The sequence below is a fragment of the Streptomyces sp. NBC_00461 genome (genome assembly GCF_036013935.1).
In the GTDB taxonomy this organism is placed as follows: domain Bacteria; phylum Actinomycetota; class Actinomycetes; order Streptomycetales; family Streptomycetaceae; genus Streptomyces.
Genome location: NZ_CP107902.1, coordinates 9196104 through 9421845 on the forward strand (window position 1 = coordinate 9196104; position 225742 = coordinate 9421845).

Sequence of the window (225742 nt, forward strand, 5' to 3'; positions counted from 1 at the left end):
TCGAGGGCTACCTGGAGTAGCCGGGCGGACCCGCCGGGCGGACCCGGGACCGGTCCGCCGCTCGGTCCACCGGTCCGCCGCTCAGTCCACCAGGTCCAGCACGGCACGCAGCCCGTCCGGCCGCTCGGACGTCGGCAGATGGTCCACCAGGTGCACCCGGCAGCCGAGGGCCGCCGCGCCGCCGTCCGCCGCCCGGTCGTCACCGACCATCAGGACCTCCGCCGGATCGACTTCGAGTGCCTCGCAGGCCGCCGCGAACAGCCGTGGGTCGGGCTTCTGGATGCCGTGCTCATACGACAGGACGTACGCGTCGACATACCGGTCGAGGCCGTGCTCGCGGAAGACCGGACGCAGGTCCCAGCCGATGTTGCTGACCACGCCGATGCCGATCCCGCGCTCGCACAGCGCCTGGAGCACCTCGGCGGCGTCGGGATAGGGCGCCCACGCGGCCGGCGTCCTGTGCCGGTCGTACAGCGTGTCGTGCAACGCGGGGTCGGGGAGCGGCACTTGGTGGGAGAGACCGGTGTAGGCGGCCCGGTGCAGCTCGGCGCTCTCGTCCCGGATCCGCCACACCTCGGCGAGGTGCGCGGGCAGTTGCGCCGGGGTCGCTCCGCCGGGCTGCGCCCCGGCCACCCGCAGCGCCTTCGCCGCCTGGGTCAACTCCGGCTCGGAGACCGTGATCCCGGCCTCGTCCAGCACCGCCCGCAACCAGGACTCGGTGGACTCGATACGGAAGAGGGTGCCGGAGAAGTCGAACAGGACAGCCATCATGGGTGGATCTTACGTGGCCTGCTCACGGTCGCCATCGCTGGTGGACCAGCACGGCCAGCGCCACGAGCATCGCCCCCAGGAGCCAGCCGCCCACCACGTCGGAGGGCCAGTGCACGCCCAGCCACACACGCGTGAGGCCCACCCCGGCCACGGAGACCACGGCCACGGCCAGCGCCGTGCGCCACAGGGCGCGGCCGGGGCCGTAGCGGTGCAGGAGCCAGAGCAGGAGGCCGCAGACGACCGTGGCCGTCATGGCGTGTCCCGAGGGGAAGGCCGCGTAGTGGGCCGTGTCGACGGGGTCGGGCCAGACGGGGCGCGGGCGGTCGACCGCCGATTTGAGGGCCTGTTGCAGCAGGGTGCCCAGCGCGCAGGTGGCCACCAGCCACAGCGCCGTCCACCACGCCGTACGTCTCCACACCAGCCACAGCACGACCGCCGCGCACACCAGGCGCATCGTCCAGGGGTCCCAGACCCAGTCCGTCAGGATGCGGAACGCGTGGGTGAGGCCGGGTTCGTCGACGGCCCAGCGGTGGGTGGTGCGGGCGATGTCGCCGTCGGTGCTGGTCAGGGGCCGCCACTTGACGGCGACGAGCGTGAGCAGCAGCGCGGAGCACAGTGCGAGGACGGTTGCGGCGCGGGCGGTGACGTTCTGGTCCGGCGGGCGGGGCGGGGAGTCGACGGGCGGGTTGTGCATGCATTGATCCTCGCCGACCGGAGGGGTCCGAGGCCAATGTCCGGGTGTCCTGTGCATCCCGAGGGCGAACCTCGGGCGTTTCTGGTTCGCCCCGGGTGGGCACTGCCGGCGGGCACTACCCCAGGGCCCGCAACCCCGGTACGAACGCCACCAGTACCGGCACCACGGGCACCAGCGCGGCTGTCGCCGTCAGCCCCAGCCGGCGGGTGGCCGTGAGCCGGTCGGGTGCGCTGAGCAGCCTGCGCACGCGCTGCGGAACGTGTGCCTGGGGGCTGGGAGAGGGGCCGAACACGCCCCGGTCCTCGTTGAGTTCGACGAGTGCGAGCGCGGTCGTCAGACGGCCGTGGCGGCGCGAGGCCATGTCGTCGGCGGCGAGCTCGACCAGCCGGTGCATCTCGTCCCGGAACCCCGCGAACACCGGCACCTGCGGGAACCCGACCGCCAGCGCGGCCGAGCAGTGCAGCAGCCAGTCGTGCCGGGCCTGGGCATGCCCCTGCTCGTGGGCGAGGACGGCGTCCAGCTGCCGGCCTTTGAGGCGGCGCAATGCGGCGGTGGTGACGACGAGCCCGGGCGCCGCACCGGCCAGCCACCAGGCGTCGGCCCGCTCGCCCTCCAGCACGACCAGCCGGTCCTCCCGGGGGTCCTCGCCGGGCAACAGCGGGGCCCGGACGAGGAGTTCGGCCCGGCGCCGGCGTCGTCGCGCCCGCGCCTGCACGACCTCCCGGACCAGCATGGCCACGCTCCACACCCCGGCGCACGCGAGGGCCACCGCGGTCGTCGCCGCCCACGGGCCGGTCGCACCGAGCGCGTAGGCGTCCACGACCGTGTGCGGCGCCGAGGCGAACACATGGCCGCGCACCGCCTGCCACGCGTCCGCCGCGCTCAACGTCATCGACAGGGCACAGCACATGAGTACGGCCGCCACCACGCACTGCCACACCCACAGCGCGACCACCGGTTCACGGTCCGCCCAGTCGGCCCGGGCGAGCAGCCGTGGGGCGACGACGGCGGTCAGCGCGCCGAGCAGCAACAGTGCCGCGGGGACCATCATGGCGATCACCCTATGAGTCCACGCGCGCCCGGGGCAGGGGCTGCCGGGCAAAGTGACGCAAACAACGGCTGCGTGCGGGACACGGCGGCTCAGAGAAGGAGCGGGACACGGCGGTTCATAGCGCGAGCGGGGCACGGCGGTTCATAGCGTGATCAGCATCGCCACCATCGCGATCCCCATCGACAGCCGGCAGGCCCGCGCCAACTCCGGCCGGTCGCCCCAGCCCCTCGTGCCGCCGCCGCCCGCGGTGACAGGTATCAGCCGGACTCCCGACAACAGCACGTACCCCATGAAGTAGAGCAGTAGCATCCCCGTCACCAGGGGGACTCCGGACGAACCTCCGTGCCCGGCATGGTGTCCAGGAGCGGCCGCCATCGCGAGCGCCATGTAGACCATGGCCGAGGCGCCCACCAGGTGGTGCAGATGGTGCGCGCTCGTCCGCGCCGTCCACAGGGCGCGCAGCGCGGCGGCGCCGAAGACGGCCGCGTAGCCGGGCCAGGTCCACGGTGGCGGGCTGAAGGCCGCCGCCGGAACGGCCATGGCGGCCATGCCGAAGCCCATCAGCGCCTCGCCGCCCGCGGCCCGGCGCTGCTCCTCGACCGTGCTGCGCATCCGCAGCAGACAGTAGGCCCCGGTCGCCGCGCACAGCGCGACCAGCAGCCAGCCGGGCGAAGCCGGTCCGTGCACGCGCACCTCCCCGCTCGACGGTGTCGACAGTCGGTGGTTGCCCGCACGACGCGGCGCGCACGCAAGCGCAAGGGGGTGCACGGGGAGCGTTCGAGGGAGCACGGCAGGTGAGGGCAGGTGAGGGGAGATGGGGACTGGTGCGCGAGATTTCCTTTACTAGTAAAACACCTGCTAAGGTTATGTCACATGACCCCTGCGACCACTACTCCCACTCCCACCACCCCGCGCGGCCGCCGCCTCCCCCTGTCCGGCGTGCTGCGTCTCGGCCGGCCCGCTGACATCTGGTTCAAGCCCGCCCTGAGCGTGGTCGCCTCGGTCGCTCCGCCCAATCTGACGCTGCTGGCCCTCGGCCGGCTCGACCTGGCGCTGTACACCATGGCGGGGTCGCTGTGCGCGCTGTACGCCCACAACCGCCCCTACGCCGCCCGGGCCCAGGTCCTCGCCTGGGTGGTCCTCGGCATGGTGGGCGGCCTCGCCGTCTCCCTGGTCACCGCCTCGCTCACCGGCAGTGCCGTCGTGCTCGTCACCGTCGGCGCCCTGCTGGCCGCGCTGCAGAAGGCGCTGTGCGACGCGACCCGTATCGGTCCGCCCGGCAATGTGGTCCTGACCTTCATCACGTCCGCCTCCCTCTTCGCCCCGCAGACCCTCGGCCAGGTCCCCGGCCACCTCGCGCTGGCTCTGGCGGCGGGCGGCTGGGCCTGGCTCGTCGGCATGGCCCCCGGCCTGCTGCGCCCGCACGGCCCGGAGCGCCGGGCCACCGCGGGCGCCCTGAACGCCGCGGCCGCGTGCGCCGACACGCGGGGCACGGGCGAAGGCCACTCGGGCAGCCGCGCCATGGCGGCCGCCGCCGTCCAGGCCGCCTGGCAGTCGCTCCTGGCCGCGCGCGGCTCCCGCACCCGGCGCGCCCTCGAACGCCTCGTCGTCCGCGCCGAAGTCGCCCTCGCCGCACCCGCCGACACCGACCCGGAGCAACTGCGCACCTGGGCACGCGAGTTGACCGGCACCAGGCCCGTCCCGGTCGTCCACGACCCGGTGGCCACCGACGAGCTCCTCGGCGTGGACGCCGAACTCGCCGTCCCGCCCCGCCCGTTGTGGCAGCGCCTCGGCCCGCTCACCCCGATCGCCGTCCGCACCGCGCTGGGCTGCGCCCTCGCCGGCTACGCCTCCCTGGCCCTCGGCGTCGGCCGCCCCTACTGGGCCCTGGTCACCGCGGCCTCCCTCTACCAGGCCAATCTCGTCCTCACCTGGAGCCGGGGCGTCCAGCGAGTCGTCGGCAACCTCCTCGGCGTCCTGCTCTTCGCCGCCGTGGCCCCGCTCGCGCACCTCGGCCAGACGGCCCTCGTGCTGTGCTGCCTCGCCTTCAACTTCGGTGCCGAGGCGCTGATCGGCCGCAACTACTGGCTCGGCACCGTCTGTGTGACCCCGATGGCCCTGCTCATCACCGAGTTCACCGGGTTCCAGGAGCCGGGGCGGCTGATCACCGAGCGCGCCGTGGACACCGTCGTCGGCGCACTGGTCGGCCTCGTCGCGGCCGTCGCCGTCACCAACCGCCGCGCCGGCGACCGAGTCGAGCACGCCCTGGCCGCCGTCGAGCGCTCCCGCGAGCACACCGCCCGCCTGCTGGCCGAGTCCGCCCCCGCCCCCGTGGCCCTGCAAGCCGCCCGCCGCTCGCTCGCCGCCGCCCTGGCCGACCTGCGCGCCACCGTCGACGCCGCGTCCGGCGAGTGGTGGCAGCGTGCCCTGCCCCAGGAGCGGGTCGTGCGCGCCGAGCAGGCCGGACACCGTACGCTCGCGGCGACGGTGCGGCACGACGGGCCGCGCCGGAGCGCGAGGACGGAGGACGTACGGCCATGATGGCACCGAACGGACGGCAGGCGGGCGCGACCAGGGGCGACGACACCGTCTCCGCGGTCGTGCGGCAGTGGCGGGCCGTCCACCCCGACCTCGACACCGGCCCCATGGAGATCATCGGCCGCATCAACCGCTGCGCCGCCCTCCTCCAGCAGGCCGAGGGCGGCCCGCTGCGCCGGACGGGCCTGAGCCGCCCCGAGTTCGACCTGCTCGGCGCCCTGCGCCGTACTGGCCACGAGCTGACCCCCAGCGAGCTGGCCCGCGAGACGTACTCCTCCGGCGCCGCCGTCACCAAGCGCCTCAAGCAGCTCACGGAGCGCGGCCTGGTCGAGCGCCGCGGTGACGCCCGCGACCGCCGCGTCGCCCACGTCCGCCTCACCGACGCCGGCAGCGCCCTGGTCGACGGGCTCCTGCCCGAGCAGCTCGCCTACGAGACCTCCGTACTGTCTGTGCTCGACCCGCAGGGACAGGACGAACTCGCCGGCCTGCTCGGGGAGTTGCTCGGCCGGCTGGAGGGCCGGCGCGGCAGCCTGCGCGCCTGAGCGGCGGATACCGGAACGTTCGAACCGCGGTCGCCCGTTGACGTGATCGACGTCGACTCCTACGTTCGACCGGGTCGGTTCGGAACACCGGCTGACGTACGAGATGTCGAACCAGCGATCAGCGAGGGATGCCGTGGCAGCCGAAACGCTCACCGTCGACCTGGGCACGGAGACGGGCCCCTTCCACGGCGGAGCCGCCGGCACGCTCTACGGCCTGTACGGCGACGGTGTACCGAGCCGCGCCGTCGTCGAGGGCATGTACGTCCGCACGGTCTCCACCAAGGCCCAGGACGGCATCCAGCATCCCGGCGCCGACGCGCTGGAGATCCTCCCGGCGTTCGTCACCTCGGGCGGCAGGGACGTGTACGTCTACCACAGCGACATCCACCGTGGTTTCCCCTACGAGTGGCCGGGCGCCACGGGCGAGGAGCGGCTCGCGGCCTACCTGGAGAGCATCCGCCGCCAGGTCGAGCAGGTGCAGACCCTGGGCGCCCTCAAGTCCCATGTCGTGTACGTGCCGTTCAACGAGCCCGAGGGCAACATGTTCGGCACGGGGGAGTGGAGCTACGACGGCGTCTCCTGGCACACCGAGCCGGGCCCCTACTTCGCGGCCTGGCAGCAGGCGTACCACCTCATCAAGGGCCTCGACCCCGAGGCGCGCATAGCCGGCCCCAACACCTGCGTCCTGTACCCCGAGGTGCGCGGCTTCCTCGAGTTCGCCCGCGATCACGGCGTCCTCCCCGACGTGATCACCTGGCACGAGCTGTCCTCGCCGGACGAGGTCCGCACCAACGTCGCCAAGTACCGTGACCTGGAACGGGAGTTGGGCATCGGCCCGCTGCCCGTCAACCTCAACGAGTACGCGCACAACTACCACCTGTCCGTTCCCGGGCAGATGATCCAGTGGATCGCCGCGATCGAGGAGTCCAAGGTCGACGCCGACATGGCGTACTGGAACATCGCCGGCAACCTCAACGACTCGGCGGTGGAGGCGGGCAAGGGCAACGGCCAGTGGTGGCTGTTCAACGCGTACGGGCAGCTGTCCGGGAACACCGTCCGGGTGACGGCGCCACACGCCAACGTGCAGTACACACTGCAGGGCGTCGCCTCACTCGACCGGGCCAAGCGGCAGGCGCGTGTGCTGTTCGGCGGTGCGAGCGGCGGTGCGAACCTGGTCCTCACGGGCGTCGACGCGGAGGTCTTCGGCGCGAGGGTCCACCTGCGGCTGCAGGAGATCCCCTGGACCGGGCAGGTCGGCGCGAGCGCCCAGCCGCTGCGGCTTCGGGACCTCGAACTGCCCGTGGTGGACGGCCGCGTGACGCTGCCCCTGACCGGCCTCGACGAGATGTCGGCCTACCAGCTGATCCTGGCGCCGGGCGGCAACGGGGCCACGCCGCAGCCGCCGTCGGTGACCTGGCGGCGGACATACGAGGCCGAGAACGCGACCTACACGGGAGGCGGCTACTCCAGGAACGGTCCCGAAGGATCCCCCTCCGCCGTCGACAGGTTCGCCACCTCCGGCGGCCATCACGTGGGCGGACTGCGCACCGGCTCCGACGGGACGCTCACCTTCGACGTCGAGGTCCCGCAGGACGGGACGTACGACATCCGGGTCTTCGCCAACTCCCACAACCTCGCCGACCTGGTGCGCGAGAACGGCCCCACCAACGTCTTCCTGCGCGTCGACGGAGAAGACCCACGCGAACTGCGGCTGCCGCTCGGCTACAAGTGGGCGGTGTGGGGCCACACCGACATCGAGGCCGAACTGACCGCAGGAGCGCACCGGATCACCCTCGCCGCACAGGACCCCGACCTCGGCACGACCAAGGGCGACGCGGTCGTCGACAAGCTGGACCTCGTTCTGCGGGACGAGCAGGAGGCCGTGTACGACGCCGAGTACGCGGCGCTCGGCGAGGGCGCCCGGATCAGCTACGCCCACGTCGGCGCCTCCGGCCCCGGTGTCGCGGTGGCCCCCCGCGGCGGCACCGTCACCTTCTGGGCGCACGCCGCCGACGACGGCGAGGCGACGGTCACCGTGGACCTGCTGGGCCCCGGCGAGGGCCTGCTCACGGTCAACGGCGAGGACCTCGGCCGCGTCCGGCGAGGCCCCGTCCCGCTCTTCCTGGCCGGCGGAATCAACAAGGTCACGGTCACCGGGACGTCGGATCTGCTGGTGGTGGACCGGCTGCGTGTCGGCGCGTCCCGCGGACTGCTGCCCGTGCACGTGAGCGCCGCCGAGGAAGGCGTCCTGACCGGCACCGCACACGTGACGGGACTCCCGTACGCCACCGGCGGCAAGGCGGTCGACGGCATCGGCGCCGGGCCCGGCAACGCGCTCACCCTGACACTCACGGCCGAGCGCGCCGGACGGCACGCGCTCACGATCCGCTACTCCAACGGCGAGCAGGCACCCGCCACCCACTACAACCCCGACCCGGTCTGCCGCCACGCGGACATCTCCGTCAACCGGGCCGCCCCGCACCGGGTCCTGTTCCCCACCACCTTCCACTTCAACAACTTCTGGAACCTCTCCGTCCCCGTCACCCTGGACCGGGGCCCCAACACGATCACCTTCACCGCCGACGAACTTCCCGACTTCGACGGCCGCACCCACAACCAGTACGGCCAACGCTCGGCGTACGCCCCGGTCATCGACCGGGTGAGCGTGACCCCGCTTGTCTGAGGGGAGTCCTATCGTGTCGGGCATGGCGAACGACTTCCGGGACCTCGCGGACGGCGAGTTCCAGCGAGCGGACATGTCGGGCACGCGCTTCAGCGGCGTGAGCCTCAACCGGGCGCGGATTCTGCACTCCGCGCTCCATCAGGTGGTGATGCGAGGTGTGGAGATCGTCGACACCACCATCGACGGCGAGATCCACCACCTCGTCATCAACGGCGTGGACGTCGCGCCCCTGGTGGAGGCCGAGCTCGACCGGCGGCACCCCGACCGGCCGAAGTTCCGGCCGGCCACCGCCGAGGGGTTCCGCGAGGCCTGGGACCTCAACGAACGCCTGTGGGCAGCCACCGTCGACCGAGCCCGCAAGCTCGCGCCGGAGCTGCTGCACGCATCGGTGGACGGCGAGTGGTCGTTCATCCAGACACTGCGCCACCTCGCGTTCGCCGGGGAGTCCTGGGTCGGCCGGTGCATCCTCGGCGACCCGACCCCCTGGCACCCGCTCTCGCTGCCCTGGGACCAGATGGACCGGCGCGAGGGCGTGCCCTGGGACCGCGATGCCCGGCCCTCGCTCAAGGAGGCGCTCACCCTGCGCCATGACGCGATGGCCCTCGTACGGCGGGCCGTCGACCCCCTCACCGACGAGCAGCTCGGGGGGCGGACCGCGCCCCTCGTCGGTCCCGGCTGGCCCGGTGAGGGCGAGACGTTCCCCGTCCGGGAGTGCCTGCTCGTCGTCCTCAACGAGGAGTGGCAGCACCGCCTGTACGCCGAGCGCGACCTCGCCGTACTCGAAGCACGGGCCTGAGCGCGGAGTTCACGTCCGGAAGCAGGCCCCGGCACTGATCACTGTTCGTCGCGCGGCAGGTATACGCCGAACACCGCCTGCTGCGGGTCCCGCAGCACCGCGATCCGCGGCCCGTCCGGTACGGCGGTGGGCTCCATGAGGACGGTGCCGCCCGCCCCGGTCGCCGTGGCCGCGGTGGCGTCCACGTCCGCCACCGCGAAGTACGGCAGCCAGTGCGGCGGCACCTCGGGCGGGAACTTGTCGTCCATGCGCGCCATCCCGCCGAAGTCCGCGCCGTCGATGCCCCACTGCGTGTAGTGCTGCGAGGCGTCGACGCTCCAGCCGAACACCGTGGTGTAGAAGCTCAGGCACCGCTCGGGCGCCCGGGTCAGCAGCTCCACCCAGCCCAGGGAGCCGGGCGCGTTGAACAGCCCGGCGCCCGGGAAGGCCCGCGCCTGCCACATCTGGAAGGCCGCACCCGCCGGATCGAGCGCCACGGTGAAACGGCCCACGTCGAGGACGTCCATCGGACCGAGCAGGACCGTCCCGCCGGCCGCCGTCACCCGCTCGGCGGCGGAGTCCGCGTCGGCCACCGCGAACGACACGTTCCACGCGACAGGCTGCGACTCCTGGAAGAGCGGGGTCAGCGCGGCGACCGCCGCGTCCCCGAGGTGCGCGACCGTGTACCCGCCCGCCTCCTGACGCGGGTCCGTCTCGTGGCGCCAGCCGAACAGCTCCGCGTAGAACCGCTTGGCCGCCGCCACGTCACTGGTGCCCAGCTCGGTCCAGCAGGGCCCGCCGGTCACCGGCTTGTCGAGCTTCATGACGTTCCTCCGGAGGGAATGCGGGACAGCCCCCTCCAGCACGCTAGTCCCGGGCGCGGACCGCGGCCATCCGGCGAAAACCCCCTCGCACACGGCGCCGTCAGGGACGTACCCTCGCCCCGTACCGCACCGGTTGGCGGCCTCCAGCTCACGTGTCCGCACGGATCCCCGTATCCGCGCATCCGCTCCGGAGGTTTCGCATGTCCGCACTCACGGTGCGCCCCTTCCGCCGCGACGACCGCGACCAGCTCACCGATCTGGTCAACGCGCACGTCGCCGCCGTCGTCCCCGGCGTCTCCGTCTCGGTGAACACCGTCCTCAGCGATCTGGAGCGCCGGCCCGGCGAGTTCGTCACCGACCCATGGGTGGCCGAGCGCGTGACGCTCGTCGCCGAACAGCGCCGGCACGTCGTGGCCGCCGCCCATCTGCTGCGCTACCGCCCCGGCGACGAGGTCGGGGAGAACTACCGGGACGCCGGCGAGATCGGCTGGTTCGTCTGCCGTCCGCCGGCGTCCCTCCGGCCCGACTCCGAGGCCGCCGCCGACCAGCTGATGGCCGCGTGCCTGGCCCAGCTCGCCCGCTGGAACGTACGCGTCCGGTACGCCGACGGCGCCATACCGGCCCCGGTCGTATACGGCCTGCCGCGCAACTGGCCGCACATCCGCGCCCTCTACGGACGCTTCGGCTTCCGGCACGTCGGCGACACGGAGGTCATCCTGCTGGCGCGGGTGGCCGACCTGCCGGCGTCCGAACCCCGGCCGGGCACGACGACCGAGCGCACGCTGGGAGAGTGCGGCACCCGCTTCACGGCCTACGCCGACACCCGCGCCCTCGGCTTCATCGAGATCGAGACCTCCTTGGCCCGCCCCGAGCGCCACGCACGCGCGGCCGGCCTCGCCGACATCGGCAACCTGCACGTCGACCCGGCCCGGCACGGCGAGGGCCTGACGCAACGGCTGCTCGCCGAGGCCGCCGGGTGGCTGCGCCTGTGTGGAGTGGACCGCCTCCTCGCCTACGAGCAGTCCGGTGACAAGGCGGCGATCGACCTGCTGCTGAGCGCCGGTTTCCGCGAACTGACCCGCACGGACCGCCGCTGGGAGCACCGCCCGGACTGACCTCAGATCCCCGGCCGGTACCGCATCGGATGGTCCGCTGGCACCTCCACCAGCACGATCCGGGTCCCGTCCGGGTCCGCGATCCACATCTCGATCAGGCCCCACGGCTCCTTCACCGGCGCCCGCACGATCTCGACCCCGGCGGCGCGCAGTTCCTCGTGCGCCGCCGCCACGTCCTCGACCTGCAGCCACAACTGCACGGCCGGGGAGGGCGGGGTCTCGGACCTGCCGGAGACCTCCAGGAAACCGCCGCCCAGGAAGTAGACGGTGCCGCGCTCAGGTCCCGTGCCGAACTCGCGGTGGACGGCGAGGCCGAGCTGTTCACCGTAGAAGCGGCGTGAGCGCGCGGGATCGGTGGGATGGAGAAGCGTCCGGCTGCTGAGAACGTGCACCATGCACCGGAGCCTAGTGCCCCGACAGGGTTACCCTCGTCCGAGCCCGAGCCGCGCCCAGATTTCGGAGTGACGCCCATGGAAACCGCCGCCACCGACCTGACCTTCCGCGACGCCACCGATGCCGACGTGGACGCCCTGGTCGCGCTGATCGAGTCGGCCTACCGAGGGGACTCCAGCCGGGCCGGGTGGACCACCGAGGCGGACATCCTCCAGGGGCAGCGCACCGACCCGGAGGGTGTCCGCGACGTCATCAAGTCGCACGACAGCCGACTGCTGACGGTCGAACGAAACGGCGCCGTGGTCGCCTGCTGCCAGCTCGAACACCGCGGTGACCACGCCTACTTCGGAATGTTCGCCGTCAGCCCGCAGCTGCAGGGCGCCGGCCTCGGCAAGGTGATCATCACGGAGGCGGAGCGCGCGGCGCGCGAGACCTGGGGCGTGCGCGAGATGCACATGACCGTGATCTCCGTACGCAACGACCTCATCGCCTGGTACGAGCGCCGCGGCTACCGCCGTACGGGCCGGATGACCCCGTTCCCGTACGGCGACGAGCGCTTCGGCGTTCCGCAGCGCGACGACCTGCAGTTCGAGCTGCTGGTCAAGGAGCTGGCGTGACGTTCACGCGGTGAAGCGGGCGGTGCGTTTGATCTCCGGGTAGTCGGTGGTCGCGCCGTCCAGCTGCAGGGCCCGTACGAGCCGCAGATGGTCCTGCGTGTTCACCACCCAGCCGATGATCCTCAGGTCCGCCTTGCGGGCCCGCTCCACGACCTCCAGGGTGAGGCGGCGGATGTTGAGGCAGACGGTCGCGGCACCGGCCTCCACTGCGCGGTCCACGATGTCGGTGCCGTAGCGGCTGCCGATCAGCGCGGTCCGCACGCCCGGCACCAGCCGGTTGATCTCGGCGATCGCCTCGTCGTGGAACGAGGACACCTCGACCCGGGAGACCAGGTCCCGTTTCAGCATGACCTCGGCCAGCGCCCGGGCCGCCGCGATGTCCTTGATCTCGGCCTGGAGAGGCGACCGTACGGCTTCGAGGACCTCCTCGAAGACGGGCACGTGCTCCCCGCGGCCCGCGTCCAGGGCGCGCAGCTCGGAGAGGGTCTTCTCGGCGATCGGGCCGGTGCCGTCGGTCGTGCGGTCCACGTCGGTGTCGTGCATGACGACGAGGGCGCCGTCCTTGCTCAGATGCAGATCGAGTTCGATCACGTCGAGCCCGGCCTGCTGGGCGGCGACGAAGGAACGGAGGGTGTTCTCGGGTTCGGTACCCATGACTCCGCGATGACCGATGGTAAGGAAGTTCAAGGTTCAACTCGCTTCCGTCGACGGCGGCTCGGCTCCGCGCGCGACCTGAGCGGACGGTCACGCGGACAGAGCCGCAGCCTAACGGCCCGGCCCGGCGATGAACCCGCGCGTACACGGGGGATTGGGGTGTCGCGAGGGGCGGACCTGGCCCGTACCCGTGAGGGCGGTCACCCTCGCGTGGGCGAGTCCTCCCGGGATTGACCCCTGGCTTGTTTCGGCGGTCCGGTCCCAGGGTAGCCGCGCGGTATCCAAATGCCCGCCGGATCTGTTTCCGGCAGGAAAAAGTTCGGTGACCACCGGGGGTGCGCAGGATAATCTCCCGAGACTCCTCTTGCTGGGAGGAAGCTCGTATGTATACGGTCTCCTTACGCGAGGTTCTCCTGTGGAGGATGGGATATGACGGAAATTCTTGTGCAGACGGCTTCGGGGGGCTGGACTCCTCCCGTGACCAGGGTGGTGGAGCACCCGGCATGGGCCGTGCTCAAGGATGCCGTGGAGCGGATCCGGCCATGGCAGTCCAAGGACGGGTCGATCGACCTCACGGCAGAGGGCGCCCCCGAGCGCGCGGACGCCGAGGCGGCCGTCGGGCGTGTCGTGGAGGCGGTCGAGGAGCTCTCCCCGCTGCTCCCGCACGACCGCGCCTACCACGAGGCCCTGGTCAAGGACCTGCGCCGGTGGGCCGAGGGCGGCTTCGAGGTGCCCGACTTCCTCGACTCGCTGCTGGCCTTCCAGCCCGCCGCCAACCGCGCGGACGGCCTCCAGCACCTGGTCGTCTTCCCGATGTACACGCAGAACGGCAACCCCGACCGCAACCTCGAAGCGGTAGTGCTGCGCATGGTCTGGCCCCAGTGGCTGGCCGAGCTGGAGCGCAGCCGCTACGACAACCCGCTGTTCTGCGGCATCAAGTTCGAGGACTTCACGGCCGGCTACGACACCAACTCCGCCGTGCTCTTCCCGGAGACCATCGCCGTGCGCGAGGCGCCGGAACGCTTCTCCTGGGGTGGCATCTTCTGCGACCGAGAGGCCGCCCGCTTCCGCCGGGTCACCGAGGCCGCCGTCGGCATCCTGGGCGTCGAGCTGCCCGAGGACGTCGCCGCCATGGTCCACGACCAGACGCGCTGCGAGGAGGCCTTCGTCCTGTGGGACATGGTCCACGACCGCACGCACAGCCACGGCGACCTGCCCTTCGACCCGTTCATGATCAAGCAGCGCCAGCCGTTCTGGATGTACGGCCTGGAGGAGCTGCGCTGCGACCTCACGGCCTTCAGGGAGGCCGTGAAACTGGAGGCCGACGGCGTCCCGCAGGCCCGTGACGTGCAGTACGCGGTCCTCTTCGACCGCATGTTCCGCTTCCCGGTCACCGGTGAGCGCGTGCGCAACTACGACGGCCTCGGTGGTCAGCTGCTCTTCGCCTACCTGCACAAGCACGACGTGATCCGCTGGACGGACAACAAGCTGTTCATCGACTGGCAGCGCGCCCCGCAGGTCACCAACCAGCTGTGCGCCGAGATCGAGAAGCTCTACCGCGACGGCATCGACCGCCCCAAGCTCGTCCACTGGTTCGCCGGATACGAGCTGGTCTCCAGCTATGTCGCCCCGCATCCCGGCTCCCGCTGGGCCAAGGGTCCGGACGCCCTCGACCTGAGCCAGCCGCCGCGGAAGCTCGTCGATGACGTGCTTCCGGACGAGTTTCCGCTGAGCATGTTCTATGAGGCCCTTTCCAAGAAGCTGAAGAACGTGATCGCCTCCACCAAGGGGATCACCGCGGAGAGCGCCGAGCGGGTGGCCGCGTGAGCGACCGCACCACCAGGAACACTGCTCAGGAGGCGAAGACCATGGCGGGGAACGGAGCTCTCAGCGGTGCGGTGATCGCGGTGGCCGGCGCGGGCGGACCCGCCGGCCGGGCGGCGCTGCTACGGCTGGCCGAAGCAGGGGCGACCGTCGTCGCCGCCGACAACGACCCCGAGCGGCTCGCGGAGGCGGTGGACGCGGCCCGCTACGCGTCGGGCGGCGCCACCGTCACCGGCGAGCCCGTGGACCTGCTGGACCTGGAGTCCACCCAGGAGTGGGCCACGCACATCGAGAAGGAGTTCGGCCGCGTCGACGGCCTCGTCCACCTCGTGGGCGGCTGGCGCGGCAGTGAGACCTTCATCAAGACGAGCCTGGACGACTGGGACTTCCTGGAGCTGCTGCTCATCCGCACCGTGCAGCACACCTCCCTCGCCTTCTCCGAGGCGCTGCAGCGCAGCGAGCGCGGACGGTACGTCCTGATCAGCGCCGCGGGTGCGACCAACCCCACCGCGGGCAACGCCGCGTACGCCGCCGCCAAGGCCGCGTCCGAGGCGTGGACTCTGGCCATGGCCGACTACTTCCGCAAGGCCGGGGGCGCCGAGGGGCCGACGTCGGCGGCTGCGATCCTGGTGGTGAAGGCGTTGGTGCACGACGCGATGCGCGCCGATCGCCCCAACGCGAAGTTCGCGGGCTTCACGGACGTCACGGACCTCGCCGAGGCCATCGTCGACGTCTGGAGCAAGTCCGCCGCCGAAGTGAACGGAAAGCGTCTGTGGCTGACCGAGAAGCCGTGAACCCCCCGAAGACCGACGCGCGTCGTCATCACGACCCGGAGGTCCGCGGCTTCGCCAGCGACAACTACGCCGGGGCCCACCCGGAGGTGCTCGCCGCCCTGGCCCTGGCCAACGGCGGGCACCAGGTCGCGTACGGCGAGGACGACTACACCGAGAACCTCCAGAGCATCGTCCGCAGCCACTTCGGCCCGACGGCGGAGGCCTTCCCGGTCTTCAACGGCACCGGCGCGAACGTCGTCGCGCTCCAGGCGGTCACCGACCGCTGGGGCGCGGTGATCTGCGCCGAGAGCGCGCACATCAACGTCGACGAGGGCGGCGCACCCGAGCGCATGGGCGGCCTGAAGCTGCTCACGGTGCCCACGCCCGACGGCAAGCTCACCCCCGAGCTGATCGACAGGCAGGCGTACGGCTGGGACGACGAGCACCGTGCGATGCCGCAGGTCGTTTCGATCACCCAGAGCACCGAGCTCGGCACGCTCTACACGCCGGACGAGATCCGCGCGATCTGCGAGCACGCCCACGCGCACGGCATGAAGGTCCACCTGGACGGCTCCCGCATAGCCAACGCGGCCGCCTCGCTGAACGTCCCGATGCGGACGTTCACCAACGCGGTCGGCGTCGACATCCTCTCCCTCGGCGGGACGAAGAACGGCGCGCTGTTCGGCGAGGCGGTCGTCGTCATCAACCAGGACGCCGTCAGCCATATGAAACACCTGCGCAAGCTGTCCATGCAGCTCGCCTCCAAGATGCGTTTCGTGTCGGTGCAGTTGGAGGCCCTGCTCGCCAAGGACCTGTGGCTGCGCAACGCCCGCCACTCCAACGAGATGGCCCAGCGGCTGGCCGAGGGCGTGCGCGCCGTGCACGGGGTGGAGATCCTCTATCCGGTGCAGGCCAACGGGGTGTTCGCCAAGCTCCCGCACGACGTGAGCGAGCGCCTGCAGAAGCGGTTCAGGTTCTACTTCTGGGACGAGGCCGAGGGAGTCGTGCGCTGGATGTGCGCCTTCGACACGACCGAGGAGGACGTGGACTCGTTCGTCGCGGCGCTGAAGGAAGAGATGGCGCGGTAGCCACGATCCCCGACGCTGCATAGGTATGCGGTCACTCGAAAAGTCATTGACTGTCGGGTGATCGCATTCCTATGCTCTGTGGGCATGGAGCTGATCCAGAACAACCCTGATCTGTCCGCGTACTTGGCCGCTGACGAGGTCATCGACCATGACCACCCACGGGTCCGGGAGACGGCTGCGCGTCTCGCAAGGAAGGCCGTGGACTCGTATGCCTATGCGCGGCTGGCGTTCGAGTTCGTGCGCGACACGATCCCGCACTCACAGGATTCCGGTGACCCGCGCGTCACCTGGCGTGCCTCCGACGTCCTGGAGCAGGGCACGGGCATCTGTTACGCCAAGGCGCACGCGCTGGCGGCCCTGCTGCGGGCCGAGGACATCCCGACCGCGCTGTGCTACCAGCGGTTCGACGTGGTGCACGGCCTGGTCGCCGTGCGGTTCAACGGCGCCTGGCATCGACAGGACCCGCGCGGAAACAAACCGGGCGTGGACGCCCAGTTCTCCCTCGAAGGCGAGCTGCTGGCCTTCACTCCCGACCCTGAGTCCAATGAGATGGACTATCCAGTCCTGTATGCTGAACCGCACCCGACCGTGTTGAGCGTTCTCCGAGCCGCCCGCGACCGGCCGCACCTCTGGAAGACGCTCCCCACAACACTCTGAGGCAAGGCGATGACTCTCTCCCTGACCGTTTCCGACGAGGTGCGCGCCCTGGCACCCGGCTTCACCCACCTGGCGATCGAGGCGCACGGCCTGGTCAACGGCCCCAGCACGGAAGCCGGTTCGGCCCTGCTCGACGACGCGGCCCGCCGTCTGGCCGTACGCCTCGACGGGCGTGCCCCGCACGAGGACCCGTACATGGCGGCCTGGCGCGAGGTGTACACGGCGTTCGGCTCCAAGCCCTCGCGCACCCGCAACTCGGCCGAGGCGCTGGCGAAGAGGGCGCTGACGGACAGCGGCCTGCCCCGCATCAACCTGCTCGTCGACCTCTACAACGCCGTCAGCGTCGCCCACCTGATCCCTGTCGGAGGCGAGGACATCGACCGCATCGAGGGTGGCATGCGGCTCGTACGGGCCGTCGGCGACGAGGACTTCGTGACCGTGGCCGGTGGCGAGGAGGTCGTCGAACACCCCGACGCCGGCGAGGTGATCTGGCGTGACGACGCGGGCGTGACCTGCCGACGCTGGAACTGGCGCCAGGGCCCCCGCACCCGCCTCACCGAGGAGACCGTCTCGGGCATCTTCCTGCTGGAGGGCCTGGCACCGATGCCCGTCACCGAGGTGCAGCAGGCGGGGGCCGAACTCGCTGAGCTGCTGGAGAAGTTCAGCCCCGGGGCACGGATCACCGTCCACGCCCCGGAGTGACGATTCAGCGAGCCTCGGACGCCTTCACCTCTTCGGGGGTCGGCGCGGTGCCACCGAGATGGGCGGGCATCCACCAGGTGTCGTTCGGGCCCTTGGGTCGTACGGGGTAGGCGCGCTGCGCGGCCTCCAGGAGCTCCTGGACGCGCTCGCGCAGCCGCCGTGTGATGGCACCCGCGTACTGGTCCTGGGGCGCCTCGACCGGCTCGCCGACCCGGATGGTGATCGGGGTGTGGCTGCGCTTGAAGTTCTTCGGGTGGCCCTTGGTCCACAGGCGCTGAGTACCCCACAGAGCCATCGGGATGAGCGGGACGCCGGCCTCCTGGGCCATGCGCGCGGCACCCGACTTGAAGCTCTTCAGGGTGAAGGACTGCGAGATGGTCGCCTCGGGGAAGACGCCGACGATCTCGCCGGAGCGCAGCGACTGCAGCGCGTGCTGGTACGCCGTCTCACCCTGCTTGCGGTCCACCGGGATGTGCTTCATCCCGCGCATCAACGGACCGGAGATCTTGTGCCGGAACACCGACTCCTTCGCCATGAAGCGCACCAGGCGCTTCTGCGGCAGGGCGGCCAGACCGTCGAAGATGAAGTCCAGGTAGCTGATGTGATTGCTCACCAGCACGGCGCCGCCCGAGCGCGGAATGTTCTCCGATCCCTTGCAGTCGATCTTGAGGTCCCAGGCCTTGAACAGCGTTTGGGCGAGACCCACGACGGGACGGTAGACAAGCTCAGCCATGGACGGGGTGGACCCTTCTCTCTGCCTGGATGGGTTCTCCCGGCGGGAAGTTACGCAGCCGTAGGTTTACGGCATTGCGCAGATCGTGCCCCAAGAACGAACGGGTGGCCAGCCCTGGTGCCGCAGAACCGCGAGATCCTCGTCACGTCCATCACCAGTTCGACCTCGGACCTTTTCTCCGCCTTTACTCCGTACGGACCGTCACGCGGCGCACGACCAGGTACATCTCGCATCCGAGGCAGTACCCGAACGCGGCATTGAGGAACGCGGCGGCGAGCGCGGCCCCGGTCGCGGCGAGTCCCAGCCAGCTCGGCCCCAGCGCGTAACCGACCAGCCCCACGCCCGCGAAGAGCAGGCCCACCGTCTGTGCGAACCGCGGCGGCTCCGGCGACTCGAACTCGGTCGGCGGCCCGATCCGGGGCCGCACGGCCTTGCGGAACAGCCAGCCGTACGGCGAACGGCCCACCCCGCCCGCCGCGCCGAGCGCGAACGCCAGCGTCTGCCAGGCCAGCAGCCAGCCGCTCCCGGTGATCAGCACGACCGCGAGGACGGCGGTCGTCACGGCAGCCCCGAAGCGGGGCCCTCTCACATCGATGTCCATGAACCAAGCATTCCGCAACGGAAATGATCTGGGGAGTCGGGAATCTTTGCAGTCTCGTGAATGCTTGCGCAGGTGATGAACGGACTTGTGGTGTGCGCGGTGGTGCTCCTGGTGGCGAGCGCCTATGGAGTGCTGCATCGGCAGCGAAGCGGGAGGGTGCGCGTGCGTGGGCGCGACGGCGGAAAGCGGCTCGGGGCGGCCGAGTTGGGCCAGGAACTGGGTGAGCGTGCCACGCTCCTGCAGTTCTCCAGCGCCTTCTGTGCGCCGTGCCGGGCCACCCGGCGCCTCCTCGGCGAGGTGGCCGGAATGGTCCCCGGCGTGAGCCACGTCGAGATCGACGCGGAGGACCACCTGGACCTCGTGCGCGAACTCGACATCCTCAAGACCCCGACGGTGCTGGTCCTCGACGCCGACGGCAGGGTCGTGCGACGCGCCACCGGTCAGCCCCGCAAGGCCGATGTCATCGCGGCGCTGGGCGAGGCGGTTTGACGGCTGTGATCGCAGGGGTGAGGCATCTCCCATATGCCGGAACGTACTTGACTGCGCGCACCACCTATCGTCAACCTGACCGTATGCCACCGGAACTCCTTCTCTTCGGGCGGGTCCACGTCGACCTCGCCCGCACCGCGAGTGCGCGCTGTCCGAGCTGTTGAGCAGCCACGACTCCGCTCGCCCCTCCTCGCAGAAGGACAATTCCATGACGGCCACGTCCGGCCTCGGCGCTCGTACCTCTCAGCTCGCCTCTCCCGACCTGCTGCGCTCCGTCTTCCGCCGGCACGCCGCGGGAGTCGCCGTGATCACCGCACAAGGCGACGCCGGCCCGGTGGGCTTCACCGCCACCTCCCTCACCTCGGTCTCCGCCGAACCCCCGCTGCTCTCCTTCGGCATCAGCACCGGAGCCTCCAGCTGGCCGGCGATATCGGCGACCGACCACATCGGCGTCCACATACTCGGCGAACACCAGCAGGACCTGGCGGCCACCTTCGCCAGGAGCGGCGCCGACCGGTTCGGTGCGCCCACCGCCTGGCGCGAGGGACCCGAAGGCGTGCCCGTCCTCGACCACGTGCTGGCCTGGCTCGTCTGCCGGGTCGTCGGCCGCGTCCCCGCAGCCGACCAGCGCATCGTGCTCGCCGAGGTCGTGCTCGGGGATCCCACGGGTCACGGCCGCCCGCTTCTGTACCACCAGGGGCGGTTCAACGGCCTGCGTGACTGATCGTCGGCCGGCTCCTTCTGCGAAGCGGTCGAGTTCCGATTACGCTGCGTTGCAAAGGTCACAGTTCAAAGCGCTTGCTTAGCGGGAAAGAACTGGGTGTACTGGCGAGTAATATTTCGCTCGGAGCGTGGGTCGCCCCGATCGGGATCGGCCGCTTGAGGCGCCTATGCTGCCTGAAAGTAGGCAGCACCGAAATGACGATTGCAGTAGGAGAGCCGGCGTGAGCTTGAGGATCGTTGTCACTGTGAAGTACGTGCCCGACGCCACTGGCGACCGGCACTTCGCCGATGACCTGACCGTCGACCGGGACGATGTGGACGGTCTGCTCTCCGAGCTGGACGAGTACGCGGTCGAGCAGGCGCTGCAGATCTCCGAGAACTCCGATGACGACGTGGAGGTCACTGTCCTGACGGTGGGTCCGGAGGACGCCAAGGACGCGCTGCGCAAGGCGCTGTCGATGGGTGCGGACAAGGCGATCCACGTCGAGGACGAGGACCTGCACGGCAGCGACGCGATCGCCACCTCGCTGGTGCTGGCGAAGGCGATCGAGAAGGCCGGCTTCGACCTGGTGGTCTCCGGCATGGCGTCCACCGACGGCACGGCGGGCATCGTGCCCGCGCTGGTCGCCGAGCGGCTGGGGGTGCCGCAGGTGACCCTGCTGTCCGAGGTCGCGGTGGCGGACGGCACGGTGACGGGCCGCCGGGACGGGGACGCGGCGTCCGAGAAGCTGGAGGCCTCGCTGCCGGCGGTGGTGTCGGTGACCGACCAGTCGGGTGAGGCCCGCTACCCGTCCTTCAAGGGGATCATGGCGGCGAAGAAGAAGCCGGTTCAGGCCTGGGACCTGTCCGACCTGGACATCGACGCCGACGAGGTCGGTCTGGCGGGCGCCTGGACGAAGGTCGAGACCGCCACCGAGCGTCCGGCCCGTACCGCGGGCACCATCGTCAAGGACGAGGGCGAGGGCGGCAAGCAGCTCGCCGAGTTCCTCGCGAGCCAGAAGTTCATCTAAGGGCCCTGGCAGCCCCCTCCAAGGGTCCGGCAGCCCCCTTGCTTAGGGGCTCGCCTCCCTTACCGTCCCTCGCCCCTCAGCTTCGCAATTTCGCAGGAGAGCAATCCCATGGCTGAAGTTCTCGTCTACGTCGATCACGTGGACGGTGCCGTCCGCAAGCCCACTCTGGAGCTGCTGACCCTGGCCCGTCGCATCGGCGAGCCCGTCGCCCTCGCGCTGGGCAACGGCGCCGCCGGTACCGCCGCCGCGCTCGCCGAGCACGGCGCGGTCAAGGTCCTCACCCACGAGGCGCCGGAGTACGCCGACTACCTGGTCGTGCCGAAGGTCGACGCGCTGCAGGCCGCCGTCGGCGCGGTGTCGCCGACCGCGGTGCTGGTGCCGTCCTCCGCCGAGGGCAAGGAGATCGCCGCCCGTCTGGCGCTGCGGATCGGCTCCGGCATCATCACCGACGCCACCGACCTGGAGGCCGGCGACGAGGGCCCGGTCGCCACCCAGTCGGTGTTCGCCGCCTCCTTCACCACCAAGTCCCGTATTGCCAAGGGCATCCCGGTCATCACCGTCAAGCCCAACTCCGCCGCGGTCGAGGCCGCCCCGGCCGCCGGCACCGTCGAGGCGCTGGACGTCACGTTCTCGGAGCAGGCGACCGGTACGAAGGTCACCGGGCGTACGCCGCGTGAGTCGACCGGGCGTCCGGAGCTGACCGAGGCCGCGATCGTGGTCTCCGGCGGCCGCGGTGTCAACGGCGCCGAGAACTTCGCGATCATCGAGGCCCTCGCCGACTCCCTGGGTGCGGCCGTGGGCGCCTCGCGGGCCGCGGTGGACGCCGGCTGGTACCCGCACACCAACCAGGTCGGCCAGACCGGCAAGTCCGTCTCCCCGCAGCTGTACATCGCCAACGGCATCTCCGGCGCCATCCAGCACCGGGCCGGCATGCAGACCTCGAAGACGATCGTGGCGGTCAACAAGGACGCCGAGGCCCCGATCTTCGACCTCGTCGACTACGGCATCGTCGGCGACCTCTTCGACGTCGTCCCCGCCCTCACCGAGGAGATCAAGACCCGCAAGGGCTGATCACCAGACGCCTGTCCGAGGCCCCCGCGACCGCACGATCGGTCGCGGGGGCCTCGGCTCATTCCAGACCGATCGACGCCTGCACCGGCAGGTGGTCGCTCGGGAACTGGCCGTCCGCGGAGAAGGTGTTGATCGACGCCCGGTGCGTCGTCACCCCTGGCGTGGTCAGGATCCAGTCGATGCGGTCGCCGTCCGGCGTGAGTCCCTTGTAGCCGTGGAAGGTCCCGTACTGGGCACTGCGCCGCGCCGCCGCGTCCCAGGTGTCGACGAGGCCCGACCCCACGAGCGTGTCGTAGACCGGGTTCCTGTGCGCGGCGACGTTGAAGTCGCCGGTGACCACGACCGGCAGCGAGCGGTCGAGCTGCGCGATCCGCTGCGTCATCAGGGAGGCGCTGCGCTCGCGCGCGTACTGGCTCGCGTGGTCGAAGTGGGTGTTGAGGACGTAGAACTCCCGTCCGCCGTCGGCGAGATCGCGGAAGCGGACCCAGGTGACGATGCGGGGGAAGGCGGCGCCCCAGGTGTTCGAGCGGATGACTTCCGGGGTGTCGGAGAGCCAGAAGGTGTAGTGCTCGGCGGGGGCCAGGCGCCCGGTGTCGTAGAAGATCGCCGTGGACTCGTCGCGGCTGCCGCCCTCGCGCCCCGTGCCGATCCAGTCGTAGTCCGGTCCGAGGTCGGAGTCGATGTCGCGCAGTTGCTGGTAGAGGCCCTCCTGGGTGCCGATGACCTGAGGGTGCGCGCGATGCAGCAGTTCACGCATCACCGGTCTGCGGTCGCTCCAGCTGTTGGGTTCGGTGGCGCTCGCGAAACGCAGGTTGAAGGTCATGACGTCGAGACGGGGCGCCCGGCGCGCCTGCCTCGGGAAGGACGGGGCGGGCGAGACCGACCGCGACGAAGCGGACGAGGTCGAGATCGCGGCGCTGGAGAGTGGCAGGGTGACCGCCGCGGCCAACAGAGCTTTCATACCCAGACGGCGGGTGACTCGGCGGTGGTACGGCACGGGGGCTCCTTCGGTGGCGACGGCCGGACGAGTCGTGCGTGGGGCGGGTCGTGCGTGAGGCGGGCCATGTGCAGGGAAGTGTCATACCCCGCTGTGAGATGAGCGTGAACACGCCCAGATCACGGCCTTGCTCCCCATGGACATGGTGTTGACCATCCGGAAGGTCCACCGATAACTTCATTCTACGGATTGTTGATTCCGTACTGCGGAAAACAGGAGGATGGGATGGGTCAGGGTCAGCAGGAGAAGGTGGCGACGAGTCTCGCGGGTGCGATCAGCGAGGACATCAGCGCCTCCCTCGCCCCCGTCGACGCCGAGTTGGAGCGCCGCTACCCCGGGGACCCCGGCACCCGCCAGCCCGTCCACACCGTCTACGTCCCCGGTGACGCCTTCGCCTCCGACACCATCCGCTCCTGGGGCGACCAGGCACTCGCGGCCCTCGACGCACACGCCCCGGACGCAGCCTCCTTCGCCACCGTCCTCGGTCTGTCCGACGAACTCGCAGAACCCGTCTACGCGCGCGTGCGCGCCAAGCTGGAGCGCGAGCCCATCGAGGACCTGCGCGTCGACTTCGAGGACGGCTACGGCCCTCGCCCGGACGCCGAGGAGGACCGGACGGCGGCGCGCGCGGCCCGGCTCGTCGCCGAGGCGTACGAGAAGGGGACGGCGGCCCCGTACATGGGCATCCGTATGAAGTGCATGGAGGCACCGGTGCGCGACCGGGGCATCCGTACCCTCGACATCTTCCTCAGCGGCCTGATGGAGGCCGGCGGCCTGCCCGACGGGCTGGTGCTGACGCTGCCCAAGGTGACCTACCCCGAGCAGGTCACCGCCATGGTGCGGCTGCTGGAGGAGTTCGAGAAGGCGCGCGGGCTTGAGGCCGGCCGGATCGGCTTCGAGATCCAGATCGAGACCAGCCAGTCCATCCTCGCAACCGACGGCACCGCCACCGTCGCCCGGATGATCCAGGCCGCCGAGGGGCGCGCCACCGGACTGCACTACGGCACCTTCGACTACAGCGCCTGCCTCGGCGTCTCGGCCGCCTACCAGGCCAGCGACCACCCGGCCGCCGACCACGCCAAGGCGATCATGCAGGTCGCGGCGGCGGGGACCGGGGTCCGGGTGTCGGACGGCTCGACCAACGTGCTGCCGATCGGCCCGACCGAGAAGGTGCACGACGCGTGGCGCCTGCACTACGGCCTGACCCGCCGCGCCCTGGCCCGCGCCTACTACCAGGGCTGGGACATGCACCCCGGTCACATCCCCACCCGTTACGCGGCCGTCTTCGCCTTCTACCGCGAGGGTTTCGAGCAGGCCGCCGCACGGCTCGCCCGGTACGCGGGCCGGGTCGGCGGTGACGTCATGGACGAGCCCGCCACCGCCAAGGCCCTCGGCGGCTACCTGCTGCGCGGACTGGACTGCGGCGCGCTGGACATCGCCGAGGTCGCCCGGGTGACCGGTCTGACCCGGGCCGATCTGGAGGGCTTCGCGGCACCCCGGCGCGGCGACCTCACCGTCTCCGGCACGTAGCGGGCCTGTCACAGCCGTCACCGGCGGCTGGTGTTGTCACCGCCGCCCCGTAGTGTGTACGGCACGCATTGACATGTCACAGGAACGGGGCAGCAGGCAGTGTCTTCGGGGGAGACTTCGGCAGGAAAGGGCCAGGGCGACGGGACCGGTCGGCTGCTGGCCGGGCGCTATCGCGTCGTGGCCCAGCTCGGGCGCGGCGGCATGGGCATCGTCTGGAGAGCGGTCGACGAGGTCCTCGGACGCGAGGTCGCCGTCAAGGAACTGCGCACCTACAACGACGCCGACGGGCCCGAACTCGCCGATCTGCGGCTGCGGATGCAGCGCGAGGCCCGCGCGGCGGCCCGGGTGCGCCATCCCGGAGTCGTCGCCGTGCACGACGTCACCGAGGTCGACGGCCGCCCCCTGATCGTGATGGAGCTGGTCGACGGACCGTCCCTGGACGACGTGCTGCGCGAGCGCGGCACCCTCGACGCGCGCGAGGCGGCCGAGATCGGTGCGAAGGTCATGGACGCGCTGGCCGCCGCCCACCGGGCCGGAGTGCTGCACCGCGACGTGAAGCCCGGCAACATCCTGCTGGAGCGTTCGGGCCGCGTCGTCCTCACCGACTTCGGCATCGCCACCATGGAGGACCCGGGCGACGGCTCCGCCACCCACCTCACCCGCAGCGGCGAACTCGTCGGCTCCCTCGACTACCTGGCCCCCGAGCGGGCGCAGGGCGCCGACCCCGGACCGGCCTCGGACATCTGGGCCCTCGGCGCCACCTTGTACGCGGCGGTGGAGGGCTCCTCGCCCTTCCGGCGTACGTCGACGTACTCGACCCTCGCCGCGATCGTGACCGAACCGCTGGCCGAGCCCCGTCGCGCGGGTGCCCTCGGCCCGGTTCTCCGGCAGCTGCTGGACAAGCGGCCCGAGACCCGGCCGGAGGCCGAGCGGGCGCGCGGACTGCTGCAGGCGGTCGCGGACCTGGCGGGCTCGGACACACCGACGGCCACGCTGCGCGGCGGCACGGACCCCAGGCCCGACACGGAACGCAGTCTGCCGGCGGTGCCGCCGGGGTTCGGCCCATGGGAACCCGTGGGGACGGATCCGGCCGGGAGCGGCACGGCGCCGCTCGGAGCCGACACACCACGCCCAGGTTCGGCGGAGCAGCCGGGGCCGGTCTTCCCGGCCTTCGGAGTGCCCGAGCAGGCCGGCGGCTCCGCCGGGAGCGCGGCGCACGGCACGAGTGGCGCCGAACCCACCGCTCAGTCCTCGCACGGCTTCGGGCCGCCCGCGTCGATGGGCCCGTACCCTCCGTCGGCGCCCACCAGTGCCGTGTCCACCTCGCCGCCCCGCCGCAGAGGGCGCGCCCTCCTCGCCGCCGCGGCGGTGGCCGCCGTCCTCGCGGCTGCCGGGACCACGGTCGCCCGGGTGAACGGCTCGGGCGGGACGAAGGACGACGCCAAGCCGGCCGGGTCCGCCCCGAGCGCAGGAGCCTCCGGTTCGGTGAGCGGCCGCACCGACGCCGACCGTCCCGGTGCGTCCAAGCCCACGAAGCACAAGGGCGACAAGACCCCGGACGGGACCGAGGCACCCGGCAAGAAGGGCGGGACCGAACCCGGTGACGGGGCCTCCTCGTCCTCCCCGGCGAAGCCCACCGGAGGCGGCACGACGGGCGGCGGTTCGGGCGGCACGTCCGGGAGTACGTCGGGCGGCGGCACCAACGGCGGTTCCGGCAACGGCGGTACGACGACGGGCGGAGGCGGTGCGACCACCGAGCCGCCGGCCTGCCAGTCCATCGGCGGCGGCAAGTACAACTGCCAGGTCTGGCGCACCGCCAAGTCCTACACCGCCTCCGGCACCGAGGTCGGCGTGATCAACGCGGGCACCAACTACTTCTTCTGCCAGCAGAACCTGGGCCGCCGCGAGACATACGGCAAGTGGACCAACGTCTGGTGGGCGAAGACGGACGACGACAGCGGCAACACGAACGTCTACGTCAGCGCCGTCTACATCAAGGGCGGCGACAACGACGAGCCGATCCCGGGGCTGCCGGTCTGCTGACGCTCAGGCGTCCGACACGTACCGCTCCAGCCCCGACACCGTCACCAGCTTCTCCTCGGCGAACACCCGGGTGCCCTGCTCGCACAGCCCCACGTCGGCCCGCGCCCGTGCGCAGAACTCCTCGGGTGTGACACCGAACAGCTCCCTCAACCGGGCCGATCCGACGAGGAGTTCGGTGATCAGCGCCCGCTGGCCGGGGTGCCCGCGCGGTGCCCCCGAGCCGTTGTGCAGGACCCCGCGGCGGTTGACGTAGACGTACGCCCCGGGCAGTCGCGTACCGTCCTCCAGCTCGATCCGCACGTCCGGTGCCGGCAGCCAGGCGCGCCGGAAGTTGCCGTGGGGCAACGGCACGCCCTCGCTCGCGTCGATCACCGTGAGCTGCTCGGCGTCGAGCCAGGTGAGGAACAGCTCCCGTACGGTGCCGGGTGCGTCGACCGGTGACGCGGAGACGTATCCCAGGCGGCTGACGTGCGCGGAGACGCCCACGCCGATGCCGGTGACGTGGGTGCGCACGATCGGAATCGGCGAGGTGATCCCGGACTCGGCCATCTTGTCGCGCAGTTGGCCCGGGCAGGCATTGGAGCCGACGGCAAGGACGGGGACGCGGTCTTCGTGGACGAGGCGGTCAAGCGGCAGCAGTCGGTCGCCGTCCAGGAGCCCGGAGCGCGACGGCCAGGCGCCCGGGTAGAGCAGCGGATGCCTGCGCGGAGCCTCGGCCAGGCCCAGCGCTTCGAGCGTGCGGTCCGCATGGCTGCCCATGGGCCGCTCAGTCCGTCGGGGGCAGCTCGCCCGAGCCACGGGTGATCAGCCGGGTCGGCAGTTCGATGCGTTCCGGGGTGAGCAGGGTGCCGTCCAGCTGGCGGAAGAGGCGGTCGGCGGCGGTGCGGCCGAGAGCCGCGGCGTCCTGGGCGACGACGGTGACGCCCGGCTGCAGCAGGTCGGCGAGCTCGATGTCGTCGAAGCCGACCAGGGCGACCGGGCGGGCCTGCTCGGCGAGAACGCGGACCACGGTGACCGTCACCCGGTTGTTGCCCGCGAAGATCGCGGTGACGGGATCGGGCCCGGAGAGCATCTCCTCGGTGGCCCGGCGCACCCGCTGCGGGTCGGTGACGCCCAGGGACATCCACGAGTCCGCGACCGTTATGCCCGCGTCCTCCATGGCGGCCCGGTAGCCGCGCAGTCGTTCGGCGGCCGTGTGGATGCGGGGCATGTCGCCGACGAAGCCGATCCGGCGGTGGCCGTGGGCGATGAGGTGGGCGACGCCGTCGCGGGCGCCGCCGTAGTTGTCGGACAGGACGACATCGGCGTCGATCCTCCCGGCCGGCCGGTCGACGAACACCGTGGCGACGCCCGCCCTGATCTCGGGCTCCAGATACCGGTGGTCGCCACCGGCCGGGATGATCACCAGGCCGTCCACCCGTCGCGCGCACAGAGCCAGGGCCAGTTCCTGCTCACGGTCGGGGTCCTCCGCGCTGGAGCCGTTGATCAGCAGGGCACCGTGCGCGCGGGCCACCTCCTCGACCGCGCGGCTGAGAGGGCCGTAGAACGGGTCGGCGAGGTCCTCCAGGACCAGGCCGATGCTGGCGGTGCGCCCCTTGCGCAGGACCCGCGCGCTGTCGTTGCGGCGGAAGCCCAGTGCGTCGATGGCTTCCTGCACACGGCGCTCGGTCTCGGGGGTGACGCCGGGCTCGCCATTGACCACGCGGGAGACGGTCTTGAGGCCCACACCGGCGCGCGCCGCCACGTCCTTCATGGTCGGACGGTTGCCGTAACGCGTTCCGGAAACGGGGGCTGTTCGGCGAGCGGTCTCGGGCACGATGCGCTGTCCTGTCCTGTCTCGTCCACGGGGGGATGCGTCGACCATGAGTTTGTATGAGGATGTGGCGTCGAGCATAGGGCCTGGACAACGTTGTCATGCGCAAGAGAGACTGTCCACCGCAATCTCCGGCCTCCGCCCCCACCGCGAGACCGGCCCATACTTCTGCACGGTCGACGGGGAAATCTCCCCGGCCGACCGGAGATCCGATGGTTGACGGGGAGATCCGACACTGATGCACACCGACCTCGTGGGCGCGCTCGACATCGGCGGTACCAAGATCGCCGGGGCGCTGGTGGACGGTCACGGCCGGATCCTGGTGCGTGCGCAGCGCGCGACGCCCGCACAGCAGGACGGCGAGACCGTGATGGGCGCGGTCGAGGAGGTCCTCGGCGAGCTGACGGCCTCGTCGCAGTGGGGACGCGTCACGGCCCTCGGCATCGGCAGTGCCGGTCCGGTGGACGCCTCCGCGGGCACGGTGAGCCCGGTGAACGTGCCGGGCTGGCGCGACTACCCGCTCGTGGCGCGGGTCCAGGAAGCGGCCGGCGGTCTGCCCGTCGAGCTGATCGGCGACGGCGTGGCGATCACGGCGGCCGAGCACTGGCAGGGCGCCGCCCGCGGCCATGACAACGCGCTGTGCATGGTGGTCTCCACGGGCGTCGGCGGCGGTCTGGTCCTCAACGGCCAGCTTCACCCGGGCCCCACCGGCAACGCGGGCCACATCGGTCACATCTGCGTCGACCTCGACGGCGACCCGTGCCCCTGTGGCTCGCGCGGCTGCGTGGAGCGCATCGCGAGCGGCCCGAACATCGCCCGCCGCGCCCTGGACAACGGCTGGCGGCCCGGTACCGACGGAGACACCTCCGCCGCCGCGGTGGCCGCCGCCGCGCGTGCCGGTGATCCGGTCGCCGTGGCCTCCTTCGAGCGCGCCGCCCAGGCGCTGGCCGCCGGCATCGCTGCCACCGCCACGCTCGTCGAGATCGACATCGCCGTGATCGGCGGGGGAGTGGGCAAGGCCGGCGACGTCCTGTTCACGCCGCTGCGCAAGGCCCTGGGCGACTACGCGACCCTGTCCTTCGTGCAGCGCCTGGAGATCACGCCGGCCCAGATGGGCACGGACGCGGGACTGGTCGGAGCGGCCGCGGCCGCGCTCGCCAAGCGGGCGGACGCGGCCACGGTCTGACAGGTCCAGCAGGAACGTTCAGCCCTGTTGCTGGGCCCGTGGTGCGCTCAGCAGGTCAACCGGGCGTTCGCCCAGTCCGCGTGGTCCGAGTCGATGCCGTCGCCGCCGTCGGTCACGACCAGGCGGACCACCTGGGCACCGGTCACGTCAGCGGTCAGCGGCTGGGCCGGCATCGCGTTGGTGAGAACGCCCGTTGAGGCGACCTTGGTGCCGTCGGCCCAGATCTCGAAGGCGACGGTGCCCTTCGCACCCTTCTCGTCGTCGACGCCGACATCCGCGGTGACCGTCTCGCACGCCGTGCCGGTGTAGTACTCGACGGCGCTCTCCGCGTGGGCGCCGAGCCCCTTGCCGTACACCACACCGCCGATTGTCAGGGGGTGGCCGTCGCCCGCGGCGCTCTCCCCGTTGCTGGTGTTGCGCTCGACGGGCCCGTAGCCGTTGGTGGCCGACAGCCATGGCAGGTCGCCGAGTCCGGAGGTGCCCGAGGGCGGCGGTACGACCACCGAAGCCGTCAGCGGGACCGTGTTGTCGACCCGATCACCGGTCGGGGAGCGGTAACTCACCCCGAGCGTCAGGTCGTACGAACCGGTCGGCGTCCCCGCCGGAGGGGTGAGCGACCAGGTGGTGCGCAGGGCGTTGCCGGTCGGTACGACGGCGGAGGTGGTCCGCGATGTCGCCCTGACCGTCCATCCCCCGGGCGCGGTCAGCCTTGCCCTGACGTGCAGGGCGGGTGTACGGCCCAGGTCGGTGACGACGGAGGTCAGCGTGGTCGCCTTGCCCGCCTCGATCAACGGGCTGCCGTCCAGGCCGAGTTCGACGGCGGGCGGCTGCTGGGCCCATCCGCGGTCGGCGAAAGCCCGTACGAGAACCGTTCCGTGCGCCGGGACGGTCGCCGAGATGGTGCCGGCGGTGTTGTAGCTCTTGTGCTGCCACAGGTCGCGCAGGGTGTACGCGGCGGCGTGGGGCAGGCCCACGGCCGCGGCGCCGGTGGCGATGTGCTGGGCGGTCCCGGACTCGTTGAAGAGCGCCACCGCGCGGCTGCCGTCCTTCATCTCCTTGGCCACGACCCAGCGCCCGCCCTCGGAGGAGACGACCGTGCCCTGCTTGCCCAGCGGGTCCTGGTCGACGGCGACGACCTCCTTGTTGTCGAGGATGTCGAAGGTCGATCGGGACGCCTTGCGCAGGTCGGAGCCGATGAGGAGCGGGGCGGCCATGACCGACCACATCGAGAAGTGGGAGCGGTACTCGGTGTCGGTCATGCCGCCGTTGCCGACCTCCAGCATGTCGGGGTCGTTCCAGTGCCCGGGGCCCGCGTACGGCGCGAGCGGCAGGTTCTGCTTCAGGATGGACAGCATCGAGCCCCAGCTGTCGCTGATGTCACCGGTCGTGCGCCACGAATGGCCCACGTCGGCCGCCCATTCCCAGGGTTTGTTCTGACCCCATTCGCAGATGCTGTACACGATGGGCCGGCCGGTCGCCTTGAGGGCGTCGCGCATGGTCGTGTAGCGCAGCTTGGCGTCCACGCCCTGGTTATTGCAGTTGTCGTACTTGAGATAGTCCACGCCCCAGTCCGCGAACTGCCGGGCGTCGCTGTACTCGTGACCGAGCGCCCCCGGGAATCCGGCGCTGTCGCACGTCTTCGTGCCCGCGCTGGTGTAGATGCCGAGCTTGAGTCCCTTGGAGTGCACATAGTCGGCGACCGCCTTGATCCCGTTCGGAAAGCGGACCGGATCTGGTACGAGTCTGCCGTCCGCGTCCCGGTTCGGCAGGGCCCAGCAGTCGTCCAGGTTGACGTACCGGTATCCGGCGTCCTTGAGGCCTTTCTCGACGAAGAGGTCCGCGATTCCCTTGACCATGAACTCGTTGAACTCGGCACGGCAGTGCGTGGAGTTCCAGTTGTTGAAGCCCATGGGTGGGGTGAGGGCGAGGCCGTCGGCCAGGGTGGGCGCGGTGGCCTCGCCGACGGGTGCCGCCAGGGCCGGCGCGGCGAGTCCCGCCGCGCACAGGAGTCCTGCTGTGAGCGCTCCGACCATTCTTCGACGGGTTGTGCGGGCGTGAAGGTGACGCATCGTTACGTTCCTCCGAACACGCGAAAGGTGGGATGACGTCATGTATATGTCACGGTTCCGCGTTTACGGTAGGTTGCCATCGCGTACGGCACCCGCAGTCCGCAGCCCGAGGTGACGACGCCCGGCGGGTCGCCTACGAGGCCGAACATGGAGGCCGGCATGCCCGGCATGCCCGTGACCCCTGGCCGTGGTCGACAGTTGATCCGGTCATGAAGAAGCGCAGCATGCTCGCCATCGCCTCCCTCGCCACCGGTTTCGTCGTCGCGGCCGTATCGCCGTCCCATGCCGTCGGCAACGGCCCGGCCGTCACGCCGTCGTCCGCCCCCGCGGACGACGCGGCGCCCACGCCGTCCCACTCCCTCGGGCACCCGGCAGTGCTCGGATCCGAAGTCGAGGGGGCCCTCGGCGCCCTCGACCCGACCATCGCCAAGGAGTACCGCCTGGCCATGGCCAACGCCCCCCACGGGAAGAACGGCCACGTCGGCTGACGAGCCGGGCCCTTCGGGCGCGACGCCGGTGTCCCCGCTGACGGGGCCACCGGCGTCCGCGGTTTCGGCGCCCTCAACGGGGGCTGGTTTTGGTGGCAGGGTGGAGCGGGCAAGCCTCAGGGGGCCAACAGAAGAGGGGGACCTGTGACCGTCGTCTGGATCAACGGCGCGTTCGGTGCGGGGAAGACCACCACCGCACGGGAACTGATCGAGCTGATCCCGAACAGCACGCTCTTCGACCCCGAGGTCATCGGCGGAGCGCTGACACACCTGCTGCCGCCCAAGCACCTCGCGGAGGTCGGCGACTTCCAGGACCTGCCGGTCTGGCGACGGCTCGTGATCGACACGGCGGCCGCCCTGCTCGCCGAGCTGGGCGGGACCCTCGTCGTCCCGATGACCCTGCTTCGCCAGGAGTACCGCGACGAGATCTTCGGCGGCCTCGCGGCCCGCCGCATCGCGGTCCGGCATGTCCTTCTCGCTCCGGCGGAAACGATCCTGCGAGAGCGAATAGCCCGCCGGGAGGTGCCGCCGGACCTGCCGGACGGCGAGATACGGATACGGCAGTGGTCGTACGACCACATCGAGTCGTACCGTGCCGCCCTCGCCTCCTGGCTCACCGCCGACGCCCATCTCGTCGACACCGGTGCGCTGACCGCGTACCAGGCGGCGGTCCGCATCGCGGAGGCGGTCGGTGCCGGGGACGTCGCGGTGTGTGACATCGTGCAGACGCCCGAGCCCACCTCCGAGACCCTCGCGGCCGGCGTCCTCCTCTTCGACGAACAGGACCGGTTCCTTCTCGTCGACCCCACCTACAAGGCCGGCTGGGAGTTCCCCGGCGGTGTCGTCGAGCCCGGCGAGGCCCCCGCCCGCGCCGGTATGCGCGAGGTCGCCGAGGAGACCGGCATCCACCTCGACGACGTCCCCCGCCTCCTGGTCGTCGACTGGGAGGCACCCGCGCCTCCCGGCTACGGCGGCCTGCGCCTCCTCTTCGACGGCGGCCGCCTCGACTCCACGGAGGCGGCACAACTCCTGCTGCCCGGACCCGAACTGCGCGCCTGGCGGTTCGCCACCGAGGAGGAGGCCGCGGACCTGCTGCCACCGGTGCGCTACGAACGGCTGCGGTGGGCGTTGCGTGCGCGCGAACGCGGGGCGGCGCTGTACCTGGAGGCGGGCGTTCCGGTGGGCTGACTTGTGCCGCGTCCCCGCGGTGTAAACGCCCTGGACTCCGCCCCCGCCGACACCGGCGCCGCCCTCGTCCTCATCACACCGGGGCGGGTGGGAGCCCGGTCGTCCGCCACTACGCGGAGGGCGTTGAGCTGTTGTAGGCGAGGCGCAGTTCCTCGTACGGGTAGGGGGTGAGGCTGTTGTCCTTGCGCAGCCGGTCGAAGAAGCCGTTGAGAACGGCGGTGAGGGGCGCGTCACGGGCGATGATCGCGGCGGCGGTCCCGGGGATGCCGTCCGTGTGTGCCCCGATCGCGCAGGCCCGTACGAAGGCCTCACGCTCCTGCCGGTCGTACCGGTACAGAGCGGTCACGAGCCAGTTCACCAGGTGGGCCCGGGAATAGACGAGGTCGTAGTCGCGGTGCCGGTCGAAGAAGGCGCGCTCCTGCCGGGTGAGCCGGAACCGGGAGCTGAGTGCGAGGCCGTGGTCGGTGAGGTAGAAGTCCTCGCCGTCGGTGAGGACGTTCTGGAAGTGGGCGTCGAAATGGGCAAGTTCGTGATCGTGGAGGAAGGCGCTCAGGGTCCCCAGCCACTCGTCCACCCGCGTGCAGACCCGGTCGGATTCGGCCGTGCGCACCTGGGTGTCGAGCCAGTCGTGGAGGGTGTGCGGAAAGTACTCAAGGAACAGGGTGAGGCTCGCGGAGGCCTTCCGCAGGGCCTCAAGGCGTTCACGAACCTGACGGGAACCGCTCCAGTGGCCCACCACTCGCTCCACGTCGGCCAGTTCCTCGGGGAGTGGCTGTACGGAGTCCGGCAGGACGCGCCAGTGATGCATCAACGGGAAGCCCGGGAAACGGTCGGCCAGCACCCAGTTCGTCGTCATCGTGTGCACGGCCAGCTCGCGCCAGGCGCCGAAGCTCGGACTGCGCCCGGTGCCGTAGTGGCAGCTCGGCGGCAGCCCGAAGAAGTTCCCCGTGGACTGCGCGTTCTCGTGCGCCAGCTCGACGTCCGTGAGCGGCACCCGTTTCACGAACACCCGGCGTCCCTCCACTTCGACCACCGCCGAACGCCCACCGATCCCGACACCGAGGGGCACCGCCGACTCCACCAGGTCCGCCAGCTCGCGGTCGCTCAAGAGCGCCAGGGAGGTGGCGAGGTCTGCGTGGGCGGTGCGGCGCGTGGCGGAGGACATGACCTCCATGGTCAGGGTGCGAGCGGGTGTGTGTCTGCCGATCGGCGAAGTGCCGTCGTGGCGTGCCCGATCACCGGATCGCCGTGACCGAAGCACGCCACGTCGGAGTCGAGCTCCGCGAGCGGGTGGAACGAGGCGGACAGCTGTGCGCGGTCGAGGTTGAACACGCCCGGCAGCACCCGGCCGTCGGGGGGCCTCCGCGTGGATCGGGCGCTCCCAATCCTCGAACTCCGGTGGCGGGCCCGGGACTTCATCGCTGACCACGGGTGCGTCGAGGTGGTAAGCCAGCACCTCGGCGCCGGCCAGCGCGGCGAGTTCGCCGGCCCAGTTCGATGACGTTGAAGAGGCGACCGTAGAAGGACCCCCGTCCGAAGACGAGGGCCCTCTGCCGGAAGCAGACCGGAGCAGACCGAGAGCAGATCGATCGCAGACGGGAAGGCGTCGCCGATTAGCTCATGATCAATTGGCGCAGCTGGGCGGTCAGTTCGCCGCGTAGTTGCGCAGGAACAGCGCCTCGGCCACCGACAGCCGCTCCAGTTCGTCGGGTGAGACGCTCTCGTTCACCGCGTGGATCTGGGCCTCCGGCTCGCTCAGGCCGATGAGGAGGATCTCCGCCTGCGGGTAGAGGGAGGCGAGGGTGTTGCACAGCGGGATGGAGCCGCCCTGGCCCGCGTACTGCATCTCCTGGCCGGGGTAGGCGACCGCCATCGCCTCGGCCATGGCCGCGTACGCCGGGCTGGTGGTGTCGGCGCTGAACGCCTGGCCCTGCCCGACCTGCTCGACGCTCACCCGGGCGCCCCACGGCGTGCGGGTCTCCAGGTGGGCCTGCAGCAGCTTGGTCGCCTCGACCGCGTCCACGCCCGGCGGCACCCGCAGGCTGACCAGCGCGCGTGCGCCTGCCTGCACGGACGGGGTGGCGCCCACGACGGGCGGGCAGTCGATGCCGAGGACGGTGACGGCCGGACGCGCCCAGATCCGGTCGGCTACCGAGCCCGAGCCGATCAGCTGGACGCCGTCCAGCACCTTGGCGTCCCGGCGGAACTGCTCCTCGTCGTACTGCAGGCCATCCCACCGGCTTTCGGGGGCGAGGCCGTCGACCGTCGTCGAGCCGTCCTCCGCGCGCAGCGAGTCGAGGACCCGGATCAGCGCCGCCAGCGCGTCCGGGGCGGCGCCGCCGAACTGGCCGGAGTGCAGGTTGCCTTCGAGGGTGTCGATCTGCACGCGGACGAGGGTCATGCCGCGCAGGGTGGAGGTGACCGTCGGCAGTCCGACGCGGAAGTTGCCCGCGTCGCCGATGACGATCGTGTCGGCCGTCAGGAGATCGGGGTGCTCCTCGGCGTACCGCTCCAGGCCGCCCGTGCCCATCTCCTCCGAGCCCTCGGCGATGACCTTGATGTGCACGGGCACGCCGCCGTTGGCCTTGAGGGCGCGCAGCGCGAGCAGGTGCATGATCACGCCGCCCTTGCAGTCGGCGGCACCGCGCCCGTACCAGCGGCCGTCACGCTCGGTCAGCTCGAACGGCGGGCTGGTCCAGGCGGCCTCGTCCAGCGGCGGCTGCACGTCGTAGTGGGCGTAGAGCAGGACGGTCCTGGCGCCCTCGGGGCCGGGCAGGTAGCCGTAGACGGACTGGGTGCCGTCGGGGGTGTCGAGGAGGGCCACGTCCTGGAAGCCCTCGGTGCGCAGGGCGTCGGCGACCCAGTTCGCGGCGCCCTCGCTCTCGCTCTTCGGGAACTGGTCGAAGTCCGCCACCGACTTGAAGGCCACCAGTTCGGCGAGCTCCGCCTTCGCCCTCGGTATCAGCGAGGCGACGGTCTCGGCGACCGGATTCGACGACATGGGCACGCTCCTTGTGGGTGCGACGTTGTACACGTGGATATCGGGATCCTCCCACAGCGGCCTGCGGTGATGTCCGACCGTAGGATGCGGGGGACAGGTGCGGCAGGCAGCTTGATCGGAGCAGCGGACCATCGTGAGCGGCGAGAACTCTTCGGCGGACGACGTGCAGCGGGTGTGGGACGTCGTCGTGGTGGGCGCGGGACCCGCGGGGGCCTCGGCTGCCTACGCGGCGGCGGTCGCGGGGCGCAGCGTGCTGCTGCTGGAGAAGGCGGAGCTGCCGCGCTACAAGACGTGCGGCGGCGGGATCATCGGCCCCTCGCGCGACTCCCTGCCGCCCGGCTTCGAGCTGCCGCTGCGGGACCGGGTGCACGCGGTGACGTTCTCGAACAACGGCCGCTTCACGCGGACCCGGCGCTCCCGGCAGATGCTGTTCGGACTGATCAACCGGCCCGAGTTCGACCAGCAGCTCGTCGAGCACGCGCAGAAGGCGGGCGCCGAGCTGCGGACGGGCGTCACCGTGCAGCGCGTCGAGCAGCACGGGTCGGCGGTGCCGGACCGGCGTACCGTCGCCGTGTTCCTGCAGGGCGGCGAGACGCTGCTCGCGCGGGCCGTGGTGGGCGCCGACGGCAGCGCCAGCCGCATAGGAGCGCACGTCGGGGTGAAGCTCGACCAGGTGGATCTCGGCCTGGAGGCGGAGATCCCGGTACCGGAGACGGTCGCCGAGGACTGGCGGGGGCGGGTGCTCATCGACTGGGGGCCGATGCCCGGCAGCTACGGCTGGGTCTTCCCCAAGGGCGACACTCTCACGGTCGGTGTGATCTCGGCGCGCGGTGAAGGCGCGGCGACGAAGCGGTACTTCGAGGAGTTCATCGGGCGGCTCGGTCTCGCCGGCTTCGAACCGAGCATCTCCTCCGGCCACTTGACCCGGTGCCGGGCCGACGACTCGCCCCTGTCGCGCGGCCGGGTGCTGGTGTGCGGGGACGCGGCGGGTCTGCTGGAGCCGTGGACCCGTGAGGGCATCTCGTTCGCGCTGCGCTCGGGGCGGCTCGCGGGGGAGTGGGCGGTGCGGATCGCCGAGGCGCACGACGCGGTGGACACCCGGCGCCAGGCACTGAACTACGCGTTCGCGATCAAGGCGGGGCTCGGCGTCGAGATGAGCGTCGGCAAGGCTATGCTCACGGCGTTCGAGCGCCGTCCCGGCCTGTTCCACGCGGCACTCACCGGGTTCCGGCCCGCCTGGAACGCGTTCAGGGACATCACACGGGGGGCGACGTCCCTCGCCGAACTCGTGCGCACCCACCCCATGGCCCAGCGCGCACTGACCGCGCTCGACCGGCGTCGGCCGGTGGGCGGCGAGTCCCCGCTGGGCGGAGAGTCTCCGGTGTCCAGCGAGTCCCCGGTGGGCGACGAGTCCGCAGTGGGTGGCGAGTCCGCGGTGGGCGACGAGCCTTCGGCGGGCGGCGAGGTCAGCTCCTGACGTTGACGCGGAAGACGGGGTGGTCGGGTGCGATGCGCCGCAGCTCGGTGTCCGGCGAGTCGGGGCCGACCCCGTTGAAGAAGACCCCGACCTCGGCCTTCCAGCGCTTGAGGTAGGCCCGCAGCAGCGGGACCTTGTCGTCGTCGCCGACCTCGGTCGCGGTGAACACGTCCACGTTCTTACCGAGCCGCAGCTCACCGCCGCCCGCCGCCCGCATGTTGTGCGTCCACTGGACGTGGCCGCGCGGCGCGACCAGGTACTGCTGTCCGTCCACGGTCAGCAGGTTCACGGGGGTGGTCCGCCACTCGCCGCTCTTGCGGCCGCGGACCGCCAGAACCCTGGAGCCCCAGACGCTGAGGCCGCGGCGGGTCATCCATGCCACGGCGCGGTTGAACACGTTGACGGTGAACCAGCCGGGCTTCTGGACGTGAGTGGACATGAGGACCCCCATCGGTCAGGTGAAGAGCGCCGCTCTCTTTTGTGAGCGCTGCTCTCGCTTGCTGCAGATTCTGCACCGGATCCGTGATCCATAGCAAGAGCAGTGCTCACTTTTTTGTTCGCTGCTCTCCTTTGTGTGCACTGCTCTCGCTTCATGGGAGACTGCTCCCATGAGCACCGCACACAGCGCCCGCGCCCGAGCCAGGATCGAGGTCACCGCCGCCATCAAGGACGAGGCACGCAGACAGCTCGCCGCCGAGGGTGCCGCCAAACTCTCGCTGCGCGCCGTCGCCCGCGAGCTCGGCATGGTCTCCTCCGCGCTCTACCGCTACTTCCCGAGCCGCGACGACCTCCTGACGGCACTCATCATCGACGCCTACGACTCCGTCGGCGAGGCCGCGGAGACGGCGCGCGACGCCGCCTCCGACGCCGCCCCCACCCCACGCTGGACCGCCGTCTGCGAAGCCGTGCGTGCCTGGGCCCTCGCGCACCCCCACGAATACGCCCTGATCTACGGCTCTCCGGTCCCCGGCTACGTCGCCCCCGACACCACCATCCCGGCCGCGTCCCGTGTCGGCCTCGTGCTGATCGGCATCCTGCGCGACGCCGTCAGGGGCCCGGGCGTGACCTTCCCCCCGCTCCCCGCCGAACTGCGCCCCGAGGCCGAGCGCCTCAGCGCCGACATCGCCCCCGACCTCCCGCCGGAGGTGTCGACGGCCCTGGTCGCGGCCTGGGCCCAGTTGTTCGGGCTGGTCGGCTTCGAGCTGTTCGGACAGTTCAACCGCGTCGTCGAGGACCGGGAGAAGTTCTTCCGGTACGCGGTCGTGCAGCTCGCCCGGGGAGTGGGGCTGAGGTGAGCGCCGAGTGGGGCTGAGGTGAGAACGGGCGTCCCGCGTACTTCCCTCGGAGTACTCCTGGTCACCCCGCCCGGCTGACGTCCACCAGGCCCGATGACGTCTAGCGTGGCGGGCATGGACGAGCAGCGAGCAAGCGGGATCGGCCCGCCTCACTGGTGGCGGCACGGGCCGCCGGGGCTGAACCGCTGGGTCGACGAACAGCAGTCGACCCGGTGGCCATGGCGTTCCACCGTGCTGCTCACGTTCTTCGTGCTCGTCGGATCCAACTACGCGGCACACCAGCAGGCGGGGGAGAGGGCCGCCCTGGACCCCTTCGCGCGCGCACTGCTGCTGGTGGGCTCGGTGCTGCTGCTGTGGCGACTGCGGTATCCGGTGGCCGTCGTGTTCGGTACGGCGGCGGCCGCGATGGTCTACCTGGGCGCGGGTTACCCGTACGGGCCGGTCTTCCTGACCGTCGCACTGGCCTGCTTCTGCGCCGTGGTCGCGGGACATCGGCGGGCGGCCTGGGCCGCGGTGGGGATGCTCTGGGTCGGGCATGTGCTGGTGGGCCACTGGCTGTACCGCTGGCTGCCGCCGTCCGGGGACTCGGCGGCCTCCTGGGCGCCGGAAGGCGTGATCGCCGCCTGGGTGGTGGCGATCGTGGCCCTGGCGGAACTGTCCCGGGCCCGGCGCGAGCAGTGGGGCCGGGAACGGGCCGAGCGGGCGCAGGCCGCGCGCCGGCGGGCCGACGAGGAGCGGCTGCGGATCGCCCGTGAACTGCACGACGTCCTCGCGCACAGCATCTCGGTGATCAACGTCCAGGCGGGCGTCGGCCTCGCGCTCCTCGACACCGACCCCGAGCAGGCACGCACCGCGCTCACCACCATCAAGGCCGCCAGCAAGGAGGCGCTGGGCGAGGTCCGCCAGGTCCTCGACACGCTCCGCGCGCCCGGAGAGGCGCCGCGAGCTCCGGCGCCGGGCCTCGACCGGCTGCCCGATCTGGTGGAGCAGGCGGCGAGCGCGGGGCTGACGGTGGACGTCGAAGGCGAGCCGCCCCGGCTCGCGCCCGGCACCGACCTGGCCGCCTTCCGCATCGTCCAGGAGGCCCTCACCAACGTGGTGCGGCACTCGGTCTCGCGCCACGCGCGCGTGCACGTCGACCACGACCGACGGACGCTGCGGCTGTGCGTCGACGACGACGGGCCCGCGACCGGCGCCGACGCGGGCGGCAGCGGCAACGGTCTGGCCGGAATGCGGGAGCGGGCCGCCGCGCTGGGTGGCACGATCGAGGCGGGCCCGCGCACGGACGGCGGCTTCCGGGTGCTCGCCGTACTGCCGTTGAAGGTGAAGGCCGAGGAGGACGACCGGTGATCCGTGTACTGCTCGCCGATGACCAGTCACTGGTGCGGGCCGGCTTCAAGGCACTGCTCGACGCACAGCCCGACATCGAGGTGGCCGGGGAGGCCTCCGACGGTGAGGAGGCGCTGGGCAAGGTGCGTGAACTGCGCCCCGACATCGTCCTGATGGACATCCGCATGCCGGTGCTGGACGGGCTGGGGGCGACCCGCCGGATCATCGACGACGAGGCGCTGCGAGGCGTCAAGGTGGTCATGCTCACCACCTTCGAGCTCGACGAGTACGTCTTCGAGGCGATCCGCTCCGGCGCCTCCGGCTTCCTGGTCAAGGACACCGAACCGGACGAACTCCTGCGCGCCGTAAGGGCGGTGGTGGACGGCGACGCGCTGCTCTCGCCCGGTGTGACCCGTCGCCTGATCGCGGAGTTCGCGGCCCGCTCCAAGGAGCCGGCGGCAAAAGGAGCTCTCGGCGAACTCACCGAGCGGGAACGGGAGGTGATGGCCCTGGTCGGCATCGGTCTGTCCAACGACGAGATCGCCCGCCGTCTGGTCGTGAGCCCCCTCACGGCGAAGACCCACGTCAGCCGCACGATGGTCAAGCTCGGCGCCCGGGACAGGGCCCAACTGGTCGTTCTCGCCTACGAGTCGGGGCTGGTGCGGCCGGGCTGGCTGGGCTGAGTCGGCCGCCGGAAACGGACCAGCACACTGACCACCCGGGCGAGGAACAGCACGGGGGCGAGCACGAGACCGGTACGCAGCAGCACCGTCTCGACGCCTTGCGGCAGGTCGAAGAGCAGCGCCGGACCGGCGACCGCCCCGAAGACGACCGCCACCGCGAACACCGCGCTGCACAGCGCGTATCCGATCTCGACGGTGATCGCGTCCCGCTCGGCCTGACTGCGCCGTCCCCCGTGTTCGGTCATACCCGGAGTTTCACAGCCGTGCGCCCGGCGGAGCAAGCGGGCCCCGCCGGGCGCACGACGCAGAGGCGCCCCCTAGTCGCGTACGGATACGCGCTCCGCCTCCACCACGGTGGACTTGGCGACCGTGACGGACTGCTGAGGGCGACGGGTACGCACGCCCGTGAGTGTGATCAGCAAACCGGCGACCGCGATGCCCGTGACCACCACCAGACCGGGCCGGTAGCTGTCCAACACGGCCTGCGGGGTGGCGTGTTCGGGCGCTCCCGCGGTGACCACGGCCGTCACGACGGCCAGGAAGATCGCGCCGCCCACCTGCACCGAGGTGTTGAGCAGGCCGGAGACCATGCCCTGCTCGTGGTCCTCGACCCCGTTCGTGGCCTGGATGTTGAGCGAGGGGAAGACCAGCGCGCAGGCCGCGCCGATCAGGAGCATCGACGGCAGGATGACGGCGGCGTAGGTCGGGTCGAGGCTCACGCGCAGGAACAGCGCGTATCCGACGACCATCAGCGCGAAGCCCGCCGCGATCAGCCGCTGGGTGCCGAACCGGTCGACGATCGAGCCGACCTTCGTGGAGGACACCGCCACCAGTGCGCCCGCCGGCAGGAAGGCGAGCGCCGTGTGCAGCGCCGACCAGCCCAGCAGCGACTGCATGTACAGCGTGACCAGGAACTGGAAGCCGACGTAGGACCCGAAGAAGGCCATCGCGCCGAGCTGGGCGCGGATCTGGCTGCCGGAGCGCAGTACGCCCAGCCGGATCAGCGGACCGGGCGAGCGCCGCTCGACCAGGACGAACACGGTGAGCAGGACGGCGACGGCCAGGAAGGACAGCAGCGTGCGGGCCGACGCCCAGCCGGCCTGGGGCGCCTGTACGACGGTGAAGACGAGCAGCAGCATCGACGCGGTGCCGAGGACGGCGCCGGGGATGTCGTAGCCGTTGTGGTCCTTCTCGCGCTCGCTGCGCGGCAGCAGTCTCAGGCCCGCCACCAGGGCGATCAGGGCGATGGGCGCGGGCAGCAGCATGGTCAGGCGCCAACTGGCCTCGGTGAGCAGGCCGGAGAGCACCAGGCCCATCGAGAAGCCGGTGGCCGCGCAGGTGGTGTAGATGGACAGGGCGCGGTTGCGCAGCGGGCCCTCGGCGAAGGTCGTGGTGATGATGGACAGGCCGGCGGGCGCGGTGAAGGCCGCGCTCAGGCCCTTGATGAAGCGGCTGGCGATCAGCAGCGGACCCGAGTCGACGAGCCCGCCGAGCAGTGAGGCGAGCGCGAACACGCCCAGGGCGATCAGGAAGACCTGGCGCCTGCCGAGCAGGTCGGCGGTGCGTCCGCCGAGCAGCAACAGGCCGCCGTATCCCAGGATGTAGCCGCTGACGATCCACTGCAGGGTCGAGGTGGACAGGTCGAGGTCGGTGCCGATGGACGGCAGCGCGACGCCGACCATCGACACGTCGAGCGCGTCCAGGAACATCGCGGCGCAGAGCACCAGCAGGGTGCCCCACAGCCGGGGGGTCCAGCGTCCCTCGGTCGTGGGAGTGGTGAGCGGAGAGGTCATGCCGTCGACACTACATGTGCATGCATCGAATGCACATACATTTAATTCTGATGCAATGAATTCGCTTCTCTGCTACGGTGCGGCCATGGCGGCGAAGAGGGCCGAGCAGGAGCTCGTGGACCAGTGGCGGGACATCCTGGCGCTGCATGCGCGCACCCAGTGCGAACTGGACCGTGAACTGCATCAACACGGCCTGTGCGCCAGCGACTTCGAGGTGCTGGACGTCCTGTCCGGCGAAGCCTGCGGCTATCGCGTGCAGGAGATCTCCGAGCGGGTCCATCTGAGCCAGAGTGCGCTGTCGCGGCTGGTCGCCCGGCTGGAGAAGGACGACCTCGTCGAGCGTGCCATGTGCCCGGAGGACCGGCGGGGCGTCCGCGTGGCCCTCACCGCGAGGGGGCGCACGCTGCACGGCGAGGTGCTGCCGGTGCAGCGCGCGGTGCTGACGAAAATGCTGGCGGGTGACCTCAGCTCCAGGTGACGGCCGACTTCTCGCGCCACAGCGCGGCGACGGCGGCGTCCCCGGTGACCTCCGGGAACGGCAGCCGGTTCCACAGCGCGAGATACAACTGCCCGGCGGGCCCGGCCACTTCGCAGTCGGCGTCCCCCGCCGCGTCCCGTGCGGTCACGGGCGGCTCCTGGGACAGTCGTACGGTCCACACCGCGTCGTCCGCATCCGTCGCCCGCACCCGCAGCACTCGGGCCTCGTCGCTGCGGACCTTGCTCCGGCTGCGGGCGTGGAAGCCGCACAGCAGCTCGTCGATGCCGTCCGCCGCGAAGGCGGGGGCGATCTCGGCCTGGGCGCCGCCCCTCGCACTCTCCGCGTCGATCCGGTGCACCGTGGTCTCGTGCGCCTGCCGGCGTGCCCAGAACGCGAGCGGGGAGGGCGCGGGCAGGAAGTGCCAGCACCGTAGGTCGGGCGGGGCGCTGGAGAGGGTGTCGACGAGGTGTCGGTGCCCTGCGCGGAACCAGGCGAGCAGCTCGTCGCCGTCCAGGTCGGGCAGCCCGCCGTCGGGGTGGTACGAGGTGTGTCCCTCGGCCACGAACGCGGCCGCCCAGCGGTGCACCATCCCGGTGTGCCGCACCAGATCACGCACCTGCCACGGAGGGCACGTCGGCACCTCGGCGTCGGTCCCCGCCGCCTCGGCCGCGAGGCAGAAAAGCTGCCCCTCACGGTCCAGGATCTCCAAGAACTGGGCTGTCTCCATGGGATGAGTGTGCCGGATGCGCGACATCGGCATCCGGCAGCGACCGATCAGACTCCGGGGTGCTGGTGCGGCTGCTGCGGCTGCCCGTACGACTGACCGCCGGCAAGGCCCGCGGCCTGCGCCTGCAACTGCTCGGCCTGCTCCTTCGCGACCTTCTGCTCCGCGCCGCAGAAGGTGCACTGCGTCGCGTACTTCGTGGAGATGGGGAACAGCGGCACGAAGAACAGGGTGAACTTCGTGACGCGCTTCCTGAGCGTGTGCGCGGCGGGAGTGCCGCAACTGCCGCACACCAGCGTCAGTATCGCGAGCTGGTACAGGTATCCCTTGGTGCCAAAGACGATCACGAGGTCGGCCCTTTCCTGGGTCAGTGCCCGGCGCCGGATGGAGGACGCCGACCGCAATCCTCTCCCAGGAACGGCATGGGCTGCCGGGCGGAGTCAGCGTTCTGCCGCACGTCTGGTGACGAGGCCGATGGCGGCTGCCGTGGCCGCGAGCGCCGCAACGCTGGTGAGGGCGGCGGGGAGCGAGAACCAGTCCGCCATGAAACCGATGGCGGGTGGCCCCAGGAGCATGCCGCCGTAGCCGAGGGTGGACGCGATCGCGACACCGTCGGGCCCGGCCAGCGTGCCGGCGCGTTCGACGGCGACGGGGAAGAGGTTGGCGAGGCCGAGCCCGGTGACGACGAAGCCGAGGAGCGCTGCCCACAGGGAGGGAGCGAGCGCGCCGAGGAGCATGCCGACCGCGGCCGTGGTGCCGCCGTGGACCAGGGTGCGGGTCCGGCCCAGGCGTTCGAGCAGCCGGGTGCCGGTGAGCCGGCCGACGGTCATGGCGAGCGCGAAGCTGGAGTAGCCGACCGCCGCCGCGCCGGGTGTGGCGTGGAGGTCCTGTTCCAGGTGCAGGGCGCTCCAGTCGGCCAGGGCTCCCTCGCCGTAGGCCGTGCACAGGGCGATCAGGCCGAAGGTGACGACGAGACCGCGGGTACGGGTGTCCAGGCGGCGGGGTGCGGATTCGTCCGCCGGTGAGCTCTCGGGTGGCTCTGGGGGCTGGATGCGCAGCAGGACCCGGCCCGTCAGGGCCGTGACGAGCAGCCCGATCACGGTGAGGCCGAGCAGGTGGCGTGTGGGGGACAGGGACCCGGCGATCAGGCCGCCGAGGCCGGCGCCGATCATGCCGCCGAGGCTGAAGGCGGCGTGGAAACTGGGCATGATGGGCCGTTGCAGGGCTCTGACCAGGTCGACCGCCGCGCTGTTGAACGCGACGTTTATTCCTCCGTAGGCGGCGCCGAAGACCAGCAGGCCGGCGCCGAGGGCCGGCGCCGAGTGGGCGAGCGGGGGCAGGGCGACGCTGAGGGAGAGCAGGATGCCGCAGATCACGGTGACCGGGTGGCTGCCGTAGCGGCGGCACAGACGGCCGATGAACATCATCGTGACGACGGCGCCGGCGGAGACGCCGAGCAGGGCGAGACCGAGGGTGCTGGCGGAGGCCCCGGTCTGCTGCTTGATCGCGGGGATGCGGACGACCCAGCCGGCGAAGATGAAGCCGTCGAGGGCGAAGAACACGGTCAGGGCTGTGCGGAGCCGGGTGAGGTCGGTAGTGCGGTTGCCCGGCACGACATTGTGCGATCGGGATTTGTTTATTTGCGGCACAAAATCAGGCTAGGAGGCGGGTGCGGCCGAGGCAAGGGGGCCGGGGTTCGTCCCGGCGGGCCGGGTTCCGTATCGGTCAGTGGACGTCGGCCACCGAGAAGATCCCCGGACCGCTTATCCCGTACAGCACCGTGCCCACCAGCAGCGGCGGCTCCGAGCTCGGTGTGAGCTCCTCGAAGGAGCGGCCCTCGGTGTCGAAGGACGGGGTGGTGCGTCCGATCTCCCTGCCCGTGCGCGGGTCGAGAGCGAGGATGCTCGTGTCCGGCAGGTTGACGTACAACCGGCCGTCGTGGAGGGAGGGTTCGCTGAAGACGCGCAGCTCGCGCGAACTGGTCCACAGCGGTTTGCCGCGTTTGAGATCGAGGGCGAGCAGGGTCTCGTTGCCGTAGTCGAAGATGTACATCGTGTCGCCGTGCACGAGCGGTGGCGCCTCCGGCTCGACGCTCCAGGGAAAGTCGATACGACGGGTCTTCCCGCTGCTGAGATCCTGGATGAAGAAGGCGGCGGACTCCCCGGTGTCCTTCTCCCAGCGTGCGTAGTACGCCGTGCCGTCGTGGACCGTGGCCAGCCACAGAACGCCCGTGGGTGCCTTGACCGTGCTCAGGGTTCGGCCCGTGCGCGCGTCGAGGCGGGCGATCCGGCCGGAGTCGCTGCGCAGGTCGGCGTAGAGCGTCCGCTCCGGCCCCTCGTAGAACGGGCTGGGTGAGCGGGAGGTCAGCTCGCGCTGCCACAACTCCTGGCCCGTGCGCGCCTCGTAGGCCGCATAGCGTGGGCTGCCGGAGGGCCCGAGCTTGTCCAGCCGGACGAGCAGCACGCCGCTCAGATACGAGAACTCGCCGACCGGACCGTCCAGACGCCACAGCCGCCTGCCGGTACGGGCGTCGAAGGTGTCCACTCCCTCCGACCGATCGGCACTGCGGACGTGCACCACGCCGTCGTGGACGGCGGGCCGGCTCACGGAGAAGCTGCTGACCCGCTTCTTGCTCATGGGCTTCGTCCACGCCGTCCGGCCCGTCGTGGCACTCAGCCGGATCAGCGCGGTCCGTGCGGAGGAGCAGAAGACGCCGAGAGCGTCCGGTGCGCAGGCCTGCGACATGGCCATCGGATCGCCCTTGTCCATCTCCAGCGCGTTGCGCCACGGCTTCCAGCCCGGCGGCACCGAACCACGGGACGCCGTCCGGGTGTCCGCCCGGCCGACCCCGCCGGCGGTGCTTGCCGGGGCGCCGCCGATCACTGCCGCCGCGCTCGCGCCGGCCACGCCGAGGAGGGCGGCGACGGCGACGGCGGCCCACAGCTTCGTCCTCCTGCGCCGCTCGGGTTCGACCCGTTCGACCCACTCAGTCCTTTCGGTCCTCTCGGACGGCCGGGGCACGGTCCCCCGGACCGGGGCCGAGGTGACCCGGGCCGGCTCCGCGTCGGCCTCCTGACCGGGCACTTCTTCCGGGAGCGCCGCCAGGGCGTCCAGCACCTCGCCCGATGTGGGCCGGTCCGCAGGCTCCTTCGCCAGGCAGGCGGACACCAACGGGCGCAGTGGCTTCGGCAGTTCGCCCAGGTCGGGCTCGCTGTGCACGGTGTTGTACGCGGCGAGATAGGCGTTCTCCGCCTCGAACGGGCTGCGCCCGGTGGCCGCGTAGACGAGCACGGCGCCCAGGGAGAAGACGTCTACGGCGGGTCCGACCTCGCGCGGGCGGCTGAACTGCTCCGGTGCCATGAAAGGCGGTGAGCCCATCACCAGGCCGGTCTGGGTCCGGACATCGCTGCTGGCCGCGCGGGAGATGCCGAAGTCGATGACGCGCACCGCCCCGTTGTCGCCCTCGCCCTCGCCCTCCAGCAGCAGCACATTGCTGGGCTTGAGATCCCGGTGCACGACCTGCGCGCGATGGATCTCCCGCAGCGCCTCGGCGAGTTCGGTGCCGAGCCGGCGCAGGGCGGGCCAGTCCAGCGCACCCGTCTGGGCGACCCGTTCGGCGAGGGTGTGACCGGGAACGTACGCGGTCGCCATCCACGGCCGATCCGCGTCCGGGTCGGCGTCCACGACCGGTGCGGTGAACGCACCGCTGACCTGGCGCGCGGCCGCGATCTCCTGCCGGAACCTGGCCCGGAACTCGGCGTTGTCCGCGTACCTCGTGTGGACGACCTTGACGGCCACGGTCCGTCCGGATGCCGATCTGCCGAGGTAGACGACGCCCATGCCGCCGATGCCGATCCGCGATTCGATCCGGTAGCCGCCGACGGACCGCGGATCCTCCTCGCCCAAAGTCACCGCAACTCCTTCACCGGCGCCGGTCCCGGATTCTTCTGGCATGAACCGCTCACTCTAGCGTCGGTCCGGGCCCACACCCAGGTGAAGGGGCGCGGTGGACTGCTGGTTGTCAGGCGCCCGCCGAGCGACGCCCCAGGACCGGCTCGGCCAGCATTCTCGCCGTCCGGCAGAGCGTCTGGCCGTGCTGTGCGAAGAGTTCGTCACGTGAGTCGAAGTGGCCCAGGTCCGCCAGGACATGGGCCGAGAGGTCGCATGCGGCGCCGGTGGCCGGGCAGAGCGTCGCACCGTCCCAGTCGATCGCCGTCCGGGACAGCGCGTCGAAGAGCGTCTCCGCGCCGGCATTGGTGAAGCCACCTCCCTCACGGTCGCTCAACTCGTCGAGCCTGCCGAAGAGTTCCGAGACCGGCAGCCAGGGCGCGGTGGGATGCGCGCCGGGCGACAGCCCGTCGAGGCGGAATTCCGGCCAGGCCAGCAGCACCTGGTCCGGGACGATCCGGTGCAGCCGGGGGAAGCGCGGATACCAGAACGCCCCGTCCACCAGCAGGCCGCGCACCCGCGTGGCCACCCCGGACGCCCGCGCCACGGACTCCAGTACGGCCAGCCGCTGACTGCACGAGCCGCGGCCGTGGCGAAGCACCGCGGACACGGGGCGCTCGTCCTGTACCGAGTACACCGGCCGGACGGTCGAGGCGATCCGTCGGTGGGCCCGGCGCAGGGCCGCGATCCTGCGGGCGGGCTCCGTGGCGGCCACCGGGCCGGCCGCCGAGTCGTCCGCCATGTCGGTCTGCCGCAGCAGCGAGGTGACAAGCGGATGCTGCCAGTCGAGGATCCGCGTCGGGGCCGTGCTCCCCGCCGCCGGTCCCGCCTCTGGTCCCGCCCCTCGTCCCGCGCCGGTCGTGCTGACGTGGCGACGGCCTCGTGGCATGAGCAGTGAGCTCGTCATGACCGTGGTCCTCTCGTCCAGTGCTCCGCGACGGATCGCACAGGGCATCCGGGGGGCATCTTGGCGGAAAAACTGAACGTGTTCAACTCTGCTGGGTGGTGCGGGGGCCGCGGGTGCCGAACATCCGGTGAACCTGCACACCGTTCACGGGCAGGTCGCAGGGAACCTGAAAAGCCGTCACGAATTTGCCGACGTCCGGCGAATTTGCCGGAAAAACGTGCGCCCGGAAATCGGTGGCAATGGTTGCGCGTGCAGCGGGGCGGCAGGCTGTGTGAAGGGTGTCGGTATGTGCGGTCACCGCACTCACACGCAGGTGAAGGCCCCTTTCGCCAGGTGTACCGGCCAAGCGCCGGACAGTTGGCCGACCGATTGCGGGCGTGCTTTGATCCTGCGCGTGGTGCAGGTCGCGGGAGAGGTTCTCCTTTTTGAGGATCGGGCGAACTCTGCCATTCCGAAGTGGTTACTCGAAAGGAATCGCGCGTGATGAACCTTGCCTCCCAGGTCGAGACGACCGAGATGTCCGACGCCGAGATGGAGAACGTCTCCGGCGGTCTCGGGCTCGGCGACCTCCCGGTCGGCGGCCTCGCGGCCGGCGGCTCCGGTGGTCTCTCCCTCCAGACGCCGCTCGGTGACATCGCCGGAGGCCTCGTGGCCGGCGGGTCCCTGCAGGGCCTGACCGCGGGTGCGAGCCTGCAGACGCCTCTGTCTGCCTGACGACATCTGCTCGTCCGTGGGCCCCGGATCGACCGATCCGGGGCCCACGGACGTTTCGCGTCAGGCCCGGCCGTGGGTCTCCTGCGAGCGTCGCGCCAGCGCGTCGATGACCACGGCGGCGAAGAGCACCCCGCCCGTGATGACGAACTGGATGGCCGTGGGGGTGTCCGTGATCGACATGCCGGAGGAGATCGACTGGATGACCAGCATGCCGAGCACCGCCGACCAGGTCGTGCCCCGTCCTCCGAACAGGCTGGTGCCACCGATGACGGCCGCCGCGATGGCGTTCAGCAGCAGGACACCCGATCCCGAACTCTGGCTCACCGATGTGATGCGTGAGGCCAGGAACAGGCCGCCGATCGCGGCCATCGTCCCCGACACCGCGAGCACCGCGGTCTGGATGGCCGTCACGTTGAGGCTGGCGCGGCGTGCGGCCTCGACGCCGCCGCCAAGTGCGTAGACCTGTCGGCCGTAGTGCGTGTGGCGCAGGATGATGTCGAGGCCCGCCACCACCACGAGGAAGATCAGCAGGGCGAGCGGCAGACCCTGGAACCGGTTGAGCAGATAGGCCGAGGTGAACGCGATCACCGCGAGTCCGCCCGTGCGCACCCCGATGTCCCGCAGCGAACGGTGCGGCATGCCGACGGCCAGACGGCGCCGTCTGTTCTGGTACATGATCAGGAAGACGATGCCCGCGCAGACCGCCGCCAGGCCGTATGCGACAGCGTGGTTGGTGAAGTAGTAGCTGGTCAGCTTGGCGACCAGCCCGTCCTCGTCCAGGTTGATGGTGCCGCTGGTGCCGAGGACGTAGAGCATGAGGCCGTTCCAGGTGAGCAGCCCCGCGAGCGTGACGACGAACACCGGCACCCGGGCCTTGGCGCACGAGAAGCCCTGGACGGCACCCGTAGCGGTGCCCACGAGCACCGCGACGATGACAGCGAGCCATTCGGGCACACCGTGGTTCACGTTCAGAACGGCGAAGACGGCCGCGGCGAAGCCGCTGATCGAGCCGACCGACAGGTCGAGATCACCGAGCAGCAGCACGAAGACGATGCCGACCGCGATCAGACCCGTACCCACGATGTCCACACTCAGATTGGACAGGTTGCGCGGCGAGAGGAAGTTCGGGTTGAGGGACTGGAAGATGATCCAGACCGTGGCGAGCACGAGGACGACGGGGAGTGAGCCCAGCTCACCGGCGCGGTACCTGCGCCGGAGGGAGACACCCCAGCTCCTCAGGACGAGGGCGGCGGCCTGCCCACGCTGTTTCGGGCGGGCCTCGTCGACCGGTGCGGCGCCGTCCGCCCGCGTGTTGTCCGCAGTGCGGCGCATCCCTGTCACCACCCCACCTCCTGGGACGCCGGCCGGCGCGGCACGTTCTCAGTGGCGCCGGTGATGGAGGAGATGATCTGTTCCTGGGACGCGGTGTTCACGTTGAAGAAGCCGTTGTTGCGACCGAGCCGCAGCACGGCGGCCCGGTCCGCGAGCGCCTTGACGTCCCCCATGTTGTGGCTGATCAGCAGTACCCCCATACCGCGGTCACGCAGCGTGTCGACGAGGTCCAGAACCTCGGTGGTCTGCTCGAAGCCCAGCGCCGCGGTCGGTTCGTCCAGGAGGAGGACCCGGGGGTCGCCGAGGAGCGAACGTGCGATGGCCACCGTCTGCCGCTGACCGCTGGACAGGGTGACAAGGGGGGCCCGCAGGTCCGGGACGCTCTTGGTGAGCCGCTTCAGCAGAACCATGGTGCGGCTCTCCATCTCCATCTCGTCGAGGAACCCGAACCTGCGGATCTCCCGGCCGAGGAAGAGATTGCCGACGACGTCGAGGTTCCCGCACAGCGCGAGATCCTGGTGGACGGTGGCGATACCGAGGTCCCGGGCGTCGTGCGGACGCCTGATGTGCACCGACCGGCCCTCCCACTCGATGACGCCCCGGTCCGCGGGCGCGACGCCGGAGATCACCTTGACGAGGGTGGACTTGCCGGCCCCGTTGTCGCCGAGCAGCGCGACGACCTGGCCGGCGTGGATTTCCAGCTCGACGTCCTTGAGGACCTCGACGGCGCCGAAGCGTCTGCACACGCCGCGCAGCGCCAGCAAGGGGGGATCCGGCACGGAAACCATCTCCTTCCCAGGCCGGGACTCGGGCGGAACGGGATCGTCAGGTCAGACCCAGCCTGGTGCAGTCCGCCTCGAGTGGGGCGACGCAGATCTGCTGGACGGTGTAGAAGCCGTCCTTCACCAAGGTGTCCTTGATGGTGGAGGCGGTCACGGGCACGGGCGTGAGCAGGACCGCCGGCACCGACTTCCCGCCGCTGGTCCTCACCTTGTCCTTGCCGACCTCGTCGAGACCCGTGCGGCGGGCCGCGGCCACGGCCATGGCGCCGCCCGAAGAGGCCTCGGGGCCGAAGGGCTTGTAGACGGTCATGTACTGGTCGCCGGCGACGATGCGCCGTACGGCCGCGAGCTCGGCGTCCTGCCCGGTGACCGGGGGCAGCGGTTCGACCTTGTTCGACTTGAGGGCGGAGATGCTGCCCCCGGCGAGGCCGTCGTTGGCGGCGTAGACCCCCTGGATGGAGCCGGCGCCGAGGGCGGCGATGGCCCCGGACATGTTCACGTTCGCGTTCTCCGGCCTCCACTGAAGCGTGTCGTACGCCTTGCCGATCCTCACGCGCCCCGAGAGCACGGACAGCGCGCCCTTCCTGAACGACACCGCGTTGGGATCGCTGGGATCCCCGTTCATCATGACGATCTGGGGGCTCGGCCCGCTGCCGTGCATGGCCTTCAGCAGCGCCCTGCCCTGCAGCCGACCGACCTCCTCGCCGTCGAAGGAGACGTAACCCGAGATCGGGCCTTGGGAGAGCCGGTCGTAGGCGATCACCGGGATGTCCGCCTCGGCCGCCTTCGTGACCGACGGGCCGAGGGATCTGGCGTCCACCGCCACGAGCACGATGGCGTCCACGCCCTTGGTGATCATCGAGTCCATCTGTTCCTTCTGGATCGCCACATCGCCCTTCGCGTTGGCGTTCTCGATCGTGCAGTCCCTGCACAGCTGCATGATCTTCTTCTCCATCCGGGGCCTGTCCTCCGACTCCCACCGAGCCGTGGTGGCGTCCGGGAGCAGCAGGGCGATCTTCGGTGTGCCCGTCCCGTCGGGGTCGTTCCCGGGGCTCGACCCGCAGGCCGACAGAGCAACGGCCGTCGAGACCGCGGTCAAGGCGAGGGTCGCGCCCCGTATACAGGCCTTCAATGTCGGAGACCTCCCTCCGGAATGGAGATCCACCTGGGACGTGCCGCATGGTGATGGCAGGACGACCCGCCGTCAGTCTGGCACCGGCCACGGCGATCTGCGAGCGCGGCGGCGGTCGCTGATACGACTGTGTCCGCCGGACACCCGGTGTGGTTCGCCCGCATATGCGATTCTGGTGTGGGTTGCCCGATCTCTCAGCCGCGTCAGCGGCACGGACGGGAGGTAGCTGCCGACATGCCTCACGACGGCCGTGCCTGGGCCGGAGTCTCTCAGCTGCGGGTATCCGCGGCTGATGCCGCAGACACCGATGCACCGCGTCCGGTGCCGGGAGCGGCAGCGGGCGAACGGGCTCTGGCCTTCGCCGGAGCGGCCATGGCGGCCGTCTATGTGCCCGAGGCCGGCCGGCAGGAGCTTCGACTTGCGGAGACGGCCTGTTGGGCCCCTTCCGACCAACGGCTGCCCGAGCGGCTGCCGCTGTCCGGGGAGTCACCCGCCGCCTGCTCCGTCCGCACCGACCGGCCCCTGTGGCTCGATCCCGGCGAGCACGCCTCCTCCGAGGGCGGGCCGCTACCGGGCACGCAGGCGCCGCTCGGCGTCCTGCCCCTCGGGCCGGAGGGGAGACGGCAGGGCTGCCTGGTCGTCGTGGGGACGTCCGCCGACGGCTTCGAGCCCGAGCAACGGCGCTTCCTGGAGCGGTACGCCGACGCGGTCACCCGCATGCTCGTGGCCGACGCCGACGCCCCCGGGCCGTCGGCGGTACTGGAGCCCGCCCTGCGGAGTCTGCGCGTCGGCTCCTTCGTCCTGGTGCCGGACACCGGCCTGATCGAGGCGGACGAAACCCTGCTCGGCCTCGTCGGCATCTCACCGGCCGACTTCGACGGCAAGGCGGACACCCTGCTCGCGCACGCCCTTCCCGAGGACATGCACGCACTGGTGTCGGTCCTGGAACCGGCACCCCAGGCGTTCGGCCGACGGCAGCTGGAGTTCCGGGTCCGCGGTCCCACGGGTGAGATGCGCTGGCTGAGTCTGAGCTGCCGCGTCGTGGCGAGCACCGACGACCGCCCCGAGCAGGTGCTGGGCGTGGTGACGCCGACGTCCGTCCTGCGCCGGAGCGCCGACGACGTCTCCCGCATCCAGTGGCTGACCGCCGCCCTCGACGACGCCACGACGGTCCGTGACGTCAGCCGTGTGGTGGTCACCGCGCTGCGTGAGCCGTTGGGCGCCGACCGGGTGGCGCTCGCCGAGCTGCAGGGCGACCGGCTCATGGTCACCGTGCTCGACCCGCCGCAGCCCGACGCCTGGCCGGAGAGCTGGCGTGCCCAGTGGCGTACGGAATGGCCCGAAGCACCGATCAGCGCCCTGCCCACCCTTCAACTGGCCCTGCGTGACGGGCGTTTGGATCTGTGGCCCGCCGGCACGGCCTTTGAACCCGGACTCGCGGGCATCGGCGGCGGAGGCCTGGCCGTCCTGCCGCTGCCCGCCAGGGGACGCGTCGCCGGCCTGTGCCTGATCGGCTGGGACCGGCCGCACGAGTTCGTCCCCGAGGAGCGGTCCCTGCTGACCGCCACCGCGGCGCTCGTCGGACAGGCCCTCAAGGGCGCGCACGAGCATGACGCCGAGCAGGAACTCGCGACGATGCTGCAGCGCAGCCTGCTGCCCCGGCGCCTGCCCGAACTGCCCGGCGGGACGGCCGTGGCCCGCTATCTGCCCGCCCGGCGAGGCCTTCAGGTGGGCGGCGACTGGTACGACGTCATCGCCCTGTCCGAGGACCGGGTGGCGCTGGTCATCGGCGATGTGCAGGGGCACAGCGCGGGAGCGGCGACCATCATGGGCCAGATGCGTACGGCGGTCAGGGCGTACGCGGTGGAGGGGCACCCGCCCGACGTGGTCGTCGCGCACGCCAACCGCCTCCTCGTCGGCATGGAGACCGATCTCTTCGCCACCTGCTGCTATGCCGAACTGGACCTGGAGCAGGGCAACACCCTGTTCGTGAGGGCCGGGCACCTCGCACCCCTGGTGCGCCACCCCGACGGCAGTACGGAGGAGATAGAGGTCGAGGGCGGGCTCCCCCTGGGCATTATGGAGGAGGCCGAGTTCCCCATGACCGCGGTCGAGCTGACCCCCGGCACGGTGCTCGCCCTGCTCACCGACGGTCTGGTGGAGGCCGCCGACCTGTCCATCGACGAGGGCATGCAGCAGACCCGCACGGCGCTCGCCGCCGCCGATCCGGCCGATCTGGGGCGCATGGCCGACCGGCTGCTCGGTGACGTCGGCCGCCGCGAGGACGACGTGGCGCTGTTGCTGCTGCGCTACGACGGCATGCGGACTCGGCCGATCCGGGCCGGCTGGGTGGTGTGGCGGCTGCCCGACGCCGTCATGCACGCCCGCCGCTTCACCGCGCGCACGCTGCGTCACTGGAAGGCCGAGGACGTCGCCGACGCGGTGATGCTGGTCGTGTCCGAACTGGTCACCAACGCCCTGGTGCACACGCAGGGCGCCGTCCGCCTCGATCTCATGCTGCGCGGGGACCGGGTGCGCGTCTGCGTCAGCGACTCCTCACCGCGCGCGCCCGCCAAGCCGGTGATCGTGGACTGGGAGTCGACCGGCGGCCGGGGGCTGCTGCTGGTCGAGGCGATGTCGGAGAGCTTCGGCTCTATGCCGGTGGCCGGTGGCAAGCAGGTGTGGAGCGAGATCGCCGTACCGCCGCGAGAGCCGGCACCCGCCGAACCCGAGTCCCCTCCGGCCCGGGGGAGCCTGCCGTGAGGGCCCGTGGGTGGCAAGCCGTCGCGGCACTCGTCGCGGCACTCATGATGATGTCCCAGGTCTCCTGCGGCAAAGACGGCAACGCGGGCACGGACAGCTTCGCCGTCGGCCTGCTCCTGCCGAGCCGAACGGTCCCGCGCTGGGAGCACTCCGACAAGCCGCTGATCGAGAAACGGCTCAAGGAGCTGTGCCCGCGCTGCACGATGGAGTACGCCAACGCGGAGGACGACGCCGACAGACAGCGGCAACAGGTGACCTCCATGATCACCAAGGGGGTCAAGGTCCTGATCCTCGATGCCACCGACACCAAGGCCCTGCGCTCCTCGACCCAGGAGGCCCACCGGGCGGGCGTACCGGTCGTCGCGTACGACCGGCTCGCGCAGGGCCCGGTCTCCGGCTACGTCAGTTTCGACGGCGGGCAGGTCGGAAGGCTCCAGGGGCGCGCACTCCTGAAGGCCATGGGGGAGAAGGCGGCCGGTGAGCAGATCGTCATGCTGAACGGCGATCCGACCAGCCCCAACGCGGCCTGGTACAGAAGGGGCGCGATGTCCGTCATCGCGGGCAAGGTGAAGATCGGCAGGTCGTACGACACGCAGGGCTGGAGCGCGGACAACGCCCACGCCGACATGTCCGCCGCCATCGCGGCCCTGGGCCCCGACCGGATCGGCGGGGTCCTGGCGGCCAACGACGAGATAGCCGGGGGAGCCATCTCGGCTCTCAAGCGCGCGGGCGTCAGGCAGCTTCCCCCGGTCACCGGTCAGGACGCCGACCTCGACGCCGTACAGCGCATCGTCGCGGGAGAGCAGTACATGACGGTGTACAAGCGGTTCGGGACGGAGGCCGCGGCGGCCGCGGCCATGGCCGTCACGCTGGGCCGCGGCGACGATCTCGGGAAGGTCGCCGAGACGACGACCGACAGCCCCACCACCCGGGACATCCCGTCGATCCTGCTCACCCCGAGCGCCGTGACGGTCCGGGACGTCAGGCGGATCCTCGTCGACGGCGGCGTGTACACGGTCGACGAGATCTGCACCCGGGAGTACCGGCACGCCTGTGAGAAGGCCGGGCTCGCGCCGTAGCGACAGCGCCGCTGCTGGATCTTGTCCATGAGGGTGCGGCGGCTCGCGTGCGCGCCGGGGCCCGCTTCGGACTGCCGCTCCTGACCCGTCGGCTCACGGCTCACATCTCATGGCTCACCGGTGTCGGGGTCGGACCTCGTCGCAGATTCCCTGCGGCAGTCATGGAGCCGTCCGCGCTCGACCGATTCGCGGGGCCACATGGATCTTGGGGCCCGGCCCGGCGCCGGGCGGGCGTTCGCCGGCGAGTACGGGGCCGACCTCGTCGAGGCTCACGGTGGCGGCGACAAGCGGTCGCGGATCGACGAGGCCCTCCGCATAGGCCCGGATGGTGGCATCGAGCCCGGGGGAGGCGGACAGGACGCCCACCGCGGTCACGTCCTTGAGGGCGAGCGTGCGGGTGTCGATCCGGCTGGGATCGCCGGCCAGCCCGATGTACACGAGCCGACCGCCCGGTTCGACCAACTCCAGGGCGAGGTCCGGCAGATGGGCGGCGTTCGAGGCGTCGACGACCGCGTCGAAGGGCAGATCGGGAACCGAGCCCTCCGGCCACACGTGGCTGAAGCCGAGACCGCGGACGAACGTCGGGGAGTCGCCGGTGCGGCCCATCAGGTGGACCTCCGCACCGGCGGCCCGCAGGAACATCGCGACCAGCAGCCCGATCGTCCCCGGCCCGAGTACCAGCACCCGGTCGCCGGAGCCTGCCGCCGTGGCGCGTGCGGCCCGCAGGGCGTTGCCGCCCGGCTCCACCAGGGCACCGAGTGAGGCGTCCACCGCATCGGGCAGGTTGTGCAACGAGGAGACCGGGACGGCCAGTTGCTCGGCCAGAGCGCCGGGCCGGTCTCCCCGTACGCCGACCTCCTGCCGTTTGTCGCACACATGCTGACGGCCGCGCCGGCAGCGGCGGCAGTCGCCGCAGCCGAGCATCGTGTCGCCCATGACACGGCGGCCGATCCACGCGGGGTCGACACCGGCACCGACCGCCGCCACGCGTCCGGCCCACTCGTGGCCCAGGCGCATCGGGTAGGCGGCGTGACCGTGGTGGAGATACGCCATCGCGCCGGTGAAGAACTCGACGTCGGTTCCGCAGACGCCGACCCGCTCGACGTCCACGACGGCTTCGCCGGGGCCGGCCGTCGGCGCCGGCACGTCCTGGACCGCGTACGCACGGGGGCCGGTCAGCACGAAGGCACGCATCGTGCGAGGACTCACCGGGGTCCGAGCACGTGCTGGCGCTGTGAGCCGAGGTGCCTGATGCCCAGTTCCATCACGTCGCCCGGCTGGAGATACACGGGCGGGGTGAGGCCCATGCCGACGCCGGGCGGAGTGCCCGTGTTGATCAGGTCGCCGGGCTCCAGGACGAGGAACTGGCTGAGGTGGTGCACGATGACGTACGGGTCGAAGACCATCGTCTTGGTGCTGCCGGTCTGCCGGCGGACCCCGTTGACGTCCAGCCACATGTCCAGTGCGAGGACGTCGTCGATCTCGTCGGCGGTGGCGAGCCAGGGACCGGCGGGGTTGAAGGTCTCGGCCGACTTGCCCTTTGCCCACTGGCCGCCGCGCTCCAGCTGGAAGGCGCGCTCGCTGACGTCGTTGACGACGACGTACCCGGCGATGGCGTCGCGGGCCTCCTCCACCGAATCGAGGTAGCCGGTACGCCTGCCGATCACGATGCCGAGCTCCACCTCCCAGTCGGTCTTCGTGGAGCCGCGAGGAATGCGCACGTCGTCGTACGGGCCGACCAGGGTGTTGGGTGACTTGGTGAACAGGATCGGCTCGTCGGGCACGGCCATGCCGCTCTCGGCCGCGTGGTCACGGTAGTTGAGCCCGATGCACAGGATCTGGTGGGGGCGGGCGATCGGGGCGCCGACGCGCTCTCCGGCGAAGCGGGACACCTGTCCCGCCGCCACCCGCTCGGCCACGACGGGGCGGACGCGGTCGATGCCGCCCGACCCGAAGAACGCCTCGTCGAAGTCCGTGACGACATCGGAGAGGTCGACGTAGGTCTCGTCGTCGATACGGGCAACGGGCTTCTCGGCGCCGGGCGCGCCCATACGCATGAGGTACACGAGGTCTGTCTCCAGGGTCGGATCGATGGGGGGCGGACGGGTCTTCAGCGGTGCGGCTCGCCGAGCGGGCCGAGGAGGCCGCGGATCTCGGCGAGCGCGTCGACCAGGGTCGCCAAGGGTGTCCGGTAGGCCAGCGCGCTGACACTCACGGCCCCGGAGGGCGTCGTCGGCGAGGTCAAGTACACAGGCAGGGCAAGGCAGTTGACCCCGGTCTCGTTCTCCTGGGCGTCGACGCCGTAGCCCCGCTCGCGGGTGGCCCCCAGCTCACGGTGCAGGTCGGCGGCCGTGCACAGGGTGCCTGGCGTGCGACGCTCCGGAGGGCGGTCGCCGATCCACGCCGCGACCTCGTCCGGCGAGCCCAACTGCCGTGCGAGCAGCAGCTTTCCGACCGCGGTGGCGTGGGCGGGGTTGCGCCCGCCGATCGCCGAGGTCAGACGGACGGCACCGGTGGGCGGATCGACCTTGGCGCGGTAGACGACCTCACGGCCGTCGAGAACCGCGTAGTGCGCGGTCTCGCCGAACCGGTGCGCCAGAGCCTCAAGCACCGGGCGGACGCGGACGTGATCGGGCCGGACCTCGTGATGGGCGAAGGCCATACGCAGGAACTCGTCCCCCAGGACATAGCGGCCGCGGGTGTCCTGGGCGGCCAGGCCGGCCCGGCGCAGGGCGCCCAGCGCCCGGTGCACGGTCGGCTTCGGACTGCCGATCACGCGGGTCAGCTCCTCCAGCCCCACCCCGTCCGCATATCGCGCGAGCTCTTTGAGGACCGCGAGCACCCGGTCCGAGCCCACGAGCCGGCCGCTGTCGGCGCCCGGGCCGCCGGCCTCGCCGGGGGCTGTCGATCCGTCGTACGTCTGCGTATGCTCCATGGTGTTCCAAACTGTAGACCGCTGTACCGATTGCTGGAAGGAACTCCATGGTTCGGCTCCGCAGCGCGCAGTGGTACGAGGGCCAGGACCGCAACGCCTACATCCACCGGGCGTGGATGCGGCGGGGCGTGCCGGACGACGCCTTCACCGGCCGGCCGCAGATCGCCATCGCCAACACCGCGTCGGATCTGACCCCGTGCAACGCGCACCTGAACGAGGTCGCGGCCTCGGTGCGTGACGGTGTGCACGAGGCGGGCGGGGTCCCGCTGGACCTGCCCGTGGTGTCGCTGGGCGAGACGCAGGTGCGGCCCACGGCCATGCTCTGGCGCAACATGGCCGCGATGGCCACGGAGGAGATGCTGCGGGCCAACCCCATCGACGGCGTAGTCCTGTTGGGCGGCTGCGACAAGACCATCCCCTCGCTGCTCATGGCTGCTGCCTCTGTGGATCTGCCCGCGGTTGTCGTGCCCGGCGGACCGATGCTCACCGGGACCTTCCGCGGTACGCCGCTGGGCTGCGGCACCGACGTGTGGCGGCTGTCGGAGGAGGTCCGGGCCGGCACGCTCTCCCAGGAGCAGTTCACCCGGTCCGAGTCGGCGATGATCCGCAGCCGCGGGCACTGCAACACCATGGGCACCGCCTCGACGATGGCGCTGGTCGCGGAGGCCCTGGGCACGGTCCTGCCCGGCACGGCCGGAACTCCCGCCCCCGACAGCAGACTTCTCCAGGCCGCGCACCTCACCGGCCGGCTGGCCGTGGAGATGGTGGGCGCCGACCGGCGGCCGGGCGCGTTCCTGACCGAGGCGTCCTTCCACAACGCGATCGTGGCGCTGGCCGCCGTCGGCGGTTCGACCAACGCGGTCGTCCACCTCCTGGCCATCGCGGGCCGACTGGGCATCGACCTGACCCTCGACGACTTCGACCGCATCGGCTCCCGCGTTCCCGTCCTGGTGGACCTCCAGCCGGCCGGCCGCTTCCTCATGGAGGACCTCCACCGCGCCGGCGGTCTCCTCGCCGTCCTGCGCGAGGTGCGCGACCTGCTCGATCCCGGCGCGCTGACCGTCACCGGCGAGCCCCTCGTCAGCTACCTCGACGACGCGCCGATCTGGGACGGCGAGGTCATCCGCACCCGTGCCGAACCGCTGGTCGCCGAAGGCGGCATCGCCGTACTCCGCGGCAACCTCGCACCGGACGGGGCACTGATCAAGCCGGCCGCTGCCTCCCCGCACCTGCTGCGCCACCGCGGCCGCGCCCTCGTCTTCGACAGCATCGAGGACTTCCACGCCCGTATCGACGACCCCGGACTCGACGTCGACGCGGACTCCGTCCTCGTCCTGCGCGGCTGCGGACCCAAGGGCTACCCGGGCATGCCCGAGGTGTCGAACATGCCTCTGCCGAAGAAGCTGCTCGAACAGGGTGTCCGTGACATGGTGCGCGTCTGCGACGGCCGGATGAGCGGCACGGCGTACGGCACGGTCGTCCTGCACGTGGCACCGGAGGCCGCGGCGGGCGGCCCACTCGGCCTGGTGCGGACCGGGGACCTGATCACACTGGATGTCGAAGCCCGCCGTATCGACCTCGACGTACCCGCCGACGAACTCGCCCGCAGAACCCCGGACAAGGCCACCGTCACCGGCTTCGCGAACCCCCGCCGCGGCTGGGAACGCCTCTACGTCGACCACGTCCTCCAGGCCGATTCGGGCGCCGACCTGGACTTCCTGGTCGGCTCCAGCGGCTTTGAAGTGAGCCGGGAGTCGCACTGAGAGCGACGGACTCCACCGTCCGAAACCCGGGTGGCGTCGGCGCGCCGCGCGGGTACAGTCGGGCAATGCCCGATCTCCAGCTGCTGCACGCCGGTCACGCTCCGGCGGTCCTGGCCTTCGAGCTGGCGAACCGCTCCTACTTCGCCGCCGCGGTCTCCGACCGGGGCGAGGAGTTCTTCGAGCAATTCACCGACCGCCACAGCGCGTTGCTGGCTCGGCAGGAGGCCGGCACCTGCGCCTTCTACGTGCTCGTGACCGAGGACGGCTCGGTTCTGGGGCGGTTCAACCTGTACGAGTTCGACGACGGCACCGCCGAACTCGGCTACCGGGTCGCCGAGCACGTCACCGGCCGCGGCGTGGCGACCGCAGCCGTCAGCGAGCTGTGCCGGTTGGCCGCGACACGGCACGGGCTGCGCACCTTGCGGGCGGCCGCCTCCCACGACAACGCCGCATCCCAAAGGGTGCTGGTCAAGGCCGGGTTCGTCCCGGTCGGCCCGGCCGGTCCGACCGACCTCGGCGGCAAGTCGGGCACTTGGTACGAGCGCGACCTGGTGCACGGGTCGTAAAGCGTCTCCCGGGACAGCGGGGGCGAAGGCTCTCACTCCGTGCTGCACACCGTCCGCGGTGCCGACGGCCTGGAGGGCTGGGCCTTCTGGACGAGCTGCACACCTTTGAGGAGCCCGTCGATGCCGGGGTCCTCGTGCGCGGCGACCCTGGAGATGGTCAGCAGGGCGGCCTCGTAGAAGGCGTCCCGCACGGCGGGCGGCATGACGTCCGAGGCGTCCAGACAGCGGGGGCCGTCACCGTTGAGCCGCTCGACGATCTCGCGTTCGACCGCGTCGTTCCCTGGCCGCACCTGGCGATTCGCCGAGAAGACGGCCGCGGTGTGGGCCCATTTCTGCTGGCCCTCCTTGGAGGCGAGCCGTTCGATCAGTTTCCTGGCCTGAGCGCTGTCGGTGAACAGCGCGGCGAAGTCGCCGGTCACCTCATGGGCGCGGGCCCGGTCCGGGCCGCCGGGCAGCAGCGGCGCCGAGTCCACCAGGTCCGCGCGCTTCGCGTACGTCTTCCCGTAGAAGGAGGTGGCGAAGGAGCCCTGGTGTTCCAGAGTGCATCCGTGCCGGCCGTCGAAGAGCAGGCCGTGGTGGTCGGGGTCACCGCGATGGTCGGTGAGCAGGGCCTGCTTGGCCAGGCCTGTGTCCTGCTGGAGCAGACGGGCCCACGCCTGCCAGGCGTCGCGCACCGGTGCACTGTTCCACCACGCCCCCGGCTTGCCGAGCGCCCACTTCTGGTAGACACCCGGCCCCGACCGTTGCAGCACCAGATCCTCGATCCAGTCGGTGCCGGGCCAGCCGGAGGCGCCGTCGTCACGCATACCGATGCACCAACTCCGCAGCGGCGCGGATGAGGTGGTGGGCCTGTGTCCCTTGCGATACCAGACGATGCTCTTCAGGTCCGCCTTGACCGGCACCCAGAACACGTGCTTGGAGCCCTCTCCGGTCTGCTTCCAGGGGGAGCCGTACTCCTGCGGGTGGTAGAGCCGGTCCAGCGGCTTGAGGTGCTTCTGGTCGGCGTACTCGGCGAGTTCGCCGAGGCCCGGCATGATCACGATGTCCGGCGGCTCTCCCGACTGCACCTTGGAGAGCAGCACCTCACGCTGCGCCGCGGTGCCCTGATAGTGGAAGGGGATGCCGAAGCCGCGCAGCACCTCCTTGAAGTCCTTTTCCTGGCCGGCGGTCCACGTGCCGAGGATGGTGACCGGCTTGTCGTCGTTCTGCCGCGCCCAGACGACCACCATCCCGGCGGCGGCGATCAGCAGCATCACCACGAGGAAGACCAGCATCTTGAACCGCCGGGTCACCGTCGCCTCCAGTAGTCGCTGTCGAGCCGGAGAACGAGCCCCGACGCGGGCAGGGCGATGAGCAGCAGACCGCCGATCAGGGTGCCCCGGTACACCCTGTCGGTCCAGGCGCCGTCGTCCAGTTCCCGCCGGACCTCCTCGGACGTCTCCGTGACCTGCCGCTGAGTGCCGGGCAACGTGGCGTGGCAGCAGCGCTGCTGGGACATGTCGGTGATCTTCCGCAGGCCCTTGATCGCGCCGTCGAGATCGCTCTCGATGGAGGACGTCGTCATCAGCGGGACCACCGCGAGCAGCACGGTGATGACGAGGGCCGCCAGCAGATACGGGTTCCAGTCACGGCCGCAACGGTCGCGCAGCACGAACAGTGCCGAGAACAGAGTCAACGCCAGGGCCGCGAGGGCGAGTTCGGCGAGCCACCAGCCCGCGCGCTGCCACGCCCCCAGGGAGGCGGTGGCTTCGGCGTGCGTCATCTGGATCCGCTGCAGTGAGCTCAGACGGGGCGCGAGGCCCACATCCTTGCGGGTGAGCAGCGACGTCGCCTCGTCGAACTTCTGCTGCTGCATGAGCTGCTGGTCGCGGCCCATGGACATGCCGAGGTCGAGCGAGTTGCCGTAGGTGGCGAGCAGTCCGTTGACGGTGCCCAGGTCCTGGTCCGTCCGGTCGGCGATGCGGGACAACCCCTGGTCCGCGGCGGACAGTTGGGAGCGGTAGGACTCGCCCGAGCCGGCGACGTCGACGAGGTGGTTCGCCACCAGGACGCGGACCTCCCAGTCGGCACGCAGCGCCGCGAGCCGGGCCGCGGCGAGCCCCTGCACGGCCGGCGCCTCCCGGGACGAGAGAGCCTCCACGCCACGCTGGGTCTGCCGGTAGCAGCCGAGCAGCGCGATCGCCGCCACGATCGCGCACGACGTCAGGACGAGCAGATGCACCTCCAGCAGCCGGCGGGTCCGCCAGGGGGCCAGCCGCCTGCGCCAGAAGGCGGCAGGGGAGCTGCGGCGCAAGAAGGCGACGGGCGCGGTCTTCACAGCAGCTTCTCCCCGCAGGCGATGCAGTAACGGGCCTCGCTCCCGGCCACGGTGCCGCAGCCGCCGCAGCGTGGACCCGGCCGCGCGTTGACGGCCTCGGTCAGCAGCCCGCCGGGACGGGACCCGGCGCGCAGGATCATCGGGCCCAGCGTGCCGGCGTCGACCGCGGTGCGCAGCCGGACCCGCCCGGCTGCCGCGTCCTCGATGTCGGCGACCGCGTGGATCTCGGCCAGCACCCAGTCCGTGCCGAACTCCGCCGCCAGACGTGCCGCCTGCCCCAGACACTCCTCGGCCCTGTCCCGTCGGTGGTCCTGGAGAGCGACGAGCCCCTGGCGCAGAGCACTGCGCATCCGTCCGGTGGCGTTCAGGTCGCGCACACTGTCGGCGCCCGCCGGGGCGTGCGGCGGGGGCTGCGCGGGACGGTGCCAGCGGGCGATGACGGGCGCATGCACCTCGCCGACGGAGACCATGGCGAACTGCAGCTCGGTCTCCAGCGGATCGGCGTCGGCGTCGGCCACGAGCGTGAGCAGGTAGTCGCGTCTGCCCTGCTCCCACTGGTAGGTCGGGAAGCTCCAGCGGTGCGGCCGGCCGGGCTGGGGCAGCCCGCCGAGACGGTGCGGCCGGGGCACCTTCTCACTGAGCGAGACCTGGCGCACCGACGGCCTCACGGTCACCTCGATCGGCAGTTGAGGAGTGTGCACCCGGCGCAGGCGCTTGATGGCCGCGGTGACCTTCCGGGCCAGGCCGTCCTCCACGAACTCGGCGGTGCCGTGCAGCCGTTCGGCGAGGGTCAGCAGGGGGTCCGGGGCCCACTCCGCGCCCACCGCCAGCACATCGCAGGTGAACTGCCCGGCACAGGCGTCCAGTTCCTCCTCCAGCCGGGTCTCGCCCGGAGCGCTGCTGCCGTCCGTGATCAGCACCAGATGGCGTACGGACAGCGGTCGGCCGACGAGCAGGGCGCGTGACCTGGCCGCCCAGGCGGCGTACCCGGCGGGACGCGGGCCGTCCCCGTGCAGCGGGAGCGAGCCGACGGCGAAGGCGGCCCGCCGCCTCTCGCGCTGGTCGGCGACGGCCCACTCGTCGTCGCCCCGCGGATAGCACCGCACCGGCTCGGGGCCGCTGCCGAGCACCGTGAAGGAGATGCCGTCGGGCAGGGCACGCAACGCGGCCGGCAGGGCCCGTCGGACGGCCTCCCGGTGGGGCTGGGCGACGTCCACCGCGATGATCACGGCGAGTTCGACCGCGGGCAGGTCGGTGGGGGCTCCGTCGGCGGACACGTCGACCCGCAGATGGGCCTCGATCTTCACGCTGCGGTGCGGGCGCAGATCGCCGTCGAGATCGACGTGCAGCTGGATGCCCGGCTGCTGCGGCCGGGTGTGGCTGCTCATTCGTACCTCACCGCTCCTTCCCCTTCGTCGCCGTCCGGACCGCGTGGGGGCGCCGTTCCGGTCCGTGGTTGCCGTGCGGTCAGAACCTGGTCTGGGGGCGTACCGCGTGCAGGAGGTCCACGAGGTGGTCGTGGACGGTGACCGACTCCCGGTGGCGTGCGGCCAGTTGGCGGTAGTGCCACTCCACCTGTCTGCGCAACTCGCGCTCCGGCGGGCTCAGGCGTCTGAGGCGGCGGGCGTCGAGCCGTCCGGCACCCGCTCCCTGTGAACCGGGCCGGTCGCTGCGGGAATGCAGCGCGTCCAGTTTCCATTCGTGCATTTCGGTGCTCAGGCGCAGCGCCTCGTCCTCGGACAGGCTCGGCTCGCCCGCTCCCGGCCGCTGGCCCACAAGCCGGCGCAGTTCGGTCAGGGCCGCGTCGACCTCGGCGGGTGCCGGCAGCGGATCGCCGTCCCCGGGCAGCCGGGCCGCGCGGATGCGTAAGGAGGCGATCCGGGCGACGGTGTGGTCCAGGGTGCCGGGGCGGACCCGGCCCAGTACGTCGAGGGCCGCCCGGCGGTCGCCCGCACGCAGCGCAAGCCGGGCCAGGCCGAGGGCGGCGCCGCCGTGCGCGGGGTTGCGGGCGAACACCGCCTCGTACAGTTCCTTCGCGGTGGGCCCGGCCGCGTCGTCGCCGAGTCGCTCCCCGCAGTAGGCGAGGGCCAGCTTGGGCGCGTACTCGCCGGGGAGTTCGAGGTGGACCTTCGCGAAGTGGTTCCTGGCCTCGGCGACCTGGCGCGGAACCTCCTCCAGGCCGGCGCTGCGCAGTGCGAGCAGCGCGCGGTGCCATTCGAGCCGCCATCGGCGCACCGCGGACGGCCCCGGGATGGAGTCCGCGGTGTCGAGTTCCTCCTGGGCCAGCGCCAGGTCCTCCAGCGTGTTGCGGCGCAGCAGGACGCGTACGTTGTGCAGGCAGATCTCCACCGACTGCGGCTTCTCGTGCTCCTGGTCGAGGAGTTGGCCCGGGTCATAGCCGCTGCTCACCTCGAACCGCGCGGTCTGCGGATCGCCCGGATAGCGCCTCGGTACGGGCAGACAGCGGGCGATCTCCGTGGGCGTGGGCGCACCGAGGTCGAGGGCGGGGGCCTCGGGCGGCCAGTACCGGTCGCGGCGTGGGCGGTCCAGCCAGTGCTCGATTCCCGGCACCGTGCCGAGCCGGGCGCCGAGCAGCTGCGGGGACGGCCGGAAGTAGTCGGAGGGCTCGGGCGGGTCGCTCTTGCCGCGCAGGGCGCGGATCTCCCGCAGCGCGCCGCGCAGTTGGCCGGCCATCTCCCGGGCGTCGGCGAAGCGCAGTCCCGGATCACCGCGGGTGGCTCGCTCGACGACCCACCAGAAGGAGGCGGTGCCGAGGCCGGGCACCTCGTCGACGGCCCAGCGGGCGAGTTCCCGCAGGGTGACACCGACGGTGTGCAGGTCGTGGGCGACGGTGGGTACGGCCGCGGACCCCGTCTCGGGTGCCATGTACTCGGGAGTGACATGGGCGGGGGGCTGGGGCCGGCTCTCGTCCTGCTCGCGCATGCCGCCGAGGTCGATGACCTTGACGCCGTCCCCGTGGTGCACGACGTTCGACGGCTTCATGTCCCCGTAGACGAAGACGCGTTCGCCACCGGCGTGCAGATGGACGATAGCCTCCAGGATCTGGCAGCCGTACGCGGCGACGTGCTCGATGTCGAGCACCGACTCACCCCGCCGGGTCTCCTCGACGACCCTCTCCAGGGTGCCGTCGCCGACGTCGTCCATGACGATGTAGCCGCCGGTGACCTGACCGGTCCGGTCGCTGCGCGCGACGAAGTCGCGGATCTGGACGATGCGCGGGTGGCGGATGGCGACGAGGTTGCGGCGTTCGACGTCGGCGAGCCGGGCGCCGTCGTGTTCGTAACGGTTGAGCAGTCCCTTGACGGCGACGACGTCACCGAGATGGGTGTCCTCGGCGAGGTACACCCAGCCCTGGCCGCCGTGCGCGATGGGCCCCATGATTCGGTACTGGTCGCGCAGCAGCCCGCCCTCGGTCAGCTCCGGCTTGTACGAGTAGCGCGCGCCGCAGGCGGGGCAGAACCCCTCCGTCGGCACCTGTCCCTCGGTGTAGGGCGGGGCGAACGTGATGCCGCATTCGGCGGCCGAGCAGCCCATGCGGATACGCAGCGGTGCCTCGGGCCGGATGAGGCGTTCGTGCGCGGGGCGTGGCGCGCGCTCGGGCAGGGCGAGGAGGTCGTGTGGGCCGAAGTCCCGTGGGTCGTGGGGCAGTACGGGCAGCCCGGGACCGCTTTCCGCGCGGCCGCACTCGGCGCAGTGGCCGGTGGGCAGCACGGTGCCGCCGCAGGGGGCTCCGGTGAAGCGCCGGTGCGGACAGGCCGTCATCCTCTCGTCGTCCCCCTCTGCTGCCCTGGCCGTGCGGAGCCGGTCATATCCGGCCTGCCGGTCCTACGCGGCCTGCCGGTCCTGGGCGGCCTGCCCGTCATACCCGGCCTCCGGGGTGTCGTAAGTCGGCGCGCAAGGTTCTGATCAGTTCGCGCAGCCGGGTGAGTTGCTGTCGCGGGTCCGTCAGTTCGTCGATCAGGCGGCGCTGGTGCCGGCGCCGGTCGGCTGTTTCGGTCAGGGTGTGGAGGGAGGCGCTGTCGACGACGCCGAGACGGACCGCGCGGCTGAACTCCGCCCGCTGCAGCCGGTCCAGGAGCGCGTCCGCGTGGCTCGACAGTGCGGGCCGCAGGAGTTCGTCGCGTGCCGCGCTCCAGCCGGTGCCGCCCTCGTGCCGGAAGACGAGCAGCAGCCGGAAGCCCAACTCCCGCAGCCGGACAAGGAGTTCGACCAACGCATCCGGCTCGGGTTCCTGGTCGAGGCCGTCGACGAGGACGGTGACCGGGCGGACGGGCGCACGGTCGGCCGCCTGCGCGGGCCGGGGCCTGGTACCGCGCAGCCAGTCCCAGTACGCCAGGTACTCGCCGGTCGGGAAGGTGATCTGGTCCAGGGCGTGGTCGGCGAGGTCCGGTCTGCTGGAGCCGCCGCGATGCACGACGTGGGCACGGTGCTCCAGATGGCGCAGCGAGCGGTCCTTGCCGCTGCCCGGACGGACCACGGTGATCTTCACCGGATCCTCGTCCGGGTCCTCGAACCAGCGGGTCAACCGCTCCTCGAAGGGCCTGTCCCATGCGTACGGACTGCTCAACTCCCTGATCACCGGCGACAGTTCGGCGATTCGGTCGACGGGGACCAGATACGAGAAGGCGAGCCGGTTGTCCTCGGGCAGTACCGCCTCCATGTCGCCGCGCCAGCTGACGACGAGGCCGACCACGCGGGCCGGACGTCCTTCCTGCGGGCGGGTGCACACGGCGGCGCCGCTGAAGCCCTTGCGCACCACCTCCGCCTTGGTGACGGCGTCGAGCTGCACCCGCTCGCCGCTGGCCCCGCCGATGCGCCCCCACAGGCTCATCCCGTCGTCAAAGCCCTGCGCGTAGCCCGTCGCGTACACCTCCATGCCGCCCCACAGTGCGGGTTCCAGCGGGGCGGGGCGTGCCTGCGGGCGCGGGCTGTCCAGGCGCAGCACGGCCACGTCCTCGCTCGCGCGCAGCCAGCCGCCGGGCAGGACCCGCGCCACCACGGGTTCGATGTCGCTGTTCTCGGCGAACTCCAGCCACATCACGGCGTCCGGGGTGCGCACCACGTGGGCGCAGGTCAGCGCGGTGTTCTGGTCGACGAGCACGCCGGCGCCGCAGATGGGGCCGTGCGCGTCCTCGCGCCGTAACCTCAGTCTCCAGTCCGCACGCAGTTCCCCCATGCTGTCTCACACTACGCGCGGAGCATGGTGCCTCCCTAGACTTGTGACCAGTTCGGATCGGCCAATCAACGGAATTCGGCGGTGTGTTGACATGGGGGATTCAGAACCGATCGGTCTCGCGGAGGCCATCGGCACGGTTCGTGCCGAGCTCGCGCGGGCCCAGGCCGAAGGCGCGGAGAGCGACTGGCGGTTCAGCGTGGAGCAGGTCAGCCTGGAGTTCTCGGTGCAGTTCCACCGGGCAGGCGAGGGCGGGGCGGGCCTGAGGCTGGGCGTGGTCGAGGCACGCCTGGGCGGCTCGGTGAGCCATGACTCCACACACCGCATCCAGGTCGACCTCAAGCCGCTTCCCCGCCCCGACGGCCGTCACCACGAGGTGAGCCGCGACGACGACACCGCCCACAGCCGGCCGGAACCGCCCGACGGCGACCTCTCACGCTAGCGGTCCCGGCGGAGGGCACTGCTACCGGTGGTCCCCGACGGTGACGGAGCCCTTGACCTTCGCGCCCGTCCGGTTGTCGTAGATCACGTCACCGGTGGACTTCTTCCAGATCCTGATGCGGAAGGTGTCCGGGGTGTCGGTGGCGGTGACGCGGAAGGCGTAGCCGCCCGTGCCGTTGACCGTGCCGGAGCCCTGGTACACGGCCTGGGAGCCGGTGATCACCAGCCAGTCGGAGCCGGTGGAGCGGAACTGCAGCCTGGCCGGGCCGAGTTCGAGGGATACCCGGCCCGTGGGGGTGGTGGCTCCCTTCGCGTAGAACGCTGTGACGAAGAAGGCTGCCTTGCCGGTCAGGTCCGGTCTGGCGGGGTAGGCGCCCGCCGGAGAGGTGAAGACGCCGGTGGCGAACGCGGGTCCGGCGGAGCGGTCGTAGGCGATCAGTTCGGGGAGCGTCCTGCTGTCCGTGGCGCCGTCGTCGTCGGTGACGGTGATCACCGGTCGCCGTATTCCCGCCTTGGTGTAGGTGTGTTCGGCGCGGCAGCCGGTGACCGTGACCGTGCCGGGCTGCGGCTCGCCGCCGTCCTTCCAGTCGACCGCGCAGGTGTGGGTGTCGATCGCGCCCGGGTCGGTGAACTCGGCGGTGACGACTGCCCGTTTGTCCACCGACACCGGGGACCGCGGCCCCTCGGCGGAGGTGATGGCCGGTGCCACGTTGGACACCGTGACGGTCGCCGTGTCGCTGCTGCGGCCGCCGGTCAGGGTGGCCGTGTAGGTGCCGTCGTCGGTGCACGTGACGGTGGTCTTCGCCGTCCCGGGGTCGGCGACGGTGCAGGGCGCTCCCTTGTCGACCGTCCAACTCGGGCTGCCCGCACCGGAGATGGTGCCGTTCAGCGCGAGGGCGTCGCCTTCCCTCCCGCCGACGTCCGCACCGGCGTGCACGATGGTCACCGGGTCGATGCTCGTCAGGGTGGGCGCGACCTTCTTGATCAGGCCGTCCGCGTCGAACTCCAGCTTGTCGATGGTCGTTTCGCGGTGTGTGCCGTCACCGCCGGGGATGGCGAACCGGTGGTAGGCGATGTACCAGTCGTCGGTGTTCGGGACGTGGACGACCGAGTGGTGGCCGGTGCCCTTGATGCCGAGGGAGAGGTCCTTCTCCAGGATCACGCCGTGCTTGGTCCAGGGGCCGGTGGGGGAGGGCCCGGTGGCGTAGGCGACGCGGTAGTTCTCGTCGCGGGTGTCGTTCTCCGACCACATGAAGTAGTAGGTGCCCTTGCGCTTGACGACGAACGAGCCCTCGTTGTAGCCGCTGGGCGTGATGTCCTTCGTCTTCGAGGTGTCGACGGAGGTCATGTCGTCGTTCAGCGGAGCCACGTAGGCATGTCCGTTGCCCCAGTAGAGGTAGGACTGCCCGTCGTCGTCGGTGAAGACCGCCGGGTCGATCATCTGGCCGCTGAACTGGCCCGCCTTCAGCAGCGGTTGCCCTAGCGCGTCCTTGAAGGGACCGGTGGGCGAGTCGGACACCGCGACCCCGATGTTGGCGTCGGCGCAGAAGTAGAAGTAGTACTTCCCGTCCTTCTCGGCGATCGTCGGCGCCCAGGCCCTGCTGTCCGCCCAGCTGACGTCGGGACCCAGGTCGAGGATGACGCCGTGGTCCTTCCAGTGGACCAGGTCGGTGGAGGAGTACGCCTTGAACTGCGTACCGCTCCAGCCGTCGAAGCCGTCGGTCGTCGGGTAGATGTAGAAGGTGTCGCCGAACCGCACGATGTTCGGGTCCGCGTTGAGGCCCGGCAGAACCGGGCTCCTCATGACGAGCGCCGAGACCGTCCAGGCGCGCTTCTTCCCGTCGGACCCCGTCACCTCGTACGTCACCGGCTTGCTGAAGTCCTGCACGCTGCCGGAGGCGGGGCTGATCGCCGCGCCGTGCGCGAGGGTGAACTCCGGTGCCAGCGCGGTGAGATCGGTGCCTTCCTTCATCGGCAGTGTGACCTTGCTGTCGGCGTTGTCGACGATGGCGTCCACCTTCAGCGCGGGGTGCGCCGCCTTGGCGATGCCCGCGGTGTTGCCGCTGAGCTCCATGACCTCCGCGGCCGACAGGGCCCGGTCGTAGATGCGGAAGTCGTCGACCTCGCCGCCGAAGTACGGGTCGGCCGCGTACAGGGAGCGGCCGATGTAGCCGCTGTAGTCCTTGTTCGCGTCGTACAGGTCGGACGGCTTGATGGTGGTCGTCGTACGGGCCGCCTCGACGCCGTCGACGTAGAGGACCATCGTGCCGGTCGCACCGTCGAGGGTCACGGTGACGTGCCGCCACTGGCCGGGCGTCAGCTGCGAGCCCGCAGTCACCTTCGACTCCGCCGACCAACTCGCCTTCGTGATCGCCGAGTAGAGGCTGTTGCCGCCGTTGGAGGGCGTCGCGAACAGGTACTTGTCGCTGTCAGGACCGAGCCCGAACAGCCACTGGAAACTGCTGCCGCCCTTCCACTTGGCGTACGTCGACACGGTCACGCTGTCGGCGTCCTTCAGCACACCGCCCGGGACCTTCACATACGGCGAGCCGGTGTCGCCGGACATCTTGAACGAGCCGCCCTTCACGCCGGTGCCGAAGGCGGGCGTGCCGACATACGTGCCGTGGTAGCCGTGGCCGCTGGAGTCGACCGCGATGTTCCCGCCCGTCTCGTCGAAGTCGTAGTGCAGGAGCAGGTCGGCCGGGATGTCGGCGCCCTCCTCCGAGACGGTGACCGCGGCCTGCACGGGGATCGCCGCGCCGTCCGGCAGGCTGCCGGTCACGGTGAAGGTGCCGGCCTGCGCGTAGGCCGAGGCCGGGACGTCGTCCCAGGTGACCGCGACGGGCCGCTCGACGCCGTCCGCGTACTTCGCGATCACGGTGGCCGGCAGGACCGGCGCCCGACCGGTCCTGGTCCTCACCTTCACGCTCTCGACGCTCTGCACCAACTGGTCGGGCTGGTAGGCGCGCAGGAGGCGGTCGTACTCGGCCTGGGTGACGGGCAGGACGGTGCCGTGGCGGGGCTTGGCCGGCAGGTCGTAGCCGGTGGACGGGGTCCAGTTGCCGGAGTCGAGGTCCGTCGTCTCGAACGGGAGGTAGCCGCGGCCGCCGAACTCGTCGAGGAAGGCGTACCACTTCTCCTCGGTGTTGGACTTGAACACCAACGGCCCCTCGGCCGCGCTCATCGTGCCCTTGCCGATGCCCTCCGCGACCGCGGTCCAGGAGGGGTTGAGGATCGAGTCGCTCTTCTCCTCGAAGATGAACTTGCTGTTGGGCGTGGAGGAGCTGTTGTTGCGCTCGTCCTTGGACAGGCGGTAGTACGTCCCGTCGTGCTGGATCATCGTGGAGTCGATGACCGAGTAGCCGCGGTCGATCCACACCTTGGGCTTGCTGAAGGTGTAGAAGTCACGGGTGGTCGCGTACATCATGCGGTTGTACGTGTCGCCGGAGTGCGCCTCGTTGTCGTACAGCTTCGAGGCCCAGAAGACCACGTACTCGCCGAGCTTCGCGTCGTAGAACGCCTCCGGCGCCCAGGTGTTGCCCGCGCTGTCGGGGGAGATCTTCACCAGTCGCTGGTTCGTCCAGTGGACCAGGTCGGTGGACTCCCAGATCATGATGGACTTGCTGCCGGTGCGCTGGGCGGCGTCCCAGTCGCCGTTGCCGTAGATCCTGAGGTCGGTGGCGATCTGGTAGAACTTGTCTCCCTCGGGGGAGCGGATGATGAACGGGTCGCGCAGGCCCTTCTCGCCGAGCGTGGAGGTCAGGACCGGCTTGCCGCCGTTCAACTCCCGCCAGTGCAGCGGGTCGTTGCCCTTGCTGAGGGCGGAGTAGAGCTGTTCGCCGTCCGCGGTGCCCTCGCCGGTGAAGTAGCTGAACATATAGCCCTTGAGGGCTTCCTTCGCGGGCAGTTCGGGCACCTTGGCCGTCAGGACGCGGGTGGCGCTCGCCTCGCCCTTGGTGACGGTGGCGGTCAGGTCGACGGTGGTGGCGCCGTCGCCGTGCGCGGGGCGGTGCACCACGCCGTCCGCGGAGACCGCGTCGGGGTCGGCGGAGGACCAGGTGACGTTCGTGCCGTAGGCGCCGTCGGCGGGCAGGGTGAGGTTGCCGCGTGCGTCATCCAGGTTGTGGACGGTCAGCGCGTCGGCGGCCTGCCGGGCGGCGGTGGCGTCGTCGAAGTCGGGCAGGACGGTGACCTCGAAGGTCCGGGTGTCGGTGACCGTACCCTTCCGCAGCGTCGCCGTGAGGGTGGCGTGGCCGTCGGGCGAACCGGCGGCGGGGCGCGTCACCCGGCCCGAGTCCGAGACCACGTCGGTGTTGTCGCTGGACCAACTGATGCCGGAACCACCGGCCGTGCCGGTCTTCGGCAGATCCAGATCCGTCGTCACGGCACTGGTGTCACCGAGGCCGAGGGCCGCCTTGTCGTCGGCGACGCCCTGGGTGTCGACAGGGAGGGCGAGTTGCTCGACCTCGGAGCCGGCCAGTGCGCGGTCGTATACGCGGAAGTCGCGGATGCGGCCCTTGAAGAGCTGGTCGCCGGAGTAGACGGACCTGCCTATGTAGTCGGCGGTGGTGGTGCCGGAGCCGATCGCGCCGGGCGTGATGCTCACCGACGTGTTGCGGCCGACCTCGACGCCGTCCTCGTAGAGCACGCCCGTGGTGCCGGTCTGGGTGTAGGCGATGTGCTTCCAGACCGAGCGCGTCAGATTGTGGGAGTCGGACGGCTTGGTGGTCTGCTCGGTCGACCAGTTGCCGCTCGCGACCGACGTACGGAAGGAGTTGCCGGTGCTGAACAGGTAGCCGTTCCCGTTGCCGCTGCTGGCGTTGCCGAAGCCGTAGAGGAAGTACGGCGTGGTCTGCGCGGAGTCGATGCGTACGTCGAGGGAGACGGTGATCGAGTCCATCCCCTTCATGACGTCGTCCGGCACCTTGATGTAGGTGTCGGTGCCGTTGAAGGCGAGCCCCTGACCGGATGCCGACCAGTCGGCGGTGCCGTTGACCGTACCGGTGCGCCCGTTGCCGGAGGCGTCGCTCACCGTGGTCCCGGAATCGGCGTCCAGCTTGTACCACAGGGCCAGTCCGTCGGTGACGTCCGAGACTTCGGCGGACTGCGCCGCCTGCGCGGGGAGTGCCGGTCCGGCGAGGGCCAGAAGCATCGAGGCGGCGGTCAGCCCGGCGAGATGGCCCGCCAGGCCTCTCGCGCGGCCGCGGAATCGTGCGATGTGCGTCATGTCGAGGTTCCCTGCTGAGACATGGCTGACGGCGGACGGTGAGGCGGGACGGGCGCACGGACGAGGGCCGACGACGGCGTTCTTGTCGTGGACCTGGGGTTACGCGGAGGTGACGTCGTGTTGCGAGAGTGTCAATCGGCGCACTGTGCAGCGTCAAGAGGTATCGAACAATGTGCGACAGGTCGAACGGAAGCGGCAACTTGGCGCGCTGGAACAGCACTTGGCTGAGCCGACCGCCTCTGAGATCGTCGCCGTCGTCGGTGCGCGGCGAACGCGTGAACCGTTCGCCCCGGGTGGCGGGCCGGCCGGGATCGTAGGCAAGGTGGAGATCTGCGGAGAGGCGGGTGGAGATGACCACTGCGACCGTGGTGGGAGCCGGGCCCAACGGTCTGGCCGCCGCCGTGGCCCTGGCCCGCGCCGGTGTACGGGTGACCGTGCTGGAGGCGGCCGACACGATCGGCGGCGGGACCCGTTCCGGTGAGGCGACCGTGCCGGGGCTGTTGCACGATCACTGCTCGGCCATCCATCCCATGGCCGTCGGCTCGTCGTTCCTGAACGAGCTGGGCCTGGACCGTCACGGTCTGCGCTGGGCGTGGCCGGACATCGACTGCGTGCATCCGCTGGACGGCGGCACGGCCGGCGTACTGCACCGCTCGGTCACCCGGACCGCCGCAGGTCTCGGCGCCGACGGCCGAGCTTGGCGGCGGCTGTTCCAGGGCCCTTCGGCGGCGTACGACACCTTCGGCGACGACATCATGGGCCCGCTTCTGCGCCTGCCCCGGCACCCGGTCCGGCTCGCCCGCTTCGGCGTTCCCGCGCTCGCACCGGCGTCGCTGCTGGCGAAGCTGTTCAGGACGGAGGAGGCCCGGGGGCTGTGGGGTGGGGCGGCGGCGCACGCCTTCCATCCGCTGGAGCGGCCGTTCAGCGCGAGCATCGGGCTGGGCGTCGTCACCGCGGGACACCGCTACGGTTGGGCGGTCGCCGTGGGAGGCTCGCGCCGCATCGCCGACGCCCTGGCGGCCCTGCTGCTCGAACTCGGCGGGAAGATCGAGACCGGCGTGCGGGTGCGGACGGTCACGCAGTTGCCGCGCGCGGACGTGACCCTCTGGGACGTGGCGCCCAGGGCCCTGGCCGACATCCTCGGCGATCTGCTGCCGGCCCGGATCGGCCGCGCCTACCGGCGCTACCGGCACGGACCGGGTGCGTTCAAGGTCGACTTCGCGGTCGAGCACGGAGTGCCCTGGCGGGCCGAGGCGGCGCGGCGGGCGGGCACGGTGCACGTCGGCGGCACGTACGCGCAGATCGCCGCCGCTGAGCGGGACATCCACGGCGGCCGAATGCCGGCACGGCCCTTCGTCCTGGTCGGACAGCAGTATCTGGCCGACCCCTCGCGCTCGGTCGGCGACGTTCACCCCGTGTGGTCGTACGCCCATGTCCCGAACGGCTACACCGGTGACGCCACGTCGGCGGTCATCGCGCAGATCGAGCGGTTCGCCCCCGGCTTCAGGGACCGCGTCGTCGCCACCGCGGTACGCACCACGCGCGGGTTCGCCGAGTACAACCCCAACTTCGTCGGCGGCGACATCATGACCGGCGCCACCGACTTCGCCCAGCTCGTCCTCGGACCACGCCCCACCCTGCAGCCGTACGACACGGGGGTGCCCGGCCACTATCTGTGCTCCGCGGCCACCCCGCCCGGCGCGGGCGCACACGGGATGTGCGGAGCCCACGCCGCCGCACGAGCCCTGCGCCACCTGCGCGCGTGACGCGGTGAGGCCGGCGGCCCGTCTCTCGTCCAGGGCTGTCGACGTCGGACGCGGTCAGGGAGAGGTCAGCCGGTAGCGCAGCACACCGCTCCTGGTCGTGAAGTCGTCGGGCAGGAAAGGGGTGCTGACGGGGTGCCCGTCGAGCCTCAGCGACCGCACGCGGATGTTCTCCGCCGACGCGCCCGGGGCCAGGACGGTCAGGGTGACCCCGTTGCCGCGACGCACCGTGGCGGCGGGGAAAAGGGGGCTGGCCAGGGCGAGTTGGGGGCTGCCCGGGATCTGCGGGTACATGCCGAGGCAGGCCCACACGGCCCAGGACGACATCGCCCCCAGGTCGTCGTTGCCGACGAGACCGTCGGGCCGGTCGGCGAACAGGGCGACCAGGGCGCGCCGCACGGTCGCCTGGGCGCGGTCGGGGCGGCCCACGTAGTCGTAGGCCCAAGGGACGTTGAAGGAGGGCTCGTTGCCGAGATAGGCGTACGGCTTCTCGGCCCCCGCGTTGAGCTGCGTGAAGAAGGTGTCCAGACGGGACGTGACCGCGGCGTCACCGCCCATGGCGGCGAACAGGGCGGGCAGGTCGTGCGGGACCATCCATGTGTACTGCGCCGCGTTGCCCTCGACGTAGTCCCCGCGCTGGGTGGGCGTGAACTGCGGCCAGGTACCGTCGGCCGCGCGGGGCTGCAGGTAGCCGCTCGCCGGGTTGAACAGATGGCGCCAGTTGCCGGCGGCGCGCGTGAGGGCGGCCTCGGTGTCCTTGTCGCCGAGGCGTCCGGCGAGACGGGCGAGCGCGGCGTCGGCGACGGCGTACTCCAGCGTGGTGGACGCGCTGCCCCACACACCCTTGGCCCCGGCCGGGACGTATCCCAGGCTGTCGTACTGCTGGTGCCCCGGCCGCTGCCGGTCGTCCTCCCGGCCCGCCACGGCCGTGCGCAGCAGCGCCTCGGCGTCGAAGTCCGTGCCCCCGAAGGCGTGGATCGCGGCGGCCATGGCCGGCAGCGGATCGCCGACCATGACGCGGGTGCCGCCGTTCGCCAGCGTCCACCGGTCGAAGTACCCGGCCTGGCGGCCCTGTTCGAGGATGGACCGGGCGACGTCGGACGCCTCGCGCGGCGCGAGCAGGGCGAGCAACTGGACCTGTGAACGGTAGACGTCCCAGCCGGAGTAGTTCGCGTACTGCACGTGCCCGGGCCGGGTGCGGTGGACACGGCCGTCCATCCCCCGGTAGCGGCCGTCGGTGTCGCTGAAGGCGCTGGGGTGCAGCAGCGCATGGTAGAGCGCGGTGTAGAACACCCGGCGCTGGACCTCGGTGCCGCCGCGGACGGCGATCCTGCCGAGCCAGTCGTTCCACCGGTTGCGCGCGGCATGCCGGACGACGTCGTACGAGCCGCCGCCCTGCTCCACGGCGGCGTTGCGGCGGGCCGCGCCGACGTCGACGAACGACACGCCCACCCGGGCGGTCACCGTGCGGGTTCCGGGCGCGAAGGAGACGTACGCGCCGGACGTCTTTCCGTCCAGAGCCTCGGTGTGGGCGAAGGGGCGGTCGAAGACGACGTGGAAGTAGAGCCGATAACGGTTCGAGGAGCGGCAGAAGCCGCCGCTGTCGGTGTATCCGGACAGGGTGCGCGTGCCGACGGTGATCTTTCCGCTGGCCTTGTTGAACGCCCGGCCCGCATCCACGGTCAGCCCGGCCGGCCGCGCGTCGCCCGAGGGGTAGGTGAAGCGGGCGATGCCGGAGCGCTGGGTGACCGAGAGCTGCGTACGGATGCCGTTGTCGAAATTGACACCGTAACTGCCCGGCGACGCCTGTTCGTTGGCGTGGGAGAAGGTGGCGAAGCGAGCGGCGGGGTCCGGGTCCGGGCGGCCGGTGAGCGGCATGAACGGCACGTTGCCGTAGTCGCTGCAGCCGGCGCCGGAGATGTGGGTGAGGCTGAAGCCCCGGATCCGGTTGTCCTTGTACGCGTACCCGCCGTGCTGGTGCGTGACCGTGTCGGGGCTCCACTGGACCCCGCCCAGCGCCGCCGAGGCACCGGGGAAGGTGTTCCCGGCCCCTCCGCCGTGACCGAAGTCCGTGCCGCCCGGAGCTGTGCCGACGAACGGGTTGACATAGCCCGCCGGATCCGCCGCGGGCCGTGAGGACTCGGCCGGGGACGGGGTGGAGGACGCCGCCTGGGCCGCTGGGGCCAGCAGGGCGGCCGAGGCCAGGGCAGCCGCGACAGAGTGCAGGCGCAAGAAGCTCTCCTCGAGAAGGTGGGACGTCGCGGTGTCGTACGGCGACGGGGCTGCCCACCTTCTCTGCCGGACCGCGTGGTGCCGCGGCGCCTTGCCGTGGCACGGGCCGCGGATCAGGCTCACGGCGCAACGCACGGGCATGAGGAAGGGGAGTTCGGGGACACCGGGCGGGGACGGGGGCGGTGCTGCTCAGTCGGACGCCCGGTCCCGCTCACACCTCCCTGTGGTCGATGCCGAGCAGACTCGCCGCGGCCCGGAAGTCGGCGGTGTGCCTGCCGACCGCGAGGGACCAGTGGTGGCCGGTGCCCGTGGCGCTCCACGCGTCGACCCACTCGCCGGGATCGCGGCCGAAGTCGACGCGGCTGGTGGTGTTGCCGATCTCCAGCAGTGGGCCGGGGACGACGGTGCCCTCGGAGGTGATGAACGACAGGCTGCCGTCGGCGTCCTGGCCGAGTCCGAGGAGCGTGACCGGGCCGTGCCGCACGTCGAACTCCACGCTGACGCCCCAGCCGCGTTTGCCGTGATAGACGCCGAGGCCCCGCAGCAACGGGTCACGGGCGCTCACGGCCAGGTGGGCCGGCCCGTCGTGGCCCATCTCCACCACGCCGTCCTCGAAGTTCAGCGCCTGGATCTCGGTGAAGGAACCCCCGGCGCCGACACTCTGCGAGGCCAACTGGGCGACGCTGGTGCGCAGTTCGTACTCCCCGGCGGCGGGTACGCCCCGGGCGGTGAGCAGCGAGGCGCCCAGGATCATGCCCGCGCCCAGCCGTTCGTGCAGCTCGCCGTCGAGACCGCGGTGGTAGTAGGCGAGCGTGTCGAGGCCGAAGTCCGCCACGAGCCGGTCGAGGGCGACGGACACCGTCGCTCCCCACGCGAAGTCCTCGTCCACCACGCTCTCGTCGAGGGTGAAGACCCGGCGCGCGAGCGCCATGCGGTCGCGGGTCTCCGCCTCGGTCACCTTCTCCACCCGATGCCGCAGGTCGTCGAACTCCAGTACCTCGACGTGCGAGCCGAACGTCGTCGACAGGAGGGTCGGATCGGTCGACACGTCGAGCATGCCGGGATACAGGTGCCCCATCAGTCCGTGCCGGGCGTGCCTGAGTGCGGCCCGGACGTGTGCGGCGCGGATCCACTGCTCGATGCGCCGCCAGGCCGACTCCTGGTGCAGCCAGCCCGACACCGACCGGAAGGGGATGCCGGCGCGGCGGAAGACGTTGCCGATCTCGGGTACGGAGCACTGCCCGCAGTAGGCCAGCCAGGCACCGGTGCCGAACGAGGCGTGGTCCATCCGCTCGGACGGCTGCAGATCGATGACCAGCACGGGCGTGTGCGAACGCCGGGCGATCGGCAGCACCATCGACGAGGTCAGATACGTCGTCACGAAGAGCACGATCAGGTCGCAGTCGGCCCGGCGCAGCTCCTCGGCGGCGACGGCCCCCTCCTCGGCGTCCGAGACGAAGCCGACGTCGGTCACCTCGGCGTCCATCCGCCGCAGGCGTTCGGCCACGTGTGCGGCCGACTCCTTCAGCTGCGGAAGGAGACCGGGGAACTGCGGCCAGTACGTGCCGAGTCCGCCGGCGACCAGGCCGATGCGGGTGCGGCGGCGGGGCACCGGCGGGAGCAACTCCCGAATGCGCGTGGAGTGTTCGGCGGTTGTCATGGCTCTGGGTGCTCCTTCGGAGGTCCGCTTCGGATTCACGCCCGGGCCACTCCCAGATCCGCCGGAGCGGCAGCGGCGTCGGGGGAACGCCGCAGGAGCACACGGACGATGTAGACGCCCGCGAACGCCGACGCCGCCATGCACGCGGTGATCGACCAGAGCAGGACGGACGCGCTGTACTCCATCAGGGCGGGCGTGACGAACGCGACGCCCGCGAAGACTCCGCGCGACACGGCGTAGGTGAGGCCCTGGGTGGTGCCGCGGGTGTCCGGGGGCAGCGTGAGCTGCGACCACACCTTGTAACTGGCCTCCCCGGCAAAGGGGTTGGAGATCTGGTAGAGCACGAAGAAGACGAGCATGCCGACGAGCGCACCGGCCGTGAGGGAGGCGACGCAGAAGGCGACGATCTGCACGACGGTGAACACGTAGAACAGCCGGTCGCGCCAGGGGGTGTCGGCGATCCGGACGAAGACGAAGGTCAGCACCAGGGCGATCGGCAGGAAGACGAGGTTGATTCCGGTGGCCAGGCTCTGCGAGGCGCCGCTGACCGTGACCAGCAGATAGGTGCCGAACTGACCGAAGGTGTTGGCGCCGACGCCCCAGGTGACGTAGTAGGCGAAGGTCGCGGCCATCGGCAGCAGCGCGGCTCGGTTCCACACGTTCTTGAGCTCGGTGCCACGCGGTGCGGGCGCCGCGGCCGGTTCCCGGACCATCTCCGTGTCCGACGGCTCGGCGGCCGACCGCAGCCGGGAGCGGAGCTGCCAGGTGACCAGTGCGGCGACGGCCAGATGGCCGGTGATGAGCCGCGCCCCGACCATGCCCGAGTCCGACAGGAGGTAGCCGAGGAAGATCACTACGACGATGCCCGCCACCCACATGACCTGGGTGAAGGACACGAGCCGTGCTCGGCTTTCGACGGGGGCGGAGTCCGAGACCACGGCCAGGGACGTCGGCAGATCGGCACCGGCCGCGAGGCCGGCCACGAGCACACCGCAGAAGAGCACGATGTCGTTCGGCGCCAGGGTGATGACGATCGCGCCCAGCGCGAAGCAGAAGATGTCCCAGTTGTAGACACGGCGGCGACCGAACATGTCGGCCAGCCGTCCGCCGACGAGGGAGCCGACGGCGATGCAGCCGGTGACGATCGCGCTGATCGCGCCCGCCATCCACACGCCCATGTCGTAACTGTCACGGTAGATGGCCAGGTTGACGGCGATGCTGACGATGAGAGCGGCGTCGAGGTAGGAGGCCATGCCCGAGAGGGCCGCGACCTTCCACAGCCGCCAGGGGATGGGTTGTTCCGAGCGTACGGGGGAAGTCGGGGTTCGGACCATGATGCGACTCCGTCGTCTGGGGGTGGGCCGAGCGGAGGGGAACGTCGCGGCTCTGGGCCGGGCTGCGGTGAATATAGGGTTCAAAAAACGTTACAACAAGACCTCTGGCGCACATCCACTGGAAACGCCGGTCCATGGGGTCGCCGCCGCATGTCTGGCGCGTACGCCGCAGCTTGTCTACGGTGAAGTGCGTGTAAAACGTTTTTCAGATCCGTGAAGGTGTCCGAGCCGAACTCGGAAGGACCGCAGTCGTGATCTCGCCGTCCCTGCAGCAGCTGTTCGAGGATCCGCCCCGGGAATTCGGCCCCACGCCGCTGTGGTGGTGGTCGGGTGCGAGGGTCACCCGCGAGCGTCTCACCTGGCAGATGCGCAGGTTCGCCGATGGCGGCATCCACAATCTCGTGGTGATCAACCTGGCGCCGGCAGGGCCGGGTTTCGGCGCCCCGGCCGACGAACCGGCGTGGTTCGGCGAGGAGTGGTGGGAACGCCTCACCGACGCGTGCAAGGTCGGCCGTGAGCTGGGCACGCGCCTGTGGTTCTACGACCAGATCGGGTTCTCCGGCGCCAACGTCCAGGGCGGCGTCACGCGTCGGCGGCCCGAGGCGGCCGGCCTCGCCCTGCGCACCCGCCGGGCGACGGTCGCCAAGGGCGCCGTCCATCTGCGGAGTTCGGAGACCCTGGTGGGCGCGTACGCCGCGGACGGCCGCCGCATGCCCGACACCGACACCGACACCGACCCCGACGTCGATATCGGCACCGGCACCCGTACTCAGCGGATCGCGGCCGCGGAGGGCAGCGTGATCCAGCTCGTCACCGCCGTCCCCACGGCCTTCGACTACCTGGACCCGTCGGCCGTCGGCCTGCTGATGGACGCCGTCCACCACGAGTTCGACCGCCGGGTCCCCGAGTACCTGGGCAACGTCGTCGCCGGCAGCTTCCAGGACGAACTGCCCGGCACCAACTCCTTCAGCCGTCGCTTCCCCGAGGAGTTCCGCGCACGCCGCGGCTACGACCTGCTCGACCATCTGCCGGCCCTCTTCGAGGAGACGGCAGGCCTCTTCGAAGAGAGGGCGCGGGCGGCGAAGATCCGCGCCGACTATTACGCGGTCCGCGCCGAACTCACCGAAGAGGCCCTGTTCAAACCCCTGGCCGTCTGGCACGACGACCGCGGCATGCTCGTCGGCTGCGACCAGAGCCACCCCGCGCGCTCCGGCCACCCCGCCCAGTCCACGCAGATCTACACGGACTACTTCCGCACACACCGCTGGTACGGCGCCGCCGGCAGTGACCACCACGGGGATTCCAAGGTCCACTCCTCCATGGCGCACCTCTACGGGCACGAGCGCGTCTGGATCGAGGCGTTCCACTCCTCCGGCTGGGGCGGCACCCTGGAGGACACCTACGACTGGCTCCTGCCGTTCCTGCGCAGCGGCGCCAACCTGTACAACCCGCACGCCAGTTACTTCGGCACCGCGGGCGGCTGGTTCGAGTGGGCGCCGCCGTCCACCGACTGGCGCCAGCCCTACTGGCAGCAGTACCCCGCGTTCTCGCGGGCCGTCGCCCGGATCTGCTCCCTCATGTCCTGGGGCACCTACAGCGCCGACGTGGCGGTCCTGCACCCCACCGCCACCATGCAGGCCCTCATCCCGCTGGACGCGCCGATCAAGCACTTCGGCGACGGCCTCCTCGGCGACGGGCACACCGACGTGGACGAGACGCAGGAGCACTACCTGGACCTGTGCGGCACCAACAACTGGCTGCGGCCCCGCATCGGTGCCCTGGACCGGCACCGCGTCTCCTTCGACGTCATCGACGACGCCTCCGTGCAGCGGGCCACGGCCGCCGACGGCGCCCTGCGCGTCGGAGGCCTGGCCTACGCCGCGGTCCTGCTGCCCTCCGCGAGCGTCCTGGAGGAGGACACGGCGCGCCGGCTCGCCGAACTGCTCGACGCCGGCGGCCGGGTGGTGGTCGTGGGCCGTCCGCCCGAGGTCGCGGCGGGCCTCGCCGGTGACGACACCGTCGTAGCGGCGCTGAGGGCTCATCGGAGGCTGGAGCGCGTGAGCGGCGCCGAGGCGGCGGCCGCCGCCTTGGCCGGTACCGCCGGACACGCGACGGGTGACGTCCCGCTCCTCGTCAGGAGGAACGGCGACGCGGCGATCGCCCTGGTGACGGGGGCTTTCCCGGACGCCCGCAGGCATCCGCCCAGGGGCAACCACGACATCGACCCGGCCCGCTACGCCCCTACCAGGTCCGTCACCGTGCGCGCCCCCGTCGCCGAGGCCGAGGTGTGGAACCCGGCGACCGGTGCCCGACGCCCCGCGCCCGTCACCCTCTCCGCCGGCGTCTCGACCATCGAGGTGCAACTGGAGGGCGCCCCAGCCGTACTCGTCGTATGGCGCGAGGGCACCCCCACGGCACCGGAGCCCACGCCGACACCCCGGCCGGCCCGGACCGTCGACGTGTCGGCCGGCTGGGAAGGTCGCCTGGTGCCCACGATGAACAACACCTGGGGAGACCTCGCGCTGCCCGCCGGTTCGTCCGTCGACGTGCCGCAGATCTGGACTGTGCGGTGGACCGAGACCGATTCAACCGACGTGCGCTGGGAGGAGATTCGGGCGACGTACGGCAACCGGGCGCGCGTTCTGCCTCCGATGCCCGCCGCGAAGGCCCCCGACGCGCTGGACCCCGCGTCCGTCGCACGGGTGCTGGCCGGAGAGCTGCCGCTGGTTCCCTGGGACGAGAGCTGGGCCGTGGCGCTGTTCTCGTCGAGCCGCGGAATCCTCGATCCGGACGGCCTGCTGGGCAACAAGGGGCTGGTGACCGAGGAGTTCGTGCGTGTCCCGGTACCGGGCCCCCACACCGTCGCCCGCGTCCGGACGATCGTCGAGACCGACCACCGGGGACCGGCCGATCTGCACGTGGGCGCGGCGGCGGCCAAGCGCGTGTGGTGGAACGGCGAACGGCAGGAAACAGGCGGCGGATATCTGGTGTCCGCCCGCGTGCAGGTGGAACAGCACCGCAACGTCCTGGAGTACGAGCTGTCCGACGCCGAGGACCGTCCGTCGCTGATCTCGGCCAAAGCCCATGCCCCATTGGGCAGTTACTTCTGTCTGTCGCATCCGGACGGGTTCGCGGGGCGTCCCCGGTTCATGTGCCTGCCCGAGGGTGTACGACCGGACGGCGGCGTCACCTACCGCGGGCGCCTGTGTGCCGCGGACGACGGTGCGCGAGCCGTGCTCGTGGTGGGTGCCGCCGTGGGGGTCACCGTGCTGCTCGACGGTGCCGTCGTGGCGAGGCAGGAGAAGGTGGAGTACTACGAGTCCGACTGGGGCGCGGTGCCGATGTTCTTCCGCCACGAACTGCTCCTCGGGGCGGGCGATCACGTGCTCGACGTCGTGGCCGACAGCGCCCGCGCACGCGACGCGGTGCTCGTCGACTTCGTGGCCCGCTCGGGGTCCGACGCGACCGCGCTGGTCAGCGGAGCCGGCTGGGAGGCCGAGACGGGCGAATGGCGCGGACGCACCGTCGAACACGAGGGCAGGTGGGGGGAGTTGCAGCACTGCCATGCCGCGGTACGGCCGCACCCGTTGCCGGACACCGAGTGGCTCACCGGCCCACCCGTGCTCGGCACCCCCGTACTGCCCCTGAGGTCCACCGACGACGTCCGCGAGCGCGCCCAGCACTTCCGCTTCACCGCGCCGTCGGGCACCGTCGCCCTCGATCTCCCGCTGGAGCTGCCCGCGCGGGTCAGAGTCGCGGACGAAGCCGAACGGCCCCTCGACGGGCAGACACTGACGCTGCATCAACCACTCGTGGACGCGACGGAGTTCGAGGTCGTCACCGCACCAACGGCCCTGCTGCGGGGCGGCTCGGCCTGGCGCGGGCCGGTGCGTGTCCATACCGTGCCGGCGCCGATCGAGCTGGGGGAGTGGGGGGCGCTGGGACTGGGCAGCTGGAGCGGCGGCGTCATGTACTCGCGGGACGTGGACGTGCCTGACTGGCCGGACCCGGTGCTCGATCTGGGGCGGGTGCGCGGCAGTGTCGCGGTCCGCGTCGACGGCGAACCCGTAGGCGAGGCGTTCTGCGCTCCGTACCGCTTCGCGCTGCGAGGGGCCGCCGGGCGCACCGTACGGATCGACGTGACCGTCCACAACACGCTGGCCCCGTATCTCGCCGAAGCCACTCCGACCGCCTGGGCGTTCCCGTCCCAGCTCGCCTCGGGCCTGCTGGGACCGGTGACGCTGCTCAGCCGGGGCTCAGCCGGCGGAAAGTGACAGGGTGGAGTCCCGCAGGACCAGGCCGGGCGCGAACACCCTTGTCTCATGGGCGTGTTCGGCGCGGGCCTCCACCTCGTCGAGCAGCATCTCCACGGCCGCCCTGCCGAGGTCCTCGACGGGCTGCCGGACCGTCGTCAGGGTCGTCCCCACGAAACTCGCGATGTCGAGGTCGCCGTACCCGACCACCTGTACGTCCTCGGGGACCTTCACGCCCCGCTCGGCCAGCCCGCGGCACAGTCCGGCGGCCAGGAAGTCGTTGGTGCAGAACACCCCGTCGGGCAGATCGCCGAGCCCGCGGGCGATGTCCGTGCCGTACGCCACCGTCATCTCCCCGGCGACCACCTGCCCCAGCCGCGCCTCACGTCGGCTGCGCACGGCCTGCCGGGCGCCCTGGTACCGGTCCGCGCACTGCCGTATCGCGCGCTCCCCGTTCACCACCAGGATGTCGCGCGCCCCGCAGTCCAGGAGGTGCTGCACGGCGACACGGCCGCCGGCGATGTCGTCGACGGAGACGGAACAGCCGTCCTGGGCCGGCATCGCACGGTCCGCCAGAACCAGCGGGATGCCCCGCTCGCGCAGCCGTGAGAGCCGGGTGGGGTCGGCGCTGAGCGGGACGACCACGGCGCCGACGGACCGCTGTTCGACCAGCATGCTGAAGTAGCCCTGCTCACGCTCCGGTTGGTCCCCGCTGTGGCAGAGCACCAGCGCATAGCCGTGGTCGTACGCCGCGTCGGCGGCCCCGCGGGCGATGCGCGCGTAGAAGGAGTTGGTCACGTCGGGCAGCACCAGGCCGATGGAGGAGGTGTGTCCCGTGCGCAGTCCGGCGGCGCCCGGATGGGGGACGTAGTCGAGAGCCGCCACCGCGTCGCGGACCCGCTCGGCGGTGCGGGCGTTGACACGCTCCGGGCGGTTCAGCACGTTCGACACCGTGGACACCGAGACCCCGGCGGCGGCTGCGACGTCCTGGATGCGGGCGGGGCGAACCGGAATGACGTCCACCCCCCTCGCTGTGACAGCCGTGCGGCCAGGCGCGACGTGGTCCTGACAGGCGACGCAAGTCTACCCCGGCGGCCTCTGGAACGTTTTTTGCAACCGTCATCGGCCCGTGCCGCGCTCGCCGCCGTCAGGGACGCCCTCGCCTGACGAGCATCAGTACGCCCTCCGTGCTCGTCCACGGACCGTGCTCCATTCCCGGATGCCGGTACGCGTACATCCCCGCGGTGAACGTCTCGCCCAGGCGCAGATCGGTCAGGGACCCGTCGACGACGTACACCTCCTCGAAGCAGTCGTGACGGACGGGTCCTTGCCCGCTGGTGTCCGTCCCCGGCTCGTACCGCTGGAGAACGGTCGCGTCCTCGCTCTCCGGGTCCTCTGCCAGCACCTGTTCCCACACGCCGTCGGGCGCCCCGGGCGGCCGGCGCCAGGGCGCCTCGGGACGGTGGAACTCGGACTGCGGTCTGCTCATCGGGCCTGCTCTCTCGTGGTGTCGACCGAGTTCAGCACAGTTGCCGCGCCATCACCCTCTGTCGCGTCCGCGAGCACGTTCCGTGAGCGGGGCGTCGCCGGGTGTGCCGGAAGCGTCCGAGGTGGGAGGCTTGGACGGGAGGCATCCGCCGAGGGGACTCGGGAGGGTCCGATGGGACGAGACGTACCCGCCCTGGTGTTCACGCGGGAGGACCGCCGTCAGTACCGGGAGAAGATGCACACCTGCCTCGACGTGCTCGCGCAGATGCTGCGCGAGTCGGGCTTCGAGAGTGAGCGCCCCCAGGTCGGGCTGGAGATCGAGCTCAACCTGGTGGACGGTGACGGGCTGCCCGCGATGCGGAACACCGATGTGCTGCAGGCGATCGCCGACCCCGCCTGGTCGAGCGAGCTGGGCCGCTTCAACCTGGAGATCAACCTCCCGCCCCGGCTGCTCACGGCGGGCGGCCCCGGCTCCTGGGAGCAGGCGATCCGGGACGCGCTCAACCATGCCGAGGAGCGCGCCGCGGCCGTGGGCGCACACCTGATCATGATCGGGATTCTGCCGACCCTGGGGGAGTCGCACGTGGGCGAGTCCGCCCTGTCCGGCGATCCGCGCTATCGACTGCTCAACGAGCAGATCTTCGCGGCACGGGGCGAGGACCTGCGGATCCGGGTGGACGGCGTGGAGCGGCTGTCGATGTACGCCGACGCCATCACCCCGGAGGCCGCCTGCACCAGCACCCAGTTCCATCTGCAGGTCGCCCCCAAGGAGTTCGCGGACTACTGGAACGCGGCGCAGGCCGTCGCGGGCGTGCAGATCGCCCTGGCGGCCAACTCGCCCTTCCTGTTCGGCAAGGAGCTGTGGCGCGAGACCCGTATCCCCCTGTTCGAGCAGGCCACCGACACCCGGCCCCAGGAGATCAAGGCCCAGGGAGTACGTCCCCGGGTGTGGTTCGGGGAGCGGTGGATCACCAGCGTCTTCGACCTCTTCGAGGAGAACGTCCGCTACTTCCCGGCGCTTCTGCCGCTGTGCGACGAAGAGGACCCGCAGGAGGCGCTGGACGGAGGCGGCGTGCCGCAACTGGGTGAACTGACGCTCCACAACGGCACGATCTACCGGTGGAACCGGCCCGTCTACGCCGTCACCGACAGCGGCCCGCATCTGCGCATCGAGAACCGCGTCCTGCCCGCCGGCCCCACCGTGGCCGACATCATCGCCAACGGCGCCTTCTACTACGGCCTGACCCGCGCCCTCGTCGACGAGGACCGCCCGGTGTGGACACGGATGTCCTTCGCGGTCGCCGAGGAGAACCTGCACGCCGCGGCCCGCGACGGCATCGACGCCCGCCTGTACTGGCCCGGCAGCGGTGAAGTGCCGGTCACGGAGCTGGTGTTGCGACGTCTGCTGCCCCTGGCCCACCGGGGCCTCGAACTGGCGGGCCTGGACGCCACATGGCGCGAACCCATGCTCGGCATCATCGAGCAGCGCTGTGTCGCCGCCCGCAACGGCGCCCTGTGGCAGGCGGAGACGGTCCACCACCTGGAGAAGACCGGCGTCGGAGACCGCTATGAGGCGCTGCGGCGGATGACCACCACGTACAAGGACTACATGCACCTGAACGCGCCCGCGCACACGTGGCCCGTGGACTGACCGCTGACCGACCGGTGACCGAAACAGGCGGCCCCCGAGCCGGGATGTAACCCGGATCACAGGGGCGAGGTGCATCGTGCCGCGGTGTCCACCGTCTTTCCCCAGGTGTAGGGGGGTTGGGCCGGAACGGGGACGGTGCGCGTGGAGCAGAGTCGAGCCGAGGGGTTCGACGGGTTCGTGGCAGCCCGCTGGTCGGCGTTGCTCCACCTCTCCCGTCTGCTCGTGGGAGGCGATCGGCACCGGGCCGAGGACCTGCTCCAGGAGGCCCTGGTCAAGCTCTGGTTCGTCTGGCCCAGGATCGCGGAGGAGGCCCCCGAGGCATACGTGCGCAAGGTGCTGGCGCGAGCGGCAGCACGCTCGGCGCAGCGGCGCTGGTGGGGTGAGCGCCCGGTCGAGCAGCTGCCGGACCTGGCGGAGGCGGGCGATGTGTCCGCCTCCGTGGCCGAGCGCTCGCGGCTGGAGGCCGCGCTGGCCCAGTTGCCGTCGCGGCAGCGGGCCGCGGTGGTGCTGCGCTACTACCAGGACCTGTCCGAGAAGCAGGTGGCGGAGGTGCTGGGGTGCCCGGTGGGCACCGCTCGATCCCATGCCTCGCGTGGCGTGGCGCGACTGCGCCGCCTCCTGTCCGACGTCATCGAGCCGGTGGGGTGAAGGGGAGTTGATGGACCATTTCGAGCGGGAGTTGGCGCGGATGATGCGCGACACCCAGGAGCACACCCCCTTCGAGGCCGAACAGCAGGTGCGCCTGCGGTCCGGGGTGCGCGCCCGCCGTCGTGCCCGCGCGGTGCAGAAGGCGACCGGGTCGGTCCTGGCCGCCGCCGGCCTCGCCGTCGGCTTCTTCATGCTGCCCCACGACCCCGGCGAGAACAGGCCGCAGGCCCCCCTCCCGCGGCCCGTCATGAGCCCGTCCCCGAGCCCGACACTGACGCCGGACATGTCCCCGAGCGCCACCTCGACCGCGAGCCCCACGGGGACCGCGGGAGAGCCCTCCGCTGCGACCACCACGCCCACCACGCCCACCACGACCGGGACTTCGGACGCGGTGTCCTTGGACCCGTCCTCGACCGGCACCCGGGTCCCACCCTCCGACACCGCGACACCGAGCGCACCCCCGACTCCGTCCAGCACGCTCTCGTCGGCGGCGGCCTCGGAGGAGGCGACGTCGTTGGACTCGGGATAGCGGGGGCCGCGCCCTCTCCCCGACTCCCCGCCCGTAAGCCCTGAACGCAGTACTGCCGCGAGTGTCTTCGGCACGCCCTGCGACGGAACCAGAACTGGAACAGATCATGGCAAACCTCATGGATCAACTGCCCCTTCGTACGCCGCTGTCGGCGCATCAACGGGAGCCCGTCCTGGACGTGGTGGTGCCGGTTTTCAACGAGCAGGGAGATCTGGAGCGGAGCGTACGGAGGCTGCACGCGCACCTGCGCGAGACGTTCCCGTACCCGTTCCGGATCACCGTCGCGGACAACGCCAGCACCGACGCGACCCCGCTGATCGCTGCGCGGCTGGCCGCCGAGCTGCCGGAGACGGAGTGGCTGCGGCTGGAGGCGAAGGGGCGGGGCCGGGCACTGCATGCCGCGTGGTCGGGGTCGCCGGCGCCGGTGCTGGCCTACCTGGACGTGGATCTGTCGACCGATCTGGCCGCGCTGCTACCGCTGGTCGCACCGCTGATCTCCGGGCACTCCGACATCGCCATCGGCACCCGACTCGCCCGCGGCTCCCGGGTGGTGCGCGGCCCCCGGCGGGAGGTCATCTCCCGTTGCTACAACGCCCTGTTGCGCTCCACGCTCGCGGTCGGCTTCTCCGACGCGCAGTGCGGGTTCAAGGCCGTGCGGCGCGATGTCGCCGAACGGCTGCTGCCGCTGGTGAAGGACTCCGAGTGGTTCTTCGACACCGAGCTGCTGGTGATCGCGGAGCGGGCCGGACTGCGCATCCACGAGGTGCCGGTCGACTGGGTCGACGACCCCGACAGCCGGGTCGACATCCTGGCCACGGCGCTGGCCGACCTGCGCGGCATCGCCAGGATCGGCCGGGCGCTGGCCCGCGGCACGCTGCCGACGGCCGGACTGCGCCGCAGCGCCGAGGACCAACAGGGCGGCCTGGTCGGCCAGTTGCTGCGCTTCGGCGCAGTGGGAGCCGTCAGCACCGTCGGATACGTACTGCTGTACGCGCTGTTGCGTCCCGAGGCGGGAGGGCAGGCCGCCAACGCGCTCGCGCTGCTGGCCTGCGCCGTCGCCAACACCGCCGCGAACCGGCGGCTGACCTTCGGTCTGCGCGGCCGCGGCGGGGCACTGCGCCACCAGGCCAAAGGGCTGCTGGTCTTCGCGGTCGGCCTGGCCCTCACCAGCGGGTCACTCGCAGCACTGCACCGCCTGGTGCCCGGGGCGGCACGCGCCACGGAGATCGGCGTGCTCGTGGCCGCCAACCTGGCCGCGACCCTTCTCCGCTTCCTTCTCCTGAGGTCCTGGGTGTTCCCGGCCCGACGCGCGGCGGGATCCCCGGCCGCATGAACGACACACTGACCCCGATCGACCGCCACCACACCGGCACCCCCGTACGCGCCGGCTCGGACCGCGGCCGGAACCTGCTGCGGGCGGTCCGGCACTACGGCCCCGTACTGGCCATGTACGGCGTACTGAAGCTCATCGGCTTCTTGTCCTTCATGTATCTGCTGGACTCCGCCGGGGACTTCCGGAAGAAGAACCCGCGCTTCGGCGGCGGCGCCCACGCCTGGGACGTACTGGCCAGCTGGGACGGCTGGTGGTACCAGCAGATCGCCGCCCACGGGTACGACCCCGCGCTCGTCCGGATCCCCGGGGCCACCGGACTGATCACCTTGGAAGGCAACTCGGCGGCGTTCTTCCCGCTCTACCCGGCGACGATGCGGCTGGTCTCCGACTGCACGGGCCTCGGGCTCTACGGCGCCGGCCTGCTGGTCTCCGTCCTCGCCTCGTTCGCCGCCGCACTCGGCATCTACGCCGTCACCGCCCGGTTCGGCGGCAGGCGCGCCGGACTCGCCGCGGCCGGGCTGTGGGCAGTGTGGCCGGGCTCCGGCACCCAGTGGTCGGGATACTCGGAGGCCCTCTACGTCGCCCTCGCGGTCTGGGCCTGCCACGCAGTCATGAGCGACCGCTGGCTCACCGCGGGCGCGCTCACCTTCGCCGCCGGCCTTAACCGCCCCACCGCCGTCGCGCTCATCGCCGCCCTCACCGTCGCCGCGCTGCGGACCCTGCACCGCCGCCAGGACGATGTCGCACGCCCCATGACCGCGATCCTGATCGCGCCGCTCGGGCTCCTCGGCTACCTGCTCTGGGTCGGCAACCAAATGGGTGACCTCGGTGGCTACTTCAAGCTCCAGAAGGGTGCCTGGGCCCACACCTTCGACTTCGGCGAGCAGACGCTCGACGTCTTCACCTCCGTCGCCGTGGGCCGCTCCGACTACCTCTTCCCCTGCACCGTCGAGGACATCATCGGCGTGCTGGTCGTCCTGCTGGGTCTCCTGCTGATCCCGCTCCTGATCCGGCTGCGCCCGCCGGCCGTCCTGACCGTCTACACGATCCTCACCTTCGTCCTGGTCCTGGGCAGCCAGCAGATATTCGGCAACGTCTCCCGCTACCTGCTCCCCGCCTTCCCCCTGTTCATCCCGCTCGCCGTCCGCCTGCGAAGCGTCGGCCTGCCCCTGCTGTGCGCACTGCTGGGCCTCACGGCGCTGGCGTCGGGGTCCTATGCGGGATACGTGCTCTTCGAACTGGGCGTCCCCTGACGTTCGTCCGGTGCCGGCGCGACGCGGGCCCGGTGCCGTGGTGGGTCCTCCGGTTCAGCCTCGGTAGGTCCGCAGTTTCCGGTACAGCGTGGCGCGGGCGATGCCCAGGGTCGCCGCCGCGCGGGCCTTGTTGCCGCCGTGGAGGCGGAGGGCCTCCAGGACGGCGGCGCGCTCGGCCTGCTCCATCGGGCTGAGCTGCCGGGCGGCGGGGCCCTCGCGCACGGGGTCCGGCAGCTCGCTGCGCCGGACGGGACCGGTCGCGCGACGGCCCTTTGCCAACGCCCGTACCAGGTGGGCGAGTTCGGTGACGTTGCCGGGCCAGGGATGCTGCTCCAGAGCGCGCAACGCGTCCAGCGTCCAGCTGAGCGGCGGCCGTCCCGGCGCTGGTCGCGGAGCCAGAACCGTGAGCAACTCCCTGATGTCCTCCGGCCGTTCACGCAGGGCCGGAAGGGTGACGGAGCGGGCGGCCAGGGTGTCCAGGAGTCGTTGCAGACACGGTCCTGGCGGCGCTCCGGGGGTGTAGGTGACCAGCAGAGGAACGCCCGGACGGGTGTCGAGAGCCGAGTTGAGAGCCGCCGTGTCATGCGCGGCGAGCTGCTCGGCATGACGGACGAGGAGCGGGCGGCCCGTCAGCAACTCGCCGACCAGTGAGCCGAGTTCACCCTCCGCGGCATCCACGAACGGCAGGTTCTCGCCCAGCTCCCGTGCCAGCGAGGTCTTCCCCGTGCCGCGCTCGCCGACCAGCAGCAGGGGCTCGGGCGACCCGGCCAGCTCCACCGCACGGCCGACCGCGTGCAGCCACGGCACCGATACCCCGGCCAGCCCCACGTCACCGCGCGCGGCCGGCGCCACCGCCGCACGCTCCACCGGCTCCAGCACGATCACCGCCCCGACGATCGAGCCCTGGTGGGGCACGGGCGTGAGGAGCGCGGCACACGCCGTGCCGTCCGCGAGCCGGATGCGGCGCGGCGAGCGCGACTCCCGCATCAGCGCGACCGCGCCCCGCTCCAGTTCCTCCAGCCCCTGAGGCGACAGCAACTGCTGCGCGGCCTCGCTGACGAACCGGTTACGGCCGTCGAGCGCGACGACCGCGTGACCGCGCTCTCGCGTGGCCCTCAAGTAGGCGTCCAGCAGGACCCGTTCGGCCGCCCGGGACCGGGAGAGGAGCTCCGCCTCGACGGCTGCGGCCGCGGCCTCGGCCAGCGGGGCCCAGGGATGCGGTCCGCACTCGGCGCCCAGTCCGGAGGACACCGTCACCGTGCCCAGCATCCGCCCGGTCTCCGACGCCCGCACCGGCACACTGACCGCGGCTACGTCCTGCCACCGGTCGAGGAAGTGCTCGGGGCCGTGCACCTCGGCGCGCCGCCGGGTGTGCAGGGCGAAGGCCGCGCTGTTGTGGCCGACCACCCGCTCGGAGAGGTCGTGGCAGGGATCGCCCGGCCCGTTTCCTGCGGCCCACAGCACCCGTAGCCGGTCGTCGGTGAGCACGAGTGAGGCCTGCCCGGCGCCGAGGGTGGGGGCGATCCGCTCCAGCACCGGGCGGGCCGCGGCCAGCAAGGGGGACTCGGCGGGCCGCGGCGCGTCCGCAGCCGAGTCGAGTACGTCGTGTCGTACACCGAAGAACCGGGCACGCTTCCACGCGGCGGCGACGTCCGCCGGCACCCCGTCCGGCACTTGCCGCCCGAGCAGGAAGAGTTCCCGGGCCCTGCGCAGCGAAGCGAGGTCGGGGCGGACGGCGGGGCGCTCTGCGGTGGTCATGGCAACGCTCACCCTACGGCCACCGGTTGAACTAGCAACAACCATGGGTCGATGCGACGCACCGTCTCGAATTGAGACACCCGACTTCCCGCATATCCCCACATGATCATGAACAGTCGGCACCGTCCTCATTCCTGGAGCGTTCCCCGTGCACACCGTCGAGCCCGATGTCGTCACCGACGTACTGATCGTCGGCAGTGGCCCCGCGGGCGCCTCCGCCGCGCTCGCCCTGAGCACCTACGGTGTGCCGAACATCGTCGTCACCCGCTACCCGCGCCTCGCCGACACGCCCCGCGCGCACATCACCAACCAGCGCACCATGGAGGTGCTGCGCGACCTCGGCGTCGAGGACGAGGTCGTCGCGAAGGCCACACCGCAGCACCTGATGGGCAACACGACCTTCTGCACCAGCCTCGCCGGCGAGGAACTCGGCCGGGTCCGCTCCTGGGGCAACGACCCCCTCGTCCAGGCCGCGCACGAACTCGCCGGCCCCACCCGCATGTGCGACATGCCGCAGCACCTCATGGAGCCGGTCCTCATGGACGCGGCCGTCGCGCGCGGCACGCAGCTGCGCTTCAGCACGGTCTACAAGTCCTTCGTCCAGGACGCCTTCGGCGTGACGGTCACCGTCGAGGACCGGCTGCGCGGCGACGAGTACACCATCCGCGCCAAGTACCTGATCGGCGCCGACGGCGGCCGCTCGCAGGTCGCCGAGGACGCCGAGCTGCCGATGGGCGGCCAGATGGGCGTGGCCGGCAGCATCAACATCGTCTTCGACGCGGACCTGTCGAAGTACACCGCCCACCGGCCGTCCACCCTCTACTGGGTGCTGGCGCCGGGCGCGACCGTGGGCGGCATCGGCGCGGGACTGGTCCGCTGCGTACGGCCCTGGAACGAGTGGCTGATCGTCTGGGGCTACGACGTCACCGCCGGCGCCCCCGACCTGACCACCGAGTACGCGGAGTCCGTGGTGCGCCAGTTGATCGGCGACGACGACATCCCGGTGACCATCAAGTCGTCCTCCGCCTGGACCGTGAACGAGATGTACGCGGAGACCTACTCCAAGGGTCGCGTCTTCTGCGCCGGCGACGCCACGCACCGCCACCCGCCGTCCAACGGCCTCGGCTCCAACACCTCCATCCAGGACTCCTACAACCTGGCCTGGAAGCTCAAGCTCGTCCTGGACGGCTCCGCGTCCCCGAAGCTCCTGGACACCTACACCGCCGAACGCGCCCCGATCGGCAGGCAGATCGTCACCCGCGCCAACAAGTCCATCGGCGAGACGGCCCCGATCTTCGAGGCGCTCGACGGGCTGTCCCCCCAGACGCCCGAGCAGCTGTGGGCCAACATCGCCGCCCGCAAGGACGACACCGAGGCGGCGCGGAAGCAGCGCGAGAAGCTGCGCGAGGCGATCGCCTTCAAGGCCTACGAGTTCAACGCGCACGGCGTCGACCTCAACCAGCGCTACCCCGAGGACGGCTCGGCCGCGATCGTCCCCGACGGCACCCCCGACCCCGGCTTCGACCGCGACCCCGAGCTGTACCACCAGCCGACCTCCCGCCCCGGCGCCAAGCTCCCGCACGCCTGGATCACCTCGGGCACCCGTACCCTGTCCACCCTCGACGTCGTCGGACACGGCCGCTTCACCCTGATCACCGGAATCGGCGGCACGCCCTGGCTGCGGGCTGCCGAGGCCCAGCACCTGGAGATCGCCACCGCGGTCATCGGCCCGGGTCAGGAGTACGACGACCCGTACGGCGACTGGGCGCGCCTGAGCGAGGTGGAAGACGGGGGAGCGCTCCTCGTACGGCCGGACGGCTACGTCGCCTTCCGGCACGCGGCCCCGGCCGCGTCCGGCGAGGACGCCGAGCGGCTGCTGACCGAGGCGGTACGGCGCCTCCTCGGCCACGCCTGACATCCCACACGCGCCACCCCCCACCGCCACCCCCCCCCACGCCTGAAAGGTGAACCAACATGCCCCTCGGACTGCTCCGGCGGCGACTCAGGAATGCCCCCGGAAGCGCCGCGGGCCGCGCGCTCCCCGTCCCGGCCGGTGCGGGCGTCGTCGTCCGCGAGGTCCTGGATCCGGTGAACGAGCCCCTGGGCGGCGCCGATGTGACGGTGACGGAACTGCGCAGCCACCAGGTCGCGGCGCGCGGCACCACGGACCCGTACGGACTGTTCATGGCCACGCTGCCCCCCGGCAGTTACAGCCTGATGGTGGGGGCCCAAGGGCTGGAACCGCACCGCGAGACCGTCGAGGTCGTCGCCGACGCGGGCCTGTCCCCGCAGCGCGTGTGGCTCCAGCCGGCCCGGCAGGCCGATCTCCCGGTCCCCGGCACCTGGCTCTTCGACCCGCCGCACACGGCGATCCGGTTCATCGCCAAGCATGTCGGCATGGCCCATGTGCACGGCCGCTTCGAACGGTTCGAGGGCGGCATCCAGGTCACCCCGGACGTGTCCGAGTCCCGCGTCCACGTGCGCATCGACGCGTCGAGCATCACCACGGGCAACAACACCCGTGACACACACCTGCGTTCGGCCGACTTCCTCGACGTCGAGCACTTTCCGTACATCGACTTCAGGAGCACCCGCTTCGCCTACCGCGGCGGAAGCAAGTGGTCGCTGCTGGGCACCCTCACGATGCACGGCGTGAGCCGGTCGGTGTCGCTGGACACGACGTACCTGGGCATGGCCAACGGCGGCTACGGCGAGGAGCTGCGCTGCGCCGCGCTGGCGAAGACGGAGCTGCACCGCGAGGACTACACCCTCAACTGGCGGTCCATGCTGGCGCGCGGGATCGCGGTGGTCGGACCCACGGTCCAGCTGGAGCTCGACGTCCAGGCGATGTACCGCACCCACGACACCCCGACGCCCCCGGAGTGACGTTCTCCGACAGCTCATGGGCCGACATGGCGTAACGGCGGGCCAAAGATCCCAAATTACTACTCTCCGCATGTATACGCTTACCCTAAGTAGCTGTCCAGGGCTTCGTGCCCGGTGAGAAAGGGTCAAACCATGCGCACGTTCCAGCGCGCTGCCGTCGTGGCTGCCGCAGTTGCGGGTCTCTCCGTCCTCGGTGTCGGTGTCGGCTTCGCCGATGACTCCGACGGCCCGCGGCAGGGCACCGTGATGACGTTCCCGGTGTACTCCACCCCGCAGGCCGACACCAAGAAGGACACGTCGGAGGAGGGTGCCAAGTACGTCCTGCCGGAGTTCGATCTCAGCGCGTTCCTGCCTTCGTTCGGCGCCGCCAAGTAGCGAAGCCCGGAGCAGTAAAGGCAGCCCGGTCGCGCACCACATCCATCAGGGTGCGCGACCGGGCTGCGTCGTGTCGATGGCAGGACATTGAGGCGGGGCCGGTGAATGCCGGAACGGATGTATTCCGTTCCGGCATTTCTGCTGTCCGATATGAAAGCCGCGGTGCCCCGGCTTGTGGCCGGGGCACCGCGGTGAGGTTCTGCCCTACTTGCCGACGCCGTTGTTGCAGCCCATGTCCGAGCCCAGCCCGGTGTCCTGGGCGCCGCTGTTGCCCTCGCCGTTCAGTCCGTTGCCGAGGACGCCGTCGAGCAGCCCGACCTGGCCGAGGACGTCGAGGTTCAGGTCGTGCGACCGGCATGTGGTGCTCTGCAGGACGCTGTACTGACTGCCGCCTCCGCCCGAACCCGCGCCGCCCTGGCCTCCGTCGGCGTGGGCGGCGCCGCCGGCCAGTCCGACGGTCCCGAGAACCGCGAACAGGACGGCGGCGTTGCGAAGCTTGTGCATGTCATCTCCGGTGGAGTGAAGTGGATGCGACCTGTGACAGATCGACTTCGTTCAGTTGGGGAGATTAATGAGGAATATCCCCAAAACGCCCGGCGGCGCGCCGAATTCCGGTGACCCTCAATGCCCCTGGTCGTAGGCCTGGAAAATGCATACCGGAAGTGAACCGCGACCTCGGCATATCTTGGGATAATTTCAATTGGGCCGTGTTCCGGGCGAGTTGGCATGTGCCCCACGCCGGCGGTGCGCGCGTCGGCGCGGAGTCGCACGCGGGTTCCCGCCCGGGCCACGGAAGCCGATCTCGCGCACCCGCTCCCTCTCGCGTTGACCCCTCCGGGCACCTGGCGCACGCTGGACCTATGGGTGGGCACGAGGGCCCGGGCCCCACGCTGATCACGTCCGTCCAGCGGGCCTTCCGGCTGCTGGAGGCGGTGAGCGCGCACGAGAACGGCGCGCCGGCGAAACAGCTGGCACGGGAGACCGGGCTGCCCCTGGCCACCGCGTATCACCTGCTGCGGACACTCGTCCACGACGGATATCTGCGGAAGCTGGGCGACGGCGGGTTCGTCCTCGGGGACAAGCTGCAGACGTTCCAGACCATGGGCCGCGGGCAGGCGCTGCTCAGCAGGGTCCGCCCCACGCTCGCCGCCCTGCGGGACGAGCTGGCCACCGCCGCCTACCTCACCTTCTACGAGGACGGCGAGATCCGGGTCGCCGAGATCGTGGACAGCCCGCGGGCGCCCCGCGTCGACCTGTGGGTGGGTTTCGAGGACGCGGGGCACGCCACGGCGCTGGGCAAGTCCGTGCTGCGGGAGCTGGACGGCGACGCCCGCAAGGACTACCTCTCCCGGCACCACCTCGCCGACCTCACCCCGCGGACGATCACCAGCCGGCCGGCGCTCCTCCGGCTGCTGGACTCCTCACCCGTGGCTCCGGCCGTGATGGACATGGAGGAGTACACCTTGGGCACGGTCTGTGTCGCCGTACCCGTCTACAGCGGGGACACGCTGGGCTCGCTCGGGGTCTCCCTGCCGGCGGACCGTCTGTCCCGGCTGCCGGAGATCCGGGCCCGGCTGATCCCCACCGCGAGCCGCGTGACCAGGAGCCTCTCGCTCACTATCTGAAAATCCTCTTCTTGTGACATCCGGGCCCAACCCGTTTCCTGGATGAAACGGGCATTTCGGCGATTCGTCCCGTACTCAGAACCCGTACTCAGAACCCGCTCAGAACCCGGACACAGAAGAGGACTGCGGAAGACACATGAGTCAGGCCCGAGACCATGGCGGCGGCCGCCGGCAGACACGGCCGTTCAGGAACCGAGTGGCCGGTCCCGCGGCCTCGGTCAGGCGTGCCGTGGCGCAGCTGGCCGCCGGCGCGCCCGTCCTGCCCGTACTGATCGTCTCGGTGATCGTGCTCACCGACCTCGCGGGCGGAGCGGGGATGATCTGGCTGCCGATGCTCGCCGCCGGACCCGCCCTGGCCGCCACCACCAACGGACCGCGCGGTGTCCTGTGCGTGGGCGTCCTCGCCGCGGTGCTGGGCGCGGCGCTCGGCAGCCGGGACGGTGTTCCGGGCCGGGAACTGGCGGCCGTTCTGTCCGCCCTGGGGGCCGTCACCCTCGCGAGTGCCCTGACCAGCGCACTGCGCGGCCGCCGCGAACGCGTGCTCGCGGCCGTCCGATCGGTCGCGGAGACCGCCCAGCACGCGCTGCTCAAGCCCGTCCCGGCGACCGTCGGCCCCTTCCAGGTCGCCGTCCGCTACAGCGCCGCGGCCGCCGAGGCCCGTATCGGGGGGGATCTCTACGCGCTGATCCCCACGCCGTACGGGGTGCGGCTGATCGTCGGCGATGTGCGCGGCAAGGGGCTGCCCGCCGTGGGCACCGCCGCGCTGGTGCTCGGAGTCTTCCGCGAGGCGGCCTACGACGAGCCCGATCTCCTCGCCGTCGTCGACCGGATCGAGCGGAGCCTCGCGCGCAATCTCGGCGGCGACGACTTCGTCACCGCCGTGGTCGCCGGATATCCGAGGCCGGGGCAGCTGGAGGTGGTGAACTGCGGACACGCGCCACCGCTGCTGGTGCGTGCGTCCGGGAGCGTCGCGGCGGTGGAGCCCACGCAGCCGGCCCCGCCCCTCGGACTGCGTGCTCTCGCGCCTCACACCCCCGGCCTCCAGGTTCTGCCCTTCGCTGACGGGGACCAGTTGCTGCTCTACACCGACGGGGTCACCGAGGCCCGTGACCACGGCCGCGCGTTCTATCCGCTCGACGAAGGGCTGGCTCGCCACGTGTCCGACGACCCGGCGCGCACCCTGGGCGCGCTCCACGACGAACTCCTCGCGCACGTGGGCGGCCGGCTGCACGACGATGCCGCACTGCTCCTGATCCGCAAGCCGGTCCCGTCCGAGCCGGCGCCCGAAGCCGGTGCACCGGGCGACACAGCCACACCGCGGACGACGTCCTGCGCTTCCGTCTGCAAGCCCCTTGAGGGAACGGTGATTTGACCGTGAGTTGGCAGTGGTTTACGGCGAGTGACGACCTTCCGGTGGCCGGCCGCCCGGCCGGGGTAATCGTCATGCGGCCGAGGCCCACTCCTCCGCGGCCGTGAGCGCAACCGCGGTGGGCGGCGGCGTCGACGTCGTCAGTTCGATCCGTCGTCCCTCGGCCGACGAGGCGAGGAGCGCGGTCATCGTCTCCAGCACGTGCAGGGCGAGATCACCGCTCGCGCGAGGCGGCCGCCGCCCGTCGGCGGCGATGAAGTCGAGCAGACCGACGCCGCGTGCCCCCGCGACGTAACCCGCGGACGGCGGGAGCGTGCGCCACTGCGTGTCGCCGAGTCCGTAGAGCCGCACCTCGCCGTCGAAACCGTTCGGATCCGGCACTGAGAGCGTCCCCCTCTCGCCGTGGATCTCGATCGGCGCGGCCGTGGTGGCCACGCCGTCGAAGCTCGTGGTGATCGTCGTCAGGGTCCCGCCCACGTGCTCCAGCACACCGGAGACATGACTGTCCACCTCGACCGGTATCCGCTCGCCCGCGCGCGGGCCGGAGCCGATGACCCGCTCGGTGCGCAGCCTGCTGGAGGCCCCGGTCACGGCATGCACCGGGCCCAGCAGATGGACCAGGGACGCCAGGTAGTACGGCCCCATGTCGAGGAGCGGGCCGCCGCCGGCGGTGTAGTAGAAGTCGGGGTGGGGATGCCAGCGTTCGTGTCCCGCGGTGATCATGACGGCCGAGGCGAACTGGGGGCGTCCGATCGTGCCGGCCTCGACCGCCGCCCGCGCCGTCTGGATTCCGGTGCCCAGGACGGTGTCCGGCGCGCAGCCCACCCCGACTCCCGCCTTCGCGGCGGCCTCCATGACGGCGTGGGCGTCGACGAGGGTGGCGGCCAGGGGCTTCTCCCCGTATACGTTCTTGCCCCGGGCGATGGCGCCGAGGGCGATCTCGGCATGGGCCGCCGGGACGGTGAGGTTCAGCACCGTGTCCACGTCCGGGCTGCTCAGCAGCTCCTCGACGGACAGCGCCTGGACGCCGGGCAGTTCGGCGGCGACCGCGGCCGAACGCGAGGCGTCGAGATCGGCCACCGCGGTGACGCGTACGGCGGGATGGCCGGCCAGCGTGTCCAGGTACGCGCGGGAGATGACGCCGAGACCTACGATGCCGACGCGGTGCGGGTCGCCCACAGCATGCCCCTCTCGATGACGGTGCGGACGTTCGGGTTCTCCAGCACGTCGAGGCTGTGCCCCGGAGTGGTCACCACGATCCGCCCGGCGCCCCACCGCCGGGTCCAGATCGCCGGAGAGGTGACGGGCCGGTCCCAGGGCTGCCAGGGGCGGACCGGATGCGTGGTCGTGGCCAGGACGTCGATCAGGTCGTCGTGGAGCACCCAGTACTGCTCCGTGCACAGCTCGAAGTCCTCGACGCCGGCGGTGACGGGATGCTCGCGGCCCAGCTCGGTGATGGCGACGACGTGCGGCAGGAAGTTGTCCTCGGCCTCTCCCCGGCGCTCGCACGGCTCCTTGCCCGGGTGGGCGGCGAACTGGCCTCCCACCAGGTGGAGATAGTCGGAGGAGGCACGGAACGAGTCGGCGATGCCGCCGTGCCAGCCGGTGAAGCCGGTACCGGCCACGACCGCCGCGCTCAGCCCCGACAACTGCTCGGCGGTGATCTGTGACATCGAGATGCACTGCACCACGAGGTCGGTGGCGGCCAGTTCGGCGGCGTCGGCGTAGACGTCCGTCGACTCCTCGATCCGGACGGTGTAACCGTTGCCTTCGAGGAAGGGCAGGAACAACTCCGTTGCCTCGACCGGCCGGTGTCCCTCCCATCCACCTCGAACGATCAGGGCCTTCTTCCGCGTCATCTTGATCCTCACCCGTAGGACGGAGCCATCACTATGCGCCCGTCGCGCGCGATCGGGAAAGGGCGGCCGGATCGACGAAAGTTTCGCGGCTCGCGCCGCCGTGCCCGGACGGTCAGGGGGCGGACGATGCGGACGACGCCCGGGCACCGACCAGCCAGCAGGCCGCGGTGAAGCGGACCTCCGGGCCCTGCACAAAGGTGTCGAACGCGGCCCGAACTGTTTCGAGGACCTGCTCGCGGGTCCGCTCGTCCACCTCGCGCAGGGCCAGACCGACCGGACCGAGCCGGGTGAGGTAGTGGGCCAGTTCCTTCTCGGGCAGGGCACAGGGCACGTCGATCGGCTGGATGTCGGTCTCGGCCCAGCCGCTGTCCGCCAGGATGCGGCGGATTTTCTCCGGATCCGCGAAGGCGAACTGCCCGGGCCCGTCCGGGCGGCGGGCGGGGAGGTCGGGCAGGAGCGGTGCCGCGGCGCGTTCGGCCGTCGTCATGAACGGATTCTCCGCAGGAGCGCGCCAGGCGACGAACCGGAGCCGGCCCTCGTCCGTCGAGGCATGGCGGAGATTCTCGAACGCCCGCACGGAGTCGTTGAAGAACATGACACCGAAGCGCGAGATGACGAAGTCGAAGGACGCAGGCTCGAACGCGTGATCCTGAGCGTCGGCGCGGACGAAGGACGCCGGAGTGCCCTCCTGCTCGGCGCGCGCCCGGGCGGCGGCGATCACGGGTTCGGAGATGTCGACGCCCAGACAGCGCCCCGCCGGCGCGAGCCGCCGCGCCACGGCCAGCGTGATGCCGCCGGTGCCGCAGCCGACATCGAGCACACGACTGCCGTGTCCGGCGGACACGGCATCGACGAGCAGGTCCTCGAAGGGCCTGAACATCTCGTCGAGCACGGCCTGCATCTCGACCCAGGCGTTGCCGCCGGGCCCGTTCCAACGCGCCGCCTGATCGTCAGCGGACCTGCGGGTGCCGTCCATGAGCGCCTCCTCTGCTTGCCGTCATCGAGCCGAGATGACACCGTGCCACTTCAAGTCGACTTGAGGTGAAGAGGATGACAGACCTCGACATAGCCGAGGTGGCACTCCGCGCCGGGGTTCCCGCCTCGACACTGCGGTTCTACGAGGAGAGAGGGCTGATCGCGTCGAGCGGCAGGCGGGGTCTGCGCCGTCAGTACGACCCCGGCGTACTGGAGCGCCTTGCGCTGATCGCACTCGGGCGCACCGCCGGGTTCTCGCTCGACGAGATCGCGCGCATGTTCGCGCCGGACGGACGGCCCCGCATCGACCGGGAGATGCTCGCGTCCAAGGCCGCGGAGCTGGACAGGACGATCCACGAACTCGGCGTGCTGCGCGACTCCCTGCGCCATGCCGCCGCCTGCTCCGCACCGAGTCACGCGGAATGCCCCACCTTCCGCCGCCTCCTGGAGGCCGCCGCGTCCGGCGCCGTCGTCCCACCGGCGAAGCGGGTTCCACGGCGACCGTGAGGCCAGTTCGCCGGCGTGCCGTCAGGCCGAGCCGGCGTCGTAGTCATCCCGGGCTCGCTCGACCTTGTCGAGGTTGCCGGCGGTCCATTCGGCGAGATGAGCGAAGAGCGGGGCGAGGCTGCGGCCGAGTTCGCTGATCTCGTACTCGACCCGAGGGGGAACCTCCGGGTGGTAGGTGCGTATGACGAGACCGTCGCGTTCCAGTTGCCTCAGCCGCTGGGTCAGCACCTTCGGAGTGATCCGCGCGATGCGGCGTTCCAACTCGACGAAGCGTTGCCGCCCGTGTGCGTGGAGGCTCCACAGGATCGGTGTGGTCCACCGGCTGAACACGATGTCCACGACCGGGCCGATCGGACAGGCGAGTTCCGGATCGGTCCCTACGGATGCCGGTCCCATGCCCTTGAGCGCCATACGCATCCCTCCGGGAAAGCCACTTTCCTCTAGGTACCTACTATACCGGCGGTGTTAGCGTCCGATCGGCGCCCGGGAAGCAGCATCCCGCGGCGTTACGGCCCGCTCGGGCATCGACAACCACGCTGCGTCACAAGGGAGTTGTTCATGATCGTCGTAACGGGGGCGACAGGCAACGTCGGCCGGTCGCTCGTGCGGACCCTCGCCGCGGCCGGTGAGCAGGTGACCGGAACCTCCCGGTCCGTGTCGGCCGCGGACGCGCCGCACGGTGTCCGGCACCGGCAGGCGGACCTGATCCGGCCGGAGAGCCTTCGGCCCGTGTTCGACGGGGCCGAGGCGCTGTTCCTGCAGAACGGCGGCCCCAGCGCGCACCTGCTCAGCCCCCAGGACATCCTCGACGTCGCCAAGGCCGGCGGCATCCGCCGGGTCGTGCTGCTCTCCTCCCAAGGAGTCACGACGCGGCCTCAGTCGGCCTCGCACGGGGCCACGGCGCGCGTCATCGAGGACGCCGTACGGCAGTCGGGTCTGGACTGGACGATCCTGCGGCCCGGCGGCTTCCACTCCAACACCTACGCCTGGGCCGAGTCGGTCCGCACGCGGCGGGTGATCGCCGCGCCCTTCGCCGACGTCGGCCTGCCCACCGTCGACCCCGAGGACATCGCCGAGGTCGCCGCCGCGGCACTGCGCGAGGACGGCCACACCGGACAGGTCTACGAGCTGACCGGGCCCGCCCTCGGCACGCCCCGGCAGCGGGCCCAGGCGATCGCCGGCGCGCTCGGCGAACCGGTCCGCTTCCACGAGCAGACCCGGGACGAGGCCCGCGCCCAGATGCTGCAGTTCATGCCCGAGCCCGTGGTCGACACCACGCTCGACATCCTCGGCGAGCCCACGCCCGCCGAGCAGCACATCAGCCCGGACGTCGAGCAGGTCCTCCACCGCGCGCCCCGGACGTTCGCCGACTGGGCGCACCGGAACATCGCTGCCTTCCGCTGAGACCTCGCCCTCGGCAGGGCATGGCTCCGCGGCGCCCTTCCTCGTCGGCCGGCCGTCGGCCCCGGACAAGTTCCGTCAGGACGGGCTCCGTCGGCGATCCGCCTGACGGAGCCCGCTCCGGCACGGCAGTGGAGGGTCAGGCGGTGTGCAGCGTCAGCCCGTACCGGTTGAGGATCTCGTTGACGGGCTGGTACCAGGTCTCGCCGCCGGAACTGCAGTTGCCCCAGCCGCCGGAGGTGACGCCCTGGGCCTGGTCGCCGCTGATGAAGGAGCCACCGGAATCACCGGGCTCGGCGCAGACGCTCGTCTTCGTCATCTGGTGGACGGCGCCCTGGCTGTAGTTGACCGTCTCGTTCTTGGCCAGGACCGTGCCGCAGTGCCAGTGGGAGGTGGATCCGGAGCGGCAGATGGAAGCACCGACCGGAGCCTCGGCGGAGCCACGGACGAGCTGGTCGGACACCGTGCCCCAGCCGAGCACCACCGGCACGGTCCACCAGCCGCTGCCGACGTTCACCCACGCGTAGTCGTTGTCCGGGAACGACGAGCCCTGGAAGTTGCCGACGTAGGAGTGGTCCCAGCCGTACACCGCGGCGCTCGGCTGACCGCAGTGCCCGGCGGTGACGAAGCCGCCGTACACCGAAAAGCCTATGGAGCAGCGGACGTTGCCGGTGTAGTAAGGGTCGCCGCCCACGGTGCCGGCGGCGAAGGTCCGGGGCGCGGCGGAGGTCTCCTTGACCGTGACGGGGCCGGCCCGGCGGGCGCTTGCCAGGAAGGATCGGACATCGTTGTCACCGCGGTGTGCGGTGACGACGTTCACGACGACCTTGTTGGCCTCGGCGTCGACGTGCCAACTGCTCACGCCCGCAGGCGCGGACAGCGCGTCGATGCGTGCCCTGACCGCGTCGAGTTGCCGCGCGCTGTGCCGCACGAGGCGTACGGTCGCGCCGGTCGCGCGCACGGCCACGGTGTCCGCGCCGCGGGTGACGGCGACGGTCAGTTCGCCGCTTTCGGCGTCGAACCAGGAGCCGCCGTACGACGATCCGGCGGCGCGCCTGGCCTTCCGTTCCACGGCCGTCGCCGTCTTCTCCGCGGCCAGACGTGCCTCGGCCTGGCTCTTCGTCAGGCCCAGATCGTGCTGCATCGCGGACAGGAGCTGGGCAGAGGCGGGTGCTTCGGTCGGGTGCGCGGGGGAGTCCGAGGCGGAGGCGGGCACGGTGCTCGCGGTGGCCCAGGTGCCCAGGAGGAGGAGTGCGGACAGGCCCGTACGCATGGCTGTTGTGCGTCTCAAGGCAGTGGCCCCTTCGTTGTTCCAGCAAGGTGGGGTGGAACAGCAGAACTTTGAGAGCGCTCTCACTGCGTGCGCGGCAGAGCTTAGTCGGGGATCATGAACAGGTCCATGTCAATCCCGAGGTCTCTGTCCGCGCCCGGACGGGTGGCGGATCAAGCGTCAGTGCGTCACTGGTCTTCTCCGCGGTCTGCTCCGCGGTCTGTTCCGCGATCTTCTCCATGGCCTCTACGGCCTTCTCCGTGATCTTCTTCCTGATCTGCTGGACTTCGGTGCATGGGGGTTGTCCTGACATGCACTCGCACCTAGGGTCGCCTTCGAGTGCAAGCGCTTTCTGCGTGTGCTGTTCGTCGCCCGCTCAAGGAGCGCCGTATGCCCCCACACCCCGCCCGCCGCACACCGGGCGACCCGTTCCACCCGGCGATGCACGGAGACCACCCCCACTGGGCCCCGAAGGAGCGCGCATGAGTATCCGCGTCAGTCACGCGTACGGCGACCACATCGCGGTCGCTGTGCCGGACGGCACCGAGATCCTCCGCTACGTCTACCGTCCCGACCCCGATGCCTTCGAGGCGCGCAAGCCCTACGCCCACCCGTTGCGCACCCTCGCCGGCCGCACCGTGACCGGCTACCGCCCCAGCGACCACCGCTGGCACAAGGGCCTGCAGATGACGGCGAGTCATCTGTCCGGGCAGAACTTCTGGGGCGGCAACTGCTATGTGCACGGCGAGGGTTACCTGCGGCTGCCCGACCGCGTCGGTTCGATGCGGCACGACGGCTTCCCCGAGTTCACGGTCGAGGACGACCGGCTGGCCTTCACCGAGGCCCTCACCTGGGTGGAGAACGGCGGCGGCGCATGGGCGCGCGAGGAGCGCGGGCTGGTCGTGCACTCGGTCGACGAGGAGGCCGGCGCCTGGGCCCTGGACTGGTCGATCCGTCTCACCAACACCCGTGACGTGCCACTCGTGTTCGGCTCGCCCACCACGGCCGGCCGGGAGCTGGCCGGCTACACCGGGCTGCAGTGGCGCGGTCCCCGCGACTTCACCGGCGGCACCGCCTTCGGTCCCGACACCGACGGGGGAGCGGGCGTGGACGCGGCCAAGCTGATGGGCACGCAGGGCCCCTGGCTGGCCTTCACCACCGAGCACGACGATGTGGACGCGCACTCCACGCTCGTGTTCGCGCACGCGCCCGAGAACCTCGACGAGCAGTCCGCCGTCCACGAGTCGCACTGGTTCGTGCGCTCCGAACCCATCCCCACGGTCGCGTTCTCCTGGGCGTTCTTCGAGGAGTTCGAGCTGCCACCCGGCGCGTCCTTCGGCTACCGCTACCGGGTGGTCGTCGCCGACGGCGCCTGGGACCGCGACCGCGTCGGCACCCACCTGGAGGGCCTGCCGTGGTGAACGACCCCAAGCCCGCCCTTCCCCACCCGCTGCCCGGCGCGGTCGGCCTCTCCCATCTGAGCGCCTACGACTGGGAGGCCGCCGACGGGGTGTGCGGCGGCAGCCCGCATCTGCACCTGGTGTGCACCGAGGCGTACGTCGTCACCGGCGGCCGCGGGGCGGTGCAGACACTGAGCCCCGACGGTTACCGGGACATCCCGCTGGAGCCGGGCTCGGTCGCCTGGTTCACTCCGGGCACCGTCCATCGCATGGTGCAGGGCGGCGGTCTGCGCATCACCGTGCTGATGCAGAACAGCGGCCTGCCCGAGGCCGGCGACGCCGTCTTCACCTTCCCGCCCGAGGTGCTCGCCGACCCCGGGACGTACGCGGCCGCGGCAACGCTGCCGCCCGGTACGGGAGTTGAGACCGAGGCCGCCGCGCGCCGCCGCAGAGACCTCGCCGTCGAGGGCTACCTCGCCCTGCGCGAAGCGCTCGTCGCCGGGGACGACGGACCGTATCTGGAGTTCCAGCGGGCCGCCGCCCGACTGGTGCGCGACAAGGTGCCACGCTGGCGCGAGTTGTGGCAGGCCGGCGCGCTGGCCACCGCCGAGCGCACCGGGGCCCAGCTCGACGCCCTCGCGGCAGGTGAGCCCGTGCACCTCGCCGACGCGACCGCGTACGAGGCCGCGCCCACCCGGCTCGGCGGCTTCGGCATGTGCGGCCGCCGCGACGAGTACGCGCTCCCGGGGACGACGCTGCCGTACGAGGTCAAGCAGCCGCGTCAGCAGGGTGGGTGAGGGAACGCCAGGGGGGTTCCGACCGAAAACCCGAGGAGAGGAAGAGGTGACCTCGGCATGCCCGGACACAGGACAAAGGGGTTCTGCGCATCGGCCGCCGCACTCGCGCTCTGCGCGGTACTGGCCGGCTGCGGGGGACCCGGGGAGTCGGCGGGCGGCGGCAAGGTCGTGCTGCGCTACACGTGGTGGGGCAACCCCGACCGCGCGGCACGCACCGAGCAGGCCGTCGCCCTGTTCGAGAAACAGCACCCCGATGTGCAGGTACGGACGTCGTTCTCGGGATACGACGCCTACAAGCAGAAGCTCGCCATCCAGGCCACGGGAGGCGACGCACCCGATGTGATGCAGCTCGACTACCGCCAGATCGACCAGTACGCCTCCGGACACGTCCTGCTCGACCTCGGGAAGGTCAAGGACGATCTGCGCACCGGCGAGATCGATGCGGGCCTGCTGGCCACCGGCCGGGTGGACGGCACCCAGTACGCCGTCCCGCAGGGCCGCGGCACCGAGACCGTCGTCTACGACGTGGCGGCCTGGAAGGCGTCCGGGGTGCCCCTGCCGAAACAGGGCTGGACCTGGAGCCAATGGGCCGACGACGTAAGGGCGTTGGCGAGGAGGACCGGCAGGCCCGGTGCCACCGACCCCGGCCAGAGCGAGGACGCCTTCGAGGTGTGGCTGCGCGGCCGGGGCAAAAGCCTCTACACCAAGGACGGCGGACTCGGTTTCACCGCAGGCGATCTGACCCGGTGGTGGACCTTCACCGACCGGCTCCGCCGGGAGGGTGCCGTCTCCCCGGCCGGACAGACCACCCAGCTCGACGGCTCCGTGGAGAACACCCCGCTCGGCCGCGGCAAGGCCACCGCCGACTTCAACTGGGATGCCCCGTCCAGCGGTTACCTCGCGCTCGTCAAGGGCGGCGTCGCGCTGGCACCGATGCCGTCGGGCGAGGACGGCACGCCCGGCCAGTACTTCAAACCGTCCATGTTCCTCGGCATCGGGGCCCACACCGGCCACCGCAAGGAGGCCGCCGAACTCATCGACTTCCTCCTCAACGACGGACACGCGGCGAAGATCCTCGGCGCGACCCGCGGCATCCCCGTCAACGAGACCGTCCGCAACCGGACCGCCTCGCAGCTGAAGGACTTCGACAAGACGGTCGCCGACTTCCAGACGTCCCTGGAAGGAACCCTGAAAAACCCGCCGCAGGCCCCGCCCTCCGGCGACAACGCCCTGCAGACCACCTTCCAGCGCGACTACGACCAGGTGTCGTACGAGCGCATGTCGCCGCGCGAGGCGGCCCAGAACTACGTCACCGAGGCGAAGGCGGAGCTGAGGTCATGACCACCACCGACATCCCCGCACCCACCGCACGACCGCCCCGCCCCGCATCCGCCCCCACGCGCCGCCCCAAGCGTGAACGCGAGGGCGCCGCCTGGGTGTTCCTGTCCCCTTGGGTACTCGGCGCGACCGTCCTGACGCTGCTGCCGATGGCCGTGTCCCTCTATCTCTCCTTCACCGACTACGACCTGTTCAACGCGCCACACTGGGTGGGCCTGCGCAACTACACGCAGATGTTCACCGAGGACCCGCGGTACTGGCGGTCGGTCGTCACCACCCTGACGTACGTCGTGATCGCCGTGCCCCTGCAACTCGCGCTCGCCCTCGTCGTCGCGCTCGCCCTCAAGACCCTCAAGCGCGGCAAGGGCTTCTACCGATCCGCCTTCTACGCGCCCTCGCTGCTCGGCGCGTCCATGTCCGTCGCCCTCGTCTGGCGGGCCGTCTTCAACGACGGCGGCACCGTGGACAACCTGCTCGGCACCGGCGGCTGGGTCAACAGGCCCGGCTGGTCGCTGGTGGCCGTAGCACTGCTGACGGTATGGCAGTTCGGCGCGCCGATGGTCATCTTCCTGGCCGGCCTGCAGCAGATACCCGCCGAACTGTACGAGGCGGCAGCCGTGGACGGGGCCGGCACCTGGCGGCAGTTCCTGTCCGTCACGGTGCCGATGCTGTCCCCGGTGCTGTTCTTCAACCTGGTCCTGCAGACCATCCAGGCCTTCCAGGTGTTCACGCCCGCCTTCGCGGTCAGCGGCGGCAAGGGCGGCCCCGCCGACTCGACCCTCGTCTACACCCTCTACCTCTACGACCGGGGCTTCGTCGCCTCCCACATGGGCTACGCCTCCGCCATGGCCTGGGTGCTGCTGCTCGTCATCGGCGCCGTCACCGCGGTGCTCTTCCGCACCTCGCGCTCCTGGGTCTTCTACGCCTCCGAGGGGGACCGATGACCACCACAGCCTCAACTGCCATGCCCCGCAAGCCCGTTCGCTGGGGCAGGATCGCCGTGCACCTCGGCTGCCTGGCCGCCCTGCTGGTCATGCTCTACCCGCTGGCCTGGCTGCTCGCCACCTCGCTCAAACCCGCCGACGAGGTCATCGCGAGCCTCGACCTGCTGCCCAGCCACCTGGAGTGGTCGAACTACAAGACCGCCCTGGACGGCGTGAACGACGTGTCCATCTGGCGGCTGCTCGGCAACTCGCTGCTGATCGCGGGCGGCGCGGTGATCGGCAACGTCATCAGCTGCTCGCTCGCCGCCTACGCCTTCGCCCGGCTGCGCTTCCGCTTCCGTGGGCCGATGTTCGCCTTCATGATCGCGACGATCATGCTGCCGCACCACGCGGTGCTGATCCCGCAGTACATCCTCTTCAACAAGCTCGGCCTGGTGAACACCTACTGGCCGCTGATCCTGCCGAAGTTCCTCGCCACGGAGGCCTTCTTCGTCTTCCTGATCGTGCAGTTCATGCGCGGGCTGCCGAGGGAGTTGGAGGAGGCGGCGCGCATCGACGGCTGCGGACCCTTCCGCAGCTTCTTCCAGGTCATCCTGCCACTGACCCGCCCCGCCCTGATCACCACGGCGATCTTCACATTCATCTGGACCTGGAACGACTTCTTCACCCAGCTGATCTACCTCTTCGACCCGGACAAGTTCACGCTCACGCTCGCGCTGCGGTCGTTCGTGGACGCCTCCAGCCAGTCGGCGTTCGGCCCGATGTTCGCCATGTCCGTGATCGCGCTGCTGCCGATCGTGCTGTTCTTCCTCGCCTTCCAGCGGTTCCTGGTGGAGGGCATGGCCAGCTCCGGACTGAAGGGGTGAGCGGCATGAGCGACACACGGACGCGCGAACCGGGTGAGGTCTTCGGGCCACGCATGACCCTGTTCGCCGACATGCTCAGCGTCGGCCTCGCCACGGCGGCGGCCTGTCTGCCGCTGGTGACCGCGCCGGCCGCGCTGTCGACGGCATGCGCGGTGCTGCGGGGCGCACGGGAGGACCGGCCCGTCACCGCGGGCCGCTACCTCGCCCTGTTGCGGCGGCGCCTGCGCTCGGGCGACCTGGTGGCGGGGGCCGTCGCCCTGGCGGGTGCGCTGCTGTTCGCCGCGGACCTGGCGCTGGCGGGGGCGGGGCTGCCCGGGGCGCCCCTCTTCGCGGTGGCGGCCGCAGGGATCGGCGGGTGCGCCGCGCTGGTCGCCCTCAGGGCCTGCGCACGTCCCGAGTCCCTCGACGACTGGCCGGCCGCCCTGCGCGCCGCCGCGCGGGATGCGGCACGAGACGTGGGCGGCAGCGGCCTGGTGCTTCTCGCGGTGGCGACGGCCGCCCTGTGTGCATGGATGCTGGTTCCGCTGGCGTTCCTGGTGCCCGGCCCGCTGGCGTTGGCGCTCACGGCAGTCGACGTGCGGTGTGCCGCTTCGATGCTCAAAGAGCCTGTAGGGAAAGCCGGTTCGCCGGGCGGGTGATGCCGGACAGGTCGCGGACCGTCATGCTGTTGCGGTCCGCGACCGAGCGGCCGAGCGCATGATGCGGCCACAGCCCCGCGGCCACGCGGCGGCTGCGCTCGCCCCATTCGCGGGCCGCGGCACCGCGCGCCTTGTAGTGGTTGACGGCGAACCCGCCCGAATGGATCCGCACCAGGCAGAAACCGCCCGGGTACTCCTTGACCGCGCTGACCTCCTGCATTGTGACGTGCGGGGCCTGCGGCAGCACCGTGCGCTTGTTGCGGTGGGTGTGGCCCGCGTGATGGAGGAAGACGCCGGGTGCGCCGGCATAGGCGTCGAGGATGGAACGGGCCTGACGACGGCCGAGGCGCTGCCCGCCCGTCACCGGGAAGACGGAGTCCCGCACGGCCAGCGGATGATGCCCGAACACCACGGTGGGCTGGTCCTTGGCCTCCCTCAACCGGGCCCGGAACCACGACAGTTGCTCACCGCCGAGGCCGCCCGAGTCGGCGCCGTTCCCGTCCTTCTCGTAGGTGTCGAGCCCGACGATCCGCAGGCCGCCGAGGTCGCGTGAGAAGTACGACGGCCCGTCGCCGTCGAGAAACCCGTCGCGGAAGGAGTCGCCGCAACCGTCGGCGCAGGAGCGGCAGTTGCCGTGTCCGGGCCGGTCGTGGTTTCCGCGGACGACGAAGTAGTCCCGGCCGTGGATGCCGAAACCGTCCAGGATCCGCTTGGCCTCGGCGAGGTCCTGTGCCCCGCCGCCGGCCGAGATGTCCCCGGCGGCCAGCAGCACGTCCGCTCCCCGCAGCCGGGCCTCCTCGACCACCGCCCGGCTCATGATCTCGGGATACGGCGCCAGACCCTGCTCCTGCCGCACCCCGCGCAGCAGGGGAACGCCGGTCACCAGACCGGCGGTGGTCTCACCCAGGTGCAGGTCGTTGCAGAGCGCGACAGACAGCAGATGCCGCCCCGGCGGCGGCTGCGGTGTGGTGAACGAGTACGGGCCACCGCCCGAGCCGAGGCCGTGCAGGTTGGTGCCGACGGCGTTGCCGCGGACCAGATGCAGCGGGGTGGGCGTCGCGGCCACACCCCGCGAGCGGGCCTGGTAGTAGTACGTCTGCCCCGGCTCCAGGTCTGTGAGCTCCACGTAGTGGTGCGCCACCGGTCCGTCCTCCGCCGCGACGCGGTTGAGGCGGCCGGGGTGGGTGCCGTAGACGACCTCGCCCTCCGTGACGGCGGGCAGCATGTGGCCCAGGCCGTCGTCGCTGCCGGGCACTCCCGTGTACCAGGTGATGACGGCGCGGTCCTCGGCCAGGGTGACGAGTTCCAGATGGATCGCGGCCAGGCCGTCGCGGTGACGGTGCCTGCCGCGGCCCGCCGGGCCGCGCAGGGCGTCGGCGGCCGCCCGCAGCAGGGCGGGCGTGAGGAGGGCGCCGGACCGCAGGACCTGACAGGGATCGGGCAGGGTCTGCAGGGCGGCGAGGGGAGCGGACAGGCAGCAGCGCATGCCCAAGTGTGCCCGCCCGCGGTGAACGACGGCTGTGACGTCCGCGGCGGGGCAGGGTACGGCGTGCGACAACTCCCTGGTCGGCCCCCATGGCACACCGGGGCGGCGTGGGCAAACTCACGCCGTGCGGTTCAGCGTGGTTCGCCACGATAGGTGCCGAAGTTCCACCTGTTGCCTTCCGGGTCGCGTGCGGCGAAGTCGCGGGAGCCGTAGTCGGTGACGTGCAGGTCTGCGGTTATCTCGGCGCCGGCGGCCTTGGCGCGGGCGTGGACGGCGTCCGGGTCGGCGGTGACGACGTAGGCGCTGAAGGCTCCGGGTGGCGTCGGGCCGGTACCGGGCTCCTGCTCCTCGCGCACGGATCCCAGCATGACGCCGCCGCCCTCGGGCCAGCTGAGCTGGGCGTGCTGGACCAGGTCTCCTTCGCCGTACACCACGGTCTCCTCGAAGCCGAAGGCGTCGACGAGGAAGCGGATCAGGGCCCGGGCGTCGTGGGCACGCAGGGTGGGCCAGACCTGCGGGGCGGGGGGCTGACCGGCGGTGCCGGATGTGTTGGCGGTATCGGAACTGGTCGTGTCGGACGTGCTGGTGGTGTCGGATGTGCTGGTGGTGTCGGATGTGCTGGGCATGGTGGTGTGCCTCCGTCTCGCGGGTGCCTGCCTGGATCGGCCGCCCGACGTGGCCGGCCGACATCACCAGCGTCACGCGGGCGGGCAGTGCCCGGATTGGATGTTTCGGAACTCCTGCGCCAGCCAGTCGCTCGGCGTGCAGGAGGCGAGCGCGGCGAACTCGCGGTCGAGGTGCGACTGGTCCGCGTAGCCGCAGTCGGCGGCGAGTCCCGCGAGGTCGGGCCGGCCCGGCCGGCTGGCCAGACGGCGTCGTGCCAGGTCGAAGCGGATGACGCGGGCGGCCGCCTTGGGGGTGAGACCGATCTCGGCGCGGAAGCGGTTCCGCAGATGCCGCTCGCTGACGCCGGTGTCGGCGGCGAGCTTGTCGACACGCAGCCGACCGCCGGCGGCCAGCAACCGCTGCCAGGCACCGGCCACCGGAGCGGCCGGGGCCGGCCCCGGACGGTCGTGCAGGGACATGCGCCGCATCAGCCAGTCGTCGACGACGGCGAACCGGGCCGCCCAGTCGGCTGCCTCGCGCACCTCGTCGTGGACCTCGCGCACACAGGCGCCGAGCACGTCGTCGGCGTGCAGGTCGGTCCCGGCCAGCTCCCCCGCGGGCAGCCCCAGCAGGACGCGCGCGCCGAGTGGGCTGAGCGCGACCTGGACGCCGGACTGCCGTCCGGGGATCTCGATGAGCGCGGGCGTGAGGTGCAGGCCGCCCAGCAGGGTCGGATAGTCACCTCCGGCGGCGCCCGGATCGGGATGGGCGGCGATGGTCAACGGCTCGTCGAGGGTGATGATCAGTGTCAGCCACGGTGACGGCAGTCCTCGGTGCCGGCCGTGCGGGATGCCGCGCTGACGGTAGCCGGAGTACCACCCGACCAGCCCCCGCAGGGGCGGCGCGGGCACTCCTCGCACCGACTCGTCCACGATCTCGCCGCCCATGGGGCCATTCTCGCGCGCCACGGGCCCGGCTGCTCCCTCCAGGAGGCCAGGCGCCCGGCCGGGAGAGCGCCGGCGTCCATGCGGCCACGGTCGGCCTTCACCCTTGGGCAGGGGCAGGCCGACCGGGACGTGGGGGCGCCTCGCGTCAGGCGCCCACGTACCCCGCGAGGTGCTCGCCGGTGAGGGTGGAGCGGGCGGCGACGAGGTCGGCCGGGGTGCCCTCGAAGACGACGCGGCCACCGTCGTGACCCGCGCCGGGGCCGAGGTCGATGATCCAGTCGGCGTGGGCCATGACCGCCTGGTGGTGCTCGATGACGATCACGGACTTGCCGGAGTCCACCAACCGGTCGAGCAGACCGAGGAGTTGCTCGACGTCGGCGAGGTGAAGGCCGGTGGTCGGCTCGTCGAGCACGTAGACGCCGCCCTTGTCCGCCATGTGCGTGGCCAGCTTCAGGCGCTGCCGCTCACCGCCGGACAGCGTGGTGAGCGGCTGGCCGAGGGTGAGATAGCCGAGCCCGACGTCCGCGAGGCGTTCGAGGACCTTGTGCGCGGCCGGGGTGCGCGCCTCGCCCTCGGCGAAGAACTCCAGCGCCTCCGACACCGGCATCGCGAGCACCTCGGAGATGTCCCGGCCGCCGAGTCGGTATTCGAGCACCGACGCGTCGAACCGCTTGCCCTCGCAGTCCTCGCAGGTGCTGGCGACCCCGGCCATCATCGCCAGGTCGGTGTAGATGACCCCGGCGCCGTTGCAGGTGGGGCAGGCGCCCTCGGAATTGGCGCTGAACAGCGCGGGCTTGACGCCGTTGGCCTTGGCGAACGCCTTGCGGATCGGCTCCAGAAGACCGGTGTACGTCGCCGGGTTGCTGCGCCGCGAACCCCGGATCGGGCTCTGGTCGACCGAGATCACCCCGAGCTCCTCGGGCACCGATCCGTGCACGAGCGAGCTCTTCCCGGAACCCGCGACGCCGGTGATCACGGCGAGCACGCCCAGCGGGACGTCCACGTCGACGTCACGCAGGTTGTTCGCCTTCGCGCCGCGGATCTCCAGGGCGCGGGTGGACTTGCGCACCGCGTCCTTGAGCGAGGCCCGGTCGCCGAGGTGGCGGCCGGTGACGGTGTCGCTGCCGCGCAGTCCGTCGAGGGTGCCCTCGAAGCAGACGGTGCCGCCCGCCGTACCGGCGCCGGGGCCGAGGTCGACGACGTGGTCGGCGATCTGGATGACCTCCGGCTTGTGCTCGACGACCAGGACGGTATTGCCCTTGTCCCGCAGCCTGAGCAGCAGCTCGTTCATCCGCTGGATGTCGTGCGGGTGCAGGCCCGCCGTCGGCTCGTCGAAGACGTACGTGACGTCGGTGAGCGAGGAGCCGAGGTGGCGGATCATCTTGACGCGCTGTGCCTCGCCGCCCGACAGGGTGCCCGCGGGCCGGTCGAGGGAGAGATAGCCGAGGCCGATCTCGACGAACGAGTCGAGGGTCTGCTGCAGCGCCGTGAGCAGCGGCGCCACCGAAGGCTCCGCGAGCCCGCGCACCCAGTCGGCGAGATCCCGGATCTCCATCCGGCAGGCGTCCGCGATCGAGATCTCCTTGATCTTCGAGACACGGGCGTGCTCGGCGAGCCGGGTGCCCTCGCAGTCGGGGCAGGTGGTGAAGGTGACCGCCCGCTCCACGAAGGCCCGGATGTGCGGCTGCATCGCCTCCTTGTCCTTGGACAGCATCGACTTCTGGATGCGCGGGATCAGACCCTCGTAGGTCATGTTGATGCCCGCGATCTTCATCCGCGTCGGCTCGCGGTGCAGGAGGTCGTGCAGTTCCTTCTTGGTGAACCCGCGGATCGGCTTGTCCGGGTCGAAGAAGCCGGACTCCGCGTACAGCCGGGAGTTCCAGCCGCCGCCGGTGTATCCGGGGATGGTGAAGGCTCCGTCGTTGATCGACTTGGTGTCGTCGTAGAGCTGGGTCAGGTCGAGGTCGGAGACCGCACCGCGGCCCTCGCAGCGCGGGCACATGCCGCCCACCTTGTTGAAGGTGACCTTCTGCTTGGCGCCGCCGCCCACGGAGATCGCACCGGCAGCCGAGACCGAGGGCACGTTGAAGGCGAACGCTCCGGGCGGGCCGACGTAGGGCTTGCCGAGCCGGCTGAACATGATCCGCAGCATCGCGTTGGCGTCGGTGGCGGTGCCGACCGTGGAGCGCGGGTCGGAGCCCATCCGCTGCTGGTCGACGCTGATCACAGTGGTCAGACCGTCCAGGACGTCGACCTCGGGCCGCGTCAGGCTCGGCATGAAGCCCTGCACGAAGGCGCTGTAGGTCTCGTTGATCAGCCGCTGTGACTCCGCGGCGATGGTGTCGAACACCAGGGAGCTCTTGCCCGAACCGGAGACACCCGTGAACACCGTCAGGCGGCGCTTCGGGATCTCGATGCTGACGTCCTTGAGGTTGTTCTCGCGCGCGCCGTGCACGCGGATCAGGTCGTGGCTGTCGGCGGCGTGCAGCGCGGGCGACTGCGAGTCCGTCCTCTTGGCCGTGGTCATCGTCTCTCCATCTGTCGGGCCGGGGCGGGTACGGGCGTCGGTGGCCGGCGGCGGGATCGGGGCTCAGCGGTCCCGCGGCAACCCGAGGACGCTGCCGTCGGGGTCGGTGAACGTGGCCACCGGACGGCCACCGCCGACGTCGTGCGCGGGCTTCTTCACGCCGGCACCCACGGCGGTCACCTCGGCGAGTTTCGCCGGGGCACGGCCGGCAGGGCGGCGTACACCTCCCTTGCGGCCGCGATGTCGGTCACCGGGTTGCAGCACGGTCTTGATTCCCTGAGTGGGTGAGCCGGCCATGGTCACTCCTGAGGTCGTGGTACTGCGGTCACGTTATCCGCGGCCCACGGACCGGCGCTTCTCGATTCCTGATCGGTTCCGGAACCCGTTCGGACCGCGCTCCCAGCGCCGGGCCGTAAGCAGAAGGCACGCGGTGGCGCCCAGCGCCACCGTGGCGAGCCCCGATCCGCCGAGTGTCGCCCGCGGGCCCAACGCCGCGATGAGCGGTCCGCCGAGCGCCGTGCCGAGCGGCGAGGCGGTGAGCAGCACGGCGTTGTTGGCCGCGAGCATCGCGGCCAGGTGCTGCGGTGGCGACTTCGTCTGCATGAGCGTCACCGAGAGCGCCACGAACGGCCCGTAGATCACACCGCCGAGCGTGAAGCACGCGACGGTGGCGGCCGTCGGCACGTCCAGAGCGAACGGCAGCAGCGAGAACCCCCAGGCGATCACGATGCCGACCGTCACGGGCCACAGGGGCAGCCGCCGCAGCGCGCCGACGGCCAGCGAGCCGAGCACGGCGCCGAAGCCGAACAGCATCCAGTACACGCCCAGGAGTGTGCCGGGGGCGTGCAGGTTGTCGGTCACATGCAGCGGCAGGGCCACCTCGACCGGGCCGTACAGCAGGTTGAAGAACCAGGTGAGCGTCAGCAGACCGAGCAGCTCGGGACGGGAGCGCAGCAGGGCGAGCCCGCCGCGCGCGGCCGCCTGGTCGACGGGGGAGACGTGCCCCGACTCCGGCAGCCGGGTGCGCACGACGAGCACCACGAGGAACACGTAGGTGAGGGCGTCCAGGCCGAGCACGAGCGCGGAGCTCGCGTACGTCACCAGCACACCGGCGACGGCGGGCCCGGCGATCGTGGCCGCGAAGGTGAGCGAGCTGACGAGGGTGTTCCCGGCGAGCCGGCGGTCCTCCGGCAGCAGCTCGGCGAGCAGCGTGTACTTGCCCGCGCTGCCCCACGCGTGCAGCAGCGACGAGACCGCGAGCAGTACGAGGTACAGCGGCGGCGACAGCAGTCCGGTGAACCAGGCGAGCGGCACGGCACCGAGGAACGCACCGCGCACCACGCTGTCGGCGATCAGCAGCCGCCTGGCCGGCACCCGGCGCAGTCGACGGCCGAGCACCAGCGCGCCGACCACACCGGGCAGGGTGTACGCGGCGACCGCGCCACCGACCCACAGCCCCGCGCTCGCCTGCGGGGCGAGCTCGATGGCGAGCCACGCCACCGCGACGAAGCTCATGCCGTCCCCGAGGCCGGAGACGCCGAAGCCGAGGATCAGCCGCCGGAACACCCGGTCGGCGAGGACCGGCCGGTAGGCGGAGGGAACGAGACGTCGGATCACCGAGGTCACGCTAGGCCCGGCCGGGGGGCCCGCGCTTCTCGTTTCCTGATCGTCCTGCCTCCGGGGGCCGGTGAACAGCCGTCGGTGTTCACTCGTACCCCTGTGGTACGCCTGTCCGTCCGGGCCGGGCGGAACTGCGCCGACAGGGAGACGCACGTGTCACCGCAGCAGCCATCACGAGGACGCACGGTACGCATCCCGCCCACGACCCGGCTGGTGCGCGGCGCGACCATGGCCGGCAGCCTGGCCCTTCTTCCCCTGGCCGCCGCCTGCACGGCAGGAGAGGACGACGACGCCGCACGTTCCAAGCCGACCAGAACGGCGGAGACGGCGGTAACAGCCGCTCCGGAGGCGGGAGTTGTGGCATCGGCGAAGGTCGAGGTGATCGCCGGCCTGACCGGCTGCAAGGCCAGGATCCGGGTCGAGGCGGCGGAACTGCGCCAGGGCGTCTGCCACACGAAGACGTCCGACTACCTCATCACCACCTTCCCCGAGGCCAGGTTCCAGCAGGTCTGGCTCGAGAGCGCCGCCATGTACGGGGGCAAGTACCTCGTCGGCTCCCGCTGGGTCGTCAGCGCGGAGCCGAAGACGCTGGAGACGTTCCGGCTCAGGCTCGGCGGGACCATCGAGCAACTGGGCGGCGGGGGCCCGACGGCGGTCCCGAGCGCGTCGTAGGGGCGGCTCTTTCAGTGCCCCGGCGACCGTTGCCTGCCGGGGCACTGACGGCCCGGGGCCGGGGTCGGCCGCACGGTGGACGGCGCCCCGAAGCGGACCGTCACACCTGGCGAGTAGAGCACGCTGACCGGCGGCTGCGGCATGGGCGGCAGGCCGGCCGCGGTGATCAAGTCGTCGTCCAGATCGAGGAGTTCGGCCCGGTGCAGCGGCCACGGCGCGTGCTCGTTCGGCAGGTGCACGGTGCGGCCGTGCCACGGGACGTGCATGCCCCACCGGGCGGTGAGAAACAGCTCCAAGGCCGTGGGCTGCGCTATCGCCGCGGCGGGCCGTACCACGACCCGGCTCGTGGGCCCTCGCCCAGCGCGTCGTCCGCGACGGCAGGTGTAGGTGAGCACGCCGTTCTCACGGCGCAGGCGCATCGACGACCACACGTACGGCAGGCGTACGCCGAACCGGCCCATCAGCACGGGCAGCAGCCGGGTCGCGTCCAGCGAGCGGAACACGACTCCGCGGCGGCCCTGCCCGTCCACCGAGTACAGCCGCACGTTCGTCTCGCAGAACGTCCCGAGATACGGCAGACCCGGCCCGGGGCCGAGGCCCACGCCGCGCATCAGGAACGGCACGAGGCCGACATAGGTGACCCCGTCCAGGGTGTCCGGGCGGGTCCCTGCGGGCAGCAGAGCGGCCACCCGCTCCGGCTCCACCGGCCAGTGCAGGAAGGTCAGTTCGTGCCAGCCCTGCACCAGCGCCGGCCGGCGCACGGGTCGCGGGGTGGACGGCGTGATCGGCTCGGTCTCCATGGTCCAGCCTTGTAGCACGCCCGCGACGGCCGACCGCTCGGACGGGCCCGGGTCTCGCGGCGTTGTGCGCAACGGCACAGTCATCGAGGCCGGCCGGGCGGCGCGGCGGTGCTGTCTCTGACGACCAGGGTGGTCGGGACGAGTTCGGTGCCCGCCTGCGAGCCGCCGTGGGCGCGGATCTGCTGGAGGGCGCCCTGGACGCAGCGGCGGCCGACCTCGGCGAAGTCCTGGTGGACGGTGGTGAGGGGCGGGACGAAGAAGGCGGCGTCGGGGATGTCGTCGAAGCCGACGACGCTGATGTCCGTCGGCACGGTCAGACCCCGTTCGTGGAAGGCGCGCAACAGCCCCAGCGCCATCTGGTCGTTGGAGGCGAACACGGCCGTGCAGCCGGGTTGCCCGGCGAGCGCCAGACCTGCCCTGTAGCCGGACTCGGCCGACCAGTCGCCGTGCAGGGGCGGCGGCACCGGACGTCCCGCCGCCTCCAGGACGGCCCGCCAGGCCTGGGTGCGACGCTGGCCGGCGAAGGACGTCTCGGGGCCGGTCACGTGCCAGACCGTTCGGTGGCCCAGGTCGAGCAGATGGCTGACGGCCTTGCGCGCTCCGTCGGCCTGGTCCGTGTCGACCACGCTGTAGCGGTCGCCGGCGTCGGAGTCCACGACGACCACGTGCACGCCGGGCGGCAGCTGCACCGTGGCGGTGTCGAGCAGATGGATCTCCATGATGACGATGACGGCGTCGACGGCCAGCTCGCCCATGCGTGTGAAGGCCCCCAGCACGTTGTCCTGGGTCGGGACGTCGATGGGGATCAGCGTGATCGCGTACCCCTCGTCCGCGGCATGCGTGGCGATCGCCTCGACGGTACGGCTGTTGCCCGTCGAGGACAGGCTGAAGAGGATCACGCCGATGGTGTTGAACTGTCCGTAGCGCAGGGCGCGTGCGGCGCTGTTTGGCCGGTAGCCCAGCTCCCGCATCGCCGCGAGCACCTGCTCCCGGGTCGAGGTGATCACTCCGGAATGGCCGTTGGAGACACGCGAGACGGTCTGCGACGACACGCCCGCGAGCTTGGCGACGTCGGCCATGGAGACACGCTGCTTGCGGCGCCCGCCCGGCACGCCGGAGCCACCCCGCTGCGCACCGCCCGCAGGTGCGGAGATCCGCTGCGCCCGGTCGTTCAGGTCCATGCCTGCACCACTCCCGTCTCCCTCGACGCACCGGAATGTTACGCGTGGGACATCTTGACGGCCGCTGGAGCGGATGCCACGATTCCGGCGCCGCCGAGTTCACGTAAACATCCGCTGCATCGGCAGCTCATGTTTACGTAAACATGCGGGACGCCGAGCCGCCACCTCCTGAAAGGCACGTCGATGCGCAAGACCCCTGCCGAACGCCGCCTCACTCCCCGGCTGCGTACCGCCTGCGTGGCGGTCGCGATCGCCGCGATCAGCGGTGCGACCCTCGCCGGCACCCCCGCCTCCGCCGCCGCGCCGAAGAACACGTCCCAGTTCAAGGGCGTCAACTGGGCCGACCCCCGCGACAACTACGCCAACGACCCCGTCGTGCTCTCCGGCCTGTCGCTCTCCGACAGCTACGCCCGGACCTACGCCAAGGCGAGCCGGATCATCTCGGCGTTCCGCGCCAACCTCGGTGCCAACACCGTCCGGCTGCCCATCAACCCGTACACCGTGAACGGCTCGTACTGGAAGTCGTACCGGGGCGTCATCGACGCGGCGACGGACAAGGGCTTCAAGGTCATCGTGTCCTACTGGGAGGGCACCGGGGACCAGAAGGACGGCTTCATCGACGACGAGGCCACCTACTGGCCGATGTGGAACACCGTCGTCAAGACCTACAAGCACGACGAGCACGTCTACTTCGAGCCGATGAACGAGCCCCACGGCTACACCGACGCCCAGTGGGCCGACCTCGCCGCGAAGTGGCTTGCCACCTACCCCTCCGTCCCGCGCGACCGGGTCTTCGTCAGCGGTGCCGGCTACAACGACCACGTCACCTCGGTCTGCGCCGACCCGCGGCTGAAGGGCACCTATCTGTCGCTGCACCACTACGGGTTCTGGAAGGACTACGCCACCTACGACCAGTGGGTGTCCGACCTCAAGGAACGCCTGGGCAACTGCGCGAGCCGCACCGTCGCCGACGAGTTCGGCGCTCCGATGACCACCGGCTTCGACTACGACAAGCCGGACGCCACCAACAACTCGGTCAACTTCATCCAGGCCGACACCGACACCTTCCGCAAGCTCGGGATGGGGTCCGTCTACTGGCCCGGACTGCGCACCGACGACACCTACTCGGTCCAGAAGCTGACCGGCCCGGCCGCCCGCCCCTGGCTGGCCACCACCAACCAGTCCGGCGCCGACCGCCTCGCCTGGGCCTGGGGACGCGGCAAGCCGGTCCAGCCCTGACCCGGCCCCCTCGCGGACGCGGGACGGCCCCGGACCCGCTCGGATCCGGGGCCGTCCCGCCCCCCCACACACACCTGACCGCTACGGCTTGATGCCCACGCCGGTCCACAGGCTGACCTCGGCGTCCGTGGCGTCCGAGTCGCCCTCCGGGCGCCAGCGGTGGCCGACGGAGACACCGGGGTCGAGCAGGTCGAGCCCGCTGAAGAAACGGGCGACGTCGTCCCGCGAGCGGAACTGCACCGGAGTGCCGGCGTTGGTGTAGATGTCGGTGACCTTCTGCCAGGTCGCCGGGTCGAAGTCGGGTGTGCAGTGGCTCAGTGCCAGCGCGCTGCCCGAGGGGAGCACCGCCAGCAGCCGCTCCACGATGCCGTACGGGTCCTTCGCGTCCGTCACGAAGTGCATCAGAGCGTTGAGCGACAGGGCCACCGGCCGGTCGAGATCCAGGACCTCGGCCAGCGCGGGGGAGTTCAGCAGCGCCGCCGGGTCGTTCACGTCCGCCTCGATGTACGTGGTGCGGCCCTGCGCGGTGCTGCGCATCAGGCGCTCGGCGTACTTGAGGACGAGCGGGTCGTTGTCGGCGTAGACCACCCGCGCCTCGGGGACCACGGACTGGGCCACCTGGTGCAGGTTCGGCTCGGTGGGGATGCCGGTGCCGATGTCCAGCCACTGGCGTATGCCGTGCTCCTTGGCGAGGACGCGGGTGGCGCGGTGCATGAACGCCCGGTTCTCGCGGGCGCACACGAAGATCGCCGGGTAGACCGACGCGACGGTCTCGGCGGCCAGCTTGTCGACCTCGAAGTGGTCCTTGCCGCCGAGGTAGTAGTCGTACATCCGGGCCGAGTGGGGCCTGCTGGTGTCGATGTCCCGCGCGGCGTGCGAGTTGGTCATCCTGTCCCTTTCGAAGTGGTGCGGTGGGGGTGTGTGGCGGTCAGGTGATCGGCGAGGCCCCGTTTGACGCCCGCGATGAACGCGGTGATCTCCTCCGGGGTGTAGATCAGCGCCGGGCCGGCGGGATCCGTCGACTGCCTGAGCGCCACGCGGCCGTCGGCGAGTTGCTTCGTCTGCACGCACTGGCCCCCGTTGGGACCGCTCCACGGAGACTCCCAGCCCTGTTCGCCGAGGTCCGCCGCCGGCATGCCGTTGTAGACGTCGCGGACACTGCCGTCGATCGGGGTCATGAGTACTCCTTTCGCATGCGGTTCAAAAGCCCCCTGCTGTCCACGTCCGAGGTCAGCAGGGACATGCGGTTGTGCGCCTCCAGATGCGCCGCCACGTCCGAACGCTGGTCCAGGTACATGGCACCGGAGAGGATCTCGCTGTAGACGATGTCCGGCAGCTCCCGCTCCTCGAACCGGAAGTAGGTGAAGGGGGCGCACGCCCCCACATGGGCGCCGGCGGTGAACGGCACGACGTCGACGCTGACGTGCTCAAGCTCCGAGACCTCAAGCAGCCGGTCGATCTGCTCCCGCATCACCTCGGGGCTGCTCACCACCCGGTGCAGCACGGCCTCCTCCATCACCACCCACAGCGTGGGGGCGTCGGATCTGTCCAGCAGGCCCTGGCGGCGCAGTCGCAGGTCCACCCGCCGCTCCAGGTCCTCCTCGCTGCCGTTCGGGAGGCCGCCGCGCAGCACGGCACGCGCGTAGGCGTGGGTCTGCAGCAGGCCCGTCACATAGTGGGGCTCGTAGGTGCGCAGGGTCGTGGCCCCGCTCTCAAGGCTGACGTAACCGCTGAACCAACTCGGCAGCACATCGCGGTACATGTGCCACCAGCCGGGCTCGTTGGCCCGCTCGGCGAGGGCGACGAACTCCTCGATCTCCTGCTGGTCCGCCCCGTACGTCTCCAGCAGCTTCTCCACGTACAGCGGCTTGAGGGCGACCTCCGCCTTCTCCAGGCGGCGAATGGTCAGGGACGTCACCCGCAGGGCCCTGGCCGCGTCCTCCAGTGACACGCCCGCACCCTGGCGCCGCTCCTGCAGGCGCCGGCCGAGGATCATGCGGAGAACGGTGGGTGCGCTGGAGCCACTGCCCGCGCCCGGCCGACCTTCGTTCACGTCCTACCTCCTGAGGGGCCGTCACTGAACAGGTATCGAAGGTGACTTGGTGAAGTCAGCACACCGATACCGGCGCCATGAAATTATCAGGCAGCTGGTTGCAGGTTGAACTGCCCTGTGAGCATAGTTACTTGTGTGATTCGTTACGACGATCACAGCGCGCCCGCTCTCCTGGAAGGCAACCGCCGTGTCCCCCCACACGACTTCCTCCCCGCAGCTCTTAGACGCCGCGAACCCGGAACGAACGCACTGGCTCGAACTGCCTCCGCACCGCTCCAGCATCAAGGTCGCCCGTCGGTCCATGAGCGCGCGGATGGGCGCGTGGCGCCTGCCGGGCGATCTGTGTGCGGACGCCGTCCTGCTCATGTCCGAGCTGGCCACCAACGCCCTGCGGCACACGCTCAGCGCGCGGATCCTGTGCGGCATCGGCCTCGTCACGGACGGGTGCCTGCGCCTGGAGGTGCACGACCACGACTACACGGGCGTCGGCCTGCCCCGCTGCGAGCCCGGCCCCGACGACGAGGGCGGCCGCGGACTGCTCCTCGTGGAGGCCATCGCGGACACCTGGGGGGTCGACCGGTCCAGGCTCACCGGCGGCAACGCCGTGTGGGCGAACCTGCGGGCCTGGACCTGAACCCGCCGCTCCAGAAGGCGAGTTCAGTCCTTCGCGGGCGTCAGCTCGGCGAGCAGCAGCGTCCGGTCGTCGGCGCCGGCCGCGCCGGAGGGGGAGCGCAGCAGCCGGCGGCACAGGGCCTGCAGCCGGTCCGCGTCGTCGTCGGCCGAGGGTTCGAGGGAGGCCGTGTCCACGGCGCGTGCGAGGCGGCTGATCTCCTGGTCGATGTCGGCGTCGCGGGACTCGACCAGGCCGTCGCTGTAGAGCACGAGCAGGGCCGGTTCGTCCACGGTCAGCACGGTGGCCTCGTAGCTGCCCGTGCCCAGCCCGAGGGGCAGACCTGGACTGGTGAGCGGGACCGGCGCGGTCCTGCCGGAGGGGCCGCGCAGCAGTGGGGGAGGGTGGCCCGCTCCGACCAGCGTGCAGGTGCGCTGCCGGGCGTCCCACTCGGCGTAGATGCAGGTCGCGAAAGAGGCTCCCGGGGTGTCGCAGGCGAGCGCGTCGAGGCGCCGTACGAGATCCGCGGGAGGGATGTCGAGCCCCGCCAGGGTGCGGACCGCGGTGCGCAGCTGGATCATCGCGACGGCGGACTCCGGGCCGTGCCCCATGGCGTCCCCGACGACCAGACTGACCCGGTCCCCGGGTCGTTTCAGCACGTCGAACCAGTCACCGCCGATGATGTTGCCCTGCCCGGCGGGAAGGCAGCCGTGGGCGATGCGGCACCCCTCGGCCTCGTGGGCGGTGCCGGGCAGCAGGCTGCCCCGGATGGCCAGGGCGGTGCGGCGCTCGCGCTCGTAACGGCGGGCGTTGTCCAGGGCTATGGCGGCCCGCGCGGCCAGCGACTCCACGGCCACGATGTCCGCGGGCCGGAAGGGGGCCCGATCCGCGCCGCGCGTGCAGGCGACGAAGCCGACCGCGGTGCCCCGCAGATGAAGCGGGACGACGAGGAAGGACGAGACGCTCAGCAGGTCCTCGATCCGCGTGTCGCCGCCTCCGGAGGCCGTGAGCCGCTCGGAGGTGTGGGTGTCGACCGCGTCGAGCAGCTGCGCGTGTCCGGCGGCGAGGGCGCGCGCGTACGGAGTCTCGCGCGGGAAGACGATGACCTCGCCGGCCGGCAGCACCCCGTCCCAGTCCTCGGCCGCGTCCGTTCCGACGCGCAGCGCCAGGCGGCGTGCCTCTATCTGGGGCGGATCCGCGGCCGGGTACGCGTTCTCCTCGCGCAGCCAGCGCTCCAGCAGGTAGACCGACGCCGCGTCGCAGAATCCGGGCGTCAGCGCGTGCACGACATGACTGCCGGTCAGCCACAGCTCGAGTTCCGAGCCGATGGCGTCCGCCGCGGGGGAGAAGGCCGACCGTCGGGGCGAAGGCGGGTCGGCGGGTGTGTCGTTGGTGCGGCTGCGAGGTTCGTTCCGCAGGGGTCGTGCCTTTCCGGGTGGGGGCTCCGGACGCACGGTGATCGGGATGGCTCGCCGCGCGTCGTCGGCAACTATATGATGACGCGTCAAGACCCCCGGCCGGAAAGGGAGTTGTCGTGCCGGACAGCGCAGGAATCGAACCGGGGACGGATCCGGACAAGGCGAGCGTCGCCCGTATGTATGACGCCATGCTGGGCGGGCAGCACAACTTCGCCATCGACCGGGAGGCCGTCGCGGCCTTCACCGCCATCGATCCCCAGGTGCGCACCCTGGCCCGGGCCAACCGCGCTTTCCTGGGACGAGCCGTGCGCTTCCTGATCGAGGCCGGGGTGCGGCAGTTCATCGACCTCGGCTCGGGTATCCCCACCCAGGGCAACGTCCACGAGGTGGCGCAGGCCGCGAGCCCCGGCGCCCGTGTGGTCTACGTGGACAACGACCCCGTGGCCGTGGCCCACAGCACCTCCCTGCTCGCCGACAACCCGGACGCGGACATCGTCGACGCCGACATCCGGCGGCCGGCCGACGTCCTGGCCTCCCCGCAGGTGCGGAAACTGATCGACTTCGATCAGCCCGTGGCCGTACTGATGAACGCGATCCTGCACTTCGTCACGCCCGAGGAGGACCCGGCCGGCATCGTGGCCGCGTTCCACGACGCCCTGCCCGGCGGCAGCTGGCTGGCGCTGACCCACGCGACCAACCAGGACCGCCCCGACACCGCGGACGCCGTCGGCAAGCTGTACCGCTCCCGCGCCACCTCACCGGTCAGCGCCCGCTCGCACGACGAGATCCGCGGACTCTTCGCCGGCTTCGACCTCGTGGACCCGGGCCTGGTCTACGTGCCGCTGTGGCGCCCGGCCCCCGACGACCTGATCCCGGACAAGCCGTCGGAGTACTGGGTGTACGCGGGAGTCGGCCGCAAGGGTCCCTAGCCGATCCCCGGCCGGGCGGCCCGCTCAGCACTGCGGGATCTGTGACTTCCAGGTGCCCGGGCCGCCGGTGTTCAGGTACCAGTCGTTGACGTAGCCGTCGCCGATGCCGTTGTCGACCCGCATCCAGTAGCGGTAGCCGTGCCCGTCGGCGTCCGGGTCACCGGTGGTCCAGCAGTCGATGCCGAGTTCGTCCCCGTTGTGGTGGTGGCCGAAGACCGGGGACTCGGACGCGCCGTACCTGGGGGCGGTGCGTACGGCCAGATAGGACCCGGCGTCGATGCCGGTGACGTTGGCGCACACGGCCGGGTCGCCGGAGATGCTGCACGAGTGGATCGCGGCGCCGGCCGGCCCCGCGCCGGCAAGGACGGCCGCGGCCGCGGCGGTGAGAGCGACGCCCGTCGCGGTGAGGGCACGCAGACGCTTCATCAGGGTTTCCTCCGTTGGTTCGACCGGTTCGACCGGTTCGACCCGATCGACCCGTTCCATTGGTTCGACGGGATCAGGCGCACTGGGGGATCCGGGACTTCCAGACGTTCGGACCGCCGCTGTCGAGATACCAGTCGTTGACGTAGCCGCTCGCGCTGCCGGTGGAGACCTGCATCCAGTAGCGGTAGCCGTGGCCGTCGGCGTCCGGGTCGCCGGTGGTCCAGCAGTCGAGCTCCAGCCACTGCCCGTTGCCGAACCGGGCCACCGCCCCGGCGCCGTAGCGCGGTGCCGTGCGCATCACCAGGGACGAGCCCGCATCGATGTCGATCACTTGGGCGCAGCGCGCCGGGTCGCCCGGGCCCGCGCCGGGGCACGGGCGCGGATCGGCCTGCGCGGGCCCCGCCGTGAGCAGCCCGGCCCCGGCGAGCAGGGCGACGGCCGCCCCCGCGGCGGCCGCCGATCCCAGCCGGGACCGGATCGGTCGTGGTGTCAGCATCGGGTCCTCCATTCGATTGCCGATGATCAACGACGATGGCATCGAACGAGGCAGGAAACATCCTGTGATGTCTCAGGGTCTCAGGGTCTCAGGGCCTCATGGTCCGGTGGACGTCGGAGATCTCCCGGATTTCCGGTCGGATATGTCGATCCGGGCGGCTGCCGTTCGTGTGGAGGGTGGGAGGCCGGCACGGGGCCGGTCACGAAGAAGGGCTGTGATGACGATGACCCGGGTATCCACGCTGCTCACCGGCCTTGGCCTGGTCGAGTCACCCCGCTGGCACGGTGACCGGCTGTACTTCTCGGACTGGACCGCCGGCGAGGTCGTCGCCGTCGACCTGGCCGGACGCAGCGAGGTCGTCGCCCGGGTGCCGTCGCTGCCCCTGTGCACCGCCTGGCTGCCCGACGACCGAATGCTGATCGTCTCGTCCGGGCAGGGACGGCTGCTGCACCGCGAGCCCGACGGCAGCCTGGCCCTCTACGCGGATCTCGGCGTCCCGGGCTGGAACGACATCGTGGCGGACGGCCGCGGCAACACCTACGTCAATCGCGCCCACTTCGACCCGATGGCGGGGGAGGACGCACGACCCGGTTCCGTCCACCTGGTCGCCCCCGACGGCTCGGTGCGCGAGGTGGCAGACGACATCGCCTTCCCCAACGGCATGGCGGTGACCGCGGACGACTCCACGCTGATCGTCGCCGACTCCTACCGTCACCGTCTGGTCGCCTTCGACATCGAGGCCGACGGACGTCTGTCCGGCCGGCGCGTCTGGGCCGACGTGGGCGAGGGCACGCCGGACGGGATCTGCCTCGACGCGGAGCACGCCGTCTGGTACGCCGACGTCCCCCACCGGCGCTGTGTGCGCGTCGCCGAGGGCGGCAAGGTCCTGCAGACCGTGACGCTGGACCGCGGGGCGTTCGCCTGCGTGCTCGGCGGTCCCGAGGGCAGGACGCTGTTCATCACGGCGGCCCGCTGGCAGGGCATGACGGAGGCCGAGTTGGTGGCACCCGGCACCGGTCAGGTCCTCTCCGTCCCGGTCGAGGTGCCGGGAGCGGGCCGGCCGTAGCACCGGCCGTGCCTTACAGGAACGGCGTGCCCGCGTCGAGCCCCGACAGGACCCTGCCGTACAGCTCCAGGTTGGTCGCGGGGTTGACGAAGGGCGCAGCCCGCCTGGATCAGGGCCGTGAAGGCGGTCGAGCCGCACCCGGCGGCGATCTCGGTCAGCGCGTCGACCTGGGTGCGCAGCCGGGTCTGGTAACCGCCGTACCGCCAGGGGACGTTCATCCGGTAGATCCCGCGTCCGTGAGCGCCGCGACGACCTCGCCCGGCACGTTGCTCTCCTGTTCGGTACGCAGGGCCCGCTCGCGGATGAAGGGATGGATCGCCGCACGACGGGCCCTCACCGTGACGCGGAAGGTGCGAGGTGTCAACGGCGCGTGCGCGGAGCCGAGTGGGAACGGAACAGCTCTCAGCCACTGCCCAACTGGTCCGCGAGGCAGGCGAGATAGAGGGCCATGGTGGTGCGATGGTCGCGCAACGGCCGGCCGGTGATCTGCTCGATCTTGTTCATACGGTAGACGACGGTGTTGCGGTGGATGTGCAGGGCGGCGGAGGCCCGTACGAGGTTGAATCCGCTCTCGCACCAGGCGGTGATCGTGTCGCGGAGCGCCGGCCAGTCCGGCTGGGCGCGCAGATCGCCGGTGGTGAGGTCGACCAGGCGGTTGCGGGCGGACTGGGTCACCGAGGCCAGCACCTGATGCACCCGGAGCTCGGCGATCAGATGGACGGGAGGGCCCGCACCACCCTTCGGGTGCGGGGTTCCCCAACTCGCCTCGCCCGCCGGGCTCCCGCCCAGGCGCAGGGCGTCACACGCGTCCTGGTAGGAGTCGTGCAGGGAGCCGACCGAGGAGGCGGGCTCGCCGATGCCCACGCGGGCGGTCATCCCGTCCTGCGCGGCGATGAGGTCGACGACCCGCCGGCAGTCGGTGACCAGGGCCGCCGTCCGGTGCCGGGCCGTGCAGCGGTGCAGGACGCCGATCCGGCCGGGAGCGGTGCCGGCGACGATGTCCTGCGGGTCGGCGAAGACCTCGCGGACGGTGCGCAGCAGTTCCGTGCGGACCAGTGCCACGTCCTGGGTGGGGGCGCCGTTCCGGCGGCGTGCGGCCCCTTCGGGCACGGTCACCTCGATGGCCACCGCGACCCGCCGCAGCCGCAGGTCGAAACCGAGTTCGGCGGCACGGAACACCAGGAAGTCGCCCTCGACGACCTGCGGATCGTACGAGGCGATGTCGGCGAGCAGCTTTTCGGCCGCCCGCTCGGAGAGCAGACGGGAGCGCAGCATCACGGACTCCCTGAGCAGGATCTCCGTCTGGCGCTTCACCAGCAGTCCGAAGCGGCGTACCTGGGCGGGGGTGCCGGTGATCCCGACGGTGCCCACCGCCTGACCGCCCGCGACCAGCGGCAGGGTGACGCCGGGGCGCACCCCGCGCAGCTGCTGGGCCTGCGAGGCGTTGTGCGTGGCCGGTTCCTGGGTGCGCACGACCTCCACCGACGCCTCGTGGAAGGAGCCGACGCGACTGCTGTCACCGCTGCCGATGACCATGCCCTCCGCGTCGGTGATCAGCACGTTGAAGCCGATGACGGCGGAGGTGTCGCCGGCGATCTCCTGCGCGAGTGACGGACTCAGCACGACTGTTCCTCCCGTCGGACAACGGGCCGAGGACTGGACGCACCGTACAGGCGATCGGACGAGCACGGCCACAAGTTCGTACGAAGTGAACGGTGACGCACACCTGGACCGATCTCTAGCGTATGGGCCCAACCGATATCCCCGCCGGGGGCACAGCGCGGTGAACGGCGGGCTCCTCAGGCCGATACGGAAGGCCCATGCCGATGATCCGTGTGCGCTCGCTCGCCGTCGCTCTGTCAGCGACGCTGATGTTTTCCACGGTCGCCGCCTGTAGTTCGGACGGCGACGACTCCCCGAAGAACGTGTCCGCGAAGACCGCCGCCCTGGGCACGCTCACGCCCGGCGTCATCAAGGTGGCCGTCCAGCCCTACGCGCCCTACACCACCGTCCAGGGCGGCAGAATCGTCGGCCTGGACGGCGACATCCTCGCCTACGTGGCCAAGAAGCTGGGCCTCCAGGTCAAGCCGCAGGTAACGGACTTCGCCGGCATGCTCGCCGGAGTGCAGTCCCGCCGGGTGGACATGACCATCGGCGGTGTCGCCTGGTCCGCCGACCGGCAGAAGCAGGGACTGTTCACCGACCCGCCCTACTACTCGCCCCCGGCGATGGCCGTGCGCAGCGGCAAGACCTACAAAACGGTGAATGACCTCAAGGGCCTCAACCTGGGCACGGTCGAGGGCTACGTCTGGGTCAAGTCCATCCAAGCCGTGCCCGGCGCCAGGCTGCACGCCTACCCGGACGCCACCGGCGTGTTCGACGACCTCGGCGCCGGCCGCGCCGACGTCGGCTTCCTCGACCCGCTGATCATCATCGCCGCGCAGAGACAGCGCCCGGAGCTGAAGATCAGGACGGAGTACCTGACGCCGCCGACCGCAGCCGAGGTCAAGGCCAAGCCCGCCTACGCGTACTTCCAGCCGTACCAGACCGGCTTCTACCTCCCCAAGAAGGCCACGAAGCTGGAGAAGGCGGTCTCCGCGCAGATCGACGCCATGTACACCAACGGCGAGCTGGCCAAGCTCGTCAAGAAGTACGGCGGCGACCCGGAGCAGTTCCTCAAGCCCGCCGCCGACATCGCCACCGCACGCCGCGGCGTGGACCGGCCCGGCAACTGGACGCCGCCGTCCATCGGCCAGTGAGAACCAGTGAGAACCAGTGAGAAGCAGTGCGAACCAGTGACGATCACAGAGGATCAGTGAGGAGCTGACATGTCAGGACTGTTCCAGGTCCCCTGGTCCGACTACCGGGCCGACCTGCTCGACGCGCTCTGGCGCACCGTCTCCTACACGCTGGTCAGCTTCGTCGGCGCGGTCCTCCTCGGCCTGGCCGTCGCGCTGCTCCGGCTGAACCGGGCCTGGCCCGCACGGGCCGTCGCCGCCGTCTACACCGAGGTGTTCAAGAACGTCCCGCTGCTGGCCATCATCTTCCTGACCTACTTCGGTCTCGCCTCGGCCGGGATCCGGCTGGACGTGTTCACCGCCGGCTGCCTCAGCCTGATCGTCTTCTACGCCGCCTACCTGTCCGAGATCTTCCGCGCCGCGATCAGCGGTGTACACACCGGACAGACCGAGGCGGGCGAGGCGCTGGGCCTCGGCAGGGCGGGCATCTTTGCCCAGGTCGTACTGCCACAGGCCGTCCGGCAGGCCATGCCCGGCACCAACACCATGCTGGTCGACCTGCTCAAGTCCACCTCGCTGCTCGTCACCGTCTCCGCCGCCGAGCTGATGTCGGAGGGCCGCCTCATCACCTCGGCCACCTTCCGGGCACTGGAGGTGTACCTCGTCATCTCCGCCCTCTACTTCGCCCTGTGCTACCCGCTCTCCCAACTCCTCCTGCTGCTGGAGCGGAAGGTGCGCGCCGGCATCCCCCTGTCCCCCTGGCGACGGCGCCGGATGCGCGCCGCCCGCGCGCTGCTCGCCGCCGACCTCGGCGCGACAGCCGACCCGAAGGAGGCGGCCGTATGACCGAGCCCGTCACCACGGCGAAGACCGTGCCACCGGCCACCACCGAGGTGGTCGTACGGATCGACGGCCTGAGCAAGTCCTTCGACGGCCGCCTGGTACTCGACAACGTCGGCCTGGAGGTCGACCGCGGCCGCATCGTCAGCGTCATCGGCCAGAGCGGCGGCGGCAAGACGACCCTGATGCGCTGCGTCAACCTCCTCGAACGCCCCGACCGGGGAACCGTGGAGGTGGCCGGCGAGGTGGTGCACAGCGGCGGCCGCACGGTCTGCCGCGACCTGCCCCGGCTGCGCCGTACAGTCGGCATGGTCTTCCAACGCTTCAACCTCTTCCCGCATTTGACGGCCGTGGAGAACGTCGTCCTGGCGCAGCGCAGGGCCGGTGTGCCGCAGGACGAGGCGCTGGAACGGGCCGTCACGCTGCTGCGCCGGGTCGGTGTGGCCCACCGCGGCCTCGCCCAGCCCGAGCAGCTCTCCGGCGGAGAACAGCAACGCGTCGCCATCGCCCGGGCGTTGGCGCTGCGCCCCGAGGTGCTGCTCTTCGACGAGCCCACCTCCTCCCTCGATCCGGAGGCCACCCGGGAGGTGCTCGGCGTGATGCGTGAACTGGCCGCCGACGGCATGACGATGCTGCTGGTCACCCACGAACTGCCCTTCGCCCGTGAGGTGTCCGACCACCTCGTCTTCGTCGACGGAGGGCGCATCGTGGAGGAGGGCGCACCACGGGACGTCCTCGACCGCCCCGCCCAGGCCCGCACCCGGGAGTTCCTCGCCGCGTACGAGTCGGCCTCATGACCGCCCCCGTGGTGGTGCTCGGCGGCGGCGTGGTGGGACTGTGCACCGCGTACTACCTGGCCGAGGCGGGCCTCGCGGTGGAGGTCGTCGAACGGCGCGGTCTGGGCTCCGGGGTGTCGAGGGGCAACGCGGGCTGGATCTGCCTCAGCCACTCGACGCCGGTGCCGGCACCGGGAGTCGTACGGTACGCACTGCGCTCGCTCGGCCGGCCGGACTCGCCCCTGTATCTACGGCCCCTGCCCGACCCGGCCTTCGTCCGCTGGCTGTGGCGGTTCTGGCGCAGCAGCACACCGGCCGCCTTCCGGCGCGGCTACGCGGCGGTCGCCGAGCTGAACCGCACCACCTTCGACCTCTTCGACGGCCTGCGCGAGGCCGGCGTCGACACCACCCTGACCCGCCCCGGCATGGTCCACGCCTTCCTCTCCCCGGCCGAGGCCCGCCACCACCTCGCCGTACAACGGGAGATGGCCGACGGCCGCTACCCGCTCCCCGACGACGTCACCACCGGGGACGAGGCCCGACTTCTGGACGACGCGCTGTCGCCCGGGGTGCGCGCCGCCTATCTCGTCGAGGGAGAGGGCGTGGTCGACCCGGAGGCCTTCGCCCGCGGCCTCGGTCGGGCGCTCGCCGCGGCCGGGGTGAAGGTCCACGAGAACGCGGAGGCGTTGGGGTTCAGGACCACCGGCGGCCAAGTCACCGCGGTGCGCACCGACTTGGGTGAGATCCCGTGCGACGCGGTCGTGATAGCCGCCGGCATGCGCTCGTCCAGGCTGCTGGGGGCGCTGGGACACCCGCTGCCCCTCCAGGCGGGCAAGGGCTACAGCTTCTCCGTGGACCTGGACCCCGCTCCCAGGCACACCCTCTATTTCGGCGAACGCAGGGCGGTCGCCTCACCGATCGCCGGCACGACACGGATCGGGGGCACGATGGAACTGAGCGGCAACAACAACCGCCTGGACTGGCGCCGCGTGGTCGCCGTCGCCCTCGCCAGCCGGCACTACCTGGGCCGCTGGTTCGACGACCCGGACGACCTCGTCGGCCTGATCCGCGACCCCTGGGTCGGCGGCCGGCCGTTCCTCCCTGACGGGCTCCCCGTCATCGACCGTGTCCCCGGCCACGACAACGCCTTCGTGGCCACCGGACACGGCATGCTCGGCGTCACCCTCGGCCCGGTCACCGGCCACACCCTCACCGAGTACGTCCGCACCGGCAACCGCCCCCGGGCCCTGGAACCGTTCCGCTTCGACCGACTGCGCCATTGAGGAACGCGGTGGTTGTACGGCGACACCCGGTGAGGTATCCATGCCGCATGCTGCGAGGCGACAGAGCCGGTCCGCGGGCCCGGCACGAGGACCGCTCCCGCGCGGACCGGGCCGCGCAGGTGTCGCCGCGGGATGCGGGAGGACGGCCATGACACCGGCGGAGGAACGGTTCGACGACCTGGTGACCGAGTTGCTCGGCCTCCCCGCGGTCACTCCGCCCGGCGGCTCCGGCTCCGGCTTCGGCAGGACCGCGCTGCGGGTGCACGGCAGGATTTTCGCGATGCTGGTCCGCGGACGGCTGGTGGTGAAGCTCCCCAAGGAGCGGGTGGACGCGCTGGTCGACGCGGGGGAGGGGGACAACTTCGACGCCAACAAGGGCACGCCCATGAAGGAGTGGTTCAGCCTCTCCCCGGCCTCCCCCCTGACCTGGTCGTCCCTCGCCCGGGAGGCCCTGGCGTTCGTCGGCGGTCAGCAGAAGGGCGGGTGAATCGCGATGCCCGCCGTCCCGATCGCCGCTACTGTCCCGAGGACCGCATGATCCTTCGGAGGGGCGACGTGGACTACTTCTTCTACTGCCGGGACCGGCCGGGAACATGGGCACTGCGGTCGGAACTGACCGAAGATCACTGGGCGTTCATGGACCGGTACGCCGACACGATGATCGCGCGCGGCCCTACGTTCACCGCCGACGGCACCGCGGTCACCGGGAGCATGCACATCGTCGGCCTGCCCGACGAAGCGGCCGCGCACGAGTTCGCGTTCGAAGAACCCAACCACAAGGCCGGTGTCTACGAGGAGGAGGTGCTGGTACGGCGCTGGCGGAACGTCCTGGGCCGCACCATGTGGGAGTTCACGGGGGCAGTGGCCGGACACCGACGTTTCCTGATCATCGCGCACGGCAAGCCGGGCACGACCACGGCCCACGCGCCCCTCGACGCGGCGCACCACCGGTACCTCGACCGCGGATACCGCGAACACCTCATCGCCTACGGCCCGTTGCTGTCCCCGGACGGCGGCGCATGGACGGGCACGGCCCTGCTGGTCGAACTGCGGGACAGGAGCGCCGCCGAGACGATGATGGCGGACGAGCCGTACGCCCGCGAGGGCCTCTACGAGAGCGTCGAGATCCACGACTGGCAGTTCGGCGGGCGGCCTGCGGCCTAGCGAGGTCCGCGGTCATTTGTTGCGGCAGGCGCTCTTGACAACATGCGTACTGTTTCGCGACGTTTGATCCTCGGCGTACAGTTCGGAACCTGAGGGTCAACCGCGGAACGACCGTGTACACGGCGTGGAATCGGCTGATACTCAAGGAAGTGGTAGGACGCGGACCATGAGCCGCGGGGGGACGTCACCGGGGGGAGCGGTCGCCGATGCGATCAGTGAACAGGGGTCCACACGCTCTACCGGCCCGTGCCGCGGTCGGAACGTCACTCGCGGAGCCTGTGGAAGGGCGGATGATCTGACGTGGATGTCACGATCCACAGAGTCGACGAACTGAACGCCTCGCTGCGCGCGGCCTGGCACCGCGCGATGGACGAGTCGCCCGAGTACGCCAACCCTTTCCTGGCGCCGGAGTTCGCGCTCGGGATCGGCCGGTACCGCGCCGGAACCAGGGTCGCGGTCCTGCGTGAGGACGGGCGGCCGTCCGGCTTCCTCCCCTTCGAGCGCAACGCCTTCGGCGTCGGCAAGGCCATAGGTCTCGGCCTCTCCGACTGCCAGGCGCTGGTGCACCGCCCCGGAGTCACCTGGGAGGCCCAGGAACTGCTGAAGGCCTGCGGCCTCTCCATCTTCGAGTTCGATCATCTCGTGGAGGAACAGAAGCCGTTCGGACGGCACGTCACGGGGATGTTCGCCTCTCCGGTCGTCGACCTGAAGCCCGACGAGAGCGGTTACGCCCCGTGGCTGCGCGGCGCGTATCCGGGACTTGCCAAGACGACGCTGAAGAAGGAACGACGCATCGGGCGGGACGTGGGCGAGCTGCGCTTCGAGTTCGACGAGCGCGATCCGCGGATGCTGCACCGGCTCATGCAGTGGAAGTCCGCCCAGTACCGCAGGACGGGCCGGATGGACCGCTTCGCCCGGCCGTGGATCGTCGACCTGGTGAACCATCTCCACCAGGTCCAGGAGGAGCACTTCACCGGTGTGCTGTCGGTGCTGTACGCCGGTGACCGGCCGGTCGCGGCGCACTTCGGGCCCAGATCGCGCACGGTGCTCGCCGCCTGGTTCACCGCGTACGACCCCGATCTCCACTACTACTCGCCCGGGCTGATGATGCATCTGCGGACGGCGGAGGCGGCGGCCCGGCACGGGATCACGCTCATGGACCTGGGGCGCGGCGACAAGGAGTACAAGGACTGGCTCAAGACCCGGGAGCTGCGCGTGGCGGAAGGGTTCGCCAGCCGCCCCCACCCGGTCGCCGCGGCCCACCGGCTGTGGCGCAGACCCGTGCGGGGCCTGCGGAACACGGTCAACGCCCACCCCGAGTTGCGCGCCCCCGCCGACCGCCTGCTGAAGACGGTCGGCACACTGCGCACGTCGAGACGGACGGACTCCGGCACCGCGGGGCCCCGCGCCCGCTGAGCGCACATCGACGGCTGCCGTGTCGGCGGCTGCCCGCAGCCGCCGATGGCCGTCGGCGTCCGCCGGCAGCGAAGTCCGGACCGCCTGCCGGAGCAAGGGTGTAAGCATGTAACACACGCCCTTGGGCAAGCGGAAAGGTCGATCCGTGGCCGACACACTCTCCGAGCCCGACCGCTCCCACGAGGAGCAGGCCGCACTGGACTCCTACTCGCAGATCGTCACCTCGGTCGCCGCCGAGCTCACGCCGAAGGTGGCGGCACTGAACGTCGCGCACCGCCGCCCCAGCGGGCGATTCGTGCGGGGGACCGGCTCCGCGGTGGTCTTCACCGACGACGGCTTCCTGCTCACCAACGCCCATGTCGTCGGGCATTCCGACGCCGGTACGGCGTCCTTCGCCGACGGCACGACCACCCCCTTCCATGTGATCGGAGCCGACCCGCTCTCCGATCTCGCCGTGGTCCGTGCCGACGGACCGACCCCGCCTCCGGCCAGGTTCGGCGAGGCCGACGCCCTGCGGGTGGGGCAGCTGGTCGTGGCCGTCGGCAATCCGCTCGGACTGACCGGCAGCGTCACCGCCGGCGTGGTCAGCGCGCTGGGCCGGTCACTGCCGGCGAGCGCGGGCGGGGCCACCCGCGTCATCGACGACGTCGTCCAGACCGACGCCACCCTCCATCCGGGCAGCTCGGGCGGCGCGCTCGCCACGGCCGACGGCAGGGTCGTCGGCATCAACACCGCCATCGCCGACGTCGGCCTCGGCTTGGCTGTCCCGGTGAACGGCACCAGCCGCCGGATCATCGCGACCCTCCTCTCCGAGGGCCGGGTCCGCCGCGCCTACCTCGGCCTCGCCGGCATCCCCGCCCCGCTGCCGCCGCTGCCGCGGGCCCGCACCGGCCGGCCCACGGGCCTGCGGATCATCGAGGTCGTGCCCGCCTCCCCGGCCGCCCGCGCCGGCCTCAGGGACGGCGACCTGCTGATCACCGCCCACGGCGCACCGGTCACCAGCGCACAGGCACTGCAGCGACTGATGCTCGAGGACGCCATCGGTCGGCCGCTCCCCCTGACCGCGCTGCGTGGCGACGCCCTCGTCGACGTCATCGCCACGCCCACGGAGCTGGTCGCGGACGACTGACGCCGAGCCGCACACACTCGCCCCGGGGAGCCCGGCCGTGTTGCCGAAACAGCAACAGACATCGCCGTCAACGTTCCGTCCGCCGGATGATCGTCGTCCACGCACCTGGTCACGCTCGCCCCGGGAGGAACCCATGCCGCAGACCCCCGACGCCGACCGCACCCACCGCCTGGTGCCGACACCGGGCGGCCGTACGCACCTGGTGGAGCAGGGCAGTGGACCTCTGGTGGTGCTCGTGCACGGTTTCCCGGAGTCCTGGTACTCGTGGCGACACCAGCTGCCGGCCCTGGCCGCCGCCGGCTACCGTGCCGTGGCCCTCGACGTCCGTGGCTACGGGCGCTCCTCCGCACCCGGGGACGTGGCGGCGTACCGGATGCTCGACCTGGTGGCGGACAACGCCGCCGTGGTCGACGCCCTCGGTGAGCGGTCCGCGGTGATCGTCGGGCATGACTGGGGCGCGACCATCGCCGCCACCTCGGCTCTGCTGCGGCCCGACGTGTTCCGTGCGGTCGGCCTGCTGAGCGTGCCCTACACCCCGCCCGGCGGCCCCAGGCCCAGTGAGGTCTTCGCGGCGATGGGCGGTGAGGAGGAGTTCTACGTCTCCTACTTCCAGCAGCCCGGCCGTGTCGAGGCGGAGATCGAGCCCGACGTCCGGGGCTGGCTGGCCGGTTTCTACGCCGCCCTGTCGGCCGGCACCATGCCCGCGCCCGGCGCGCCCGATCCACACTTCGTCGGCCGCGGCGGGACGCTGCGCGACAGGTTCCCGGAGGGCGGACTGCCGGACTGGCTCGGTGAGCACGAACTCGACGTCTACGCCGAGGAGTTCGAGCGGACCGGCCTGACCGGGGCACTGAACCGCTATCGGAACATGGACCGGGACTGGGAGGACCTGGCCGCCCACCACGGCGCCCCCGTCACACAGCCTTCGCTGTTCTTGGGCGGGTCCCTCGACGCGTCCACCGCCTGGCTGGCGGACGCGATCGAGGCGTACCCCAGCACCCTTCCCGGTCTGACCTCGTCCCACATCCTCGAAGGCTGCGGCCACTGGATCCAGCAGGAGCGCCCCGAGGAGATCAACCGGATCCTGATCGACTGGCTCGGCTCCCTCGACGTCCGATGTCCGGCATAGCGCGGTGTGAGGACACATGCGGACGGGCGGGACAGCTGATCGCTGTCCCGCCCGCTCGATGACCGGTTCCCGAGGCTACGCGGCGAGGGCGCTGCGCAGGCGCGAGGAGCTTCGGTAGGTGGAGATTCCGACGGCCAGCAGCCAGTAGCTGAGGATCGTCCCCATCAGGGCGGTCGTGCCCCAGCCGTTCGCCGCATAGAAGTTCGCGGGAGTGTTGCCGAAGAACAGGGACGGCACGAACGCGAGGTTGATCGCGCCGAGGACGTAGGCCGAGCGGCTGATCCAGCGCGGCAGCATGTCAGTGCGTGCGACGGTGTAACCGACCGTGGTCAGGAAGAGGCCGAGCATCAGCCGGGAGATCGATCCGTAGAGGATGTACGTGCCGTTGACCGTGATCGTCGGATCGATCGGATGGTCGGTGGCGATGACCGCGCCGGCCTCCAGACCCATGGAGACCAGGGTGATCGTCGCGTAGACCAGCCCGGTGGAGTATGCCAGCGAACCCGCCCACTCGTAGTCGGGACGCGTGCGCTTGACCAGTTCACGGAATGCCGTCACGAACAGGACCAGGCATGCGAGGCCGATGATCCCGAGGAGAAGCCGGGCCAGGACGTTCGCGTCCGGCGGCGGGCCCGAGTAGATGAAGTACAGGGGCACTTCGACGATGAGCGCGGTCGCGGCGGCGATACCGGCGACGCCCGTCAGACGCCTGGCGAGAACTTCGTTCATTGTTCTTCCCCCGAGCTGGAGAGGTGGATTCCGAGTCGGTCCCTTGCCGACGTCATGAATCCTTCCTGCCGCGGGGCTCGGCGTCCCTGGGCCTGGGCGGCGGATGCGGGGTGGTGCTGCCAACACCTCCCGCGGGGGTCCTCAGCCGAGGGCCCGGTCCAGGTTGAACGCCGCGCTGATGAGCGCCAGATGCGTGAACGCCTGTGGGAAGTTGCCCTGTTGCTCGCCGGTGTGGCTGATCTCCTCGGCGTACAGGCCGAGATGGTTGGCGTAGGTGAGCATCTTCTCGAAGGCGAGGCGCGCCTCGTCGATGCGCCCGGCGTGCACCATCGCCTCGACGTACCAGAACGAGCAGATCGAGAAGGTGCCTTCGTCGCCGCGCAGTCCGTCGGGGCTGGCCAGTGCGTCGTAGCGGTAGACGAGGGAGTCGGACACCAGCTCGTTGGTGAGGGCGTCCAGTGTGGACAGCCACTTCGGGTCGGTGGGCGCGATGAACTTCGTCAGCGGCATCATCAGGACGGCCGCGTCCAGCACGTCGCTGTCCTCGCGCTGGACGAACGCCTGCCGGGTCTGCGACCAGCCCCGCTTCATGATCCGCCGGTAGATCTTGTCGCGGGCCTCGCGCCAGCGGGGCAGGTCCCCGGGCAGGCCGCGCCGGTTGGCCATGCGGATCGCCCGCTCGATCGCCACCCAGCACATCAGCCGCGAGTACAGGAAGTTCTTGCGGCCTCCGCGGGTCTCCCAGATCCCCTCGTCGGGCTGGTCCCAGTTCTCGCACACCCACTCCACCAGCGTGCACACGTCGTCCCACTGGCCGCTGGAGATGGGCTTGGCCCACTTGTCGTAGAGGTAGATCGAGTCGATGAGCGCGCCGTAGATGTCGAGCTGGAGCTGGTCGGCGGCCGCGTTGCCGATCCGTACCGGTGCGGAGCCGAAATGCCCTTCCAGGTAGTCGAGTTCGCGCTCGGTGAGGTCGGTGCGGCCGTCGATGCCGTACATGATCTGCAGGGGAGCGGACTGTCCGTCGGTGCACGGACTGACGTACTGGGTGAGGAATTTCATGAACGCCTCGGCCTCCTCCGTGAAGCCGAGCCGCAGCAGCGCGTACACGCAGAAGGCGGCGTCGCGCACCCACACGTACCGGTAGTCCCAGTTGCGTTCGCCGCCCAGCTGCTCGGGCAGGCTCGTGGTCGGCGCGGCCACGATCGCGCCGGTGGGCGCGTAGGTGAGCAGCTTCAGGGTGAGGGCGGAGCGGTGCACCATCTCCCGCCACCGGCCGCGGTACTTGGAGGCGGACAGCCAGCGCCGCCAATACGCCACCGTCGTGCCGAACTGCTCCTCGGCCTCGGTCTTCGCGCACCGGCGCGGCTCCACGTCGCCGCCCACCTGGTCCAGCGCGAACACCGCCGTCTCGCCCTCGGAGAGCTTGAAGTCGGCCCGCGCGTCGAGCCCGTCCGCCTCCAGCGGCACGGTCGCCGACAGCGCGAGCGACAGCCCGTCGGACTCGAAGACCGTCGCCTCGCCGGCCATGCGCACGATGTGCGGCCGGGCGCCGTAGTCGAACCGCGGGGCGACCCGGGTGCGGAAGGGGACCGATCCGCGCACGCACACGACCCGCCGGATCACCCGGTGCCGCTCGGTCTCCACGCCCCTGCCGTTGACCGGCATGAAGTCCTGCACCTCACCGACGCCCTCCTCGGTGAAGAAGCGGGTGATCAGGACGTTCGTGTCGGGGAAGTAGAACTGCTTGGTCTTCGCCGGGACAGCCGCCGCCAGCTCGAAGGAGCCGCCGCGCTCGGCGTCCAGGATCGACGCGAAGACGCTCGGCGCGTCGAAGGCCGAGCAGCAGTACCAGTCGATCGTGCCGTCGGTGCCCACCAGGGCCACACTGCGCAGGTCGCCGATCAGACCGTGCTCGGCGATCGGCAGATATCGGGGAGCACCCCCGGGGCCGCCCTGGTCGATCGCTTCCGACGCTTCCGAGCTCATCGCAGCCTCCCTGCTCGGCCCCGCGGTCCCGCTCCCAGCCTAGGCGGACTCGGGCACGTGGGCGCGAGGATCGCTCAGGTCACGGCGTACTGCGGAGGGTCAGACCGCGACGACGGTGATCCCCGCCTCCTCGAAGCCGCGCACCGTGTCCGGGCTCGCCGCCGAGTCCGTGACGAGGGTGCCGACCGACTCGGCCGCGCAGATCCGGGCGAACGCCCGCCGGCCCAGCTTGCTGGAGTCGGCGGCGACGATCACCCGCTCGGCGCGCTCGCACAGCAGCCGGTTGATCGCGGCCTCCGCCTCGTCGTGCGCGGCGGCACCGTGTGCGGCATCGAAGGCGACCACGCCGAGCACGGCCACATCGAGGGTGATCTGGCCGAGCACACCGTCCGCCAGCGGCCCGATCAGCTCGTACGACTGCGGGCGCGCGACCCCGCCGGTCACCACGATCTTGAACTGGGGACGCACGGCAAGCTCGTTGGCGATGTTGAGCGCGTTCGTGACGACCGTGAGCGCCGGAGACCCGGAAGCGAGATCACTGCGGACGGCGAGCGCGCGCGCCACCTCGGTGGTGGTGGTGCCGCCGGTCAGCCCCACCGCCTCGCCGGGCGCGACGAGATCGGCCACCGCCTTCGCGATCCGCTGCTTCTCGGAGGCGTGCCGGGCCGTCTTGTAGCGCAGCGGCAGTTCGTACGACACTCCGTGCACGACCGCGCCGCCCCGGGTGCGGACCAGCATCTGCTGCTCGGCGAGCTGGTCGAAGTCGCGCCGGATCGTCGCGGCCGAGACCCCCAGCTCGGCGGCCGCGTCCTCGACGTCCAGCCGTCCGCGCTCCACGAGCAGCTCCAGCAGCGCCTTCCAGCGGGCGTCCCGCGACATGCCCACCCTCCGTTCCTCCCGCTCCTTGATCTCCCGGTGACCTTAGCGCACCCCGTCTGCGCTTGAATGCTTGATTCTGCTCGAAAACTCGCTATATCTTGCAGGAACAATCATATCGATCGAACCATTGAGCCGATCGAAACATTGAAATCAATCAGGCCAGGGATCAAGGCAAGGGAGGATCCGGCATGACGCACGTCGAGGACGAGCTGAGCAGCCAGCCAGAGTGCTGGATACGGGCCGCGTCGGAGGCGGCCCGGCATGGCGGGGCGCTTCCGGCGCCGGGCGAGCGGGTCGCGATCGTCGGGTGCGGCACCTCGTACTTCATGGCGCAGGCGGTCGCCGCACTGCGCGAGAGCGCCGGGCAGGGCGAGACGGACGCCTTCGCCGCCTCCGAGTTCCCCCACGGCCGCTCCTACGACCGTGTCGTGGCCCTCACCCGCTCCGGCACCACCACCGAAGTCCTCGACCTGCTCGGCCGGTTGAAGGGGCGCGCACGAACGACCGCGATCACCGCCGACCCGGACACCCCGGTCATGGCCGCCGCCGACGTCGTCGTCGTGCTGGACTTCGCCGACGAACGGTCCGTCGTACAGACGCGGTTCGCGACCACCGCCCTGACCCTGCTGCGCGCCCATCTCGGCCTCCACACCGACGCCGTCGTCGACGACGCCCGCACCGCCCTGGCGACCCCGTTGCCCGAAGGGCTCGTCGCCTGCACGCAGTTCACCTTCCTGGGCCGGGGCTGGACGGTCGGCCTGGCCAACGAGGCCGGGCTGAAGATGCGCGAGGCCTCCCTCGCCTGGACCGAGGCCTACCCGGCGATGGAGTACCGGCACGGCCCCATCAGCATCACCACCCACGGCACGGCGGCCTGGATGCTCGGCGAGGCCCCTGAGGGCCTGCCCGAACAGGTCCGCGCCACCGGCGGGTTGTGGGTGGCCGACGGACTCGACCCGCTGGCCGGACTGGTCCGCGCCCAGCGACTCGCGGTCGCCGTCGCCGCGGCCCGCGGCCTCGACCCGGACCGGCCCCGCCACCTCACCCGCTCGGTGATCCTCGCCCCCTGACCTATCGGAAGGGATTCGTACTGGAAGGGATTGACCGTGCCCCTCGTCACCACCGGCGAACTCGTCACCCGGGCCGCCGCCGAGCACTCCGCCGTCGCCGCCTTCAACATCATCACCCTGGAACACGTCGAGGCCGTCATCGCCGGCGCCGAGTCGGCGGATGCCCCCGTCGTCCTCCAAGTCAGCGAGAACGCCGTCAAGTTCCGCTACGGCCGCCTGCTCCCGCTCGCCCGCGCGACCGTCGCCGCCGCCGAACGCGCCCTTGTGCCCGTCGCGTTGCACCTGGACCACGTCCAGAGCGACGATCTGCTGCGGCAGGCCGCGGACGCCGGATTCAGCTCCGTGATGTACGACGCGGCCCGCCTGCCCTATGACCGGAACCTCGCCGCGACCTGCGCCGCCGCCGACTGGGCACACGCCCAAGGCCTGTGGATCGAGGCCGAGTTGGGACAGATCGGCGGCAAGGCAGGGCCGGGCGGCCGGGACAACTGTGCCGAGCCCCCGCTGGACGCCCACGCGCCCGGCGCCCGCACAGACCCCGCGGAGGCCCGCGCCTTCGTCGCCGCCTCCGGCGTGAACGCCCTGGCCGTGGCCATCGGCAGCACGCACGCCATGACCACCCGCACCGCCACCCTCGACCACGGGCTCCTCAAACGGCTGGCCGCCGCCCTTGACGTGCCCCTCGTCCTGCACGGCTCCTCCGGAGTGCCGGACGAGGAACTGGCCGCGGCGGTCGCGGGCGGCATCGCCAAGGTGAACGTCGGCACCGCCCTCAACATCGCCATGACCGGCGCGATCCGCGACTTCCTCGCCGCCCATCCCGAGGCGGTCGACTCGCGCGAGTACCTGAGCGTGGGGAGGGAGGCGATGGTGCGGGCGGTGACCGGAATCATCCGGACCGTTGGCCGCCCACCGGCGTGATCACTCCTTGACGGCCTTCAGCACCACGAACTTCGGGTCACTCGCGACCAGTTGACTGTTGCCGAAGGCCTTGCGCAACTTGACGTGGTAGCCGAGGTGCCGGTTGCCGATCACCCACAACTCGCCACCGGGCCGCAGCACACGCCGCGCCCCGGTGAACATCCGCCAGGCCGTCGTGTCCGTCGTCGCCTGGTGCGAGTGGAACGGCGGATTGTTGAGCACGAGGTCGACACTGCCGTCCGGCACCCCGGCCAGCCCGTCCCCGACCCGGAACTCCGCGTGCCCCGGCACCCCGTTCGCCTTGTACGTCGCCTCCGCCGAGGCCACGGCCTGGAACGACTCGTCCACGAACAGCACCTCGGCCGTCGGATCGGCCACCGCCACCGCCGTACCCACCACCCCGTTGCCGCAGCCCAGGTCCACCACCCGCCGGTCGGCGCGCGCGGCCGGCAGATGCTGCAGGAAGAAGCGGGTGCCGATGTCGAGCCGGTCGGCACAGAACACACCCGCGTGGTTGACCACGGTGCGCCCCGAGGCAGGGCCGACACCGCCGGGCAGGGCGTAGCTGTACGGCCACGGGTTGGCGGGCCGCGCAAGCGACGCGTCCGGCGTGCAGAAGACGAGCCTGGCCTTCTTCTCCGCCAGCGAGGTGCGGGTCGGTCCCAGGATCCGCTCGAAGAGCTGCAGCGTCGAGGTGTGGATCTCCTTCACCATGCCGGTGCCGACGACGACCGTCCCCTCGTGCACCGCCGGCGCCAGCCGCAGCAACTGGTCCTCCAGCAGCGCGAGACTCTTGGGCACCCGCACCAGGAGGACGTCGACGCGGTCGGGCGGCGGGTCCTGGGTGGTGAGCAGCCGCACGGCACCGGTCTCGACGCCGGCCCGCGCCAGGTTCGCCCGCGTCGCCTCCTGCGCGAGGAACGAGTCGGTGATCTGCACGGGCCCGTGCGCCGCGAGCGCGGTGGCCAGAGCGCCCCAGCGGTCGCCCAGGACCACGACCGTGCCGGACAGCGGGACCTGCTCGTCTGCCAGGTGCCTGAGCAGGTAGGCGTCGGAGGCGTCCCAGGCGCGCAGCCTCTCGCGCGGGTCCTCGGGGAAACGGGCCAGCGCGAACTCGCCCCACGGCGTCGTCATACGGTCGTTCATCGTGCCTCAAGGCTAGCCGAGCCCCAGCTCAGAACCCGTCGCGCGGCCGGTCGGGCAGGATGGAGCGTATGGATGCCGAGCTGTTTCCCAGGGCTCGTAAGGAAATCGCGCCGGGCGCCGTGCACGTGCCGGACTGGTTGGACGCGGGGCGGCAGCGGCAGTTGCTGGACGCGTGCCGGGCATGGGCCCGGCCACCGGCCGGCCTGCGTACCGTCCGCACACCGGGCGGCGGCACGATGACCGCACGCCAGGTCTGCCTGGGCCGGCACTGGTATCCGTACGGCTATGCCGACACCGTCGTGGACGGTGACGGCGCTCCGGTGAAGCCGTTTCCGGCGTGGCTGGACGAGCTGGGGCGGCAGGCGGTCGCCGACGCGCTGGGGACGCCGCCTCCGGTGGCACGTGACGTACCACCGACAGGGGCAGGGGCAGGGGCACCGACACGGGTTCCGTATGACATAGCGCTGATCAATTTCTACGACGGCGACGCCCGCATGGGCATGCACCGCGACAGCGACGAGGAGTCGGACGCCCCTGTGGTGTCCCTGAGCCTCGGCGACAGCTGCGTCTTCCGTTTCGGTAACACCGAGACCCGCACCAAGCCCTACACGGAGGTCGAACTGCGCAGCGGCGACCTGTTGGTGTTCGGCGGCCCGTCCCGGCTCGCGTACCACGGCGTTCCCCGGGTGCACGCGGGCACCGCACCGCCCGAGTTGGGACTGACCGGACGTCTGAACATCACGCTCCGGGTCAGCGGCCTGTAGGCCGGGGAGTGCGCGGATCATGGGAGACTCGCCCTCATGAGCGGCAAGGCGGACCCCCGGCCGACGGGGGAAGGGACCACCTCGAGGACGCGGCTGGACCGTGGGCGCGGCGCGCTCGGGCCCGCGTTGGAGCTCGTGCACACCGGACGCGCACCCACCCGGGCCGTGCTCACCGCCGAACTCGGCGTCACCCGGGCCACGGCCGGCGCGGTCGCCGCCGAACTGGAAGCGCTCGGACTGATCCGCGTCGACGCCCGGCCCGGAGCGGCGGCGGGCTCGCAGGGCAGGCCCTCGCACCGGCTCGCGGTCGCCGCCGACGGCCCGGTCGTCCTGGCGGCGCAGGTGCACGCCGACGGGTTCCGGGCGGCGCTGGTCGGCCTGGGCGGCAGCATCGTCGCCACGGCGCCCGGCTGCGAGACCGTCGACGCCGACCCGGCGAAGGTCCTCGGCTCGGTCGTGGAAGCGGGCGCCGAGCTGCTGCGTTCGACGGGACGGCACTGCGTCGGTGCCGGACTCGCCGTACCGTCCGCGGTCGCCGAGCCGGACGGCCTGGCCCTCAACCCCCTGCACCTGGCGTGGCCCGTGGGCGCGCCCGTACGCCGGATCTTCGCGGAGTGCGTGCGCGAGGCCGGGATCACGGGTCCCGCCTTCGCGGGCAACGACGTCAACCTCGCCGCCCTCGCCGAGCACCGGCACGGGGCGGGCCGCGGCGCCCGGGACCTGCTGTGCGTGGCCACCGGCCACCGGGGCGTGGGCGGTGCGCTGGTGCTCGACGGCCGCCTGCACACGGGGAGTTCGGGCCTCGCCCTGGAAGTCGGCCACCTCACCGTCAACCCCGAGGGCCGCCCCTGCCACTGCGGCAGCCGCGGCTGCCTCGACGTCGAGGCCGATCCGCTGGCGCTGCTCACGGCGGCCGGCCGCGAGCCCGGCCCCGAGGTCTCACTTCTCCAGCAGGCCATCGACCTGATCCGCAACCACTACGACGACCCGTCGATCCGCACGGCCACCGAGGCCCTCATCGACCGCCTCGGCCTCGGTCTCGCGGGCCTGGTGAACATCCTCAACCCCGACCGCATCATCCTCGGCGGTCTCCACCGCACGCTCCTCGACGCCGACCCCGACCGCCTGCGCGCCGTCGTCGCCGACCGCAGCCTGTGGGGTCAGAGCGGCGGCGTCCCCATCCTGGCCTGCACCCTCGACCACAACAGCCTTGTCGGCGCGGCCGAGTTGGCGTGGCAGCCGGTGCTGGATGATCCGCTGGGGGCATTGACCTGAGGGGCAGCCGTCCTAGGCTGTCCTCCTTGGCAGGCTCCGGGATGGCCGTCTCCAGGATGCGCGACTCAGGGATGCGCGCCTCCGGGACAGGTGTCCGCGGGGAGTCGGACAGCGCGGGTGCCGGTGGGGGCGGGAGCCTCGCGGCGTTAGGCTCCGGAGCATGCGGATCTCCGTCTCCTCGGACATGGACGAACCCGTGGCGCGCTCGCTCGTCGCGGAACTGGGCAGGCGCGGCCACGAGGTGGTGGCCCACGGGGCGCTGAGCCCCGGAGACGACCCCCAGTGGGCCGCGTGCTCGGAGGCCGCGGCCCGTGAGGTCGCCGCGGGGACCGCGGACCAGGCGGTCGTGTGCTGCTGGACCGGCACGGGGGCGTCCATCGCCGCGAACAAGGTGCCCGGCGTACGGGCCGCCCTGTGCATCGACGCGTACACGGCGGACGGAGCCCGCCGATGGAACGACGCCAACGTGCTGGCGCTCAGCCTGCGCCTGACCTCCGAGCCGCTGCTCAAGGAGATCCTCGACGCCTGGTTCGCGGCCGAGGACAGCGAGGACGCCGAGGACCGCCAGAACGTGCGGCGCGTGGGGCAACTCGACCTCGGCAGGAACACCGACTGATCCAGCGCGCCGCCGCCCAAGCGGTCGACAACCATCTCTTGCTTACTCCAATAAAGACGCTTTAGTTTAGTCAGCATGATGTTGACCCAGCGGGAGCGCGAGATCATCGCGTTGCTGCGCCGCGACCCGCTCTCCGGGCCGCAGGCGATCGCCGACGCCCTCGGCACCACCCGGGCCGCGGTGAACGTCCACCTGTCCAACCTGGGCAAGAAGGGCGCCATCCTCGGCCGCGGCTACATCCTCCGCGAGGAGAACGCGGTCGTGGTCGTCGGCGGAGCCAACGTCGACGTGAAGGTACGCAGCCTGGCTCCCGTACGGCAGCGGACCAGCAATCCGGGGCGTGCCGGCACCACCGCGGGTGGCGTGGGCCGCAACATCGCGGAGAACCTGGCGCGGCTGGGCACACCGACGCATCTCATCGCCGCCGTCGGCCGGGACCCGGCGGGCGAGCGCCTGCTCGCGGAGACCGCGGCGGCAGGCGTACGCCTCGACCACGTGCACCGCAGTGCCCACCCGACCGGGACCTACACGGCGGTCCTGGACGCCGACGGGGACCTGGTCGTCGCGGTGGCGGACATGGCGGCCACCGAAGCGCTGGCGCCGGAGGACCTCCACCCGGCGCGTGAACTGATCGCCCACGCCGACATGCTGGTCCTGGAGGGGAATCTGCCGGCCGGAGTGCTGGCCCACGCGATGGACGTCGCACATACCGCCGACGTACCGGTGGTGATGGACCCGGTCAGTGCCCCCAAGGCGGCCCTGCTCGCGCCGCTGCTCACCGCCCGCCGGCCGCTCCTCGCGCTCACACCGAACCTCGACGAACTCCGGGCCCTCCTCGGCCACCCCGTCGGCGACAGCGAGGTCGAGGTGACGGCGGCCGCCGCCACGCTGCACGCGCGCGGGGTGCGGCACGTGTGGGTACGGCTCGGGGCGCGCGGCAGTGTCCTGAGCACCGCGGGCGGAGACGCGATGTTCCTGACCGCGCCGCCCGCCGAAGTCGCGGACGTCACCGGCGCCGGGGACGCGATGCTCGCCGCTTTCGTCCACGCGCTGCTGGCAGGCGGCGAGCCGCTGGACGCCGCCCGCTACGGTCACGCCGCCGCAGCCCTGACGGTCGCGAGCCCGGCGACCGTACGCCCCGACCTGACCCCACGCCTGATCGAGGACACCCTGACCGACCCACTGACGAAACCGACCGGCCCGGCCGCTGAGACCGCCCCGACCGCCCCGAACGCCGCGGCCAGCTCGGGCGACCTCACCGACCCACTGACGAAACCGACCGGCCCGGACGCTGAAGCCGCCCCGACCGCCCCGAACGGCCCGGACGCCGCGGCCAGCTCGGGCGACCTCACCAACGCGTCGGCCCAACCGAGCCGAACGGTCTGACCGACCGACGGACCGATCGACCCGACCGGGGTGTACGGCTGCCTGACCGGCCTGAAACCCCCGGGCCCCGAAGGCCCTGGGCCGCGAATTCCCCGGGCCCTGTCCCCCGCCCCCCCGCCCCCTGAACGACCAGATGCGGAGCCAGAGATGACCACGCCCACCCCCGCCCCGACGCCCGCGACCGACGCCCCGCATCCGCGCCTGGTGCTGACCGACGAGGTCCGCGAGGCGCTGCGCGACGGGCGCCCCGTCGTGGCGCTGGAGTCGACGATCATCAGCCACGGCATGCCGTATCCGCAGAACGTGGAGATGGCCGTTGAGGTCGAGCAGATCATCCGCGACGGTGGCGCAGTCCCCGCGACGATCGCCGTCCTGCACGGCCGGCCCCGTATCGGGCTGACGCCCGCGGACCTGGAGCTCCTCGCGACCGCGCCGGACGTCACCAAGGCCAGCGTCCGTGACCTCGCGTACGTCGTCGCGCGCGGCACCCACGGCGCGACGACCGTCGCGGCGACCATGCGGCTGGCCGCGCTCGCCGGCATCCGTACCTTCGTCACCGGCGGCATCGGCGGCGTGCACCGGGGCGCCCCGACGACGTTCGACATCAGCGCCGACCTGACGGAACTGGCCGCGACGGGCGTCGCGGTGATCAGCGCGGGCGTCAAGAGCATCCTCGACATCGGCCTGACCCTGGAGACCCTGGAAACCCTCGGCGTCCCGGTCCTGACCTACGGCACGGACGAGTTCCCGGCGTTCTACTCCCGCCGCAGCGGCTTCACCTCACCCATGCGCGTGGACTCCCCGGCCGAGATCGCCGCCGTGATGCACGCCCGCTGGGACCTCGGCATCCCCGGCGGCCTCAGCATCGCCAACCCCGTGCCCGAGGACGAGGAGGTGCCGGCCGAGCGCATGGACGGCGTCATCTCCCAGGCCCTGGCCGAGATGGACAAGGCCGGCATCACCGGCAAGGACACCACCCCGTACCTCCTCGGCCGGATCGTCGAACTCACCGGCGGCGAGAGCCTGCGCACCAACATCGCGCTGGTCAAGAACAACGCCCGGCTCGGCGCCCGGATCGCCGTCGAATACGCCAAGCTCGGCTGAGCGTGCCGAAGAGGCTCACCGGTCCGTTACCGCAGCTCAGGGCGCCGCCCAGCGTCAACAGCCCCTCGTGGCCGTCCGGTTGGCAAGCCACGTTCCGCGTTGTTGACCGAGGGACATCGACGAACTCTGCCGCTGAGCCGGGTCAGGCCGACCTGTTCTCGACGTACTGCGCCATCCCGTGGCCGAGCGACCAGTCGGGGGACTCGTTCTCGGTCACGGTGACGAACACGTTGCGCGGCTCGGTCGCCGCGTGGGCGTGGGCGAGTTCGGCGATCCGGCGGTACAGGGCCTGCTTCTGGGCGGGTGTGCGCCCGGTCCTCATCGTGATCGCGACGTACACGATGCCGTCGTCGCGGTGGACGCCGAGGTAATCGCCGTAGCGCAGCGTGCTGTTGACGCCGTCGTGACCGACCAGGACCTGGAAGCGGTCGTTCGGCGGGATGCCGATCGTCTCGACCAGGGCTTCGTGCACGGCACGGCCGAGCGCGTCGAGTCGGTCGCCGTCGGCTCCCAGGGCGTCGATGCGGACAAAGGGCATGGCGGTGGTTCTCCTGGTGCGTGCGAGGTCGGTCAGGGGCATCCGGTCAGTGCCACTCCACCGCGAACGCCAGGGCGGGGTTCGCCCCGAAGATGCGGTCCACCAGGTCTTCGCCCAGCACCAGCGCCAGCCTTGGCCGAACCCGGCGCAGCAGGTACGGCATCCCGGGCCCGCCGTCCACCGACCGTGCCCCGGCGACCACGGTGTCCCCACCGAGCAGCAGCCGATGCCCGAACCCTGCCTCGGCGAGGGTCCGTACGGCGTCCGGCATGCGCCAGTCGGTGGCGTGATGGGCGCGGGACGGGCCGTCGAACGCCAGCCAGCAGCCCGCCTCCGCGGCCTGGCGCTGCACGGTGAAGTCGGGGGAGCGGTTGAGGTGGCCGAGAATCACGCGGTGCGGCGGGACGCCCAACTCGCCGCACAGCAGGTCCAGTACGTCGAGTGCGCCCGTGCCCAGCTCCAGGTGGACGGCGACCGTCGCGCCCGTCGCGTGGTGCGCCTCGGCCGCGGCCGTCATCGTCCACCGTGCGTGCGCGTCGAGCGCGTGGAATCCGCCCGCCACCTTGATGAGACCGGCCCGGACGCCCGACGTGCCGATTCCCTCGGTGAGTTCGGAGACGAACACGTCGGCGAGTCTGCCGCGCAGCTCGCCGAGCGACTCCGGGGTGTAGTGGGCGGCTTGGTGCAGTCCCGTCGCGCAGACCAGGTGCACGCCGGCCGCCCGGGACAGCAGCGGCAGGTCCGCGGCGCGCCGCCCCATCCCGACGGGGGTCCACTGCACGACGCTCGCCCCGCCCGCCGCACGGAACGCCTCCAGCTCGGCCCGCGCGGCCGTGGCGTCGTTCAGTTCCTGGCCCGGCAGTTGCGGGCTGCTGATGAAGAGATGGTCGTGCGCGTCGCAGACGCCCAGGTCCTCGGGCCGCACGTCGCCCAGCACCGTACGGACGCTGCTCACCACTGCTGTCCGCGCGGCAACAGGTCACGCCCCGGCGCCGACATGTGCAGCACCTCGAACACATCACCGTCGGCCTTCGGCGCGTCGTGCTCCCACAGCGAGAAGTGCACCAGCTCCCAGCGGCTGGAGTCCACGGCCGCCGCCGCGAGCACCGCGCCGTCCTCGCCGGCCAGCCGCTCGGTCTCCCGCACCGCGTCCGCCGTGACTCCGGCCAACTCCACGCCCTCCGGCACCGGTTGGCGCCGCCGCACCGCGAATCGTGCCGGGAGGCCGGCGCCGCCGCGCTCCTCGTACGCAAGGCCCGTCCACTGTCGGACGGACGGCCGACCGAAGTCGTTGCTCAGCCCCTGGAAGGCGCCGCCCCAGAGGAAACTGTTCATGCCCTCCATGGTGTTCCACAGGTAGAACGGCGCGTACTGGTTGACCGGCGAGCCGTTCACCCCGCGCTCGCGCAGCAGGTACGTCTTGAGGCCGAGGCCGTCCCAGTCGTCCAACAGATGCCCGACGCGGGCGACACGGCCGCGGATGCTGCCCGTGTCGTAGTCGGCGGGCAGTGTCAGCTCGTACTGCATGGCATGCATCGGGTGCCTCCTCAGGCAGGGGTGTCCTGCGAACCGTCGGCGGGGTACTCCTCCGGTCCGACGTGCGCGTCCCACTCCGTGGTGGTGCCGTCCTCGGCGGCCTCGACGACCGCGAGATGCGTCATGAAGGTGCGCGGACCGGCACCGTGCCAGTGCCATTCCTCCGGCTCGATCCACACGGTGTCGCCCGCACGGATCGCCTCGACGTCCCCGCCCTTTCGCTGCACCAGCCCCTCGCCCTCCAGGACGTGCAGCACCTGGCCGTGCGGATGGCGGTGCCAGGCGGTGTGGGCGCCGGGCGTGAAGTGGACGTTGAACATGCGCAGTCGGGACGGGGCGGCGGGCGCGGCTATCTCGTCGAGCCACACCGAGCCCGTGAAATTCTCCGCGGGGCCCTGCCAAGTGTCGGGACGCTTCCTGGTGATGTGCACTGACCTGAACTCCTAACGTGGGGCGAGAAGGGAGAGCAGCCCCCGGACAGCGGCGTCGAAGGCGGTGGGGGAGCCGGCGGCGCGGGCGAGGACGTAACCGCCCTGGACGGTCGCCAGGACGGTGGCCGCGATCTCCTCGCCGTCCAGCGAGGGCGCGAACTGCCCCTGCTCCTTGCCCTCTTCGACGATTCCCGCGATCAGCTCCCGGATCGCGTCGAGCGTCTCGTCGACCGGCGCGCGCAGCTCGGCGCTGGCGATGACCTCCGGATCCATCGTGAGCCGCCCGACGGGGCAGCCGCGCAGCACGTCACGCTCGCGCAGCAGATACGCCTCGATGCGCTTGTACGGCGTCCCCGGCCCGTCGAGTACTCCCTCGGCAGTAGCCCGCAACTCCTCGGCCGTCCGCCGGATCGCCGCCAGCGCGAGATCAGGCTTGCCCTTGAAGTGGTGGTACATGCTGCCCTGTCCGGCGCCCGACCGCTCCAGGATCGCCTTGGGGCTGGTGCCCACGTATCCGCGCTCCCACAGCAGCTCACGGGTGGACTGGATCAGTCGCTCCGAGGTGCTCTCCGCGGTGGTCTCCGAGGTGGTCTCCGAAGTGCTCATGCCGTCACTGTACATACTAGTAGTTACAGAAGTCGAGCGCTTGGGGAGCAACGGAAACCGCCCCGCGTACTCCCCGGGAGGTACGCGCAGTGCCGCTGGCCGTACGACGACCCGGCCCCCCTCCCGGCGGGAGTCTCGAGACGACAACGCACGACCCACCTGGGAGATGACCCGAGATGCAGACACTCGCGAACTGGAACGGCGGCCCCGGCCCGTGGATCCTCTTCTTCCCGCTGATCTGGGCGGCCGTCGTGATCGGCGCCGTGACCCTGGTGCGCCGCACCGCCTGGCGCGGCCGCCGTGGACCCTGGCGGCCCATGGACGATCCGCGCCCCTCCGGTGACTCGCCGCTCGCCGTGCTCGGCCGCCGCTTCGCCTCCGGTGAGATCGACGAGGACGAGTACTGGCGCCGGATGTCCGTCCTGGACGAGCAGTTCGGCCGCAGCAAGGGCGGTGCGGCGTGACCACCACGACCGCCGTCCGCACGGCCGCCCGGGTCGTCGACGCAGTGAAGGTCTACGGCCGCGGTGACACCGAGGTGAGGGCCCTGGACGGGGTGAGCGTCGACTTCCCGGTCGGCCGCTTCACCGCGATCATGGGGCCCTCGGGTTCCGGCAAGTCCACCCTGATGCACTGCGCCGCCGGCCTCGACACGCTCAGCTCGGGTGCCGCCTACATCGGCGACGTCGACCTGGGCGGCCTCGACGACCGCCACCTCACCCTCCTGCGCCGCGACCGCGTCGGCTTCGTCTTCCAGGCGTTCAACCTGGTGCCGACGCTGAGCGTCGCGGAGAACATCACGCTGCCGCTGGACCTCGCCGGCGGCAGCGGGGACCCGGAGTGGATCGAGGCGCTCATCGACGTCGTCGGCCTGCGCGACCGCCTCCACCACCGTCCCTCCGAACTCTCCGGCGGCCAGCAACAACGCGTCGCCGTGGCCCGGGCGTTCGCCGGCCAGCCGGACGTCGTCTTCGCCGACGAGCCGACCGGCAACCTCGACTCCCGCTCGGGCGGAGAGGTCCTCGGGCTGCTCGGCCGCGCCGTGCGCCGGACCGCCCGCACCGTCGTCATGGTCACCCACGACCCGGTGGCCGCCGCCCACGCCGACGAGGTCGTCTTCCTCGCCGACGGACGCCTGGTCGACCGTATGCAGTCCCCCACCGCCGACCGGGTCCTGGACCGCATGAAAGCCTTCGAGGTGCCCTCATGAACACCGCCGTACGCCTGAGCCTGTCCTCGCTGCGTGCCCACAAACGACGCTTCGCCGGCACCTTCCTCGCCGTGTTCCTCGGCGTCGCCTTCCTGGCCGGCACCCTCGTCATGGGCGACACACTGCGTGCCAGCTTCGACAGCATGTTCGGCAACGCGACGATCGGCACCGACGCCGTCGTCCGCAGCGCGGACACGATCACCACACCCGGTGAGAGCCAGGGCGTACGGCAGCCCGTCGACACGGCCCTGGTGAGCACCCTGGAGACGGTGCCCGGTGTCGCGGCCGCCGCGCCCGACATCGAAGGCGCCGGCCAACTCGTCGGCAGGAACGGCAAGCCCATCGGCGGCCAGGGGCCGCCCACCCTCGCAGGCAACTGGATCACCGACTCCAGGCTCAACCCGTACCAGCTCGCCGAGGGCCGCGCCCCGCGGAAGTCCGGCGAGGTCGTCGTCAACCGCGGCGCCGCGAAGAAGGGCGATCTGAAGATCGGCGACACCACCACACTGCGCACCCCGGACCCGGTCGAGGTGACGGTCGTCGGGCTGGCGACCTTCGGCGGCGAGGACGGCATGGCCCAGGTGACCTTCACCGGCATGACCCGCACCGACGCCGAGAAGTACCTCACCGCCAGGCCCGGCGAGGCGGCGAGCATCAAGGTGCGAGCAGGACCCGGCGTCAGCGAGAAGGACCTCGTCGACCGGCTGACTCCCGTACTGCCCAAGGGCGTTGAGGCCATCACGGGTCAGGAGTCGGCCCAGGAGAACACCGACATGATCTCCAGCCAGTTCCTCACCGTCTTCACCACCTTCCTGCTCGTGTTCTCCGGCATCGCCCTGCTGGTCGCGACCTTCTCCATCCACAACACCTTCGCGATCGTCGTAGCCCAACGCACCCGCGAAAACGCCCTGTTGCGAGCCCTCGGTGCCTCCCGCCGCCAGGTCACCGCGACGACCCTCGTCGAGGCGAGCGCCGTCGCCGTGGCCGCTTCGGTCGCGGGACTTGCCGGCGGTGTCGGCATCGCGGCCGGCCTGCAGGCCCTATTCCCCGCGATCGGATTCCCCTTCCCCGACGGCAACTTGGTGATCAACGCACTGTCCATGGCGCTGCCGCTCGCGGTCGGCATCGTGGTCTGCCTGGGCTCCGCGCTCCTGCCCGCCGCCCGGGCCGGCCGCACCGCTCCGCTGGCCGCCCTGCGCGAGACGGCCGTCGACGCCTCCGGCGCCTCCCGCACGCGTGCCGTCACCGGTATGGGCCTCGCCGCCCTCGCCGTGGCCGTGACGCTCAGCGGCGTCCTGGTCTCACCGTCCGTCTGGCTGGCGGGACTTGGCGCCGTCCTCGCCCTGGTCTCGTTCGTGGTCCTCGGTCCGGTCGCGTCCTCGACGGCCGTACGGATCCTCGGCGGCCCCCTCGACACACTGCGCGGCGTCACCGGCTCCCTCGCCCGCCGCAACGCCCTGCGCAGCCCCAAGCGGACCGCCGCCACCGCGAGCGCCCTGATGATCGGCGTGGCCGTCGTCTCGCTGTTCACCGTCTTCGGCGCCTCGCTGAAGGCGACCATGGACCAGACCGTGTCACGGTCCTTCGCCGGCGACGTCGCCGTCAGCACACCGTCGTTCGGCGCGGGCGGCAGCGGCCTGAGCCCCCGGCTCGCCGGGGCGATCCAGCAGCTGCCCGAGGTCGACACGGCCGTAGGACTCGGCCGCGGAGTCGCCGAAGTCGACGGCAGGGGACGGGCGTTGACCGTCACCGACCCGGTGGCGCTGGAACGCACCTTCGACCTCGGAAAGGTGCAGGGGTCCCTGCGCGACCTCGGCACCGACGGCATCGCCATCACCAGGGCGGAAGCCGACAAGCAGCACCTCACCACCGGGGAGAAGGCCCGACTCGCCTTCACGGACGGCAAGAAGCAGACCTTCACGGTCCGCGCCGTCTACGGCCGGTCCGAACTCGCCGGCGACTACCTCATCACCCGTGCCGCCTGGGCCCCGCACCGTACCCAGGACTCCGACGCGCTCGTCGCCGTCTCCTTCAGGGAGGGTGTGAGCACGGACGCGGGCAAGGCAGCCGTGCGGCATGTCGCCGACCGCTACGGCAACCCCGAGGTGCAGACCCGCGACGAGTACGCGCAGTCCTCGGCCGGCGGCATCGACATGATGCTGACCCTCGTCTACGCCCTGCTCGCCCTCGCGGTCCTCATCGCGCTGCTGGGCATCGCCAACACCCTGACCCTGGCGATCCACGAACGCACCCGCGAACTGGGCCTGCTCAGGGCCGTCGGGCAGACCCGCTCCCAGCTGCGGGCCATGGTCCGGTGGGAGTCGGTGCTCGTCGCCGCCTTCGGCACGGTCGGCGGCCTGGGCCTCGGCGCCTTCCTCGGCTGGGTGCTGGTCAAGGCCTCGGACGGCGTGAGCGACAGCGCCTTCGCCTTCGCGATCCCGCCCGTGCAGCTCGTGATCGTGGCCCTGGTGGGTCTCGCGGCCGGCGCGCTCGCGGGCCTGCGTCCGGCGCGGCGCGCGGCGCGCCTGGACGTGCTGCGCGCCATCGCCACCGAGTGAGACAGCGCGGGCAGGTCACCGCCCGGTCAGCCGGCAACGGCCGACCGGGCGGGAGCGTGTGCGGGCCTGCGGCCGTCGACCGCGTGCTCGACCTCAGCGAACCGGTGCGCCGGCTTCTCGGCCGTACGACGCGGAAGGCGGGCCGGCGCCGCGACCGGAGCCGGGGTGGTGGGCAGCGTGAACCAGACGACCTTGCCCGACTCGCCGTCCGGGCGCACCCCCCAGCTCTCGCTCACCGCGGCCACCATGGCGAGTCCGCGCCCGGTGGTGGCGCCCGGCTCCACTTCCCGCACTTCGGGCAGCCGGGGGTCGTGATCGTGCACGGAGACCGTGAGCCGGTCCAGCAGCAGCTCTATCTCCACGGTGCACAGCTTGTCGGGCTGGGCATGCAGATGGACGTTGGTCAGCAACTCCGTCACACCGAGTGCGGCACGGTCGATGAGGGAGTCCATATGCCAGTAGCGCAACTGCGCAGAGACGATTCTGCGGACCTGGCCGATCCGCGACGGCAGGGCTTGCAGCTCTACCGTGCAGTGCCTGCTTGGGTGACTGATCACGGCTGCGACTCCCCGACTGAAGAGGTCCGGAAGAACACGGAAGACGGATCCAGCAGGGTGGCTGAGGGAGCCGGCCACCTGCTGTCGTGCCCGGCGGGCTGGTTCGCAGCGTTATCGCCGGTAAACCCAGAGTGACGTGAGACCAGCGTGACGCAGGGGGCGCGGTACCGCAACTCGCCGTCGGCTCGCGGTCGCAGGAGGCAGCCCGCCGCAGTCGTAGTACGGGAGTTGTCAGCCGCCGCGCCCCGCGGCCCTTCGTACGGCTTCAATGAACCGGCCTGCCGCGGGCGGCCCCGGCTCGCCCGGCGCGGGGTCGTGGTCGCCCAGCGTCAGCAGGTACCGCTTGCCGTTGAGGTCCGCGAGCGCCCGGCCCTGCGCGGCGAACCACGGCTTGGAGGCGCGCACCGCCTGCACCGGCGCGCTGTCGATCTCGGTGCCGTAACTGGTGAGCAACGCAAGCCTGCCGTCGCTGATCCGGACCTGCCCGGCCCGGGTGAGCGAACGCAACCGTTTGCCGATCCGCACGCCCGTCGCAGTGAACTCCGGCTCCGCCATGCCGCCCGCCCCCTTGTGCGCGTCCGGTGCGCTGGACCGTGACCTGCGTGGGCCGCGATCCAGCTCGTGTCGTGATCCAGTGTGCGCCCCTGTTCGGTGCAGTCTGCCCGCACCCGGCGTCGAGCACCAGTACGCACGGCACCCCGCGCCGGGCGCCCGGAGCACTCGCCCGAATGCGCCCCCAATTCCGCCCACCCCCTGCCCCCAGGCTGTCCTTTGGGGCGCTCAAAGGTGCGTTTATGCAGGTGAGAAGCGTGCGGAAGGTGTTTATGATCGATGTTGTCGGCAGCGCGACGCGTCGCCGGCGCTCAGTGTGAGGAGCACCCGTCGTGAGCACCCCCCAGCAGACCCGGACCGGCCGGACCCTCGACGTCGACCGCAGCGACGCGGCCTACCGTGACTGGCTGAAAGAAGCCGTCCGCAAGGTCCAGGCCGATGCCAACCGCTCGGCCGACACGCACCTGCTCCGCTTCCCCCTGCCCGAGAAGTGGGGCATCGACCTGTACCTCAAGGACGAGTCGACCCACCCCACCGGCAGCCTCAAACACCGGCTCGCCCGCTCCCTTTTCCTCTACGGACTGTGCAACGGCTGGATCCGGCCGGGCCGCCCGGTGATCGAGGCGTCCAGCGGCTCGACAGCCGTCTCCGAGGCGTACTTCGCGAAGCTGATCGGCGTGCCCTTCATCGCCGTCATGCCGCGCACGACGAGCGCCGAGAAGATCCGCCTGATCGAGTTCCATGGCGGGCAGTGCCATTTCGTGGACGACTCGCGCAGGATGTACGAGGAATCGGCACGTCTGGCGGTGGACACCGGCGGCCACTACATGGACCAGTTCACCTACGCGGAACGGGCCACGGACTGGCGCGGCAACAACAACATCGCCGAATCCATCTTCCGCCAGCTGGAGCTGGAACGGTTTCCGGAGCCCGCGTGGATCGTGGCGACGGCCGGCACCGGCGGCACCTCGGCGACCCTCGCGCGCTACGTCCACTACACCCAGCGCGACACCCGCATCTGCGTGGCCGACCCGGAGAACTCCTGTTTCTTCGAGGGCTGGACCACCGGCGATCCCGACGTCACCTGCGACTGCGGCTCCCGTATCGAGGGCATCGGCCGCCCCCGCATGGAACCGAGCTTCGTGCCGGGAGCCGTCGACCGGATGATGAAGGTGCCCGACGCGGCGAGCGTCGCCGCCGTACGGGCGCTGGAGCGGGCCATCGGCCGCAAGGCGGGCGGCTCGACCGGCACCGGCCTGTGGAGCGCGCTGAAGATCATTGCCGAGATGGTGGCCGCGGGGCGGCAGGGGAGCGTGGTGACGCTGCTGTGCGACCCGGGCGACCGGTATCTGGACAAGTACTACTCGGACGCGTGGCTCGCCGAGCAGGGCCTGGACATCGAGCCGTACACGGCGGCGATCCAGTCGCTGCTGGAGACGGGCGTCTGGCCGACTGAGGACGTGCGCCCGAGCCGCCGCTGATACACCGGCAGGCAACGTTTGCCCGTCGATGAGCTGCGTCCGGTGCGTGCTCCGGGGGTCCACGGCCAGAGGCTGGGGGAGTGCCGGGTGCGGGCCCTCGTACTGGACGTATGTGGGTCTGTGCCCGGTGCGCCGCGTGAGGAGGGGACCTCCCACGCCCTTGAGGCAGTGGGGGAGCCTGCTGGGCCGGCGTCGCGACGGGGCGGACGTTGCCTGGCGGGGTACTAGGGAGCGAGGCGCCGGTCCAGTGAGGTCACCGCGTCCCGGAAGGCCCGGCCCAGGCCCGCCCGAGCCGCCTTGAGGACGAGTCGCACCGGTGCCGTCCCGTCGGCGGCGAAGGTCCACTGCACGCGCGTGCCCGCGCCGGCCGGTACGAGCCGCCACTCCTCGACCAGGGCCCGCATCCCGGGAGCGTTGGTCACGTCGACGCGGTAGGCGTACACCTCCGCCTCCTTCGCCGCGAGCACCGTCTCCTCGAAGCGCGTCCCGCCCGTCAGCCGCACCTCGCGCCGGGCGCCGCCGTCGAGCGGCCGGGCCAGTCTCACCGCCGAGAACCACTCCGCCCAGCCCGCCACATCCTCGGCGAGCGCGCGGAACACCGCCTCCGGAGCGGCTGAGACCTCCCGGGCGAAGACAAGACGTACGGGCGCGGTCTCGACGAAGTCGAGCCCGACGGGACGCAGACGACGAGCCATGGACGAGAACCTCCTTGACGGAGCAGGGAAGTTGACCGGGGCAACGTCACGATAACTGGCGGCCCGTCAGATGTCTGCACCGCCCGAAGTCGATCAGCTCTCCGGCTCGCCCGCCACGACCAGCCGGCGCAGTTGCTCGGAGATCTCCTCGCGCGCGTCGCCCGCGAGACCCGAGTCGGTCACCAGCGTGTCGACCTGCTCCAGCGCGGCGAACGAACTCAGGCCCACCACACCCCACTTGGTGTGGTCGGCGACCACCACGACCCGCCGCGCCGACTGCACCAGGCGCCGGTTGGTCTCGGCCTCCGCGAGGTTCGGCGTCGACAGGCCGGCCTCGACCGATATGCCGTGCACACCGAGGAACAGCATGTCGAAGTGGAGCGCCGCGATCGCCTGGTCGGCCACCGGGCCCACCAGCGAGTCCGACGGCGTGCGCACACCACCGGTCAGCACCACCGTGGCCGCGCCCTGCCGGGGGCCGGAGGTGCGCTGCGCCGCATGGAAGACATCGGCCACCCGCACCGAGTTCGTCACCACGGTCAGGTCCGGCACGTCCAGCAGATGGTGCGCCAGCGCATACGTCGTCGTACCCCCGGACAGTGCGATCGCGGTACCGGGCGCGACCAGCTGGGCCGCGGACCGGGCGATGTCCTCCTTGGCCGTCAGCTCCAGGCCCGACTTGGCCTCGAAGCCCGGCTCGTGCGTGCTCGCCTCCACGACCGGGACCGCACCGCCGTGCACCTTCTCCAAAACGCCCTGGCGGGCCAGCGCGTCGAGATCGCGGCGCACGGTCATGTCCGACACGCCGAGCTTGCGGGTCAGCTCGTTGACACGGACCCCGCCCCGGCGCCGGACCTCGTCCAGGATCAGGGAGCGCCGCTGCTCCGCGAGGAGGTTCTGATTCTCACTCACGTACGCTCCGGTCCTTTCGCCTCAAGCCGTCCGACAGGCCCTGCGCACCCCGTCCGACAAGGACATTCTCGCCGACCCCGGTGCGCGGACGTCCCATCCTCGCACGTGTGGGTCCCCAGGACGCCACCCGCCTGACGCTCTCATGTCACCGATGCCACATCTGTTCCTCGCATGTCACTCGGAACGGGGAGATTCCGTGTTCACAGGTGTACGCCCCCGTCCGAACGGCGATCCTTGTGCCCGCACGGACACAAGAAGACGGCGCGTCACGGGGGAAGTGCGAACAGTGGAACGTGCGCAGGAACGTGCCTCGGCGAGCGGCCCCGCTCCGGTGCCCGAGGGATCCGGAAACACCCTGGAACTCCTGGTCCACGGCGTGGGCGGCACCACGCCCCAGGACATGCTCAATGATCCGCGCACGGTACGGATCACCGGCGACGACACGGCGGCCGTCTTCCGGCGCGCCGCGGACGTCGACGCGGACAGCAGACCCGACGGCCGTCGTGGCGGACCGGTGCCGGAGGCGTACGTCTGGTGCAACCTCACCTCCGGCAACAGCGCGCGTGCCCTGTGGCTTTTGCTGCTGCCGTTCATGGTCGTCAACCTCGCCCACTGGATGCGGCCCAGCGCCCGCGGCCGCAAGCGGACGGTGCGCTTCTACGGGTTGCTGGTGCGACTCGCCGGACTGACCCTGACGGTGCTGCTGGTCGCGGCCGCCTGCGAGGTCGCCCTCGACCTGGCGGCCTGGCAGTGCGCGGGCATGCGCGCGTGCGCCGAGCGGCACTCCTGGCTGGGCTTCCTGTCACCGGACGTGTCGCACCACAGCTGGTGGAGCAGGCCGGGCCGCCGCCTCGCCCTCGCGGCACTGGTGCCCACCGCGCTCACCGGCCTCCTCTGGTACCTCTCCCACCGCACCTGGAGCGCGTACGAGTCCCAGCAGCCGCTCGCCCACCGGCCCGAACCCGACGAGGAGACCGGCCGCACCGCCCTGGGCCGCCCCGGCTTCTGGTACGGCCGCCGACTCGTCGCCCGGCTGCGCGCCGCCCACACCGCGGCCGGCCTGCTGACGGTCGCCGCGGCGGTCGCCTCGTCCGCGGCCCGCTTCGACCGCGCTCCGGGCGGCCCCGTCGTCCTGGACGTCCTGGGCCGGCTCCTCGCCGTGGCACTCGTCGCCACCGCCGCCGTCGTGATGTGGGTGGTCTGCCGCCGAGGACGCAGCGAGAACCGCCTCGACCGGGAACTCGACGCGCACCTCGTACGACGGCTTCCGCTCGCCGCCCTCGTCCTGCTCCTGCTGTGCGCGGTGTACGCCGGCTGGGAGCGCCCCGGATGGCGATCGGCCGGCCTGCTGGCCGGCGGCGGCACCACCTTCGGAGGCATCGCCCTTGTCCAGGGCTTACTGGTCCTCGCCCTCGCGGTCGTCGCCCACCTGCTGTACCGCACCCACCCCGATCCGCGCGCCGTGCTGTACGGCCAGGGCGGACCCGCCGTCGCGATCCTCGCCTGTGCCCTGGGCGGCGTCATCTCCGGCGGAGTCTCCCAGCGGGTGTCGGACTGGCTGGACGGCACCGGCACCTCCATCGACGGCCCGCCGGTCCTGCTGACCTGGCAGGCATCCGTCATCCCCCTGCTGCTCCTCGCCCTGATCGCGCTCTGCGGTCTGCTCGGCCGACGGGCCTGGCTGCTGCGCCGCACCGAACTGGCCACCGTCGAGCTCGACCACCCCGGCGAACCCAAGGACGCCGCACGCACCCGCCGTATCGCCACCACGCGCGCGTTGGCCACGCTCACCGACCGCGCCCCCCTCGTCGTCGCCGTCACCGCCACCACGACCCTGATCCTGGGCGCCGGAGCACTGGTCGGCGCGAAATTCACCGAAGAGGCGCCCGGAGAGGCGGCCCAGCACGCCTTCGCCATCGTGCACGGCGCCGCACAGACCGCGCAGGCCCTGGGCTCCTGGCTGATCGGCCTGGGCTTCATACTCTTCGTCACCTGGGGCCGGCGCGCCTACAAGGACGCCTCCGCCCGGCGCACCATCGGCATCCTCTGGGACGTCGGCACCTTCTGGCCACGCGCCGCGCACCCCTTCGCCCCGCCCTGCTACGCCGAGCGCGCGGTCCCCGACCTCACCTGGCGGATGGCGACCTGGACCCGCGCCACCGGCGGCCGCCTCGTCATCTCCGGACACTCCCAGGGCAGTGTGCTCGCGGCGGCCGCGGCCTGGCAGCTCAAGCCGTCCGACCGCAAACGGGTCGCCCTGCTCACCTACGGCTCCCCGATCGAGCGCCTCTACGGCCGCTGGTTCCCAGCCCACTTCGGCCCTGCGGCCCTCGCCTCCCTGCACCATGACGTCGACTGTTGGCGCAACCTCTACCGGCTCACCGACCCCATCGGCGGACCGGTGCGCCTGCCCGGAGACTGCGGCCCCGAGGTGGACCGCCCACCGCTCAAGGACCCCCTCGCCTACGGCCGTACCGCGCAACACCCCCTGCCCGCACCGATCCTCGGCCACTCGGACTACCAGGCCGACCCGGCCTTCGCCGAGGAGCGGGAACGGCTGCTGGGCCGCCTGCGAGCGGACGTGCCGGCTCCACGCCCGGTGGCAGGCACTCAGGAGGGCTCGGGCAGATCCTCGGCGTAGAGCAGCGTCAGGTCGTCCGTGCTCGGCTCGTCGAACTGGGCGACCCGGCTCGCGTGCCGCTCCACCATGGCCTCGAAGGTCTGGCGGGCGGTTCGGCCGTTGCCGAACGCCGGGCCCTTGGGGAGCGCTGTGAAGTACTTCAGCAGGGCCTCCGCGGCGCCCGGCGCGAGCCGGTACTCGTGCTCGTCGGCCTGCTGTTCCACGATCCGCAGGAGCTCCCCGGGGTCGTAGTCGCTGAAGGTGATGGTCCGTGAGAAGCGGGACGCCACACCGGGGTTGACCGAAAGGAACCGCTCCATCTCGGCCGTGTAGCCCGCGACGATCACCACGACCGCGTCACGGTGGTCCTCCATCAGCTTCACCAGCGTGTCGATGGCCTCCTTGCCGAAGTCCCGGCCCGAGTCCTCCGGCGACAGCGCGTAGGCCTCGTCGATGAACAGCACACCGCCACGCGCCCGGTCGAACGCCTCCTGCGTGCGGATCGCCGTCGATCCGATGTGCTCACCGACCAGGTCGACGCGGGACACCTCGACGAGATGCCCCTTCTCCAGCACACCGAGCGAGGCGAGGATCTCGCCGTAGAGCCGCGCCACGGTCGTCTTGCCGGTGCCGGGGGAGCCCGTGAAGACCAGATGCCGCTTGACCGAGGCCGCCTTGAGGCCCGCCAGCATGCGACGCCGGCCCACCTCGATCATGTCGGTCAGCGCCCGCACCTCGCGCTTGACGCTCTCCAGGCCCACCAGCGCGTCGAGTTCACCCAGCACGGCCTTCGACGTCCGCGTCGGCTCCTCGGGCTGCGCGGCGGCGAGCAGGGGCTCCTGTTCGGTGGTGCGCTGCCCGGGGATCGCTCCCAGCAGACCGAGCGACTGACCGGCGGTCTGCACTGCGGGCTCCGGGGCCGCCGGAGACCTGAGGCCCGCGCTCTCGTCGCTGGTGCAGTCCTCGACGACGGGGCCGGTGCCCGGCGCCGCGTCACCGCCCTCCGCGAACTCGTACCCACCGCGCGCGCAGCGCTCCGTGCGGCACTTCTTCAACGTCGTACGACTGCCGTCGATCACGTGGAAGCCGTAGCCGCCGCTGCCCGTCACCCGGCAGTTGAGGAAGCTGCCGCGGCCGCCCGCCGACACGTAGAAACCCGCCTCCGCGGGGGAGTCGACCGTGCAGCGCTCGATGGTGGGGTCGGCGCCCTTGGTGACGATCACGCCCGTCTGTGTGGCGTCGATGGTGCAGTTGTTGAGGGTGCCGCCGCTGCCGTGGTCGCGGAACCAGGCACCCGTCGCGGCGTCCCGGATACGGCAGTCGTCGAGCTGTGCGGTGGCGCCGTCGCTCACCGACACGGCCGTGTTGCGCACCTGCGACAGGTCGCTGTCGACGACGTCCGCGCGCGAGCCGCGGTCGAGGACGAACAGCGCGTCCGGCACGTCGTGCACCCGGCAGGAGTCCAGCACCGCGGTGGCGCCGTCACTGACCCACACCGCCGGGTAGTCGCCCGTGCTGTCGAAGATCTCGCACTGATTGGCGTCCACGCGGGTGCCCGGATCCCACACCGACAGGCCGTTGCGCCCGAACTGACGAACCGTCGTCCGGGTCAGGGTGAGCACCGAGCGGGAGCGCAGATCGACCGCGTTCTCAGGGATGTCGTGGATGCGGCAGTCCGCCAGCGTCAGCACCGCGTCCGTGTCGAGGGTGACGCCGTCCGCCGTGGTGCGGTGCACATCGCAGTCCGTGAGGTGCGCGGTGGCCCGGCCGGTGACCTGGACCCCGCTGCCACGGACCTCGTACACCTCGCAACCCACCGCGTCCAGCGCGGAGTTCTCACCGGTCACCGACAGACCCGCGCCCGAGGCGTGATGGATCCGGCACCGCTCCAGACGGGGCTGCGCACCGCCGCGGACCGCGACCCCCGACTGACCGGCGGCCACGACCTCGCACTCCTCGAACACCCCGCCTCCGCCGTCGAGTACGGCGATACCGATGCCGGCCGGATTGTCGACGGTGCACCGCCGCACGGTCGGACGCGCGCCCCCGCGCACCTCGATCCCGGCCGCGGACCGGGTGATGATGCGGACGTCCAGCAGCTCCGGAGTGCCCTCCTCGACCAGCAGGGCGGGCGCCGCCGCGTCCTGCCCCTCCACATGCAGGTCCTGCACCACCGCCGAGGCACGCACGGTCAACGGCACACCGTCCACGGGTGCGATCCGCACCGAACCGGGAGAACCCTCGGGGCCGCGCAGGGTCACCGACCGCTGCACCACGAGGTTTTCCCGATAGGTACCGGGCGCGACGGTGAGGACGTCACCGTCGGCGGCGGCCTCCAGGGCGGCGGCGAGCGATGCGTACTCACCTGTGCGGCGCCGCCACCGCGATGTGCCGGTGTGCGTCACCTGGACCGTGCCCTGTGCCATGGTGTTGTTCTGCCCCCACCTCGTGTTACGCGGGTCGATGCCGAAGGGATCGGCCGGTCCACCGTAGCGTGCGCGCGGGCGGTGGGTTGACCAGAGCGGGAAGGCCGTCAGCTGCCGGCGCCGGTCCTGCCCCAGTCCGGGCCCGCCCGGTCCCAGGCCTGGTCCCAACGGGCGTACCGGCGACGGACCATGCGCCAGACGATCAGCCGTCGACCGCCCTCGACGGCGCCCGCGGTGAGCATGGCGGCGCCGAACCCGGCGAGCACCGCGTGCGTCGTCGCCGTCGCCGCATCGAGCGGACGGGCCACTATCTGCCCGTGCAGGTCCGTCCATATCCTGAAGTGGTCACCGCGGTGCGGTGACGCGAGGCTCGCCAACGCCGCGCCGTGGTGGCCGGAGCCGTCCGGCGCGGTCCAGTCGGCGAGGACGCGGCTGCGCAGATCCCGCGACGAGGTGGACTCGGGGTCGGTGTCCAGCGGGGAGCGGTCCAGCTTGCGCACGACGGTGGCCGTCACCGGGTGGCGGGCCGCACGCTGGTCCCGGACGGACTGCTGCAGGGCGTCCTGCGCGATGGTGCCGACGACGGAGCCGACCACCGGGGCCGCGACGAGGATCAGCAGCAGCGCCACCAAGGTCAGCCAGGCCTCTACCAGATCGCTCGTGCGGCGCAGCGGATTGTGCCGCCAGCGCCAGAGTCCGCCGATTGTGCGCACCGTCCCGCACCCCCTTCCCGCTCCGTGATAACCCCCGGCCGAGCCGTACACGCGCCGACCCGGTCAAAGAGAGAGCGAGATCACTTGCTCCCGGGCTCTCTCATGAACTTCTCACGAAACCTCAACGCGCAGGCCCCCGACCCTGGTTCCCGCGCCGCGGGCCTTGTCCGGATCTTTCGTCCCTGCCGCCGCACAGCGTCCGGCGGAGCTGCCTATTCGAGGACCGTCACCGGATCGCCGACCCGGATCGTGCCGGGGGAGAGGGGCACCAGGTTCTGACCGAAGACCAGGCTGCTGCCGATGCGGCGGTGGCGGCCCAGGGTGGCCAGGGGTTCCTTGCCCCGCTCGGCGGTGTCCTGGTCGGTGGTGGTCACCACGCACCGCCCGCACATCTTGGCGACCCGGAAGGTGACCTCGCCGACGGCGATGCGGGACCAGTCGTCCTCGGCCCAGGCGTCGGTGCCCGCCACGACCATGTTCGGCCGGAACCGGTTCATCGGCAGCGGCCCGTCGGCCGGTTGAGAGCCCTGGGCGATCAGGGAGTTGAGGGCGTCGAGGGAGGCGCTGGTGGTGAGCAGCAGCGGGAAGCCGTCGGCGAAGCTGACCGTCTCGCCGGGCCGCGCGTACTCCGGGTCGACGGGCCGGCGCGTGGCCGGATCATCCATGTGTACGAGGCGCACGTCGATCCCGAGATAGTCGCTGCACCAGGCGTGCGCGGCCGCGTCCTCGGCGGGGACGCCCTCGACCTTGTCGCCGAAGATCTCCAACGGCACCGTGCCGACCGGCCGGGGAACCCGCACGGTCAGCGGGCCCCTCCCCGGCGCCGACAGACGAACGCCGCCGCCGGGGACCAGCTCGGCGGCGGCCTGCGCAAGGCGCGGTTGCTGACGTTGCGTGACGACCTTTCCCCTTGTGTCGATCAGCGCCCAGCGCCGGTCTCCGGCAAGTCCCCAGGGCTCCACGACGGCTTCCCGGGGCGCGAGGCCCCGGAACGCCTTCACCGGATGGACGTGAATCGACTGCAGCAGCGCGTTCCCCATACGGCCATCGTGCCAGGCGGCGGCGAGAGCCGGGGAGGACGGCTCAGTAGCCGCGGTACTGCTGCTGGTTGTTGTACGGGTCCTGGTACTGGGCCGGGTTGGGCCGGGGAGCCGCAGGGCGCATCGCCTCGTAGCCCGTACCGGTCGCCATGGGCCGCTGCGGCTGCTGCGGTCCGGGATAGCCACGAGGCGCCATGGCCTGCTGAGGGATGTACGCCGCGGGCGCATGCTGCAGCGGAGCCGGCTGCTGCGCCTGCGGATAGCCGTAGGAGGGCTGGGAGGGACCCGCCGGAAGGGCGGGGAGTGCCGACGGCAGGGCCGGCAGATAGCTGCCCGGCGCGTCGTACGCGGCGGGGACCCGGATCGGAGCGATCTGCGGGGTGCCCCGCTCGGCCACGAGCCTGTCGTAGATCGGAGTGTCCGGGAAGGCGGAGTAGTAGCCGCCGCCAAAGGTGGAGCGGGGGGAGGTCATGGCACATAAGTTAAGCCCTCGATGTGCTAGTTGGGGAGACCGATAAGAGGGTTGTTTTCAGTGTCGGCAGTGACGCGGGATCCCCAATGCGAGCGAACTTGGCAAAAAAGGGCGCCCAACGAGGTTCAGGTCGTGTAAATGCCGAGTTCCGGGCGGGTTACCAGCGGTTGGCCACAGGTAACCCTGTGCTCCTCGTGGGAGTTCGTGGTCCCGGGGAATAGGTTGTGCGGATGGAGTACCTGAAGGGCTGCCGGGACACGGACTGGCACGGTGACACGTGATGGGGGCGGACATGTCAATGCCGAAAGGATCGAATACGCCGGTGCCGACGACGGCACTGAGGGTGGAATTGGGCTGGCGTTCAGGACCCGGCGTTCCGGACACGGACGCCTCGGCACTTCTGCTCGTGGGCGGCAAGGTCCGCTCCGACGGCGACTTCGTCTTCTACAACCAGCCGGCGCACGTCTCCGGCGCGGTCCGGTACGAGGGCAAGCACAACGGGGACGGCCGCGTCGTCGACAGTCTCCTTGTCGACCTCGCGCGCGTGGAGCCCGCCATCGAGACCGTCGTCCTCGCCGCGTCGGCGGACGGCGGTACGTTCGGACAGGTTCCCGACCTCTACATCGAGGTTCGCGACGCCGCCCAGGGCGGTGTGGTGGCCCGATTCGACAGCACGGGTGCCGGCGTCGAAACCGCTTTCGTACTCGGCGAGTTCTACCGCCGCCAAGGCGCCTGGAAGTTCCGCGCCGTCGGCCAGGGCTACGGCAGCGGACTCGAAGGTCTGGCCACGGACTTCGGGATCGCGGTCGACGAACCGCAGCACACTCCGCCCGCCGCAGCTCCCGCGCCCCCGCCCCCGGCCCCTCCGTCCGCGACCATGCCCCCGCCCGTCGCCCCGCCTGTGAACATGCCGCCTCCCGCCGCGCCCCCCATGACCATGCCTCCGCCGGTCACGCCCCCGGCCGCCGTGCAGCCCCCTCCGCCGCAGGCGCCTCCCACGCAGCCGGTCCGGCTGACCAAGGTGACGCTCACCAAGGCGGCCCCCTCGGTCTCGCTGGCCAAGCAGGGCGGCACCTCGGGCTCGATGCGCGTGAACCTCAACTGGGAGGTGCGCAAGCAGTTCTCGGGATGGGGCAGCAAACGTGGCCGCGCGGTCGCCATGCACGCGGACCTCGACCTCGATCTGTGCGCCCTGTTCGAACTCGCCGACGGCAGCAAGGGCGTCGTACAAGCCCTCGGCAACTCCTTCGGAGCCCTGAACCGGCCGCCGTACATCCACCTGGACGGCGACGACCGCACGGGCGCCGTCGCGAGCGGTGAGAACCTCACCGTCAACCTCGACCACAAGCAGGACTTCAGGCGGATCCTCGTCTTCGTGACCATCTACGAAGGCGCGCGATCCTTCGCCGACCTGCACGCGACGGTCACCCTGCAGCCGCAGTTCGGTGCCCCGATCGACTTCTCGCTCGACGAGTGCACCGTTCCCTCCACCGTCTGCGCCCTCGCCCTGATCACCAACACGGGCAATGACCTGGTCGTCCAGCGCGAGGCCCGCTACCTGGTGCCCGAGCGCGGGGTGAGCCCCCAGCGGACCGTCGACTACGCCTACGGATGGGGCATGAACTGGACCCCCGGCAGGAAGTGAGCCCCGCGGACGGAAAGCGAGCGCTCTAGAGAGGGCGCTCGTCCGCGACGGTGTCCGGGCGCGTGTAGGTGCGGCCCTTCCAGGCCGCACCGCGTCCCCTGTAGTGCTGCACCGCGGAATCGACCGTCATGAGGAGATAGAGGAAGGCGGTGACCGGCAGCAGGGGAGCGAGCCACAGCGGCTGGCGGTAGTAGCGGAGCATGGGGACGTACGTCCCCGCCATCACCAGCCACGCGAGACCGCCGAGGATCCCGGCCGGCCCGTCCCCGGTGGCCGCCCCCGCCACCAGGGCCGCGGGCGGGGCCAGGTACACCAGGGCCAGCCCGAGGACCGTCCCGAGGAGCAGCGGCGGGTTGTACCGCAACTGTGCGTACGCGCTGCGTGACACCATGCGCCACAGGTCGTGCAGCCGTGGATAGGGCCGCACGCTGTCCACCCGCTCGGCCAGCCCCAGCCAGACGCGACCGCCAGTGCCCTTGACCGCGCGCGCGAGCGCCACGTCGTCGATGACGGCGTGGCGGATGGCGTCAGGGATCCGCGCCCGGTCGGCCGCCTCGGTACGCAGCAGCACGCAGCCGCCCGCCGCGGCGGCCGTCCGCGTCCCTTTCCCGCCGATGCGCCGGAACGGGTACAGCTGGGCGAAGAAATAGACGAAGGCCGGCACCACGAGCCGCTCCCACACGCTCTCCACCCTCAGCCGAGCCATCTGCGAGACGACGTCGAAGCCGCCGCTGCGCGCAGCGGCGACCAACTCCCGCAGGCTGTCCGGCGCATGCGCGATGTCCGCGTCCGTCAGCAGCAGATATTCGGGCTCACGCGCGCGTGCCAGGCCGATGCCATGCCGTACGGCCCACAGCTTGCCCGTCCAGCCGGGGGGCGGTTCGCCGGGTGAGCCGACCGTCATGGGCAGCCCACCGTGCGCCGCCGCCAGTTCGCGGGCCAGGTCTCCGGTGCCGTCCGAGCTGCCGTCGTCGACGAGGAAGATCTCCGCCCGGCCCGGATACTCCTGGGCGAGCAGGGACGGCAGACTCGCGGGCAGTACGGCGGCCTCGTCGCGCGCGGGGACGACGACACCGACGGACGGCCAGTCGGCAGGATCCTCGCGGGGCGGCAGCCTGACGTCCGTGCGCCAGAAGAAGCCCTGACAGAGCAACAGCCACAGCCAGGCGGCGAGTGATAGGGCGGCGGTCCACGCGATGGCGCTCACTTGCGCAGTCTGCCCCACCGGACCGGCCCGCAAGGGCCCATCGTCTATCGTGGCCGGGTGAAGATCGCGCTCATGGACTCCGGAATCGGTCTGCTCGCGGCCACCGCCGCGGTACGGCGTCTGCGGCCCGACGCAGATCTGGTGCTTTCCCTGGACCCCGACGGAATGCCCTGGGGACCCAGGACCCCCCAGGACCTGACCGAGCGTGCCCTGGCCGTGGCCGAGGCCGCCGCCGCACACGGGCCCGACGCCCTGATCGTCGGCTGCAACACGGCGACCGTGCACGCCCTGCCCGCCCTGCGCGCCCGCCTCGAACCCGACCTGCCGGTCATCGGCACGGTCCCGGCGATCAAGCCGGCCGCGGCCGGCGGCGGCCCCTTCGCGATCTGGGCGACGCCCGCCACCACCGGCAGCCCGTACCAGTGCAATCTCATCGCACAGTTCGCCGGCGGGGTGACGGTCGCCGAGGTGCCCTGCCACGGGCTCGCCGAGGCGGTGGAACACGCCGACGAGGCCGCAATCGACGCAGCCGTCGCGGCGGCCGCCGCGCTGACCCCCGACGATGTAACGACCGTCGTCCTGGGCTGCACCCATTACGAACTCGTCGCCGAGCGGATCCGTGCCGCCGTGCAGCAGCCCGGCTTCCCGCCGCTCGTGCTGCACGGGTCCGCAGGCGCCGTAGCCGCCCAGGCCCTGCGCCGCCTCGGCGAGCAGCCCGCACCCGGGGCACCGGCCACCGGAACCCTGACGGTGCTGCTGAGCGGCCGAGAGGGTGCACTCATACCGCCCGCCCTGGCCTACGAGGAAGGCCGACTGCTCCAGGCGGTCAGCCCCGCGCGCTGAGCGGACGCCATGAAACGGGCGCCATGAAACGGACGCCATGAAACGGATGCCATCGGCCGGGCGGCATATGGGCAGGGTTCACTCTCCGCGACCCGGTGCCCGCGCAGCGAAACATGAGTAACCTCGTAGCCATGAGGGACCACCCCCACGGCGAGAACGCCAAGCATCCGGATGTCTGGACCGGACACGCCACCAAGCGGGTCCAGTGGCTGCCCGCGGTCGCCGGCGTGGCCGTCATGGCGCTCGGCATCGAGCTCGCCGTCGACTCCGCCTGGACATCGGGCATCGCCCCGCTCGTCATGGCCGTCGTCGGCTGCATTGCCGCCGGACTGCTGGTCCTCTTCGGCACGCTCGCCTTCCTGCACGTCGATCTGAAGCTCGACAAGGAATGCCTTGAGGTGCGCTGCGGACACATCGGTGTGCCGCGCCGCAAGATCCCTCTCTCCCATGTCGCCGGCGCCGAGTTCGCGGCGCACGTGAACCCGCGCCAGTGGGGCGGCTGGGGCTACCGCTGGCGGCCCGAGAAGGGCACCGCAGTCGTGGTGCGGCGCGGCGAGGGCGTCGTCCTGCGCCTGTGGGACGGTCACACGTTCACGATCACCGTGGACAACGCCGAGACAGCCGTCCGGGTCATCAGCGACCGACTGCGGCCGGGCACCACCGGCGCGCTGCACTGAGCCTCGTCGTCACGGCGTCAGCCGGTCACCGCGCGGGCGTACGTCCACCTTCTGCGGTGGTGACTCCTCGGCGAGCGGGCGGGCCGTGGCCAGGCCCGCGAGCAGGCCCGCACCGACCGACACTGCGGTGAAGCTCAACGCGTTGGAGACCGCGGCGATCGCCGCGAGCGCCGTCAGAGCCGCACCCGCGGTGAGCACGACCGGGGTGGGGCGCGGGGAGCGCCACAGCGCGTGCAGCACCCAGCAGAGGGACGCCCCCAGCAGGACCACGCCGACGACACCCTGCTCGGCCGCCTGCTGCAGTACGGCCGAGTGCGGCTTGCCGTCCGAGAACAGGGTCCGGGTCGCCGTGGTGCTCAGTTCACCGAAGCGCTCCGGGCCCACCCCCAGGGCGGCGTTGCGATGTGCCAGATGCAGGGCGTCCTGCCACAGCTGGATCCGGTGCTGGGTGAGCTGCCCTTCCAGAGACGTGGTGAGTCCCTCGGGCAGGGCGTTTCCGGCGACGGCCCAGGTCAGGCCGGCCACCAGAGCCGCGACCAGGGCGAGGCCCGCGATGCCCAGGCCACGGCTGTGCATCCGTCCGGCGGCGAGCGAGCACAGCAGCACGGCCGTGCAGGTGACGAATCCGCTGGTCGAGCCGAGGGCGGCCGCGGTCACCGTGATCCCGACCGCCAGCGTGCCCATCGCGAACCGTAGGGGCGGCGACTCGGCGGCCCAGGCCGCGCAGCACGTCGCACCGGCACACAGCGTGAGCAGCGCGGCGGTGGCACCTGCGTGTCCGAGCGGCGCGACGATCTGAGGACCCGGGGCGAGGTGCGGAACGGCCACCGCCAGGCCGATTCCGGCCAGCGCTCCGGCACAGGGCGCGGCCACCGGCAGCAGCGCCCCGCAGATCCGCCCGGCCGCGTAGCCGGCGGCCACGGCCAGCACTGCGAGCAGCACGCCCTCCGGCCGGCCCTCGTGCACGGTCGCCGTGATCAGCGACCAGGTGGCAGAAGCGCCGAGCACCACCACGCCCACTGCGTCAGAAACGTTTCGTCTCGCGCCGCCCTCCCCAGGACCGGCATCAGACGTCATGCCTATGGAAACCACCCAGCCCCCCGAACGCGACCGAAGCCCCCCGACCTCGCACGACCCAGGTCGCCGAGGCCGTGACCGGCCGGGCGACTGTGGCTGGGCACACCGTAACGGCTGATGGACGTTTTGTGGATGAGTTGGACCGAGTTGCGCAGGAACGATGCGGCGGCTGCGGCGCGCAGCGGCCTGTGCTGCCATACGGACCGCGCTGTCCGGGGCAAGGTCACCGGCCGTACACTCCCGGGGTGACCGTCACCGCAACCTCCGTGGACGAGTCGGACCAGTTGCAGCCGCAGGCCGCGCCCGCATCGCGTCCGGCGCGCCTCGTACGCCTCGTTCCGGCTCTCGCCGCGGCGCTCTTCGGAGTGCTGCTCTACGTCAGTTTCCCGCCGCGCACCCTGTGGTGGCTGGCCGTCCCGGCCTTCGCCGGCTTCGGCTGGGTCCTTCGTGGCCGCAGCTGGAAGGCGGGCCTCGGTCTCGGCTACCTGTTCGGCCTCGGCTTCCTGTTGCCGCTGCTCGTGTGGACCGGCGTGGAGGTCGGCCCAGGACCCTGGCTGGCGCTGGTGGCGATCGAGGCGATCTTCGTCGCGCTGGTCGGCGCGGGCGTCACCGTGGTGTCGAAGCTGCCGGCGTGGCCGGTGTGGGCGGCCGCGGTGTGGATCGCGGGCGAGGCCGCACGCGCGCGTGTGCCGTTCAACGGCTTCCCCTGGGGCAAGGTCGCGTTCGGTCAGGCCGACGGCGTCTTCCTGCCGCTCGCCGCGGTGGGCGGCACCCCGGTGCTGGGCTTCGCGGTCGTCCTGTGCGGCTTCGGCCTGTACGAGGTCGTACGGCTGGCCCTGGATGCCCGGCGCACCCGGGAGGTCCGGCGGTCGGCAGCGGCCGTCGCCCTGCTGAGCGTGGCCGTGCCGGTGGTGGGCGCGGTCGCCGCCGGCTCGCTGGTCAGCGACAAGGCCGAGGACGGCTCCGCGACCGTCGCGGTCATCCAGGGCAACGTGCCGCGCTCCGGGCTGGAGTTCAACGCCCAGCGACGGGCCGTGCTCGACTACCACGCGCGCGAGACCCGGCGCCTGGCCGCCGAGGTCAAGGCGGGCAAGATCGCCAAGCCCGACTTCGTGCTGTGGCCGGAGAACTCCTCCGACGTCGACCCCTTCGACAACGCCGACGCGTACGCCGTCATCGACGGCGCGGCCAAGGCGATCGGCGTGCCCATCTCGGTCGGCGGTGTCGTCCAGCGGGACGGCAAGCTGTACAACGAGCAGATCCTGTGGGACCCCAGGAAGGGCCCCCTCGACACGTACGACAAGCGGCAGATCCAGCCGTTCGGCGAGTACCTGCCGCTGCGCTCGCTCATCGGCGCGATCAACAGCAACTGGACCTCGATGGTTCGCCAGGACTTCAGCCGGGGCACCAAGCCCGGGGTGTTCACCATGGACCACGCCAAGGTCGGCCTGGTCACCTGCTACGAAGCGGCCTTCGACTGGGCCGTGCGCTCCGAGGTCACCGACGGGGCGCAGATCATCTCCGTACCGAGCAACAACGCGACCTTCGACCGCAGCGAGATGACCTACCAGCAGCTCGCCATGTCCCGCGTCCGCGCCGTCGAACACAGCCGGACCGTCACCGTGCCGGTGACCAGCGGCGTCAGCGCGATCATCATGCCGGACGGGAAGATCACGCAGAAGACCGGCATGTTCGTCGCGGCCCACCTGGTCCAGAAGGTGCCGCTGCGGTCGAGCGAGACGCCTGCCACGCGGCTGGGAATCCTGCCGGAGATGGCCCTGGTGCTGGTCGCCGCGGGCGGGCTCGGGTGGGCGATCGGCGCCGGTGTGCGCGGGCGGCGCGCCCGGAGCGTGTAACCGTACGCCCGGCGCACGCCCCGTGAAATGCGCCGGGTGCCTGGGCACCGGCCCTTTAGGGTCGGTGTCATGGCAACTCCTGACTTCATCCGCGAGATCCGGGCCACCTCGGGCCACCAGCTGCTCTGGCTCCCCGGCGTCAGTGCCGTCGTCTTCGACGACGAGGGCAGGATCCTGCTGGGTCAGCGTTCGGACAACCTCGAATGGGCGTTGATCTCGGGCATCCCCGACCCGGGCGAGCAGCCCGCTGCCGCAGTCGTGCGGGAGGTGTACGAGGAGACCGGCGTCCAGTGCGTCGTCGAACGCGTGGTCGCGGTGCGGTCCGGGGGGCCGGTCACCTATCCCAACGGCGACATCTGCCAGTTCATGGACATCTGCTTCCGTGCGCGGGCGGTGGGCGGCGAGGCCCGGGTGAACGACGACGAGTCCCTGCAGGTCGGCTGGTTCGCGCTCGACGCGCTGCCCCCACTGACCGAGTACCACCACTTCCGGATCAAGCAGGCGCTGTCCGGCGAACCCACATGGTTTGACGCTATGAGTTCTGAATGAAGTATGGGGCGTGACCATATGTGGGCAGACGGGGGTGCTGCTTAGGGTCGGCACATGACCCCGCCCAGCGCCCTCCCGCCTCCCCACGCCTCCTCCCTCGATCTCGGCGGCCGCACCGCGCTCGTCACCGGTGCCGCCGGTGGCATCGGCCGCGCCTGCGCGCTGCGCCTCGCGGCCGCCGGGGCCAAGGTCAGAGCGGTCGACCGGGACGCCACGGGACTGGAGTCGCTCGCCGAGCAGGCCGGGGGCCTCGCGGGTGCCGTCGAACCGCACGTCCTCGATCTCACCGACCTCGACGCGGCCGAGCACGCCGCCGCCGGCACGGACGTCCTCGTCAACAACGCCGGGCTGCAACTGGTGCGCCCCATCGAGGAGTTCCCGCCCGACGTCTTCCACACCGTGCTCACCGTGATGCTGGAGGCACCGTTCCGCCTCGTCCGCGGAGCACTGCCCCACATGTACGGGCAGGGGTGGGGCCGCATCGTCAACGTGTCCTCCGTCCACGGACTGCGCGCCTCGGCCTACAAGTCGGCCTATGTGGCCGCCAAACACGGACTGGAGGGGTTGTCCAAGACCGCCGCCCTCGAAGGCGCACCCCACGGCGTCACCTCGAACTGTGTGAACCCCGCCTATGTGCGCACCCCACTGGTCGAGAAGCAGCTCGCGGACCAGGCACAGGCACACGGCGTACCTGCGGACCGCGTCCTGGCGGAGGTACTGCTGCAGGACAGCGCCGTCAAGCGGCTGATCGAGCCGGAGGAGGTCGCCGAGGCCGTGGCCTATCTGTGCAGCCCGCACGCCTCCTTCGTGACCGGCACCTCGCTCGTGCTCGACGGCGGCTGGACCGCCCACTGACCAGGCAGGCATCCATGCGTCCAGGAGTTGTCCACAGGGCTGACGGGGCGGCCGTGGGATGAGGAATCCTGTGAACATGTCTCGCGATCACGTGCAGTCCGCCGAGCGCACCGACGCCGAAGCGGCCGGTCCGGCGCTCACCGGCGCCGAGACGCCGTTCCTGGAGCTGCTGGCCAGGGGCGCGTCCTCCGACGCCTACGAGCAGCCCGTGCTGCTGGCGCGCGCCGAGGGGCGGTCGGCCGAGGCGATCGCCGCGCTCGAACACGCCAAGCTGCTCGCGCTGCGTGTGCGCGCGGACCTGGAGGGGCGGCGCCGCCGGGAGGCCGAGCTGTCCGCGCTCTTCGAGACGGCCCACGACCTCGCGGGTCTGCGGGACCTGGACTCCGTACTGCAGGCGATCGTGCAGCGCGCCCGGTCACTGCTGGGCACGGACGTCGCCTACCTCAGCCTGAACGACCCGGACCGCGGGGACACCTACATGCGGGTGACCGAGGGCTCGGTCGCCGCCCGCTTCCAGCAGCTGCGGCTCGGCCTGGGGGAGGGGCTCGGCGGACTCGTGGCCCAGACCGCCCGTCCGTACGTCACCGACGACTACTTCAAGGACGACCGCTTCCAGCACACGCACATCATCGACAGCGGTGTGCGGGACGAGGGCCTGGTCGCCATCCTCGGCGTGCCCCTGATGCTGGGCCACCACGTCATCGGCGTCCTGTTCGCGGCCGACCGGCGCGCCCGGGTCTTCGAACGCGAGCAGATCGCCCTGCTCGGTTCGTTCGCGGCGCTCGCCGCGGCCGCCATCGACACCGCGAACCTCCTCACCGAGACGCGCTCGGCCCTCGCCGGCCTTGAGCGGGCCAACGAGATCATCCGCGACCGCAGCGGAGTCATCGAGCGCGCCTCCGACGTCCACGACCGGCTCGCCGAGCTCGTGCTGCGCGGTGGCGGGGTGCACGACGTGGCCGCGGCCGTCTCCCAGGTCCTCGACGGCACCGTCGACTTCACCGAGGCCGTCGACGCGCCGTCGGCACCTCTGGAGGCGTCCCGTGCCGAAGGGCACGCAGTGTGCCACGAGGACGACTGGATCGCCGCCGTGACGGCCGGCGGTGAACTGCTCGGCGCGCTCGTCCTGCGCGGTCACCCCGGCCTCGACCCCGTCGACCAGCTCACCCTGGAGCGGGCCGCGATGGTCACCTCGCTGCTGCTGCTCGCCAGACGCTCGGCCGCCGAAGCCGAACAGCGCGTCCGCGGCGAGCTGTTGGACGACCTCCTCGACGCCCGCGACCGCGACCCGCGCCTGCTGCGCGAGCGTGCCTCGCGGCTGCACGCGGACCTCGACGCCACCCACGTCGTGCTCGCCGCCCGACTCGACGGCACCGCACCCGACGCCGACCAGGAGGCGGCCGCGCGTCGGCGCCTGTGGTCCGCTGCCTCGCACCTCGCCGCGACCCGGCACGGCCTGGCCGCCGCGCGCGACGGCGGCACCGTCCTGCTGCTGCCGCTGACGCCCGGCGACATCGCCGCCGACCTGGCCCGAACGACCGCCCACCAGCTCGGCACGGCGGTCCACGAGGCGGTCACCGTCGGCGCCTCCGCGCCCGTCCAGGACCTCGCCGCCCACCCCGAAACCGTGACCGCGGCCTACGCGGAGGGCCGGCGCTGCCTGGAGGCCCTGCGCCTGCTCGGCCGCTCAGGCGACGGGGCCGCAGCAGAGGACTTCGGCTTCCTCGGCCTGCTGCTCGCCGGGGACCGCGACATCGCCGGATTCGTGGACCGCACGATCGGACAGGTCGTCGCCTACGACGAACGGCGCGGCACCGACCTCGTACGCACCATCGACGCCTACTTCACCTGTGGCATGAGCCCGGCCCGCACCAAGGACGAACTCCACGTCCACGTCAACACCGTGGCCCAGCGCCTGGAGCGTGTCGCCCGTCTCCTGGGCGACGACTGGCAGAGCCCCGCCCGCGCACTGGAGATCCAACTCGCCCTGCGGCTGCACCGGTTGTCGGCGCCCGCACAGAACTGAACCCCCGTACGCGAGGCGTACGGGGGGACGGCTTCCTGAGGGTCACACGGTGCGCGCGTCCGCCGCCGCAGCCGTCGCCGGTTCGGCGTCCGCGGCAGGCTCGACGTCGGCCAGGTCCCGGTGACGGGTCTCCTTGGCCACGCCCACCGCCAGGACCGTCAGGACGGCCGCGGCGATGACGTACAGGGCGATCGGGGTGGAACTGTCGTAGTCGGACAGCAGCGCCGTGGCGATCAGCGGGGCGGGCGCGCCCGCGGCGACCGAGGCGAACTGGGCGCCGATGGAGGCACCGGAGTAGCGCATCCGGGTCGCGAACATCTCGGAGAAGAAGGCGGCCTGGGGCGCGTACATCGCGCCGTGCAGCACCAGGCCCACGGTGACCGCGAGGATCAGGTTGCCGAAGCCGCCGGTGTCGATGAGGGAGAAGAACGGGAACATCCACAGCCCGACGCCGACCGCGCCCAGCAGATACACCGGACGCCTGCCCACCCGGTCCGACAGCGCGCCCCAGGCCGGGATGACCGCGAAGTGGACGGCCGACGCGATCAGCACCGCGTTGAGCGCGGTCTGCTTGGAGACACCGGCCGACGTGGTGGCGTAGACGAGGATGAACGCGGTGATCACGTAGTAGCTGATGTTCTCCGCCATGCGCGCGCCCATCGCGATCAGCACGTCCCGCCAGTGGTGGCGCAGCACCGACACGATCGGCAGCTTCTCGGCCTCAGCGGCCCGGTCGGCCTTGCGGGCCTCGGCCTGGGCCAACGCCTGCTGGAACACGGGTGATTCATCGACAGACAGACGAATCCACAAACCGACGATCACCAGCACGCCGGAGAGCAGGAACGGGATCCGCCAGCCCCAGGACACGAAGGCGTCGTCCGACAGCAGGGCTGTCAGCGCGGACAGCACACCGGTTGCGAGCAGCTGCCCGGCGGGCGCCCCGGTCTGCGGCCACGAGGCCCAGAATCCGCGCCGTCGGGCATCCCCGTGCTCGGACACCAGCAGTACGGCCCCGCCCCACTCGCCGCCCAGCGCGAAGCCCTGGACCAGACGCAGGGTGGTGAGCAGCACCGGAGCGGCGGCTCCCACCGTCGCGTGCGTCGGGAGCAACCCGATCGCGAAGGTCGCCCCACCCATCATCAGCAGGCTCAGCACCAGCAGTTTCTTACGTCCGATCCGGTCGCCGTAGTGCCCGAAGACCAGTGCGCCCAGCGGACGGGCGGCAAATCCGACGGCGTACGTGAGGAACGACAGCAAGGTGCCGACGAGGGGGTCCGAGTCCGGGAAGAACAGCTTGTTGAAGACGAGCGCGGCGGCGGAACCGTAGAGGAAGAAGTCGTACCACTCGATGGTGGTGCCTATGAGGCTGGCGGCGACGATGCGCTTGAGACTGGCGGGGGTGCCGGGCGTCGGTGGAGCGGATGCTGCGGAGGCCATGTGCGCCACTTCCTCGTGTGCGATGGGGACGGGTACGTGTCGGCACACCGTAGGAAGAGGCAGGTCAGGCGGACATGTGGTGGGACTACATAGTTCGGGGGTGGAGTGTGCGTGCGCCCCCTATGCCTCCACTTCGAAGTCCGAGTGAGGAGTTCTGTACCCATCACGTAGCGTCACGACGGTACGGGGCAGACCTGGGTTTTGTGGGCGGCCGGCCTTTGTTCAGGCGTCGTACGCGTAGAAGCCGCGGCCGTTCTTACGGCCGAGGTGGCCTGCGGCGACCATGCGGCGCAATAGTGCCGGCGGGGCGTACAGCGGTTCCTTGAACTCCTCGTACATCGACTCGGCGACGGCTTGGGCGGTGTCCAGGCCGATCAGGTCGAGCAGGCGGAGCGGGCCCATGGGGTGGGCGCAGCCGAGTTCCATGCCTTGGTCGATGTCCTGGGGCCGGGCCCCGCCGGACTCCACCATCCGGACCGCGCTGAGCAGGTAGGGCACGAGGAGGGCGTTGACGACGAAGCCGGAGCGGTCGGGTGCCTGGATGGGCTGCTTGCCGAGTTGCGTGGCCAGGTCGCGGGTGCGCTGCACGGTGTCCGGGCTGGTGGTGAGGGCGGGAACGAGCTCGACCAACCTCTGTACTGGAACGGGGTTGAAGAAGTGCATGCCGATGACCTGGCCGGGCCGCTCGGTGGCGACGGCGAGATCGACGACGGGGATGGAGGAGGTGTTGGTGGCCAGGATCGCCGCGGGGTCTTCGACCGCCTTGTCCAGGGAGCGCAGGACGTCGGTCTTGATCTCGCGGTTCTCGGCGACGGCCTCGACGACAAATTGACGGTCGGACAGGTCACTGAGGTCGTGGGTGAACGAGAGCCGGGCGAGGGCCTGGTCGCGCTGTTCCTCGGTGATCTTGCCGCGCTGCACGCCTCGGTCGAGGGAGGCGGTGACTCGACGGCGGCCTGGCTCGACGGCGTCGGGGGTGGCTTCGGCGACACGGACGTCGAGGCCGCCCAGGGCGGCGACTTCGGCGATGCCGGAGCCCATGAGGCCGCAGCCGACGACGCCGAGACGGGTGACGGAGTCCATGTGATGTCCTGTCCTGTCCGGTCAGTGGTAGTGGTCAGACGTTGCGGCGGTATTGGCCGCCGACCTCGAAGAAGGCGTCGGTGACCTGCTGCAGTGAGCAGACGCGGGCGGCGTCCATGAGGACGGCGAAGACGTTGTCGCCGCCCACCGCCGCGTCCTTGAGGGCGGCCAGGGCGGCGTGGGCCGGCTCCTGGTGTCGGGCCTGGAAGTCCTGTACGCGCGCCAGTTGGGAGTGCTTCTCCTCCTCGGTGGCGCGGGGCGAGTTCGATGGCGCCGGGCTCGGCGGTGTCGGCGTGGGGTTTGCGGAAGGTGTTGACGCCGATGAGGGGCAGGGTGCCGTCGTGCTTGCGCTGTTCGTAGAGCATCGACTCGTCCTGGATACGGCCGCGCTGGTAGCCGGTCTCCATCGCGCCGAGCACGCCGCCGCGCTCGCTGATCCGCTCGAACTCGTCCAGGACGGCCTCCTCGACCAGGTCGGTGAGTTCGTCGATGATGAACGACCCCTGCAGCGGGTTCTCGTTCATCGCCAGGCCCCACTCCCGGTTGATGATCAGCTGGATGGCCAGGGCGCGGCGGACGGAATCCTCGGTGGGGGTGGTGACGGCCTCGTCGTAGGCGTTGGTGTGCAGGCTGTTGCAGTTGTCGTAGATCGCGATGAGTGCCTGAAGGGTGGTGCGGATGTCGTTGAAGTCCATCTCCTGGGCGTGCAGCGAGCGGCCGGAGGTCTGGACGTGGTACTTCAGCTTCTGGCTGCGCTCGCCCGCGCCGTACTTCTCCTTCATCCTCCTCCAGCGCCGCGTCCACGACCTCCCGCACTGACCGGTTGTGGCCCAGGTGGATCACCTCGGCACCCTGGGACTGGAAGATCCGCCGCATGATGTTGATCGACGCGTCGTGCCCGTCGAACAGAGCTGAAGCGGTGACCAGGCGAACAGGGTGCACGGGCCGGTGCAGATCGCTCATGAGGGCCTTCCCGGACGGAACGGGGGTATTGCTGACGCCAGAGATACTAGGACGTCCTAGTAAATTGCTGGAGGTGATCGCTGTCACAGGTCGAGGACCAGGCGAGGCCCGCACGAGCGGGAGACACAGATGAGCATCGTGTCGCCGGCGGCCCGCTCGTCCTCGCTCAGCAGCGAGTCGCGATGGTCGGGTTTGCCGTCCAGTACGTCCGTCTCACAGGTGCCGCACGTGCCTTCCCGGCACGAGAAGTCCACCGCGACGCCTGCCTCCTCGACGGTTTCGAGTACCGAGCGGTCCGACGGCACGGTGAGGGTGAGTCCGGAACGAGCGAGCTCCAGTTCGAAGGCCTCGGCCGGGCCGGACCCGTTTGGCTGCGTCGGGGCGAACCGCTCGACGCCCAGCGTGCCGGGGGGCCAGCCCGCGCACTGCTCCTGCACCGCCAGCAGGAGGGGTTCGGGCCCGCAGGCGTGCACCAGGGTGCCCTCCTCGGGTACGCCGAGGTGGGCGGCGAGGTCCAGCAGGCCGTACTCGTCCTGCGGACGGATGAGCACGCGGTCCCCGTGCGGGGCGAGGCGGTCGAGGAACGCCATGGAGGCGCGGGTGCGGCCGCCGTACAGCAGAAGCCAGTCGTCTCCCGCCGCCTCGGCGGCCTCGACCATGGGAAGTATGGGTGTGATGCCGACGCCGCCGGCGATGAACAGATGGCGTGCGGCGGGTCGCAACGGGAAGGTGTTCCGCGGCCCGCGGACCCGCACTGTGGTGCCTTCGCGCAGATGGTCGTGGACGTATGCGGAGCCGCCACGGCCCCGCGGCTCGCGCAGCACGGCGATCTGCCAGCCCGCACGGTCGGCCGGGCGCCCGCACAGGGAGTACTGGCGGATCAGGCCGCCCTCTTCACCGTCGTCGCCCTCCAGGAGTACGTCGATGTGGGCGCCCGGCGTCCAGGCGGGAAGCACACCGCCGTCGGGGCGGCGCAGGGTGAGGGAGACGACGCCGTCGGCGGCGGGGGTGCGGGTCGTCACGGTGAGGGTCGTCCAGGCGGGCAGTTGGTCGTTCATGGTGGGTCAGCTCCGGGGTTCAGGCCTGCGTCGGCACATGAAGCAGCAGCGCGTCGCCCTGGCCGCCGCCCCCGCACAGGGCCGCTGCTCCGCTGCCGCCTCCGCGCCGTCGCAGTTCGGTCGCGAGGGTCAGCACCAGCCGGGCTCCGGTCATGCCGACCGGGTGCCCGAGCGCGATCGCGCCGCCGTTGACGTTCACCTTGTCCAGGGGGATGTCCAGCTCCCGTACGGAGGCCAGGGCCACCGAGGCGAACGCCTCGTTGATCTCGAACAGGTCCAGATCGGCGCACTTGAGCCGGCCGTCCCGGGACAGGGCGTCGCGGACCGCGCCGGCCGGCTGGACGAGCAGTGAGGGGTCGGGGCCCGCGACCGTGCCGTAGGCGCCGATCTCGGCGAGCGGGGTCAGGCCCTCCCGGCGGGCGCGCTGCGCGCTCATCACGACGACGGCCGCGGCGCCGTCGGACAGCTGCGACGAGTTGCCCGCGGTGATGGTGCCCGCGCCGGAGAAGGCCGGCTTGAGCCGGCCCAGGCTCTTTGCGGTGCTCCCCGGTCGCACGCCCTCGTCGGTGTCGACCACCGTCTCGCCTCGGCGTCCGGCCACGGTGACGGGGATGATCTCCTCGCGCAGCGCACCCGACTCCTGCGCCTGGGCGGCCCGTTGATGGGACAGCGCGCTGTACTCGTCCTGCTCCTCGCGCGTCAGGGCGTACGGCTGCTGATAGCGCTCGGTGGCCGCACCCATGGACTCGTCGTCGAAGGCGCAGACGAGGGCGTCACGGTCGAGGGCGTCCTCCACCGTGGTCGAGCCGTACTTCCAGCCGGTGCGTGATCCGCGCAGCAGGTGCGGGGCGCCCGACATGGACTCCATGCCACCGGCGACGACCACCTCGTGCCGGCCGGAGGCGATCATGAGGTCGGCCAGGGCGATGGCATGCAGACCGGACAGACAGAGCTTGTTGACGGTGCTCGCGGGGACGGAGAACGGAATGCCGGCGCGGATCGCGGCCTGCCGTGCCGGGTTGGGGCCGGCCCCGGCCTGCACGACATGGCCCATGACGACGGCTCCCACGGCTGCCGGGTCCAGGTGCACGGCGGCCAGCGCCGCGCCGATGGCGTGGGCGCCGAGGTCGACGGCGGACACCGTGCTCAGGGCGCCCATGAGTCTGCCGATGGGCGTCCTTGCTCCGGCGACGATGACGGATCCGGGCATGGCCGGGACCTCCTGGGGAGTGGGACGGGGTCAGGCGGCCGCGTCGACGGCACGTCGGGCGATCATGTGGGCCGTTTCGTTCACCGAGTGCAGAACGATCCGGCCGCCGGGCATGCGCCGCACCCGGCTGACGGACGTGTAGCCGGGATGGAACCAGAACATCGTCGGCAGGCCGAGCACTGTCGCCAGGTAGGTGTTTGTGATCCCGCCGTGGCACACGACCGCGACCCGCCCGCCGGGCTGGGCGTCGAAGATGGTGCCCATGGCCCGTACGGCTCGCGCACGGAAGGCGTCCCAGTCCAGATCGGGCACGAAGTCCTCGTAGCGTCCCTCGGCGAGTGCCGCCCCGCGGGGGTCCTCCGCGCCGATCTGCTCCGGTGGCATGTAGGGGTGGGAGACGTCGGTGTCCCACTCGCGCAGGTCGTCGAGGACGGTGGCGGTCATGCCGGTGAGCCGTTCCAGGGGAGCCACCGTCTCGCGGGCACGCAGGAACGGGCTGGTGTACAGGGCGTCGACTTCCTCGTGCACGAGCCAGGCGGCGAGACGCTCTGCCTGGGCGCTGCCCTCCGGCGACAGCCCCGGGTCGAACACGCCCGCCAGGGGGAGGCCGTGCCGGACGAGGAGGAGTTCGGTCATGGGTGATCCTTCGTACGCGTGAGGGACGGGCGGGTCGGCTCAGCCGGCGATGGTCCGTTCCGAGCTCCAATAGGGGCGCCGCATCGCACGCTTGTCGAGCTTGCCCATCGCGTTGCGCAGCAGCTCGGGGACGAACTCGTACGACTTCGGGCACTTGTAGGCGGCGAGACGGTCGCGGCAGAACTGGTCCAGGTCCTCGGTCGGCGGCTCGTCGGCCGCGGCCACGACCAGCGCCCGCAGCGACTCGCCGAAGTCCGCATCGGGCACGCCGATGACCGCGACCTCGGCGATCGCCGGGTGCTGCCGCAGGACCGCCTCGCTCTCGGCCGGGTACAGGTTCACGCCGCCGGAGACCACGACGTCCGCGGCCCGGTCGGTGATGAAGATGTAGCCGTGCGCGTCGACGTAGCCGATGTCGCCGAGCGTGAAGACGCCGGGGGAGAGGTAGGCGGACCTGGTCTTGTCCGGGTCCGCGTGGTAGCGGACGCCCTGGTCCTCCGGGGCCCGGAAGGCCAGCAGTCCTTGTTCGCCGGGCGGCAGTTGCCGCCCGGCGTCGTCGGTGACCAGGACCTCGAACGGGGGCCGGACCCGCCCGACCGAGCCCGGGTGCGCCAGCCACTCGGTGCTGTTGATGCGGGCGACGGTTCCCGCCTCGCTGGCGCCGTACGACTCGGTCAGCACCGGGCCGAACCACTCGATCATGGCTCGCTTCACGTCCGGCGGGCACGCGGAGCCGGTGTGCGAGACCTGCCGCAGGCTGGAGACGTCGTAGCGGCCGCGGACCTCTTCCGGGAGGGCGAGCAGCCGTTGGAAGTGGGTCGGCACCATCACCGTCGAGGAGACCCGCCACCTCTGCACACGGCTGAGGAACGTCTCCGCGTCGTACCGGCCGAGGACGATGACCGGCTGACCGGCCGTCAGATGCCGCAGCGAGGTCAGCGGCGCGTTGTGCTGCAGCGGGCCGCACACCAGGTGCGGTCCCGGCGGGAATCCCGGCCGGGCGGCCATCGCGGCGAGGTAGGCGGAGCTGTCGGCAACCGGGCCGCTCACCCAGCGCACCTCGGTGCCGCGCGCCCGTCCGGTGGTTCCCGAGGTGTAGACGAGCGGAGGCCGGGCGGGCCGGTCCGTCGGGGCCGTGCGCCCGGCGGGCGCGGCCGCGAGCCATGCGTCCCAGGCGAAGGCGTGCCCCACTGCCGGGGTTCCGTGCATCACGACCGGAAGGCCCAGTTCCCGGGCCGCGTCGAGGGCGGCACCCGCGCCGACCGGTCCGGCAATGATTCCGGTCACGCCCGCGTCGATGATCTGGTCGACGAGTTCGCCTGACGTGAGATTCCGGGATGTGGCCACGGTCCCCACTCCGGCACGTAGGCCCGCCAGATGGGCCACCAGCGTCGGGGTCGCGTTGTCGCCGAGGACTGCGACCCGGTCGTCGGGGCCGGGCGCGAGCTCCAGCAGCCGTGCAGTCGCCCGCGCCACCTGGTCGGCGAGGCCCGACCAGGACAGCACGCCCAGGTCGTCCGCCAGGGCGGGCTCGTCGGGTGTCTCCTGGGCGCGACGGTCGAGTGGCAGCAGCGACATGGCTCCTCCGGCGGCTCCTGGGCCTCTCCCGATTCGAAGGGAGAGGAGATGCTGAGACTGTAGCGTTTATCAAGAAAGTGCGGAACACTCTGGTTCCAGGCGGAGTCATTTCCCCAAGTTTCAGAGGTGGGGGCGGTGTACTCCCGATCACCGTTACTCAAACTGCCGTCTGGTAAGTATCCGAGGAGGAGCCATGTCCCAGCCCGATCCGGACGCATGGCGCACACAGGTCCGGCAGTGGCTGGCCGGCGTGCTCGAACCGGCGCGGGCGCCGCAGTCCGCCACAGGGGCGGCCGACCTCGCCGTGTTCCACAACCTCCCGGAGGACGAGGAACGCCTGCTCCTGGAGCGCTGCCGCGTCTACCAGCGCGCCCGCTTCGACGCCGGGTACCAGGCACTGGCCCTCCCCGAGGACAAGGGTGGCGCGGGCCTGACCGCCGCCCATGTGGCAACCTTCGCCGAGGAGGAGTCCGTCTTCGAGGTGCCGCCGTCCACCGAGCTGATCAGCGTCACCGTTCGCCTGGTCGCGATGGCCGTCTCCCTGTTCGGGACGGCCGAGCAGCGTGACACGTACGCGCGCGCGTTCCTGCGCACCGACCTGCTGGCCTGTCAGCTCTTCAGCGAACCCGGTGCCGGGTCCGACCTCGCGGCCCTGCGCACCCGTGCCCGCCAAGAAGGCGACGAGTGGGTGATCGACGGTCAGAAGGTGTGGACCTCGGGCGCTCAGTTCGCCGACTACGGTCTGCTGCTCGCCCGCACCGACCCGGACGTGGTCAAACAGGCCGGCATCACCGCCTTCCTGGTCCCGATGGACGCCACCGGCGTGGAGGTGCGCCCCATCCGTCAGATGAGCGGCGGCGCCTCCTTCAACGAGGTCTTCCTCAGCGGCGTCCGTGTTCCGGACCGGCTGCGGATCGGGCGACCGGGCCAGGGCTGGGAGGTCGCCACCACCACGCTCGCCTTCGAGCGGACCGCCTCCGGCGGCGGCAACCGTCGCAAGGGCGGCACGTTCGCGGACGTCCTCGCACTCGCCCGCTCCCTCGGCCGCACCGAAGACCCGCTGGTCCGCCAGCGCCTCGCCGACCTGTACGTACGCGCCGCCCTGCGTGCGGCCACCGTGGACCGCGTCGCCAGGACGAGCGCCGCCGGCGGCCGGCCGGGCCCGGAGGCGTCGCTGACCAAACTCATGGCCTCCGACCTCCTCACCCGCACAGGACAGGTCGCGGCCGAGCTGATGGGCGCGCGGATCAGCGCCGACACCGGGGACGCGGGCACCTTCGCCTGGGCGCAGCACCTGCTCGGCGCCCCCGGCTACCGGCTGGCCGGAGGCACCGACCAGATCCAGCGCAACCTGATCGGCGAACGGGTGCTGAAGCTGCCGCCGGAGCCGCGGGTGGACCGGGTGCCGTTCTCACAGCTTCCCGGCAACTGAGGCACCGGGTCCTCTTCAGCAGCAGCATTCGGTCGTCACATTCGGCAGTCGCATTCGGCAATCACAAAGGAGTGACATCGATGGATCTGGGACTGACAGGCGCGAAGGCGCTGGTGACCGGCGCGAGCCGGGGCATCGGCCGGGCGATCGCCACCACCCTGGCGGCCGAGGGCTGTGCCCTGGCGCTGTGCGCCCGCGGCGAGGAAGGCCTGGCCAAGGCCGCCGCTGAACTGCGCGGCGAGGGCGCCACGGTGTTCGCGGAACCGGTCGACGTCACCGACCCGGCCGCGCTCGCGGGCTTCGTGCAGCGCGCGGCGGGTGAACTCGGCGGCCTGGACCTGCTGGTGTCCAACGTGTCGGCGGGCAACGTGAAGGGCCCCGAGTCCTGGGAGGCCAGCCTGCGCGGCGACCTGATCCCGTTCGCGGGACTCGTCGAGGCGGCCCTGCCCCACCTGGAGGCCTCCGACCGGGCTGCCGTCGTCGCCATCGGCACCACCAACGCCTCCGACACCGCGCGCCCGGCCGGAGCGAACTCGTACTCCGCGCTCAAGGCAGCCGTGGTCCAGCACGCCTCGGCCCTCGCGCACGCCCTCGCGCCGAACGGCATCCGCGTCAACACCGTCTCGCCCGGCCCGATCGACTTCCCCGGCGGCGCCTGGGAGACCATCCGCACCAGCCGCCCGGAGGTGTACGAGGAGGTGCTCGCCAAGCTCCCGATCGGCCGTTACGGCACCGCGGAGGACGTGGCCGCGGCGGTGGCGTTCCTGCTCGGGCGGACCGGCTCCTTCTGCGTCGGGGTCAACCTCGTGGTGGACGGCGGGCTGCTCACCCGCGTCCAGTACTGAGCCGTGGCGGGCCCGGCCGGCCGCCTGGACGCCGTGTTGGTCTGCGGCGGCCGCTGGCACGACTTCGACTACGCGCGGCTCCGGCTGCTGGAGCTGCTCGGTGAACATCCACGGGTGCGCACGAGCGTGTATCAGGACTACGACTGCGTGGCCGCGCTCGAGAAGGCCGACCTGGTGGTCACTTACACCTGTGACGTCCGGCCCCGCCCGGCACAGCGGGCCGCGCTGGCACGGTTCGTCGAGCGGGGCGGGCGCTGGCTCGCCCTGCACGGCACCAACGCGGTGATCGAGCCCTCGGCGAGTGACGGGCCGCGGGTGTTCACGACCCCGCGCCTCCTGGGGGAGGTGGCGTCGGTGCTCGGCAGCCAGTTCCTGGCCCATCCGCCGATCGAGCCGTACGAGGTGCGAGTGACCCGGCCCGAGCATCCGCTGGTCGCCGGGGTCGGCCCGTTCACGGTCACCGACGAGCTGTACGTGTGCGAGCTGCACGGGGAGTCGGAGGTGCTGCTGCACGCCGAGTACACGGGACCGTGCCGCGGTTTCGCCGAGGGTGACACGGCGGCCCTCGACGCCGCGCCCCGACCGGTGCTGTATCTCAAGCGGCACGGTCTCGGCGAGGTCTGCTACTTCACCCTCGGGCACTGCAGGGGCCGTTACGACATACAGGACCTGGGCGTGGACGACACCGGCCGAGTGGATCGCGGGCCGTGGGAAACGCCGGAGTTCATGACGGTGCTGCGGCGGTGCGTGGAGCGGACGGTGAGTGGGCGGAACCCGGCAGAGGAGCGGGCCGGCACCTGAGCGGGGCTCGGGCGCCGGCCCTGCACAGGTCGCGGCTCAACCGTGCGGCAGTACCACCGCGCGGCCGATGATGTCGCCGGCGTGCAGACGCTCGTAGGCCGTCGGCGCCTCGTCGAGTGTGAAGGTCTCGACGTGGGAGGAGACCAGCCCCTGTCGCGCCAGCTCGACGACCTCCATGAGTTCCGGGCGACTGCCCCAGTAGGGGAACGAGGCGGAGACCTCGAAAGGCAGCCCGCCGCCGAAGCCGACCGCCAGGGTGCCGCCGCCGATGCCGACGATCGTCACGTCGCCCGCCACCGCCACCGACGCCGCGGCCACCGCGAGCGTCGCCTCTGCTCCCACGAAGTCCAGCACCACGTCCGCTCCCGTCCCGCCGGTGAGCTCCCGCACCCGTGCGGCCGCCGCGCCGTCGGAGAGGAGCGTCTCGTGGGCCCCGACGGTGCGTGCCAGCTCGAGCTTCTCCTTGCTCACGTCCAGGGCGACCACCCTGGCCGGTGTCAGAGCGCGGAGCAGCTGTACGGCGAGGTGACCCAGGCCGCCGACCCCGATCACCACCGCCGTGCTGCCCGGGACCAGCTTGGGCAGTGACCTCCTGATCGCGTGATAGGGCGTCAGCCCCGCGTCGGTGAGCGGGGCGGCCTGCACCGGGTCCAGTCCGTTCAGGGGCACGAGGTGGCGGGGTGAGTCCACCAGCAGGTACTCGGCGAGCGCACCGGGGGCGCCGAGTCCGGGCGGCAGGATGCCGAGCCCGGCGGCGCGCGGGCAGCAGTTCTCCTTGCCCTGGGCGCAGTTGTGGCAGTGCCCGCAGCCCCACGGGCCGTACACCGCCACGTCGTCGCCCTCCACCACCGCCGTGACACCGCTGCCCACGGCCGTGACCGTGCCGACACCCTCGTGGCCGAGCGTCATCGGCAGCGGGTAGGGGAACTGCTCCTCGGGCCAGCCCATGACCGCCAGGTCGGAGTGGCACAGCCCCGCCGCCGTCACCCTCAACAGCACCTGGCCCGGGCCCGGTTCGGGCACGGGAACCTCGACGACCTCGGGGACGTGTCCCACCCTCCGGTACTGCACAGCCTTCATGGTCAGATCTCCTTGCCGGTGGCAGGCGGGGTGCCGCTCTCCGTGGGCGTCCCGGCGCCGGCAAGCGAAGGGATTCCCTTCCGGCGGCGCAGCACGGCAGGCAGGGCGATCCGGCCACCCGTGAGGACCAGCGCCACGATGAGGACCGAGCCGGTGAAAAGGCTCGCGGCCCACTGCGCGCTGGTGGCGAGCCCGAGTCCGGTGATGCCCGTGCCGAGCAGGAGGACGGCGAGCACCGTGCCCCATGCGTTGAAGCGGCCTGCGCGCAACTGGGTCGCCCCGACGAAGGCGGCGGCGTACGCCGACAGCAGATACGGGGTGCCCGCGGTCGGCGAGCCGGATCCGACCGAGGACGCGAAGACGATGCCGGCGAAGCCGGAGAGCAGCGCGGAGGCCACCAGGGTCAGAAAGCGCAGCCGGTCGGTGCGCACGCCCTGCAGCCGGGCCGCGTCGGCGTTGAAGCCGGTCGCGTACAACCGGCGCCCGGTGGCGGTGTGTTCCAGCAGGAACCAGATGGCGAGCGCGGCGATCAGCAGATACAGCACCGGCAGGGTGATGCCGCGCGCGTCCAGCTGGGCGATGCTCGCGAACGGCTTGGCGAGGAGCTGCACACCGGTGATGGAGCTGTCGTTGGTGACCATGGTGATCAGTGACTGGATCAGCGCGCCGGTGGCCAGCGTGGCGATGAACGAGTCGACGCGCAGGACCACCACCACGACTCCGTTGACGACTCCGATCAGCAGCGCGGCGGCCATCGCCAGGGTGATCGCCGGGCCGGGACCGAGTCCGGCGGAGACCAGGAAGCGGGCGGTCAGCACGCTGGTGAGCGACATGGTGTAGGCGACCGAGAGGTCGAAGACGCGTGCGGCCAGTGGCGGTACGACGCTGAGTGCCACCAGGCCGGCCACGGCGTTGCCGTTCAGTACCTGCTTGACCGTGATGATGGTCGGGAACGTGTCCGGCGCCCACACGGAGAAGAGCACGACGATGACCAGCCACACGTATACGGCGCCGATGTTCCGGAACGACAGGGCGGTCACTGCCCGTCGGCCCAGTGCCCCGGGGACGAACACCGCGGACCTGTGCGGTGCGGACGGCGGCAGCTCCGCCGCCCGGGTCGGTGTGGATGTCATGTCAGAGGGTCCCTTCCAAGGCTCATGTCACTCGGTTCCTTCCATGGCGTGCACGAGCGCGGGCTCGGTGATGTCCCGGCCACTGATCTCCCGTACGATCCGGCCGTCGCGCACCACCAGGACACGGGTGCACAGCGCGAGCAGGTCCTGCGTGTCGGAGGAACACACGATGACGCCCATGCCCTCGTCTGCCTGACGCTCTATCAGGTCGTACAGCTGCAGGCGGGTGGCGACGTCCACGCCCGCCGTGGGTTCGCACAGCGCCAGCACCGGCGGGCGCTGTGCCAGACAGCGGGCCATGACGACCTTCTGCTGGTTGCCGCCGCTCAGAGTGGTGATCCGCGCCCCGGGTCCCGCCGTACGCACCCCGACCCGCCTGATCCAGTCCTGTGCCAGGGCGGACTCGCGGCGCCGGTGCAGCCGCCCGGCCCGGGCGCGCAGTCGCTGCAGGAGCGGGAGGGTGAGGTTCTCGCCGACCGAGAAGTCGCCGATCACTCCCTCGCCCGCCCGGTCCGCCGGGACCAGGGGAAGGCCCAGGGCGCCGGCGTGACGCGCCTCGGTCCACTGCGCGGAGCGTTCCGGCAGCCGCAGCCTGCCGCTCACCGGCCCGGCATGGGCCCCGCACACGACGTACGGCACGATCTCGTGGCCGGAGCCGACCAGACCGGTGATGCCCAGACGCTCACCCCTGGCCAGGTCGAGGTCGACTCCCCGCAGGGGCCCGGCCCACAGGTCACGGACCTCCAGTACCGGGTCGGCGGGACCGGCGGAGGGCGCCGGGCGGTGGTCGGTCTCCGTCTCCTCGCCCGCCATCAGTTCCGCCAGCGAGCGCGGGGTGAGCTCGGCGACCCGGCGTGTGGCGATCCGGCGTCCGCCGCGGATGACGGTGACCCGGTCGGCGAGCGCGAAGATCTCGTCCATCCGGTGCGAGACGTACAGGACGCTCGCGCCGGCGTCGCGGAGCTCCCGCACGATGTCGAAGAGGCGGGCCACCTCGCCGGGCGGCAGCACGGCGGTGGGCTCGTCGAGCACCAGGACACCGCGGCCGCCCTCCCAGCCCTGCAGCGCGGCGGCGATGGCCACCACCGCGCGCTGCACGGGGGTCGCCGTCGCCAGGGGACGGCGTACGTCGACGCCGAGACCGAACCGTTCGACGAGGGCAGTCGTGCGTCTCTCCATCTCCGGCCAGCGGATGTTGCCGAACGCCGTGCGGGCGAAGCCGTGGCTGAGGGCGAGGTTGTCGATGGCGCTCAACTCGCCCACCAGCCCCAGCTCCTGGTGGACGAAGCGGAGCCTGTCGTGGCGGGAGGCCGTGACTTAGCCGAGGTCGAAGGGCTCGCCGTCGAGTTCGGCCACCGCACCCGGCTCCGCGTGGTGGAAGCCGGCGAGGATCTTGATGAGGGTGGACTTGCCGGAGCCGTTGGGCCCGATGAGGGCGTGAATCTCGCCATGCGCGACCTCGAGATCCACGTCCCTCAGTGCCTGGGTGGCGCCGAATCTCTTCGACAGGGCGGCCACCCGCAGTACCGGCCCGGTCAACTCAGGCCCCAGAGCGCCTTGAACTGCTTCTGGTAGCTGTCGACGATCGGGAAGTCGCCGTCGGCGGAAGGCAGGTTGTCCTTGGTGACGAGCATGTTGGGCAGCGCCGCCCTCTGGTCCACGGCCATGGACTGACCGGTGAAGTGCCGGGCCAGCGCGTCGACCTGGAGCCAGGCCGTCTCATGGGAGTTCAGCGCCATCGCGCCGTCGGTGAGACCGCTCTGGATGTACTGGTAGTTCTGCGCGTCACCGACGTTGACCACGATGTGCCTGCCGGTGAGGCCGGCGGTCTTCAGCGCGGCCGGCACGCCCACATTGAGCAGGCCCAGGGAGAAGACGACATGGGTCGCCTTCGGGTGTGAGCGGAGATACGACACCACGCGGTCCGGCATGTCCTTGCCCACCGCGGTGATCGGCACGTCGACGTTGTCCAGCGCGCAACCGGCGCACCATTTCTTGTAGTTGGCCGCGAAGGAGTCCTTTACGGGCTTGAGGATCGTGTACGCCGGCAGATCGAAGTACACGGTGTTCGCCTGGGCGCCGCTGTTCGACACCACCCACGAGGCGAGCATCCGGCCCTGGATGCCGACGTCCTTCGGCCCGTTCTTCAGCAGGGAGATGCCGTCGCCCACCACGTCGTCGGCGTTCGACTGGATGACGGGGACACCGGCCGCCTTCAGCTGTGCCAGCTGCTTGGCGTAGACGGCACGCGGGAAACCGGAGGCGACGACGGCGTCCGGCTTGTCGCGTACGGCCTGTTCGTAGGCGGCCTGGACGGACTCCGGCGTGCCCTGGGTGGCGATCTGCTTCACCTTCCAGCCGAGTTGTCCCGCGGCGCCGGTGAAGAAGTCGGCGAGGTCCTTGCAGGACTGGACGCCGCACAGGATGAAGTCGATCTTCTTGCCCTTGGGGATCTGCTTGCCGACCGGCTGGGTGACGGAGATCGCGGCCGGGCGCTGCGCATACGTCTTGAGAGCTGCGCGGGCCGCCGTCAGGCCGGGCGATCCGGGCGCCGCCGCCTGCGAGGAGTCGGCGGCCGGCGTCGTGCCGCCGCCGCACGCCGTCAGGGTGAGCAGGGCAGTGACGGGGACGATCGCGGTGAGGGCGCGGCGGACCGCGCGACCGGGTCTGGAACTCATCGTTGAGTACTCCCGTGGTGTGGCGCACGCAAGAGGTGCTGGGGAATGCAGGGCTGCGTCGATCGCCGACGTGGGGTACGGCGCGGGCCGCCGGGGTGAGAGCCCCGGGGCGCTGGGTCCGGGACGGGCAGAAGACCGTTCCGGAACGGAGAAACTTATGAGGCACTACAGCCTCAAGTGGGTCGGAGTGTGACATGCCCCAGCGGGCTTGGGGAGAGGGTCGCCGCAAGAAAATCCAGGATCTCAAGCTGATTCCGCGATGACCTCGGCAGATGCGGGCTCGTTCACCGTCGCGAGTGTTGCTCCCGACCGCAACCGGTAACTACACTCACTCTAAAGTTTCTGCCGGAGGAGAGATGATGGACGAAACATCGGAGCTGGGCACGGCGCGGTGCCCCGGGCCCAGCGTCCAGGACTACCTCGACCAGGACAGCCGCCCTGTTCCCCCCGCGCTGAGGTACGAGCGGAACGACCACCTCGGCAGCGAGGACATCGACACCGCCCGCTTCACCTCCCGCGAATGGGCCGAACGCGAGATGCGGCAGGTGTGGCGCCGTGTCTGGCAGTTCGCCTGCCTGGAGAGCGAGATTCCCGAGGTCGGCGACCACGAGGTCTACGAGATCGGCGACGACTCGCTCATCGTCGTGCGCACGGCCCCCGACGAGATCCGCGCCTTCGTCAACGTCTGCCTGCACCGCGGACGCAAACTGCGCACCGGCGGCGGCAACGTCAGCGAGTTCCGCTGCTCGTTCCACGGCTTCGCCTGGAACCTCGACGGCACGATGCAGACCCCGCCCTGCGCCTGGGACTTCCCGCACGTCACCCCGGAGAAGTTCGCCCTCCCCGAGGCCCAGGTGGCCACCTGGCGCGGCTTCGTCTTCATCAACATGGACCCGTACGCGGAGTCCTTCGACTCCTACCGCGGCACCTTCGACGACTACTACATCTGGCCACTGGAGAACCGCTACAAGTCGCTGCACATCGCCAAGGTGCTGCCCTGCAACTGGAAGATCGCACAGGACGCCTTCATCGAGTCCTTCCATGTGATCGCCACGCACCCGCAGATGCTGCCGTGGCTCGCCGACGCCAACTCCCAGTACGACGTCATCGCGGACCAGCCGAACTGGAACCGGATGATCAACATCCAGGGCGCGCCCAGCCCGCACGTGGCGGAGTCCGTCACGGAGGAGGACGTCCTCGAGACGTTCTACGACTCGCGTTCGTTCTACGCCGCGGCCCAGGGCCGTGACCTGGTGATGCAGGAGGGCGACGATCTGCCGGCGATCCCGCCGGGCGGCACCGCCCGCCAGGTCCTCGCCGAGCGGATGCGCGCGCAACTGGCGGCCACCTCGCAGCAGGACTTCTCGCAGACCGCCGACACCGAACTGCTGGACGCCATCAACTACTTGCTGTTCCCCAACTTCAACCCCTGGGGCGGCGCCAAGTCCAACATCATCTACCGGTTCCGGCCCAACGGCCTCGACCCGGACTCCTGCACCGCGGAGATCATCTTCATGTCGTCCCCGAAGCAGCCCGGCGAGATGCCGCCCCCGGTGAAGGTCCGCTGGGTGCCGGAGGACATGCTCTTCGCCGACATCCCCGAACTCGGCGTGCTCGGCCCCGTCTTCGACCAGGACTGCGAAAACCTCCCCTACGTCCAGCAGGGCCTCAAGGCGATGCGCAAGCCGGGCATCACCCTGGCCAACTACCAGGAGAGCCGCATCCGCCACTTCAACCGGACGCTCGACCAGTGGATGGATCAGTGACCCACCCCGTGGCGGTCAGACCCCTGGGCGTCGAGCTCGAAGTCCTCGACGGCGAGGACCTGTTCACCGCCGCCCAGCGGCTCGGCTACCGCTGGCCCACCGTCTGCGGCGGCAAGGGCACCTGCCGTACCTGCTTCGTCCAGGTGGAGGACGGCGCCGAGAACTGTTCCCCCGTGGGCCCGTTGGAGCGCGAGGGCATCGAGGCCCTGCGCAGGCCGGTGGACGGCCTGACCCGGCTCGCCTGCCGGCTGCGGGTCGAGGGCCCGGTGACCGTGACCAAGCGCGGCGTGCGCCGCCGAGTGCAGGAGTGAGACCCCATGTCCAAGCAAGTGATCCACCCCCTGACCGGGCACGTGTACCGGCTCACCGAGGGCGGACTCGTCGAGGTGACCGACCCCAGGACCGGGGCACAGGGCGTCTTCGACTTCCAGGCCCGGTGGCAGTCGGGCGAACTGCGCCACGCCGACCTTCAGATGGCCGGCTGGGTCGGCCGCCTCGCACAGCGGCGCACCCCGCCTCGGCCGGAGGGGTGACGCCGTGTCCCCGGGCACCACCCGCGTGGTCTGTCTGGTACGCCGCCCCGAAAAGGAGCCGGTCCCCAGTGACTTCGCCGTCCAGGAACGCCCCCTGCCACCCCTCGGTGAGGGCCAACTCCTCGTCCGCAACCTCTACATGAGCGTCGACCCGTCCATGCGCGGGCGGCTGGAGAGCACCGAGAAGCACTACACGCACAACTTCACCCCCGGATCACCGCTCGACGGGCGGGCCCTCGGTGTCGTGGAGGAGAGCCGCTGTCCCGGCGTGCAGCCCGGTGCCTACGTCCGCCACCAACTCGGCTGGCGGGAGCGGGCCGTGCTGGACGGGGCGGACACCGACGGAGCGGATCGCATCGACCCTCAACTCGCCCCGCTGTCCACCTGGTTGGGGCTGCTCGGCCAGACCGGATTCACCGCGTACGTGGGCCTGACCCGGATCGCGGCGCTGCGCCCCGGCGACACCGTCTTCGTGTCGGCGGCGGCCGGGGCCGTCGGCACCGCCGCCGGCCAGTTCGCGCGCCTGCTGGGCGCGGACCGAGTCGTCGGCACCGCCGGCGGGACGGACAAGTGCGCCCTGCTGGTCAAGGAGTTCGGCTACGACGCCGCCGCGGACTACCGTGCCGAGCCGGTGCGCGACGCCTTGGCCCGGATGGCACCCGACGGCATCGACGTGTACTTCGACAACGTCGGCGGAGAGCAGCTCGCCGCCGCCCTGCACGCGCTGCGGACCGGTGGCCGGGTCGCCCTGTGCGGCATGATGTCGCAGTTCGGCGGCGCCCGACGGACCGTGGACATCAACCATTTGATCCAGGCGATCCTCAAACGGCTGACGCTGTGCGGTTTCATCGTCCGCGACCACGACGACCTGCGGCCGGAGTTCGAGCAGCGGGTCGCGGGCTGGCTTGCCGAGGGCCGGATCACCACGCGCGAGACGGTCGTGGACGGCCTGGAGAACGCCGCGGGGGCGCTGCTGTCCCTGCTCGGCGGCGGAAACGTCGGCAAGATGCTGGTCCGCCTGGGCGATTCCGGCTGAAACGCCACCCGTTTCAGCGCATGGGGTGTGACGCGGCGACGGTGTGGGCCGTCAGGGAGACCCCGACCCGGGTCAGCCCCGCCGCGGCCGCCCGGAAGTCCTTGATGTGCGCGGTGGAGAAGTGCTCGTCCAGGGCCTGCCGGGAGGTCCAGTGCTCGTACACCCGGATACGCCGCTCGTCGGCGGGATCGGCGGTCATGGCGTAGTCCAGACAGCCGGGTTCCTGCTCGCGGGTATGCCGGCCCAGCTCGACGAGGGCCTTCAACATGGCGGCGCGGTCGGCGGGCTCGTAGTCCATCCAGCCGGCGACGATGATTTCCTCGGCCACGGGATTCCTTTCGCGGTCGTGCCCGCGGACCCGTCGCCCCGGTGCAGGGGAGCGACGGGCCCGCGGTGCTTCAGATGCCGAGCGGCGCCGGGACGCTGTCCACGGTGACGGTGCCCTGGTCACCGTCGACCGTGATCACCATTCCGTCCCGCAGGCGCTGTGTCCCGCCCTCGACGGAGATGACGGCCGGGATGCCCAGTTCGCGGCAGACCACCACGGCGTGGCTGTTGAGCGCGCCCACGTCCACCACGGCCGCTCCGGCGACCAGGAACAGCGGTGTCCAGGCGGCGTCCGTGATCGGTGCGACCAGCACCTCCCCGGGCTCCAGCGCCTCGCACGAGGCCGGGTCGGTGACTACCCGCACGCGGCCCGTGTAGGTGCCGTGGCTGCCGCCGACACCGCCGAGGACATCACCCTCGACGGCCGCCTGCGTCCGCTCCTCGGCGCGCCGCGGCCAGGTGCCGATGTCGGTCTGCGCGTCGTCCGCGACGAAGAACGGCGGTTCCAGGTCGTGCAGGGCGGCGTACTCCTCGAGCCGGCGCGCGATGACGGGGCCGAAGGACTCCGGGGCTGCGACATAGTCGTCGAGCTCGGTGTCCAGCAGCATCATCACGTCCTCGGGCCGGGCGAAGAGCCCCGCCTCGACGCCGCGGCGACCGAGTTCCCGTACGGCCATGCGGATCTCGTTGACGACGGTGACGCAGTTCGCCTTGGTGCGCTCGCGCGCCGGGATCCACACCTGGGAGGCGTGCATGCCGGCGTCGAGCATGGGCCGTGTCTCCTCGGGCAGCACGGCCCGGATCTCCTGCGCCGTCCGCTCGCGCCGTTCGGTCAGCCGTGTCCGGCGGGCGGCGGGGGAGTCGTCGTCGGGACTGTGGCGGATCCGGTCGACCAGGGCCAGTGCCTGGACGGGCGCGGCCTCCCAGGACAGCGCGTGGATGTCCCACTCGTTGGGGCCGCGGTCGCCGGACTCGGCCAGGAACTCCTCGAAGGCGTCGCGGAACGTCTTCACGTCGCCGGTCGCCCCGTCGAGGGCCTGCTCCACGGCGCCCGGACCCCGGTCGAACAGCGCGCTCAGCTCAGCCGAGGCCGCCACCTGCCGTGACAGCGTCCACAGTCCGGTCGAGGGGGAGGCGGAGTCGACGTCGCCGAGACCGCCGATCAGGTCGAGCATGGCGCCGGGACGGTCGACGCTCGCGCACAGCGGGCCGAGGATCGCCGGTCCGACGGACGCGGGCAGCGAGGACTCGACGTGCCGCTGGAAGGTCGTCTCCACCTCGCCCAGCAACGACCGTGCGTACGCCGCCAGTTCGGCCTCGGAAAGCCGCGTCAGGTCGGGCCGGGAGCGGCGCAGGGCGCGCAGACGCTGCCGGTCGGCGTCGGCCTCCGGGAAGCCGCTCTGGCCGAGCATCCGCTGCAGCGTCCCGCCCGCCTTGGCGGTCAGCTCCTCGTCCTGGTCGTCCGGGTGCGCCGCGTACACCGGCGTGTCGGAGCGCTGTCCGACGAAGGCCGCGTCGATCTGGTCCGCCGTCTGGCCCATGCGGATGCCGAACAGCCGCATGTGGGACAGGTTGAGGTAGAAGTGGCCGCCGAACATGCCGACGAACGGCGGTCGGGGGCCGGCCACCTCCTCCTCGCGGTAGATGCCGAACCCGACGAAGCCGCGACGCCAGCCCTGCAGGCCCTGCCCCCATACCAGGGTCCAGCCCAGCGGGCTGGCGGGTTCCGGCAGGGTCTCGCCCGCGTTGGCGCGGGTGTAGTGCGGCAGCCGCTCACTGCGCTGCCAGTCCGTGATCCAGCTCTTCATGACCGAGGTCTCCCGCTGTCCGTACCCGCGCCTACCACTGCGCCGTTCCGCCGTCGACACTGATCAGTGCGCCGGTGATTCCTGCCCCGGCCTCGCTCGCGAGCAGCGAGGCGACCGCCGCGATCTGCTCCACCGTGGTGATCTTCTTGGTCGCGGCGTGCTCGGCGAAGCGGCTCAGCCACTCCTCGTAACTGATGCCCTCGGCCTCGGCAGCGGCCGGCCCCGCCGCACGCATCAGGTCGGTGTCGACGGCGCCGGGGCAGATGGCGTTGCAGGTGATGCCCTGGGTGCCGTACTCGAAGGCGGTCGCCTTGGTGAGCCCGTGGATCGCGTGCTTGTTGGTGATGTAGTGACTGATCCCCGGCTTGTTGGCCTGCTTGCCCTCGACGGAGGAGATGTTGATGATGCGACCCCAGCCGCCTTCCAGCATCTTCGGCAGCGCCCGGCGGGTGCCGTAGAAGTAGCCGTTGACGTTCAGCTTGAGGGCGTCGTGCCACGCCTCGTCGCTGAGTTGGTGGATGGGGGCGAAGCCGGAGCTGCCGCCGACGTTGTTGACCCAGATGTCGAGCCGGCCGAAGCGTTCGGCGGCGAAGTCGGCGAGGCCCTCGATGTCCTCCTGGCTGTTGGCGTCGCAGGGGTGGAAGACAGCCCGGTCCCCGGCGCCCATCTCCTCCAGGGCCTGCTTGCCCTTGATCTCGGAACGGCCGCTGATGACGACCGTGGCGCCGTCGGCCACGAAGGCCTCGGCGATGGCGCGGCCGATGCTGCGCGTGCTGCCCGTGATCACCGCGACACGTCCGTCGAGGCTGCCCGTAGCCACCATGCTGTTCTCCCGCGGGTGTTGTTGGTTCGTCACCTGGTGGCTCTGGCGGCTTGAACGCCGTCTCCCAGGTGCTGGTGGATGATGCGGTGCAAGTGCTGGAGTCCGGGCTCGTTGCGTCCGAAGACGAAGTCGGTCCCGTCGAGGGCCTTGAGACCCTGCTGGACTCCGTAGGTGGTCGCGTAGTCCTCGTCGCGGACCACCTCGTGGAACCACTCGCCGAATTGGTCGGCGGCCTGGCGCTCCTCCTCGGTGACCGCCGGTTCCCGCAGCAGGATGATCTGCTGGGTCACCGACTCGGTGGCCGTCCGCGGCAGCACAAGGGAGACGGCGATCTTCTGGCGCCAGCCGCCGGCGATCGCGAGGCCCGGGAAGAGCCAGTAGATGGGTCCGACGCAGTCGCCGGGATCGCGCTGGTCCGGGGGCAGTTCGGCCGCCTGCGCGATGGGGCGCAGGGCCGGTGCGATGCGCTGGTGGGGGCCCCAGGTGTCGTGGGCCATCATGTTGGAGAGGTTCGTCTCGAACACCGTCTTCGGGTGGAGCGAGGCGAAGTGGTACGTCTCCAGATATCCGTCGAGGGTGACCTTCCAGTTGGGACTGGTCAGCTCGCTGGTGGCGTAGTGGTGGCACTCCGCCAGCCGCATACCCTCGAGGAGCGGCTGCAGATCGCCCAGCCAGGCGTCCAGGTCGGGCTCGGCCGCCGGGTCCAGCGAGACGAAGACGATCCCCGCGCGCTCCCCGGCCGGAAGCCTGACCAGGCTGCGCCCCTCACGCGGAACGTCACCGAAGGTCTTCTCGGCGTAAACACCCCGCAGTTCGCCGGCCAGGTCGTACGACCACGAGTGGTACGGGCAGGTGAGCCGCCTCGACACCCCGCAGCCGGGCTCGAGGAGCTTGGCCCCCCGGTGCCGGCAGGCGTTGATCATCGCGTGTACGGCGCCCTGGCGGTCCCGGGTGATCAGCACGGGGATGCCGAGCACGTCGATCGCCTTGTAGGTGTTCGGACCGGGCAGCTCGCAGGACATGGCGAGCGGCAGCGGGACGCTCCGGTGGACGGCGTCCGTCTCGCGTTGCCAGCGGTCGGCGTCGAGGTAGTTGGCGACGGGTTCCGTCCACTGGCCGTCCGCCTCGTGCGTCGTGTTGGCGCGGTAGTGCGCCATCACGCGCTCGACGAGTTCGGCGGCCTCCCGCCGCATCGTCAGGGATGCGGCGTCGGTGGACCGGTCCTGGCTGATCCACGAGGAGTATGCGGGGGCCGAGGGCGGGTTGCGGTCGGCGTCTGTCTCCCGGATCTCCGGCGAACTGGTCTGGACCACGGTGTCCTCACAATCCTCCCAGCCGCGAGCCGGTGACCGGCTTCGGAATGCGACAGCTGGGTTGTGTCCGAAACTGCAACAGGACTTAGTGTGGTCTGTCAATAGAAAGTGGCGAAGTTGCGGTTCGGCCTCCCGTAGGGGTGGGTGCGATGGTCATGGTCCGACCGTTCGAGGTGGGCCCGGTAGTACGGGACTTGGGGTCGATGGAGCGCTTCTACCGCGACGTGATCGGTTGTCGCTCCGTGCGCCGCTCGCGCGTACCGGTGGCCGTCGGCGGCCCGGCCGGACTGGGCGGCGAGCTGGACGTCGTCTGGCTGCAGGTGCCCTCAGGGGGGTGCGTCAAGCTGATTCTTCCCTCGTCGCCCGCGGTGCCCGCCCTCGTGGCGCATCCGCTGGCCGGACGTGCGGGGCTGTCGTATCTCACCTTCCGTGTTGACGACGTGGACCCCGTGGTGGCCGCACTGGGGGCCGCGGGCGCCAAGCCCCTGTCGGACCCGGTGGTCGTCCGTGCGCACGGTCGGCGGATCACCTTCTGGACGGATCCGGAGGGCACCGCGGTGGAGCTGGTGGACGACCGGGGCGAGGAGTCGGGTCCGAGGCGTAGTAATTAGAGAACCTGTTCAGTAAGGTGCGTGGTGCTGGTTACTGTAGACAGACACTAGAAAGTCCACTTCCGTGGCACACCTCCCTCGGGCGAAGGGGCGGACGATGGCTCAGAAGAAGTCGGCCGATGCGGTCGCGCACCAGGTATCCGCGCAGGTCATCAGGGATCTGCACGAGCGCATGGTGCGCATCCGGCTGTTCGAGACCGAGGCGGGCAAACTCATGGAGGCCGGCAAACTGCCCGGCTTCCTGCACCTGTATGTCGGCCAGGAAGCCGTGGCCGCCGGCGTCATGGCGGCCCTGCGCGACGACGACCAGATCACCTCCACCCACCGGGGCCACGGGCACGCCGTGGCCAAGGGCGTCGGCCTCCGCGAGATGTACGCCGAGCTGTACGGGCGCGTCACCGGCGCCTGCCTCGGCCGCGGCGGCAGCATGCACATCAACGACCTCACCCGCGGCATGCTCGGCGCCAACGGCATCGTCGGGGCGGGCGTCCCGATCGCCGTGGGTGCCGCCTTCGCCGCCCGGTACAAGGGCGAGGACAGCGTCGCCGTGACATTCTTCGGCGACGGCGCCACCAACATCGGCGCCTTCCACGAGGGCGCCAACATGGCAGCGATCCTCGGCCTGCCCGTCGTCTTCGTCTGCGAGAACAACGGCTACGCCGAATTCACGCCACAGTCCGGGCACATGCTGCTCACCGACGTGGCCGACCGGGCCGCCGCCTACGGCATGCCCAGCGTGATCGTCGACGGCATGGACGCGCTCGCCGTCCATCGCGCCGCCGCCGACGCCGTCGAACGGGCCCGGTCGGGCGCGGGCCCGATGATGATCGAGGCCAAGACCTACCGCTTCTTCGACCACCAGGGCGTCAAGGGCCTGCGGCACCCCTACCGGTCGGACGAGGAGGTCGCCGAGTGGAAGGCCCGCGACCCCATCGACCTGCTGGAGACCCGGGCCGTCGCCGACGGCACCGCGACCCGCGCGGAGCTGGACGACGTATGGCAGCGCACCCGCGACGAGATCGCCGAGGCCATCGCGTACGCCGAGACCAGCCCGCTGCCCGACCCCGCCGACCTGCTGCTCAACGTCTACTCGGGATGACTGCCATGACCACCACCACCGAAGCACCGGCCGTAGTCCCGAACGCCACGGCCCGCAAACTGACCTACGTCAAGGCCTTCAACGAGGGACTCGCCCAGGCCATGCGCGAGGACGAGAACGTCTTCGTCGCCGGCGAGGACGTGGCCGGATACGGCGGCGTGTTCCGCATGTTCGACAACCTGCTCGACGAGTTCGGCCCCCGCCGCATGATCGACACCCCGATCTCCGAAGCCGCCCTCGTCGGCCTCGGCGTGGGCGCCGCCGCCCGCGGCCTGCGCCCCGTCGTCGACCTCATGTTCATGGACTTCATCGGCGTCTGCCTCGACCAGATCGTCAACCAGGCAGCCAAGATGAAGTACATGTTCGGCGGCGCGCTGTCCGTGCCGCTCACCATCACCACCGCCTCCGGAGCCGGCCTCGGCGCCGCGGCCCAGCACAGCCAGAGCCTGGAGGCCTGGCTGGCCCACGTGCCCGGCCTCAAGGTCGTCATGCCGTGCGACCCGTACACCGCCAAGGGCCTGACCGTCTCGGCCATCCGGGACGACAACCCGGTCGTCGTCATGCTCAACAAGGTCCTGCTCGGCAGCACCAGCGAGGTGCCCGAGGAGATCTACGGCATCCCGCTGGGCCAGGCGCACACCGCGCGCCAGGGCAGCGACGTCACCGTGATCGCCCTGGGCCGCATGGTGGGCGAGGCCCTCGCGGCGGCCGACGAACTCGCGGCCGAGGGTGTGGAGATCGAGGTGATCGACCCGCGCACCGTGCAGCCCCTGGACACCGAGACGATGTTCGCCTCCGTCCGTCGCACCAACCGGGTGCTCGTGGTGCACGAGGCCGTCACCTTCGGCGGGCTCGGCGCGGAGATCGCCGCCCAGATCCAGGACGCCGCCTTCGACCATCTGGACGCGCCGGTGCTGCGCATCGGCGCCCCCTTTTCGCCCGTCCCCTTCTCCCCGGTCCTGGAGAAGGCCTACGTGCCCGATCGCGCCCGGATCGCCCAGGGCTGCCGGCGTCTCCTCGAAAGGTCGTGACCGACGTGGCGGTCGAGGTTCTGCTGCCGAAGATCGGCCTGACCATGCAGGAAGGCACGATCGACGAATGGCTCGTGCCCACCGGCGCCGCCGTCGCGGAGGGCGACGCCCTGCTGCGGCTGGCCACCGACAAGGTCGACGTGGACGTCGAGGCGGAGGCCGGGGGACTGTTCCACCCGGTGGTCGCGGCCGGCGCCACCGTGCCGGCCGGGGCCCTCATCGGCTGGCTGCTGGCCGAGGGCGAACAGCCACCGGACCTGGCGGGCACGCCCACGCCGGTCGGGTCGGGGACTACTGCGCCCGCCCCCGACGCCGGCGCGGCGCCCTCCGTGAACGGCACGGGTGAGAAGGGCATCGGTGACCGGCTTCTGTCCTCACCGAACGCCCGGAGGGTCGCCGCGGCTGCCGACGTCGACCTCACCGCCGTACGGGGCACCGGTCCAGGCGGACGGATCGTCTCCGAGGACGTGGAGGAGTTCCTCGCGGCCCTCCCCGGCGACCTCGTCACCGCCGTACCGTCGGGCGGCACCCCCGCCTCACCGCTGGTCCGCAAGCTGGCGAAGGAGCGGGGCATCGATCTCTCCGAGGTGAACGGCACCGGTCCCGGCGGCCGGATCCGCAGGGCGGACCTGGAGAGAGTCACTCCGGCACCGGAGCGCCTTCTCGTTCGTCCCAGTGAGGTCATCCCACTCACCGGGATGCGCGGCACCATCGCCCGCAGGATGCACGCCAGCCTCCAGGAGATGGCGCAGCTGACGCACGGCTACGAGGTGCGGATGGACGCCGTGGTGTCCCTGCGGGACCGGCTCAAGGAGGAGTGGACCGACAGCGATCTGCCGGTGCCCAGCATCAACGACTTCCTGCTGAAGGCCGCGGCCCTGGCCCTGCGCGAGCACCCGCTGCTCAACGCGACGGTGCGGGAGGACGGCATCCATCTGCTCGACGAGATCCACCTTGGCTTCGCGGTGGCCGTTCCGGGCGGCCTGATGGTCCCCGTGATCGAGGACGCGGTGGCGCTGCCGCTGCCCGAGGTCGCCCGCCGGTCGAGGTCCCTGGCCCAGGCCGCACGCGAAGGGCGGATCTCGCCCGCGCAGCTGGAAGGGGCCACCTTCACGGTCACCTCGCTCGGCGGATACGGCGTCGACTTCTTCACCCCCGTGATCAACCCCGGCAACGTCGCCATCCTCGGGGTGGGCAGGCTCAGGGACGGTGTCGAGTGGGTGGACGACCGGCCGCTGCGCACGCGGGTGCTCACCCTCAGCCTCACCTTCGACCACCGAGCCGTCGACGGGGCACCCGCCGCCGAATATCTGCGCACCGTAGGTGAGTTGCTGAGCAAGCCCCTTCGCCTGCTGGTGTGATCCGAGGCCTATGCGGTCGGGTCGGCGATCCGCTCCGCGAGGTTGCCGACCTCGCGGACGAAGGAGCGGTGCCCCAGCGACCGGTAGACGTCGTCACCCCGGACCTGCGAGATCGCCGCGGTCTCCAGCAGCGCCAGCAGGCCCAGGCCGGTCACCGCCGCCTCGGCGTCGGAGACCGGCCCGCGGGCCTTGCGGATCAGCCGCACCAGTTCGTCCAGCAGTTCGGTACGGCTCTCCTGGCGCAGCGCCTCCGCGTCCTGGCTCATTCCGGCCGACGACACGAAGAAGACGGTGGCGGCGGACCGGTGTTCGCCCAGCCAGGCCAGCAGCGAGGTGATCGCCGCACCGATGTCCGAGCCGGGTTCGTGGGCCTGAGCGAGCGCCTGCAACTGCTCGCGCAGCGCGGCGGCGAACACCCGCATCCCCTCCGCCAGGACCTGGTCCTTGGAGGAGAAGTGGTAGTACACCGCTGCCGAGGTCATCTCCGCACGCGCGGCGATGTCGGCCACCGTCACCTCGTCCGGCGGCTGGGTGGCGAACAGCTCCGTGGCTGCGTCGATCACCCACTGCTTGCGCGACGGACGATGAGCGGCGCGGGTTCCGGATGTCGTCATGGTGTCAAGTATGCCGGGAGCCCGGTGCTCCGGAGGCGCTTGCGCAGCAGGAATTATGCCGTCGGGCGGGAGTAGTTACTGGATACAATGGTCAGTACGCAGGGCCCACGGACGCGGGTTCACGGCAATCGGCAGGGAGCATGATGGCCACGACGAAGAACGGCAAGCAGCCCGCCCACCGGCCCTCGCGGCGGCAGCACATCATCTCCGCCGCCGTGCGGGTGTTCGGCCGCAACGGATTCGCCGAGACCAGCATCCAGGACATCGCGGACGAGGCACAGGTGGTGCCCACCGCCGTCTACTACCACTTCGACGGCAAAGAGGAGTTGCTCGAACTCGCGATGCGACGGGTCTTCGACCAGCTGAACGCGGTCGTGGAGGCGGCGCGTCCGGAGTCCGAGCCGGGTGACGCGGAGGGCCTGGTCCGCGTCATCGACGCGGTGTGGGACTGGGTGGAGCAGAACCCGGACGAGGCGCGGCTCTACCAGGTCCAGGTCGCTTCCGCCAACGGCAGCGTCAAGGTGCTGCGGGACGAGTTCGAGCAGCGCCACATCCAGCGTGGCTACGACTATCTGCCCGAGGGCACGACTCGCAGCCCCCGGGCGGCGAAGGCCCGGCACGCGGGGCAGGCGCTCGCGGTCCGCACACTGATCAGCACGACCATGCTCGTCACGGCGCTGCGGGCGGAGGGAGGACCGTTGTCCCAGCTGCCCTCCCGGTCCGTGCTGGAGGCGGTCAGGGCGCTGGCCCTGCGCATCGTCGGCGCCGAGGAGAAGCCGGCCCCCTCCCGGCCCTGAGGCGGTTCACCAGGGCAGCGGCCTGCGGTCGGCGAACAGCCCGCCCGTCGTCTCGTCGCCCTCGGGAAGGGTCGCCAGCCAGACCGGGGTGTCCGCCCCCTCCGCCGGACCGCGCGGAGCGGACGGCCCGCCCATGCCGCTGCGGGTCCAGCCGGGGTCGGCGGCGTTGACCAGCACGCCCGTGCCGGAGAGCTCGGCGGCGAGCATACGGGTCAGGGCGTTGAGCGCCGCCTTGGAGATCCGGTACGCGGGGTGCCGGCCGGAGTCCATCAGCGCCAGCGAACCGTAGGAGCTGGTGACGTTCACGACCCGCCCGTAGCCGGCTTCCACCATGCCGGGGACGACGGCCTCCGCCACCCGCCAGGCGCCGGTGAGGTTCGTGTCCAGTGTCGCCCGGAGGATGTCCTCATCGATGTACGGGGGCCGCAGTTCCCGGTCCAGGGACACGCCCGCGTTGTTCACCAGCACGGCGATCCCACCGGTCAGCCCCGTCGCCTCCCGGACCGCTTCCGAGACGCTCTTCGCGGACGTCACGTCCAGGGGCAGCGGCAGTGCCGCCGGGCCGATGACGCGGCATGCCTCCTCGGCGGCCTCGCGTCCTCGCGCCCCGACCAGGACCCGCAGCCCCTGGTCGGCGAGCTGTCGGCACATCTCCAGGCCGATCCCGCGTGCCCCGCCGGTCACCAGCGCTGTTCTCCCGCCGTGCCGCATGCTTCGCCCGCCGCCTCTCACACCGTCAGGACCGAGCACGCGCTGATCCCGGGCGCCCCGTACACATGGGTGAAGCCCACCCGGGGAGCGCCCGGCACCTGCACACCGGGCGCCCGTCCCTGCAACTGCCGTACGACTTCATGGAACTGCCGCAGCCCGGAGGCGCCGACGGGCTCTCCGCCGGCCAGGCAGCCGCCGTCGGTGTTGACCGGTATCCGGCCCGTCGGATCGGTCTCCCCGGCGGACAGCAGTTCCTCCTGCTCGCCGTGGCCGCACAGCCCGGTCTCCGCCAGGTGGATCAGCTCCGAGCCGCTGTCGGTGTCCTGCAACTGGGCGACCTGCACGTCCGCGGGTGCCACCCCTGCCGCGCGGAAGGCCGCCTCCGCGGCGTCGACGCTGGGGCTGTGGTGCGGTCCTGGCGGCAGCCAGGGCGAGAACACCTCGAAAGAACCGAACCGCCTGGTGCGGAAGGCCAACGACGCCAGCCTGACCGGTTGTTCACACAGGTCGAAGGCGCGGTCGCCGCGCGCCAGCACCAGCGCCGCCGCCCCCTGTCCGGGGGAACAGAACATGTACTGGGTGAGCGGGGGACTGACCTCGGCCGAGTCCAGGATCTCCTGCTCCGTCAGCGGCTTGCGCCGCCACGCCAACGGGTGGTCAGAGCCGTTGCGGAAGGCCCGCGCGGCGACCATCGCCAGCGCCCGCTCCGAGATCCCGTGCTCGTACAAGTACCGCTGGGTCTTGAGGGCGAAGAACTGGGTGGTGAGCATCATGCCGGTCTCGGCGTACCAGTCGCCCAGACCGTAGCGGGCCGCGGAGACGTGGAACGCGCCCCGCTCGTGCTTGTCGAACCCGACCGCCAGTCCGAGCGAGGCCTCGCCCGCGCGTAGCGCGTTGGCCAACGCGAGCACGGTGGAGGCACCGGTCGCGCAGCCGTTCTGCACATTGACGAAGGGCACACCGGTCAGGCCCAGCCGGCCCACCAGCGTGTCGGGCTTGCCGGACACGTCCGAGCCGCCGGCCGCGTAGCCGATGTCCTCCCAGGCGACACCGGCGTCGGCCAGCGCCTCGCGTATCGCACGCTCGGCCATGTCCATGCCGGTGACGCTCTCGTCGCGGCCGAAGGGATGCATCCCGCACCCGACCACGTACACGTCGTCGGTCCGGCTCATCGCTCCCCGTCCAGGTCCGGACGGAACGCGAAGGTCACAACCTCGGTGCCGTCCTCGTCCTGGTACGCGGGCACCGTGGTGAGCCGGACCGGCAGACCGATCCCTATCTCCGCGCTGGGAACCGCCAGCAGCGCCTCGACCAGCACGTCACCGAGGTCCACATAGCCCACGTGGTAGGGCCGGTGGCCGCCGGACGGCGGGCGGTACGGCGGCTTCGGCGGAAAGGCCTGGAGCGTCCACGACCACACACGCCCGCTCACCGGCAGCACATGCGCGGACATGGCGCCGTCCGAACACTTGGGGCACGAGTCCTGCCGGGGGAAGACGACGGTGCCGCATCCGGAGCAGCGCGCGCCCGCGAGACGCGGTGGATCCCCTCCGTCGAACAACGCCTCGTCGATGAGTCTGGTGGTCATGCCGTTCCGCCTTCCACGTCACCAGCCCAGCAGCCCGGCCAGCCGTTCCCGATGGTGTGCGGCGCCGCCCAGCAGGACGGCGTCGGACTGGGCGCGCCGGAAGTACAGGTGTGCGTCGTGCTCCCAGGTGAAGCCCATGCCGCCGTGCAGCTGCACGCACTCGGCGGCGACGGACACGAACGCCTCGCCGCACCACGCCTGTGCCACCGCCGCCGCCTCGGCCAGCGCCTCGGGCGAGCCGGCCGCCCGCACCGCGCGCACCACGGCCGACCGTGCGGCCTCGACCTGGAGCAGCATGTCGGCACAGGTGTGCTTGACCGCCTGGAAGCCGCCGATCGCCCTGCCGAACTGGGTACGGTCGCGCACATGGGCCACCGTCATGTCCAACGCGGCCTGCGCTCCGCCCAGTTGCTCGGCGGCCAGAGCCACCAGCGCCACGTCCAGGGCGCGGGAGACGACGTCCGCCCCCTCGCCTCCGGCGGTCAGTGCCCGGGCCCGGGCACCGGAGAAAGTGACCACCGCCTGGCCCCGGCTGAGGTCCATTGTCGGCACCCGGCGCACCGCGACCCCCGGCTCGCGCGGGTCGACGAGATAGAGGTTCACGCCGTCGGCACCGGCCGCGGCCACCACCAGCGTTTCGGCGTCGGCGCCGTCGAGGACGAACGGCGCGGTGCCGTCGAGCAGCGGCACGCTGCCCTGCCAGGAGACGGCCACCGGCACGGCCTCGGACCGCCACGCTCCATCCGGGGCCGCCACCGCCAGGGCGTGCACCGTGCCCTCGGCCAATTCGGCCAGTGCCCTGTCGGCGGTGCCGCAGCCGGCCAGCACCTGGCCGGCCAGCACGGTGGAGGACAGCAGCGGTACCGGCGCCAGTGTCCTGCCCAACTCCTCGCAGATCACGGCGATCTCGGCGAGCCCGCCGATGCCGCCGGCCGGCTCGGGCAGACCGAGGGCCGCGAGGCCGACCTGCCGGCCGAGGGTGTCCCACAACTCGGCGTCGACGCCGGGGAAGTGCTCGGACATGCGACGTACCGCGGCGGTGCCGCCGGCGTCGGCGCACACCGACCGAACGGTCTCGCGCAGGTCGTCCAGTTCGGTCTCCGACAGGGCGGCGCCGTCCGTCACGGTGCTCGTCATCGTGTGCCCCCTCTCTCGTCGCACCGTTCCCGCAGGGCACTGTGCGCGGCCGCCATCCGGGCCACCGGCACGCGGTGCGCGGAACACGAGACGTAGTCGAGGCCCAGGTCGTCGCAGAACGCGATCGACTCCGCGTCACCGCCGTGCTCACCGCACACGCCCAGCTTGATGCCGGGCCGTACGCTCCGCGCCCGCTGCGCCGCCAGGTCGATCAGCGCGCCCACCCCGTGCGGGTCGAGCCGGGCGAACGGGCTGGCGGTCAGGAACCCGCGCTCCTGGTAGTTGGCGAGCACCTGTCGCTCGACGTCGTCCCGCGAGAATCCATAGGTGAGCTGGGTGAGGTCGTTGGTGCCGAAGGAGAAGAACTCGGCGTGCTCGGCGAGTTCGCCGGCCAGCAGCGCGGCCCGCGGCGTCTCGATCATCGTGCCGAGCCGGTACGGGACCTCCACTCCGGTCCGGGCGGCGACCGCGTCGGCGGCGCCGCGCACGTACGCGGCCGCGGCGGCCAGTTCCTCCGGCAGGCTGACGAGCGGGATCATCACCTCCAGCTCCGGGCGGACTCCGGTGGCGGCGACATCGGCCCAGGCGGTGAAGAGCGCCTCGGCCTGCGCCGGGTAGAGGCGCTCGTGCAGCAGCGCCAGCCGCACCCCGCGCAGCCCGAGCATCGGGTTCGCCTCGCGCAGCGCGGCGGCCCGCTGCTCCTCGGCCGCATCCAGGGCCTGTCCGGGGGCGGGCAGGAACTCGTGCAGCGGGGCGTCCAGCAGGCGCACGGTCACCGGGCGGTTTCCGACCGCCGCCAGCAGGGCCCTGAAGTCGTCGTGCTGGGCGTGCTCCAGCGCCAGCAGCGCCTCGCCACGGGCCGTAGGGTCGGCGGCCAGGATCACCCGGCGGATCAGCGGCAGCCGCTCGCCGAGGAACTGGTGCTCCGTACGGCACAGGCCGACACCCTCCGCGCCCAGGGCGACGGCGGTGCTCACCTCCGCGGCCGTGTCGGCGTTGACCCGCACACCCAGCCGGCGCATGCCGTCCGCCCACTCCAGCAGGGTGGACAGTTCGGGCGGCGGTCCGGCGACACTGACGCTCAGCGTCCCCGCGTAGACGGCGCCGGTGCGGCCGTCCAGAGAGACGGGGTCGCCCTCGCGCAGCACCCGGTCCCCGATCCGCACCGTCCCCGCGGCCCGGTCCACGCGCAGCCCCTCGGCGCCGCACACCGCGGGCTTGCCGGCACCCCGCGCCACCACGGCGGCGTGCGAGGCGATACCGCCGCTGCCGGTCAGCACGGCGACGGAGGCCAGCATCCCGGGGACGTCCGCCGGGTTCGTCTCGGCAGCCACGAGCACGACCCGACTGCCGTCCGCGGCCAGTTCGAGGGCACGCTCGCTGGACAGCGCGACCGCTCCGGTCGCCGCCCCCGGGGATGCGGGCAGCCCCCTCACCAGGAGCTCTTCCCTGCCGGTCAGCCGGAGTTGGGGGTGCAGCAGTTCCTGCACCTGCGCGGGCGTGATGCGCCGTACGGCCTCCTCGTGGCCGAGCGCCCCGTCCCGGGCCAGGTCCGTGGCCAGACACACCGACGCCCGAAGCGGCGGGCGCAGTTGCGCCGAGGCGGCGAGCAGGGAGATCTCGTCGTCGCGTACCTCGAAGTCGACGGACACCGGCGCGTGCAGATGACGCTCCAGGGTGAGCAGGGAGTGCTCCAGCAGGGCGGTTCCTCCGGCGAGCCGGTCCAGCGGTTCACCGGTGTGGGGCGGCGGGGCGCTGCGGCGCACCCCACGGAAGAAGGAGCCGTGCGGGGAGAGGCGCCCGGTCTCGGGGTGGCGGCTGACCGCCGTGCCGTGACCCGAGTGGTCCGCCGGGCCGATGCGCAGTGCCTGCACGTGCAGGGCGACGGCGAGATCGGCGGGGAGGCGCTGGGCCCGGCGGGACCTTCTCGCACGCGGCGAGTCCCATCGGCCGAGGAGGGCGCGGGCGGCCAGCGCGAGCTGCTGCGCCGGGTCGTCGGGGAAGGGCCCGGAACCGTGCTGCGCCACCAGCGCCAGCAGTGCTTCGACCTGTTCTCGCGGCTCGGGCGTGTCGAGGAGGGCGTCGTCGAGCACCGCACCCGGGACGTCGAGGGCGTACTCGGCGACCATCCGCACGGTGGCGGCCCACACCTCGTGCAGCGCCTCCGCGCGACCGATGACGGCGCACAGGTCGCCCGCATTGCCGGGCGTCACGCCGAGGCACGCAAGGTCGGGCGGCAGCCCGGCGATCTCGGTCGGAGCGCTCGCCGACAGGCGCAGCAGCAGCGGCCGGGTCGGGTCGCCGATCCGCCGTCCCGAGAGCTGTTCGACCAGATCGACGGCGGATCTCGCGGTGTCGGGTTCGCACAGGGACACGGAGGCGCCGGCGGGCACGGTGAGGCCCGGCACTACCGGCAGCCCGAGGGCCACCAGCCGGTCCATCGCCGCACCGTGCGCGCCCAGTTCGCCGGCGTCGAGGCCCCGGATCCGACCCTGCCCGTAGGGCACCAGGCTCCTGCGGGGAGGCTCGGACGGTGTGCGGGGAGCCTCGGACTGTGCGAGCGGGCCCGCCTCGCGGTCGGTGACGCTCAACCTCGGCTCCTTGTGACCAGCTCTTCTTCGCGGGCCTCGTCCTGGGCCCGGCTGATGCCCAGCACCAGCAGCAGCTCCTGGTGCAACCGCATCCACACGGTGTGGTACGAGTCGCACAGCGGCGAGGCGAGCCACCCGAGCGCGCCTTCGTCGAAGCGGTCGAGGGCTTCCTCAAGGGCCGTCAGGTACCGCCCGCTGCCCGCCAGCACCCGCTCCAGCCTGCGCAGCACGGGCTGGATGGCCTCGTGCACGTCTTCCAGCGACTCGCGCACCTCGGCGTCGTAGCCGCTGTCGGAGTGGTCGTTGGCGGTTCCGTCGGGGCGGCACTGCCAGGCCGTGCACACGTCGCGGATCTTCCGGTTGACCGGCAGGAAGGCTTCGTACGCCGCGGTGATCCGCTCCTCCTGCTCGGATCCGGCGGCAACTCGCAGGATCCGCGAGGCGGCGGCCTTGGCACGCTCGGTCGGCAGCACCACCGGCCCCTTCACCATCGCCAGCCCCGCGTCGACCAGGGGGCGGTGCTCGGACTCGGGCCGGCCGCGCCACATGCCACGCAGAACGAGGTCGACCACGGCTTCGGTGAGGGTCTCGTCGGGAGCGTCCGGAAGGTCCACGGCAGCAGATTGCATCGCCACACCTTTTCCCCGGTTCAGTGGTGACCGGTTCCTCGGTTCTGTGTTGCCCGGAGGTTACGCTCCGGGCGGGGTGTTAGTGAAGAGGGATTCAAGAAACACTTTCGGGTTCCCGGGCCCCGGTCCCGCTGTCGCCCGCCTTCGAGCGGCCCCGGGCGGCGAGGAACGACGCCATGCGGTCCTGTGCCTCCTCGCCGTCCGCCAGCAAGGCGATCAGTCGCGCCTCTTCGGCGAGATGACGGCGCAGCTCTTCACCGGCGCCGGCGCGCAGCAGACCCTTCGCGGCGCGCAGCGCGTCACCGGCGCCGGCGGCCAGACCGGCGGCGGTCCGGTGCGCCGCGTCGTCCAGTTGCTCGTCGTTCACGGACCGGGAGACCAGGCCCAACCGTTCGGCGTCGTCGCCGGTCAGGACCCGGTTGGTGAGGATCAGGTCCGCCGCCAGGCGGGGACCCGCCAGACGCGGCAGGAACCACGAGGCCCCGCAGTCCGGAGTGAGCCCGATCGCCGTGTACGCCAGCCGGAAGCGCGCGGACCGCGCCGCCAGGACGATGTCACCCACCAGGGCGAGACCGATCCCGCCGCCCGCGGCCGCGCCGCGCACGGCGGTCACCACGGGCACCGGCAGGTCGTGCAGAGCCTGTATCGCGGCGTGCGCGGCGGTCGCCACGGCGCGCACATAGGCGCCGGTCTCCGTGCCGCGACCGGCGAATGCGCGCAGGTCACCGCCCACGCAGAAGCTGCCGCCCGCCGCCCGCAGCAGGACCGCACCACCTGGGTCCGCCGCCACCTCGGCGGTCGTGTCCCGCAGTGCCTGCGCGGTCCTGAGGTCCAGGGCGTTGCCCCGCCCGGGATCGTCCAGCCTCACCTCCACGACACCGTCGGGGTGGCGCACGATCCGGACCGGCTCGGCGCTCGCGGGGAGGCTCATGGCTTTCTCCTGTCGTCTTCCCGTCGCCGGGTGCCTCCCGGCAAGATACTAAAGACGCTGTACAGTTTCTAGGACGCGGCGGGCGCCGATGCCCGTACGCCTGTCGGCGGGAGGTCCCGTGCCCATCCAGTTCGATGTAGATCCGCCTGTTGCCCAACTCGCCGCGTCCACCGCCGAGTTCGTACGCGATGTGGTGATCCCGGCCGAGCGCGAGTGCGGCGGGTCCGTGCACGACGCTCCCGAGGCCCTGCGGGAAGCCCTGCAGAAAGGTGCGCGTGAGGCGGGTGTGTTCGCTCCCCATGTGCCGACGCGGTGGGGCGGCCACGGGCTCGACCTGCGCGGGCAGGCGGTGGTGTTCGAAGCCGCGGGCTACTCGCTGCTCGGACCACTGGCGCTGAACTGCGCGGCCCCGGACGAGGGCAACATGCACCTGCTGGAGAAGGTGGCCACCGAAGAGCAGAAGCAGAAGTACCTGCGGCCGCTCGCCGCGGGCGAGACACGATCCTGCTTCGCCATGACCGAACCGGCGCCCGGGGCGGGTGCCGATCCCCGCTCCTTGCGGACCACCGCGACCCGGGTCCCCGGTGGCTGGCGCATCGACGGCCGCAAATGGTTCATCACCGGGGCCGACGGGGCCGGCTTCGCCATCGTCATGGCCCGCACCTCCGGCAGTCCCGGCGACCCGGGTGGCGCCACCATGTTCCTGGTCGACGCCGACACCCCCGGCATGCGCATCGTCCGGACCATCGAGACGCTGGACGAGTCGCTCTTCGCGGGGCACAGCGAGATCGTCTTCGAGGGGTGCGTGGTGGGGGAGGAGCAGGTGCTCGGCGCGGTGGACCGCGGTTTCGACGGCGCCCAGGTCCGGCTCGGTCCCGCCCGGCTGACCCACTGCATGCGCTGGCTGGGAGCCGCGCGCCGCGCCCAGGAGGTGGCACTGGAGAGGGCGGGCAGCCGGACCGCGTTCGGCTCGGTGCTGGGGGACCTCGGCATGGTCCAGCAGATGCTGGCCGACTCCGAGATCGACATCGAGGCGAGCCGCGCGCTGATCCTGCGTACCGCCTGGGAGTTGGACACCGGCTCCGCCGCCGCCGTGCAACTCACCTCCGTGTCGAAGACTTTCGTGGCGGAGGCGGTGAACCGGGTGGTGGACCGGGCGGTGCAGATCTGCGGAGCGCTCGGTATCTCGGCAGCCGACGCCCCGCTGGCCCGTCTGCTCAGGGAGGTGCGGCCGTTCCGGATCTACGACGGCCCTTCGGAGACGCACCGTTTCGCCATTGCGCGCCGCGCGGTGCGGCCCTACCGACAGCCGCGAACCGGTGCCGCCGACGGCTCATGACGGCGTCGCCGTGGGAGGCGTTCCGGGCCCGTCCCGCCCGGGATCCACGGGTCAGGCGATGTCCCGTCGCGCAGCCCGGACGTATATCGCGTGGCTCTGTGCGCCGGACGGGTCGTCGACTGCTCGCGACTACGTAGGCTGTGAAGCCGTGAGTCGGCGCGGTTCGGTGGCGGTGCTGCTCTGGTGCTGACTTTCAGGCTGCCCGGGAGGCAAATCCGCAGGTCCTAGCTCCGATCGGATGAGTCGTCGCACCACTCGATGGTGATGCCGATGAGGCTGGCGGCGACGATGCGCTTGAGGCTGGCGGGGGATGGAGGAGCGGATGATGCTGCGGAGGCCATGTGCGCCACTTCCCCGTGTGCGGTGGGGACGGTACGTGTTCGTACACGGTAGGAATCTGCAGGTCAGAGGCACATGTGGTGGGACTGCATAGTTCGAGGGCGGAGTGTGCGCGTTGTCCCCATGCCAGTGCTTGGACGACCACCCTGGGGGCTGGCGGAACAGGCCCTATCTGTTGCGTAATTCGGGTTGATCGAGCGGGGGAGAGTGCTGACTCCCGTGCTGGTTTGGTCGGCCGGCCGAGCCGGCCAGGGGCTGCGTCGTAAGCGTCAGGGCCTGCACGTCCGGCGTCCAGAACTGCCTGGAAAGGAGTCACGGATATCTCGTGCGGGCGGGCGTGGGCCAATCGCTCCCTCGTGAGGCGCCCTGTCGAGCCGTGGGCGGGGTATTTCAGCCGGGCGGTGCCGACAGATGGATCAGGATGCCGCACACCTCGTCCACGATCTCCCGGGCCTCCGTCTCGTCCCCGCAGTCGCCCAGCTCGCGCGCCGCCCCTCCGATGACGGTGGTCAGTACGCTCACCCGGACCCGGCCGGCGCGTCGCCGCTCGTCCACCTCCAGGAGCCGGGCGTTGCGCCGTACCCACGCGCGGTCCCACTGGCGACGCAGCGCGTCGAAACCCGCCGGGCCGTCGTCCTGCACGAGGAGTCTGCCGAGCCGCCGGTTGTCCCAGGCGCCCTCCAGGTAGGCCCTGGATCCCGCCACGAAGAGGGCGACGGGGTCGTCCACGCCACGGGCGCGCTCGGCGGTCAGCGTGGCCGCGGTCCGGCGCTCCTGCTCCTCCCGGAACTCCTCCCAGAGGGCGAGGTAAAGCCCTCGCTTTCCCCCGTAGTGCTGGAAGAGGCTGCCCACCGGGACGCCGGAGCGTGCCGCGATCTCGGTGAGGCCGGCGTCGGTGTAACCGCGCTCGGCGAACACCCCCAGCGCGGCGTCCAGCAGCGCACGCCGGAACGAGCGGTCCTGACCGGCGTCGCCCTCCGGCGGGCCCATGCCTTGCCCTTCCGGCAGCTGACGCGCCGCCTCGGCCCCGGCGGGCTCCACGATGCCGCTCACTGACGATCCCCGCCTTCTCCGGCCCCGTCGCGGATGGCGAGGGCGACCAACAGTTCCAGGAGGTCGGCGATCCGGCGCGGATTGCGGCCGGTGCGTTCCTCGATCCGGCGCAGCCGGTAGTGCGCCGTGTTGTGGTGCACCCGCAGCCGGTCGGCGGCCAGCCGCAGGTTGAGATCGGCCTCTGCGAAGGTCCGGATGGTGGCGGCCAGCGTGTCGCCGCGTCTACGGTCCTCCTCCAGCAGCACACGCACGCGGGGATCGACCAGCTGGCGGGCGAGGCCGTCGGCCCGCAGCGCCAGGTAGTCGAAGGGGGACAGGCGCGGCAGCGCCGCCACCCCGCCCCCGCTCGGCACCAGGTCGAGGACGGCCCGCGCCTCCGCGTAGGCGCGCGGCAGTTCGGACGCGCCCAGTGCGACCGTGCTGATGCCCATGGAGAGCATGGTTCCCTCCCGCGCGAGCCGCCGCTGCACGGCCTCGAAGTGGGCGCATATGTCCTCCGCGTTCATGCCGGCCCGGACCACGGGCACGGCCACCACCTCGCCGTGCCGCACGACGACCAGGGTTCTGCCGGCCCAGGGCCCGGCGATGCTGATCGACGCGCTGGTGGCGTACCCGCTCTCGGCCGAGGTGAGGTCCCCGGTGCGGGTGTCGTCGACGCACACCGCCACGACGGCCATCATCGGCGAGCGCGGTCCGATGCCGTACGCCTGCGCCGCGGCGGACAGCGGACCGCGCGTCGGCGCCATGCCGGCCAGGAGCTGGTCCAGCAGGTCCCGGCGCTCCCGGTCCGCGTCCGCCACCACGTGCTGCTGGTACTCGACGTATGCCTGCGCGGCATGGGTGCTGGCGTAGTCGACGTACCGCATCAGCGGTGTGACGAGGGACAAAGCGGCCTGCTGGGCCTCGGCGGACGTGCCCGCGCAGTCCAGTAGCGCGTCCCACAGCACCTGCCTTCCGACTCGGAAGGCACTGATCCAGTCCTCCAGGGCGAACCCCGCGCGGGCTCTGCGCATCGCCGCCCCGCGGCTGAACACGAGGTCTTCGGGGGCGATGTCCCGGTCGCCGGCCAGCGCCGCCAACTGCATCCGGTAGTGCTCGAGCACCTGATCCCGTACGTCGTGGAAGAACCGCTCGTCCTGCAGCGCGTACGACGGGATCTCCGCGCGCATCACCTCGACGGCGGTCTCCGCCACCTCCTCGATCCGGTCGTGGACGGCGTGCAGGATCCGCCGGCGCTCGCGGCGGAGCGGTTCGGAGAGTCTGGGGATGCCCAGGGCGGGACCGCGCGGCATGGCGCCGATGGTCGCCGCCCGACTCGTGCTCCGTCAACAGGCTCGGGGTGAGACATCTGCGGGAACCTGTGCGCCGCGCACAGGTAGCCGACCGAGAAGTTGGGTGCTCACACCCAATGTGCGCCCCGAACACCCCCACCTACTGTGACGCTCGCCCACCCCCCAGCACGTCGGAAAGGGCGTCACTCATGCTCGCGGTCGACGGTATCAGCGTGCGTTTCGGCGGGATCACGGCTCTGGACGGCGTCGGGTTCACCGTCGAGCCGGGCACCGCCGTAGGGCTCATCGGGCCCAATGGAGCCGGCAAGACCACCTTGTTCAACTGCCTCACCAGGCGCTGCACCCCCGATGCGGGATCGGTGCGGTTCGAGGGTGAGGACCTGCTCGCCCTTCCGCCGCACGCCGTGGCCGGGCGCGGCATCGCCCGCACCTTCCAGAACCTCGGCCTGTTCCCGCGGCTCACGGTTCGGGAGAACGTCATGGTCGGCGCCCACAGCCGGGGGCGCGCCGGACACCTCGCCGCGGCGCTCCGGCTGCCCCGCGTACGGCGAGAGGAGAGGGAACTATGTGACCAGGCGGATGACCTGCTACGGCGCCTCGGCCTGGCGGACATCGCAGACCACCCCGCCTCCGGGCTGCCGTTCGGCACGCTCAAACGCGTCGAACTCGCCAGGGCCCTCGCGGTACGGCCGCGGCTGCTGTTGCTCGACGAACCCGTCAACGGGCTCAGCCACGGCGAGGTCGACCAATTCGCGGATCTGGTCCGGTCGGTGCGCCAGGACTTCGACCTCACCCTCGTGGTGGTCGAACACCACATGGGCTTCGTGATGGGCCTGTGCGACAAGGTGGTCTGTCTCGACTTCGGCCGCAAGATCGCCGAGGGCTCGTCCGAGGAGATCCAGCGCGACGCGGCGGTCATCGAGGCCTACCTGGGGGTGCCCGCATGAGCGAGCCCACCACCGATCCCACCGAGTTCGCGCAGAGCGTGGAGCCGGACTTCCTGAAGGTCACCGACCTGCACGCCGGGTACGGCCAGGCCCGTGTGCTCCAGGGCCTCGACTTCTCCGTCGCCCGCGGCGAGGTGTGCGCGATCCTCGGGCCCAACGGCGCGGGCAAGACCACGACGCTGCGGGCACTGTGCGGCATGGTCCGCGGCCGAGGCTCGATCACCTTGAACGGTACGGAGCTGCTGGGCCGCTCGCCCGAGCAGGCCGCCCGGCTCGGCGTGGCGCATGTGCCCGAGGGCCGGGGCACGTTCAACGAGCTGAGCGTCGAGGAGAACCTGCGCATCGGCGCCCACCTGCGCACCGGTCTCCTGCGTGGCCGTGCCGAGCGCGCGGCCGTCGCGGACGACCTGGAACGGATCTACGGCTACTTCCCCAAACTGCGCCAGCGGTCGGGTCAGGCCGCAGGCAGCCTCAGCGGCGGGGAGCAGCAGATGCTCGCCATCGGCAGGGCGCTGATGCTGCGGCCCTCGCTGCTGCTCCTGGACGAGCCGTCCCTGGGGCTCGCGCCGCTGGTCACCCGCGAGCTGTTCGAGATCGTCCGTGCCGTCAACGAGGAGGAACGCACCACCGTGGTCGTCGTCGAGCAGAACGCCCAGCTCGCGCTGGACATCGCGCACCGGGCGCACGTACTGGAGGCCGGCCGCCTGGTGCTGTCCGGACCGGCTCAGCAGATCCGCGAGGACGGACAGGTCGCCGAGGTGTACCTCGGTGTCTCCGTCAGCGCCCGGAAGACCGGGTGAGCGCCGTGACCGAACTTCTCCAGCAAGTGGTGGAAGGACTGGGCTCCGGCGCGGTGTACGCCAGCCTGGCGCTGGCCCTGGTTCTGATCCACCGGTTCACGGGGATCGTCAACTTCGCGCAGGGCGAGCTGGCCATGCTCTCCACG

209 protein-coding genes and 1 pseudogene (2 of these 210 only partly in view) are annotated in these 225742 nt (G+C 71.4%); 101 read left to right on the top strand and 109 right to left on the bottom strand.

Going from position 1 to position 225742, the window contains the following annotated elements; genetic code table 11:
- Window positions 1-20, top strand: partial view of a DUF2630 family protein gene (locus OG870_RS42525; protein ID WP_266587085.1) — the end only. Its footprint begins 229 nt before the window's first position; the window shows 20 of its 249 coding nt (coding positions 230-249); the start codon falls outside the window, past its left edge; its stop codon occupies window positions 18-20.
- A 61-nt stretch (window positions 21-81) separates the two neighbouring features.
- On the opposite strand, the gene OG870_RS42530 is transcribed toward OG870_RS42525, so the two are convergent.
- The 4 genes from OG870_RS42530 to OG870_RS42545 form a co-directional block, all read right to left on the bottom strand.
- Complete coding sequence (locus OG870_RS42530) at window positions 82-771, bottom strand: HAD family hydrolase (protein WP_266526611.1); 690 nt, start codon at window positions 769-771, stop codon at window positions 82-84.
- 22 nt (window positions 772-793) lie between these two features.
- The gene (locus OG870_RS42535) at window positions 794-1465 is read right to left on the bottom strand and encodes a phosphatase PAP2 family protein (protein WP_266587089.1); all 672 of its coding nucleotides are present in this window, start codon (window positions 1463-1465) and stop codon (window positions 794-796) included.
- 115 nt (window positions 1466-1580) lie between these two features.
- Window positions 1581-2516 (bottom strand): M56 family metallopeptidase, encoded by a 936-nt coding sequence (locus OG870_RS42540; RefSeq protein WP_266923199.1) that lies wholly within the window; start codon window positions 2514-2516, stop codon window positions 1581-1583.
- Between the two features lie 141 nt (window positions 2517-2657).
- Window positions 2658-3203, bottom strand: a complete 546-nt coding sequence (locus tag OG870_RS42545; protein WP_266526602.1) for a DUF5134 domain-containing protein — start codon at window positions 3201-3203, stop codon at window positions 2658-2660.
- Window positions 3204-3389: 186 nt separating this feature from the next.
- On the opposite strand from OG870_RS42545, the gene OG870_RS42550 reads away from it, so the two are divergent.
- The 4 genes from OG870_RS42550 (at window position 3390) to OG870_RS42565 (ending at window position 9075) form a co-directional block, all read left to right on the top strand.
- Entirely contained in the window at window positions 3390-5057 is a 1668-nt protein-coding gene (locus tag OG870_RS42550; protein ID WP_266923196.1) for an FUSC family protein, read from the top strand.
- Window positions 5054-5596: a MarR family winged helix-turn-helix transcriptional regulator gene (locus OG870_RS42555; RefSeq protein ID WP_266587097.1), complete on the top strand. Its 543-nt coding sequence runs from the start codon at window positions 5054-5056 to the stop codon at window positions 5594-5596. Before OG870_RS42550 ends, OG870_RS42555 begins: the two co-directional genes overlap by 4 nt.
- A 103-nt stretch (window positions 5597-5699) precedes the next feature.
- A complete protein-coding gene (locus tag OG870_RS42560; RefSeq protein ID WP_266923194.1) occupies window positions 5700-8279 on the top strand; it encodes a cellulosome protein in 2580 nt (859 codons plus the stop codon).
- Between the two features lie 22 nt (window positions 8280-8301).
- Window positions 8302-9075: a DinB family protein gene (locus OG870_RS42565; RefSeq protein ID WP_266841739.1), complete on the top strand. Its 774-nt coding sequence runs from the start codon at window positions 8302-8304 to the stop codon at window positions 9073-9075.
- Window positions 9076-9113: 38 nt separating this feature from the next.
- Here OG870_RS42565 and OG870_RS42570 read toward each other — a convergent pair whose 3' ends face one another.
- Complete coding sequence (locus OG870_RS42570; RefSeq protein ID WP_266841740.1) at window positions 9114-9878, bottom strand: VOC family protein; 765 nt, start codon at window positions 9876-9878, stop codon at window positions 9114-9116.
- Between the two features lie 200 nt (window positions 9879-10078).
- Here OG870_RS42570 and OG870_RS42575 point away from each other — a divergent pair, with 200 nt between their 5' ends.
- Window positions 10079-10993, top strand: a complete 915-nt coding sequence (locus OG870_RS42575) for a GNAT family N-acetyltransferase (RefSeq protein WP_266923192.1) — start codon at window positions 10079-10081, stop codon at window positions 10991-10993.
- A 2-nt stretch (window positions 10994-10995) separates the two neighbouring features.
- On the opposite strand, the gene OG870_RS42580 is transcribed toward OG870_RS42575, so the two are convergent.
- Window positions 10996-11388, bottom strand: coding sequence for a VOC family protein (locus OG870_RS42580; RefSeq protein WP_266841744.1), 393 nt, complete (start codon window positions 11386-11388; stop codon window positions 10996-10998).
- A 75-nt stretch (window positions 11389-11463) separates the two neighbouring features.
- On the opposite strand from OG870_RS42580, the gene OG870_RS42585 reads away from it, so the two are divergent.
- On the top strand, window positions 11464-12003 hold the full coding sequence (locus OG870_RS42585; protein WP_266587109.1) for a GNAT family N-acetyltransferase: 540 nt from the start codon (window positions 11464-11466) through the stop codon (window positions 12001-12003).
- A gap of 3 nt (window positions 12004-12006) precedes the next feature.
- On the opposite strand, the gene OG870_RS42590 is transcribed toward OG870_RS42585, so the two are convergent.
- Complete coding sequence (locus tag OG870_RS42590) at window positions 12007-12690, bottom strand: glycerophosphodiester phosphodiesterase (protein WP_266526574.1); 684 nt, start codon at window positions 12688-12690, stop codon at window positions 12007-12009.
- Between the two features lie 396 nt (window positions 12691-13086).
- On the opposite strand from OG870_RS42590, the gene OG870_RS42595 reads away from it, so the two are divergent.
- From OG870_RS42595 to OG870_RS42615, 5 genes are all read left to right on the top strand, one after another.
- Window positions 13087-14484: a DUF6421 family protein gene (locus tag OG870_RS42595; protein WP_266526571.1), complete on the top strand. Its 1398-nt coding sequence runs from the start codon at window positions 13087-13089 to the stop codon at window positions 14482-14484.
- 41 nt (window positions 14485-14525) lie between these two features.
- Entirely contained in the window at window positions 14526-15275 is a 750-nt protein-coding gene (locus tag OG870_RS42600; RefSeq protein WP_266527651.1) for an SDR family NAD(P)-dependent oxidoreductase, read from the top strand.
- Window positions 15272-16342, top strand: a complete 1071-nt coding sequence (locus OG870_RS42605) for a threonine aldolase family protein (protein ID WP_266587111.1) — start codon at window positions 15272-15274, stop codon at window positions 16340-16342. The genes OG870_RS42600 and OG870_RS42605 overlap by 4 nt, the downstream gene beginning before the upstream one ends.
- 84 nt (window positions 16343-16426) lie before the next feature.
- Complete coding sequence (locus OG870_RS42610) at window positions 16427-16999, top strand: transglutaminase-like domain-containing protein (RefSeq protein ID WP_266923190.1); 573 nt, start codon at window positions 16427-16429, stop codon at window positions 16997-16999.
- A 9-nt stretch (window positions 17000-17008) separates the two neighbouring features.
- Window positions 17009-17701, top strand: coding sequence for a B3/B4 domain-containing protein (locus OG870_RS42615; protein WP_266841748.1), 693 nt, complete (start codon window positions 17009-17011; stop codon window positions 17699-17701).
- Window positions 17702-17705: 4 nt separating this feature from the next.
- Here the strand turns inward: OG870_RS42615 and OG870_RS42620 are convergent, their stop codons facing one another.
- The gene (locus OG870_RS42620) at window positions 17706-18434 is read right to left on the bottom strand and encodes a lysophospholipid acyltransferase family protein (RefSeq protein ID WP_266923188.1); all 729 of its coding nucleotides are present in this window, start codon (window positions 18432-18434) and stop codon (window positions 17706-17708) included.
- A gap of 184 nt (window positions 18435-18618) precedes the next feature.
- Window positions 18619-19035: a DUF4395 domain-containing protein gene (locus tag OG870_RS42625; RefSeq protein ID WP_266841750.1), complete on the bottom strand. Its 417-nt coding sequence runs from the start codon at window positions 19033-19035 to the stop codon at window positions 18619-18621.
- 75 nt (window positions 19036-19110) lie between these two features.
- On the opposite strand from OG870_RS42625, the gene OG870_RS42630 reads away from it, so the two are divergent.
- The 4 genes from OG870_RS42630 to OG870_RS42645 all read left to right on the top strand — a co-directional run bounded on the left by OG870_RS42630 (window position 19111) and on the right by OG870_RS42645 (window position 22328).
- On the top strand, window positions 19111-19524 hold the full coding sequence (locus tag OG870_RS42630; protein ID WP_266527648.1) for a TlpA family protein disulfide reductase: 414 nt from the start codon (window positions 19111-19113) through the stop codon (window positions 19522-19524).
- Between the two features lie 208 nt (window positions 19525-19732).
- Window positions 19733-20248 carry a flavin reductase family protein gene (locus tag OG870_RS42635; RefSeq protein WP_266587119.1) on the top strand — a complete coding sequence of 172 codons (516 nt, stop codon included), beginning with the start codon at window positions 19733-19735 and terminating at the stop codon, window positions 20246-20248.
- Between the two features lie 220 nt (window positions 20249-20468).
- On the top strand, window positions 20469-21257 hold the full coding sequence (locus tag OG870_RS42640) for an electron transfer flavoprotein subunit beta/FixA family protein (RefSeq protein WP_266923185.1): 789 nt from the start codon (window positions 20469-20471) through the stop codon (window positions 21255-21257).
- A gap of 108 nt (window positions 21258-21365) precedes the next feature.
- The gene (locus OG870_RS42645) at window positions 21366-22328 is read left to right on the top strand and encodes an electron transfer flavoprotein subunit alpha/FixB family protein (RefSeq protein WP_266923184.1); all 963 of its coding nucleotides are present in this window, start codon (window positions 21366-21368) and stop codon (window positions 22326-22328) included.
- A 58-nt stretch (window positions 22329-22386) separates the two neighbouring features.
- On the opposite strand, the gene OG870_RS42650 is transcribed toward OG870_RS42645, so the two are convergent.
- Complete coding sequence (locus OG870_RS42650) at window positions 22387-23325, bottom strand: endonuclease/exonuclease/phosphatase family protein (protein WP_266587121.1); 939 nt, start codon at window positions 23323-23325, stop codon at window positions 22387-22389.
- Window positions 23326-23550: 225 nt separating this feature from the next.
- Between OG870_RS42650 and OG870_RS42655 the strand changes: the two genes are divergently transcribed.
- Window positions 23551-24855 carry a DUF6986 family protein gene (locus tag OG870_RS42655; protein WP_266923182.1) on the top strand — a complete coding sequence of 435 codons (1305 nt, stop codon included), beginning with the start codon at window positions 23551-23553 and terminating at the stop codon, window positions 24853-24855.
- Between the two features lie 99 nt (window positions 24856-24954).
- Entirely contained in the window at window positions 24955-26898 is a 1944-nt protein-coding gene (locus OG870_RS42660; RefSeq protein WP_327692067.1) for a serine/threonine-protein kinase, read from the top strand.
- A 3-nt stretch (window positions 26899-26901) separates the two neighbouring features.
- On the opposite strand, the gene OG870_RS42665 is transcribed toward OG870_RS42660, so the two are convergent.
- Window positions 26902-27657 carry a hypothetical protein gene (locus OG870_RS42665; RefSeq protein ID WP_266587123.1) on the bottom strand — a complete coding sequence of 252 codons (756 nt, stop codon included), beginning with the start codon at window positions 27655-27657 and terminating at the stop codon, window positions 26902-26904.
- A 7-nt stretch (window positions 27658-27664) separates the two neighbouring features.
- The gene (locus tag OG870_RS42670; RefSeq protein WP_266526531.1) at window positions 27665-28762 is read right to left on the bottom strand and encodes a LacI family DNA-binding transcriptional regulator; all 1098 of its coding nucleotides are present in this window, start codon (window positions 28760-28762) and stop codon (window positions 27665-27667) included.
- A 187-nt stretch (window positions 28763-28949) separates the two neighbouring features.
- On the opposite strand from OG870_RS42670, the gene OG870_RS42675 reads away from it, so the two are divergent.
- Window positions 28950-29897 carry an ROK family protein gene (locus tag OG870_RS42675; protein WP_266526528.1) on the top strand — a complete coding sequence of 316 codons (948 nt, stop codon included), beginning with the start codon at window positions 28950-28952 and terminating at the stop codon, window positions 29895-29897.
- Window positions 29898-29944: 47 nt separating this feature from the next.
- Here the strand turns inward: OG870_RS42675 and OG870_RS42680 are convergent, their stop codons facing one another.
- Window positions 29945-31930 carry an NPCBM/NEW2 domain-containing protein gene (locus OG870_RS42680; RefSeq protein ID WP_327692068.1) on the bottom strand — a complete coding sequence of 662 codons (1986 nt, stop codon included), beginning with the start codon at window positions 31928-31930 and terminating at the stop codon, window positions 29945-29947.
- 245 nt (window positions 31931-32175) lie between these two features.
- Here OG870_RS42680 and OG870_RS42685 point away from each other — a divergent pair, with 245 nt between their 5' ends.
- Window positions 32176-32454 carry a hypothetical protein gene (locus tag OG870_RS42685; protein ID WP_266526521.1) on the top strand — a complete coding sequence of 93 codons (279 nt, stop codon included), beginning with the start codon at window positions 32176-32178 and terminating at the stop codon, window positions 32452-32454.
- A gap of 144 nt (window positions 32455-32598) precedes the next feature.
- Window positions 32599-33642, top strand: a complete 1044-nt coding sequence (locus OG870_RS42690; RefSeq protein WP_266526519.1) for an NUDIX hydrolase — start codon at window positions 32599-32601, stop codon at window positions 33640-33642.
- Between the two features lie 109 nt (window positions 33643-33751).
- Here OG870_RS42690 and OG870_RS42695 read toward each other — a convergent pair whose 3' ends face one another.
- Together OG870_RS42695 and OG870_RS42705 are read right to left on the bottom strand one after the other, a co-directional pair.
- A complete protein-coding gene (locus OG870_RS42695) occupies window positions 33752-34807 on the bottom strand; it encodes a protein kinase family protein (protein WP_327692069.1) in 1056 nt (351 codons plus the stop codon).
- 480 nt (window positions 34808-35287) lie between these two features.
- A complete protein-coding gene (locus OG870_RS42705) occupies window positions 35288-36643 on the bottom strand; it encodes a dipeptidase (RefSeq protein WP_327692070.1) in 1356 nt (451 codons plus the stop codon).
- A 133-nt stretch (window positions 36644-36776) separates the two neighbouring features.
- On the opposite strand from OG870_RS42705, the gene OG870_RS42710 reads away from it, so the two are divergent.
- The gene (locus OG870_RS42710; RefSeq protein WP_266587131.1) at window positions 36777-38120 is read left to right on the top strand and encodes a geranylgeranyl reductase family protein; all 1344 of its coding nucleotides are present in this window, start codon (window positions 36777-36779) and stop codon (window positions 38118-38120) included.
- On the opposite strand, the gene OG870_RS42715 is transcribed toward OG870_RS42710, so the two are convergent.
- The gene (locus OG870_RS42715) at window positions 38110-38559 is read right to left on the bottom strand and encodes a nitroreductase family deazaflavin-dependent oxidoreductase (protein WP_266587133.1); all 450 of its coding nucleotides are present in this window, start codon (window positions 38557-38559) and stop codon (window positions 38110-38112) included. The genes OG870_RS42710 and OG870_RS42715 overlap by 11 nt on opposite strands.
- 169 nt (window positions 38560-38728) lie before the next feature.
- Between OG870_RS42715 and OG870_RS42720 the strand changes: the two genes are divergently transcribed.
- The 3 genes from OG870_RS42720 (at window position 38729) to OG870_RS42730 (ending at window position 41427) form a co-directional block, all read left to right on the top strand.
- Complete coding sequence (locus OG870_RS42720; protein WP_266587135.1) at window positions 38729-39415, top strand: TetR/AcrR family transcriptional regulator; 687 nt, start codon at window positions 38729-38731, stop codon at window positions 39413-39415.
- A 114-nt stretch (window positions 39416-39529) separates the two neighbouring features.
- Entirely contained in the window at window positions 39530-40765 is a 1236-nt protein-coding gene (locus tag OG870_RS42725; RefSeq protein ID WP_266587137.1) for a sensor histidine kinase, read from the top strand.
- The gene (locus OG870_RS42730) at window positions 40762-41427 is read left to right on the top strand and encodes a response regulator transcription factor (protein ID WP_266526505.1); all 666 of its coding nucleotides are present in this window, start codon (window positions 40762-40764) and stop codon (window positions 41425-41427) included. Before OG870_RS42725 ends, OG870_RS42730 begins: the two co-directional genes overlap by 4 nt.
- Here the strand turns inward: OG870_RS42730 and OG870_RS42735 are convergent.
- Together OG870_RS42735 and OG870_RS42740 are read right to left on the bottom strand one after the other, a co-directional pair.
- A complete protein-coding gene (locus OG870_RS42735; protein WP_266587139.1) occupies window positions 41388-41672 on the bottom strand; it encodes a DUF6332 family protein in 285 nt (94 codons plus the stop codon). The genes OG870_RS42730 and OG870_RS42735 overlap by 40 nt on opposite strands.
- Window positions 41673-41744: 72 nt before the next feature.
- Entirely contained in the window at window positions 41745-43220 is a 1476-nt protein-coding gene (locus OG870_RS42740; protein ID WP_266587141.1) for an MFS transporter, read from the bottom strand.
- Window positions 43221-43305: 85 nt separating this feature from the next.
- Between OG870_RS42740 and OG870_RS42745 the strand changes: the two genes are divergently transcribed.
- Window positions 43306-43698 (top strand): MarR family winged helix-turn-helix transcriptional regulator, encoded by a 393-nt coding sequence (locus tag OG870_RS42745; protein ID WP_266526495.1) that lies wholly within the window; start codon window positions 43306-43308, stop codon window positions 43696-43698.
- On the opposite strand, the gene OG870_RS42750 is transcribed toward OG870_RS42745, so the two are convergent.
- The 6 genes from OG870_RS42750 to OG870_RS42775 all read right to left on the bottom strand — a co-directional run bounded on the left by OG870_RS42750 (window position 43685) and on the right by OG870_RS42775 (window position 49584).
- Window positions 43685-44425, bottom strand: a complete 741-nt coding sequence (locus OG870_RS42750) for a maleylpyruvate isomerase family mycothiol-dependent enzyme (RefSeq protein WP_266526493.1) — start codon at window positions 44423-44425, stop codon at window positions 43685-43687. The two genes, OG870_RS42745 and OG870_RS42750, sit on opposite strands and share 14 nt — an antisense overlap.
- 47 nt (window positions 44426-44472) lie before the next feature.
- On the bottom strand, window positions 44473-44769 hold the full coding sequence (locus OG870_RS42755; RefSeq protein ID WP_266526487.1) for a zinc-ribbon domain-containing protein: 297 nt from the start codon (window positions 44767-44769) through the stop codon (window positions 44473-44475).
- Between the two features lie 93 nt (window positions 44770-44862).
- Window positions 44863-46071, bottom strand: coding sequence for an MFS transporter (locus OG870_RS42760; RefSeq protein ID WP_405623385.1), 1209 nt, complete (start codon window positions 46069-46071; stop codon window positions 44863-44865).
- A gap of 76 nt (window positions 46072-46147) precedes the next feature.
- Complete coding sequence (locus OG870_RS42765) at window positions 46148-48334, bottom strand: protein kinase domain-containing protein (RefSeq protein WP_327692071.1); 2187 nt, start codon at window positions 48332-48334, stop codon at window positions 46148-46150.
- Between the two features lie 109 nt (window positions 48335-48443).
- Complete coding sequence (locus OG870_RS42770; RefSeq protein WP_266587178.1) at window positions 48444-49277, bottom strand: transglutaminase domain-containing protein; 834 nt, start codon at window positions 49275-49277, stop codon at window positions 48444-48446.
- 82 nt (window positions 49278-49359) lie between these two features.
- Window positions 49360-49584, bottom strand: a complete 225-nt coding sequence (locus OG870_RS42775; protein ID WP_266587180.1) for a hypothetical protein — start codon at window positions 49582-49584, stop codon at window positions 49360-49362.
- Between the two features lie 176 nt (window positions 49585-49760).
- Between OG870_RS42775 and OG870_RS42780 the strand changes: the two genes are divergently transcribed.
- Window positions 49761-49991, top strand: coding sequence for a type A2 lantipeptide (locus OG870_RS42780; protein ID WP_266526479.1), 231 nt, complete (start codon window positions 49761-49763; stop codon window positions 49989-49991).
- Window positions 49992-50051: 60 nt separating this feature from the next.
- Here the strand turns inward: OG870_RS42780 and OG870_RS42785 are convergent, their stop codons facing one another.
- The 3 genes from OG870_RS42785 to OG870_RS42795 are packed head-to-tail and all read right to left on the bottom strand — an operon-like array spanning window position 50052 to window position 53237.
- Window positions 50052-51323, bottom strand: coding sequence for a sugar ABC transporter permease (locus OG870_RS42785; protein WP_266526477.1), 1272 nt, complete (start codon window positions 51321-51323; stop codon window positions 50052-50054).
- A gap of 5 nt (window positions 51324-51328) precedes the next feature.
- Window positions 51329-52111 (bottom strand): ATP-binding cassette domain-containing protein, encoded by a 783-nt coding sequence (locus OG870_RS42790; protein WP_266587182.1) that lies wholly within the window; start codon window positions 52109-52111, stop codon window positions 51329-51331.
- A gap of 37 nt (window positions 52112-52148) precedes the next feature.
- A complete protein-coding gene (locus OG870_RS42795) occupies window positions 52149-53237 on the bottom strand; it encodes a sugar ABC transporter substrate-binding protein (RefSeq protein WP_266587184.1) in 1089 nt (362 codons plus the stop codon).
- A 372-nt stretch (window positions 53238-53609) separates the two neighbouring features.
- Between OG870_RS42795 and OG870_RS42800 the strand changes: the two genes are divergently transcribed.
- Window positions 53610-56000 carry a SpoIIE family protein phosphatase gene (locus OG870_RS42800; RefSeq protein WP_405662784.1) on the top strand — a complete coding sequence of 797 codons (2391 nt, stop codon included), beginning with the start codon at window positions 53610-53612 and terminating at the stop codon, window positions 55998-56000.
- Entirely contained in the window at window positions 55997-57079 is a 1083-nt protein-coding gene (locus OG870_RS42805) for a sugar ABC transporter substrate-binding protein (protein ID WP_405623380.1), read from the top strand. The genes OG870_RS42800 and OG870_RS42805 overlap by 4 nt, the downstream gene beginning before the upstream one ends.
- Before the next feature lie 159 nt (window positions 57080-57238).
- Here the strand turns inward: OG870_RS42805 and OG870_RS42810 are convergent, their stop codons facing one another.
- Genes OG870_RS42810 through OG870_RS42820 form a run of 3 tightly spaced genes read right to left on the bottom strand, consistent with a single transcriptional unit; the run spans window position 57239 to window position 60014 of the window.
- Window positions 57239-58273: a zinc-dependent alcohol dehydrogenase gene (locus OG870_RS42810; protein ID WP_266527642.1), complete on the bottom strand. Its 1035-nt coding sequence runs from the start codon at window positions 58271-58273 to the stop codon at window positions 57239-57241.
- A gap of 11 nt (window positions 58274-58284) precedes the next feature.
- Window positions 58285-59145, bottom strand: a complete 861-nt coding sequence (locus OG870_RS42815; RefSeq protein ID WP_266587186.1) for a fumarylacetoacetate hydrolase family protein — start codon at window positions 59143-59145, stop codon at window positions 58285-58287.
- 44 nt (window positions 59146-59189) lie between these two features.
- Complete coding sequence (locus OG870_RS42820; RefSeq protein WP_266526469.1) at window positions 59190-60014, bottom strand: IclR family transcriptional regulator; 825 nt, start codon at window positions 60012-60014, stop codon at window positions 59190-59192.
- A 47-nt stretch (window positions 60015-60061) separates the two neighbouring features.
- On the opposite strand from OG870_RS42820, the gene OG870_RS42825 reads away from it, so the two are divergent.
- Entirely contained in the window at window positions 60062-61777 is a 1716-nt protein-coding gene (locus tag OG870_RS42825) for an IlvD/Edd family dehydratase (RefSeq protein ID WP_266841782.1), read from the top strand.
- 65 nt (window positions 61778-61842) lie between these two features.
- Window positions 61843-62343, top strand: a complete 501-nt coding sequence (locus OG870_RS42830) for a GNAT family N-acetyltransferase (RefSeq protein ID WP_266526465.1) — start codon at window positions 61843-61845, stop codon at window positions 62341-62343.
- Window positions 62344-62375: 32 nt separating this feature from the next.
- Here OG870_RS42830 and OG870_RS42835 read toward each other — a convergent pair whose 3' ends face one another.
- The 5 genes from OG870_RS42835 to OG870_RS42855 all read right to left on the bottom strand — a co-directional run bounded on the left by OG870_RS42835 (window position 62376) and on the right by OG870_RS42855 (window position 69857).
- Window positions 62376-63635 carry an ABC transporter substrate-binding protein gene (locus tag OG870_RS42835; RefSeq protein ID WP_266587190.1) on the bottom strand — a complete coding sequence of 420 codons (1260 nt, stop codon included), beginning with the start codon at window positions 63633-63635 and terminating at the stop codon, window positions 62376-62378.
- Complete coding sequence (locus OG870_RS42840) at window positions 63632-64660, bottom strand: hypothetical protein (protein WP_266587192.1); 1029 nt, start codon at window positions 64658-64660, stop codon at window positions 63632-63634. The genes OG870_RS42835 and OG870_RS42840 overlap by 4 nt, the downstream gene beginning before the upstream one ends.
- Window positions 64657-66048 carry a vWA domain-containing protein gene (locus OG870_RS42845; RefSeq protein ID WP_266841785.1) on the bottom strand — a complete coding sequence of 464 codons (1392 nt, stop codon included), beginning with the start codon at window positions 66046-66048 and terminating at the stop codon, window positions 64657-64659. The genes OG870_RS42840 and OG870_RS42845 overlap by 4 nt, the downstream gene beginning before the upstream one ends.
- A 79-nt stretch (window positions 66049-66127) precedes the next feature.
- Window positions 66128-68443 (bottom strand): tetratricopeptide repeat protein, encoded by a 2316-nt coding sequence (locus OG870_RS42850; RefSeq protein WP_266841787.1) that lies wholly within the window; start codon window positions 68441-68443, stop codon window positions 66128-66130.
- Window positions 68444-68540: 97 nt separating this feature from the next.
- Window positions 68541-69857 (bottom strand): S1 family peptidase, encoded by a 1317-nt coding sequence (locus OG870_RS42855; protein WP_266841789.1) that lies wholly within the window; start codon window positions 69855-69857, stop codon window positions 68541-68543.
- Between the two features lie 91 nt (window positions 69858-69948).
- On the opposite strand from OG870_RS42855, the gene OG870_RS42860 reads away from it, so the two are divergent.
- The gene (locus OG870_RS42860; protein WP_266526453.1) at window positions 69949-70296 is read left to right on the top strand and encodes a trypco2 family protein; all 348 of its coding nucleotides are present in this window, start codon (window positions 69949-69951) and stop codon (window positions 70294-70296) included.
- A 21-nt stretch (window positions 70297-70317) separates the two neighbouring features.
- Here the strand turns inward: OG870_RS42860 and OG870_RS42865 are convergent, their stop codons facing one another.
- Window positions 70318-75522 carry a family 43 glycosylhydrolase gene (locus OG870_RS42865; protein WP_266841791.1) on the bottom strand — a complete coding sequence of 1735 codons (5205 nt, stop codon included), beginning with the start codon at window positions 75520-75522 and terminating at the stop codon, window positions 70318-70320.
- 350 nt (window positions 75523-75872) lie between these two features.
- Between OG870_RS42865 and OG870_RS42870 the strand changes: the two genes are divergently transcribed.
- Window positions 75873-77288: a phytoene desaturase family protein gene (locus OG870_RS42870; protein WP_266841793.1), complete on the top strand. Its 1416-nt coding sequence runs from the start codon at window positions 75873-75875 to the stop codon at window positions 77286-77288.
- A gap of 54 nt (window positions 77289-77342) precedes the next feature.
- On the opposite strand, the gene OG870_RS42875 is transcribed toward OG870_RS42870, so the two are convergent.
- The 3 genes from OG870_RS42875 to OG870_RS42885 all read right to left on the bottom strand — a co-directional run bounded on the left by OG870_RS42875 (window position 77343) and on the right by OG870_RS42885 (window position 82511).
- The gene (locus OG870_RS42875; protein ID WP_266841795.1) at window positions 77343-79517 is read right to left on the bottom strand and encodes a GH92 family glycosyl hydrolase; all 2175 of its coding nucleotides are present in this window, start codon (window positions 79515-79517) and stop codon (window positions 77343-77345) included.
- A 211-nt stretch (window positions 79518-79728) separates the two neighbouring features.
- Entirely contained in the window at window positions 79729-81177 is a 1449-nt protein-coding gene (locus OG870_RS42880) for an L-fucose/L-arabinose isomerase family protein (RefSeq protein ID WP_266526445.1), read from the bottom strand.
- Between the two features lie 35 nt (window positions 81178-81212).
- Window positions 81213-82511 (bottom strand): MFS transporter, encoded by a 1299-nt coding sequence (locus tag OG870_RS42885; RefSeq protein ID WP_266587206.1) that lies wholly within the window; start codon window positions 82509-82511, stop codon window positions 81213-81215.
- 251 nt (window positions 82512-82762) lie between these two features.
- Between OG870_RS42885 and OG870_RS42890 the strand changes: the two genes are divergently transcribed.
- Complete coding sequence (locus OG870_RS42890; protein WP_327692072.1) at window positions 82763-86785, top strand: glycosyl hydrolase; 4023 nt, start codon at window positions 82763-82765, stop codon at window positions 86783-86785.
- Here OG870_RS42890 and OG870_RS42895 read toward each other — a convergent pair.
- Both OG870_RS42895 and OG870_RS42900 read right to left on the bottom strand, forming a co-directional pair.
- Window positions 86768-87787, bottom strand: coding sequence for a LacI family DNA-binding transcriptional regulator (locus tag OG870_RS42895; RefSeq protein WP_327692073.1), 1020 nt, complete (start codon window positions 87785-87787; stop codon window positions 86768-86770). The genes OG870_RS42890 and OG870_RS42895 overlap by 18 nt on opposite strands.
- 124 nt (window positions 87788-87911) lie before the next feature.
- Window positions 87912-88253 (bottom strand): cupin domain-containing protein, encoded by a 342-nt coding sequence (locus OG870_RS42900; RefSeq protein WP_266526437.1) that lies wholly within the window; start codon window positions 88251-88253, stop codon window positions 87912-87914.
- A gap of 171 nt (window positions 88254-88424) precedes the next feature.
- On the opposite strand from OG870_RS42900, the gene OG870_RS42905 reads away from it, so the two are divergent.
- From OG870_RS42905 to OG870_RS42925, 5 genes are all read left to right on the top strand, one after another.
- The gene (locus OG870_RS42905) at window positions 88425-89903 is read left to right on the top strand and encodes a glutamate--cysteine ligase (protein ID WP_327666562.1); all 1479 of its coding nucleotides are present in this window, start codon (window positions 88425-88427) and stop codon (window positions 89901-89903) included.
- Window positions 89904-90044: 141 nt separating this feature from the next.
- Window positions 90045-90551, top strand: coding sequence for a SigE family RNA polymerase sigma factor (locus OG870_RS42910; RefSeq protein ID WP_266526433.1), 507 nt, complete (start codon window positions 90045-90047; stop codon window positions 90549-90551).
- 10 nt (window positions 90552-90561) lie between these two features.
- A complete protein-coding gene (locus tag OG870_RS42915) occupies window positions 90562-91080 on the top strand; it encodes a hypothetical protein (RefSeq protein ID WP_327692074.1) in 519 nt (172 codons plus the stop codon).
- Between the two features lie 118 nt (window positions 91081-91198).
- Window positions 91199-92413 (top strand): bifunctional glycosyltransferase family 2/GtrA family protein, encoded by a 1215-nt coding sequence (locus tag OG870_RS42920; protein WP_266588585.1) that lies wholly within the window; start codon window positions 91199-91201, stop codon window positions 92411-92413.
- A complete protein-coding gene (locus OG870_RS42925; protein ID WP_327692075.1) occupies window positions 92410-93666 on the top strand; it encodes a hypothetical protein in 1257 nt (418 codons plus the stop codon). The genes OG870_RS42920 and OG870_RS42925 overlap by 4 nt, the downstream gene beginning before the upstream one ends.
- 54 nt (window positions 93667-93720) lie before the next feature.
- Here the strand turns inward: OG870_RS42925 and OG870_RS42930 are convergent, their stop codons facing one another.
- Window positions 93721-95424, bottom strand: a complete 1704-nt coding sequence (locus tag OG870_RS42930; protein WP_327692076.1) for a helix-turn-helix domain-containing protein — start codon at window positions 95422-95424, stop codon at window positions 93721-93723.
- Window positions 95425-95572: 148 nt separating this feature from the next.
- Here OG870_RS42930 and OG870_RS42935 point away from each other — a divergent pair, with 148 nt between their 5' ends.
- The 3 genes from OG870_RS42935 (at window position 95573) to OG870_RS42945 (ending at window position 98685) form a co-directional block, all read left to right on the top strand.
- Window positions 95573-97339 carry an FAD-dependent oxidoreductase gene (locus tag OG870_RS42935; RefSeq protein WP_266587221.1) on the top strand — a complete coding sequence of 589 codons (1767 nt, stop codon included), beginning with the start codon at window positions 95573-95575 and terminating at the stop codon, window positions 97337-97339.
- A 59-nt stretch (window positions 97340-97398) separates the two neighbouring features.
- Window positions 97399-98310, top strand: coding sequence for a YceI family protein (locus OG870_RS42940; RefSeq protein ID WP_266587223.1), 912 nt, complete (start codon window positions 97399-97401; stop codon window positions 98308-98310).
- A 132-nt stretch (window positions 98311-98442) separates the two neighbouring features.
- A complete protein-coding gene (locus OG870_RS42945) occupies window positions 98443-98685 on the top strand; it encodes a hypothetical protein (protein ID WP_266526417.1) in 243 nt (80 codons plus the stop codon).
- Window positions 98686-98889: 204 nt separating this feature from the next.
- On the opposite strand, the gene OG870_RS42950 is transcribed toward OG870_RS42945, so the two are convergent.
- Entirely contained in the window at window positions 98890-99189 is a 300-nt protein-coding gene (locus OG870_RS42950; protein WP_266526415.1) for a hypothetical protein, read from the bottom strand.
- 356 nt (window positions 99190-99545) lie between these two features.
- Between OG870_RS42950 and OG870_RS42955 the strand changes: the two genes are divergently transcribed.
- Window positions 99546-100310: an IclR family transcriptional regulator gene (locus OG870_RS42955; RefSeq protein WP_266526414.1), complete on the top strand. Its 765-nt coding sequence runs from the start codon at window positions 99546-99548 to the stop codon at window positions 100308-100310.
- Window positions 100311-100446: 136 nt separating this feature from the next.
- On the top strand, window positions 100447-101682 hold the full coding sequence (locus OG870_RS42960; protein ID WP_266587225.1) for a PP2C family protein-serine/threonine phosphatase: 1236 nt from the start codon (window positions 100447-100449) through the stop codon (window positions 101680-101682).
- 69 nt (window positions 101683-101751) lie between these two features.
- Here OG870_RS42960 and OG870_RS42965 read toward each other — a convergent pair whose 3' ends face one another.
- The 3 genes from OG870_RS42965 to OG870_RS42975 all read right to left on the bottom strand — a co-directional run bounded on the left by OG870_RS42965 (window position 101752) and on the right by OG870_RS42975 (window position 104514).
- Window positions 101752-102858 (bottom strand): Gfo/Idh/MocA family protein, encoded by a 1107-nt coding sequence (locus OG870_RS42965; protein ID WP_266587227.1) that lies wholly within the window; start codon window positions 102856-102858, stop codon window positions 101752-101754.
- The gene (locus OG870_RS42970; protein ID WP_266587229.1) at window positions 102828-103538 is read right to left on the bottom strand and encodes a ThuA domain-containing protein; all 711 of its coding nucleotides are present in this window, start codon (window positions 103536-103538) and stop codon (window positions 102828-102830) included. The genes OG870_RS42965 and OG870_RS42970 overlap by 31 nt, the downstream gene beginning before the upstream one ends.
- A gap of 112 nt (window positions 103539-103650) precedes the next feature.
- Entirely contained in the window at window positions 103651-104514 is an 864-nt protein-coding gene (locus tag OG870_RS42975) for a class I SAM-dependent methyltransferase (protein ID WP_266587230.1), read from the bottom strand.
- A gap of 74 nt (window positions 104515-104588) precedes the next feature.
- On the opposite strand from OG870_RS42975, the gene OG870_RS42980 reads away from it, so the two are divergent.
- A complete protein-coding gene (locus OG870_RS42980; RefSeq protein ID WP_266526404.1) occupies window positions 104589-105020 on the top strand; it encodes a helix-turn-helix domain-containing protein in 432 nt (143 codons plus the stop codon).
- 21 nt (window positions 105021-105041) lie between these two features.
- Here OG870_RS42980 and OG870_RS42985 read toward each other — a convergent pair whose 3' ends face one another.
- Entirely contained in the window at window positions 105042-105431 is a 390-nt protein-coding gene (locus OG870_RS42985; RefSeq protein WP_266587232.1) for a winged helix-turn-helix transcriptional regulator, read from the bottom strand.
- 147 nt (window positions 105432-105578) lie between these two features.
- Here OG870_RS42985 and OG870_RS42990 point away from each other — a divergent pair, with 147 nt between their 5' ends.
- Window positions 105579-106424, top strand: a complete 846-nt coding sequence (locus OG870_RS42990; protein WP_266587234.1) for an SDR family oxidoreductase — start codon at window positions 105579-105581, stop codon at window positions 106422-106424.
- A 136-nt stretch (window positions 106425-106560) separates the two neighbouring features.
- On the opposite strand, the gene OG870_RS42995 is transcribed toward OG870_RS42990, so the two are convergent.
- Window positions 106561-107694 (bottom strand): S1 family peptidase, encoded by a 1134-nt coding sequence (locus OG870_RS42995; RefSeq protein WP_405626702.1) that lies wholly within the window; start codon window positions 107692-107694, stop codon window positions 106561-106563.
- Between the two features lie 479 nt (window positions 107695-108173).
- On the opposite strand from OG870_RS42995, the gene OG870_RS43000 reads away from it, so the two are divergent.
- From OG870_RS43000 to OG870_RS43025, 6 genes are read left to right on the top strand one after another with little or no spacing between them, the layout of a single operon-like run.
- Window positions 108174-109112, top strand: coding sequence for a PmoA family protein (locus tag OG870_RS43000; protein WP_266526394.1), 939 nt, complete (start codon window positions 108174-108176; stop codon window positions 109110-109112).
- Window positions 109106-109888, top strand: a complete 783-nt coding sequence (locus OG870_RS43005; protein WP_266526392.1) for a cupin — start codon at window positions 109106-109108, stop codon at window positions 109886-109888. The genes OG870_RS43000 and OG870_RS43005 overlap by 7 nt, the downstream gene beginning before the upstream one ends.
- 57 nt (window positions 109889-109945) lie before the next feature.
- Window positions 109946-111229, top strand: coding sequence for an ABC transporter substrate-binding protein (locus OG870_RS43010; RefSeq protein ID WP_266526390.1), 1284 nt, complete (start codon window positions 109946-109948; stop codon window positions 111227-111229).
- Window positions 111226-112170, top strand: coding sequence for a carbohydrate ABC transporter permease (locus OG870_RS43015; RefSeq protein WP_266526388.1), 945 nt, complete (start codon window positions 111226-111228; stop codon window positions 112168-112170). The genes OG870_RS43010 and OG870_RS43015 overlap by 4 nt, the downstream gene beginning before the upstream one ends.
- Window positions 112167-113036 (top strand): carbohydrate ABC transporter permease, encoded by an 870-nt coding sequence (locus OG870_RS43020; protein WP_266526386.1) that lies wholly within the window; start codon window positions 112167-112169, stop codon window positions 113034-113036. The genes OG870_RS43015 and OG870_RS43020 overlap by 4 nt, the downstream gene beginning before the upstream one ends.
- Before the next feature lie 5 nt (window positions 113037-113041).
- On the top strand, window positions 113042-113674 hold the full coding sequence (locus tag OG870_RS43025; protein WP_266526384.1) for a hypothetical protein: 633 nt from the start codon (window positions 113042-113044) through the stop codon (window positions 113672-113674).
- Here the strand turns inward: OG870_RS43025 and OG870_RS43030 are convergent.
- The 6 genes from OG870_RS43030 to OG870_RS43055 all read right to left on the bottom strand — a co-directional run bounded on the left by OG870_RS43030 (window position 113634) and on the right by OG870_RS43055 (window position 120857).
- Window positions 113634-115160 (bottom strand): purple acid phosphatase family protein, encoded by a 1527-nt coding sequence (locus OG870_RS43030; RefSeq protein WP_266587242.1) that lies wholly within the window; start codon window positions 115158-115160, stop codon window positions 113634-113636. The genes OG870_RS43025 and OG870_RS43030 overlap by 41 nt on opposite strands.
- Window positions 115161-115291: 131 nt before the next feature.
- Window positions 115292-115786 (bottom strand): VOC family protein, encoded by a 495-nt coding sequence (locus OG870_RS43035; protein ID WP_266841806.1) that lies wholly within the window; start codon window positions 115784-115786, stop codon window positions 115292-115294.
- 72 nt (window positions 115787-115858) lie between these two features.
- Window positions 115859-116734 (bottom strand): AraC family transcriptional regulator, encoded by an 876-nt coding sequence (locus OG870_RS43040; RefSeq protein ID WP_266841808.1) that lies wholly within the window; start codon window positions 116732-116734, stop codon window positions 115859-115861.
- A gap of 124 nt (window positions 116735-116858) precedes the next feature.
- Window positions 116859-119240, bottom strand: coding sequence for an excinuclease ABC subunit UvrA (locus tag OG870_RS43045; RefSeq protein ID WP_266587247.1), 2382 nt, complete (start codon window positions 119238-119240; stop codon window positions 116859-116861).
- Between the two features lie 63 nt (window positions 119241-119303).
- Window positions 119304-119537: a hypothetical protein gene (locus OG870_RS43050; protein ID WP_266587249.1), complete on the bottom strand. Its 234-nt coding sequence runs from the start codon at window positions 119535-119537 to the stop codon at window positions 119304-119306.
- 33 nt (window positions 119538-119570) lie between these two features.
- Window positions 119571-120857: an MFS transporter gene (locus OG870_RS43055; protein WP_266587251.1), complete on the bottom strand. Its 1287-nt coding sequence runs from the start codon at window positions 120855-120857 to the stop codon at window positions 119571-119573.
- Window positions 120858-121013: 156 nt separating this feature from the next.
- Here OG870_RS43055 and OG870_RS43060 point away from each other — a divergent pair, with 156 nt between their 5' ends.
- The gene (locus tag OG870_RS43060) at window positions 121014-121532 is read left to right on the top strand and encodes a hypothetical protein (protein ID WP_406349729.1); all 519 of its coding nucleotides are present in this window, start codon (window positions 121014-121016) and stop codon (window positions 121530-121532) included.
- Between the two features lie 11 nt (window positions 121533-121543).
- Here OG870_RS43060 and OG870_RS43065 read toward each other — a convergent pair whose 3' ends face one another.
- Window positions 121544-122332: a YqjF family protein gene (locus tag OG870_RS43065; RefSeq protein ID WP_266587253.1), complete on the bottom strand. Its 789-nt coding sequence runs from the start codon at window positions 122330-122332 to the stop codon at window positions 121544-121546.
- 80 nt (window positions 122333-122412) lie between these two features.
- On the bottom strand, window positions 122413-123411 hold the full coding sequence (locus tag OG870_RS43070; protein WP_266527632.1) for a LacI family DNA-binding transcriptional regulator: 999 nt from the start codon (window positions 123409-123411) through the stop codon (window positions 122413-122415).
- Between the two features lie 285 nt (window positions 123412-123696).
- Between OG870_RS43070 and OG870_RS43075 the strand changes: the two genes are divergently transcribed.
- Window positions 123697-124752 (top strand): glycoside hydrolase family 5 protein, encoded by a 1056-nt coding sequence (locus tag OG870_RS43075; protein ID WP_266526367.1) that lies wholly within the window; start codon window positions 123697-123699, stop codon window positions 124750-124752.
- 81 nt (window positions 124753-124833) lie between these two features.
- Here OG870_RS43075 and OG870_RS43080 read toward each other — a convergent pair whose 3' ends face one another.
- The 3 genes from OG870_RS43080 to OG870_RS43090 are packed head-to-tail and all read right to left on the bottom strand — an operon-like array spanning window position 124834 to window position 126805.
- Window positions 124834-125640, bottom strand: coding sequence for an SAM-dependent methyltransferase (locus tag OG870_RS43080; RefSeq protein ID WP_266587255.1), 807 nt, complete (start codon window positions 125638-125640; stop codon window positions 124834-124836).
- On the bottom strand, window positions 125637-125930 hold the full coding sequence (locus OG870_RS43085; RefSeq protein WP_266841811.1) for a DUF397 domain-containing protein: 294 nt from the start codon (window positions 125928-125930) through the stop codon (window positions 125637-125639). Before OG870_RS43085 ends, OG870_RS43080 begins: the two co-directional genes overlap by 4 nt.
- Entirely contained in the window at window positions 125927-126805 is an 879-nt protein-coding gene (locus tag OG870_RS43090; protein WP_266526364.1) for a helix-turn-helix domain-containing protein, read from the bottom strand. The genes OG870_RS43085 and OG870_RS43090 overlap by 4 nt, the downstream gene beginning before the upstream one ends.
- A gap of 187 nt (window positions 126806-126992) precedes the next feature.
- Between OG870_RS43090 and OG870_RS43095 the strand changes: the two genes are divergently transcribed.
- Entirely contained in the window at window positions 126993-127439 is a 447-nt protein-coding gene (locus tag OG870_RS43095; RefSeq protein ID WP_266526362.1) for an ATP-binding protein, read from the top strand.
- A 23-nt stretch (window positions 127440-127462) separates the two neighbouring features.
- On the opposite strand, the gene OG870_RS43100 is transcribed toward OG870_RS43095, so the two are convergent.
- Entirely contained in the window at window positions 127463-128869 is a 1407-nt protein-coding gene (locus tag OG870_RS43100; RefSeq protein ID WP_323179408.1) for a PP2C family protein-serine/threonine phosphatase, read from the bottom strand.
- A gap of 80 nt (window positions 128870-128949) precedes the next feature.
- Between OG870_RS43100 and OG870_RS43105 the strand changes: the two genes are divergently transcribed.
- Complete coding sequence (locus OG870_RS43105; RefSeq protein ID WP_266587257.1) at window positions 128950-129762, top strand: SAM-dependent methyltransferase; 813 nt, start codon at window positions 128950-128952, stop codon at window positions 129760-129762.
- A gap of 24 nt (window positions 129763-129786) precedes the next feature.
- Here OG870_RS43105 and OG870_RS43110 read toward each other — a convergent pair whose 3' ends face one another.
- Both OG870_RS43110 and OG870_RS43115 read right to left on the bottom strand, forming a co-directional pair.
- Window positions 129787-130188 carry a hypothetical protein gene (locus OG870_RS43110; protein ID WP_266587259.1) on the bottom strand — a complete coding sequence of 134 codons (402 nt, stop codon included), beginning with the start codon at window positions 130186-130188 and terminating at the stop codon, window positions 129787-129789.
- Window positions 130189-130261: 73 nt separating this feature from the next.
- On the bottom strand, window positions 130262-130684 hold the full coding sequence (locus tag OG870_RS43115; RefSeq protein WP_266526356.1) for a hypothetical protein: 423 nt from the start codon (window positions 130682-130684) through the stop codon (window positions 130262-130264).
- A 217-nt stretch (window positions 130685-130901) separates the two neighbouring features.
- Between OG870_RS43115 and OG870_RS43120 the strand changes: the two genes are divergently transcribed.
- Entirely contained in the window at window positions 130902-131750 is an 849-nt protein-coding gene (locus OG870_RS43120; RefSeq protein WP_266587263.1) for an SMP-30/gluconolactonase/LRE family protein, read from the top strand.
- Window positions 131751-131964: 214 nt separating this feature from the next.
- On the opposite strand, the gene OG870_RS43125 is transcribed toward OG870_RS43120, so the two are convergent.
- Window positions 131965-132087 (bottom strand): hypothetical protein, encoded by a 123-nt coding sequence (locus OG870_RS43125; protein ID WP_327692077.1) that lies wholly within the window; start codon window positions 132085-132087, stop codon window positions 131965-131967.
- 65 nt (window positions 132088-132152) lie between these two features.
- The gene (locus OG870_RS43130) at window positions 132153-133373 is read right to left on the bottom strand and encodes a CdaR family transcriptional regulator (RefSeq protein ID WP_327692078.1); all 1221 of its coding nucleotides are present in this window, start codon (window positions 133371-133373) and stop codon (window positions 132153-132155) included.
- A 197-nt stretch (window positions 133374-133570) separates the two neighbouring features.
- Between OG870_RS43130 and OG870_RS43135 the strand changes: the two genes are divergently transcribed.
- The 9 genes from OG870_RS43135 to OG870_RS43175 all read left to right on the top strand — a co-directional run bounded on the left by OG870_RS43135 (window position 133571) and on the right by OG870_RS43175 (window position 142225).
- Window positions 133571-134509 carry a substrate-binding periplasmic protein gene (locus tag OG870_RS43135; protein ID WP_266526348.1) on the top strand — a complete coding sequence of 313 codons (939 nt, stop codon included), beginning with the start codon at window positions 133571-133573 and terminating at the stop codon, window positions 134507-134509.
- A gap of 69 nt (window positions 134510-134578) precedes the next feature.
- A complete protein-coding gene (locus OG870_RS43140; RefSeq protein ID WP_327692079.1) occupies window positions 134579-135334 on the top strand; it encodes an amino acid ABC transporter permease in 756 nt (251 codons plus the stop codon).
- Entirely contained in the window at window positions 135331-136125 is a 795-nt protein-coding gene (locus tag OG870_RS43145; protein ID WP_327692080.1) for an amino acid ABC transporter ATP-binding protein, read from the top strand. The genes OG870_RS43140 and OG870_RS43145 overlap by 4 nt, the downstream gene beginning before the upstream one ends.
- The gene (locus tag OG870_RS43150) at window positions 136122-137387 is read left to right on the top strand and encodes an NAD(P)/FAD-dependent oxidoreductase (RefSeq protein WP_327692081.1); all 1266 of its coding nucleotides are present in this window, start codon (window positions 136122-136124) and stop codon (window positions 137385-137387) included. The genes OG870_RS43145 and OG870_RS43150 overlap by 4 nt, the downstream gene beginning before the upstream one ends.
- Window positions 137388-137535: 148 nt before the next feature.
- Window positions 137536-137874, top strand: coding sequence for a hypothetical protein (locus OG870_RS43155; protein ID WP_266587271.1), 339 nt, complete (start codon window positions 137536-137538; stop codon window positions 137872-137874).
- 47 nt (window positions 137875-137921) lie between these two features.
- On the top strand, window positions 137922-138551 hold the full coding sequence (locus OG870_RS43160) for a YciI family protein (protein ID WP_327692082.1): 630 nt from the start codon (window positions 137922-137924) through the stop codon (window positions 138549-138551).
- A 300-nt stretch (window positions 138552-138851) separates the two neighbouring features.
- Window positions 138852-139967, top strand: a complete 1116-nt coding sequence (locus OG870_RS43165; RefSeq protein WP_266526338.1) for a GNAT family N-acetyltransferase — start codon at window positions 138852-138854, stop codon at window positions 139965-139967.
- 145 nt (window positions 139968-140112) lie between these two features.
- Window positions 140113-141096, top strand: a complete 984-nt coding sequence (locus OG870_RS43170) for a S1C family serine protease (protein WP_266526336.1) — start codon at window positions 140113-140115, stop codon at window positions 141094-141096.
- A gap of 133 nt (window positions 141097-141229) precedes the next feature.
- A complete protein-coding gene (locus OG870_RS43175; protein WP_327692083.1) occupies window positions 141230-142225 on the top strand; it encodes an alpha/beta fold hydrolase in 996 nt (331 codons plus the stop codon).
- Window positions 142226-142300: 75 nt separating this feature from the next.
- Here OG870_RS43175 and OG870_RS43180 read toward each other — a convergent pair whose 3' ends face one another.
- From OG870_RS43180 to OG870_RS43190, 3 genes are all read right to left on the bottom strand, one after another.
- Window positions 142301-142954 (bottom strand): hypothetical protein, encoded by a 654-nt coding sequence (locus OG870_RS43180; RefSeq protein ID WP_327692084.1) that lies wholly within the window; start codon window positions 142952-142954, stop codon window positions 142301-142303.
- A gap of 141 nt (window positions 142955-143095) precedes the next feature.
- Window positions 143096-144943: a glycoside hydrolase family 15 protein gene (locus OG870_RS43185; RefSeq protein WP_327692085.1), complete on the bottom strand. Its 1848-nt coding sequence runs from the start codon at window positions 144941-144943 to the stop codon at window positions 143096-143098.
- 99 nt (window positions 144944-145042) lie between these two features.
- Window positions 145043-145822 carry a DeoR/GlpR family DNA-binding transcription regulator gene (locus tag OG870_RS43190; RefSeq protein ID WP_266526328.1) on the bottom strand — a complete coding sequence of 260 codons (780 nt, stop codon included), beginning with the start codon at window positions 145820-145822 and terminating at the stop codon, window positions 145043-145045.
- Window positions 145823-146010: 188 nt separating this feature from the next.
- On the opposite strand from OG870_RS43190, the gene OG870_RS43195 reads away from it, so the two are divergent.
- Both OG870_RS43195 and OG870_RS43200 read left to right on the top strand, forming a co-directional pair.
- Window positions 146011-146892, top strand: a complete 882-nt coding sequence (locus tag OG870_RS43195) for an SIS domain-containing protein (protein WP_266526327.1) — start codon at window positions 146011-146013, stop codon at window positions 146890-146892.
- A gap of 36 nt (window positions 146893-146928) precedes the next feature.
- Window positions 146929-147813, top strand: a complete 885-nt coding sequence (locus tag OG870_RS43200) for a class II fructose-bisphosphate aldolase (protein WP_266526325.1) — start codon at window positions 146929-146931, stop codon at window positions 147811-147813.
- Here the strand turns inward: OG870_RS43200 and OG870_RS43205 are convergent, their stop codons facing one another.
- Window positions 147814-148947 carry a methyltransferase gene (locus tag OG870_RS43205; RefSeq protein ID WP_266527626.1) on the bottom strand — a complete coding sequence of 378 codons (1134 nt, stop codon included), beginning with the start codon at window positions 148945-148947 and terminating at the stop codon, window positions 147814-147816.
- A gap of 80 nt (window positions 148948-149027) precedes the next feature.
- Between OG870_RS43205 and OG870_RS43210 the strand changes: the two genes are divergently transcribed.
- From OG870_RS43210 to OG870_RS43230, 5 genes are all read left to right on the top strand, one after another.
- Window positions 149028-149723 carry an alpha-ketoglutarate-dependent dioxygenase AlkB family protein gene (locus tag OG870_RS43210; RefSeq protein WP_266587287.1) on the top strand — a complete coding sequence of 232 codons (696 nt, stop codon included), beginning with the start codon at window positions 149028-149030 and terminating at the stop codon, window positions 149721-149723.
- 36 nt (window positions 149724-149759) lie between these two features.
- Window positions 149760-150998: an ROK family protein gene (locus tag OG870_RS43215; protein WP_266526322.1), complete on the top strand. Its 1239-nt coding sequence runs from the start codon at window positions 149760-149762 to the stop codon at window positions 150996-150998.
- 160 nt (window positions 150999-151158) lie between these two features.
- The gene (locus tag OG870_RS43220) at window positions 151159-151614 is read left to right on the top strand and encodes an RpiB/LacA/LacB family sugar-phosphate isomerase (RefSeq protein WP_266841824.1); all 456 of its coding nucleotides are present in this window, start codon (window positions 151159-151161) and stop codon (window positions 151612-151614) included.
- Between the two features lie 75 nt (window positions 151615-151689).
- Complete coding sequence (locus OG870_RS43225; protein ID WP_266587289.1) at window positions 151690-153000, top strand: PfkB family carbohydrate kinase; 1311 nt, start codon at window positions 151690-151692, stop codon at window positions 152998-153000.
- Between the two features lie 147 nt (window positions 153001-153147).
- Window positions 153148-154104 carry a pseudouridine-5'-phosphate glycosidase gene (locus OG870_RS43230; RefSeq protein WP_266526316.1) on the top strand — a complete coding sequence of 319 codons (957 nt, stop codon included), beginning with the start codon at window positions 153148-153150 and terminating at the stop codon, window positions 154102-154104.
- A gap of 142 nt (window positions 154105-154246) precedes the next feature.
- Here OG870_RS43230 and OG870_RS43235 read toward each other — a convergent pair whose 3' ends face one another.
- From OG870_RS43235 to OG870_RS43255, 5 genes are read right to left on the bottom strand one after another with little or no spacing between them, the layout of a single operon-like run.
- On the bottom strand, window positions 154247-154642 hold the full coding sequence (locus OG870_RS43235; protein WP_266587296.1) for a tautomerase family protein: 396 nt from the start codon (window positions 154640-154642) through the stop codon (window positions 154247-154249).
- 46 nt (window positions 154643-154688) lie between these two features.
- The gene (locus tag OG870_RS43240) at window positions 154689-155597 is read right to left on the bottom strand and encodes a phosphotriesterase family protein (protein ID WP_266587298.1); all 909 of its coding nucleotides are present in this window, start codon (window positions 155595-155597) and stop codon (window positions 154689-154691) included.
- Entirely contained in the window at window positions 155594-156178 is a 585-nt protein-coding gene (locus OG870_RS43245; protein ID WP_266526312.1) for a DUF4865 family protein, read from the bottom strand. Before OG870_RS43245 ends, OG870_RS43240 begins: the two co-directional genes overlap by 4 nt.
- Window positions 156179-156189: 11 nt before the next feature.
- Complete coding sequence (locus OG870_RS43250; protein ID WP_266526311.1) at window positions 156190-156609, bottom strand: (R)-mandelonitrile lyase; 420 nt, start codon at window positions 156607-156609, stop codon at window positions 156190-156192.
- A gap of 12 nt (window positions 156610-156621) precedes the next feature.
- On the bottom strand, window positions 156622-157215 hold the full coding sequence (locus OG870_RS43255; protein ID WP_266587300.1) for a TetR/AcrR family transcriptional regulator: 594 nt from the start codon (window positions 157213-157215) through the stop codon (window positions 156622-156624).
- 176 nt (window positions 157216-157391) lie between these two features.
- Between OG870_RS43255 and OG870_RS43260 the strand changes: the two genes are divergently transcribed.
- The 3 genes from OG870_RS43260 to OG870_RS43270 are packed head-to-tail and all read left to right on the top strand — an operon-like array spanning window position 157392 to window position 160983.
- Entirely contained in the window at window positions 157392-157679 is a 288-nt protein-coding gene (locus OG870_RS43260) for an SHOCT domain-containing protein (protein WP_266526306.1), read from the top strand.
- Window positions 157676-158425: an ABC transporter ATP-binding protein gene (locus tag OG870_RS43265; protein ID WP_266526304.1), complete on the top strand. Its 750-nt coding sequence runs from the start codon at window positions 157676-157678 to the stop codon at window positions 158423-158425. The genes OG870_RS43260 and OG870_RS43265 overlap by 4 nt, the downstream gene beginning before the upstream one ends.
- Window positions 158422-160983: an ABC transporter permease gene (locus OG870_RS43270; RefSeq protein WP_266587302.1), complete on the top strand. Its 2562-nt coding sequence runs from the start codon at window positions 158422-158424 to the stop codon at window positions 160981-160983. Before OG870_RS43265 ends, OG870_RS43270 begins: the two co-directional genes overlap by 4 nt.
- Window positions 160984-161009: 26 nt before the next feature.
- Here the strand turns inward: OG870_RS43270 and OG870_RS43275 are convergent, their stop codons facing one another.
- Window positions 161010-161540, bottom strand: a complete 531-nt coding sequence (locus OG870_RS43275; protein ID WP_266587304.1) for an ATP-binding protein — start codon at window positions 161538-161540, stop codon at window positions 161010-161012.
- A 231-nt stretch (window positions 161541-161771) separates the two neighbouring features.
- Window positions 161772-162095, bottom strand: coding sequence for a hypothetical protein (locus OG870_RS43280; RefSeq protein ID WP_266526300.1), 324 nt, complete (start codon window positions 162093-162095; stop codon window positions 161772-161774).
- A 329-nt stretch (window positions 162096-162424) separates the two neighbouring features.
- Between OG870_RS43280 and OG870_RS43285 the strand changes: the two genes are divergently transcribed.
- Window positions 162425-163573: a PLP-dependent cysteine synthase family protein gene (locus tag OG870_RS43285; RefSeq protein WP_266526298.1), complete on the top strand. Its 1149-nt coding sequence runs from the start codon at window positions 162425-162427 to the stop codon at window positions 163571-163573.
- Window positions 163574-163797: 224 nt separating this feature from the next.
- On the opposite strand, the gene OG870_RS43290 is transcribed toward OG870_RS43285, so the two are convergent.
- Window positions 163798-164268, bottom strand: a complete 471-nt coding sequence (locus tag OG870_RS43290; protein ID WP_266526296.1) for an SRPBCC family protein — start codon at window positions 164266-164268, stop codon at window positions 163798-163800.
- 93 nt (window positions 164269-164361) lie between these two features.
- Window positions 164362-165180 carry a DeoR/GlpR family DNA-binding transcription regulator gene (locus OG870_RS43295; RefSeq protein WP_266526294.1) on the bottom strand — a complete coding sequence of 273 codons (819 nt, stop codon included), beginning with the start codon at window positions 165178-165180 and terminating at the stop codon, window positions 164362-164364.
- A 286-nt stretch (window positions 165181-165466) separates the two neighbouring features.
- On the opposite strand from OG870_RS43295, the gene OG870_RS43300 reads away from it, so the two are divergent.
- Window positions 165467-167821, top strand: a complete 2355-nt coding sequence (locus OG870_RS43300) for a hypothetical protein (RefSeq protein WP_266841830.1) — start codon at window positions 165467-165469, stop codon at window positions 167819-167821.
- Here OG870_RS43300 and OG870_RS43305 read toward each other — a convergent pair.
- From OG870_RS43305 to OG870_RS43320, 4 genes are all read right to left on the bottom strand, one after another.
- The gene (locus OG870_RS43305) at window positions 167791-170226 is read right to left on the bottom strand and encodes a right-handed parallel beta-helix repeat-containing protein (protein ID WP_266526290.1); all 2436 of its coding nucleotides are present in this window, start codon (window positions 170224-170226) and stop codon (window positions 167791-167793) included. The two genes, OG870_RS43300 and OG870_RS43305, sit on opposite strands and share 31 nt — an antisense overlap.
- A gap of 107 nt (window positions 170227-170333) precedes the next feature.
- Window positions 170334-170939: an Rv1733c family protein gene (locus OG870_RS43310; protein WP_266587308.1), complete on the bottom strand. Its 606-nt coding sequence runs from the start codon at window positions 170937-170939 to the stop codon at window positions 170334-170336.
- A 212-nt stretch (window positions 170940-171151) separates the two neighbouring features.
- Window positions 171152-171979, bottom strand: coding sequence for an MOSC domain-containing protein (locus OG870_RS43315; RefSeq protein WP_266587310.1), 828 nt, complete (start codon window positions 171977-171979; stop codon window positions 171152-171154).
- Between the two features lie 43 nt (window positions 171980-172022).
- Entirely contained in the window at window positions 172023-172451 is a 429-nt protein-coding gene (locus tag OG870_RS43320) for a DUF6643 family protein (protein WP_266526284.1), read from the bottom strand.
- 298 nt (window positions 172452-172749) lie between these two features.
- Here OG870_RS43320 and OG870_RS43325 point away from each other — a divergent pair, with 298 nt between their 5' ends.
- Window positions 172750-174096 carry a TerD family protein gene (locus OG870_RS43325; protein WP_266588589.1) on the top strand — a complete coding sequence of 449 codons (1347 nt, stop codon included), beginning with the start codon at window positions 172750-172752 and terminating at the stop codon, window positions 174094-174096.
- Window positions 174097-174121: 25 nt separating this feature from the next.
- On the opposite strand, the gene OG870_RS43330 is transcribed toward OG870_RS43325, so the two are convergent.
- Window positions 174122-175303, bottom strand: a complete 1182-nt coding sequence (locus OG870_RS43330) for a glycosyltransferase (protein ID WP_266841833.1) — start codon at window positions 175301-175303, stop codon at window positions 174122-174124.
- Window positions 175304-175360: 57 nt separating this feature from the next.
- Between OG870_RS43330 and OG870_RS43335 the strand changes: the two genes are divergently transcribed.
- Window positions 175361-176146 carry a glutamate racemase gene (locus OG870_RS43335; protein ID WP_266841834.1) on the top strand — a complete coding sequence of 262 codons (786 nt, stop codon included), beginning with the start codon at window positions 175361-175363 and terminating at the stop codon, window positions 176144-176146.
- A gap of 131 nt (window positions 176147-176277) precedes the next feature.
- Window positions 176278-176823, top strand: coding sequence for a hypothetical protein (locus OG870_RS43340; protein ID WP_266587317.1), 546 nt, complete (start codon window positions 176278-176280; stop codon window positions 176821-176823).
- 9 nt (window positions 176824-176832) lie between these two features.
- On the opposite strand, the gene OG870_RS43345 is transcribed toward OG870_RS43340, so the two are convergent.
- Window positions 176833-177900 (bottom strand): O-antigen ligase family protein, encoded by a 1068-nt coding sequence (locus tag OG870_RS43345; RefSeq protein WP_405623314.1) that lies wholly within the window; start codon window positions 177898-177900, stop codon window positions 176833-176835.
- Between the two features lie 245 nt (window positions 177901-178145).
- Here OG870_RS43345 and lnt point away from each other — a divergent pair, with 245 nt between their 5' ends.
- The 4 genes from lnt (at window position 178146) to OG870_RS43365 (ending at window position 183186) form a co-directional block, all read left to right on the top strand.
- Window positions 178146-179756 (top strand): apolipoprotein N-acyltransferase, encoded by a 1611-nt coding sequence (gene lnt, locus OG870_RS43350; protein WP_266526277.1) that lies wholly within the window; start codon window positions 178146-178148, stop codon window positions 179754-179756.
- Window positions 179757-179825: 69 nt separating this feature from the next.
- Window positions 179826-180305, top strand: a complete 480-nt coding sequence (locus OG870_RS43355; RefSeq protein ID WP_266526275.1) for an NUDIX hydrolase — start codon at window positions 179826-179828, stop codon at window positions 180303-180305.
- Between the two features lie 54 nt (window positions 180306-180359).
- Complete coding sequence (locus tag OG870_RS43360) at window positions 180360-181160, top strand: 3-hydroxybutyrate dehydrogenase (RefSeq protein ID WP_327692086.1); 801 nt, start codon at window positions 180360-180362, stop codon at window positions 181158-181160.
- A 76-nt stretch (window positions 181161-181236) separates the two neighbouring features.
- Window positions 181237-183186 carry a helix-turn-helix domain-containing protein gene (locus tag OG870_RS43365; protein WP_266587319.1) on the top strand — a complete coding sequence of 650 codons (1950 nt, stop codon included), beginning with the start codon at window positions 181237-181239 and terminating at the stop codon, window positions 183184-183186.
- A gap of 42 nt (window positions 183187-183228) precedes the next feature.
- Here the strand turns inward: OG870_RS43365 and OG870_RS43370 are convergent, their stop codons facing one another.
- From OG870_RS43370 to OG870_RS43400, 7 genes and pseudogenes are all read right to left on the bottom strand, one after another.
- A complete protein-coding gene (locus OG870_RS43370) occupies window positions 183229-184623 on the bottom strand; it encodes an MFS transporter (protein ID WP_327692087.1) in 1395 nt (464 codons plus the stop codon).
- Window positions 184624-184845: 222 nt separating this feature from the next.
- A complete protein-coding gene (locus tag OG870_RS43375; protein ID WP_266526267.1) occupies window positions 184846-185706 on the bottom strand; it encodes a 3-hydroxybutyryl-CoA dehydrogenase in 861 nt (286 codons plus the stop codon).
- A 34-nt stretch (window positions 185707-185740) separates the two neighbouring features.
- Window positions 185741-186497 (bottom strand): annotated as a pseudogene (locus OG870_RS43380) (methylmalonyl-CoA mutase family protein); the annotation flags it as partial.
- Between the two features lie 255 nt (window positions 186498-186752).
- Window positions 186753-187727 (bottom strand): PDR/VanB family oxidoreductase, encoded by a 975-nt coding sequence (locus OG870_RS43385; protein WP_266587323.1) that lies wholly within the window; start codon window positions 187725-187727, stop codon window positions 186753-186755.
- Between the two features lie 19 nt (window positions 187728-187746).
- The gene (locus OG870_RS43390; protein ID WP_327692088.1) at window positions 187747-188937 is read right to left on the bottom strand and encodes an acetyl-CoA C-acyltransferase; all 1191 of its coding nucleotides are present in this window, start codon (window positions 188935-188937) and stop codon (window positions 187747-187749) included.
- Between the two features lie 30 nt (window positions 188938-188967).
- A complete protein-coding gene (locus OG870_RS43395) occupies window positions 188968-189573 on the bottom strand; it encodes a histidine phosphatase family protein (RefSeq protein WP_327692089.1) in 606 nt (201 codons plus the stop codon).
- A 39-nt stretch (window positions 189574-189612) separates the two neighbouring features.
- Entirely contained in the window at window positions 189613-191151 is a 1539-nt protein-coding gene (locus OG870_RS43400) for an AMP-binding protein (RefSeq protein WP_327692090.1), read from the bottom strand.
- Window positions 191152-191344: 193 nt separating this feature from the next.
- Here OG870_RS43400 and OG870_RS43405 point away from each other — a divergent pair, with 193 nt between their 5' ends.
- From OG870_RS43405 to OG870_RS43415, 3 genes are all read left to right on the top strand, one after another.
- Window positions 191345-192583: an acyl-CoA dehydrogenase family protein gene (locus tag OG870_RS43405; RefSeq protein ID WP_327692091.1), complete on the top strand. Its 1239-nt coding sequence runs from the start codon at window positions 191345-191347 to the stop codon at window positions 192581-192583.
- Window positions 192584-192663: 80 nt separating this feature from the next.
- Entirely contained in the window at window positions 192664-193428 is a 765-nt protein-coding gene (locus OG870_RS43410) for an SDR family NAD(P)-dependent oxidoreductase (RefSeq protein WP_327692092.1), read from the top strand.
- Window positions 193429-193431: 3 nt separating this feature from the next.
- Window positions 193432-194229 (top strand): ThuA domain-containing protein, encoded by a 798-nt coding sequence (locus tag OG870_RS43415; RefSeq protein ID WP_266587331.1) that lies wholly within the window; start codon window positions 193432-193434, stop codon window positions 194227-194229.
- Window positions 194230-194265: 36 nt separating this feature from the next.
- On the opposite strand, the gene OG870_RS43420 is transcribed toward OG870_RS43415, so the two are convergent.
- Genes OG870_RS43420 through OG870_RS43440 form a run of 5 tightly spaced genes read right to left on the bottom strand, consistent with a single transcriptional unit; the run spans window position 194266 to window position 199120 of the window.
- Window positions 194266-195309 (bottom strand): NAD(P)-dependent alcohol dehydrogenase, encoded by a 1044-nt coding sequence (locus tag OG870_RS43420; protein WP_266587333.1) that lies wholly within the window; start codon window positions 195307-195309, stop codon window positions 194266-194268.
- 2 nt (window positions 195310-195311) lie between these two features.
- Window positions 195312-196442 carry an ABC transporter permease gene (locus OG870_RS43425; protein WP_266587335.1) on the bottom strand — a complete coding sequence of 377 codons (1131 nt, stop codon included), beginning with the start codon at window positions 196440-196442 and terminating at the stop codon, window positions 195312-195314.
- Window positions 196443-196469: 27 nt separating this feature from the next.
- A complete protein-coding gene (locus tag OG870_RS43430; RefSeq protein WP_327692093.1) occupies window positions 196470-197705 on the bottom strand; it encodes a sugar ABC transporter ATP-binding protein in 1236 nt (411 codons plus the stop codon).
- A 54-nt stretch (window positions 197706-197759) separates the two neighbouring features.
- Complete coding sequence (locus OG870_RS43435) at window positions 197760-197981, bottom strand: ATP-binding cassette domain-containing protein (protein ID WP_327692094.1); 222 nt, start codon at window positions 197979-197981, stop codon at window positions 197760-197762.
- Window positions 197978-199120, bottom strand: a complete 1143-nt coding sequence (locus OG870_RS43440; protein ID WP_266526239.1) for a sugar ABC transporter substrate-binding protein — start codon at window positions 199118-199120, stop codon at window positions 197978-197980. The genes OG870_RS43435 and OG870_RS43440 overlap by 4 nt, the downstream gene beginning before the upstream one ends.
- A 356-nt stretch (window positions 199121-199476) precedes the next feature.
- On the opposite strand from OG870_RS43440, the gene OG870_RS43445 reads away from it, so the two are divergent.
- From OG870_RS43445 to OG870_RS43460, 4 genes are read left to right on the top strand one after another with little or no spacing between them, the layout of a single operon-like run.
- Complete coding sequence (locus OG870_RS43445; RefSeq protein WP_266587339.1) at window positions 199477-200886, top strand: aromatic ring-hydroxylating oxygenase subunit alpha; 1410 nt, start codon at window positions 199477-199479, stop codon at window positions 200884-200886.
- Entirely contained in the window at window positions 200883-201197 is a 315-nt protein-coding gene (locus tag OG870_RS43450; RefSeq protein ID WP_266841835.1) for a 2Fe-2S iron-sulfur cluster-binding protein, read from the top strand. The genes OG870_RS43445 and OG870_RS43450 overlap by 4 nt, the downstream gene beginning before the upstream one ends.
- A gap of 6 nt (window positions 201198-201203) precedes the next feature.
- Window positions 201204-201419 carry a transposase gene (locus OG870_RS43455; protein WP_266526229.1) on the top strand — a complete coding sequence of 72 codons (216 nt, stop codon included), beginning with the start codon at window positions 201204-201206 and terminating at the stop codon, window positions 201417-201419.
- Between the two features lie 4 nt (window positions 201420-201423).
- Window positions 201424-202455 carry an NADP-dependent oxidoreductase gene (locus OG870_RS43460; protein WP_266587347.1) on the top strand — a complete coding sequence of 344 codons (1032 nt, stop codon included), beginning with the start codon at window positions 201424-201426 and terminating at the stop codon, window positions 202453-202455.
- Window positions 202456-202468: 13 nt separating this feature from the next.
- Here OG870_RS43460 and OG870_RS43465 read toward each other — a convergent pair whose 3' ends face one another.
- The 4 genes from OG870_RS43465 to OG870_RS43480 all read right to left on the bottom strand — a co-directional run bounded on the left by OG870_RS43465 (window position 202469) and on the right by OG870_RS43480 (window position 206726).
- A complete protein-coding gene (locus OG870_RS43465) occupies window positions 202469-202783 on the bottom strand; it encodes a putative quinol monooxygenase (RefSeq protein WP_266587349.1) in 315 nt (104 codons plus the stop codon).
- Between the two features lie 70 nt (window positions 202784-202853).
- Window positions 202854-204590 (bottom strand): PEP-utilizing enzyme, encoded by a 1737-nt coding sequence (locus OG870_RS43470; RefSeq protein ID WP_266526222.1) that lies wholly within the window; start codon window positions 204588-204590, stop codon window positions 202854-202856.
- Between the two features lie 31 nt (window positions 204591-204621).
- Window positions 204622-205413, bottom strand: coding sequence for an SDR family NAD(P)-dependent oxidoreductase (locus OG870_RS43475; protein ID WP_266587351.1), 792 nt, complete (start codon window positions 205411-205413; stop codon window positions 204622-204624).
- A gap of 29 nt (window positions 205414-205442) precedes the next feature.
- Entirely contained in the window at window positions 205443-206726 is a 1284-nt protein-coding gene (locus OG870_RS43480; protein ID WP_266587353.1) for an aromatic ring-hydroxylating oxygenase subunit alpha, read from the bottom strand.
- Between the two features lie 155 nt (window positions 206727-206881).
- Here OG870_RS43480 and OG870_RS43485 point away from each other — a divergent pair, with 155 nt between their 5' ends.
- The 4 genes from OG870_RS43485 (at window position 206882) to OG870_RS43500 (ending at window position 210828) form a co-directional block, all read left to right on the top strand.
- Window positions 206882-207337: a VOC family protein gene (locus OG870_RS43485; RefSeq protein ID WP_266587355.1), complete on the top strand. Its 456-nt coding sequence runs from the start codon at window positions 206882-206884 to the stop codon at window positions 207335-207337.
- A 97-nt stretch (window positions 207338-207434) separates the two neighbouring features.
- A complete protein-coding gene (locus OG870_RS43490) occupies window positions 207435-208436 on the top strand; it encodes a thiamine pyrophosphate-dependent dehydrogenase E1 component subunit alpha (RefSeq protein ID WP_266526215.1) in 1002 nt (333 codons plus the stop codon).
- 5 nt (window positions 208437-208441) lie between these two features.
- The gene (locus OG870_RS43495; protein WP_266587357.1) at window positions 208442-209467 is read left to right on the top strand and encodes an alpha-ketoacid dehydrogenase subunit beta; all 1026 of its coding nucleotides are present in this window, start codon (window positions 208442-208444) and stop codon (window positions 209465-209467) included.
- A gap of 5 nt (window positions 209468-209472) precedes the next feature.
- A complete protein-coding gene (locus tag OG870_RS43500; protein ID WP_266587359.1) occupies window positions 209473-210828 on the top strand; it encodes a 2-oxo acid dehydrogenase subunit E2 in 1356 nt (451 codons plus the stop codon).
- A gap of 8 nt (window positions 210829-210836) precedes the next feature.
- On the opposite strand, the gene OG870_RS43505 is transcribed toward OG870_RS43500, so the two are convergent.
- The gene (locus tag OG870_RS43505; RefSeq protein WP_327692095.1) at window positions 210837-211442 is read right to left on the bottom strand and encodes a TetR/AcrR family transcriptional regulator; all 606 of its coding nucleotides are present in this window, start codon (window positions 211440-211442) and stop codon (window positions 210837-210839) included.
- 140 nt (window positions 211443-211582) lie between these two features.
- Between OG870_RS43505 and OG870_RS43510 the strand changes: the two genes are divergently transcribed.
- Window positions 211583-212239, top strand: coding sequence for a TetR/AcrR family transcriptional regulator (locus OG870_RS43510; protein ID WP_327692096.1), 657 nt, complete (start codon window positions 211583-211585; stop codon window positions 212237-212239).
- Window positions 212240-212245: 6 nt separating this feature from the next.
- On the opposite strand, the gene OG870_RS43515 is transcribed toward OG870_RS43510, so the two are convergent.
- The 7 genes from OG870_RS43515 to OG870_RS43545 form a co-directional block, all read right to left on the bottom strand.
- A complete protein-coding gene (locus OG870_RS43515; protein WP_266587365.1) occupies window positions 212246-212923 on the bottom strand; it encodes an SDR family NAD(P)-dependent oxidoreductase in 678 nt (225 codons plus the stop codon).
- Window positions 212924-212967: 44 nt separating this feature from the next.
- The gene (locus tag OG870_RS43520) at window positions 212968-214122 is read right to left on the bottom strand and encodes a thiolase family protein (RefSeq protein WP_266587367.1); all 1155 of its coding nucleotides are present in this window, start codon (window positions 214120-214122) and stop codon (window positions 212968-212970) included.
- Window positions 214119-214538: a Zn-ribbon domain-containing OB-fold protein gene (locus OG870_RS43525; RefSeq protein ID WP_266587369.1), complete on the bottom strand. Its 420-nt coding sequence runs from the start codon at window positions 214536-214538 to the stop codon at window positions 214119-214121. The genes OG870_RS43520 and OG870_RS43525 overlap by 4 nt, the downstream gene beginning before the upstream one ends.
- A gap of 18 nt (window positions 214539-214556) precedes the next feature.
- Entirely contained in the window at window positions 214557-215675 is a 1119-nt protein-coding gene (locus tag OG870_RS43530) for an acyl-CoA dehydrogenase family protein (protein ID WP_266587371.1), read from the bottom strand.
- The gene (locus OG870_RS43535; RefSeq protein ID WP_266587373.1) at window positions 215672-218266 is read right to left on the bottom strand and encodes a putative PEP-binding protein; all 2595 of its coding nucleotides are present in this window, start codon (window positions 218264-218266) and stop codon (window positions 215672-215674) included. The genes OG870_RS43530 and OG870_RS43535 overlap by 4 nt, the downstream gene beginning before the upstream one ends.
- The gene (locus OG870_RS43540; protein WP_266587375.1) at window positions 218263-218895 is read right to left on the bottom strand and encodes a hypothetical protein; all 633 of its coding nucleotides are present in this window, start codon (window positions 218893-218895) and stop codon (window positions 218263-218265) included. The genes OG870_RS43535 and OG870_RS43540 overlap by 4 nt, the downstream gene beginning before the upstream one ends.
- Before the next feature lie 94 nt (window positions 218896-218989).
- Window positions 218990-219826, bottom strand: a complete 837-nt coding sequence (locus OG870_RS43545) for an enoyl-CoA hydratase/isomerase family protein (protein WP_266587377.1) — start codon at window positions 219824-219826, stop codon at window positions 218990-218992.
- A gap of 118 nt (window positions 219827-219944) precedes the next feature.
- Between OG870_RS43545 and OG870_RS43550 the strand changes: the two genes are divergently transcribed.
- Window positions 219945-221165: an acyl-CoA dehydrogenase family protein gene (locus OG870_RS43550; RefSeq protein ID WP_266587379.1), complete on the top strand. Its 1221-nt coding sequence runs from the start codon at window positions 219945-219947 to the stop codon at window positions 221163-221165.
- 729 nt (window positions 221166-221894) lie between these two features.
- On the opposite strand, the gene OG870_RS43555 is transcribed toward OG870_RS43550, so the two are convergent.
- Both OG870_RS43555 and OG870_RS43560 read right to left on the bottom strand, forming a co-directional pair.
- Window positions 221895-222557 (bottom strand): TetR/AcrR family transcriptional regulator, encoded by a 663-nt coding sequence (locus tag OG870_RS43555; RefSeq protein WP_266526189.1) that lies wholly within the window; start codon window positions 222555-222557, stop codon window positions 221895-221897.
- Entirely contained in the window at window positions 222554-223849 is a 1296-nt protein-coding gene (locus OG870_RS43560) for a PucR family transcriptional regulator (RefSeq protein WP_266587381.1), read from the bottom strand. Before OG870_RS43560 ends, OG870_RS43555 begins: the two co-directional genes overlap by 4 nt.
- Before the next feature lie 188 nt (window positions 223850-224037).
- On the opposite strand from OG870_RS43560, the gene OG870_RS43565 reads away from it, so the two are divergent.
- The 3 genes in view from OG870_RS43565 to OG870_RS43575 are tightly spaced (at most 5 nt apart) and all read left to right on the top strand, a layout consistent with a single transcriptional unit that may run on beyond the window.
- Window positions 224038-224796, top strand: a complete 759-nt coding sequence (locus tag OG870_RS43565) for an ABC transporter ATP-binding protein (protein ID WP_266587383.1) — start codon at window positions 224038-224040, stop codon at window positions 224794-224796.
- Window positions 224793-225596, top strand: a complete 804-nt coding sequence (locus OG870_RS43570) for an ABC transporter ATP-binding protein (protein ID WP_266526183.1) — start codon at window positions 224793-224795, stop codon at window positions 225594-225596. The genes OG870_RS43565 and OG870_RS43570 overlap by 4 nt, the downstream gene beginning before the upstream one ends.
- Window positions 225597-225601: 5 nt before the next feature.
- Window positions 225602-225742, top strand: partial view of a branched-chain amino acid ABC transporter permease gene (locus OG870_RS43575; protein ID WP_266587385.1) — the 5' portion only. The gene runs 741 nt beyond the window's last position; 141 of the gene's 882 nt are visible here — the first part of the coding sequence; its start codon is at window positions 225602-225604; its stop codon lies off the right edge, out of view.

Bases quoted from the DNA above. Each gene is read 5' to 3' on its own strand.
- OG870_RS42530 (WP_266526611.1), bottom strand. From the start codon at position 771: ATGATGGCTGTCCTGTTCGACTTCTCCGGCACCCTCTTCCGTATCGAG.
- OG870_RS42535 (WP_266587089.1), bottom strand. From the start codon at position 1,465: ATGCACAACCCGCCCGTCGACTCCCCGCCCCGCCCGCCGGACCAGAAC.
- OG870_RS42540 (WP_266923199.1), bottom strand. From the start codon at position 2,516: ATGATGGTCCCCGCGGCACTGTTGCTGCTCGGCGCGCTGACCGCCGTC.
- OG870_RS42550 (WP_266923196.1), top strand. From the start codon at position 3,390: ATGACCCCTGCGACCACTACTCCCACTCCCACCACCCCGCGCGGCCGC.
- OG870_RS42555 (WP_266587097.1), top strand. From the start codon at position 5,054: ATGATGGCACCGAACGGACGGCAGGCGGGCGCGACCAGGGGCGACGAC.
- OG870_RS42560 (WP_266923194.1), top strand. From the start codon at position 5,700: ATGTCGAACCAGCGATCAGCGAGGGATGCCGTGGCAGCCGAAACGCTC.
- OG870_RS42565 (WP_266841739.1), top strand. From the start codon at position 8,302: ATGGCGAACGACTTCCGGGACCTCGCGGACGGCGAGTTCCAGCGAGCG.
- OG870_RS42570 (WP_266841740.1), bottom strand. From the start codon at position 9,878: ATGAAGCTCGACAAGCCGGTGACCGGCGGGCCCTGCTGGACCGAGCTG.
- OG870_RS42575 (WP_266923192.1), top strand. From the start codon at position 10,079: ATGTCCGCACTCACGGTGCGCCCCTTCCGCCGCGACGACCGCGACCAG.
- OG870_RS42580 (WP_266841744.1), bottom strand. From the start codon at position 11,388: ATGGTGCACGTTCTCAGCAGCCGGACGCTTCTCCATCCCACCGATCCC.
- OG870_RS42585 (WP_266587109.1), top strand. From the start codon at position 11,464: ATGGAAACCGCCGCCACCGACCTGACCTTCCGCGACGCCACCGATGCC.
- OG870_RS42595 (WP_266526571.1), top strand. From the start codon at position 13,087: ATGACGGAAATTCTTGTGCAGACGGCTTCGGGGGGCTGGACTCCTCCC.
- OG870_RS42600 (WP_266527651.1), top strand. From the start codon at position 14,526: ATGGCGGGGAACGGAGCTCTCAGCGGTGCGGTGATCGCGGTGGCCGGC.
- OG870_RS42610 (WP_266923190.1), top strand. From the start codon at position 16,427: ATGGAGCTGATCCAGAACAACCCTGATCTGTCCGCGTACTTGGCCGCT.
- OG870_RS42615 (WP_266841748.1), top strand. From the start codon at position 17,009: ATGACTCTCTCCCTGACCGTTTCCGACGAGGTGCGCGCCCTGGCACCC.
- OG870_RS42620 (WP_266923188.1), bottom strand. From the start codon at position 18,434: ATGGCTGAGCTTGTCTACCGTCCCGTCGTGGGTCTCGCCCAAACGCTG.
- OG870_RS42625 (WP_266841750.1), bottom strand. From the start codon at position 19,035: ATGGACATCGATGTGAGAGGGCCCCGCTTCGGGGCTGCCGTGACGACC.
- OG870_RS42630 (WP_266527648.1), top strand. From the start codon at position 19,111: ATGAACGGACTTGTGGTGTGCGCGGTGGTGCTCCTGGTGGCGAGCGCC.
- OG870_RS42635 (WP_266587119.1), top strand. From the start codon at position 19,733: ATGACGGCCACGTCCGGCCTCGGCGCTCGTACCTCTCAGCTCGCCTCT.
- OG870_RS42645 (WP_266923184.1), top strand. From the start codon at position 21,366: ATGGCTGAAGTTCTCGTCTACGTCGATCACGTGGACGGTGCCGTCCGC.
- OG870_RS42655 (WP_266923182.1), top strand. From the start codon at position 23,551: ATGGGTCAGGGTCAGCAGGAGAAGGTGGCGACGAGTCTCGCGGGTGCG.
- OG870_RS42665 (WP_266587123.1), bottom strand. From the start codon at position 27,657: ATGGGCAGCCATGCGGACCGCACGCTCGAAGCGCTGGGCCTGGCCGAG.
- OG870_RS42670 (WP_266526531.1), bottom strand. From the start codon at position 28,762: ATGGTCGACGCATCCCCCCGTGGACGAGACAGGACAGGACAGCGCATC.
- OG870_RS42675 (WP_266526528.1), top strand. From the start codon at position 28,950: ATGCACACCGACCTCGTGGGCGCGCTCGACATCGGCGGTACCAAGATC.
- OG870_RS42680 (WP_327692068.1), bottom strand. From the start codon at position 31,930: ATGGTCGGAGCGCTCACAGCAGGACTCCTGTGCGCGGCGGGACTCGCC.
- OG870_RS42685 (WP_266526521.1), top strand. From the start codon at position 32,176: ATGAAGAAGCGCAGCATGCTCGCCATCGCCTCCCTCGCCACCGGTTTC.
- OG870_RS42695 (WP_327692069.1), bottom strand. From the start codon at position 34,807: ATGTCCTCCGCCACGCGCCGCACCGCCCACGCAGACCTCGCCACCTCC.
- OG870_RS42705 (WP_327692070.1), bottom strand. From the start codon at position 36,643: ATGTCGTCGAATCCGGTCGCCGAGACCGTCGCCTCGCTGATACCGAGG.
- OG870_RS42715 (WP_266587133.1), bottom strand. From the start codon at position 38,559: ATGTCCACTCACGTCCAGAAGCCCGGCTGGTTCACCGTCAACGTGTTC.
- OG870_RS42720 (WP_266587135.1), top strand. From the start codon at position 38,729: ATGAGCACCGCACACAGCGCCCGCGCCCGAGCCAGGATCGAGGTCACC.
- OG870_RS42725 (WP_266587137.1), top strand. From the start codon at position 39,530: ATGGACGAGCAGCGAGCAAGCGGGATCGGCCCGCCTCACTGGTGGCGG.
- OG870_RS42735 (WP_266587139.1), bottom strand. From the start codon at position 41,672: ATGACCGAACACGGGGGACGGCGCAGTCAGGCCGAGCGGGACGCGATC.
- OG870_RS42740 (WP_266587141.1), bottom strand. From the start codon at position 43,220: ATGACCTCTCCGCTCACCACTCCCACGACCGAGGGACGCTGGACCCCC.
- OG870_RS42745 (WP_266526495.1), top strand. From the start codon at position 43,306: ATGGCGGCGAAGAGGGCCGAGCAGGAGCTCGTGGACCAGTGGCGGGAC.
- OG870_RS42750 (WP_266526493.1), bottom strand. From the start codon at position 44,425: ATGGAGACAGCCCAGTTCTTGGAGATCCTGGACCGTGAGGGGCAGCTT.
- OG870_RS42770 (WP_266587178.1), bottom strand. From the start codon at position 49,277: ATGACGAGCTCACTGCTCATGCCACGAGGCCGTCGCCACGTCAGCACG.
- OG870_RS42780 (WP_266526479.1), top strand. From the start codon at position 49,761: ATGAACCTTGCCTCCCAGGTCGAGACGACCGAGATGTCCGACGCCGAG.
- OG870_RS42785 (WP_266526477.1), bottom strand. From the start codon at position 51,323: ATGCGCCGCACTGCGGACAACACGCGGGCGGACGGCGCCGCACCGGTC.
- OG870_RS42790 (WP_266587182.1), bottom strand. From the start codon at position 52,111: ATGGTTTCCGTGCCGGATCCCCCCTTGCTGGCGCTGCGCGGCGTGTGC.
- OG870_RS42800 (WP_405662784.1), top strand. From the start codon at position 53,610: ATGGCGGCCGTCTATGTGCCCGAGGCCGGCCGGCAGGAGCTTCGACTT.
- OG870_RS42810 (WP_266527642.1), bottom strand. From the start codon at position 58,273: ATGCGTGCCTTCGTGCTGACCGGCCCCCGTGCGTACGCGGTCCAGGAC.
- OG870_RS42820 (WP_266526469.1), bottom strand. From the start codon at position 60,014: ATGGAGCATACGCAGACGTACGACGGATCGACAGCCCCCGGCGAGGCC.
- OG870_RS42825 (WP_266841782.1), top strand. From the start codon at position 60,062: ATGGTTCGGCTCCGCAGCGCGCAGTGGTACGAGGGCCAGGACCGCAAC.
- OG870_RS42830 (WP_266526465.1), top strand. From the start codon at position 61,843: ATGCCCGATCTCCAGCTGCTGCACGCCGGTCACGCTCCGGCGGTCCTG.
- OG870_RS42845 (WP_266841785.1), bottom strand. From the start codon at position 66,048: ATGAGCAGCCACACCCGGCCGCAGCAGCCGGGCATCCAGCTGCACGTC.
- OG870_RS42850 (WP_266841787.1), bottom strand. From the start codon at position 68,443: ATGACGGCCTGTCCGCACCGGCGCTTCACCGGAGCCCCCTGCGGCGGC.
- OG870_RS42855 (WP_266841789.1), bottom strand. From the start codon at position 69,857: ATGGGGGAACTGCGTGCGGACTGGAGACTGAGGTTACGGCGCGAGGAC.
- OG870_RS42860 (WP_266526453.1), top strand. From the start codon at position 69,949: ATGGGGGATTCAGAACCGATCGGTCTCGCGGAGGCCATCGGCACGGTT.
- OG870_RS42865 (WP_266841791.1), bottom strand. From the start codon at position 75,522: ATGACGCACATCGCACGATTCCGCGGCCGCGCGAGAGGCCTGGCGGGC.
- OG870_RS42870 (WP_266841793.1), top strand. From the start codon at position 75,873: ATGACCACTGCGACCGTGGTGGGAGCCGGGCCCAACGGTCTGGCCGCC.
- OG870_RS42880 (WP_266526445.1), bottom strand. From the start codon at position 81,177: ATGACAACCGCCGAACACTCCACGCGCATTCGGGAGTTGCTCCCGCCG.
- OG870_RS42885 (WP_266587206.1), bottom strand. From the start codon at position 82,511: ATGGTCCGAACCCCGACTTCCCCCGTACGCTCGGAACAACCCATCCCC.
- OG870_RS42900 (WP_266526437.1), bottom strand. From the start codon at position 88,253: ATGAGCAGACCGCAGTCCGAGTTCCACCGTCCCGAGGCGCCCTGGCGC.
- OG870_RS42905 (WP_327666562.1), top strand. From the start codon at position 88,425: ATGGGACGAGACGTACCCGCCCTGGTGTTCACGCGGGAGGACCGCCGT.
- OG870_RS42915 (WP_327692074.1), top strand. From the start codon at position 90,562: ATGGACCATTTCGAGCGGGAGTTGGCGCGGATGATGCGCGACACCCAG.
- OG870_RS42920 (WP_266588585.1), top strand. From the start codon at position 91,199: ATGGATCAACTGCCCCTTCGTACGCCGCTGTCGGCGCATCAACGGGAG.
- OG870_RS42925 (WP_327692075.1), top strand. From the start codon at position 92,410: ATGAACGACACACTGACCCCGATCGACCGCCACCACACCGGCACCCCC.
- OG870_RS42930 (WP_327692076.1), bottom strand. From the start codon at position 95,424: ATGACCACCGCAGAGCGCCCCGCCGTCCGCCCCGACCTCGCTTCGCTG.
- OG870_RS42940 (WP_266587223.1), top strand. From the start codon at position 97,399: ATGCCCCTCGGACTGCTCCGGCGGCGACTCAGGAATGCCCCCGGAAGC.
- OG870_RS42945 (WP_266526417.1), top strand. From the start codon at position 98,443: ATGCGCACGTTCCAGCGCGCTGCCGTCGTGGCTGCCGCAGTTGCGGGT.
- OG870_RS42950 (WP_266526415.1), bottom strand. From the start codon at position 99,189: ATGCACAAGCTTCGCAACGCCGCCGTCCTGTTCGCGGTTCTCGGGACC.
- OG870_RS42955 (WP_266526414.1), top strand. From the start codon at position 99,546: ATGGGTGGGCACGAGGGCCCGGGCCCCACGCTGATCACGTCCGTCCAG.
- OG870_RS42960 (WP_266587225.1), top strand. From the start codon at position 100,447: ATGAGTCAGGCCCGAGACCATGGCGGCGGCCGCCGGCAGACACGGCCG.
- OG870_RS42970 (WP_266587229.1), bottom strand. From the start codon at position 103,538: ATGACGCGGAAGAAGGCCCTGATCGTTCGAGGTGGATGGGAGGGACAC.
- OG870_RS42975 (WP_266587230.1), bottom strand. From the start codon at position 104,514: ATGGACGGCACCCGCAGGTCCGCTGACGATCAGGCGGCGCGTTGGAAC.
- OG870_RS42980 (WP_266526404.1), top strand. From the start codon at position 104,589: ATGACAGACCTCGACATAGCCGAGGTGGCACTCCGCGCCGGGGTTCCC.
- OG870_RS42985 (WP_266587232.1), bottom strand. From the start codon at position 105,431: ATGGCGCTCAAGGGCATGGGACCGGCATCCGTAGGGACCGATCCGGAA.
- OG870_RS42990 (WP_266587234.1), top strand. From the start codon at position 105,579: ATGATCGTCGTAACGGGGGCGACAGGCAACGTCGGCCGGTCGCTCGTG.
- OG870_RS42995 (WP_405626702.1), bottom strand. From the start codon at position 107,694: ATGCGTACGGGCCTGTCCGCACTCCTCCTCCTGGGCACCTGGGCCACC.
- OG870_RS43000 (WP_266526394.1), top strand. From the start codon at position 108,174: ATGAGTATCCGCGTCAGTCACGCGTACGGCGACCACATCGCGGTCGCT.
- OG870_RS43010 (WP_266526390.1), top strand. From the start codon at position 109,946: ATGCCCGGACACAGGACAAAGGGGTTCTGCGCATCGGCCGCCGCACTC.
- OG870_RS43015 (WP_266526388.1), top strand. From the start codon at position 111,226: ATGACCACCACCGACATCCCCGCACCCACCGCACGACCGCCCCGCCCC.
- OG870_RS43020 (WP_266526386.1), top strand. From the start codon at position 112,167: ATGACCACCACAGCCTCAACTGCCATGCCCCGCAAGCCCGTTCGCTGG.
- OG870_RS43025 (WP_266526384.1), top strand. From the start codon at position 113,042: ATGAGCGACACACGGACGCGCGAACCGGGTGAGGTCTTCGGGCCACGC.
- OG870_RS43030 (WP_266587242.1), bottom strand. From the start codon at position 115,160: ATGCGCTGCTGCCTGTCCGCTCCCCTCGCCGCCCTGCAGACCCTGCCC.
- OG870_RS43035 (WP_266841806.1), bottom strand. From the start codon at position 115,786: ATGCCCAGCACATCCGACACCACCAGCACATCCGACACCACCAGCACG.
- OG870_RS43045 (WP_266587247.1), bottom strand. From the start codon at position 119,240: ATGACCACGGCCAAGAGGACGGACTCGCAGTCGCCCGCGCTGCACGCC.
- OG870_RS43050 (WP_266587249.1), bottom strand. From the start codon at position 119,537: ATGGCCGGCTCACCCACTCAGGGAATCAAGACCGTGCTGCAACCCGGT.
- OG870_RS43065 (WP_266587253.1), bottom strand. From the start codon at position 122,332: ATGGAGACCGAGCCGATCACGCCGTCCACCCCGCGACCCGTGCGCCGG.
- OG870_RS43070 (WP_266527632.1), bottom strand. From the start codon at position 123,411: ATGGCCGACGTCGCCAAGCTCGCGGGCGTGTCGTCGCAGACCGTCTCG.
- OG870_RS43075 (WP_266526367.1), top strand. From the start codon at position 123,697: ATGCGCAAGACCCCTGCCGAACGCCGCCTCACTCCCCGGCTGCGTACC.
- OG870_RS43080 (WP_266587255.1), bottom strand. From the start codon at position 125,640: ATGACCAACTCGCACGCCGCGCGGGACATCGACACCAGCAGGCCCCAC.
- OG870_RS43085 (WP_266841811.1), bottom strand. From the start codon at position 125,930: ATGACCCCGATCGACGGCAGTGTCCGCGACGTCTACAACGGCATGCCG.
- OG870_RS43110 (WP_266587259.1), bottom strand. From the start codon at position 130,188: ATGAAGCGTCTGCGTGCCCTCACCGCGACGGGCGTCGCTCTCACCGCC.
- OG870_RS43115 (WP_266526356.1), bottom strand. From the start codon at position 130,684: ATGCTGACACCACGACCGATCCGGTCCCGGCTGGGATCGGCGGCCGCC.
- OG870_RS43120 (WP_266587263.1), top strand. From the start codon at position 130,902: ATGACGATGACCCGGGTATCCACGCTGCTCACCGGCCTTGGCCTGGTC.
- OG870_RS43135 (WP_266526348.1), top strand. From the start codon at position 133,571: ATGCCGATGATCCGTGTGCGCTCGCTCGCCGTCGCTCTGTCAGCGACG.
- OG870_RS43140 (WP_327692079.1), top strand. From the start codon at position 134,579: ATGTCAGGACTGTTCCAGGTCCCCTGGTCCGACTACCGGGCCGACCTG.
- OG870_RS43145 (WP_327692080.1), top strand. From the start codon at position 135,331: ATGACCGAGCCCGTCACCACGGCGAAGACCGTGCCACCGGCCACCACC.
- OG870_RS43150 (WP_327692081.1), top strand. From the start codon at position 136,122: ATGACCGCCCCCGTGGTGGTGCTCGGCGGCGGCGTGGTGGGACTGTGC.
- OG870_RS43155 (WP_266587271.1), top strand. From the start codon at position 137,536: ATGACACCGGCGGAGGAACGGTTCGACGACCTGGTGACCGAGTTGCTC.
- OG870_RS43160 (WP_327692082.1), top strand. From the start codon at position 137,922: ATGATCCTTCGGAGGGGCGACGTGGACTACTTCTTCTACTGCCGGGAC.
- OG870_RS43175 (WP_327692083.1), top strand. From the start codon at position 141,230: ATGCCGCAGACCCCCGACGCCGACCGCACCCACCGCCTGGTGCCGACA.
- OG870_RS43180 (WP_327692084.1), bottom strand. From the start codon at position 142,954: ATGAACGAAGTTCTCGCCAGGCGTCTGACGGGCGTCGCCGGTATCGCC.
- OG870_RS43185 (WP_327692085.1), bottom strand. From the start codon at position 144,943: ATGAGCTCGGAAGCGTCGGAAGCGATCGACCAGGGCGGCCCCGGGGGT.
- OG870_RS43190 (WP_266526328.1), bottom strand. From the start codon at position 145,822: ATGTCGCGGGACGCCCGCTGGAAGGCGCTGCTGGAGCTGCTCGTGGAG.
- OG870_RS43195 (WP_266526327.1), top strand. From the start codon at position 146,011: ATGACGCACGTCGAGGACGAGCTGAGCAGCCAGCCAGAGTGCTGGATA.
- OG870_RS43205 (WP_266527626.1), bottom strand. From the start codon at position 148,947: ATGACGACGCCGTGGGGCGAGTTCGCGCTGGCCCGTTTCCCCGAGGAC.
- OG870_RS43210 (WP_266587287.1), top strand. From the start codon at position 149,028: ATGGATGCCGAGCTGTTTCCCAGGGCTCGTAAGGAAATCGCGCCGGGC.
- OG870_RS43215 (WP_266526322.1), top strand. From the start codon at position 149,760: ATGAGCGGCAAGGCGGACCCCCGGCCGACGGGGGAAGGGACCACCTCG.
- OG870_RS43220 (WP_266841824.1), top strand. From the start codon at position 151,159: ATGCGGATCTCCGTCTCCTCGGACATGGACGAACCCGTGGCGCGCTCG.
- OG870_RS43225 (WP_266587289.1), top strand. From the start codon at position 151,690: ATGATGTTGACCCAGCGGGAGCGCGAGATCATCGCGTTGCTGCGCCGC.
- OG870_RS43230 (WP_266526316.1), top strand. From the start codon at position 153,148: ATGACCACGCCCACCCCCGCCCCGACGCCCGCGACCGACGCCCCGCAT.
- OG870_RS43235 (WP_266587296.1), bottom strand. From the start codon at position 154,642: ATGCCCTTTGTCCGCATCGACGCCCTGGGAGCCGACGGCGACCGACTC.
- OG870_RS43245 (WP_266526312.1), bottom strand. From the start codon at position 156,178: ATGCATGCCATGCAGTACGAGCTGACACTGCCCGCCGACTACGACACG.
- OG870_RS43255 (WP_266587300.1), bottom strand. From the start codon at position 157,215: ATGAGCACTTCGGAGACCACCTCGGAGACCACCGCGGAGAGCACCTCG.
- OG870_RS43260 (WP_266526306.1), top strand. From the start codon at position 157,392: ATGCAGACACTCGCGAACTGGAACGGCGGCCCCGGCCCGTGGATCCTC.
- OG870_RS43270 (WP_266587302.1), top strand. From the start codon at position 158,422: ATGAACACCGCCGTACGCCTGAGCCTGTCCTCGCTGCGTGCCCACAAA.
- OG870_RS43280 (WP_266526300.1), bottom strand. From the start codon at position 162,095: ATGGCGGAGCCGGAGTTCACTGCGACGGGCGTGCGGATCGGCAAACGG.
- OG870_RS43290 (WP_266526296.1), bottom strand. From the start codon at position 164,268: ATGGCTCGTCGTCTGCGTCCCGTCGGGCTCGACTTCGTCGAGACCGCG.
- OG870_RS43305 (WP_266526290.1), bottom strand. From the start codon at position 170,226: ATGGCACAGGGCACGGTCCAGGTGACGCACACCGGCACATCGCGGTGG.
- OG870_RS43315 (WP_266587310.1), bottom strand. From the start codon at position 171,979: ATGGGGAACGCGCTGCTGCAGTCGATTCACGTCCATCCGGTGAAGGCG.
- OG870_RS43320 (WP_266526284.1), bottom strand. From the start codon at position 172,451: ATGACCTCCCCCCGCTCCACCTTTGGCGGCGGCTACTACTCCGCCTTC.
- OG870_RS43325 (WP_266588589.1), top strand. From the start codon at position 172,750: ATGCCGAAAGGATCGAATACGCCGGTGCCGACGACGGCACTGAGGGTG.
- OG870_RS43340 (WP_266587317.1), top strand. From the start codon at position 176,278: ATGAGGGACCACCCCCACGGCGAGAACGCCAAGCATCCGGATGTCTGG.
- OG870_RS43345 (WP_405623314.1), bottom strand. From the start codon at position 177,900: ATGACGTCTGATGCCGGTCCTGGGGAGGGCGGCGCGAGACGAAACGTT.
- OG870_RS43355 (WP_266526275.1), top strand. From the start codon at position 179,826: ATGGCAACTCCTGACTTCATCCGCGAGATCCGGGCCACCTCGGGCCAC.
- OG870_RS43360 (WP_327692086.1), top strand. From the start codon at position 180,360: ATGACCCCGCCCAGCGCCCTCCCGCCTCCCCACGCCTCCTCCCTCGAT.
- OG870_RS43365 (WP_266587319.1), top strand. From the start codon at position 181,237: ATGTCTCGCGATCACGTGCAGTCCGCCGAGCGCACCGACGCCGAAGCG.
- OG870_RS43370 (WP_327692087.1), bottom strand. From the start codon at position 184,623: ATGGCCTCCGCAGCATCCGCTCCACCGACGCCCGGCACCCCCGCCAGT.
- OG870_RS43375 (WP_266526267.1), bottom strand. From the start codon at position 185,706: ATGGACTCCGTCACCCGTCTCGGCGTCGTCGGCTGCGGCCTCATGGGC.
- OG870_RS43385 (WP_266587323.1), bottom strand. From the start codon at position 187,727: ATGAACGACCAACTGCCCGCCTGGACGACCCTCACCGTGACGACCCGC.
- OG870_RS43390 (WP_327692088.1), bottom strand. From the start codon at position 188,937: ATGCCCGGATCCGTCATCGTCGCCGGAGCAAGGACGCCCATCGGCAGA.
- OG870_RS43395 (WP_327692089.1), bottom strand. From the start codon at position 189,573: ATGACCGAACTCCTCCTCGTCCGGCACGGCCTCCCCCTGGCGGGCGTG.
- OG870_RS43400 (WP_327692090.1), bottom strand. From the start codon at position 191,151: ATGTCGCTGCTGCCACTCGACCGTCGCGCCCAGGAGACACCCGACGAG.
- OG870_RS43405 (WP_327692091.1), top strand. From the start codon at position 191,345: ATGTCCCAGCCCGATCCGGACGCATGGCGCACACAGGTCCGGCAGTGG.
- OG870_RS43410 (WP_327692092.1), top strand. From the start codon at position 192,664: ATGGATCTGGGACTGACAGGCGCGAAGGCGCTGGTGACCGGCGCGAGC.
- OG870_RS43420 (WP_266587333.1), bottom strand. From the start codon at position 195,309: ATGAAGGCTGTGCAGTACCGGAGGGTGGGACACGTCCCCGAGGTCGTC.
- OG870_RS43425 (WP_266587335.1), bottom strand. From the start codon at position 196,442: ATGACATCCACACCGACCCGGGCGGCGGAGCTGCCGCCGTCCGCACCG.
- OG870_RS43440 (WP_266526239.1), bottom strand. From the start codon at position 199,120: ATGAGTTCCAGACCCGGTCGCGCGGTCCGCCGCGCCCTCACCGCGATC.
- OG870_RS43445 (WP_266587339.1), top strand. From the start codon at position 199,477: ATGATGGACGAAACATCGGAGCTGGGCACGGCGCGGTGCCCCGGGCCC.
- OG870_RS43455 (WP_266526229.1), top strand. From the start codon at position 201,204: ATGTCCAAGCAAGTGATCCACCCCCTGACCGGGCACGTGTACCGGCTC.
- OG870_RS43470 (WP_266526222.1), bottom strand. From the start codon at position 204,590: ATGAAGAGCTGGATCACGGACTGGCAGCGCAGTGAGCGGCTGCCGCAC.
- OG870_RS43475 (WP_266587351.1), bottom strand. From the start codon at position 205,413: ATGGTGGCTACGGGCAGCCTCGACGGACGTGTCGCGGTGATCACGGGC.
- OG870_RS43485 (WP_266587355.1), top strand. From the start codon at position 206,882: ATGGTCCGACCGTTCGAGGTGGGCCCGGTAGTACGGGACTTGGGGTCG.
- OG870_RS43490 (WP_266526215.1), top strand. From the start codon at position 207,435: ATGGCTCAGAAGAAGTCGGCCGATGCGGTCGCGCACCAGGTATCCGCG.
- OG870_RS43495 (WP_266587357.1), top strand. From the start codon at position 208,442: ATGACCACCACCACCGAAGCACCGGCCGTAGTCCCGAACGCCACGGCC.
- OG870_RS43505 (WP_327692095.1), bottom strand. From the start codon at position 211,442: ATGACGACATCCGGAACCCGCGCCGCTCATCGTCCGTCGCGCAAGCAG.
- OG870_RS43510 (WP_327692096.1), top strand. From the start codon at position 211,583: ATGATGGCCACGACGAAGAACGGCAAGCAGCCCGCCCACCGGCCCTCG.
- OG870_RS43520 (WP_266587367.1), bottom strand. From the start codon at position 214,122: ATGAGCCGGACCGACGACGTGTACGTGGTCGGGTGCGGGATGCATCCC.
- OG870_RS43525 (WP_266587369.1), bottom strand. From the start codon at position 214,538: ATGACCACCAGACTCATCGACGAGGCGTTGTTCGACGGAGGGGATCCA.
- OG870_RS43530 (WP_266587371.1), bottom strand. From the start codon at position 215,675: ATGACGAGCACCGTGACGGACGGCGCCGCCCTGTCGGAGACCGAACTG.
- OG870_RS43540 (WP_266587375.1), bottom strand. From the start codon at position 218,895: ATGCAATCTGCTGCCGTGGACCTTCCGGACGCTCCCGACGAGACCCTC.
- OG870_RS43545 (WP_266587377.1), bottom strand. From the start codon at position 219,826: ATGAGCCTCCCCGCGAGCGCCGAGCCGGTCCGGATCGTGCGCCACCCC.
- OG870_RS43560 (WP_266587381.1), bottom strand. From the start codon at position 223,849: ATGCCGCGCGGTCCCGCCCTGGGCATCCCCAGACTCTCCGAACCGCTC.
- OG870_RS43565 (WP_266587383.1), top strand. From the start codon at position 224,038: ATGCTCGCGGTCGACGGTATCAGCGTGCGTTTCGGCGGGATCACGGCT.
- OG870_RS43570 (WP_266526183.1), top strand. From the start codon at position 224,793: ATGAGCGAGCCCACCACCGATCCCACCGAGTTCGCGCAGAGCGTGGAG.